This is a genomic window from Dyadobacter sp. OTU695 (assembly GCF_038440355.1).
In the GTDB taxonomy this organism is placed as follows: Bacteria; Bacteroidota; Bacteroidia; order Cytophagales; family Spirosomataceae; genus Dyadobacter.
In genome coordinates this window covers 230,686-461,371 of sequence record NZ_JASATN010000002.1, presented here as the reverse complement: position 1 = coordinate 461,371, position 230,686 = coordinate 230,686, and the positions used below count along the sequence as shown (strand labels likewise).

Here is a 230,686-nt window from a genome sequence, read left to right as displayed (position 1 = left end):
CAGGCGTTTCCAGTAGCAATTACACCCCGATCCTGGGTACCCCCGGCGAACACTTGGGGAGGAGCGTTAGTGCGGGTGATATCAACCGCGACGGATACAGCGACGTGGTGATTGGTGCAGCTGGGTACAGTCCGGGCCTGCAGAGTGTCAAAATTTACAAAGGCAGCGCGGCTGGTCTGGTGTATTCAAATGCCATTACCGGTTCTGGCAATGGGTTTGGTTCCAGTTCCTCGGCATCGGGCGATGTCAATGGCGATGGTTACAGCGACATTATTGTTGGGGCCTCTCCTGATAATTCTGTATTTGCCTATATGGGAAATGGCGGAAGCAAACGAGGTAACATGCTCCGGCTTTACAATTCCGATCTGACCTCCCGGATCAGCACTGCAAACAACCTGGCCACCAATTTCGGCGTTGGCTTGTTCGTTCGGCCTGCCAGTGGTACAGCAGCTTACGCAAGATTAATATGGGAAACAAAATCTCAGGGAGCACCATTCAGCAGCGGATCTACGATTACAAATTATGTACGCTATACCGGTACGGAGGCTTTCACCAGCATTGGACCCGCCGGTGTGGAACTGAAAGCGCTGGTTGCCAAAACGGGGCGTTACACGAAGGTCAGGGTCAGGGTGCAATACTGGTCGACGGACCGTCCATCTGAACAGACTTTCGGCCCGTGGATTTATTTACAAAACAATAATTTGGGTGTTTTAAACAAAAATGTATCGTCTGCTAGAATGGAGGTTTCTGAGCGCTTCGAAGCGCCGCACGAAGAAATGAAAACTCCCGCATTCAAACTAACCGTCTATCCAAATCCGGTTGTCGACAAGCTGAACTTGAAACTGGAAGATGGCTTTACGTGGAATCAGGTAAGGAACATTCAGATCATCAGCAGGAGTGGAAATATATTGTACAATGCCAGTCAGGTGCAGCACGGCGAACTGAATGTATCGACGCTGGCCAGTGGAAACTACCTGATCAGACTTATTCATGGCGACGGCAAGGTCTACAATTCCAAATTCACAGTCATCAGGTAGCAGCAGATTTGAAATCGGTTTTCACGCAGTTTTTTTTCATCATGCTCACACCCGATGTCAAGCCACTATATTCCTATGGTAGTTGCATAAAACTTGCACCGATCACTTTCAAACCATCACCAAAGCGTTTCCAAACTCTAAAATATCTGAATTTCCCCTCTAATGGTGTTCCCATCATTTTTCCTTTCGCTGTCATTGTAACGATTGAAAGTGCGGTGTCGCCAATTATTTGAATCTCATCAATGATTGTTGAAGCATCTTCAATAATCATTGTTTTTGCTTTATGCGAGTCCAGGTCCATTTTTTTGGTCAGGACTTGTCCTGTCGGCGCAACTGCAATTAAATCATTGTGTAACAGCTGATCAAGAATGTCCACGTTGCTCACTAGTTGAGCCGAAAAAAGTTTGTTTTCCACTTCAACAACGTCTTGTCTGGTAATTTCCATTTTTTCCATATTTCTATTTTCTTAAACCGTTAGGACCCATGTAGCATGGCATGGCTGTTCGCGAAACGAAAGTATAGCGGCTTGTTAAAAATGGTTGCCGGTAAAACTTGAGATTTTATGTGATTTACTTGAGAAGAAACGGCCTATATAGCCACTGGGAAGGACAGCCACTGCGGCCAAGAAAATCAGTACAGCAGCCCGAACATCCATAGTGGAATTTTATCGGCATAACCTACTTCAAGCCCGTCAGCAGCTACATACCCATTCTCAATACCAGCAAGTTGTAGCCTGTTCTTGTTCGCCCCTCGCACTTCAACCGTCACCTTTCGATCTAATTTAAAATCTCCTTTCTCCGTGTACTCAACTTTATGCAGCGGCCGGACCTGGCTCAGGAAAAAGCTTTCACGTAATGTTCCGGTATCCGGGCGACTCTGGTGTAACGCGTATTGAAGGTTCGGATGGCTCAGATAAACTTTTTCCGGTTTCTGTAACCGAGTAATGCCAAAGCTATCCCGGTGCAGCAACATCAACACGCCCAGCTCTTCCAAATAGTGCATGTACTCCACTACCAGCGCGCGACTCGTATTCAGCGTTTCACTAAGCTTGCTAATGTTCGGTTTCATGGGCACACTTTCGGCCAGCACGACAAGCAGTTGTTTCAATTTGTCGACGGAAGCATAGCTTATGCCATAGACTGCGGGCAAATCCAGTTCTAAGCTAAGCTGAATTGTTTCGGTCAGCTTTTGCGCGTAGACGTCTTTGTTCTCCAAAAAATATGGGTAGTAGCCATATTGCAGATAATCGTTCCAGTGCGCCAGCGGTTTAATTGTCTGCGTCAGATCCAATGCCAATTGCGTGTGATCGTTCAAAAGATCTGGCAGAGACACCGCAGACCAGGACACAATTTGTTGTATTTGAAGAAATTCGCGGAACGACAGCCCATGTAAATGATACATTACGGCACGGCGGCTCAAATCACCTTTGCTGCGTTCCAGGTGCATGATGGATGAACCGGTAAATACGATTCGTAGATCAGGAAAATCATCGTAAAGGTTCTTGATCTCCTGCGACCAATTGGCATATCGGTGAACCTCGTCCAAAACCAGGAGCTTTCCACCCGTCCGCACAAACGTCTCGCCAAGGTCGTAAAGACGATGCGCACTGAAATAAAGATCATCCAGACTTACGTACAACGACTGACCAGTTGGCAGTGCCGCCTGTTTTAAATATTGCAGTACGAGAGTTGTCTTCCCAGCACCCCGCGCACCTTTAATACCGATCAGCCGGTTGCGTTCCCAGTCGATCTGATGCATGAAGTCCCGCACAAACTTGGTAGATGTGCGTTGTAGCTTGGATAGATATTTCGTAAAAAGAACCTCCAAAGTGTTATTTTTAAGTTACAAAAATAGCTAAATTTTGTAATTTGTAAATAACACTAAATGCCGTTGGTTAGCAGGCAGGATTATTGGTTAAAGTCAATAACCTAATTCATTAAAACTTAATGCAATGAATCAAAAATCTAAGGATTTAATTAAGAGACTGGTGCAAATCCGAAAATCCAGCGAAGTCGATGCTGATGAAATGGCATCCGTTTTAGACATGTCTAATGAAGAGTATCAGAAGTTGGAACGTGGCGCCGGAGAAATGACACTTTCGCATTTGTTTCGCATTTCGGAAATTTTGAAAATTGAGCCGACAATTCTCTTTCAGGAAACAGAAAACACCATCCACACGGATATACCGAAGGGAATCACCGAAATTAGTTTTAAAATCACTGTGAAGTCTCAAACCCCCGTTGACATCGAGAGCGAAATTGCGAAGAAGTTTGGTTTATCCCGACCAACGCCTGCCGAGAATTTCACGACAACAAAACATCGTAGACAAGGCCCTAGAAAAGTCTAACTCCCACATTCGCCCGGCTCAGAAGAAACCTTGCGAGTCACGAACTTCCCGAAAATCAGCCCAACTGATCCACTCTCTCAAAAAAAATCACTCCTACCCGATCGATATGGTCGATCAGTTCCTGATTTTCAATTTTGTGATAGGCAGCCAGGTCGATTTTGTACGGAAGCAGCAGGTCGTCGAGTTCCAACTCAATTTTGAACAACTGCGACAAATCGAGCTCTGATCCTACCAAAACAAGGTCAATGTCCGAGCCGTTTCGGTAATTTCCTTTCGCACGGGATCCATATAGGATGGCTTGCTGGATTTGAGGATGCTTGGCAAACACGCCCTGGATGACCCGTATCGTTTTTTCTGATAATCCGTACATTAGTCTTTTTTGGCTTTTATGCGCTCCATCGTTTCCTGAAACGTGACAAATAAGGGATAAAACCGATCGACGATATTTCTGTAAATGTCCTCGGAGATTTCTTCGTTGTAGGTGTGGCTGGTAAGGTTCCTATTTTTGATCATTTCCATCCAATTATCCCCATCTGCTATTAATGCAGCATTAAAAGCCTGGCGTGTTGCGTCTCTTGATCCTCTGATCTCAGTGTTGCCCTGGTAAACAAAAAAATCCTGCATTACCTTCCAGGCCAGCTCGTGAGTGTATCTAAAAGCCTGTATAATTCCTTGTCTTTCAAGTTCGCTCAACGAACGTTCGGCATCCAGCCGCACAGCTTCTCCTAACTTTTTAATAGCCTTTTTATAGTTGTCAAAGCGCTGCTCCCAGCGGATGTCTTGCTCACCCATGGCTTTTAATTTCGTGTCAATTTCGGCAATTACATACTGACGATGAGATTTTTTACTGTTGCCATCTTCTCCCGCTTACTTGCTGCTGCAAACCATGTGGAGCTGGCTAATGCCTCATTACCAATAACTGGATCACCACTATCAGATATTAACAAATTGCTCCTTTCTAAAAATAGCAGGAAACATGTCGCGGCGTTACGCTAGTTACCGTCCGCAAAACTATGATTCTTTATGATAGCTTAGAGTAAAGTCGCTGCCCTTCTTCCACAGACGGATAAAAATCCTTGCCGCATTTTCCGTGGACAAGGGTCACGCGGGTGGCGTTTCAGCTCGGTTTTTTGCTGTTTATTGACTCTTTAATACCATTCTGGACTTTTCATGCCCCTTATTCGGACTTTTCCGTACCCATCCATTGCTGCTCGGTAATCTACTTTTGATGCAAAGAAACCCTCCGATTGTCATAGTCATATAAGGCACGTGGCGCGCCTGCCTTGGAACTATTGTGATAAGGGCAACCTGCTCTCAAACCGCATTGTGTAACTGCTTAAGGTAAAATATGTGGTCAGCCTCAAAGAGGACACGATGCAACCCGGTTTCAGGGATCCTACTAAATCAGAAATGGCCATTTGTAACTAAGTCCGGAAGTAATACAATCACTTAAACACATGCATGCAATATGAATGAAACTTACGCAATCAAATCAGCACACGGCTATCAGCTGAATTTTAATCAAGGCTCATCCAGAAAATTCCCGATGCACGGGAACGTTGGTCGCAAAGGGCAAAAAAGTATGGTTAGAAAGCGGGAAGCCCGGCCCATTGGAAAGCTGATATTGCTGGCCTGTTGCTGGCTCACCTGTCTATATGGAAACAAACTGCTGGCTCAAACGTATCAATGGAAAAACGTTCAGATGCTGGGCGGGGGATTTGTGACGGGAATCATTTATAGTCCAACCCAGCAAAACCTGATCTATGCGCGCACTGACATAGGAGGGGCTTATCGCTGGGATGCTGCCAGTAAAATATGGATCCCGCTCTCCGATAGCTTTGCTTCCAGCGATGACTATGGCGTAGTCAGTATGGCGACCGATCCTTCTAACCCCAACCGGGTGTATATGGCTACGGGCCTTTACACGCAGTCATGGGGCGCGGCGGGTGCGGTTTATTCTTCTACCGACAAAGGCGCGACATGGACGCGCAATAGCTTATCGATCAAGTTGGGGGGGAACGAAAACGGGCGCTCAGCCGGTGAACGACTGCAAGTGGACCCTAACCTGGGGAGCATCCTTTTCCTGGGTTCCAGCACGGACGGGTTATGGAAAAGCACGAACTACGGAACTTCCTGGAGCAAGATCAGCAGCTTTCCGGTCAGTTCCAGTCCGGTTGGCTCAGGAGGAATTTCCTTTGTCCTTTTCGATAAAAGTAGTAGCTCGTCCGGTACAGCAACGAAAACGATCTATGTGGGCGTCATGCAGACAGGCACCAATCTATACAAAAGTACCGACGGCGGAGCTACCTGGACGGCTGTATCCGGTCAGCCAACCAATCTGATGCCGCATCAGGCAGCGCGGGCTTCCAATGGAATCATTTATCTCTCGTATTCCGATGCCAGTGGTCCCAATAACGTTGGTGCGGGAGCTGTATGGAAACTTAACCCGGCCAGTAATGCGTGGACCAATATATCCCCACCTGCCGGACAGGGAGGTTATGGGGGTATTTCGGTAGATGCACAAAATGCCAATCATGTGGTCGTAAGTACATTAGGCCGCTGGTGGCCGCGCGATGAAGTTCTTCGCACGACAGATGGTGGTAGCAACTGGACCGGCCTGTTGACCAATGCTACGTGGGATCATGCCTTGGCTCCCTATGCCGCGTCCATGAATCCTCACTGGTTGGGTGATGTGGAGATCGATCCGTTCAACGCTGGCAATGCATGGTTTGTAACGGGTTACGGGGTCTATAATTCGAATAATCTCGGCGCTAGTCCGACCAACTGGATATTTCAAAACAAGGGATTGGAAGAGACTGCCGCCTTGGAGTTGATCAGTCCTCCTGCCGGTGCTCCGCTTTTGAGCGCACTGGGTGACATTGACGGTTTCAAACACGACAACCTGGATGTTTCGCCGTCGGCAGGCCGCTTATCGCCTCAATATGGCACCAGCCTCAGTATCGATTTTGCGCAAAATCTTCCCGGTTTTATGGCTCGTACCTACAACAATTCCGGCGGTAACTACGGCTCCTATTCTACCGACGGAGGCAGTACCTGGACATCGTTTGCCAGTGTACCTGCCGGCACAACCGGTGGTGGCAATATCGCAGTTTCCGCCGACGGCAACAGACTGGTGTGGGCTCCCGAGGGTGCTTCCGCTATGTATGTTTCTACCAATCGCGGAACCTCCTGGACTGCCTGCGGCGGCGTGCCAGCCAACTTAAAGCCCATATCCGACCGGGTGAATTCTCAGAAATTTTATGCATACGACTTTGTGAATGGCAGGATTTGGGTGAGTACCAACGGAGGAACTTCCTTTTCGGTACAAGCCACCGGCCTGCCAGCGGTTCCCGACTATCAGGCATGGTTAACGAGAATTCGGACCGTTTTTGGCTCGGAAGGCGACATCTGGCTCGCCAATCCGAATGGTTTGTACCGTTCTACAAACTCCGGCACGAGTTTCGCGCAGGTCAGCAGCGTACAGAATGCAACGGCCGTTTCATTCGGAAAAGCGGCTCCGGGGAAAACCTATCCGGCGGTCTTTATCGTCGGTACCGTCAACGGCACCTCCGGCTTCTACCGTTCGGACGACGGCGGGGCCACCTGGACGCGCATAAACGATGCCCAGCACCAGTATGGCACAGTTACCACCATTACCGGCGATCCGCGCGTGTACGGCAGATTATACCTGGGAGGAGCCGGCCGGGGAATCATTTATGGAGATATACAAAATGCTGCCTCGGTCGCCTCCGGGTCAACTTACCGGATTATTGCACGGCACAGCAACCAAGTAATCGATGTAGTAGGCGCGTCGACTGCCGATGGGGCGCAGGTGGATCAGTGGCCTGGAAACGGCGGTTCTAATCAGCATTGGGTGGTTACAGCGAACGGAAGCGGATACTACACTTTGAAGGTAAATCACAGCAGTAAGAACTTGGATATCAGTGGATTTTCCCAGGATGACGGAGCCAAAGTGCAGCAGTGGACAGCCGGTGCAGGCACCAACCAGCAATTTCAGTTGATTGATACCGGAGACGGTTATTTCCAGATCAAGGCCCGCCACAGCGGCAAATGTCTCGACGTGGCAGCCTCATCCACTGCCAATGGAGCCCTCATTCAGCAATGGGCCTGTAACAATGGGACCAACCAGCAATTCCGGTTCGAGCAGGTAAGTACTGCAAGCACTTCGCGATTGTCAAATCCTAAATCGTTGGAATTTGATGCCGTCGGAAACGCAGTTGCATATCCTAACCCATCCTCCCAACTTTTCCAGATCAAAGCGTCTTCGGATTTTCAGTATGAGATCTTTGACCAGACCGGCCGGAGGATAGAAAGTGGTACTGGAAAAGATGGTAGTCTGATAGGTCGGAAGCTACAATCCGGCCCGCACATCCTTAGATTACAGATGGGGACTTCAAGCAAGGTCATCAAACTGGTAAAACACTAACCGATATTTTCAAAACAGCAAACGAAAACGCCTGGAAATTAGATTAGATATCTGATTTTCAGGCGTTTGTATGTTGTTATTTACGGGTATTCTATCTACTTATTTGCCAATACAAAATGCTCATTATCAGCAAATTAACCAAGTACAGGCCAAATAAAATACAAAAACTACGGGTTTCTGTTGAGTATACTTATCATGAGATTTTTCACGGTATCCATCTCTTCTGGCTTGCTGGCTGCCGCAAAAAGAGTAAGGCTGGCAAGGGCCTCGTTGCTTATAATGGGATGGCCATTGTCAGACACGAATAAGTTGTTCCTTTTTAGAAAGAGCAGGAAGCATACTGCGGCAATTCACTTGTTTGCCGTCTACAAGGCTATGATTTTTAATGATTAGATATAGCAAAGTTGCTTCAAAATAGAAATTCAATAACTTCAGTCAGTTACGGCAGCCGCCACCAGTAAACACCTCAGCTTATGTTCTGCCTAACTCTCAGCCTCCCAGATTTGCATCATGAATAATTCGCAGGACACGAAACCGACTATATGTGTTATCTGTCAGATACTTATTAGTGGGCCGCCCATAAAAGTGTCCTTATCGCCAAATCCGGGTACAGACCAGGTCAACATCCGTCTCAATCCGCCTATTTCCGCACAGTTTCTTTAAATGCTGGATTATCATTAGTAATACAACGGATATGAGCTATCAGGGATGGCGCGCCTGATTAATTACGATTATATAAATCCATGAATGATTAATACTAACGATTTAATATTATTGCGTATCAGGAGGTTACACGATTGTCGATCAGATTTAAATTTTACATATTGGGTCTGCATTTCGTTTCTTCTGACCCCAGTTACTCAAGCCATGAAAATTTTCTACTATTCTGTGATTTCCTTGTTGTGCGTGCTGTGGATTTCCCTGTCTGGTGCGGAAGCCCAAAAAATCAGGATACTTACCGAGGCTGGAGGAATTATATTGGAACTATATCCTGATAAAGCACCTGTCACGGTCTCTAATTTCCTTCAATACGTCGATGAAAAGCGGTATGACGGGGCGGTCTTCTATCGCGTGGTACGGATGGACAACCAGCCGGTCAGTAAAGTAAAAATAGAGGTAATACAGGGCGGTCTTGACAAAGACAGTACCAAACGTTTACCCCCTATCGTTCATGAAATCACCAGGAAAAGCGGGTTAAAACATGTGGATGGCACCCTGTCTATGGCCCGCACGACACCGGGTTCAGCCGGTTCGGAGTTTTTTATATGTATCAATAATCAACCCGAACTAGACTTTGGAGGCTTACGAAATCCTGACGGACAGGGTTTTGCAGCTTTTGGGCAGGTCATAGAAGGCATGGATACCGTCCGCAAAATACAGGCTGGGCAGACTGGTGAAAACGAGAAAATCCAGCTCTTGAAACATCCGGTAAAGATTATCACGGTACGCCGGCTCGAATAGTTTATTGTTTCACTCTAACTCCTATTTTTCATGAAAAAACATTTATTTTATTTGTTCTGGATACTTGTGCCTATTTCTGTCCAGGCACAAATGAAGGCGGTCACCGGAAAGGTCACATCACCTGAAAACGAGCCCCTGCCGGGAGTAAATATTCTGGTAAAAGGGACTAATATAGGTACAACCACCAATTCCAGCGGGGAATACAGTATCAGCGTGCCGGGTAGCAGCAGCATTATCGTATTTTCTTTTATCGGCTATAAAAATGAACAGCTGTCGGCCGGTGACGCAGGGGTGTTGAACGTTGAATTAAAAGCAGATCTGATTAATTTGAACGAAGTTGTCGTTACGGCCAATGCCATAGTCCGGGAAAAGAAGGAATTAGGTTACGCCGTTTCCACCGTTAACGGCACCGAACTGATTAAAGCCCGCGACCCTAATTTGCTTAATTCCATGGCCGGTAGGATTGCCGGTGTTCGTATTTCGCAACAATCGGGCACGGTAGGAGGATCGACCAAAGTAATGATACGCGGGGCAAATTCCATATCCAGCGCCAGTGAACCACTGTTTGTCGTGGACGGGATACCGATTTCCAATTCTTCTTTTAACAATTCAGAAACAGATGTGGTGACCGGCGGTGTGGACGTTGGAAACCGGGCAGGCGACATCAATCCGGACGATGTTGAAAGTATGACGGTACTTAAAGGCGCGGCCGCATCGGCTTTATATGGGTCAAGGGCCCGCAACGGCGTGATCGTAATCACCACCAAACGCGGGAAGCCCGGATCTAAAAAAACGAACATATCGGTAAATTCTTCGTTCAGGTCTGACAAAGTGCTGCGCACGCCCAAACAGCAGGATATCTATGCGCAAGGTGTGCTGGGCGTTTACAATAACCAGGTAGGCAACGGATGGGGGCCAAAAATCAGCGATATTCAAGGACAGGTTGTCGATTATAAAGGAGAATTGGCAACCCCTCATGCATACTCGGACAACTGGGGCAAATTTTTCGTGACCGGCCACACCACGATTAACAGTATTGCGATCGACGGCGCTACCGAAACAGGCGACTACCGTGTAGGCTACACCAATCTGAAACAGGTTGGAACGGTCCCGGGTTCAGAATTGGGCAGGCACACCATTGCACTGAATGGTGGGACGAAAATTGGTAAGAAAATCACGTCGCGCGCCTGGGCAAACTATGTGAGAACGACCAGCGACGGAAGGCCGGCGCAGGGATCAAATACCGAAAATATCCTGGCGACCATTCTTACCGGCGTACCTGCCACAGTGGATATCAATGAGCTGAAAAACAATCTCTATGCAACGCCTAATCAGGCAGTTCCCGATGGCTGGACAGGCGACCTGGCACGTTCTATTGATCTGAACGGTGTACAGAATAATCCTTACTGGGTTACCACTTTCAATAAGTTCTCCAATTCGGTCGACAGGATTTTTGGAGGTACCAGCCTCAGCTACGATCCGACTTCCTGGCTAAACCTTACCGGCAGAGTCGGTACCGACTTCTTTACCGAAAACCGGCGTAATGTAACCCGAAAGGGAACAAGGGGCCGTTTAAACGGACAATTTGAGACCAATGATATTTTTGAGCGCGAACTCCAGACGGACCTGATTGCCAGTGTAACGCATAAATTGACAGAGAGCTGGTCTTTTAAAGGAATCCTCGGGCATCAGTTCAATCAACGCACCGTCCGTCGTTCCCGAATTTTGTCCCAGGGGTTGAACATCGACCAACTTTACACTTTCGCCAATGCACAGTCTAATGTAGCATCCAATTTTTCCAGTAAAAAAGAAATCTATGGTACCTATGCGGACGTCAGTTTTGATTACAGAAATTACCTGTTTCTGAACGTAACTGGCCGGAACGACTGGAGTTCGACATTGCCGGTGCAGAATAACTCCTATTTCTATCCTTCGGCCAGTGTATCTTTTGTGTTGACGGAAGCTTTTCCCAATCTGGGAATTGTAAAAAATGATATTCTTAGTTATGCCAAAATCCGTGCTAATTACGCCAACGTTGGAAGTGACGAGGATCCTTACCAGCTCGCTTTTACCTATAATCCGCTGACGCAGGCCAATGACATTTACACCTTCAATATCCTGTACCCGATAGGCGGAGCATCTGCTTTTGGCGCAACCAATGTACTGCCGCCCACGAACCTTAAACCGCAGCGGCAAACTTCCTATGAAATCGGTGCGGAGCTGAAATTTTTCGGGGGACGTGTGGGCTTGGATTTCACCTGGTATAAGAGCTTAAACTATGATCAGATCATTTCGATTGCGGTTCCGCAGTCGACAGGCTATTCCAGTAAACGTCTGAATATCGGTGAAATCTCAAACAACGGCGTCGAGGCAATGCTGACGGCCACCCCCATCAAGTCGGCGTCAGGTTTTCGCTGGGATGCAGCATTTAATTTTAATAAGAACAAAAATAAGGTCGAATCTCTCGCGCCCGGACTGGAAGAGCTTATCCTGACATCAGGAGACGGCTTCGGAATTTTTGTTGTGGCCAGACCCGGTCGGACTTTCAACATACAAGGTGTGGGCTGGCTCCGTGATCCCGACGGTAACCTGATCATCAATGAGACCACAGGGCTGCGTACGCCGGGCGCACGCAAAACGTTAGGCAATATTTATCCGGACTGGACGCTGGGGATTAATAATTCCTTTTCCTACAAGGGATTCGATTTGAATTTTCTGGTCGACATACGTAAAGGAGGGGTGATCAATTCGCAGACAGTAAGTATCATCCGGGAAGCCGGTATGTCCGCCGAAACTGCGGTAAACGACAGGAAACCCATTATTGATCCGGGCGTGATCAAAAATGCGGACGGGACATTTCGCCCCAACGATGTTCCTGTTGCCAGTATGGAACAATATTGGGGGCAGCTGGACAACACCAACAGCCCTGAAAGTAACACCTTTGACGCGTCCTATACAAAGCTGCGCGAAGTCAGGCTGGCATATAATCTCCCGAAAACACTGGTGAACAGAACACCTTTTGGCAATATTTCAGTGGGGGTTGAAGGGCGTAATTTATGGATTATAAAATCGCACGTGCCCCATATCGATCCTGAATCCAATGTACTGGGGACCGGGCTTATCGGTGAAGGTCTGGAGCGCGGGAGCATTCCAAGTACAAGGTCTGTTGGGGCCAACCTTCGGTTTGCTTTCTGATTTAGTGATGAATTCATACATACAAAGCTGATATACTATGAAAAAGCCATTTTGTTTTCTCTTCCTTTTATTTTTGACGACATCCTGCTTTAAAGACAGCGATATCAACATCGATCCAAACCGTTCGACTTCCGTGGATCCTGCGCTGTTGTTCAGTGGGGCGGCTACACAATTTTCGCTGCTGCGCCAGGCCGAACTGACCTGGCCAATTGCTTTGGGAAGCCAAATGTGGGCCTCCGGTGCCCGCTGGGGCCTTGCGCAGGCGCAGTACGATCAGACCAGGGTGCGGAGTGCATGGGGTAAGTCATATACGGATGTGCTCAAAAACCTGGATGTAGCTATTAAACTTGCCGAGTCGACAACTCCCATTCCCAAGAATGCTGTTGCGCAATGCAAAATTTTAACTGCATTTGTTTATTCCCAAACAAGCCTTTTGTGGGGAGATATCCCCTTTACCGAGGCTGCAAACGGAGAAGTAAACTGGCCGAAATTTGATAAGCAGCAAGACGTGCTCAATGGTTGCCTGGCTATGATCGATGAGGCATTGGCGATGATGGATACGGGAACAAAGGGGATTTCTGCCCCGAACGATCTGTATTACGGAGGTGATATGGTTAAATGGAAAAAGTTTGGTAATTCACTGAAATTGAGGATCCTCTTTGCGATGGTCGATTCGGACCCCAGCAAGGCTGCTGCGATTGGCAAGCTGGTAACGGAGGGTGGAGGCATTGCCTCCACCGCAGATGCAATGCAATTTAAGTATTACAATGAGCCTGGACGACAGAATCCGAGATACTCTTTTACTGCGATTTTCAGAGGCGGTGTACAGTCGGACTGGTACTGTTCCAAACCGGTTTATGATCTCCTTGTGTCACTTAATGACCCGCGGATTCCCTACTTTTTTCAGCCAGGCCCGGACGCTAAGCTAGACGAATACATTGCATTGAATTCGGTGGAATCATATACGACCAAATCAGCATTGGTAAGCATGAACCTGTTAAAGGCGGACCTTCCCGAAATTTCATTTTCGTATTCCGAACAGCTTTTGTTTGAAGCGGAGGCATATGCACGTGGTTTTGCAGAAGGCGGCTTCACATTGGCTACCCAACGACTGCGGGCTGGTGTGAGTGCCTCTCTGGTATCATTTGGTGTTCCAGCCGCGCAGGCAGAGAGTTATGCGGCAGCGCTTCCAGCATTAACTGCGGCCAACTATAAAACCATTCTGGCACAGCAACAGTATCTCGACCTCTTCATGCGCCCGATAGAAGGTTGGACCCAGCACAGACGGTCTGGCGTGGCCGGACAGGAGATTCCTGCGATGAGCCCGCCGGTTGGGTCACCTGTGGCCGGTCTGATGCGTAGGCTGCTATACCGGAGTGAGGAAGTGAACTCGAATCCTAACACGCCATCTGGAATCGCTTTGGATGTTCCGCAGTGGTTTGATAAATGAGGGCAGTCGGCTTTCGGCTATCGGCAGTCGTGTACTGATTGCCGACGGCCGATAGCCGATATTATTTTTTTGACTGGTCAAACCCATTTTTCTTCAAATCATTGTCTGACATGGGGATGATTTTAATGTTCAGCTTTATAGGATCATAAGGTTTATTTGTGGAATCCTTGCTGACACTCACAATGCTGTCGACTACATCCATTCCTTTAAAAACATAACCAAAAACGGTGAACTTATCATCAAGCCGTGCAAGGCCCGCTTTATTTTGTACAATATAAAACTGGCATCCCGCCGACAACATTTCTTTGTTACCATCCCTTCCCGCCCCCACAGCACCGTAAATATGCCGGAGCTTACTGTTGAATTCCGGTTTAAGCAGGTAGGGAGAACCAGAAAATCCCTCGGGCGTATCCGGACAGCCACCCTGTGCTACAAAGTCTTTAATAACCCGGTTAAAAGTTAAAGTATCCCAGTAGCCTTCATTCGCCAGTTTCATAAAGCTCGCTTTGTGATTAGGCGTCTCATTGTAGAGCCAGATCAGTATCTCGCCTTTGTTGGTCTTAATTTGCCCGACCGGATGAGTTTTTTCTTTCTGGGCCAATGCTGAAAAGCATATGGCTAACATCAGCGGGAGAAATAATCTGTTCATGGGATTACGATCAATTTTTGGTAAGATGGATGAGTAAGTGTGAACTGCATTCGGAGTGCTCTGGTCAAAACGTCTTTGTGTTTTGAATGTACCAATACAATATCTATTATAATCTATAAAATCAATCGTTTATATAATAATAGGTACAAATCGCGATTGGGTGGGAATAATAAATGTAAAAATTGCCATCCCATATTTGTGTCGATCATCTACCGAAATGGGCAACAAACAGCCCCATAAAAGATCTGGTGTATCCTTCTCCAACCCGAAAATACTTGATTTTTATTTTAACCTTCCATTTATAAGAACGTGGGACTTACAAAGAATGGGGATCGTACCATCTTTGCAGTGACCACGTTCTAAGTCTTTACCTACCCTTCCGTTCGCGGGAATAGATTTAAATTGTTATGCCCTGGCTCACCCTTTCCTGCCGGTAATCCTGCAACCATTTTGCCTGCCAGTCTTTCTGTAAGAAGATATCCGATAAACTGTGCAAACGGCTCTATGTCTTGTTGCACACTTGCACTCTCCAATGCGGCCATGTATTCTTCCCGTTTTTCGAACGGAATCACCGTCCATGGGTAACCACCAGAAGCCAGCATGGCATTCATCAAAAGTCGACCCATCCTTCCATTCCCATCCATATAAGGGTGAATGAATACAAAGATGAAATGCCCCAGCACTGCTCTGACTGAGGCATGGGTCTCCTCTTGCAACAGCTCGAAAAGTACCGGCATGGCGTCCCGCATCGCATCTACACTCAACGGTACATGTTTAGAACTTCCAATATACACCTGGTGGTTACGGTACCCAGCCAAGTCCGATGCTTTCAAAAGGCCAGCGACCACACTGGGATCAAACAGCTCCCTGTACCATTTTGAATGTGCTATATCCACTAAATCGCCGGCGTTGCCCCCCGCCAGTATCTGCTCGATCGTCTGCTTTACAGCCTGGAAAGCCTGGTAATACCCCCGGGCGGCCATGGCGTCTCTCTGTCTTTGATCCTCCTCGTTTTCAAACACGTTCCATTTACCCGAGCTTACCTTTCCAATCAACTCTGGGGTAACACGGTAGCGCTCGATAGACAGCGAGTTGTAAGCATCTGTTACATAGATATCGTCGATATCTTTTAAAAACGATCCGATGTCCTCGGGAAGGCCCGGTTCCTGCGGCAGGTTTGCGATCACTACCGGGCGCATATGCATCCACATTAAACGAATGCGGTTTGCATAAGGGGAGCGCTCTTTCGGAGATAGGTTAATGTCCAACCGATGGTCAAACGGTTCTGTCTCACGGATATCGTAACCGGCCTGTCTGAAGGTCTCCATGATCTGGTCGGCTATCCGCTCACGTTGAATATTTCTGAACGCTCCCGCCAACCGGCCGGCCAGAACTGTATGCCCGTTATCAAGTAGTATTGGCAATAATTCAGAGGCGTCCCGTATCATGGAAAGCACCGTTCTGGCATCGATAGCATTACTCCTGTACACAGTAGCAGCACTGTATATCAGCGCTGACTGCATATCATACGTTCGGATCCCCCTGCTTACCACTGTTTGCCCGGCGGCAGGGATATCCGTTCTCAGGTTAAACAAGGACGTGTTGTGAGGTAGCGGCGTAGGTCTGTTGTTGCCCTCCGGCGATCTTACAAGCAATTGTTTTGGAACGGACCAGTTTCCCGCTTGGAGCAGCAATGACTGCTCAGCAGACAGACACCAGTTTTCACCGTACTTGTGGTTCAGATATTGAGCAATGAAGTCCCAGTATGAACTGTACCATGAAGTAGTTTCCCCGTCCTTTTCCGCCGGGTCTCTGGCAATATACCATCCCTTGGTGACTTCACGGATAAAGCCATTTTTTATCAACAACTGCCTGTACCTAGCCGTCGGGATATCATCTGTAAATATGCCGACTATGCCTTTTTCCTGAAGGCTTTTCAGAATATTGAGCGCTTGGGCAAATCTTTCCTGAGGTGTTGCCATACTTGCAAATGTTATAAAAAGGTGCCGCGATTATCCGCGGTCCAGCTAGCAAACGCAGCCGTGGCAATCTTAGCAAACACTAATGTAGCAAAATTAGCAAATACAATAGTATCAAAACTAGTAAATAGGGAGGTGCAAATTTTAGCAAATACGATACAAATCACTTTTGGGGCTCATTCTTAATGTCTAGGGCCTGTAAGTAGTGAATTCGGATAGCTTTCACCGAATTTTCCAGCAAAGAAGCTGACAAAGTCACCATTCATCATCCGGCTTGACAGGAAACCAAACCGCTGATTTTGCACGTCCAATGCCTTCTGGAACGAAGGTTTCGGCCAGCTCGATCGTTTCCTTGTTATGCAGCCTTTCCAGATCCGTCTTAGGGCCAAATGAGGGACAAAAATTAGTAAATCATCAAGAGAAGAGCAAACGCCTGAAAATTTCGATCAAATATCTAATTTTCAGGCGTTTGCATATCGTTACTTATCGGTGCTCTATGTGCTTATTTGCCGATACAAAATATACACAAATCTGATTACCAATCAATTACAAAAGAAAGGATCCAAGTAAGATACAAAAACTACTGGTTTCTGTTGAGTATACTTATGATGAGAGTTTCACGGTATCCATCTCTTCCGGCTTGCTGGCTGCTGCAAAAAGAGTAAGGCTGGCAAGCGCCTCGTTGCTTATTACTAGTTCTCTATTGTCAGACATCAATAAATTATTCCTTTCTAAAAAGAGCAGGAAGCATGCCGCAGCTCTAGCTTCATTGATGGCATAACCTTTTACAAGAAAGTCCGTTAGCCGCTGGGTTGCCCATTGCCGGAATTGAGTCCCCAGCTTCGTGTTCACTCTATATCCCACCGCAATGATGACATCAAGATTATAGTGAATCCGGTTGCGCTCTACGAACCGGGCTCCGTCCTGTTGAACTGTTCGGAAATTCCGAACAGTTCCGCCTTCATCCGATTGAAAAATATGTTTATTTGCTCACTTATGTTGGCCTTGCTTGAACCGAACAGAGTCACCAGCTGCGAATTAGTCAACCAAACGGTGTCCTGCTCAAACACGACATCGATAAAAACTTCGCCATCCGGGCTTCGGTAAATCTCAATTTTACTCTCCATGTCTTACATCTACATATCTTCCTCATTGGAATGCAATAACCTCCGCCAGTTACAGGCGCCGCCTCCGGTAACCAACTCAGCTTATTTTCCGTCTCATTCTCTACCGCCCAAATTAGCATCATTTGCAGCTCAAAGAGGCTCAAAACTCATAATAATACACGCTGTCAGACGCCCATTTACCGACAAGATCGCCAAAGTGTTATTTGAAAGTTACAAAATTGCCGAATTTTGTAACTTTCAAATAACAAATTCACTAATGCTGCCTCCTTGAATCCGGCTTTTGAACAAACTCTCTCCGCAACGTCACTAATTTCCCGCCATCGCAAGCATGGAACACCTTATACCGACACTAGAAGTTACGATGAAATTAACAACCCAATTTCAATTTTGTTTGATCAAGCCGTTTCGTCCAGATTGATCACCGCATTTTACACTTCAGCAGTGAGCTACTGAGAAAGCTCTTAAGACTGGTGGTCAATCCGCCATGGAATGAAGTGGCCAGGAACCGTATTTTCCTATTTGAGCCTTCGAGCAGACATGTTTTTCGGCGGAAACAACACTTTGTAAGACAATAACAACCATAAGTAGCGTACACACAACCAATAGTAGCCGTTTTTTTGCAGGCCTCCCGGCATCTCCCATATAGTTTTGCGATGTCGAAAAAACAAAAAACAAAACACATATGGACAGTAAGGTAATCGGCGAGAAGATCGCCAAAGCACGTAAAGACAAAAGTATGTCGCAGGCGCAACTCGCCCAGCAGATATTCATCAGCCCACAGGCGGTCGGAAAATGGGAACGCGGCGAATCGATGCCCGACATTACCACATTTGACCGGCTGGCAGAGATTTTGGGTGTAGACCTCAATTACTTTTCTGAAAACGCACCACTGGCAGCGGCGGAAATAGCCGGTACTGCCGTGTCGGCAAGGCCGTCCGATCATGTAATAGAGCATGCTGCCGGTTCCGGCGACCGTCAGGTTGTGATCAACCTCACGGCGGCCGATCTGCAAGGCAGCGATTTTGCGGGCGTTGTTTTGCATAAGGGAAAATTCAAAGCCAGCTCCCTGCGCGGGGCCGATTTCTCCAACGCCGATCTGACCGGCAGCTCCTTTGACGCAACGGACGCTCGCGAAGCGAACTTTGACGGCGCGGATCTGACAGAATGCAACTTTTCGGCCACCGACCTTACGGGTGCAAGTTTTGGCAAATGCGTCCTTGTTCGCACCGTCCTGAACATGTCGGGCCAGGCCGCAAAGTTCGCCGACGCGAACCTGGTGGACGTGAAGCTGATCAAAACGGACCTTAGAAAGGCCATTTTTGAGAACTGTACATTTACCGGGGTTGATTTCAGTTACTGCGACCTGCGCGGAATTAACTTTGCCGGTCAAACCTTCGACGGTGTCAGATTTGACAAGTCTGCGCTGAACGATGTATCCTTTCAGGGCGCGACACTTAAAAATGTGTCCTTCACAGTGCCTTTCTCTCTGACAAACAAAGCTCACCTGGCCCTGAAAACCATCCGTTTCGACGGGGCGAAGATGGACAAGCTCACCCACCTGGCCCTCAAAGGCCTTGGCGTTGTCGATCTGTCAAACGTTACGATCATCTAACCCGAGGTAATCATGCAAAAACCGGCAATACAAGTTGAAGGGCTGCAAAAGTCCTTCAAAGGGCTTCATGTGCTCAAAGGCGTGGATTTCGAGGTAGAAAAGGGAAATATTTTTGCCTTGCTCGGCACCAATGGTTCAGGGAAAACCACGATCGTTAAAGTCCTGACTACGCTGCTCAAACCCGATTGCGGGAAGGCGATCGTAAATGGGTTCGATGTTACGACGAATCCCGGTCAGGTCCGCCAGGCAATCAGCCTGACGGGCCAGTTTGCCGCCGTGGATGAAATGCTTACCGGGCGCGAGAACCTGGTCCTGATAGCCAGGCTGCGGCATCTTCGAAACCCTCGCCAAATCGCCGACGATCTGTTAGGCCGTTTTGGCCTTGGCGAAGCCGCGGGCAGGCTGGCCTCCACCTACTCGGGCGGTATGCGCCGGAGGCTCGATATCGCAATGAGCCTGGTGGGCAATGCCGAGCTCGTATTTCTGGACGAGCCCACCACCGGTCTCGACCCGGAGGCCCGGATCGAGGTTTGGAGAATCATCAAAGAACTGGCCGCCAATGGCACCACCGTGTTTCTTACTACCCAATACCTGGAAGAAGCCGAACAGCTCGCCGACAGGATCGCTATTCTTGACAAAGGAAAAATTATCGCCGGCGGCACGCTTGCGGAACTGAAAAACCTGTTCCCGCCCGCGACAGTAGAATACATCGAAAAACAGCCGAGCCTGGAAGAAATTTTCCTGGCTATCGTCGGCGCTAACCAGGAAAAATAAAATGGAAGCTACAAGAACCTATTTTTTTGCAGACACGGCCGTTATGCTGGGCCGTTCGCTGCGGCACGTCTTCCGCAGCATGGATACGATCATCACCGTCACGCTGATGCCCATCGCGATGATGCTGCTATTCGTATACGTGCTCGGCGGCGCGATCCAAACCGGGACAGACAACTACGTCAACTATCTGCTGCCGGGTATCCTGCTCATCGCCGTTGCCAACAGCATCGGGTATACTTCCTACCGACTATTTCTAGATATGCAAAAAGGCATATTCGAACGGTTTCATTCGATGCCCATTGCTCGTTCGGCCGCATTATGGGGACATGTATTGACCTCCCTCGTGTCCAATATGCTTTCTCTTTTTATCATCGTCCTGGTAGCGCTGCTCATGGGCTTCCGCTCCTCGGCGGGGGTGATCGAATGGTTGGGCGTGGCAGGCGTGCTGGCATTGTTTACCTTGACATTGACCTGGATCGCTGCGATAGCCGGCTTGTCCGCCAAATCGGTGGACGGCGCGGCCGCGATCGCTTATCCGATCCATTTTCTGCCGTTGATCAGCTCGGCATTTGTGCCTACTGCCACCATGCCGCCGGCTGTCCGCGTGTTTGCGGAAAACCAGCCTGTGACCCCGGTTGTCGAGACGATCCGCGCATTACTCGCCAATCAGCCGGCAGGCGATCAGCTTGGGCTTGCTCTGGCCTGGTGTGGAGGGATTCTGCTTTTGGCCTACCTGTTTGCAATGCGAGTGTATTACGGAGCAAGTTGACGCATTTCAAAAATGCACAACGGTACACGTAAGATATACCTACTTACTTTTGGGACGAAAATCCAGGTTATGGAATGCGAAAATTCGTAGCACGTTGTTGCTATTAAAACGGTTACCAGCCGGCAGCTGCTGGAACTGGTTCATGTAGCCCACCTGAACATTCAAGCCTCTCGTGAACTGATAACCTAGCCCGAAAAACAATCGGTTTTGATCGAAAACATTGTAGGTAATCTCTTTTCCCGCATTGATATGGATCTCGTCATTGAAAGCGAAGAAAAGTGTATTGGGCTCAATAAAGTCGCGATTTAACGGCACCATCAGATTCAAAAGGTAACGGAAGCGGAAGTTGAAGTTATGTCCGTCTTGAAGCTGGTCGTTCGCAATCTTTCTGTTAAAACGTTCTTCCACACGAATCCACTGTTGTGTTTGCAGCCGCTTTTGCCTGCTCGTCCAAAGTACCTGTTGCCATAGCCTGTTTTCAGGGCGCACGGTGTGAAGGCCTGCCGCAGGGTAGCTTCTTGCATAGGCATATCCGAGCGTGAAGCGCAGGTGGTCATTTGCATAATAGGTTATCCCGGGCCGGATAATCTGCGTTGACCACCTGTCCAAAAATTCGGTGCGCCTGGCATGGAGGTCGAGCCAAATACCCCATTTCCCGGTAAGCCTTGTCTGATTGAAATAACCCACCCACACGCCGCTCTGTTTGTTGACCTGCTTTTGGGCAACAGCCGGAATTGCAAACAGTAAAGTGAGTGCGAAAAGGTACTTGTTGAGCATAGATTAACTGGTTTACAAGTAAGTTTTAAGACAATAGCCGATAATGGCGGCAGCTAAAATGATATAAGGCTCTTGCAGCTTCTTGATGTAGATCAACCCGAGAATGGATGCCAATGCGATAAGGGCTGATGTGATGTCGGTAATCGAGCGGGTAGCGATGACAAACACCGACCCGACCAACGCGCCCACAACAGCTGCAGTAATGCCGTCTACAAATGCCTTGATGCTTTCATTTTTAGATATTTTTTTAAAATACGGTGCAGGCAATATGGTAAATACAAAGCACGGTAAGAACACACCCAGCGCCGCTACACTCGCCCCTGCAAACCCTGATATTAGAAAGCCGATAAACCCGACAGTGATGACGACAGGGCCGGGTGTGTAATCATTGCTACTGCCACCGAGTCCAAAAATTGCTGCTCGTTAAGCCAACCCATTTCGCCAACAACACCAGCTTGTAAGAACGGAATAATGACCAGCCCACTGCCGAAGACAAATGCACCGGCTTCTGTAAAAAATGCTCCAAGCTGCCAGAGCTTATCGGCGTCAAAATCCCAGAAACCTGTTGCAGTCACCAAAACCACAGACAATGATGTAGTCGGCTTTTTGATCCATTTTGGCGGCGCTTTGATAATCATATAAACCAGCCCAAGAATGATGAATAGCCATACTTCTTCCTGCTGGGTTATAGCAGTCACAACCGCCATGACAATGAAGAACAGCCATAAGGGCCATCGGCTTTTAATGGCCTGTATTTCTAATTTGCTGACGGACTTGATGGTGAGCTTGCAGCAGCTCAAAGTGATGATACCGATGACAGCCGAGCCCACTCCATACCGATTGCATCCAGGCAAGGCCGCCATAAAGCTTGTAGGCCATTCCAAGCAACACAACCATGACAAACGAAGGGAGCACGAAGGCCAGACCGGTAAGCGTTGCCCCCCAAACTCCGTAATGTACACAGCCTAAGTAAATACCGAGCTGCGCAGCGAGGGGACCAGGCGCGAGTTGCGCGAGTGCCAAACCTTCCCGGTACTCGTCCTCTGTAATCCATTTGCAGTCTTCCACCAGGTCTCGGTGCATATACCCGATCAAGGCCACCGGCCCGCCAAAACCGAGCGTTCCAAGTTTAAGAAAATACTTCACTAGCTCTGTTAAGCTGTACTGTGCTGTTTTTGGAGATGTTAAGGTTTCCATGTATGCTTTTCATTTTGAAGGTGTCTTGCCCATGCGTAAAGCGCGTCGTAGACCTTCAGACCGACTTCCAGCATTTGGTGGTCGTCCTGAATTGTGTAGGATAGTCCGGCCGAGATAGCCCACAGGCCTGCGGCCTGCGGAGCTATCTCGAAACGGTCCGTATCGGCTGCCCTGACAATTGTGGCGATTTGCAGCACCGAAGGATCGGTTATACCATGCTTGGAAACAAAGTAATCGAACGTGCATTGATCGCCATAGTGCGAATACTCGGCACCAGGAATGTCGTACGGAATTGCTTCCAGCCGACTTGCAAGTTCAAATACCCGATCTTTGGGAACGTATAAAAATTCGGCACCCGGATCGATAAAGTTTTTGATCAGCCAAGGACAGGCAATCCGGTCTATTTTAGGCCGCTCGCGGGTTATCCATTTCATCGTCAGTGATTGGAATGCGATCCATGAGGCGTTTTACCAAGGACATCAAGAGCGGCGCGGAAGCCCTTGGCGAGCTCTTCCGCAGCGCCTTTTCCGTAGTAGTGCAAAAATATCATCCGTGGATCTTCGTCGAGCATATGATTATGGACGGCTACTACTTCCAGCTTATGGTCACGCAGCACTTTAATCACCGTGTTCACTTCATGACCAAGCATCGCGATATCGCCTGCGATGTGTGCATTCGTCTTTGTACCGGCGAAGCTTGCCCATGAGTTCAATCCGATCGCAGCCGTCATTTCCGCGCCCATGGACATGATGGTCAGATCCTGGCGGCCGACCGTATACTTGTAAGTTGGCCCGTTCACTACCCCTGTATATTTGACGATAGCGTCCAGGGCGCTTAAATCAAAAATCTCTTTGGCCGTTTGCGACGCGGGAGTTGACGGAGCCGGCTGGTTAGCCGGTGCAATTTTGGCATCCTTTATGGCCAGTGCAAACTTTTTAGCAAGTTCCGCAGGACTTCCCATTCCGTGGAAATGCATGTAAAATATGCGCGGTTCTTCGTAGAAAAAGTGATTATGGATTGCCCCGACTTCCAAGCCAGCTGCCTGCGCGGCGGAAATCAATGGATTAACTTCCTCTTGAAGTAGCACTGTATCGCTCATCAATACAGCCGACTTTCCATCCACCGTTTTTTTGATCGAAACCCACCCGCCAAATCCGAACGAAATGGGAACGCCCTCTGATTTGATTGCGATTTTAAGGTCGTTTCTCGGCAGGGCGATCGTGTGCACGGCCTGAGCTTCATTATAAGTACCTTTTTTGCCGATTGCACTTTCGATTGCCGCAATCTCTTCGGCAGACAGCGGTGGTGTTTTCAACGGAGCGCTGCTGCTTGCCGTGGCATAAAGTCCGGTTAGTCCGGCTGCTCCTGCCATCGATGTTGCACCGAGCCATGTTCTTCTCGAAATCAGTTTTTGGTTTTCCATTTTTGAAATAATGTGGTTGACAGTGCAATACTATTAAACCCATTACCTAAAAAATAGAACAGAAATAACCCGCTTGTACGGACTTTACTTTTGGGCCAAAGATTTTCTAAAAACCGACGGATTCTGACCAGTGTACTACTTAAAAATGCGGTTGAAATGACTCTGATCAGAAAAACCTGTCAGGTAAGCAATCTCTGCCAAACTGTTTGAGGTATCACCGAGCAGCTCGATAGCCTTCTCAATGCGAAGCTTTCTGATATAGTCTCCAAACGACAGGTCACTGAAATATTTGGAGAATTCCCGCGAAACATATGCAGGGTTCATGTCTAGCCCCGCCGCTACTTCTTTCAGACTTAAATTCAGGTTTGTATCAATCTGATCCTGAATCTCTTTCAATTGCCTGGCCCATTCCGGCGCTTTTCCTTTCGGAGATGACTTTTCGCGGATATACGCATTGAACACTTCCAGCAATAGCTTTTCAGTCGGACTTTGTGTGCGCTTTTGTTTTTGTAAGTGTTTGGCCCAGCTGTAAAGCGCGTCGTAAATCAGCATCCCCTTTTCGAGAAGTTCATAATCGTCGGTGATATTGTAACTGAGGCCGGCCGAAATTGCCCAAAGTCCGGAGCTTTGCACGGCTAAGGCGTGTACATCCGTGTCCGCCCCACGCACGATGACGGCCATGTCCCTTACGGCGGCGTCATCGATATTAAATTTTTCGATCAGGTAATCGAATGTGCAGCGGTCCTCATAATGCGTAAATTCGACTCCTGGAATGTCAAACGGTGTTGCATCCAGCTCGGTCGCTTTGGTCAGTACCTCTTTGAAAAGTACATAGTAGAATACTGCCTACGGGTCTATGAACCTTCTGATCAGCCATGGACAGGCAATCCGGTCTATTTTCGGGCGCTCCCGCGTTATCCATTTCATACAGCTTGCACTATTACCTAGCGCAAATATTAAAAAAACTCCAATCACAATGAAGCAGATCATTCGCTTCCATATCTCTAGTGATTTATCGGCGGTAATTTTTTCATCCCTTTTTGGGCGTTGGCGTAAAAAGTGAATCACTGTTACGTCAGAATATCCGTCAGATCCAAAGCCAAAAGGATTTTTCGACCAGTTCGTAGCTTTTGTAAAAATATGGCCGCCGGCAGTTGACCGCTGGCCTCCGGTCCACATTAGGCCGTCGAAAAAAAGTACCGTAACAATGTAACAAATGAAATCCAGATCTGGCCCGCAACATTGGAGAACCTTAACAAACTATTTAATCTATTATACTAATAGTTTAAAATAGAACCGGTACTTTTGCAAAGCTAAACGTGCTTTGCACCCCACCCTTCTGTGCGTTATCTAAAATTACTTGGCTGGTTTCTATTATTGTTTTTCCGGGTGCAAGCGCAGTCTGCGGATTCAGTCAACCGGGAGCTTACCGTTGATTTTGAGGTCCGGCCGCGCACAGAGTATCGCGATAATTTTATGTGGACACCGGCCGATTCGGTCATGCCGCGGCTTTATGTAACGCAGCGAAACCGGCTCAGTATCACTTACCGGCACAAATGGCTAAAATTGCACGCCTCCCCGCAGGAAATCCACGTTTGGAGAGAGACGGGTAAGTTTTCGCGCGTTGGGAGTATCAATGCTTTCGAGCTCTACGCCGAGCCTGCGATCGGCAAAAATTGGTCGGTACGTATAGGGCGGCAGGCACTGTCGCTGGATAATGGGCGGCTGTTTTCCGCTGCGCCTTGGAGCCAGCAGAGTCGCGCGCATGAAGGTGTAAGGATATTTTACAACGGCAAGCTAAGCACCGATCTGATGGTCGCATTTACCCGGCCTTACGGTACTACATTCGATGCGGCCTATTCTTCGGTGGCTTCGCATCAATACAAAATGCTCGTCCTCCATCATCTCAAATACAAATTCAAAAATTCGTGGACGCTGACAACCATCAATGCAATGGACGTCTTCGAAAAGCCGGATGCCGAAGCGCAACATTACCACCGGATCACCAATGGCGGTCGGATCGAATATGCGTACGGCTGGCTTTACAGTACAATGAATGCCTATTACCAATATGGCCGAACAGCCACCATGAAAAGGATCGGTGCCTATTACATTCAACCCGAAGTGAGTACGACAGTGGCGGGAACCACTTTCCGGCTTGGGGCCGAAATCCTGAGTGGCAACAAATCCTCAATACCTACTGGCAAGACACATTCGTTTGTACCACTTTACGGGGTGGCCTGGAAATTCATGGGAAACATGAACCTCTTTACGCGCTTTCCCACCGACGTGGGCGACAAGGGATTGGTCAATCCTTACCTGTTCGTGATCAGGCAAATGAGTAAAAAGCTCTCATTACGGGCGGATGCACATCTGTTTTATTCCCAATTCTCGCCCGCGAAGGAAAACGACCGGCTCGAAGGCACCTATCTGGGCTTTGAAAGTGACCTTTCACTCAACTACAAGTCAGTCAGAAACCTGGAAATCATCTACGGTTTTTCATTTACTATCGCCAACGAGCGAATGGAACTGCTTCAAAAAGTACCCGATGCCGGTAAAACTCCCATTTGGAGCTACCTGATGATCTCTTACGCGCCGCGTTTGCTAAAATGGAAAAGAAAATAACAAAGCTACGTAGCTTTAAACAATACCTGCCCGTCCCCCTGCAAGTACCACGCCGTAACCGGGTTGAAATGGTAACCCATATTCCCGCCGCGTGCTGCGAGTAATTGTTTTAAAAACGGCTGCGCATACCCGGTTTCATCCACCGCGCGGCTCATGATCTCGGTAGAACTGCCGTCCCAATTCCACAGGTAACGGAATGCGACAATGGCCTTGTCGAGCACGGGCTCCTGCAAGGTAGCGTTTTGCCAGGTTTTACCGACGTCAGTACTCACTTCCACGCGGGTTACTTTTCCCCGGCCGCTCCACGCAATTCCCCGGATTTCGATCCAGCCTTTTTCGACTTTGACTGGATAGGAAGGATAGGTAATGATCGAACGGGCGTCCATAGTAAAGCTGAACTGGCGAATCTTGCCGCCTCCTACCGCCTCGGTGTATTTGGAAGTCTCTTCGCGGGTCATGAACGGCGCGTCGCCGAGCTCGATCCGGCGGAGCCATTTTACGTTGGCATTACCCTCCCATCCGGGCAGGAAAAGGCGCACGGGATAGCCCTGCTCGGGACGGATAGCCTCGCCGTTTTGCGCATAAGCGATAATCGCGTCGTCCCAGCCTTTGTGAACGGGCACGCTTCGGGTCATTACGGCGGCGTCGCCGCCCTCGGCCAAAAACCAGGTCGCTTTCGGACTAACACCTACCTCACGGAAAAGCGTCGATAACGCCACGCCTGTCCATTCGCTCTGGCTGGTGAGGCCGCAGATTTCCTGCGGGCGGATTTTGCCGTCGTTCGCGCCCCGGTAGTTGCCCGAGCATTCCAGAAATGCAATGCGGGAAACCGATGGGAAGCGTTTCAAATCGGCCAATGTAAAAACCATAGGCTTATCGACCATGCCATGAATGACCAACTCGTGTTTGGTGGGGTCTATGGCCGGTACGCCGCCGTGGTGGCGCTCGTAATGCAGGTCCGAGGGCGTGATGATGCCGTGCAGGTCCTGCAAAGGCGTGCGCGAGGAAGTGTCGGAAGGGGTTTTGACAGGTTTTTCAAAAGGCGACCGGGTGCCGAGTACACCCGGCGGTATGCCCGGAACTTTGGTGGGATCGTCGGCCAGTTCCGAAGCAGTCAATGCAGCCTGGAATGCTTTGCCGCTGGCGGTTTGTACCAAAACAACAGAAGCCGCTGCGGCACCAGCGAGCAGGCTGCGGCGGCTCATTTTGCCGGAAGTGATTAAAGTCCTTTTATCGTGAGATTGTTGCATGACTATCTGATTTCGGGGCCATCCTTGCGATCGTCCGGGACGAACTTGTCGCGGGCAGGCATTTTGATTTTGGGAAGGTTTTTAGCATTCAAAGCGTCCTTCTCGTTCCACAGACCATTCGCGTGGAGCAGGTAGGCGGTGAGGCTGTACACTTCCCTTTCGGTCAGCGAGCCGGGCTGGTTGAAAGGCATGGCGCGTCGGATGTAATCGAAAACGGTCGTCGCATAGGGCCAATAGTTTCCAATGGCCTTGATCCGCCTTGCCTGTCCCTGGGTGGTATCGCCAACCACGAGCCGGTCGTTCGGGCCTTCGGTGCCAGTGGCGCCATGGCAGCCTGCGCATTTTAATGCATAAATGACCTTACCTTCCGTAGCATTGCCTTCGCCTTTCGGCAGGCCTCTGCCGTCGGGCCGGACATCGATATCCAGCGCGGCGATCTCCTCTTCGGTGACCGGCCGGCCGAAACTAAAATGGCCAGGCTGTGAAAGGGTATCAGCCAGCAACGGGTCCGGGCGTTGCCACGCCGGGCGTCGCCACGCGGTGCGTTGCTGGCTGACTTTTGGATTCATAGCCGACAGCATGGCAAACACCACCATGCTGCCCATAATCTTAGTTGTATTTCCCTGCATTGAGCGTGCTTTTAGCCAAAACGTACGGTCTTTCGACACGGTCCAGGACTACATATATTGAATCTTTTTTCTCGTTAACTCCTCTGAGGATAACCCGAGATCCGTCTGTGGTTGAGTATTTGAGGATCATGCGGTTGCGTTTTCCGCGACGCGGTTTGGCAGCGAACTCGCGGTCGCGGCGGGCCGACTGGCCGAGCGGGTCGATCATCTTGTTCTCGTCGCCTATCCTGGCCAATGCCGCTTTGCTGATCCAGTTGCCGCCATTTCCATCACGCCCGCCAGTTCCTTCGCCGCGCCGTTGTGGTTGTCCACCTTCCCCACCTGCCCCGGCCTGTCCCTGGCGTGCCTCGCGCTGTTGCAACTGACCAACACCGTCGCGCGGTCCTCCTTTCACATATTTATCCTGCAAATACAAAGTGTGTTCGACCGTATCGGCCAGGTAATGGAACACGCGCTGGCCGCCGCCCGTGCCGGTGAGCTCGAAGGTACGCCCAAGGTCGCGCATGGGCGCCCCGCCGCCGTTAGACAGGTCGAGCGGGGTGGGTTTGTTTACTTTAAAAGTCAGTGTAGTCCAGTTTTCGAACGTCGCCCATTGCCATCTTACCGTATCAGTCGGCGAGTAGGAAATTTCCCGGTTGTTGATTTTGAATTCCGTTACATTGTAGTTGCCCCGGAGCACTTTAATGCCCGCTGTGGAAGGCTGTTTGTAAGGGTCATATTTGAAATTGACATATTGCAACCAAAACAAATAGAACACAAACAGGCCAAAAACGAATGCTTTCAGGCCATAGCGCACATATTGTTGCCACTTTTCGCTGAATGCAGGATAGTAGCTGTTAGGAACGGTAAAGCGTTCCAGAATCAGCAGGTTCCAGAATTTTGGAATATCCTTAATGAGCAAAAACGCCGCCAGCAGCACAAAGTAAGAGCTGTACACGTGCACACCGCCGTCGTAGGCGAAATTAACATACACAATATCCCCCAACGCACCCAGCAGCAGGATAGCGCCCAGCGTGGTGGTGCCGCGAAAAAAGAGCAATATCCCGGCCGTCAGCTCTACCACGCCCGCAAATACCTGGTACCAGGGTACAATCCCGACTGAGAGCCAATAAATCTTCTGCAATGTAAAGTCCCCGAAATTGGTATTCAGCAGCCCGTACGAAGGGTAAGGCATTTGGGTAGGCATCAGTTTGGTGTACCCGAAACCAATGATGCCAATACCAGCCCGGTAGCGCACCACCACGCGGAGCCAGTAATAAAGCAGGTTATACTCCCTTGGCTCGCGCTTGATGGCTTTTACAATGACCGTCCATATCAACCCGACTGCGATGGCAGCCAATGCAGTGATGATCCAGGTCGCATAACCTTCGAGCTGACTGCCAAAAATGGATTTACCGAACAGATCGAGGCCCGAACCAAAGCGCGCGATGTCGTACACGTCGCGATAATGCAGGCGCGTCCAATCGAATGTGACCAGGTCGGTGTACCAGCCGGCGCTGTTGGGAATGGACATCGCCAGGAAAAACACGAATGCGATACGGAAAAGGATTTTCTGCCATTCGGGCCAGCTTCGCCGAGTACCTTCGCCGTTTACGGATTCTTCGACCGGTGCTGCACCCGTGAGCGTCAGATCATCTGCGTTTGTTCTGATCGTTGACATATCTTGAAAGTTTTTAGATTACAATTTGAATTCACCCCTGCGTCCTACCTTTTTCACTTCCTGGAACAGGTATTTTTTATTGATTTTTTTCAAAACCACCTGTAAAGAATCGCGGCCATTGCTGACACCCGAAAGCCGGATCGTAACGCTGTCCGGACGGCTGTAATGCAGTGCAAACTGGTCGGAAGCATTCACTTTGTTGGTCAGTTTCAAAGTCTTTGCATTTTCATCCAACTCGTAACCATAGTAGTTACGCCCGCCCGAGCCTGCAAATTCGAAGTTGCGCTTGGCATCGTCGAAATGGATCTGTTCGACATTGGTAGAGTCGATCACCTGCGGGCGCGCGGCGCGGATACTGAGCGTGGCCCATTTTTCGAACACCACATCTTTCCAGCGCACCGAATCAAGTGGCGAGTAGGCCAGCGTATCGCCATTGATCACAAATTGTTCCACATTATAGATCCCCGCAGCATCAGGTAAACCTGCTTTTGTCGGATACTGGTAAGGATTCGAATGATAACCCGCGTAAGTTTTGGAACCGTAAACCACCACGAAAAACAGCACAAAAACCGCTTTCAGTGCGACCCGGCCAAATTTCAGCCGCGAGTCGCTGAAATCGGGCTTAAAAAGGTTGGGTATGGTGGGTTTTTCCAATGCAAAAAGCCGGAAAAGCCGGTTGGCGTCGAATGCGAAAAGGAACAATGCCAGCACGATCAGGTAAAAACTGTACACATACTCGCCGCCCTCGTAAGCCAGGTTGGAGAAAAACACATTGCCGGTAAACGGAATGATAATCAGCGTTGCAATGGTTGTGGTTTTCCTGTGGAGCAATAACAGCCCGCCTGCGAGCTCTACCAATCCCAAAAACGACTCGTAATTCGGTACCACACCCAGGCTCAAAGCGAACAGTTTCCAGGCGCTGAGATCACCATAAGCGGTATTCAGGTTACTGAGCGACGGTTCCGGCGCCTGCAATGGGTAAAATTTGATAAAACCATAAGCAATCAGCCCGGCCGCCAGCCGGTAGCGGACAATCACGCGGAGCCAGTAGTAAAGCTGGTTATAATCGCGGCGATCCTTGTCGCGGTTGCCCCATATCACCGCTCCGATGATGGCGATCACCAGCACCACGAGCCAGTTAAGGAATGTGTCCTGCCCGCCGAAAAAGCGCGGCTGGTAGCGCGCCAGGTCGAAAATATCGCCGTAGGTCAGATTCAACCAGTTAATCTGGAACACCCGCCGGAAGTATTTCCAGTCGAGCGGAATGCTTTGAATCACGAAATAAATGAATGCAATGCGGAAAAGCACCTTTTCGATCGGGCTCCACGCTCCGGGCCTTTCCAGCTCTGGCGTGGTCGTCCGATCCGCAGTGGCGCTTAACGGCGCACCTTGCAATGCCGCCGCGGCGGGATGCTGGTGAATGGGGTTCTGTGGCATAAGGTTCAGGGATTAGTAGCCGGGATTTTGTTTCAAAGCCTTGTCGATCAGTAGTTGCTCTGCTGGAATGGGCAATAGCAAACGGTTCGGATCGGTCACATTAAGCACCTTATCGGCTCGCCCGGTGCGCACCAGATCGAACCAGCGGTGCGGCTCCAATGCAAATTCGATCCGGCGTTCGTTTTCGATAGCAAGCAGCAACTGGTCTGATGTGGCAGCGGTACTTTTGGCGATACCTGCGCGTTCGCGGATCGCGTTCAGGTCCGCGAGCGCGCCTGTGAGCGCGCCCGTTTGCGCACGCGCCTCGGCACGTATGAGGTAGAGCTCGGCAATGCGGATCACGAAAGTCGGGTCGGTGGCCGGGCTGCGGTAGTACATATTGCCGTACCAGCGGCCCTGGTTGTCTTTGGCGACAAGGGTATTGCGGTTACCGCCGATCTCCGGGTCGTTCACCAATGCCACGAATGCGTCGTTCGGTGCCCATTGGCGGGTGCCACCTTTCTCTTGCGGCTGCCACTGGCCCCGATGGCCGTTCGTTTCGTTAACACTGTAAAATATCTCGAAAACCGACTCGGTAGTGCCTCTGGCGTCGTTGGCGAAGAATGCATTGTAAGGCGTCACCAGCTTGTAGTTAGCCGCATCGGCAATCACTTTGGATGCATATTCTTCGGCTTTCGCATAATCCTTCTGATACAAATAATACCGTGCCTTCAATGCCCAGACAGTCTTCTGCGTGGCGCGGAACCTATCGGTAGTAGCAGGGAGCAGTGGCTCGGCGGCATTCAAATCCGCCAGTACCTGCGCGTACACCTGCTCCTGCGTGGCGCGCTCGATGCCCCGGTTGTCGGATGGCGTGGCAGTCGGTTTGGTGACGATCGGTACACCGCCCCAAATGCGCGCCAGATCGAAATAGGCCAGTGCACGCAGGAAATAGGCCTCGCCGATCAGCTTGTTTCTCAAAGCCGGGGTCAGCAACGGGTCCTGCACATTCGGCACTTTTTCGATGACGTGGTTAATGCGGTTGAGCGTGCCGTAAATGCCGCTCCAAACTGCGGAAACGGTCGAATTTTCGGCATTAACGCGGTGGTTGATAAACTCCTGGATCTGCGACTGCGAGCCCGTCCATTGAATATTATCGCCCGACAAGTAGCCGATCGACTGGAAATTAATGCTGTAATAGCCGCGGAACGAATCGTACACGCCATTCACGGCGGTTTCCGCAGAGGCTTTGTCGATGATCGTCTGGTCGTCGGAAATGGACGAGCGGGGCTGCACATCGAGGAAATTATTGCAGGAATCCAGCCCGATGAGCAGAGAAAGCGGCAGGATATATTTGAATGCTTTCATAGGTTCAATCATTAAAATGTCAGGTTAACGCCCAGCTGAAAACTGCGCGGCTGCGGCGGTGTACCGAGGTCGATCCCCTGCTCGTTCTGCGCGCTCGATGCGCTCGACTCGGGGTCGAGGCCGGTGTATTTGGTGACGGTGAACAGGTTGCTGCCCGTTGCATAAATGCGGAGCGAGCTGATGTGCCGCACCGGAATGGTATAGCCGACGGTGAGGTTGCGCAAGCGTACGAACGAGCCGTCTTCCAGCCAGCGGCTGCCGCCGTCGCGGTAATTGTTTACATTCACGCCGTCGGGCCGGGGCACGTCGGTCACATCGCCCGGTTTCTGCCAGCGGTCGTTATTGCTCGCGAAAATTACGCGTGCCGCGTCGCGCGCTCCCCCGCCTTCACCGAAGAACTTGTTGTGGTTATAGACCTTGTTGCCGTAGCTGAATGCCAGGAATGCATTGATATCAAAGCCTTTGTAAGTCACCGAGTTGGTCAGCCCGCCGAAGAACTTGGGCCAGATACTGCCGTCGATCTGCCGGTCGGCCACGGTGATCTTGCCGTCTTTATTCACATCTTCGTACACCGTGTTACCCGTCTGCGAATCTACGTAAAGCTGTTTGTAAACCCAGAAAGAGTAGAGCGGATGCCCTTGTTGGAGCAAAATCAGGCTCCGGCTGCCGTATTCGAGCGGGTTTTCCAGCTTCTCGATTTTGTTCACATTCCGCGCCACGTTGAATGTCGTGATCCATGAAAACGCATTGTTCTGGAAATTCACCGAGCGCACGGCCAGCTCGAAACCTTTGTTGCTGATTTCGGCCGTGTTGCTGCGGTAGTTGGCAAAACCCGTGGTAGCGGGCAATGTGAGCGAGAGCAGGCCATTGCTGGTGTATTTGCGGTAAACGTTGAACTCGACGCCGAGGCGGTCACCGAAGAATGCGATATCGGCACCTGCATTCAGCTGGTTGGTACGTTCCCATTGCAGGTCGGGGTTGGCCAATTGCTGCGGCGCAATGCCCGGATTGCCCTGGTACGACGATCCGCTGCTCCATAAACCTAATGCCGCAAAGCTGCCGAGGCCATTCTGATTACCCGTCACGCCATAGCTCGCACGGATTTTCAGATCGCTGATAGCTGCCACATTTTTAAGAAAATCCTCCTGCTTTACGCGCCAGCCGCCGCCCACCGACGGGAAATAGCCCCATTTGCGGTCGGCCCCGAAGCTCGACGAGCCGTCGGCCCGAATGCTGAAATCGAGCAGGTATTTACCGCCGTAATTGTAATCCACGCGGGAGAAGAACGAAGCCAGGTTTTTCTTCGACCAGCTGCTCGAACCCGTCGTAGTAGCCGCCGAAGAAATCAGTTTAAAGGAATTATTGGCAAAACCGCGCCCCGTGGCGGTGGTACCGGTGTTCAAATCGCTCTGAATGGTGTTACCTACCAGAATGCCGAAGGTATGTTTCGCGCCGAGCTTCTGTCGGAAGGAAAGCGTTTGCTCGTTGAGCCAGGTCGTAGCCTGGCCATTGTTCGCGGAAGCAAAGCCATTCGGGCTACCCGTGATCAGGAACGTGTTCCAGTATTCGTTTTCATCATAATTATTAAAATCCAATCCCCAGCTCGTGCGGAATTTGAGGTTAGGCAAAATCTCGGCCTCGGCGTAGAGGTTACCAATGTAGCGCAGGCTGACGGACTTGACGTCGTAGTTTTGCAATAGCAAAGTCACATTGTCGAAACCCGCGCGACCTACCAGCTCCCCGTTTTCATTTGTGGGCGAAAGGTAGGTGGGCGTGTGCAATGCGGCCTGCAAAAGCCCTCCCGCGGGCCCGTCGCCGGCGCGCGCCTGGTTGCGGAACGTGCGCGCGAAGCTGTTGCTCACTCCTATCTGGATTTTGTCGGAAATCTTCTGGTCGAGATTGACCTTGAAACTTGCCCGGTTGAATGTGATCGGTTTCAAGATCGATTCCTGTTTGGTAAAGCCGCCGCCGATATAGTATTTGGTAGAAGCCGTCCCGCCGGAAACCGACAAGTCGTAATTCTGCAATGGCGCGGTCTGGAAAATCTCGCCGAGCCGGTCATACGTTTTTTGCTCCTCAGGCAATCCGCGGCCGCCCTCCGAAACAGGGCGGAACGGTCGGTTAGCTTCTGTACGGTTCAGCGACGGCGTATCTTTGCCGGTATTGATCCACCATTCGTTCACCAATTGCGCGTGCTCGGGGCCGGTGGTCAGGTCCCAAAGCTTGGCCGCCTTGGCCCAGCCGTAGGAGGCATTCAGGCTCACTTTGGCTTTCTGGTTGAACTTACCTCTTTTAGTTGTGATGATAATGACCCCGTTTGCGCCGCGCGAGCCGTACAACGCGGTCGCCTCGGCGTCTTTGAGGACTTCGAGACTTTCGATATCGTTGGGGTTGATATCGGCGATCGGTGAAGTAGCCTTGCCACCGGTGTTGGTGGTTTGCATACTGTTGCTGTTCATAAACACACCGTCGATCACGTACAGCGGGTCGTTGTCGCCATTGATGGATGTCGCGCCCCGAACGCGCACGGTCACCGCCTCGCCCGGCACGCCGGTGTTGGAGGTAATCTGCACGCCGGGGACTTTTCCTTGCAGCTGGGCATCGAAACTGCCTACCGGAATACTTTTCACATCGGTAGGGTCCACCTTGGCAATGGAGCCGATCACATTCTTACGCTCCTGCGTGCCGTATCCGACCACAATCACCTCGTTCAACTGCCGCTGATCGGTATCGAGTTTCACCGTAAGACTGCTTTTGTTACCCGGCCGCACCTGCTGGCTCACATACCCGATAAACGACACCACCAGCTCCTGCCCTTCCGCCACATTGATATGGAAATTCCCCTCCGTATCCGTTACAGTCCCCTGTGTAGTGCCTTTGATTTGAATATTAACACCCGGCAAAGCCGAGCCGTCCTTGTCCGTCACTCTTCCGGTCAATTCCCCCGGCCCGGCAAAAGCCGCCGAACCAGCAAGCCAGCCCAGCATTACCAGCAACGTAAACCATTGCCCCGGTCTTCCAGACCGGGGACTTTTGATTAAATAATTTTTCATCAAGTCAGGTTTAATAATTTTTATATTCCCTTTCCTCCTTTTTGCTACCTCCCCCTGTTACCCGACAGAGCTTCCGGCTCCTTCCTCGGTGCCTCGATCACCTTCCGCTCTTTCAAATCGTACTTCTGCCCTTCGTGCAAAAAGAAGAAAGGGCCATTGCTCGCCGTCGAAACCTCGCGGCTGCCCTGCACATGCTTCGCGCCGCTGCCGATAATGGTATTGTAGTCATAAATGGACGCATAAGAGCGCCCTACGACTTCCAACGTGTCCTTTTGCACCACAATAGACGTAGCCTCATCCAGCCCGATCCCGATCAGTTCCGGCGCATTTTTCACGAATTCCACGAGGTCGAACTGGCGGTTGCGGCGGAACAAATGCTGGTCGATCACCGAGTTTTTCAGGAAGCCGAGCCCCTGCGTATGATCGCCGACCAGGATATGCGCCCCTTTGGTATCGCCCCGCCAAAGGAAAGAACCCTGAATGCTGGCCCCGGCCGAAGTGCCGGAAATCACGCCGCCGCGATCGAGCAGTTCCTGGAATGCCTGGTGGGTCAATGTATTCAGGTAAGAGTCGGCAATGCGCCACTGGCGACCGCCTACGATGTACACACCCGTCGCAGCGCGAATGGGCGCAACAAATTTTTCGCTATTGGCTTCTTTCAGGTCGTTGGTGTGCAGCAATGTCACGTTGGCAATGCCGGTTTCGCGTTTTACCAGGTCCACCGATTTAGTATCATAAGCCGCCGAATCGCCGCCTGCGGCGGTAACGACCACGATTTTGGCCTTTTCCTTCCCGCCCGCCAGCTGCACGAAGCGCTTCCAGATTTCGGGCGTAGCCCCGCCCCCGCCAATGATGATCAGCGAGCCTTTCTCAGGACCATGACGGGTGGTCGCATTCTTTTTGACGGTTACGGGTGTCTGCGCATTCACGGCTGTGAATGTCGCCGTGGCCAGCGCAATGCCTGCGAAAACAGTGTTCAGGATCAGTTTGATTCTCATATTTTGTAGGAATGAATGTTAATAGCCTGGATTTTGTACCAGATCCGCGTCGGTCTGAATGGCCGTGAGCGGAATAGGCAGGATGTTGAATTGCTGGTTCTTACGGTTGGCATTAATAGCCCCGAAAATCGTCGCCGAGCGGCCGGTGCGCACCACATCCACGAAGCGGTGGCCTTCGAACGGCAGTTCGAGGCGGCGCTCTTCGAGGATCGCCAGGTTGAATGCGTCCTTGCCTGACGATACTGTGAGTGTGGCCGCGGGCACGTCCGAGCGGGTGCGGATCGTATTCAGATCGGCCAATGCACCTGTGAAGTCGGGCGTGGCTTTGTTGGCCCGTGCTTCGGCGCGGATCAGGTACTGCTCGGCAATGCGCAGGATGAATACGGAACTAGAACCGTCCGGCTTACCATATTGAATGAGGTCCCATGAGCCTTCGGCGGTTTGTTTCAGCAAACTTTTGCGCGCGCCTCCTTTGGACGGATCGAGCAGCTGGCTTACGAATTCCCGTGCCGGAATATAGTCGTGCCGGCCGCCGTCGGCAGGTGAAAGCCAGTTGGTATAGAATGAATTGCGGTCGGAAGTGCTGTAAACCAGTTCAAAAATTGATTCCTCAGTAGTTTTTCCGGTGAAGAATGCGGAATAAGGCTTGACCAGTTTGAAACCCGTATTTGTAATCACCTTCGATGCATTAATCTCAGCCTGCTCCCAGTTTTGCAAGTAAGTAAAGTACCTCGCTTTCAATGCATACACCGAAAAGCGCGTGGCGCGGGTGCGGTTCACGGTTTCTTTCAACAACTGCTCGGCCTGGTCCAGGTCGGCACCGATTTGCGCGTAAGTTTCCGCCGCGGTGCTCCGCTTGGTGCCCTTATGCGTATCCGGGCCGGTGGCGGGTGTGAGCACGAGCTGCACGCCGCCGTAGGTTTTCACCAGATCCAGGTAACCCAACGCGCGCAGGAAATACGCTTCGCCCAGCACCTGGTTTCTTTCTTCTTGCGTAAAAAAGCCGTCCTGCACACCGGGAACGAGGTGGATAATAAAATTGGCCTGGTTAATCATTTTATAAATGGCCGAAAAACCGCCGCCAGCATTGTTGGGCGTCAGGTCGGGTACCAGGTTGTTCTGGTTGTTGTAATTCACGACGTTGTCGGACGCCAGGTCCACACCGATTATGTTGGAGGTCGCATAGCCTTGCAATGCATCATACACGCCCACAAGAGCTGTATTGGCCGATTTTTCATCCACAATCACCGCTTCGTCGGAAATGTTCTGTTCCGGCTCGGTATTCAGCAGGTCGGAGCAGGACGAGAGCCATAATGCGGCCAGGATCAATGCTATGTTCAGTTTTTTCATCATCAATACCATTAAAAACTCAGATTCACACCCAGTACCACCGATTTCGGCTGCGGCGGCGTACCAAAATCCAGCCCCTGCACGAGTCCGTTCCGGCTGTCGGCAGCCACATTCACCTCCGGATCGGGCCCGGAATAGTTGGTCAGCGTCCATAGGTTGGTAGCCGTCACATACAGCCTCACGCCCGACGCGCGGATGGCCCTAGCCACGCCCTTGGGCAGGTTGTAGCTGATCGTCACGTCGCGCAGGCGCAGGTAGGAAGCGTCTTCCAGGTAGCGGCTGTTGCCGGCGCGGAAGTAGTTCAGGCTGCCATCGGGATTGGTCAGGTTGGTCGGCCTCGGCAGCACGCCGGTGTCGCCCGGTTTCTGCCAGTAGTTGAGCGAACTTTTTTGAATAGAGCGGGTTACGCCGCGGGTACCAGCCGTTTCGAGGAAATAGGCGGTGTAGTTGTAGACCGAGCTGCCGTATTTGTAATAAAAATTCAGGTTTAAGTCAAGACCTTTGAAAGACAATGTGTTACGGAACGCCCCCTCGAATTTCGGCCACACATTTCCCACAATGCGCTGGTCGTCGACAGTGATCCTGCCGTCCTTGTTCACGTCCTCGTAAATCGCATTGCCATTCTCGGTATTCAGTCCGACCTCTTTATAGGCATACACCGAATACAACGGCTGGCCCTCCACTACGCGGAACATATCGTAGCTCGCGGTAATCGGCGTCAGCAGTTTCTGCACGCGGTTCACATTCCGCGAAACGGTGAGCACGGTTTTCCATTCCAAATCTTTGGTGCGCACATTTACAGAGTTCAGTAGAAGCTCCACGCCCCGGTTGCTGATCTCGCCCACATTGCGCACGACGGACGAGAAACCGGTATTAGGTGCTACGGGCTGGTCGAGCAGCAGGTCATAGGTGAATTTGTCATAATAATTGAATTCGAAATTCAGGCGTTGTTTCAGTAATGCCCCCGAAAGGCCGAAGTTGTACTGGCGCGTCGTCTCCCATTTCAAATCCGGGTTAGCGAGCTGGCTGGGCGCAATGCCGGGCTGGTCGCCGTAATTGGTACCACCCGCCCAAAGACCGCGTGAGGCGAAATCGTCGATATCCTGATTGCCCGTCAAGCCGAGGCTGGCCTTGAAGCGGAGGTCGGTAAGGGTATTGTTTTCAGGGAAAAACGCCTCTCTGGAGATATTCCAGCCCAAACCTACCGAGGGAAAATAGCCCCAGCGGTGGTCGGCGCCGAACCGCGAAGACGCATCGGCGCGGATGTTGCCGTCAATGCTGTACCGGTTGTCATAACTGTAATTAAAACCCGCGAAATACGACAGCAAACCATAGGAAGAACCTGTGGATGAAGCCGTTTGCACCGCCGCTGAGGCAATGCGCTTGAACTGGTTGCTCGGAAAGCCGGTACCGGTGAGCGTAGCGCGTTCGGTTGTCGTTTTTTGAATGGTGTTCCCTACGAAAACGGAAAATTCACCTTTGGCGGAGGATAAATTGTAGCTTAGAAGCTGCTCGGCAATGAGCGATTGCTTGATCGTCGTCACATCATTAGCCTCGCCTGCGGGCTGCCCGTACACGAGGTTGGTGTTGTAATAGGCCTTTTCGTGGTAGTTATTATAATCGTTGCTCCACGACGATTTGAAAGAAAGATTAGGAAGGATATTCCAGATCGCGTACACATTATTAATGCTCCGCAAACTCACCGAATGCGTGTCGGAATTTTCCAGAATGGCCAGGTGGCTGTCGAAAACCGTCGGTTTGGCGTAGCTGCCGTCCTCATTGTAGAACGGGTAAAAAGTAGGCGTGTGTAACGCCGCCTGGAACAGCCCCGCCGGGCCGTCCCCCACCCGAACGAGCCTGCGCGGCACGCTGGACAGCGTATTGCTCGTCCCTATTTTAAGGTTAGGCAAAATCGAATGGTCGATATTGAAGCGGAAGGAGTATCGCTTGAAATCCTGGGTTTTCAGCGTCGACTGCTGGTTCTGGTACTCGCCACCGAGGTAAAAATTGGTGCGCGAATCTCCGCCCGAAACGGACAGCGTGTATTTACTCAAAGATGCCGTGCGGAAAATGTCGCTCACGCGGTCGTAAGTACCCTGCTCTTCGGGGCTGCCGAATGCCGGAAAGCCCGCGACTGCCTCCGACACTGGCCGGAACGGGCGTGTGGCGTAGCTTTTGCCGTCGTTGAGATGCACCAGGTTCACCAGCTCGGCATGCTCGGGGCCGGTTACCAGCTGCCAGAGGTTGGTGGCCTTGGCAAAACCCTGCTCGACATTGACACTCACCTTCGTGCGCGAATTTCTCGCGCCGCGTTTGGTCGTAATCAGGATCACCCCATTGGCCCCGCGCGCTCCATACAATGCGGTTGCATTCGCGTCTTTCAGTACCGACACCGACTCGATATCGTCCGGGTTCAGATCCGAAAGCGGGTTGGGCGTCTGCCCGCCCATGCCGCGCGAAAGGCCCTGCAAGTTTTCATTATTGATAAAAACACCGTCCACTACATACAGCGGATCGTTACCGGCCTTAATGGAAGTAGCGCCGCGCAACCGCACCAGTACCGAAGTCCCCGGCACGCCCGAATTGCTCGAAATCTGCAAACCGGGCACGGTACCCTGCAATTTTTCGATCACACTGTTGTAAGAAACCTGTGAAAAATCCTTGGAATCGACCGTGGTTACGGCGCCGGTTTGGGCGCTGCGTTTGGTTTGGGTATAACCCGTTACGACCACTTCGCTCAACTGGCTTTCGTCGGGTTTCAGCGCGATGTCGATACTGGTGGAACCGCCAAGGGGCCGCTCCAAGGTCACATAACCGATATAGCTGAAAATCAGCACGTCACTCCCCCCTGCGGAAATGGTGAATGCGCCGTTGGCCTCGGTGAGTGTACCTTTGTTGCTCCCCTTGACGCGGATAGTCACGCCAGGGAGTCCCTCGCCTTTTTCATCTTTCACGACGCCGTTAATGGCCTGAACGTCCGCCTCGCCCGAATCCGACGCCCCGCCTGTCTGTTTGGCAGCTTCGCGGATGATCACTTTTTCTTTCTGCTGCTCGTAGTCCAGGTTGCGCTGGCGAAGGAGCTTATTCAGCACCTGCTCCACGGGTTCATTGCGGGCTTCAAAAGTTAGGTTAGTATATGGATTTACTAGTCTATCTTGATAAATAAAAACAAACCCGCTTTTTCCTTCGATTTGTTTTAAAATAGCTTTCAAAGACTGTTTTTCAGCCCTGATGGAGATTTTCACGTCCCGGATCGTCTTCTCGCTGTCGGCCAAAACCGGCCGGAAAAGCGAAGCAACGAGGACGATGATCATCCAGAACCGGTTCAAATGGCGCCGTTCGAAGCGTCCGTTCAATCGGATAAGTTCCGTCATAATCTGTTCGTTTTTTAATGCTCGTTCATTGAGATTAAGACCTGGTCTGTTGCGCGGCGGTAATGGAAATTGCCCGCCATGGCCAGCGTCCCGAGAATGTCGTCCAAAGTTTCCTCCGCCCGGAAACGTGCCGTAAGCCGCTGTGCAGCAAGCGTGTTGTCATCTACCCGCACTGCCACATTGAATTTTTTTTCCAGCAATAATGCGATCGTTTTCAGGTCTTCATTGTTGAAATCCAGCGCGCCGTGAATCCATCCGGCCAGCGACCGCGCATTCACATGCTCTTTCTGCGCCCGTCCGCTCCGGTTGTCGACCACCAGTTGTTCGTCGGGAAGCAGGAAGGCCGTCTGCGCTTCGGGATAGCCCTCTCCATTACGTACGCCTACTTTTCCGCTTGCTACGGTCACCCGCACATCATTGAGACTGCGGTAGGCGCGCACGGCGAATACGGTCCCAAGCACCTGCGTCCGCGTCCGGCCGGCATCGACGATAAAGGGATGCGCCATATCATGTTTCACATCGAAATAAGCCTCGCCGTCGGTCAGCGTGATCTCCCGCGCGTTGTCATCAAATGCGGCAGGATAACTGATCGAAGTGCCGCCGTTCAGCGTTACCAGCGAGCTATCGGGCAACCGGTAAGTTTTCACTTCCCCGGGTAATGTACTGGCCATGAGCATCCTCTGCGTTGCATTTCTACCGCTCGGAGCAAAATTTCCGCTCAGCCAGAAATGCCCTGCGCAAAACACTGCCGCCACTGCCGCTGCCGCGTAGAATGCGCGCGCAGGTCGTATGCGGGCTTCCATCCGGCTCCCGGATGCAACTTCCGGCGGCACTGCCGGCTGGGTTTCCAATGTGTGTGGTTGCCGGACAGCCGCCAGGATGTTCGTCCATGACTTTTCCCGCGCCGTTTCCAGGTCGAGGTCTGCCGGTAAGCCGGGCTGCTGCCTGGCCGTATCCGCATACCATTGTGCGATGAGCGCCTTTTCGGCCTCGGTACATCGGCCGAAGCGGTACTTCGCCAACAAATCCCTTACCTGCTGCTGGTCCATTGTGATATTGTTATGAATTGCAATTCGGTACTATGACAGGCGATTTTGCATTTAGTAGTAGAAATTTTTCAAAAAAATAACACGACTAGTTGCGACTTCCACTGCATGAGCCTGTCTTTCAATATCTTAATAGCATTACTGATTTGCTTTTTAACAGTATGGTCCGAAAGCGAAAGCTGGTCCGCGATCTCGGCGTACGAAAATTCGCCTTGCCGACGCAATTCAAAAATCTCCTTCATTTTACGTGGCAACTGCTCAATTTCGGCTTCGAAGAGGGCGTACAGCAACTCCTCGTCGGCCGCATGGGCAGGCGGCGACGGATTCTCGTCAAGAAACGCGGCCAGCGCGTCAAGATGGGCCCGGTAGGTTTTGTCACGCTCGATCAGGTTGAGCACGCGGTTGCGGACGGCGGTGTAGAGATAGCCAGCCAGGCCGGTATGCACCTGAATGGCGTCACTTTTGGTCCAGAGCGCTATAAATACCTCTTGAACAATATCTTGCGCGTCGTCCGCATTGCCCAGCATTTTAAATGCATGCGCATACAGCCGCCCGAAATAGCGCCGGTGAATCGCTTCAAACGCCGCCACCGAGCCCTGCTGAAACGCCGCCAGGAGTTGCTGGTCCGATAAATCCCCTAAGTCACGCACTTCCGGAAAGTTTTATAAACACCGTTTGTTTACGATTAAACACAATTTTCCCGCATTGCCCGCAACGAGGCTACTGGCCTGCAACAGGCGTACGGCTGATCGAAAACTCTTATTGGTGGTTAATAAGAAGAATACTCTACAAGACTAATAGACAAATAAAGGTCTATTTGGTTTATCACGCAAGCAACCGCTCCAAAAGTCGCGTGCTAATTTATTTCAAAGCGCTACCGGTAATAACTATACGCAATACAGCGTAATGCTACCCAGTCGCCAAAATAAGTCAAATGCTTTTTAGTAACCAAAGGATTTTTAAAATTTCTCTTTTACCCGATAGACTTTATAGATTATTTTCTAATATTGGATTTCAAAACAAACTATCGGGATAAGGGATGGTCGCATGATCGAGCTAAGAAGTGTAACCAAGATTTTTAAACAGAAAGACCGGGAAGTGACCGCCCTGGCCGGCGTATCGCTGAAAGTAGAGAAAGGCAAGATTTTCGGGGTGATCGGACAGTCGGGCGCAGGGAAAAGCACGCTAATCCGCTGCGTGAACCTGCTCGAAAAACCCACCAGCGGCGAGGTACTGATCGACGGCAAAAGCCTAACCACCCTCTCCGATCACGAACTGGCCGGCGAGCGGCGACAGATCGGGATGATATTTCAGCATTTCAACCTGCTTGCTTCGCGCACCGTCTTCGAGAATGTCGCATTCCCGCTCGAACTCGGCCGCAAGCCGAAACACGAGATCCGGGAACGGGTATCCGAGCTGCTGCGGCTCGTGGGCCTCGAAGATAAGGCTACGGATTATCCCTCGACGCTTTCGGGCGGACAAAAGCAGCGCGTGGCCATTGCCCGAACCCTTGCCAACAACCCGAAGGTGCTCCTGTGCGACGAAGCCACCAGCGCTCTCGATCCCGGCACGACGGCCTCTATTCTTGCCCTGTTGAAAGACATCAACCGCCGTTTGAAAATTACGATCCTGCTTATTACCCACGAAATGAATGTCGTCAAATCGATTTGCCACGACGTAGCGGTGATCAGCCAGGGCAAGCTCGTGGAAAAAGGATCGGTGAATGCCATTTTTTCGAACCCCAAAACCGAGCTCGCGCGCTCGTTTATCAATGCCTCCTTGCACGTTGAGATTCCCGAGCATTACCGGCACCGGGTGACTGCCGTTAATGAAGGTGGGATGTCGCCGCTTCTTCGTTTGCGGCTGAACGGGGAAACGGCCGACCAGCCATTGCTTTCGCAAGCCGCAAGGTTGTTTGAGATCGATACCAAGATCATCAGCGCGCAGATGGACCATATCGGCGACAAGCATTTCGGCGTGATCCTTGCCGCGCTCTCGGGCCGGGCTGAGAATTACCAGAAGGCGATCGATTTCTTTATTTACCACCACATTAAAGTTGAATTGTTAGGATATGTCTGACCCCGTCGTGTCGCTACTGCTTTCAGGCCTGGGCGAAACTATTTTTATGACCATTACCGCTGGCATTTTCGGCTTCATCCTGGGCTTACCCACCGGCATTGTGCTGTTTCTGACGCGTCAGGGGCAGGTTTTGGAAAACCGTACGCTCAACAGCGTCATTTCCGTCGTGATCAACATTTTCAGGGCAATTCCATTTATCATCCTCATCGTGTGGATGATCCCGTTTACCAGGGCCGTCGTGGGAACTTCCATCGGCGTGAGCGCCGCACTGGTACCATTGAGCGTAGGGGCCGCGCCATTTATCGCGCGGATGGTCGAGAACAGCCTCATCGAAGTACCGGCCGGGCTGATCGAGGCCGCGCGGGCCATGGGTGCCACGCCGTTTCAGATCGTGTATAAAGTTTTGCTGCCTGAAGCATTGCCTTCGCTCGTAAATGTCGCCACCATTACCCTCATCACGCTTGTGGGCTACTCGGCCATGGGCGGAGCCGTGGGCGCGGGGGGGCTCGGGCAGATCGGTTACCAATATGGTTACATCGGCTACGACGCGGTGATTATGAACATCGTACTGGTGCTACTGATCGGGCTGGTGTTCGTCATTCAATTTTTCGGCGACCGCCTTTCCAAGCGAGTTGACCACAGATAATAAAGATGTGTTCAAGCAGTTTTTCAAAATGCAATTCTACCCTACCGTAGTAGTTAAATCAACATCAACAAATTACACCTATTATGCTGCATCTAAATACATTAACTTATATGAACTTCGACAAAAACTTACTCCTGTTATTGACATTGGGAACGGCATTACTAACAGGCTGCAACCAAAAAGCGGCGCAAGATCGCGACCCGAATCACATTAAAGTCGGTATTGCCGTTGGCCCGGAATATGAAGTGGCACAAGCCGCTCAGAAAGTAGCAAAGGAAAAGTACGGCCTGGACGTGGAGCTCATCACATTCAATGATTACGTGGTGCCCAACGAGGCCCTCAGCCACGGCGATGTGGATGTGAATGCATTCCAGCACAAGCCCTACCTCGACGAGCAGGTCAAACAGCGCGGCTACAAACTCGCCATTGTGGGCAACACCTTCGTTTACCCCATTGCCGGGTATTCCAAAAAAATCAAAAACCTGGACGCCCTTAAACCCGGCGATACCGTGGTAATCCCCAACGACCCAACCAACGGCGGGCGCTCACTGCTGCTGCTTCAAAAATATGGGCTGATCAAATTAAAAGAAGGTGTTGGGTTGCTCCCCAAGGTGATCGACATTGTCGAAAATTCCAAAAACCTGAAAATCCTCGAACTTGAAGCGCCCCAGCTTCCCCGCACCCTGGACGACGCCAACGTTACACTCGCGATTATCAACAACAATTTTGCAGGTAAGGCCGGGCTTATCTCCACCCGCGACGGCCTGCTGATCGAAGACAAAGACTCACCTTATGTGAATCTCATTGTTGCTCGCGAGGACAACAAGGATGAGGAAAAGGTCAAGAAGTATGTAAAGGCGTACCAATCCAAAGAAGTGGAAGAGGCTGCGGCGAAGGTATTCCAGGGCGGGGCCGTGAAGGGCTGGTAATTTCTTTAAGGCTGCCTATCCCGCGCCAATTCCAGTTCTATCGCCTCCTTCACTGCATTCGCCATTTCTTCCAACAACTTTGGCGAAGTGGTTGAGGCATCGTCAAGCGGCGTGTGGAACAATGCGAATGAGGCCGTGCCTACAAGGCCGATGAACCGCGAATAGCCTTTTTGCTGCGCTACCACGAGCTCGCCGTAGGCCTTGCCCGGCGCTTTGTTGATTTTAATGTTCTTAAACGCCTCGCCAATTGGTTGTGCAAAATCGCCGGAATAGTATACAATACGATTGGGGTCCGCTTCCGGGCGTTTCTCGACGCCGTTGGCAGTTTCGGCATAGCTGTACATGGCGAAGCTCGCGCCGAGGTGGAACCACAGGCGCACGTCTTCGGGGTTAGGCGTCTTTTCATGCAAGAAAATGTGTGTGCCCTGATGCTGGGCAAGCTCATGGCCGGAATTGCCGGTGAAAATGAATTTATAGGGCAATTTTTGCTCCACCACCCATTTAGCCAGTGCATTGAAAGTGGCAATGCCCGGCCTCCGCTCGCCGCCGCAGGTAAACCAGCCGCTGATGGGCGTAGAAATGATGATGGCTTTGTCGCCGCTGCCAATTGTACCCTGTATATTGCGGGCCGTTACTTCCCCAAGCTGACCGCGGATGGTGAGCGATGCTTTCGAACCGTCTTTGAGGCAGTGTAGATCTTTGGGTGCCAGCTGGACTACCGGCACGGCCCCAGCTATCGCCCGGCGAGGTATTGATGGCTGCGATTTCACCAGCCACATTGTCGGCGATGAGAATAGCGGCTTTGGCGCCACTTTCGATAAACTTTTTAATGACGTCCGCATTGTCCCGGTCGAGGAAGCTGAATGAGCGCTCTTTTGCTGCCTGGCTGATTCAGGCAATCTTGTCCTTCACACTCTCTGTACCGTTTTTAGCATCTGTGAGCGTGCCGGTAAGTTGTACGTTCGGATTGGCAACCGGCCATACCGGGAATACTTCCAGCGTTTGGCTTCCGACTGTCAGCTGCGTTTTTTCCGGGAAAAATTGCTTCACGGGAAATGTGACATATTCGGTTTTGAAACCGTTTTTATCGAGAATCCCCTTGATCCATTCCGAAGTCTTGTTGTCACCCTCCGTGCCGGTGCGGTGAATGCCCAATTTGACATAATGCACCACATCCGCATACAGCGAAGCCCCGTCGAAACGATCGGCGCGGACGTAATGCTGCGCCGAAGTCTGGATATAAAGCAGCAGCAATGCCACGAATATCACGAAGTTTTCGACGGGGGTTTGCTTCTTCATTTCCTTGCCGTACTGGTTTGTAACTGTTTTGCCGGGAAGCCTTCGGCTTTCAGCTGTTCGAAGCCACCGATGTTGTAATAGGAATGAAAACCGAGTGCCTGCAATGTGTCGGCCGCCTTTCCGCTGCGGTTACCCGAGCGGCAATAGAGGTAAACCGGTTTGTGTTTATCGAGCTTAGCGATCTGTGCTTTGAAATCCGTGCCGTTGAAATTGATGTTTTTGGCATATTGCAAATGCCCGCCGTCGAATTCCTCAGGCGTGCGCACGTCCACCAGGTAAGCTTTGCCGGCTTTGATTTTGGCTAATGCCTGGTCGTCGGCTTTGACGATGTTTTTAGGTGCTTTATGTTGGGCCTGTGCAACGAGTGCCGACGCAAAGAGCAGCATGAACAGAAAGGTTAGCTTTCTCATGACGATTTCAGTCTACTATTTTTATAGAATTAATATACAAATATAAACCTTGCAAAAGTGCGCTAGTGCATGTGCAAAGCAGCCAGGCCGGAAATTCCGGGACTGTACCACAGGTTTCCCGAACTTCCGGCCGTATTTTGCTTCACGAAATGCTAATCCAGCAACAACTTATTGGTCACAATCTCCGTGTTCGGCAGCGGAAAAACGTAGTTCGCCTGCGATGGGATCACCTCCGGCGCGACCAGCCCATTACCAGACTTAGCCGGGAATGGCAACAGGTTGCGCACGATGTCGTTTGACCGAAAACCTTCACCCAACAGCTCGATACGGCGTTCTTTGAGGATCGTGGCGACCAACGCCTGCTCTGTGCCGGTAGCTGCTGCGGGGAATTCGTAGCTGGCATCTGAGCGGGTGCGGACGGCTTTGAGCAGGGCCGTTGCCGTGACCAGGTCACCTGTGCGGGCTGCCGCTTCGGCGTAATTGAGCAGCACTTCCGAGTAGCGGATAATGGGCAGGTAGTCCAGAAAGGGCGACGGCTTGGCATATTTGGTTAGGAACTGTACCCCCGAGGCCGTGCGTGCAAATGTGCGCCGCAGGTCCGAAGCACGCCATTCGGTATCGCCCCAGATGCCGGTCGGGTTGAGACTGTATTCCGAATTGGCATTGATCACGTAGGGAAAGGACGTCTGGCCGGTCACATTGTCGAGCTCGGTCATCGGTACCGACAGAATGGACTCGCTGCTGGTGTAATTGGTGGAAAAAATCTCGACAATGCTTTCCAGCTTGTGCTTCACGCCGGTAGCCGTAGAGAATGGCGGCGCGGCCGGAACGATCTTTTTCGCTTCCTCGATCACTTTGGCATAGTTCCCGCTGTTTAAATACACCCTCGTTTTCAATGCGATAGCGGTGTTGCGGTGGGCGCGTGTAGTGTTCAGCAAGGCAGTACTATATGTCAATGGCAGGTCGGCCTCGGCTTGGTCCAGGTCCTTGATAATCTGCGCGTAAACTTCGGCCACGGTGCTGCGTTTGAGGTCGTTGTTGGCAGTTGTCGTCTCGGCTTGCAGGCGTAGCGGCAGGCCTTTGGACGCGCCATTGTCCTCGTTGTAGGGTCGTGCGTAGGCGGTCACGAGCGCGAAGTAGCTCAATGCCCGCACGAACTTCGCTTCGGCTATATATTGCTTACCCAGCGCCTCGCTCACCACGCCGGGATGCTCGCCGACGCCTTTGATGAGGATGTTGGCATTATTGATCGTCTCGTACCCCGCGGCCCAGAAGCCCGCGATAAAGTTGGAGCTCGCATTAAGCGTGTGGTTCCACGCTTCGAAAGCGGTGAACGTGTTACTCGTGCGGTTGATAAACTCCTCGCCCCGCACTTCGGAATAGGTGTAATAGTTACCCCCGTAAAAGTTGCCGCCCTTTGCCGACTTGTAAACGCCGTTAACAAGTCCCAGAATGCGCTCGGGCGTATCGAATGCGTTGGCGCCGGTAATGGAAGTTTTGGGCACCGGGTTCAGCAGTTTATCGGAATCGCAGGATGGCAGCAGCAATGCAAATGCCACGGAAAAGCCCCAGCCGAGCGTGTTGCGGCCTATTTGGTTGAATATTTTCATTGGTAGAATGCTTTTTAATTAAAAACTCAGATTAACCCCCAGCGTAAACGTCCGCGCCTGCCCTACCGAATTCTTTTCGATGCCGGGCGTAGTGTTGGAATTGCCGTTTACCGAAGATTCCGGGTCGGTGCCGTTGTAGCTCGTGATCAGGAACAGGTTCGATCCCTGCGCGTAAATACGCACCGGCCCGATGCCCGAATTGCCGAAAACCGATACCGGCACGCGGTAACCGAGCGAGAGGTTTTGCAAACGCAGGAAGTCGGCCTTCTCGGCATTCGTCGAAACGGGGAACGAGGAGCCGCTCGAAAGCTGGTCGTTGTACACCAGGCGCGGGATGTCGGTAATATCGCCCGGTTTCTGCCAGCGTTGCAGGATCTCGGTCGAGTTGTTGTAGGCGCGCTGGTCGAGCAGCGTGGCGCGGGTACCGTTCATGACGTAGTTCCCGCCCGAGTAGGTCAGGTTAATGGAGGCGTCGAATGCGCCGTATTTGAAATTATTGGAAAACCCGCCGTACCATTTCGGCAGCGCGTCGCCGATGAGGTAATAATCCGCGCCGGTGATCGCAGATGCTTTACTGCCGTCGAGATAGGTCCAGTTGCTCTCGCCCGGACCTACCACCTGGCTGTACTGCACCTTTTCGCCTTTGGCATTGATGAAAATGCGGCGGCCGTTCTCCGGGTTCACGCCGGCTGTTTTGGCGCCGTACAAGCTGCCGACAGAATGCCCTACCCGCGTGACGTTGGTGGTTTCATAGGCCACGTGCGTGGTGCCGATAATGTCGGTATTGCCGTCCGATAATGCGGTTACCTTGTTCCGTAATTTTGTAAAATTCACCGATGCATTCCACGAAAACTCTCCCGAATGCACGATCGTCCCCGAAATGCCCAGCTCTATCCCGCGGTTGTACATCGAGCCCACGTTGCGAAGGATCGAATTGCTTGGAATACCTTTCGAAATGGCCTGCGGGGCGCTAAGGATCAGGCCGTCCACATTATTGTCGAAATAGGTGAGGTCCACCTGGAAACGGTCGTCGAACAGGCCCAGGTCGGCGCCGAAGTTGGTCTGGCGGCTCGTCTCCCAACCGAGGTCGGGGTTGCCCGCCTGCGAGATCGCCCACGTGGGTGCGCTGCCGTACAAGCCGCCGTTGTATAATTCCAGCGAGCCGAATGCATTGCTGATGTTACCGTTCCCTACCCTGCCCCAGCTGGCCCGCAGCTTCACGGAGTTCAGCACCGAGGCTACACTGGAATTTTTGTAAAACGCCTCCTCAGACAATGCCCAGCCCGCCGAAACGCCGCCGAAATTGCCATACTTTTTATCCAGACCCAATGCGGAGTTGCCATCCCGGCGGAAATTGACCGTCACAAAATACTTCTTGGCCAGATCATAACTTATCCGCGAGAAATACGACAGGTAAGCACGCTCGTCCAGCTCGTTGCCCGACGAGGTGATCGAGCCCCAGTTGCCCTGGTAATTTTCGAAAAACGGATCGGCGCCCTGCGAGCGGGAGGCGCCCCAGGCCGAGTTGTTGAATTTCTGCACATCATACCCCGCCAATACCGACAGCGAATGTTTTCCGAACGTCGGCGTGAAGATCAATGTGTTGGTCCAGTTCCAGTTATCGCGCAACGCCGATACATTCACCGCATTGCCCTTGGTGGAATAACCATTCCCCTGCAATGCACTATCGAAGGTTTTGGTCTCGGTTCGCAGGCGATCGATGGCGTAACTGGTGCGGAATTCGAGGTTTTTCAACAGCCGCGCGGTGGCCGCGAAACTTCCGATAATGCGGTCATTGGCAGAGGTGTAATGGTTCTTGTCCAGCTGCGCCACCGGGTTACCCCAGTTGCTCACCACCTGGTTGTTGCCCATCCCGATGGTGTTCGGGCTGGTGGTACTGATATTGTATGAACCATCAGGGTTATACGCAGGCACGTTCGGCGGCAATGCGGTGGCCAGGCGCGCAAGGCCAACGAGGAAAAAGTTGGAACCCGGCAGCGAGCCGGCGTAGGGCGAGGCATTGTTGGTGGTATTATAAGAAACGCTTCCGTTCAGTTTGAGCCAGCGGTTCACTTCCTGGTCGATATTGAAGCGGGCCGACTTCCGGTCGAATTCATTGGCGCGCAGAAAGCCATTCTGCTTGCTGTAATTGGCTGAAAAATAATATTTGGTCGTCTGCGTGCCGCCCGAAACGCTCAGGTTATGGTTGTGCGACACGCCGGTGCGGTAAATATAGTCATACCAGCGTGTGTCGATGGGCGTACCGTCGGGATTCAGGTTTGGAAAAAATAATGCGGAAGGTACTTTGTCATTGTTCTCGTTGCCGCCGAGGACCTTGGCATTCAGCACGGCCTCGTTTTTGATCGCTATATACTGCTGGGCATTCAGCAGCTCCGGCAGGCGAGTGACAGTCGATACGCCGGCCCAGGATTCGAGGTTGATCCTCGGCTTGCCCGTTTTGCCCCTTTTGGTAGTAATCAAAAGCACGCCCGCCGCCGCACGCGAGCCGTAAATGGAGGTCGACGCCGCATCTTTGAGCACGTCGATCGACTCGATATCGGCCGGGTTAATGTCGCCCAGCGGGTTGTTCGGCACCGCGGTACTCGTTGATACGTTGCCCGTATTAATTGGGATACCATCCACCACCACCAGTGGATAAGAGCTTAAAGATATGGAATTCACCCCGCGTATACGGATCACCGGCGGATTGTTAAGCACCCCATTCGGCTGCGCAATGCTCACACCTGCCGCGCGTCCCTGCAGGGCCTGATCGAAGCTCTGAACGGGCTGCTCTTTGATAGACTCCCCTTTCAACCGGACGGCCGATCCGGTAAATTCCGCCTTCGTCTGTGTGCCGTAACCCACTACCACCACCTCGCTCAGCTGCCGGGTGTCGGCCGTCAAATCAATGGAAATGCCCGTTTGCCCACCAATTTCCCGCTCTACGGTGGCGTAGCCGATAAATGAAATCACCAACGTGGCATTCTCCGGCGCGTTGAGCTGGTACTTGCCGTCCTGGTCGGTAATGGTGCCGTTGGACGACCCTTTCACGATCACCGACACGCCCGGCAGCCCCTGTCCGGATTCTTTGTCGCGGATCACGCCGGATACCGGCTTGTCGGCCCTGGCGAAAGCGGAGGCAATAGGGCGCGCGGCATAAATTTGCTGAGGGGTCGCCGCGCCGATGAGCAATGCAGCCAGCGCGATGCGGGCGGCATTCCCATGGCCATCTTTACGCCAATGGGTGAAGTAAGGTTTTGTCATATCAAAGTGTAGGTTTGTGTAAAAACGGAGTGAAAAAGGCATAGCCAGGCAGACCCGCGGTTTGCGGGGTGCCGGAAAGTCATGCCTTGAAAAATCAGTCGGGAGACCGCGTCAATGCGCGGTGGAGAAATCAGTGGTCGCCGTAGCGCTTTTCGCCTGCCACCACGGCCAGCGCCAGCTTGTTTTGCTTCGGCGGCAGCGGACAGGTCGCATAAGGGGAGAATGCGCAAGGCGGGTTAATGGCTTTGTTGAAGTCGAGCCAGGCCGTGCCGTCGGCCTCGACGGACGAGTACAGGAAGCGGCCCGAGCCGTAGGTATCGTGCTTGTTGGTCTGGTCGGCGAAGATCAGGAACAGGTTTTCCGGCTTGCCCACCGCATCCAGGCTGTATTCCTTGCCATCGACATTAAATACCAGTTTACCCGGCGAAACCTGGTCGTCGGTGCGGCCGGTAATATCCGTAATGCTCACCGTGCGGCCTTTGGTAGGCACAAATTGCGCTTTTACGCGCCATTTTTCCTGCACCGGGTAGCGCTCGATGCCCGTGAAGCCCTTCAGGAATTCGCTTTCCAGGTCGCGCAGACGGATCGCATACTTCTCGCCCCGCTTGATCACAAACCAGCTAAGCGGCCCGTGTTTCAATGTCACCGGCTTGCCCGCAGGCGAAATGTCGAGCTCGGTCACCGGCTGATCGCCATGAAAGATCTGCGCGTCAGGTTTCGCTTTGAGAGTGATTTTGTCTTTTTCCAAAACAATTTCACCCAGGAAAGGACGGCTTTTTTCGGCCGGGAAAAGAATGTCGTTCTCCTCCGCGCTGCCAAACGTGTTGGTCCCCTCTTTGAGCCAGTACAACCCTGCCAGGTTCAGCCAGCCCGATTCCGCTTTCAGGCTCTCGATGCGCTTTTCGTGCCATTGCCGTATCTCGTTTTCGTAAGGGCCGTCGCCGAATGTAAATGCGGCTAGGAGGAAAATCGCCACCAGCTCCAAGGTGTAATAAAGTTGCCTTTTCATGACAATGCTTAGTTAAGTAAGTGAAATCGCACCCTGCCTGTTTGGTCGCAGGAAGCGGAATTTGATGGTGGCTGGTGCACAAAATTAATTAAACTATTTAATCTACCAATTTAGTAGTTTAAAAATTTAAAATAACTTTACTTTGCCCATCAAATAAGTATAGCTACTAAAAGCATCACCCATGATTCCATTTCTCCGTTCAAATCACCTCCGCTTGATTTGGGCCCTACTAGGCGGCATAACGGCTTTGCAGAGCCACGCCCAGTCCGTTTCCATTCAGGGAAAAGTAACGTCGGCTACCGACCAGTCGGCCTTGCCGGGCATTAATGTGCTGGTTAAAAACACCACGACCGGCACCACTACCAATGCCGACGGCAAATTCGAAATCACCGCCGAGAGCAACGCCGTACTCGTATTTTCGGCCATCGGCTATATTACGCAGGAGCTCGAAGTGAAGGGCCGTTCACAGATCAACGTGCAGCTGAACGACGACACCCGGCAGCTGAACGAGCTCGTAGTCGTAGGTTACGGTACCCAGAAAAAGCGCGATCTGACCGGCTCCGTGAACTCGCTTGATAGCAGGGATTTCAACAAAGGGGTGCAAACGTCCGTGGACCAACTCATTGCCGGCCGCTCGGCAGGCGTGCAGGTGACGCAATCGAGCTCGGAGCCGGGCGGCGGCGTGACGATCCGCATCCGCGGGGCCAACTCCATTAATGCCAACAATGAGCCGCTGTACGTGATCGACGGGCTGCCGGTCAACAATGCGTCGGTGGTACCCGGCTCCACGCTCGTCAACGAGCAGGCGCCACGCAATCCGCTGAATGCCTTGAACCCCAGCGATATCGAATCGGTGGAGATCCTGAAAGATGCCTCGGCAACAGCGATTTACGGCTCGCGCGGAGCGAATGGGGTTATTTTGATTACTACTAAAAAAGGCGCGAAAGGTAAGCTGAATGTGAACTACGCACTATCCGGCGCGGTGTCGGAAGTGACCAAACGTGTGCCGATGCTGAATGCACAGCAGTACATGGCGCTACTCAACGACCTGCGCGCCGATCAGAAACAGGCGCCGGAATTCACCGCCGAGCAGATTGCCACCGTCGGCCAGGGTACTTATTGGCAGGATGAAATTTTCAAAAAGGGGTATTTACAAAACCATCAGCTCTCGTTCTCGGGCGGGCAAGACAAATTTACTTACTATGCCTCCCTCAACTACCTCGACCAGAAGGGTGTCGTGATCAGTTCGGGCATTAAAAAGTATGCCGGCCGGGTGAACCTGAACTACACCGGCGACAAGTTTAAATTTGGGTTAAACCTTAATTCCAGCCAGATAAAGGATGATTTCGTGCCCAATGGCGTGAGCGTGAACGAGGGAGCCGGGGTTATCAACACCGCCATTTTCCAGGACCCTACCCTGACCATCAAAAACCCGAACGGCACCTGGACGCAGACGCAGATCGTGAACCTTGAAAATCCCGTGGGCCTGGCCAAAGAAGTGAGCGACTTCGCGACCACCAACCGCACATTTGCCAGCGTTTTTGCCGAGTACTACTTCCGGCCCGAGCTTTCGGCGAAGATCAATTTCGGTACCGACCGCCAGGATTCACGCCGTGATATTTTCACCTCCCGCCTCACCAAACGCGCCGAAGGTACCAAAGGCATCGCGAGCGTACTCACCAGCAATGCTTCCAACAACCTGGTGGAATTTACGGCACGGTACAGCAAGACGCTCAACAAGGATAATCAGCTCGAAATTCTCGGTGGTTATACCTATCAGGAGTTTATGGTGAGCTCGCTGTCGGCCGGCGCGCAGAACTTCCCACTCGACGCATTAGGCACTGACAACCTCGCGGCGGGCGCGCAGAGTACGTTTTCGCTCGGGTCGGGCCGAACCAAAAACCAGCTGCTCTCCTACCTGGGCCGGGTGAACTACAATCTGCTCGACAAATACCTGCTGACCGCCTCCATCCGCGCCGACGGCTCGTCGCGGTTCGGGGATAACAAAAAGTACGGCATTTTCCCATCGGTAGCCCTCGGCTGGCGCATCAAAGACGAGCATTTCCTGAAAAACATCAACACTATCACCGACCTGAAACTCCGCGCGAGCTACGGCGTGACCGGTAACCAGGACATCGGCAGCTACAAATCGCTCGTGCTGCTCGGCCCGCAGGGGCAGGCCATTTTCGACGGCGCACCTTATGTGGGCATTTCGACTACCCAGCTCCCGAATCCCGATTTGAAATGGGAAACCACCACCCAGCTGGATATCGGTTTGGATTTCAGCCTGTTTGCCAACCGGTTATCGGGTAGCATCGACTATTTCCATAAACAAACCAAAGACCTGCTTTTGCAACTCCCGATCCCGCGCACCAGCGGTTTTACCACGACATTTAAAAACGTGGGCGGCCTGAAAAACACCGGTTTCGACTTCGGATTGACATCTATCAACGTGACCGCGCCATTTACCTGGCGGTCGAGCCTGAACTTCTCGGTAGTGAAAAACCAGGTGACCGACCTGGGCACATTGCCTTACATTCTGGGCGGCTCGGCCGGTTTTACCAACGATTTCACCATTATCCGCAAAGGCGACCCATTGAATGCCTACTATGGATATGTAGTGGATGGCGTGTTCCAGCAAGGCGAGGATATTGCGAAATCCGCACAGCCGCTTGCGCGCCCGGGCGAGTACAAATACCGCGACGTGAACAAGGACGGCACCATCAACTCCGCCGACCGGACCATCCTCGGCTCGCCGTTCCCTGATTTCACCTACGGCCTGAACAACGATTTCACCTACGGGGCGTTCAACCTGTCGTTCTTCTTCCAGGGCGTGCAGGGCAACAAGCTCTTCAACCTCAACCGGACCGAATCCGAAAACCCGATCTCGTTTCGCCGCAACCGCCTCGCCGAAAGCTACACCGACCGCTGGACGCCCACCAACCCGACCAATGCGAACTCGTCGGGCGTGTCAGTGGCCGTTTCCTATACGAGCAATGTGAACAGCCGGGCCGTGGAGAATGCTTCGTACCTGCGGTTGAAATCGGTGCAGCTGACGTACAACTTTCCGTCGGCCAAATGGCGGCACATCAAAGGTTTGCAGGTGTACCTAACCGGCCAGAACCTTTTTACAATTACCAAATACACCGGTTATGACCCCGAGGTGAGCGCATTCGGGACTTCCAACGTCCGCGCCGACTACAATGCGTTCCCGCTTTCGCGCACCTACACCGCGGGCGTGAGTATCAATTTCTAATTTTCTGAAAATCAATGAAAAAACTTCTTTATATACTGTTAATACTCGGTGCCGCGGCCTGCGATCAGCCGCTTGAAGAGAAAGTGTATTCTTCTTTTGGCCCTAATAATTTCTTCAAAACCGCTGACGATGCCGAGGCATTGCTCAATGCTGCCTACGCCCTTGAACAGAAACAGGGAACCGACGGCTTCCGGAACATCCTGGTGATGGCCGAGGTCACAACCGACTTGCTCATCATCCGCGAAGGCGGGCTCCGCGGGCTCGCGCAGCCGCTCGAAGATTTCACCTGGAATGCCTCCCACGAGTTTTTCGACGTGGCCTGGACACGCTATTACAGCGCTATTTACCGCGCTAACCTCGTGATAGACAACGTGCCCAACATCGATTTTGACCCGGAGCGCAAAAAGCAGATCGTCGCCGAAGCCCGCTTCCTGCGCGCGAGCGGCTACATTTCGCTGTATGACCTTTTCGGCCCTACCCCGCTCATTACCAACAGTATCAGCAGCAGTGAAGACCGTCCCGCACGCGCCAGCAAGGAAGAATTCGTGAAGTTTGTGACCGAAGAACTCACCGCCGTAGCCGACATCCTGCCTGTCATCGCCAAGCAATACGGCCGCGCTACCAAAGGCGCTGCCCTCGCTTTTTTGACCAAATTTTACCTGAACAACAAAGACTGGCAGAAAACGAACGAAACCGCTCAGAAAGTGATCGACCTGAACGTGTACGGCCTCTTCAACTCACCCAACCGCACCGACCTGTTCAAGCTAGCCAATGAGAAAAACAGTGAATTCATTTACGTAAGGCCGCATGTGGCCCAGCCAGGGCTCGGCACCAATTATCTGCCGCACGCCGCACCGCCCAATTACAAATACAAAGGTGCTACCAAAGCCAACTACGCCACGCAGCTCAAAACCCTCTCGGCCTTCTACGATTCCTTCGACCCGAAAGACCAGCGCCGCGAAGCATTCCTGACCGAATACGACGACCTCAACGGCAAGCACATCGTCCTTGGCCAGGACGATAAACGCAGTTTCAAATTCGATGAGGACCTTCCCGCCACCGGCGCCGACCTCGGCAACGACTTCCCCGTGGTCCGTTACGCTGACATCCTGCTGAGCAAAGCAGAGGCATTGAACGAGCTCGAAGGTCCCTCCGCAGCCGCCGCAGACCTCGTCAACCAGGTGCGTGCCAAAGCCGGCCTGCCGGCGCTATCCGTTTCCGTATTTGCGACCAAGGACGCATTGCGGGCGCATATTCTCAAAGAAAGAGGTTGGGAATTCTTCACCGAGGAACTCCGCCGGCAGGATCTGATCCGTCATGGCAAATTCATCGAACTGGCCAAAGGGCGCGGGAAAACGGCGTTTGATCATCAGGTGCTGTTTCCGCTCCCGCAGAGCGAGATCGACCGGAACCCTAGTTTGAAACAGAATGACGGGTATAAGTAGGCCGCGCGTTGAGTAAACGCTTTATTTCAGCAAAAGCCAGGCTATCTGCGCGATGACCTGGCTTTTGCTTATCCGCCGGAACAATGCAAACCGGCGGCTCAACGCCCTATTGCTTCCCCGCCTTATCCTTAAAATCCCTAACCGTTTGGCCGTCGTAACGATATACGCCGCCCAGAGAGCCGAACCAGATGCTACCATCGTTGGCTTCCAGAATTCCAAAAGTCATTCGTTCATTGACCTCATATTCCGATTTTATGTGGGTCGCAACCGGCTTCTTATCCGACAGGGCCGTCGTAACGCCAAAGCCCATCCTGCCCGGCTAGCCAGATATTACCCTTACTATCTTCGATAATCGTACGGACGTTTGTAAACGTCTGCCCGTCATGCCTGATGACCATAAATGTTTTTCCATCATAAATGCGCGCATCGCCCCTTGTCCCAAACCAGAACTTCCCGTTTTTGTCCTCGACAATGGAATTAACGTCGTCGTGATTATCCGGCGGAAGGTCACCGCTTTCAAGCGTGAACGGCCACGATCCATTCATGCGGTAATTTTGAAACTGCTTCCCGACTGCCCGTCCGGGTTCGTAGCGACTCGCTCCCGTGAGCGTCCCAAACCAGACACGACCGGATTTGTCTTTCGAGATATGCGGCACCCTATCATCGATCAGCCCCTCAGCCGTCGTAAAATGCCGGAATTTCTGTCCGTCTGCTTGCTCAGGGTCATAATAATAGACACCGGCCCCGATCGTCCCGAACCAGAACTTGCCCTCCCTATCTTCCAAAACCGAAAAGAACCGGGCCGAACTCACTTTGCTCGTAATGTTTGTAAACGACCTCCCATCGTACCGGAAAATCCCGTCGAATGCAGCGATCCAGATATTGCCCTTTCGGTCCTGTATGATGTTACGCGTGATACGCTCGGGCCCGTGCGAAGTTACCGTGCGTGTGGTGTCGGACACGGCCTTATCCTTCGGCAGGTTCGCCGCATTTTGCGCCTCGCACAACGCGCACGAAGCCACTACTAACCACGCGAGCAGGTGTACACTCTTTGCCATTTTTTTTATTAGTTATCAAGGTTTTGGCAAACCTAATAATTTTTATTTCGGGGGTATTCAACGGACTTGTTAAAGATGGTTAATGAAATGTTAAAGTTGGCTTCAAGCGCTGAGGTTTGTTGTCGCATGCCTACGGCATTTACGAGTGAGCGTTACCATATTGAACTACCATGTCACATCGCTAACGCGATTTGGCGTTTCTGCCCTGATGGTTCCGTCCTGCATGTAGCATTGGTAGTGCGACGCCAGCGCGATTATTTCATTATAACGAAAGTGCCGTCAGGCACGCAACATTGGTAGAAAACAATACCTTTCTCGTTTTCGGAAATCCCGGCGGGATGTAATAACAAGGTGAACGAAAGGCAATACCGGCACGGCATTAAATCAAAAGCCAGGCAAGAGCGGCATTGGTACGGATTCTGGAATTACGGAGATTTCATGCATTCCTACGACACCGACCGGCACGTGTGGAAGTACGACGTAGGCGGATTCGCCTGGGATAACTCCGAGTTATCGACCGACATCTGGCTCTGGTACCATTTCCTCCGCACAGGCCGCTCCGACGCATTCCGACTGGCCGAGGCTATGACGCGCCATACGGGCGAGGTGGATGTGCACCATATCGGCCCGTTCGCGCCTCTCGGGTCACGGCACAATGTGATGCACTGGGGTTGCAGCGCCAAGCAGCTGCGCATCAGCACCGCCACCAACCGCCGGTTCTTCTACTACCTCACCGCCGACGAGCGCACGGGCGATCTCATGCGCGAGCAGATTGATGCAGTGAACACATTGCAAACGATCGTGCCCGTAAGGAAAGTGAATGCGGCAGCCCCGAAAAACACCGAAAACTCCGACCTGGCCACCGTATCCTTCGGCACGGACTGGGGCGCCGTAGCAGGTGCCTGGCTTACCGAATGGGAGCGCACGCAGGACAAGGCCATCCGCGACAAGCTCCTCAGCAGCATGCGTACCATCGCCGCCCAGCCTCACGGCTTTTTTACGGGCTCGTCCTTGTTAAACCTCAAAACCGGCGCATTCCAGCGCGAACCGACCGGCAAAATATCCGTTTCGCACCTGAGCGCAGTCTTTGGCCTTGCGGAAGTGTGCTACGAGCTGACCAGCCTGATCGATGATAAAGCATTTCAAAAAGCCTGGACTGACTATTGCCGCCTGTACAATGCCACGCCCGAAGAACAGAAGCAGGCATTAGGAGAAAGCCTCAAAAAGCTGAACTTGCAACAAGGCCATGCACGCCTGACCGCATTCGCCGCGAAAGTGACGGGCGACAAAAAGCTCGCCGAACGCGCCTGGCAGGAATTTCACCGCGGACAGGGCGGTACCCGCGAGGCCATTACTCAAACCTCGCGTATTCAGGCGCCAGATGTTTTACACCCAGTGGAAGAAGCCCCGCGCATATCTACCAATGGCGTTGCGCAATGGAGTCTGGCGGCAATGCAATGTCTGGCATTTGCGGGGGACGCAATCAGCAGTGAACGACCATAGGTATACGTATTCATAAATTCCGCTGTTGCCGGACGATATTGAGACGGACACCGGTGACTTCTGTGACGATGCGGATACATTGCCGATCGCAGTAGCTGTAAGTGCTTTGCTTCCCATTCGGCAGCCGAAAATTAGCGCAAAGACCATTCAGTACTTGTTAGTTTTCAAAATAAAAATTTACTTTGCCTATCGATTTTATAGATTTTTATTAAAATCAACCTCAGAGCGCCATTCAGCCGCCACCAACCTGCTCGCCGGTAAGAATCGAAGCATTGTTTTACCAAACAAATCATATATGCATTCGCAAAAACTACTTCTCGCGGCGCTGCTGGCGGCAGGCCTGGCCTGGACGCGTACCTCGGCACAAAACATTACCCAACAGCAGCAGCCTTTCACCGGAACGGTAGGCAAAAGCCCTGCCGATTCCAAAGAAGTCTGGACTAACCCGGTAAAAGCGCCCGCAGGCGCTCCCAATGTGGTCTGGATCCTGCTCGACGACGTCGGTTTCGGCGCTACTTCCACTTTCGGCGGGGTGATCCGTACCCCGGTTTTCGATAGTCTGGCCAATAACGGTCTGCGTTACACCAATTTTCACACGGCGGCGATCTGCGCCCCTACCCGTGCGGCATTGCTCACCGGCCGCAACCACCACTCAGTACACGAAGGTGGCTTCTCGCACACCTGGGCATCGTTCGGGTTTCCGGGATGGGACGGACGCATTCCTTCCGACAAGGGGACAGTAGCAGAAATCCTGCGGGAATCGGGTTATAACACGTTTGCGGTAGGAAAATATGGCCTTACGCCCGACCAGGACGCTACGGATGCCGGCCCGTTCGACCGCTGGCCTTCCGGCAAAGGGTTCGACCATTTCTTCGGCTTTCTCGGCTCTCAAACCGATCAATACAAACCCGATCTGGTCGAGGATAATGCGCACGTGCAGCCTGACGGCCGCCACCTGAACGAACAGATTACCAACAAGGCGATCAGCTTCATCGACCGCCAGAAAAAAGCTGCGCCGGACAAACCCTTCTTCCTGTATTACGCACCAGGCGCCACCCACGCCCCGCATCAGGTTGCAAACGAATGGAGCGATCAGTACAAAGGCCAGTTCGATAGCGGCTGGGATGTTTTCCGGGAGACTGTTTTTGCACAACAGAAAAAGCAGGGCATTATCCCTGCTAATGCGGTGTTGCCGGAGCGTAATCCCAACATCCGCGCCTGGGCAAGCCTTTCGTCCGACGAAAAGAAATTGTACGCCCGTTTCATGGAAGTTTACGCCGGATACCTGACTTACACCGACCATGAAGTAGGCCGGTTAGTAAACCATCTCAAACAGATCAATCAGCTGGAAAACACGCTCATTCTGGTTGTGATCGGCGATAATGGGGCCAGTAAGGAAGGTGCATTGGGCGGTGTAATCGCCCGGTCGTCGAATGCGGCGCTGGCTTCGGCGCCACTGTCGGAAGCGGAGCAGGTAAAAAACAATCTGGCTCAAATTGAATGGATCGGCGCGCCGGAAGGTACCAATGCCAACTACCCCCTCGGCTGGGCACAGGCGGCCAATACGCCCTTCAAATACTGGAAGCAGGACGCGCATTCGGAGGGCGGCACGCGCAACCCGCTGATCGCTTTCTACCCGAAAGGAATCAAGGATAAAGGCGGCATTCGTACGCAGTACGGGCACGTGATAGACCTGTTGCCTACCACACTGGAAATTACCGGTATTAAACCGCCGACGGCGATCCGCGGCATAAAGCAGGACACGATCCAGGGAACTTCCCTCGCCTATTCTATCGGCGACGCCAAAGCGGTCTCGCGGCACAAGACACAGTACTACTACATTTTCGGCTCGCGGTCGATTTATCACGATGGCTGGAAGGCCGGATTTGCCTACAAACCGGTTTCGGCCCCTGCCGGCAACCTGGTGAGCGCCATCAGCGTGGCCGATCCCGAGCACAACGACTGGCAGCTTTACAACCTGAACGAGGATTTCAACGAACGTATCGATCTGGCTAAAAAGAATCCGAAGAAGCTGGAAGAATTGAAAGCATTATTTGAAGAGCAGGCCAGGAAATACAATATCTATCCTTACATCACCTGGGACGATGTGCTCAAACGTCGTCTGCCACAAGCTGTTCAGCAACAAGCGGCCGGTAAGTAGGGAAGTTATTTTAATCACCAGTTCAATGAATTTGAACCTTATGCCTTTTCTGTTTTGTAAGAAAATATTGCTTTTAAAGTTCACATTTCTATTGGTCCTGGGCGGCATGGGCAGTACAATCGCTCAAACCGCCCGGGATACCATTCCCAAGGTGTTTATTTACAAAAAAATCGACACGACCAGCCTGCAACTGCATCTGTTCAGGCCCGCGGGCTTAAATGTGGAAAAGAAACAACCCGCCATTGTGTTCTTTTTCGGCGGCGGGTGGGTTAATGCGAATATCGGCCAGTTCCAAAAACAGGCCATTTACCTGGCATCCCGCGGTATGGTTGCCATCCTGGCCGATTATCGGGTACAGAAAAGGCATCAAACAACACCATTTGAGGCGGTGGCCGACGGTAAATCGGCGATCCGATACGTACGTGCACACGCGTCTGAGCTGGGCATTGACCCCGATCGCATTGTAGCCGCAGGCGGCTCTGCGGGCGGCCACGTAGCGGCTGCGGCCGACCTGACCCACCTCGACGATCCTTCCGAAAATCAGGCGGTAAGCTCCCGGCCGAATGCGCTGGTGCTGTTCAACCCCGTGTTCAATAACGGCCCGGGTGAGTATGGCTACGACCGCGTCGGTACACGTTACACCGAAATTTCGCCGTATCACAACATCCGCAAAGGCGCAGCCCCCACGCTGGTCATGCTGGGGACGAAAGACAAGCTGGTGTCCGTAGCGACAGCCCAGGCCTACAAAGACAAACTCGCAGAAGTCGGTAGCCGTTGCGAGCTTATCCTTTACCCCGAGCAACCCCATGGTTTTTTCAACCGGGGCGAATGGTTTACCAAAACATTGCGTGACACCGACATCTTTCTCAAATCGCTGGGCTATATCCAGGGAGAGCCAACTATTTGATATCATTCATAAAAACATTCAAGATGCCCAGGATAAAACCATTGAGCGAAAAGGATTACCCGTCCGAAATAAAGATTGCATTCATTCAGCATACAACGGTTTACAATTCGCGGATCACCAACATGAAAGCCACGCTGGGCCATTCGGGCACCGCATTCAAAGCCTACATGCAATGGTACCCGCTTTTTGAAGAAGTGAAAGCAATCACGGGACTACGCCTTGCAACGCTTTTCGCATGGTCGATCTCCGAGGCGGCCGACTGCCCTTTGTGTAGCACCTATTTCCGTAAGATGATCATCGAGGCGGGCGAAAGCCCCGAGGCGTTGGTGGTTTCGGACGAAGAGCAGGCGCTGCTTACCTTCGGCGCCGCCATCGCCCGGAATCGCGGCTTTGTGGAAGACGCCGAATTCGTCCCGGTCCGCAAACGCTACACCGATTCCGAAATCGTGCTTCTGACCGCGTTTGCGGGTATTATGATCGCCACCAACATTTTTAACAATGTTAACGGCACCGAAATCGACACTTACCTGAACCCCTTCAAACCCGAAAACACGATCTGATATGGCTGGCCTTGTTGCTTTCATCACCGGTGCCGCCCATGGACAGGGACGCGCCACCGCGCTCGCGCTCGCAGGCGAGGGCTACCACATCGCCGCATTCGACATTGCCCGGCCGCTATCCTACCCCGGCTATACGCTCGGCTCGAAGGACGAACTGGCAAGTCTGAAACAGCAGGTCGAACAAAGGGGCGTGCGTTGCGAAATCTTTACCGGCGACGTGCGCGTGGATGCCGATTTGAGCTACGCGGTGGCAGCTACCGTCGCCGCACTCGGGCGCATCGACGTGCTGTTCAACAATGCAGGTATCTGCGCTTACGGGGCCGCCCACGAGCTTCCCGAAGCCGAATGGGACGCTATGATCGACATAAACCTGAAAGGCGCCTGGCTGGCGGCGCGGCATGTGATCCCGGTCATGATCGCACAAAAATCGGGCAATATCGTCAACAACTCATCCATTGCCGGCTTGCGTGGGATGAACCGGCTGAGCCATTATGCGGCCTCTAAATGGGGCCTGGTGGGCCTTACGAAATCGTGGGCGATCGAGCTGGCACCGCACAATATACGGGTAAATTCCATCCACCCTACCGGCGTGAACACCCCGATGAACGACGGGCTTGCCGAGCTGGAAGGCAAAACGGCGATTGAAATCGCGGAAGCCTCCGCCGGAAACCTGCTGCCCGTCCCGTGGATCGAAGCAGAAGACGTGGCCAATGCGGTGCTCTACCTGGTGTCGGACAAAGCACGGTTCATTACCGGTACCCAGCTCGTGATCGACGCGGGCCTGCTCACCCGCTAACGCCATGGCCATCAAACCCCGCCTGAACACTTTCGATTTGACGATGCTGATGACCAGCATGGTGATCGGTACGGGCATATTTCGCACGCCCGTCGAAATCGCTCAGAAGGCCCAGGTACCGTCCATTTTCTTCGCGGCATGGATCGCGGGGGCGGTCATCAGCTTGTTCGGCGCGTTGACGCTTGCCGAAGTAGGCTCGCGCTACCCGGCTGCCGGCGGTTTCTACAAGATATTTTCGCATTGCTACCACCCGGCGTTCGCATTCATGGTCAACTGGATCTCGATCATCGCTAATGCGGGATCAAGCGCTTCGGTGGCGATGATGGGTGCAGGTTACATCTGCCCGCTGCTGTTCCCGGACATGGAACCCGTGCAAGCGACGCGCATTACCACCATTTCGGCGGTGCTGGCTTTGTACGGGATTAATTTATTAGGTATTAAAATGGGCGCACGGACCCTGAACGTGCTCATGGTGATCAAAATCGGTATGCTCGTGCTGCTGATCTCGATCATATTCCTGCCTCACCCGCAGGATAGGGAAGCCGTGGTGCCGGCAGTTTCCGGCAACCCGTTGCAGGCATTCTGGCTATGCTTTGTGCCGATCTTTTTTACCTACGGCGGCTATCACCAGACCATGAACTTCGGCAATGACGTGCCAGACGCGCTCCGCATTATGCCCCACTCGATTTTCCTGGGAATGGGGCTGGTACTGGTGCTTTACCTGGCGGTGAATTACGCTTACGTGTCGGTGCTTGGCTTCGAAGGACTGCAAAATTCGCCGGCGCTTGCGGCAGAGATGGTGGCGGTGATTTTCGGGGAATCGGCCGCGCGGGTGGTGTCGGTGGTGATGTTCCTGGCGGTGCTGGCTTATGTGAATGCCTCGTTGCTATCCAACCCGCGAGTGTACTACGCGATGGCCGAAGAGCACGTGCTGCCGGCTGTTTTTGCCAAAGTCAATCAACGCACGCAAACGCAGGAAGTGGCGCTCACAGTCTATACTGCATTGATCATCATTTTCCTGTTCAGCATTTCGTCCTTCCAGCAAATACTTAGTTACGTCATGTTTTTTGACAGCATCGGCCTCATCGCCGCCTGCGCCGCTGTATTCATCCTGCGCCGGCGGGCCCGCGTGCAAGGCGAGCCCGCCGGCATTTACAAGATGAAGCTGTACCCCTGGATGACGCTTATTTTCATCGCCGGTTATGCGCTGGTCAACATCAGCGTTATGTATTTCGAGCCCGAAATCGCGGTTATCGGTTTTTTGCTATTTCTGATTGGCCTACCGCTGTATTACTTGCTAAGGAAGTTGTTTGTGCGGCTTTCTCCACCTCTTTGAACACCCTCAAAAAATTACCTCCCCACAGTTTCTGAATATCCGCTTCGGAGTAGCCCCGTTTCAGGAGGGCCGCCGTGATGTTTGGCCCCTCTCCTACGTGCGCATAACCTTTCACACCGCCGCCGTGGTTGAAATCGGCGCTGAAACCCACGTGATCGATGCCGATCAGCTTCACGGCGTAGTCGACCGCATTCAGGTAATCGTCCAGCGAAGCGTACTTCCATTCATTGCGCGAAAATGTACGGTAGGCGTCTTTGTACTTGCGATAACCGGCCGAGTCGAGCTTTTCCTTGGGGTTATCCTTGCCCACTTGCAGGCCCAGCGGCTCGAAAATCTGCTTTTTGTAATCCTCCTTGAAGGCGGCCGTGTCTTTGAGATATGCCGCAAATGCCACAATATGCACCACGCCGCCCTTGGCTGCAATGGCTTTCAGTTCCGCGTCGGACAGGTTGCGCGAATTGTCGACAATGCTCCGAACGGCAGAATGGGAGGCGATCACCGGCGCTTTGCTCAGTTCCAGCGTCTGGTTCTATGCATCGGTGGTGAGCTGCGACACGTCGATGATCACCCCTTTCCGGTTCAAGATCGGCACCGCTGCCTTGCCGATGGCCGTGAGCCCGCCGGCCTCGTTAGGCTTGTCGCCCAGGCCTTCGCTGGGGCGCGAAGAGTCGGTCCAGTCGTTGTTGCCCGCATGCGCGAACCCGAAAACCCGGACGCCTTCCTTATAATAATGGTCGATCAGCGAGGTATCTTTCCCGAGCGACAGCGCATTCAGGAAACTCAGCAGAATGCCATGTTTGCCGTCGGTGGCCAGCTTTTCGATATCCGTCGTCGAGCGCACAAATTCCAGTTTGTCGGGGTGTTTCTTGACAAAATTCCGGATCGCAGCCAGCTTGTTATCGACCTGTTTGCGCGCCAATACGATGTTTTCCGGCGTGCGGCGCAGCGGGTCGGCGAACAACGCGATGGTAGCCACGTCCAGTTTTCCCGAATCGAGCTTTACCAGGTCGAACTGATCCTCGGTAAGCACGCCGGCGTCGTTACCCGCGGCGTCGAAATCTTCCCGGAGATCGATATGCGGGTCGATCGTCAATGCGGTCCGGTGGATTTTCGCCACCTCTTCGGTAGACGACTCCGTACTTTCTTTCTTTTTGTCGCAGGCGGTGAGCAGCATTGAAAGTGCTCCGGCAGCAAGGATCAGCTTTTTCATTGGTGTTACGGTTTATGTGGATATTTATTTAGGTTGATTCAAAAGATCGTTAACCGGGAAGGCATTGCCGTTTTTAATCACTGTCTACACTTTTAGCACTTCCTTCACATCCGCCAGCGGATCGCCGTCGATGATGAGCAGCGCAGCCGGAAGCAATGCACAGAGCGCTAGCAAAAATTTACGCACCATAAAACGGGCGCTAAGGTTACGCCGGACACAGACAGGTTTGGCCGACCGCGTATATGCATAAGCGCACAGGCGATCGTCCTTCGCCGGGCCGCGGTCGATGTACGGAATGAGTTAACATTGCAATTACCCGAGGGTGGACACAGGGCATGATTGCACAGTACCGGAACAATTTGCAGGATTAGTGCCGGTCGCTTTGTGCTGCCGTTCAAGGTGGTCTAAACGGCTTTCGGGTTCAACCGGTTGCAAAGATAAAGTAAGAGGGTTCGGTTTTACAAAATTTTAATCTATTAATTTTATAGATTAAGTAGGATAAATAAAAAAGTGCTTAATTTGCAACCGAACCGGGGGTGCCTGCAAACCACCGGGAGGTCTCATTTTTGTTTTAATAAACTATTTTATGTCTACCATTACACAGGCAGCGGCGTGGAAGCCGTATGAAAAAATCCTGTTACGCACCGCGCTCATCTACGCGGTGATCAGTACCATCCCGTTTACGCCGGAGTTTTACAGGCAGGACTTCGACGCCGGTTTCAATGTCAACGATTACCCTTTCCGCTGGCTCGACGTGATCTCGCAGAACAAGCCCTGGTTTTTCGCTAGCCAGGAAGGCAAAAATTACACCGGCTGGTTCATTACTGTCCTTTTTTGCATCGGCGGCGGTTTCCTGTGGGATCTCGTCGACCGGCGGCAGGATTTTGAGAAAATTTACTACTGGTTTTACGTGGCGGCACGCTACGGGATCATCCTGCGCATGTCGTGGTTTGCTTGGGCGAAGGTGTTTCCGGTGCAAATGCCCTTCCCTACCATTAGCCAGTTGAATACGAACCTGGGCGATTTCACGCCCGGCAAATTATACTGGCTGACGACTGGTGTTTCATCCTTTTTTGAAGTGTTTGCGGGTATTTTCGAGTTGATAGCCACCTTGCTGCTTTTGTTCCGCAGAACCACCACACTGGGTGCGCTGATGATGGTGGCCATACTGTTGCCGATCTGGTTTGTCAACATCGGCTACGATGCCGGCGTGGAGCTCACCAGCCTTCACCTGCTTACCTTGTCGCTGCTGCTGCTTGTGCGCGATTCACGCAGGTTCTACCAGATACTGATTGATCACCAGGCAGTTGCATTAACTTTTGTCAAACCGCTCCATTTTCCGAGAATCTGGCAGGACCGTCTTCGGGTCGCATTCAAATACGTTTTTATTTTCTTCTTTGTGGTCGTGCGCGGCTTCGGGTACGGACAACTGTATGCGCACGGGAAGTCGTTTAAACTACCGCTCGAGGATGGGCTTGCTTCGACCACCGGCTTCTACAAAGTGACCGAATTCCGGCTGAACAATCAGCTGTTGCCACCCACGCCTACCGATTCGGTACGCTGGGAGAATGTGATTTTTGAAAAATTCAACACGGTGAGCATTCGCGTCAATAAGAACTTCCGGCTCGACACCCGCAATGCCGTACGTACAACCGAATATTACGGCAATATCGGCAGGTATTACTACGGTTATCAGGCAGATACGATCAGAAAGGTCTTCCATCTGCGCAACCGCGCGGACACCGCCCGGCACATTACGCTGCATTACGAGCAGCCCACCGCCGACAGTTATATCCTGCGGGGCGTGGACGAAAGCCGCGATTCACTGTATGTAGTTCTAAGTAAAATCGACAAGACTTACCCGCTCGAACAGAAGCGGAAATGGTAATATCCAAAAAGGGAAATGCACGGTTGCATTTCCCTTTTTCACGAGCTCGTCAATAATTCCTCAGAGCGGGTAAAGCGATTTATCTCCGCTTTTGATCACTTCGTTCAGCTGTGCGGCCAGCTCTTTCGCTTTGTCTGTATCGCCTTTTTTCCTGTAAACTTTATAAAGCCCCCACAATGCATTGGCGCTGTTAGGGCGCTTTTTCGCCAGGTCCTCATATGCTTTGATTGCCAGGTCGTATTTGCCCGCTTTCAGGTACACTTCACCCAGGCTGATCAGCACGGGTCGGGCGTAGGAAGGCGGCTCGCTGTAACCCAGGTCGTGCTCCTTCTTTTGGGCCGTTTTCAGGATGTGGATCGCCTCTTCGTCATCGTTTTCCAGGCTTTTAATAAGGCCCTGTAATTCCAGGGAGGCTACATTCAAGTCGCTGAGCCTTCTGGCGGCAATGACCTCGTCGTGGCCGGATTGCGTGCTGTTGCGGTACAAATGCGCGTCGAGAGCGTCGGAGTACTTTTTCGCTTCGTCCGCCTTGCCGCGTTTGACCGCGTCCATACCCAACGCGAAATAATAAAGACCGTCCTTGTAGCCGATGGCCTTGCCACTGAATATGCTATCCTTGTCGTTGATCAGTTTCAGGCGGTCGGCGGCTTTTTTATAAAACCCGAAACAAAGCTCCATTTTGGCCGGGGCGATAATGCCCTGGTAAAAGAAGCGACCTTCGTATTTGGCTTTCCGCTCTTTGGTTACCGGCATGTTTTGCAACTTTTCGGCGTAATAAAGCGCGGTTTTGTAATGCCCGTTCTCGGCGCTGTTGGAGAGCAGGTAATTGATATTGTGAATGTAATTCCAAGTATCGACTTCGGGCATGCCTTGCTTTTTCATGTAAACAGAGTCTACCGCTACCGCTTCCAGGAACGCTTCATGCGCCTTTTGGTACTGGCCCAATTTGTAATACACATGTCCCGGCATATGCACCATATGCGCAGCGCCTGGCGTGAGTCCCCGGATGCGTTCGGAGCTTTTAATGGCCTCCTCCGGGCAGCAGTTTTCCATCAAATGGATCCAGTAATGGTGCGCGCCGGCATTGTCCGGGTCGGATTTGAGCACGTCGCGGAGCAGGTATTCGCTGTAAATCTGGCCATCGCGGGGGTTCAGGTCCACATCGTAGCCGCTCATTTTACTTAATGCAAGAAAGAGCTTCGCATCAACGTCGTCGGGAAATTTGTGCACTATAATTTCGAGCTTTTGCTGGTATTGCTTCCGGCTGTTCTCGCCGGGCGCATCCCGTAGGAGAATGGCTTCAGCGTAAAGCTTTTCATGCTCGTTGGCTTTGTCTTTCAATGCTTTCAGCTTTCTGACGGCCAGCTTTTTGTCGTCGTCAAAATCAGGCCCTTCGGTGGCGCCGATGGCACTATAAAGTCCCCAGTAAGGCATTACTGCCGATGAATCCAGCCTAATCGCCTCTTTGAATGAACGATAGGCCTCGAAATCCCAGAAATCATGCAGCAGCGCTACGCCCTGGGCAAAGTACTTCTGCGCTAACTTCGATTTCGTTGTGATTTTCAATGTAGAAGTGCCTACGCCTTCAAGAAACTGCGCGGGCGGCAGGTTGTGCACGTAGGCCGTTTCTTTGCGGTAGGCCTGAATGTGGTCCAGGTGATTGTGGGCAAATTCGTTTTCGTCCACATGATGTGCGTGCGCGCTGGCTGAAGTCGTCTGCCCCTGCCTGTCGCGCTGGGCGAAGGTCGATAGGGAAATCAGACAACAAATTACAAAGGGAATTCTCATGTTTAATTGCAGGATGGCCCTCCCTTACAGGTTCGGGTTGTTATTAATTTCGTTGAGAGGGATCGGGAAAAGGTAGTATTTGCTGTTCGGCACCAACGGTGTGCCATCGGGAAATTTGGTAATCCAATGCCCTAAAACGCTCACCGTCGCACCGCGGGTATCGACAAACTTCTCCGTCGTCTCCTTTCTGACCGGCGCGGTTTGCAGCCTGAGAATATCATAAAGGCGGAAACCCTCGCCCCAAAGCTCCTTGCGCCTTTCGAGCAGGATTTCTGCGATCAATGCGTCTTTGCTGAGGCCCGACAAGTCCGTCAACCCACGCTGCGCTCTCAGCTCATTGAGCGTTGCCGTCGCAGCGGCCACATTGTTGAGCCGCGCTTTGCTTTCCGCTTCGATCAGCAGCTGTTCCGAGGAACGCATCAGCACGATATGCGCATCGTGGTTGGGATATTTGTTTCTGAACTTTTTGTAACGGTAACCGCGGTACAATGCCTCGGCGGGCTGTTTTGCGATCTCAAACAGCGATTTGCGAATATCGTCCTTGTCGAATAGCGCGATGAAATTCGGGTCGGGCATAATGCTGTTGTAGCCGTAGTAAAGGTTGGTCCCGGCCGCATCGGTCGCATAAGGGGTCGTTTCTATGTAGGCCATGTAGGAAGCGCCGCCCTTGTTCTGGGTGAGCGTTTGCGGGTGGCCCCAGATCCATTCCGGGTTGCTCACATCGTTGAACCCTTGTGTGTACTGCGCAGCCGACATGATCGGGTATCCGTTGCGGGCCTTGGCGGCATAGTCACGGGCGAGCCCCCATTTCTCCTGTGTGAGGTAGGCGCGGGCGAACAATCCGTACACCACATTCAGGTTAGGGCGGTTTTTCTGCGACCGCTCAAAGCCAGCGAGCAGCTTTTCGGCCTCGGTAAGATCGGCGATCACCAGGTCGTAGACTTCCTTCACGGTAGCACGCGGCTTGGGCACGGTATTCGGGGTGGTAGGCTCGGTGTAAACCGGTACCGCTTTGGCGTTGGCGTCTTTGGCATAGGTAAACTGATATTGCCGCACCAGGTTCAGGTAGTTGTGCGCACGGAGTGCATAGGCCTGTCCCTTGAGGTGTTTCAGGCTCGCCTTGCTGGCATTATCGATTTTCACATTGGCGATAATGTTGTTTGCATGGTCAATCGAGCTGTATTGCAATGTCCAGAAAAACAATGCGCGTCGGGTAGTGTTATCGAACGGGTCGCGGTAAGGATACGAATCGCGGAAGCCGTACCGGCCGTCGCGGGCGAACGCGTCCTCTCCCATCACATCATGTGTGAGGAAAATGGTAGGAAGCCCCGGATTATCCTGGGAGGTGCTGTTTTCGAGCAGGAAACGGATCGATCCGTTGACGAACGCGTCGATATTGGCTTCCGAAGAGAACACTTCGGGCGTGGTGATCTGGGTGGCCGGGGAAGTATTGAAAAACTCGTCGCTGCACGAGGTTAGCAGGGCTGCCGCAACGACTAATGAGCTGAATTTCCGTATCATGGACTAAATAGATGTTGTATTAAAATGACACATTAAGAACTGCCGAAAACGATTTTTGCGCCGGGTAGCGGTAGTAGGTAGAACCTGAAACGGTCTGCTCCGGATCCATTCCCTTATGACCGTAGAGCGTCAGGATGTTGTCGCCTACGAGGCGGATTTTCACGTCACTGAGCGTCAGGCGCGATACCCACGCCTGCGGCAAAGTATAGGTGAGCGAAATATTTTTCAGACGTGCATAGCTGGCGTCGTACAGGAACCGCGTGGAAGGAATGGTGTTCCATGCGTCGGAAACGTACGACAGGCGCGGGTAGTCGGTGTTGGTGTTTTCCGGCGTCCAGCGGTTGAGCGCCTCCTCCGACCACGCGCGGCCGGGTGCATTGCCCAGGTGCGTGACCATCGGCTGGTCGCCGTCGAAAACTTTGCCGCCAATACTGTACGAGAGCAGGAACGAGAATTCGAAGCTTTTGTAGGCAATGTTGTTGTTGAAGCCGCCATAAAAGTCGGGCAGCGAGCTACCCTGGAAGTACGGCGTGGCTTCCGTCTGGTTTTCGGTAGTCGTCCGGCCAGTGACGTTTTTGTTCTCGTCCAGCACATCCTTGTACCAGGTGGCCTTGCCGTTTTGCGGGTTTACGCCCGCCCATTCCTTGATGTAAAAATCATAGACCGAGCCGCCCTCTACTAGCTTTTTGGTATTACCATACTGGCCTATCGAACCCGTAAGGATTTCCTTCTGAGGCAGTTTGGTGATTTTGTTGGTATAATGCCCGAAGTTGAGCGTGGCCGTCCATGTGAAATCCTTGCTGCGGAATGGTATGCCGGTTATCTGGCCGTCGATCCCCCGGTTGCTCAATGAGCCGACATTGGCGCTGATACCACTGTAACCGGAGGACGGCGAGAGTGGTCTGTTGAACAGCAGGTCTTTCGAGCGGCGGTCGAACAGGTCGATCTGGGCAATGAGCCGGTTGTCGAACAGCGACACATCCACGCCGAAGTTCAGGTTCAGGTTGGTTTCCCATTTCAAATCGGGCGTGGGAAGGTCGGACGGCAACAGGCCGAGCTTATCCAGGCTGTTGTAAATAGAATAGAACCCTCCGTACGCATAATCGCCCACTTTGTCGTTGCCCTGCGCACCATAGCTCGCGCGCAAGTTGAGGTTATCCAGGTGCGAAACGTCCTTCAGGAAGTTTTCCTGCTTGATGTTCCAGGCCGCTCCCACCGACCAGAAGTTCCCCCAGCGCGATTGCTTGCTGAACCGCGAGGAGCCGTCGCGACGGTAGCTGGTCGAAAAGTGGTAGCGTCCCAGGTAATCGTAATCCAGCTTGGCCAGCCCGCTTGCCAGTTTGTAGTCCGACGAAGTCCCATCAAACACGCCGCTGACCGTCCCCGCCGAAGGCTCCGTTTTGCCCAAAACCTGGAAACCTGTACGGCTTCCCGAAAGGAAGGAAACGTTGTTGACGTACACTTCCGGCCCGGCCAGCAGGCTGAGCGAATGCCTGCCGCCCAGGTTGACCGCGTAATTCAAAAAGCTATTCACCGTGTAATTGAGGATGCGGCGGGCGCTTCGCGATGCGGAACCCGCGCCGTCGGTGATCACCCCCGTGCTGTAATAGGAATGCGAATAGGTATGCGAGGTGACCGAACGGTAATCCACATTCGCCGTTGTTTTCAGGAATAATCCTTTTGCGAACGTGAGTGTGAAATTCGTCCCAAGCAGCACAGCGTCGGTCTGCTCGCCGGAAATGGCATTCTCGGCCGAACCCAGGATGTTGGAACCGCTCACTGCCGTTGTAGGGCGCCATGTGCCGTAGTCCCATTTCTTATTACCCTGTTCGTCCAAAATATACGTTCCGTCCGGATTCCGCTCGTAGACAGGGTAAATATCGGAGATAAGCCGCTGGAAATTGGCGAAGTTGCCGGTGTTGCTATCGCTTTGGTTAGGAGCCTTTTGAAAGCCGGACGACAGCGAGACGTTCGCGCCCACATCAAGCCATTTGTTGATTTTAGACTGCAAATTGGTCCGCAGGTTGTAGCGCCGGAAATCCGACGTGCGGATCCAGCCCTGCTCATTGAGGTAACCTGCCGAGAGGAAGTATTTGGTACCCGCACTTCCGCCGCTCACGCTCAGGTCGTACTGCTGGCGCACGCCGGGGCGGGAAATGGCCTTGCCCCAGTTGTCGTTCCAAAGCGGTGTCGCGCCTGGCACTACTTTACCGTCAAGCCCAACGGGTTTGGGGTAGTTGGGGCCAAAAATATTGACCTTCAATGCACCGTCCACCAGGTAATCGGTGGCATACTGGGCGGCCGCTTCCGCTGTTTTGCCCTGGTCGAGCTGCGTGTTTCGGATCGCCTCCCATTGCAGTTCGTAATAATCTTTGGCTGACAAATACTTATAGTCCTTCACCGCACGGCCGGTAATGCCATAGTTGACCGAAAAGTTGAATGCAGGCTTCGCATTCAGCGAACCGGATTTGGTGGTGATCACAATCACACCGTTGGCACCCCTGGAACCATACAACGCACTTGCCGTCGCGTCCTTTAATACCGAAATGGATTGAATATCCCTGGGGTTCAGATTATTGGCATCTGCAACGGGTATACCGTCGACCACATACAGTGGTGCCGTCGAAGCATTCACCGAGCCGACACCCCTTACGTACAGATCCGCGTCGGAGCCCGGCTGGCCTGCCGAAGCAATGGATTGCAGCCCCGGTATAGTGCCCTGTAAAGCCTTGCCGACCGTAGTTATTTGCAGTGTTTCAATGTCTTTCGCATTCACAACCGCCACCGACCCCGTGTAGCTCGATCTTTTAGATGTTGTGTAACCTACCACCACCGTCTCGTCCAGCTGGTTGGTCGATTCTGCCAACCGGATATTGAGCGGTTCCTGGGTAGAGGTGACGGTGATTTCCTGGGTTTTGAACCCCAGATAACTGACAGTGAGCGCAAGCGGCAACGTCTTGCCGGTAGAAATGCTGAATTTCCCCTCAGCATCCGTAACGCTCCCCGCTCCTGCCGACCGGATGGCGACCGTCGCGCCCGCTACCGGCTGATTGCCCTCGTCCAGCACCGTACCGCGGATCACGGTTTGGGCGTGCAAAGTGGAGGCAATGCAAAAGATAATCAGCCACGTACATTTCAATTTTTGTAAAAAGGAGCCAGCGTTCGGGCCCACTAAGGTGAGTAGTTTAATGGTCATAAGTATTGGGTAGTATTACTGGATTGATTCATGGCTTACCGGACGTAGTTATCCCATCGGCTTAATGAGCCGTTTCAAATGGCATTGTATGCTAAAAGTTGGCGGGGAGCAGGTGTGGTACTTTTTATCTTATCTGCTTGGAGCCGTTGTGGCGGGTGCGCCGAGCAGCTCTTCCAGTTTCTTGTGCAGCTGCTCTCCTCTCAGGTTTTTACCGATGATTTTACCCTGGGGGTCGATCAGGAAGTTGGCGGGAATAGCCCTTACCCCGTAAAGTGCTGCCGGCTCGCTGTGCCAGTATTTCAGGTCGGAAACCTGCGTCCAGGCCAGGCCATCCTTCCCAATGGCTTTCATCCACGCGTCCTTGCTCTTATCCAGCGAAACACCGAGCACATCGAAGCCTTTGTCCTTAAATGCTTCGTACGCTTTTACGAGATTAGGATTCTCCTTGCGGCAAGGCCCGCACCAGGCGGCCCAAAAGTCAACGAGCAGGTATTTGCCGAAACGGTCGGACAGCTTCACGGGCTTGCCCTCTGGCGTATTGGCCGTGAAATCAATTGCCGGCTTTCCGATGCTCACCTTATTCAGAGTCACGACCAGGTGTTGTAAGGTTTTCACGTATGGCGTCTGGTGCAGGGATGCATCGAGCAGGCCAATATTCCGCTCAATTTCTTCCGGCGAAAGGCGGTAGGCAAAGTTGCGGTAAAGCACATATGCAGATACGATCGAGGCCGGATTGGCTTTAATGAATTCATCGATTTTCACATCCGGGTTCGCCTTGTATTGTTCGAACAGGTCCTGCGCAGGCGAGCCCGTCACCTTCGCCTGGTGGTAACGCGCAGCGGTATCAAGCGTGACATTAACCTTGTTCGTGTTTTGCAGAAACAGGAACAGCGGATCCTTTTTCTTATCGACCGTCAGGCCGTAAAGCTCCGGGAGTTTCAGCGAAGCTTTCATGCTAAACCTGCCGCCTTCGATTTTGACCGAATCGATCGGATAGAAAATCTTTTCCTCGAATTTTTCCAGATACACGTACCCCGAACCTGCGCCGGGGACAGTTCCTTCGACGAGCACGGGTTTGTCCTGAGCAAAAGCGGCATTCGATACGGCGAACAGACCACCAAGTGTAATTGCTTTGAGTTTCATTTAAAAATACTTATTCTATCTTTTAAATAGATTTTAATGCAAAGATAGAAAATTCAAAAGTCACCGGTCAGCTATATCAATAATGTTGGTCAGTTTACCACCGGCCGGGCCAATGTGCAGGCGGGCATTTATCAAAGGTGGTACACTGCACAACTATATTCTATTTATTTGATAGAGTTAACCATTTAAAATAAATTTAACTGTCTTTACACACGTCCCTTTCAAAAATTCTTACTTATGAAAAAAACACTGATGCTGCTGATCATCTTCGTGGGATCCTTCGGTAGCCGCACTTTTGCGCAGACGGCCCAGGCCGGATTTATTGTCGAAGGTTATTACAAAGTTAAATGGGGGCTGGCAGACGAATTCATCGCCCTTTATAAAAAGAACCACTACCCCTTGCTGAAAAAAGCACTCGAAAAAGGCGACCTGTTGTCGATCAAGGCTGAAAAGCCGCGGTTACATTCGACCGAAGAAAGCCGGTGGGACTACCGTGTCACGCTCGTCTTCAAAAACGCCGAAGCCGCATTCGATCCTAACCTGACCGAACCATATAAAAAGGCACTATATCCTGATCTTGAAAAGTTGAAAAAGGAGGAGCAGCGCCGTTTCGAAATCCTTGATGCTCATTGGGATATTCAGCTGGATAGCGTTCCTTTGGATTAACGTTTACGTAGCAGATGCAGCAATCATGAATACATCGCCACAGCGTGCGGCGTTAGCCTTTGGAGTGGCCTTACTCGCAGCAATTTTGACTGCATCCGCGCAGACCACGACAAAATCTGCGGGCAGTAAACCCAATGTCCTTTTTATCTGTATTGACGATCTTCGGCCTGATTTGAAGGTATATGGTAACACTCAGGTGCAGACGCCGAATCTGGAAAGACTGACAAAGCGTGCGACTGTATTCCGACGACAGTATGTAACCCAGCCGACCTGTGGTGCATCGCGGTATAGCCTGCTTACGGGCCGCCGGCCGCGGAACGCCACCGAGATCAAAAATGAAGCTATTGAACAATGTATTGCTGGCAAAACCCGAACTGATTTGCCCGAGACGTTCATCGACAATTTGCGACGCAATGGCTATTATACTGTTGGGATCGGGAAAATCAGTCATTCTCCCGATGATTATGTGTATGGATATACCGACTCCAAAAGTGACAAGGCCGAGCTTCCCAACAGCTGGGATGAAATTCTGTTCGATGCCGGGAAATGGGGCACCGGCTGGAATGCGTTTTTCGGTTATGCCGACGGCAGCAACAGGCAAACAAAAAAGGGTCAGGTAAAACCATATGAAGCGGCAGAGGTTGCCGACCAGGGCTACCCGGACGGACTAACGGCCGATCTAGCCGTTAAAAAGCTGAAAGAACTGACAGCAAAAAAAGAACCGTTTTTCCTCGGCGTCGGCTTTTTCAAGCCGCATTTGCCTTTTAATGCCCCAAAAAAATACTGGGATTTGTATGACGAGTCAAAAATTACGCTGACTCCATCTCCAAATATTCCCCAAAACACAAACGCCGCGAGCCTGCACGCGAGCAGGGAGCTCAACCAGTACTTATCTGGTGAGGAGCAAGCCTCACTGGAAAAACCGGTCTCACCTGCTTATGCTCAAAAACTCCGGCATGCCTACTATGCGGCAATCAGCTATACTGACGCCCAAATCGGCAATCGCCCTGCTAACTGTCAGCTATCAGACTATCAAAGCTGCGTTGGTGAATCCGGTGAAGAGTTTAAAAAGTGAATAGTCATACAGCAGAAAATCGATGTCTCGGCTTCTGGGATAGATTAAAGTTGACAGATCATGTGTAAACAATTCGGACAGTTCCAATGCCGCTAAAACAGAACATAGTAATGCTAAGCACAGTGCGGAAATGCATAACCACTTTCCTTTTGCTCTATGTACAACTTGTCCTTGCACAAAGCGAACTACCTGTTGTGAGAGCGACTTCCAAACCGGTTGATATCAGAGATGGGAACCACCTTAAATCGGGCTATTGGGCTACCATGCCTGAAAGAAAACCGGATTATTATTATCCTGAGATTCCCGAAAAACCCCACAAGGTAACTTTCATTACAGACCAGGATTCCATCTCATTCGATATAAGTTACGGGCAAGAATATAATTTCATTATCCTGGTGAACGGAAAAGACAGCTGCTATACCCGCATTTCAGCCCGGTACAAGAACCCTGATACTTATTTGCGAAAAACTGCGGGTACAGGACCAGACACCATCCCCTTTACGCTGGGCAATAACCATAAAGTATACGTCAAAGCAAGGTTGAATGGTTCTGATGTCAAGGATATACAGCTTGACCTGGGCGCCGGAGGGACGATCATCAATAAAACCTCGGTTAAAAAAGTAAAAATGAACTTCGATGAGCAGGTAACCCTTGTGAACTCGGACGGCGTCAACCAGGTACCTTCGGCAAGTAAGAATCTCTTGCAAATAGAAAATCTGGTTTGGGATAGCGTGCGCATTGCTGTTGCCAACAATATGAACGATAACGAAGATCTTCTAATCGGCAACTCCTTATTCAGAGACAAAATACTGGAAATCAATCACGATCAGAGAATACTGGTCCTCCACGATACCCTACCCTCGAAAACGGTTTTTTATTCCCGGCATGATGTCGTACTGGACGGAGGTATCATTCCGTACGTAAATGTAAAGCTTACTACCGGCAAGAAATCGCAAAGTGGCTGGGCCATGTTTGATACCGGTGCACGCACCTGTATCCTTAATAGTACCGACGTACCGATGACTTATCGGATAATAGTCGAACTGGCGGGTATACTCGGTTTAAATGAGACAATGACTCCAAAGCTAGCCATTGGCAAGCACCATCTTTCGGGATTTGAATATAAGACACGGGATATGGGCGAAAAAGGACTGTCAATGATCCTGGGCAATGACCTGCTAAAAAGGTTCAACGTGATCCTCGACAATAAAAACGGCTATCTGTACCTGCAACCCAATTCGTTTACAAACACGCCCTATCGAAAAAGAGACGAATATTACGAGGTACGAGCAGTCGCTGCGATGCTGGTACTTATCGCGCTGGCTGTGATTTTCTGGAAATCAAAAAGAGGAAATTAAAATTAACCAAACCGAGCAAATCGATGCATTTGAGACTTTTCCTTACCATTATTTTTCTAGCATGTTGGCCAAATGGCACGCGCGCTCAATATGCCCCACCATTGAAAGATTCGATTGCATCCACGGTCCTTGTTTAATCCCAATATCTGGATGGTTATTTTAATCGTGGTTGCTTGTACACTGACATTATCCAGCATTTACCCGGCTTTGCTGTTATCCTGATTTGAGCCGTTAAAAACGTTGAAAGGGAAAGTTTCGCCGGGAATGAGTGGGGCCTCTTTCCCCAGGATCCTCGTAACAATCTTTACGTGAGCGCAGCACTTGAGATCAACGTCAAGGGAACAAACTTTCGCTTCGGCGGACACGAAGTTTTTATGTCAGGTCACCGTGGAGGAGCCTCAGGTGACTTCCCTTTTCTGGGTAAATTCGTTTTTAGATGTTTGGAAATCTGTGGCGTTCAAGCCTGGCAACAAATAAAAAACTGTAAAGTGTTGGTCGAAATCCTAAACCGACAGGTAATTGTTGTTGGGCAGTTGTCCGGTAATAAATTCTTTAACCCACTAACCGAATTTGACGGTCAAAGTAAAGGTCCTGATGAAGGCAGCCCCGACAACGCACATGACCAAGACCGTCATTTGAACAAATAGGCGAAGCCGCGGTTCCAGTGCTATTTCTGGATAATCTTTTGAGAAGACTTGCAGCATATGAAAGCAATGTTTCAGTTTTAGCAGGCATGTTCAACGGCAGGCCACCGTTTCAAACGGTCCCGACTACCTTTAAAGATGTTTCCCCTCTGAACAGGTGGCGACGGAATCGATTTATCGACTCTGACGGATCAGTTTACCGAATATTCGCTATTCGCAGCTGCAAATCCTTATCTGCAGGGTGAATAGCCAGCGCTTTCAAGTAATTCTTCCGTCCGAGCTCTTTATTTCCCGCTTTTAGATAAGCCTCCCCCAAGCTGTCGTACACGTTGGCCGATTTGGGGTAGACATGGGTATTCAATGTGAAAATTTTAATGGCATCATCCACGCGGGCAGACCGCAGCAGGTGGTAACCCAGTGTATTGAGCTCACTTTCTGCGAAGTCAAAGCTATCCCTTTCGACAGAGCCTTTGATTTGCTGATAAAGGTCTATCATCGAATCGGCACCCTCGGTTTGCTTTTCGCGGTATATCCAGGCACCGATCGATCTCGGCACTGTTTGGTAGGGGCTTCCATTGAGAATGTTGATGATCGCTGCCCTAATCCCCATCATTGACGTATGCCGGAGGTTACTAAGATGGATGATATTAATCTGCTCGCCGGTCAGTATTTCGTTATAGGCTTTGTAGCCTCCAAACGAACCATTGTGAAACAGGTTCTTTTGACCGTTGTATTGTGCCGGGCTCGAATTTTAATGTTTTTTGCTTCTTTAAAATTTCAAAAACATCTTGTTCGGTCATATCCGGGAAATCATAAAAATCCTCCAAGCCACCTGTATGTCGGAGCAAATCGAGAATGGTAACAGGTTGCATTCATTCAGCGAGCTCCGGAAAGTAATTGCGGACTGATTGTCCGTAAGTCAACTTGCCACGGTCTTTGAGGATCATGATACCCATGGCTGTCATTTGCTTCGAAACCGAGCCAATGTATTCCTGCGTGTCGGGTGTGAAAGGGATTTTCTGCTTGCGGTCGGCCATGCCGAAGGTCTTTTCATAAACGACTTTCCCACGCCTGCTGACCAGAACAGCGCCCGTAAATTGTCCACGTTCATACAGTTCGGTCATAAAGGCATCAAGTTTTTCCTTAATTCGGAAAGAATCACTGTCGGGCTGTTGCTGGGCGAAAAGGTTGGCTCCCAACCGAAGCGTGAGTAGCAACATTACAAGGAGCGACTGGCGGTTTTTCATGGCACGAAATTGAGATTTGCGTGGAAACTGCCAGTCAGTAAAAAGGTTACAGCTGCCACTTTTTTTTTGATCCGCCAAACAGGAGCCACCCTAAGAATAGTTACAACGCGATCTGGTTTTGTTGCTCTGTGAATATTTCTGTCTTCGAGGCTCGCATGCTTCAAACTCAATAAGAATTTTCATATCGCAATGTCGCGATATGAAAGTTCTCGATTCCCAGACCAATCCTCATGCCCTCCCCTACTCTGAGCCTTGCCTGTACTGTGCTCTCACAACAGCTACTCTCGCGGAGCACCAAAGCTCGCAGAATGTAGGGCATTAGGAGTTTTGAGGGTAAACGGCCATCTGCCTAGAAGTTTGAGAATGGCAAATTTGCTTTTGGTAGAAACGTGCAGACGCAGCTAACCGGGCCGACAGCCGTGGGATCAGCTCAGAAATTTGTTCCCATTATCGACACGCTAATAAAAGAACATTTCTTCGCGGATATTTTCAGCAGAGACAACCATACTGGCTTGGGAATTCCTCTGGCTCAAAGACGAAAGACTGCACAGATTAATATTGAATAAAAATTGACTGGGGTTGCATAAAAAAAAGTGGAGATTGCAGAGCCACTGATCACTCCAATCCGGAATTCAAGAACTGCCAATTTTGGAGACGATTGCCACAGTAATCAATCCTCACTTAGCTGTCAACGGTCATTCTACTAAGGAAAGTGATGGCCAACAATACCAATCAACCGATGCTTGCTGTTTGCTTTGATTTATTTGTTGCAAGGACAAAATTTAGAACAATTGTAAGATCAAAACATCGGTAAGAAAAACACCAAAAACCTGAATTCGAAAGGGCCATTTCCTGTCAATAGTGGCCTAGTCCGCCTAGAATCACTTGCCGATACAAAATATTCATTATGCTCATTATCAATTAATTAATAAACACAAGAACCAAATAAGATACAAAAATTATTGGTTTCTGTTGAGTATACTGATGATGAGATTTTTTACTGTCTCCATCTCCTCAGGCTTACTGGCTGCCGCAAAAAGTGTCAGGCTGGCTAGCGCCTCGTTGCTAATAATTGGATCACCGCTGTCAGATATTAACAAATTGTTTCTTTCTAAAAATAGCAGGAAACATGCCGCGGCGATACGCTTGTTGCCGTCGACAAAACTATGATTCTTGATGATAAGATAGAGTAAAGTCGCAGCCTTTTCTTCCACAGATGGATAAAAATCCTCATCACCAAAGCCCTTGCTAATTTGCGCGATAGCACTTTGAAAGCTTCCATCCTTTTCCTTTCCGAAGACAGCTGAATCAAAGTCGGCTTTCATTGCATCAACAACAACGTGATACTCTGTTAAATCTGGATATGCGGTCGGGCGCACAGTCCGGCCCTTCCTGTCCAACTGCTCATGGTCATAGTCATCCAGCAGTGCTAGTCCTTTCGCAAACGTGGCAAGCCAGTCCAATGCCTCCGAACTTGCTTTGTCCTCAATTGAGCGCGCCAGAATACGTATACCATCTTTCAGGGTCCGTACCTGCTGTTCCTTTTCAGCCAATCGGCGCTCGTTTATCGCATAGCCTTGAATCAAGTAGTCTTTTAAACGTTGAGTTGCCCAAATACGGAATTTTGTTCCCTGGCGTGACTTCACTCTATAACCTACGGAAATGATCACGTCCAGATTATAGTAGCTGATTTTCCGTTTCACCTTGCGATCGCCCTCAGATTGAACAGTCAAGTAATCCTTGACAGTTGCAACTTTCTCTAATTCACCCTCTTTAAAGACATTCCCGATGTGAAGACTGATATTCTGTTTGCTTTGCTTGAACAACTCAGCGATCTGTTGTTGGCTAAGCCATACGGTATCCTGCTCAAACATTACTTCCAACTGAGCCTCCCCGTCAGGGCTTTCATAAATTTCAATTCTATTCTCCATTACCCATTATCAATGCATCCTAATTACAATCAATCAACAACCTTATCGCCCAATATACCAAATCAAAAACATGAGCGAAAATCGCTGGCACCGACTAAACGCCGCCATTTTAATGGTTCGTCCGACAGGTCAGACCTAGTGATGGACTATTAGTGATGGACTATTTATGATAGCCGGTCACAGAACCCTTTGATTAATGCTCAAATCTCCCAGATAACCCCGTTATCTCGCAAAAGTCTCCTCGTCTGAATTCAAACGATACTATGTTACTCCAACATTTGCTCACTCGTAGCGCATGAGCACTTGGCATGAATATTATTCTTAAGGTACTGAACGCAGCTCGCTGGCAAGTTAAAAAACCATTACAATGCACATATGATGTGTGTACTCGACCAGAATCGACCGTAGCAAAGGTCCGCCTCGCTTTCCCAGTCAGTGGTGGATTGTCGTCAGAGATCCACCATAATTACTGTAGATACATTCGATGTCACATTCATTTCGGTTGGAGTGGGCCTCTACTTGATACCTCATCATGTGCACTTGGCTCGCCCATAATCACCCGGCGATGTTTCGTTCCCCATGCGGCAAGATCATGAATGAGGTCTTGTAGTGTCCAGCCGTATTCGGTCAGATTATACTGAACCGTCACAGGCTGTGTGCTGAGAACCGTCCTTTTAACCAGCTTATTCATTTCAAGCTCCTTGAGCTCCTTACTCAACTGTTTGTTGGAAATGCCTTCAAGGTCATTCAGAATTTCTGAAAACCGTCTTTTGCTGTAATAACACATTGAAGAAAGAATGGAAACCTTCCACTTTCCACTTAAAATATCCATAGCGTCGTGGATCGCCCTGATATCCGCTTTGTGACAAATTTGCTCCTCCATAAGTTACTTGGTTACCCGGAATACACTGTTACTTCTGGTAACCAAGTTACAAAAGTAAATGTTCAGGATATAATTTGTAGTATATTTAAAATTTTAAAGCAATGAATTTCAGCAACAAGAATGTAGTCATAGCGGGCGGCAGCCAGGGAATTGGACTTGCTACTGCCAAAGCATTTATTCAACAGGGCGCCAATGTGCTGATCACCGGAAGAAACCCCGGAACTTTACAGAAAGCAGCCAAAGAGATCGACAGTGCGAATCTGCAAACACTTGCCGCTGACACCTCGAATATGACCGGGATCGCGGTCCTGGAAAAATGGGTAGCGGAAAGTGGCAAAAAAGTCGATGTACTTTACCTTAATGCGGCCATCGGCATTTACGCGCCGATTCAGCATGTCACAGAAGCTGATTTCGACGCGCAATTCAACACCAATGTGAAGGGTCACTTTTTTACTCTTCAAAAGCTGATACCGCATTTGGCTGACGGTGCTTCCGTAATCTTCACTTCATCCCGCGTAGCGGCCGCCGCTGGTGTCGCAAGCAGCGTGTACTCTGCGACCAAGGCTGCATTGAACAAAATAGCCGACATTGCCGTCAATGAGCTGGCGGAACGGAAGATCCGGATCAATGTCGTCAGCCCGGGCCCGATCCAGACTCCCGGACTGCTCACTGTTGCGTCCGAGGAAATTCAGGATTATCTGGCGTCGAGAAGTGCCCTCCAACGCCTTGGAAACGCAGACGAAGTTGCCAACACCGTATTGTTTCTGGCGTCTGATGCCGCTGCCTACATTAACGGGGCCGATATCGCCGTTGACGGGGGCTCGATTCAGTATATGCTTAAATAACAAACGGTTGATAAGCGAAGAAATGGCCAGGCATTTTAAGCCTCAGGCCATTTCTTTTAAAAACACGCACCTTTCGGTTCGCAGCGCTCGGAACCTCTGGTAAACCCGCCGCCATGGAATGACCAGCACCGGTTTCTTTTTACCATCGTGCTTAACCGGCGTCCATACGTTGAGATAAAAACAGTCTTCGCTGATTTTCCCGTTCGCAGGGATCAAAATCTCTGCACCGTATGCACAGGAGGGACTGGTTTTTCCTGGACCGCATTGGGGCCGAAGTCAACACATTTTCGAACGCCCTTCCAGGGCTTCACAGGTTGTGGTTCTTTCCACCGGAGGTCACCAGTTGGCGGAGCGGCATAGGGGATTCCTTCAAATATCTTTACGTCACCGGATTTACTGATTGTCCCGGTAATGTGGCCGCCGGTTATCTTGATAGGTTTGGCTTGCCCGGTAGGTGATTGGAGATAACCGAAGGTTAGAATTAGGATTATGACTATTTTTTGGAAACGCGTGGCCGTACGAATTTTCCTTTAAACTAATGAATTGTAGCTGCCTGCCACATCGATGATTGATGAGATGAGGGATATTATTGACGAATTACAGTCAAACTTGCGAGCTGTCCCCGCCTTTGCCATTCAATTCTTTCGCGACTTAAACTGATGGAAAAGACGGTGTAAGGTGCAGCAGCGAACAAGACTCGAACGAGTACTACTTTCCAGATTTTTCAGATGCTAAAATTGTTCCCTATTCTGCGTATCTTGTAACATAATACCGTTCCGGCCATATACTGGCATAGCCGATTTTCACGCCCTGCTTCTCACATCGAAATGCTCCCATGGTAGTGCAGCTACCGACATTGCTGATTAATTTCAGATACTGGTGTTTCTAATTTTCTGATTTTAAAGCCTTAAAGCAAAATCTATGAAACGTAACTCTTTTCTAAGACTCGGGGTTGCCATCGGTGCTCTTTTTAATGCATTTTTCGATGCGAACGCTGGAAGTAAATCCAAAACCAGAGAAAACAAGGGCTTCAAAGTTGATGCCGGCAAGGATAGGTTTGATAAAAACATCTCTCCTTTTGAAGGGGATACCTTCTATTGTAAAGTTTCAACCAAAGATACTGACGGCGGCATGTATGTTTTTGAATCAACACGAATAAAGGAAGGTGGCCCCATACTCCATACGCACTATGATACAGATGAATGGTGGTATATTTTACAGGGGGAGTTCCTGGTCCGCGTGGGAGACAATACCTATACAGCCCGGCCCGGCGACTTTGTATTTGGTCCAAGAAAAGTACCACATACATTTGCAAAAGTCGGGCAGGGAGAAGCAAGGTTGATCATATGCCATCAGCCTGCCGGTAAAATGGAAGAGTATTTTAAGAAACTTAGCGCAGGAGTGGCTGCTAATATGTCGGAAGCAGAAAGGGACCGCCTTAGAAAGGAACATGGCTTTGAAAGAGTCGGACCTCCTTTAACTTATTTAAAACAGTAACCGGGAGTGCGACTTTCTCCACCTCTTTGAACATCTCTAGAAATTTGACCTTTCCTATCTTGCGAAGCAAAAAGGGACAAAATCAGTAAACCATCGAAAGTTCACTAAAAGAAAGCGTCTGAAAATTCAGACCAAATATCCAAATTTTCAGACGCTTGTATAGTGTTATCTATTGTTGTTTTACGAAAATCACTTCCCGATACAGAACTTCGAAAATATATTATCCAGCAAATCATCCGTCACAATCGTCCCCGTAATCTCTCCCAAGTGATGCAGCGCCAACCGGATATCCTGCGCCAGAAAATCTCCTGTAACACCCAAAGCCAATCCATTCAAAACATCTGTCAACGACGCGGATGTTTTAACCAGATGCTCATAATGCCGCAAGTTGGTGACAACCGTGTCGCCAGCGGCTTGGCCGTGCACGAGTGAAACGAGCTTACCCGTCAATGCAGACAAGTTCTGCTGGGTATGTGCGGAAATGGGAATAATATCTAATGCGTCGCCAGCTAGTTCGGAAGCAAGCGAAGGATTAATATCCGTCTTATTTAAAACAAAAACCAGGTCCTTCTTGCCAGGCAGTAATGCAGCCAATGCCTTATTCTCGGCAAGTGTCGCAGCGCCATCAAACAAGAAAATCACAATATCAGCCTTATCCATTGCCGCTTTCGAGCGCTCGATACCGATCGACTCCACAACATCGGTCGTCTCGCGGATCCCGGCGGTATCAATGAAGCGAAACTTCAACCCATCAAGTACAATGGTGTCTTCGATGACATCGCGCGTCGTGCCTGCAATAGCCGTTACTATCGCCTTTTCTTCATTCAACAATGCATTCAGCAAGGTCGATTTGCCCACGTTCGGCGAGCCGATGATGGCTACCGGAACCCCTTCCTTAATCGCGTTACCGAAATCAAACGAGCTGATCAACGGTTGGATCGTTGCCAGCAGGGCTTCAATAAGCCTGCGCAAATCGTCCCGCTGGGCGAATTCTACATCTTCTTCGCCGAAGTCCAGTTCCAGCTCAATCATTGAGGCAAAGTGGATGAGCTCTGTACGAAGCGAGGCGAGTTTTTTGGAAAAACCACCGCGCAACTGGTTCAGCGCAGTTTTATGACTGGCTTGCGAGTCGGCCGCAATAAGATCGGCAACGGCCTCGGCCTGCACCAGGTCAAACTGGCCGTTCAGAAAGGCGCGCTGGGTGAATTCACCGGGCCTGGCAATGCGCGCGCCTTTGGTGATGAGCAGCTTTAATATCTGCCGGATGATGTAATCCGAGCCGTGACAGGAAATTTCAACCGAATCTTCCTTAGTGAACGAGCGCGGAGTTTTGAAAACCGTCGCGAGCACTTCGTCGATGATTTCCTCACCTGCATTGATCGTTCCGAAATGGACAGTGTGGCTTTCGGCCTTTTCCAGGTTCTTCCCTTTGAACACGCTGTTGACCAGGGCAATAGCGCCCAGGCCCGACACGCGTATAACACCGATCGCCCCCACGCCCGAGGGCGTAGCCAGCGCGCAAATAACTTCCTGCTGATGGATTGGTACTGTATTCATAACTGCAAATATGCGACTTTTGATAGAACCAATATCGAAGACAGCTAGTTTGAATTTTGTACCTTTACAGGATTTTTCCGCCAGCCAGGCGTGTTACACTTTTTTCAACATTAAGAATTACAAGATTTTGCTTACCGAAACGTTGCCTATCGTTACTTCTGAACTTCCGGTGATGGAAGCCTTTTACACCTTACAAGGTGAAGGCCAGCACAGCGGTCGTGCCGCCTATTTCATCCGCCTGGGAGGATGCGATGTGGGCTGCCACTGGTGTGACGTGAAGGAGTCGTGGGATGCGAGCATTCATCCCAAATTCGAGATCGACGCAATCGTGGACGGCGCATTACAATATCCCGGCCGGTTGGCTGTCATCACCGGCGGGGAGCCGTTGATGTACGACCTGGATGAGCTCACCAGCGCATTACAGGCGGCAGGCTTTAAAACCAATATCGAAACCTCTGGCGTTTATCCGTTCACCGGGCACTGGGATTGGGTGTGTTTTTCACCTAAAAAGTTCAAAACCCCGCACCCGGACATCTACGCCAACGCCCACGAGCTCAAAGCAATCATTTACAATAAAAGCGATTTCGACTTCGCCGAAGAGCACGCCGCCAAAGTTTCGCTGGATTGTACCCTTCTGTTACAACCCGAATGGAGTAAGCAGGACGTGATGTTGCCTTTGATAATTGACTATATCAAAGACAATCCCAAATGGAAAATGTCGTTACAAACTCACAAGTTTATGAACATTCCATAATGCACCGGGTTATTCTTTTTTGTTTCGCACTAGGCATCTCCACTCTTCAATACGTTTCCGCTCAGGACGTTACATTATCCAGAACAGCGCGCCAAGTATACGATAAGGCACAAAAAGCATGGCAGGAAAGGCAGCTTTCCGAAGCAACAGAACTGTTTGAGAAAGTGCTGCAAATCGAGCCGAACAGCTACGATACACATCTGCGCTTGGCGCAGATTTATGAACTGCAAAGAAAGACGGACCTTACCCGCAAGCACTACTACAAGGCCATTAGTCTCAAAGCGGACGCCCCTCAGTCGGCGACGGCATTTCAGTGGATCGGCCGCGACCATTTCAACTTGCAGCGCTATGATTCGGCGCAGTTTTATTTTGAAAAAGCATTGGCATTGTTCCCCCCAAAATCGAGCCTGGGGCGGCTGGCCGAAAAATCGGTGATATCTTCCCGGTTTGCCCAGCAGGCAACCAAAAATCCTCTGACTATTGAGAAAAAATCGTTGGGTGATACCGTCAATTTTCTGGGAACACAGTATTTCCCGGTACTGACTGCCGATGATGAGACGCTGATCTTCACCGGACTGACCGAAAACCGCGACGAGAATATTTATTTCACCCGCCGGTTAAAGGGTGGTAGCTCGACGGACCGCAGCTCGGCTGACCGCTGGGACATACCCGAGGAAATCTCCAAATCCATTAACACTACGAACAATGAAGGTACCTGCACGGTGTCCGCAGACGGTCGCACGCTTGTTTTCACGGCCTGCAACCGGCCCGACGGCCATGGCAGCTGCGATTTGTACATTTCCCATAAAGAAGGAAAAGAATGGAGCCAGCCGCTGAACCTGGGCCAACAGGTCAACTCGCGAGAATGGGAATCGCAACCTTCGCTATCGGCCGATGGCCATACGCTTTATTTTGCTTCCGACCGTAAAGGCGGCGTGGGCAAACGCGATATTTGGGTAACGCGCCTGGATGATAAAAAGCAATGGACCGCTCCCAAAAACCTGGGAACAATCATCAATACAACCGACGATGAGAACGCTCCCTTCATCCACGCAAACGGCCGTACGCTTTTTTATTCTTCCAACGGCCTGCCGGGAATGGGTGGCTTCGATATTTTTATCACCCAGAAAATAGATACGGCATGGGCGCTGCCGGTCAACATTGGCTATCCTATCAACACGGTTTCCGACCAGGTAGGACTTTTCATCGCGGCCAACGGAGAGAATGCCTACTATACCGACGACAATACCGAGAAAGGTAGCGGCCGCTCGCTGCTCTATACATTCCGTGTTCCGGAGACATTGAAAAAAGCCATTATCCCTACGCGTTATGCGAAAGGCAAAGTCTTTGATAAAAAAACGGGGACTGTACTAGCCTCCGAGATCGACCTTTTCGATTTGAAAACCCAGACCAAAGTTGGCTCGTTCAGTTCGGACAGTCAGAACGGCTCGTTTTTGGCCGTGCTAAACAGCGGAGGCGAATATGCGTTCTTTGTTTCAAGGGCAGGTTACCTCTTTAAAAGCCTTTCGTTCTCAGTGGATGACACCCATTCGTTTGTCGACCTTGAAATTCCCCTGGAAGCGATCGAGAAAGACCGCGCCGAGGTGTTGAACAACATTTTTTTCAAGACAGGCGAATACATTCTCGATGAAAAATCCAAGGTGGAGCTAAACAAGCTGGCTGATTTTCTGAGCAAGAACAAAACCATCAAAATAGAGATATCCGGCCACACCGACGATGTAGGTTCGGATAGCGAGAATGTGGCACTCTCCCAACGCCGGGCACAGTCGGTACAATATTATCTGCAACAGTCGGGAATTGCGACCGACCGGATTTTGGCCAAAGGCTATGGCGAGACAAAGCCCATGGCACCAAACGATTCGGATGAAAACCGGCAAAAAAACCGAAGGATCGAGTGGCGCATCCTTTAAATGCATTTGCATAACGGGCTGAAATTTTGCACTTTTGTCAGTCTGCCTTTGTTGTACCAACAGGTACAATAAGGCAGAATCCAGGTTCACACACAAAGATTTGCCTTCTCTGGCACCACTGGAATTTCCAGCCAAAACGTAGAACATTCGTCATTAACAGTAGTTTTATATTAACATGTCATCCGAGAAAGTCTCTTGCTTAATTATCGGCTCCGGCCCTGCCGGTTACACAGCCGCCATATATGCATCCCGCGCGGGATTGAATCCTGTACTTTACCAAGGTGCCCAACCGGGCGGCCAGCTGACCATCACCACAGAAGTTGACAATTACCCCGGCTATCCCGACGGCATTACCGGCCCTGAAATGATGATCAATTTCGAAAAACAGGCTAGACGTTTCGGCACCGACGTGCGCTACGGGCTGGCTACCGCTGTTGATTTCACGGGCTATCCCCATAAAGTGATTATCGACAACAAGCACGAGATCATCGCCGATGCGGTCATTATTTCAACAGGCGCTTCTGCCAAATGGCTGGGTCTGGAAGATGAAGAGCGTCTGAACGGCCGCGGCGTATCTGCCTGCGCGGTTTGTGACGGTTTCTTCTTCCGTAATCAGGACGTGGTAGTGGTAGGCGCCGGCGATACAGCTGCCGAAGAGGCCAGCTATCTTGCCAAGCTTTGCCGAAAGGTGTACCTGCTTGTTCGCCGCGACGAAATGCGCGCATCGAAGATCATGCAGAAGCGCCTTGAAACATTGCCCAACATCGAGATCCTGTGGAACACCGAAACGGTGAAGCTCAACGGCGAAGACGGACTTGAATCGGTGCTGGTTAAAAATAATAAAACCGGCCAGGAGCAACTTTTACAAGCAACCGGTTTCTTTGTTGCGATTGGCCACAAACCCAACACGGATATTTTCAAAGGTTATGTGCATATGGACGAAACCGGATATATCCAGACCATTAAAGGAAGCTCTTGCACCAATATCAAAGGCGTATTCGCCTGCGGTGACGCTCAGGACAATGTATACCGCCAGGCGATCACCGCTGCGGGGACAGGCTGTATGGCTGCGTTGGATGCTGAAAGATTCCTGGTAGAGCGGGAAGTGGACGTTATCATCGAAGAAGAAACAGCTTAATTAATCGCACAACCCCTAATAGGAGTCAGGCTACGTTGAATGGTAAACACCAGCGTAGTCTGATTTGGTATTATACTTATGAAAGTAAAGCTTATTGTTTGTTTGCTAATGGCCGTGTGTCTGATCTCCTGGAACACGCAAGCGCAAGAGCGAGGAAAATTTCGAAAGAACCCCAAGATTAACCAGTCGGGCAGCAACGCAAACGATGGTCCGACAACCAAAGCCACGCCCCAGCCTGAGGACGAATACGAGGTAGAGACCTCCAACCTGAAATTTCAAAGCCAGTTCGAGCCGGTCAAACCGCTGAACCCCGTCGTCAACGAAGATACTGCTACCATTGACGAAGGGGAAACCGAAGTAGTGATCGCCGAAGATTCTGTGCTCGTCGCAGATGAATGGGTAAAGGCAGCTGAATACTATGTGATCTGGGATGCCCGCACTATTAACCCCTACGGGTTGAGCCCCGCCGAATTCGACGAGCCGGTGGACCTCAAATTATACGATCAGGCCTCAAACCGCATGTGGGCCACACCTATGGAGCGTACGCCGGTAACTTCCCATTTTGCCTACCGCTGGGGCCGTTGGCACAACGGTACTGACCTGGACCTGGAAACTGGTGATTCGGTCCGCAGCACTTATGACGGCATGGTGCGGATCGTTGCCTGGGACGGCAGCGGGTATGGTCGTTTTGTCGTCGTAAGGCATTACAATGGCCTGGAAACCTTGTATGGTCACCTTTCCAAACAAATGGTCGAGTCCGGCCAGCTTGTCAAAGCCGGCGAAGTAATCGGTTTAGGAGGCAATACCGGAAGAAGCTCAGGTTCACATTTGCATTACGAGAACCGTTACGAGGGTAACCCCTTCGACCCTGAGCATATATTCGACTGGCCGGGTGCAGCCATCAAGTCCGACCATTTCCTGCTGACCAGCGCGGCATGGAGCCATATCCGTGGCAAATCAACCAAAAGCGAATTTGAAGCAGGCGACGCGCCGGCAGCTTATTCCCGCTCGATTTTGCATAAAGTACGCTCGGGTGATACCTTGGGCTCGATCGCTTCGCGTTACGGGGTGAGTATTTCATCTATTGCCCGCAGAAACCGTATGTCCACCCGTACCACTCTGCGGATCGGGCAGAAACTGCGCATTAAATAAGCTGATAAGATTATGAAATTAGATATCCTTGCCATCACAGCCCACCCCGACGATGTGGAACTGTGCTGTGCCGGCACATTGCTTGCGCAAATTGCGCTGGGTAAGAAAGTCGGTATTGTTGACCTGACAAAAGGTGAACTTGGAACGCGCGGAACGCCAGAAGGCCGCATTCAGGAGGGCATTGAGGCTGCGCGCATTCTCGGTGTGCAGGTCCGGGAGAATGTGGGCCTTGCCGACGGCTTTTTTAAAAATGACGAAGCGCATCAGAAAGCGATCATCCCCTTTATCCGCAAGTATCGCCCTGAAATTATCATTACCAACGCCATCGATGACCGCCACCCCGATCACGGTCGTGGTGCGGCCTTGGTTGCCGAGGCGAGCTTCTATTCCGGGCTGCGCATGATTAAGACTTACGATGAGCAGGGCGCAGAGCAGCAAGCATGGAGACCCAAACAGGTCTTCCATTCCATTCAGGACCGTTATGTTACGCCTGATTTCATCGTAGATATCACCGATTTTCACGAAACGAAGATCCAGGCCGTCAAGGCTTTTAAAAGCCAGTTCCACGTGCCCGAATACAAGGGCGAAGGCGAGCCGCAGAGCTACATATCCTCACCCGAGTTCCTTGAATTCATCATCGCCCGTGCGCAGGAGATGGGCCATGCGATCGGCGTCAAATATGGCGAAGGCTTCACCACCGCTCGCAAGCTGGGTGTCCGTGACCTGTCAGTGTTCATCTGAGCAGCTTTGTGATACTTTTGTTATAAAATTCGGGGAATTTGTTTGACCTATCCGGTTGTTTTGATCGTATATTCTGAAAAAACAGATCATAAACGCATGAAAAATTTCATCATGGTCGCAATGGCCGGTGTTTTTGCCCTTACGCTGCAAAACTGCTACGGCCAATCGCCTTCCGACCAGAGCAAACCGGCAGCGAAGGCCCCCGAGTATTCACATACGGAAACTGCTCCCGTCAAAAAAAGCAACGACGACTGGCGCAAAATCCTCTCGCCGGAAGTATACAACGTAGCGCGCCTGAAAGGCACCGAACGCCCGTTCACCAGCGAGTACGAGCATTCGAAAGAAATAGGCACATTTTACTGCGCCGTCTGCGGCAACCCCCTTTTTAAAAGCGACGCCAAGTACGAAAGCGGCTGCGGCTGGCCAAGTTTCTTTGAACCGATCAGCAAAAAATCCATCGTGGAAGCTGCCGATAACAGCCTTGGTATGCACCGCATCGAAGTGATGTGCGGGCGTTGCAAATCGCATCTGGGCCATGTTTTCGACGACGGCCCTCCTCCTACCGGCCTTAGGTATTGCATCAACGGCGTAGTGCTGGATTTTGAGAAGGCCAAGACCGCCGAGAAGAAATTCAACAGCAAAAAGAAAGCGGAAAGCGGTAGCTAGTAGCCTGCTTCACAACCAATGATTACAAAAGGGACATTCCTCGAATGCCGGTCCAAACGCCTTGCATTCAAAGAGGAATGCCCCTTTTTCATTTTATCCCAAAAAACTTTTGACACTCTTTGCTTTATAATTTGTTCCAATTCTAAATAATATCTATGTTTGCCACCGTTTATAATTAATCTAAATAAACCACCCAGTTACATCCCTTACAAAAACGCTTACCGGATAAAATGCTACACTACAATTTTAAACTGCGGGCCGCGCTGTTCGCCTCAATCGTTGCGTTCGGACTGGTTTCCTGCTCAGACGACGACGAGCCTGCACCCCCTGTTCAGCAAGACCTTCGCACCAAGATCGATTACGCGAAAGTAACGCCTACTACACCCTATAAAAGCCTTTTCATTGACGCAAAAGGGGATACGACTGCTGATCTAAAATCAGGTAACGACCGTTACAGGATGTTCCAGGCATTGAACTATTACCTTGGCAGCGCCGTGCGCGACTCAGCCACGCTCGATTCAATTGTAATGAAGAACATGTTTGCGAATAGTGGTAACCCGTTCAAAGACATCAAAACCTCGACGATCTCGGTTGTCGGCGCGGATTTAAATGCGTCCGGGGTGCAGCTTCGCAGCCTGACAGCCTCTTCAAGGTCATCGGCTGAAACAGATCGTAAGGCGCTCGAACGGTATTTCAAGGAAATGGCAGAGGCAAGCAAGTCTGTGAAAGCAACCGCAGAGAAAGGTAAAGCCGGCAAGCTTGGAACTTACCTGGTAGATGCAAAAGGTATCGAGATTGCCCAGATCATCCAGAAAGGCCTTATCGGTGCATTGCAGCTCGACTACATCAGCAACGTGGTAATGGATAAAGGGCTTGAAGCTGATAATTCAACGCTGGTCTCAGGCAAGAAATATACCGCTCTGGAGCACAACTGGGACGAAGCGTATGGTCTTCTCACATTGAACCCGGTATACCTGGCTGGCGCAACTGACGCAGCCCGCAATTCCAATGAGTCATTCCTGGGTTCATACATCTGGGAATATAACAAGGCATCCTATGCGAAAATCCACCCTGCATTTGTAAAAGGCCGCGTGGCAATTGTCAACAACGATAAAGCTGAGCTCAAAACACAGGCAACCTTCATCCGCACAGAAATGGAGAAGGCGATCGCTTCGGCAGCGCTGGGCTACCTGGGCAAATGGAAAAGCGGAACTACCGATGCTGCCCGTGCGCACGCTATGGGTGAAGGCCTTGGCTTTATTTACTCGTTACGTTTCTGCACGATCAACGGTGCCGATGCAGCCTTCTCTGACGCTATTCTTGTGGGATTGCTCGGTTCGCCAAACGGCTTCTGGGACCTTACCAACGACAAGATCAACGCAGCATCTGAGGCTATTACCAAGAAATTCAAGCTGTAACAGCTTACATTACCTTTTTTCAAGTGGGTGGATCGGCAATTTTGCCGGTCCACCATTTGTCGTTTTAATCTAACCTATAAAAGAATGAAAAAGTATTTCGCGCTCCTGCTGACATTGCTTTTCCTGGGCTGTTCGAGCGGAAGTGAAAAGCCCGATCCACAGCCGACAGACGAAGGGAAAGACCGGTCAGTAATGCTCAAAGCCCTGGCCGAGAATATCATCATCCCCTCCTACGATCAGTTCAAGACCAAATTTGACCTGATGGCAGTAAAATCAAAAGCATTCACAGCCAAGCCTGATGCCCAGACTTTAGGGGAATTTCGCACTGCCTGGGCTGACGCCTACGTGGCATGGGAGCGCGTAGAACTGTTCGATTTCGGTCCGGGCGAAAAACAGACGATCAGAAACTTCTTCAATATCTATCCTGCCAGCCAGGCAGGTATCGCAGCCAATATTACCGACCCCACCTCGAGCCTGGAGGTACCAGCATCCTTCGCCACCCAAGGTTTTCCCGCGCTTGATTACCTGCTCAACGGCCTTGGCACCAGCGACGGCGCCATTCTTGCACAATACACCACCGACAAAGACGCCGCCAAAAAACTCGCATACATTACCCGCCTGATCACGCGTATGGAATCGCTGCTGGGCAAGGTAATCGGCGACTGGAAGGGCGAGTACCTCAATACCTTCATCAGCAAAACCGGTCTTGATATTGGCTCATCTACCTCTTTGATGGTCAATGGCGCCGTACTGCATTACGAGCGCTACATCCGTTCGGGCAAATTTGGCATTCCCTCGGGTGCTATGGCCAACGGCATTGCCGCCCCCGAGAAAGTAGAGGCTTTTTACAAAAAAGACATCTCCAAAGCGCTTGCCCTGGCAGCGCATAAAGCGTACGTGGACTTCTTCAACGGAAGGCACGCTGTGACAGGCGAGGCAGGCCCGGGCCTCAAAAGCTACCTGGATGCACTGGGTGCAAAAGATAGCGGAACGGGCAAACCACTCAGCGAAAGTATCAACGCACAGTTTCAGGCCGCTGCCGGCAAGCTCGATGCGCTAAGGCCGAGCCTGTATGAGGAAGTTCAAACCAATAACCAGCTCATGAAAGACACCTACGCCGAAATGCAGAAAGCCGTACGGATGCTGAAAGTGGATATGACCTCGGCCATGAGCATTACCATTACCTATACCGATAACGACGGGGACTAGCACAAACCATGCGGGCATATCTGCAAAAATACACCTCCGCCGCCCCCCTGGCTGTGTTCAGGGTCATTTTCGGATTGATGCTGCTGACCAGCACAGTCCGTTTTGTGGCTTCGAGTTGGGTCAGGGATTTGTACATTAGCCCGCGGTTCTTCTTCCCGTTTTATGGTTTCGAATTTGTAAGGCCACTAGGCGAATGGACCTACCTCCTATTCGCGGTTTGTGGCATTTCCGCATTGCTGCTGGCCATCGGCTGGCATTACCGGCTGGCTTCGGTTGCGCTTTTTGTGAGCTTCACCTACATCGAGCTCATCGATAAAAGCACCTACCTGAACCATTATTATTTTGTGAGCCTGCTTTGCTTTATGCTCATCTTTCTGCCGGCAAACACAATGTTCTCCGTCGATGCGTGGCAGAACAAGGCACTTCGGGCCGGACAAATCCCTGCCTGGTGCCTTGACAGCGTCCGGATCATCGTATGCATGCTCTACTTATACGCCGGCATTGCCAAGCTCAACAGCGACTGGCTTTTACATGCGCTGCCGCTGAAAATATGGTTGCCTGCTAAAAACGACATCCTGCTGATCGGTCCGCTATTCAACCACCTGGAAACTGCCTACTTTTTCAGCTGGATCGGCTGCATTTATGACCTGAGCATCGGATTGCTGCTTTGGAACCGGCATACAAGGCCCTATGCATATGCCTCGGTTGTAGTATTCCACCTTTTGACCTCGCTGCTTTTCCCAATCGGCATGTTTCCCTACATCATGATCGTGACTGCGCTCGTCTTTTTTCCCGCAGCATTTCATCAGAAGCTGATCGACCGGGTCTGTCGCTTGCTGCGGCTGCCATCGGCAATCATCAGGCCGGCGGGATATTACCGGTTCCCTGCATGGCTGCAACCGGTTCTTCACGCAGTCTTTATCGCATTTTTTGCATTCCAAATCACATTTCCGTTCCGGTACCTGCTCTACCCCGGCGAGCTTTTCTGGACCGAGGAAGGTTACCGGTTTTCATGGAGGGTTATGCTCATGGAAAAAGCGGGTTACACCCAGTTTACCGTCACGGACGCCACTGGGAAACGCCAGATCGTGAACAACAACGATTTTCTGACAAGCTTGCAGGAAAAAATGATGTCCACCCAACCCGACATGATCCTGCAATACGCACATATGCTGCGCGATCACTACGCTGCGCGAGGCTTCACCCACCCGCATGTATACGTGGATTCATACGTAGCGCTGAACGGGCGCACCGGCAAACCACTCATCGCCCCGGATGTGGATCTAGCCAAACAAACCGACACCTTCCGACATAAATCTTGGATTACCCCATTTGACAATGAAATTAAAGGTCTTTAAATTTTTACCCCTCCTGCTATTGATCAGCAGTCTTTCACTGGCGCAGACCAGCCTGTCAGGCCGTATTTTCTCCAAATCCGACACGGCAGCAATCAAGGGCTGCGTCATTTTTTTGAACGAAAATCTTACCACGGTTACAGACGATCAGGGCAGGTTTGTCTTTCCGTCGGTGCCAAACGGCAATTACACCCTTCAGACCACAATGTCGGGTTACCGGATTGAGAAAAAACAGTTCAATGCCCGTGGCAAGGACCTTCATTTCGATCTTTACCTGACCTCCTCTGAGCAGAACCTGGATGAGCTGACTGTGACGGAAAAAGCAGCGGATTTCGGCTTCTCACGGCTGCGCGGCGTGGAAAGCATGGGGATTTATGAAGGCAAAAAATCGGAAGTGATCACGCCAGACCAGCTGGTAGCGAACTTATCGACCAATAACGCCAGGCAGGTCTACTCTCGCGTGGCCGGGCTGAACATATGGGAAAACGAAGGAGGCGGTTTGCAGCTCAATATTGGCGGCCGTGGCCTGGACCCTAACCGTACGGCGAATTTCAACGTGCGCCAGAACGGCTATGACATCAGCGCCGATGCCCTGGGCTACCCCGAAAGCTATTATACCCCTCCTATCGAGGGCATTGGCAAGATCCAGATCGTGCGCGGGGCTGCATCGCTGCAATATGGTACGCAGTTTGGCGGGCTCATCAATTTTGTGATGAAAAAACCGGTTCAGGATCGCAAAATCGAGGTGGTAGCGCGGCAGAGTGCGGGCTCATTCGGGTTTTACAATGCATTTACCAGCGCCAGCGGGACCGTGGGAAAGCTGAGCTACTACACTTTTTTCCAATACAAAAGGGCCGACGGCTGGCGAGCGAACTCGAAATTCAACAACTATACTTTTTATACCGACCTGGACTACAAGCTCTCGGACAAAACAACTATCGGCCTGGATATCACGCACATGCATTACCTGGCTAAACAGCCCGGCGGACTCTCCGATGCGATGTTTGCTGAAAATCCCCGCCAGACAAACCGCGAGCGAAACTGGTTTGAGGTCAACTGGAATATGGCCGCCCTGCATTTCGACCACCGTTTCAATGCAAGCAATGAATTCAACCTGCGCGTTTTCGGGCTGGCGGCAAACCGCTACTCGCTGGGCTTTCGCCCTAACCGCGTGGCGACCATCGACGACAACAGCGAACGAGATCTGATCAAGGGCGATTTCACCAACTGGGGTGCCGAGGCCCGTTATCTAAGAAGGTATTCGGTGGCCAAGAAAATGTCGGTACTGCTGCTGGGCGGGCGGTATTACTACGGTTACAATCACAACTTACAGGGACTGGGTAGCAAGGGGAAAGACGCCGATTTTAATTTCGTGGAGCCCGACCGGTTCATCACTTATGATTACCGGTTTCCCAACCGGAACATGTCTCTTTTTGCAGAAAACATCTTTTACCTTACCGACAAGCTCTCGGTCACTCCCGGCGTACGTTTTGAATACATTAAAACCACCGCCGACGGCTACTACGGCAACATCGCCCGCGACCTTGCAGGCAATGTGATCAATATTTCCCGCACCGACGAATACCGCACCAACGCACGCCACTTTCTGCTTGCCGGCATCGGGATCGGTTACAAGCCTACCGAGAAGGTCGAGCTCTACGGTAATATATCGCAAAACTACCGCTCGATCACTTTCAGCGATATGCGCATTGCCAATCCGTCCTCGGTCATCGATCCCAACCTGAAAGACGAAAAAGGCTACTCGATCGATCTGGGTGTGCGAAGCCAGCAAACTTCACTTTACAATTATGACATAAGCCTTTTCTACCTGAATTACGATAACCGCATAGGCGAGGTGCAGTTTTACGACGAGAATAACCGGGTGCTGCGCCTTAGAAGTAATGTCGGACAGGCCATTATTATGGGCATCGAATCTTACGCAGAAGCAGATTTGCTAAGGTTGGCAAGGCCGGAGAACACAGATTGGAGTGGCGTATTATTTGCCAATGTCGCCTTCATCAAATCAGAATACAGGCACAGTGAGATTCCGGGCGTGCAGGGTAACCAGGTGGAATTTGTGCCGAAAATCAACCTGAAAACAGGGTTGCGACTGGGCTACAAAAAGCTGAAAGGCTCCTTTCAGCTCACCCGTCTTTCCGACCAGTTTTCGGAGGCAACCAATGCCATCGACGGCGGCGTATCATCGGTGGTCGGACTGATCCCGGCCTATAAGATCATGGATGTTAGCTTTTCTTATGAATGGAAGCGGTTCAGGGCTGAGGCCAGCGTCAACAACCTGACTAACGAAATGTATTTCACCCGCCGGGCAACAGGCTATCCCGGCCCGGGTATCCTGCCATCCGACGGGCGGGGCTTTTATCTGACTTTGCAGTTCAAAATTTGAGCTTTGAAGGTTATCTGGCCGGTGAGGAATGCAGCGCGATACGGTTTCCTTCCGAATCGATGAATGCAGCCATATAGCCATACTCGGGGCTGATCTGCGTTTTGGGAACTATTACCTTGCCGCCTGCGGCAGATACGCGGTCAAGCACGATTTGCAGATCGGGGTCCGCATTCAGGTAAATCAACGGGCCTTCCGTTGCGGAAGGCTTGTGAAACCCACCGCTATATACGAGCGCCCCGCCGACGCCAGTTGCCATATCATCGACGGGAAACATGCGCATTTTCAGGTTCGGCGCATCGAGCGGAATAAATTTAATCTCAAAAATTGATTCGTAGAAAGCTGTTGCACGATCCAGGTCGGTGGTTGGTATTTCAAACCAGCTGATGGCATTGTTCATGATTGTCTGATATTTAGGGATTTAATGGTAATGTACTCAATCCCTGCGGTATTTTCCCAAAACAATCCCAAAATGAAATCCAAGCACAGCGCTCGGGCGAAGCTCGTTTTCGTTGGGATCAAGGTCTTCCCAATTGTCATGAATGCGACGGATCTCTGCGTCTGGGATTCCGGGTGAATGGGGAGTGGCGAAAATCTGGCGGAACCCCAGGCCGGCAAAAAGATCGAATGTGAAGCGGCTGGGCGTAATGAACTGCCAACCGAAGCGCGCATGAGCTGCCACAACGTTCTTATCGACTCTGACGTTCTGGTTCTGAAAGAAGCTGCACGGGCCAAATGGGCTGTCACAATCCCTGCCCGCCCATTGACTGTCGCGGTACACTACCTTTTTAAATAAAAGCTCGGGTCCCAGGCAGGCACGCATTCTTCGTCTTTCCATAAAATACCACCTTAGATGCGTGCGGCTTTTGAAAATCTGCTTGTCAGGCCGGCTATCGCCGTCATACCAGGCACTAAACGTAGCATTCCCATAGCCCAGGTCCTGCTGCAATGCAAAACTCCCTTTGCCCAAAGGCACTTCTGCCCCAAACTGAATAGTATTGTCCAGGTCAAACATAGGCAAAGGTGAATATTTAATAATCACGTGTCCTTTGGCCGATTCGACATCAAACTGGGCAAAACAAGCACGAAAAGAAGCCAAGAGTGTAAATACGACAAGCAGCGCATTTCTCATAAAACAGGGATCTTGCTCAGGTACGCGATACTGTCGGACTCATCGTACTTGTACTGAAAAAGGCCGTCTTTGCCGGTTATGATCAGATGATTGTTTCCAACGATAACATCATAGGAGGGCACTTCCTGAAAAAGCCGCTTCTGAACTGGTACTTTACGATCAGTAATGTCCATCACGCGGAAACCTTTATCGCCCTCACAAACAAAGAGTTTGTTACCCGACACACCCAGCCCGTAAGGGGTATCCATCCGCTGACTGTTCACCATTTGGGGTTTGGAAGGGTCGCTGATATCGACCACATCCAGCGAGCTGAAAGAACCACCCGGCCGGCAGTTGACGCCCGCCCGCAATGTCACGTAGGCATACTGGCCCTGCACCACCACCGGATCGCAGGAGAGCACGTGCGTGTATTTGGATAGCAACACCGGGTCATTGGGTGAAGCGTTATTATAAATGTACATTCCATCGGCCGCCCCGATGAAAAGGTTTTTCTGATAAGGGAAAATCGTTTCGATCCCGACTCCCAGATTCTTTGTCACCGCCCTTGTGGGGTTTCCGCCCTGGTTGATATCATATACTTCCAGGGATTGTTTGGAGACGATGTAAAGGGTATTGCCGCTGATTGCAAACCGCGCCATAGAGCCTCCGGCGCCTGTCTGCGGACTGGGTCCCGAGTCGCCTGAATTTCTATCGCAGGCATTCAAAAGAAGCATCAGACCCGCCAATGCAAGTCCGAGAAATAAGAGAGGAATTAACTTTTTCATAGCTAAAAGAGTGTCTGTTGATAATTACCGGTAACATTTGGGCTGCTTTTCCATCTCTACCTTTTCCCAATCCACCACAACACCTTTCTTCTCGTCGGCGCATTCGAAATAAACGCCTTGCAAAGGTGGATAGTTATAAACCGGAATAGCATTCGGAATGCTTTTGACCACCTTCGGGACTTTGGGGTCCGCAATGTCGATGACGAGCAGATTTGAGAAATTGTCGGCATACAGCCAGTGATCTTTCACAGCGATGTCATAGTTGCCCACAATGGAGACAAATGAAAGGTTTTCGGGCTTTTTCGGATCGCTGTTGTCGATGATATGAATACCTTTACCGAGCTCATTGACGAACAGGTAGCGGTCGAACGTGTAGATCTTACCCGGCTTTCTCAGCGACTGGGCCGCCAGCACCTGCACCTTGCCTATCTCTTCCGGACTTTTATAGACTGGCCGGTAGCCAGTACCATCGAACTTCACATTTCCCACAAAGGGTTCGGATTCCCTGTAATAGCACGAGAGCATCGCCAACGCCAGGCAGCTTGCGATTAAGGTTCTTTTCATGGCAGTAGTCAGGATTGGATTTTGAGTTTCAGACACAATGTTGCATTTAAACGTTGCACTCGCCGCTCCAATTTTCACTAAGTAACTAAGCATTTGGACTTTACCGGAATTATTGTAACTTTTCACCAATCCTGATATTCACCATCTTCTATCACCCCTCTGTTATGAAAAAGCTACTCAAAATCGTTGGCGTCGTCGTTCTGGTCGTCGTTCTGGCTGCCGCCGCAGCCGCTACTTATGTTAAGACCGCCCTTCCCGATGTCGGCGATGCCCCTGTCATTTCAATCGAGCGGACGCTGGAGCGGATCGAGCGCGGCAATTACCTGGCCAACCATGTCACTGTCTGTATGGACTGTCACAGTTCCCGCGACTGGTCGCTGTTCTCTGCCCCGCTGGCTGCCGGCAACTTTGGAGGCGGAGGCGAGCTGTTCAGCCGGGATATGGGTTTCCCGGGCGTGTTCTATGCGCGAAACATCACCCCCTACGGCATCGGCAAATGGACCGACGGAGAGGTTTTCCGCGCTATCACTACCGGCACCAGCCGGGACGGGCACGCATTGTTTCCGATTATGCCTTACCTGAACTACGGCCAGCTCGACCAGGAGGATATTTACAGTCTGATTTCCTATATACGCACCCTGGCGCCCGTGCAGCACGACATAGAAGCCCCGGCATATGACTTTCCCGTCAACATCCTGATCAACACAATGCCAACTAAAGCCAACCTCTCCACACGGCCCTCCGAGACCGACCAGGTCGCATACGGTCGCTACATGGCTACGGCGGCAAGCTGCGTGGAATGCCATAGCAAGCGGGAGAAAGGGGAAAAAGTGCCCGGCACCGAATTCGGAGGCGGTATGGAATTCATCATGCCGAGCGGGATCACCACCTCGGCAAACATTTCTCCCGACAAGACCAACGGCATTGGGACATGGACAGCCGATGCATTCGTCCAACGTTTCAAACCTTATGCGGATTCCAGCTACAAGCCCCATAAGGTAGGTCCGAAGGAAATGAACACGCCCATGCCCTGGACGATGTATGCGGGCATGAAGGAAAGTGATCTGCGTGCGATTTTTGCTTATCTGCAGACTGTAAAGCCGCAAAGCAACAAAGTGGTCAAGTTCCGGCCCAATTAAATACCCGGCATAAAGGTCATCCTAATACAAAGCGGGGGCTTTGCATAATGCAAACGCCCCCTTTTCTATCGTTGAGTAAAATCGATATGAAAATAGTGACCTAATTCGTATAATAAGTAAAATTTATATGACATTCTACAACTTTATGAGCCATCGGTTACTACTGTAATACTCCTTCACACGTATTCACATCCAGGAAATCGCTGTTTATGAATGACGATAAACTTTTAGCTACACCAGGAAGACCGGGATGCAAAAATTGGTTCGAAAAAATTCGACAGCACATTGCAGTCGAAGACGGCGGGCCGCGAAGATTCTACGAAATTATGAGCAAGTGCCTGATTTAAATCGCGTTGGGCTCGTCTCAGCCGCTAAATAAATAGTATATTATTTTTACTTAATGAATAAAAATCAAGAGTTTTGTCTAAGTAATTGTACATTAGTCGTTTCTATCAAATGGTGCCACGAAGGTGTACTTGACAACCACAATGCAATTTGCTTGGCTGGCGCTAAAACTATAAATTGATCACCAGTTTCTCTATATAAGCCTTTTACCTTCCATCATGAAACCTTCTAACATATTTGCCTATGCCGAGCTGTCAAAATTCTCCGAAGGTCTGGACGTTGACGACCACCGGTCGGCACTTCTGAAATTGCACGCCTACTTCCATGTCATCCCTGCCAAAATGTTCTCAGAGCAGCTTGCCGTGGAGTGGGAAGAAATATATAGCAATGTGACGCGACATGGTCCACTGCTGGACGAGGAAGGCCGCATAATTGTCAATTCGGTCAAGAATACAATCAGCCAGATGCAAAAAAATGAGTGCTTCGATCTTGTGAAAAAGATCAGGCAACTCAAAGAAAAAGTGGCCGCTGAATTCTAACTTTTGATGTGATTCTCTTACAATCCAACATCCCATTGGAGTGATGGTGTAGTGTCTATATGGAGATAAATTACATTTTAGGCGGCCCATTTCCAGGCTGGTGTGTATATAGGCTAAAAGCTGAACAAGAACACCATAAACGTATATATATTATGGTTCAAATTTCAGACTGCAATTTTGAAATTTGCCGCCCCTATACGCACATGTAATGTGATCCGGCTATGCTACCTCAATCACATTGGCGCGAATGCCAAACCGGAGACACAAACATGGAATTATGCAATTAACTAATATGATTTATCGTATAATTATAAGTAAAGTGAAATAATAAATGAATCGGCGGCTTGTTATAACAAACTTTGTTTTATAGCTTCATACTTGAATATTCAATGCCTTAGGTCTGTGTTTTTGTCGACAAATTAGATGTGATTGTAACCAGCGTAACCGGCCATTTACAGTTTGAAAGGCTGCTGGTAATCAGATAGGTTCACACACTTAAATTCTTGACAAGGCTGCTTTGGTATTAAACCAAAGTGAATTTTACTCAACGTTAACCTTTCGAATAAATGCTACTAACAAACACTTTCGCTAACTGGCTTCGACAGCCGGGTTCTCTTAAAAGCTCAGGGGTACCTGTTCCATTGGTCGTCATGGCTCGCCGGACAGGAATTTTGCGAAAATAACCCGCTCGCAAGCGCAGCCAATCCTTCGGGCACTCTCCGCTTTTTATTTTCTGGACACATAGCAATTCTGTGAGGCGGTATGCGAGCAACAGCTATCTGTTGCCGCTTTTCAGTCAGTAGAGTTAGTCTGAATAAGATTAGGGGGAAATTCGCTAGACCACCACGCGTGTGACGGCTTTGACCAACGGTTCTGCGCCTACATGAACAATCAGCAATCCTTAGTTATCCGAAATAGTTGTATTCACTGGCTGGCGGCTCCGCAGCCCGCTTGCCTTTAACATCCTCCGAACATGAAAATTGCGTTGATCGATAGCCATCGAATCTTCACCGAAACCTTAAGAGAAAATTTGCTAAAATCGCTGCCCGGGCTCGAAACGATAAGTATTTACGGCTCAGTAGAAGCCTACATAGCCCGCCCAGCCGAAGAAACGGCGCCGCTGGTCATCACCGAACTTGTTTTCAATGGCCGCTATGACAAAGGAATAGACTTTATTTTTTCAGCTGAACCCAAAGCTGATGTCATCATTTTAACTTCTATGAGCGATGAATGGCGCATCAGGACCTACATGAATCTTGGAGCGAAAGCTTTCATGACCAAGACTTGTCCGTTTCAGGAGCTACTGGACGCTATCGCGCAGGTTCGGAAAGGCAATCTGTTTCTCTCGCAAGATATTCAGGATATGCTGTGGGCCGAAATAGCAGCTGGCGGCCCTTCACTGGACAGTCTTTCCAGTATTGAGCGTGCGATTCTGGAAGGATTGTCCCGGGATGAACCATTCAAAATGATTGCCAAGAACCTGAACATTTCGATGATCGAACTAAAATACCACCGCAGAATGCTTATGGAAAGATTCAGCCTCAAGCATTTTGCGAATCTCATCGCACTGGCTAAAAAGCCTGGCGTTTTAAGCTCGGGCACCAGTCAGAGCTACGTCGCTCGCGAACGAAAAAAAAGCGCGCCGGGTGCTGACCTCCGGCGCAGAAAGCTGGCTATGAGCGTTGCATAACAAAAAAACTGCAAGGCATTGCACTCAATGAACGTATTATAAAGCATTAAAGCCAGGCATCAATGACCTGCTTTAATGCTTTATGTCAACATAATATCGGATCAAACATATTTCGGATCCAGCTCTTTGGCCTGAGCTACGAATTCCTTCACTTTTTGTTCATCATCCTTTTTGCAGATCAGCAGCACACCATCAAATTCAGCAACAATGAATCCATCCAGCCCGTTTATAACCACAAGCTTATCGCCTGGCATCTTTATAATCGAATTGGTGGTATTGTGCAGGATCAGCGTACCGTCGGTCACGTTCATCTCGGCATCTTTTTCTGATACTTCGTACATAGATTTCCAAGTGCCCAGATCCGACCATCCGAAGCTTGCAAGTACCACATTTACGTTTTCAGCTTTTTCCATAATGCCGTTGTCAATGGAGATGCTGCCACAATGTTGATAGACCTGCCTAATAAACGATTCCTCTGATTCGCGGTAATAATGTTGATCGCCGCCTTGGAAAATTTCGGCGATATCGGGCTGGAACTTGGCTAGTGCTTTTTTAAAGGCATTGATATTCCACACGAAGATCCCTGCATTCCACACAAAGTCACCACTATTTAAAAACTGCAGTGCAAGTTCCTTATGTGGTTTTTCGGTAAACGATTTAACCTTTTTGACGGTTAACTTGTCGGGAATATATTGGATATAGCCGTAACCGGTGTCCGGTCGAGTCGGCTGAATGCCCAATGTCACAAGAATATCCTCATTACGGGTTGCTCCGAGTGCCACCTTAATGGTGTCCCTAAACGCTTCTTCTTTCAGAATGATATGGTCCGCGGGTGCTACCACAACGTTAGCATTGGGGTTACGTGAGGCAATTTTGTAACACGCGTATGCAATACAAGGGGCAGTGTTCCGACGGTGCGGTTCCAGCAGAATCTGGTCGTCGGTCAGTTCAGGAATCTGCCCTTTGATCAAATCCTTATATTCTTGACTGGTAACTATATACACATTTTCAATTGGGCAAACCCCTTCGAATCGGTCGACGGTCTGCTGCAAAAGCGTCCGGCCTGTACCTAGTACATCATGAAATTGCTTGGGGAAATCTGTTCGACTGAAAGGCCAAAAACGGGAGCCGACGCCACCCGCCATAATAATCACATAAGTGTCCTGCATCTGCGTTGAGTAAGTATTTTTGAAAGCATTCAATTAATACTTCAAAACTATTGATAAAGCTGTAATATGCTTTACCAACCGGTTGAAAATTCTCAAAAAAATGGTAGAGCCCTTCTGGGGACCATCAAGCCAGACAAGACATAATCAGTTAATCACACACATACAAGGCCGCCTCGAGGTAAAGAGCTCCTACTGGTGTCCGTTCCCGATCGTTAACAACCGGCGCTCGTGCCGAGCTTCAGACCGACGCCTCGCGACCGGCTGCTGAAAGACCAGTATGCATTCATCAGCGGCCCGTTTTGTGAAGATTTTGATCAGGAGAGTTACAAGCACCGATAAAGCCGTTTTGATAACATTTCGCTGGAAGGTTGTTTTGAGCTTTCATTGCCATTTTGAAGGGTAAGGCATCTGCATCCTTACAGGATGCCATTTCTTTGAATTGGCCAAAGCACTTGGCAATAGACGCTTTAAAACCGATTGGCGAACCGCAGTCCCAAAGCATAGTAAATGAAAACCAAATTGTTTAGCCCAAACAATAAGCTCTTGACGCTGAACATACCCAGGTTTTAGTAGAAACAAAAGATGCTCATTTCAACCGAAGTTTTTCAAGCATCCTGAAAAATTCTGCCTCATAGTAGGCAAATATATTCACATGTTCATGTGTAGTAGGATGTACAAATTCCAGTGACACCGCATGTAGCATCATCTGCATCATACCAAATTGCTCTTTGAAAAAGCGGTTCTGTTTGTTGCAACCGTGAGGTCTGTCGCCAATGATCGGATGCAGGATGTGGGCCATGTGCTTGCGAAGCTGATGCATGCGGCCTGTGACCGGGTTCAGCTTTACCAATGAATAACGTGAGGTGGGATGTTTGCCGACAGCAAACGGCATTTCTGTGCGTTGCAGCGTTTCAAAAAATGTTACGGCATCCTGAACTACCCCATCGTCCCGTTTGAGAGGATAATCTATTTCACCACTATCAGGCGTATAACCCCGTACAATGGCATGATACGTCTTTTTTACTTCACCGTTCATGAACTTGCGCTGCATTTCGCTATTTGTAGCTTCGTCAAGCGCAAAAAGCAGCACTCCCGAAGTCTTACGATCAAGGCGGTGGACGGGGTAAACCTTTTGTCCGAGCTGATCACGCAGCAATTGTACGGCGAAGACATCGGCGTCGCTGGCAATGGGGGAACGATGTACGAGCAAGCCGTTTGGTTTACTGATCGCTACGAGATGCTCGCAGCGAAATAAGATCTGTAACGAATCCATTAAAATGTCTGAAAGCGGGGGATTAATCCATCTAAATCGACGGGGAGCCAATCTTGCTAGTGATTTCCCGGATCGGTATTCTTCTTGGAATGCCGGATCCTGAAACGGATCACCCCCCAAAGTACCAGATACAAAATCCCCAGCAACATCCCGATCTCCATCGCGAAAACCCAGGCAGTACGATCGAGAAGGCTTTCGAAGAGGTTATTGATAATAGCCCCTGGCTCGTGAATAATGTCCCAGCTGTTCATTCTCCGCACCCGGCCAAGGTATACGCCGAAGCCCGCCAGCGGAAGACTGATCAGCAGCAGGGTATTGCCCGGTTTTCTATTGTATACCCGCCGCCAAGAACGGTGGATCCAGTAGAGCGACACCAAACCATTGAACAAACTTACCTCCGCATAGGAAAATAGCATAATGGTATCATGCCAGGTAAGGTCGCGCTGGTAGTCCACTGTGAGGTGGGCAAGATCTGTGATCATGTAGGGAGCGTTCGGAAGAAATGCCAGCCAGGCAATGCTCAGAATACCCAGTACCACAGGAATATTCCCGAAACGCTTTGTAAGATTGTCGGCGAAAAAAGCGAGAATGAGCGGTATCCAACTCAGAAAGAGGTTCCAGTCGAGCGAAAAATCGACCGGAGAATTAAAAAGGATGCGGACAAGATGGAAAAATACCGCAAGCAGGCTCAGAAGCAAAAGCAGTAGCAGCGAAAACAAGCCTTCCATCGTAATGATGGGAGGATCGGATACGCTGAATTTATAATTCCTTATCCAATCTATCAAACGGTCCAAGTGCACGTAATTTAAGTTCTTTCATGACGAATAAGCAAGACAAACAATGCTCACGTCTGACCAACTCTGATCAAGAGGCCTGTGCCTCAGTGGGGTTTACGGTTTTGGGCTGATCCTTTTTAGGTCTCCTCCGCTTGTTTCTGCGTTTTGGCTTATCGCTCCGCTCTGCCGCGCCGACCATTGCCACGTCGGCCGTTACCACGTCGGTCACCGCCGCATCGGTGGTGTCCTGGGGCCTTCCCTCGCGTTGTGGTTTTCTTGCGGAGGGTTTACCCGGCCTGTCTTGCCTCTTACTTTTCCTGTTATTGTTACGCCCGCCAGAACGAAAACGTGGCGGCTCAAATACGGGAGCCTCGCCCAATCCCAGTTCTGCGGTGACCGATTTTTTCTCCAATTCCTTCTCAAAAAGCCTTTCGATCTTCAATACATATTTCTGATCCTGCTCATTGATGAAGGTCATGGCTGTACCTTTTGATTCAGCACGTGCCGTACGCCCTATACGGTGCACGTAATCTTCGGGGTCGCGGGGAACATCGTAGTTCACCACATGGCTGAGGTTATCAATATCGATGCCGCGGGATAACACATCGGTTGCAACAAGGATCGGAAATTGCCGGTTTTTGAAATCACGTAGTACAATTTCGCGCTCGCCCTGCTCAGAATCAGAGGAAATACCATGCGCGCCCAGGCCCAGTTTCCGCAGGGACCGAACGATCGGCTCGACATTGGATTTGCGTGAGGTAAACAACACCATGCTGATATTTTCAACGCCTTTCAGCAGATGCATTAGCAATGGCAATTTCTGCTCATCTCTGGCCAGGTAAAACTGCTGGTCGATCCGGTCGGCAGGACGTGAGACTGCTAATCTGATTTCTTCGGGGTCTTTCAGAATGCGTTTGGCCAATTCACCAATCTTCGGCGGCATTGTCGCCGAAAACATCAGCGTCTGCCTTTCATTGGGCAGGTAGCTCATGATTTTCAGAATGTCGCTCAGAAAACCCATATCCAGCATACGGTCGGCCTCATCGAGAACCAAGTGCCGCAAGTCGCGGAAATGGACGTAGCCTAATTGTAAATGCGCGATGAGCCTACCTGGTGTGGCTATGATAATGTCGGCACCCTGTGTCAATGCTTTTTTCTGCTGGTCCCATTCCGGCCCCTTATTACCGCCATATACGGCAATGCTGGTGGCTCCAACAAAATAGCCAAGGCCCTGAATTTGCTGGTCGATCTGCACGGCAAGCTCGCGTGTAGGCACCAAAATCAATGCACCGGTATGTTCATTGGCTTCGTGGGCGACCTTGTCGAGAATAGGGATCAGGTATGCGGCGGTTTTGCCGGTTCCTGTTTGTGCGCAAGCGAGAAGGTCTTTACCGCTAAGAATGTGTGGTATGGCCTGCTCCTGGATAGGCGTTGCCTGTTGGTAGTTCATAGAATCCACGGCGTTGAGCACGTCTTCGTGGAGTTCAAATTCGTTGAAATTCAAAATTCAGCTTTTAAATCCGCAAATCCTTTGATTTACAGATGTGTTATAGATAGCGCTGACCTTGATTTTCCCAGTCAGCAAACCGCTCGATTTGAACAAATATAACCAATAAGTGCTAAAATGACAAGAAGGTGCGAAACCATCGTGTAAAAGATTCACTACACGACAGGCTCACACCTTCAATAATTAATGCGGTTTTCAGACGTTGATCGCCGTCAGACTACGGGTTTCTTCGGCCGTATAAAGTCTTGATCGGGTAATAAAACGCACGCCCAGTGGGATCTCTAATGAAAAGCTCGAACCGCGGCCAGGAACTATATCGATCGTCAGCTGGGTGTGTTGCCAATACTCAAACTGGTCGCGACTCATGAAAAACTCACAACCCGCTATTTCCCCCAGCAACACATCACTTTCCGACACGCGGAACTCACCTTTGGGGAAACACATGGGCTGTGAGCCATCACAACAACCACCACTCTGATGAAACATCAGCTCTCCATGCGACTCCCGAAGCCGGTAGACGACTTTTTCGGCCTCGGGAGTAATCAATACGCGCTCTGTCATCACATTCTCAGAAAAAGCCCAGCTTGTTCTTGTCGTACGAAATCAGCATGTTCTTGGTCTGACGGTAGTACCCCAGCATCATTTTGTGGTTTTCTCGCCCAAAACCTGACTTTTTATAGCCACCAAACGGAGCGTGGGCGGGATAGGCGTGGTAATTATTAACCCACACCCTACCCGCCTGGATCGCCCGTGGTACCTGATAAAGCTCGTGCGCGTCACGCGTCCACACCCCCGCGCCAAGACCGTAAAGCGTGTCGTTAGCAATGGCAATGGCTTCTTCGGTGGTTTTGAACGTGGTCACGCACACCACCGGGCCAAATATTTCCTCCTGGAACACCCGCATTTTATTGTGTCCTTTGAAAATCGTGGGTTGAATGTAATAGCCGCCCGAAATACCATTTTCAAAAGTTTGTGCAGCTCCGCCCGTGAGCACTTCTGCACCTTCTTCCTTACCTATTTTAAGGTAGGACAAAATCTTTTCGTACTGATCGTTCGAAGCCTGCGCGCCCATCATTGTGGTTCCATCGAGAGGGTGGCCCATTTTAATGGCCTTTGTACGCTGGATTACCCGTTCAATAAACTTGTCATAAATGCTCTCATGCACCAGCATCCGCGACGGGCAGGTACAAACCTCGCCCTGGTTCAACGCAAACAGTACCGCGCCTTCGATGGCCTTGTCCAGAAACGCATCATCCTCGTCCATTACTGACGGGAAGAAAATATTGGGCGACTTACCCCCAAGCTCCATCGTTACCGGCACCAGATTGTCCGAAGCATATTGCATAATGAGCCGGCCGGTAGTGGTTTCGCCCGTAAATGCGACCTTGGCCACACGAGGCGACGACGCGAGCGGTTTACCGGCTTCCACCCCGAAGCCCGTTACGATATTGAGCACCCCGGCAGGCAGAATGTCCCCAATGAGCTCCATTAATATCATGATAGATGTCGGCGTTTGCTCTGCGGGTTTCACCACCACACAGTTGCCTGCAGCCAGCGCCGGGGCGATTTTCCATGTCGCCATCAGCAATGGAAAGTTCCAGGGAATGATCTGCGCTACCACACCCAGCGGCTCGTGCACGTTGATGCAGACTGTATGTTCGTCGTGCTCGGAAATGCTACCTTCCTCTGCGCGGATCACGCCGGCGAAGTAGCGAAAGTGATCAACACAAAGCGGAAGGTCGGCGGCGCGGGTTTCCCGGATCGCTTTACCGTTGTCGATCGTCTCGACAATGGCCAGATATTCTAGATTATCTTCTATGACCTGCGCTATTTTCAGCAGCAGGTTGCTGCGGCTGGTAGCCGAAGTTTTGCTCCATGCCGGGAATGCGGCGTGCGCGGCATCGAGCGCAGCTTCCACGTCTTCCTTCGTCGAACGGGCTGCTTTTGTAAATACCTGGCCGTCGATCGGCGAGATATTCTCGAAATACTCACCTTTGGCAGGTGCTACAAACTTACCGTTAATGTAATTATCATATTTTTCTTTGAAATCAGGCCGTTTGGCCAGATTCTCACTGCTATACGCCTTACTCTCGACTGCCTGATTTTCGGTGATCGTATCCATGATTAAAGGTTATTTTTAGAAATGATTGATAATACAAACCTAGCTTCACAGGTCGTTAATCAATGGTACGATCGTGTCAACTGTTAGGATAATTATCTCATTTTTTCAAAAAAGAGTTATATTTAATGATTGGAGGAAAGGGAGAATGGAAAAGAGGAGGATTGTTATTCGTAGTCAGAGGTTGTCAGGTGTAGTCAGATCAGTAGGGATTACGGAAAAGCGTGTTGAGATTTAAAATAAGAACAACAATGGCGGCAGGTTTCAGATTGGATCAGGTAGCGGTTTCGGCGGAGAAATCGCTTAAAACTTTGGTAGAGAACCGCAGGGCGTTTACGCTTGAAAACTGCGAGTTGAACCTTTTCGAGACGTTACAACCTTCTGCACTGGTACCGCTTACATTCCCCGATTTCGTAGTGACAAGCATGCTGCGGGGCAAAAAGGTGATGCATTTGTTTGATCAACCGGGTTTCGATTACCTACCGGGCGAAACCGTGCTGGTCCCTGCGAATGTGACGATGAAGATCGACTTTCCGGAAGCCGCCCATGAGAATCCTACGCAATGCATTGCCCTGGCGATCGATCAAATGAAAATTCAGCAGATCGTCGACCGGCTCAGCGAAGCTTATCCGCGCGAAGGACGCCAGCAGTTCTGGTCTTTGCAGCACAGCCAGTATCATTTCCTCAACAACATCGAGCTCGCGCAGACGCTTAACAAGCTTATCAAAATTTGCTCGGGCAGCGCATTAGGCAAAGATATACTCGCCGATCTCACATTACAGGAGCTCATTGTACATATTATACAAACGCAGCACCTTGCCGCCACCGATGAAACCTCCTACCTGCACGAGGACGGTCCGTTGGCATTCGTTGTGAATTACATTAAGGCCAATATTAATGAAAAGATCCAGGTGGAAGAGCTCAGCGATAAGGCTTGTATGAGCCGGGCGTCGTTCTACCGCGCATTTAAACGCGAGTTCAGTATCAGTCCACTGGATTTTATATTAAGGGAAAAAATTAAAAAGGCCAAGCAGCTTTTGTCACACACCAAGGACAGCATTTCCGACATCTGTTATCAGCTAGGCTTCTCGGATCTGAATTACTTCGGAAGGCAATTTCGAAAATCGGAAGGTATCTCGCCCAGCCAGTACCGGAATGTTACAAATCGGGAAGATTGACGTTTTCGGTTAGTTGTGGTCATATTATTGTCAGGGGTAGTCAGATATAGTTATTGAGAGCAATCCACACTTAGCCACACATGACTACAAATGACCACACCCGATTACCTTGACCAACAACGCCCCCTCCTTGACAAAACGTCATACGATCCGCCCTGTTTTCAACCTGTCGGTCATCATGATAGCCCGATCAATCCGCACCTGGACTGATTTGGCGCTGGCGATGTAATGGATAATTGCCCGCTGATTCACCGGTTTGGCATTTTCAAATAACCGCTTCGCTTCTTCATCCTGCGCGAGCAGCTCCTGTAATTCTTCCGGCATATCCCGGCCGTATTCGCTGTCGTCCTTTCGCACAGTCGCGTTCAATTTCTGGCCCAACACCAATTTGCCCTGCTGGCGAAGTTGCGTAGCTACATTAATATAGAAGCCTCCCCCACCTCTGGGCCGGATCGCGCATTGAAAATGGACGATACCATTGATCACACAACGCACACGCGCGGGCTTGCGGCCCTCGACGAACTGTGCAGCCACGTCGTCGGGTACCATCATATAAAATTCGCCTCCCTTTTTGGGGAGGCGTTCCAATATCGATTCAAAATGCACTTCTTCTTCCATCGGAAGTAAATACGGTTACTCGGTTAATGGCCTTACCTGAATGTCTTTGTAATACACCACACTTTTGGGATCGTGCGCCTGCAATGCAAATGTACCCTGTTTCAGGAATTTGTTTTTCATCTCGCCCTCCCGTTGGTCCACGCCAGTTTCCTCATAATCCACCACCACTTTGTCGTTGATCTTAATGGTAATGTGCTTGCCTTCCACTTTCACATACTCGGTATACCATTCGTTGTCTTTCACGAAAGTATCCTTTACGTCCACTACATTATAAAGGCTACCGGTGCGCTTGTAGTCGGTGTGCGACTGGTTGACCTGCACTTCGTAACCCTGGGCTGGCCAGCCGTCTTCCTGATAAGTGGTATGAATGAAAATACCTGAGTTGGAACCCGGCATTGTTTTCACCTGCGCTTTGAACTCGAAATTCTTAAACATATGGTTTTTAACAGGACCTTCATAGAAAAGATGCGCCCGCGGCCCGGCCACTTTGATGGTACCATCCTCGATCAAAAAGGAACTTGCATTGGCCCCGACCTTCCAGCCAGTGAAGTCTTTTCCATTGAACAGACTTATCCAGCCATCCTGTGCGTGTGCAGAAATTCCGAGGGCAATGCTCAGCAAAACGGCGCTGCAAAAAACATGCATTAATCTTTTCATAAAAATTCCGGTTTGATAGTTCAAAAAGGTTGGTTTGTTAAAATCGGTCAACGTGTAAGTAAACCGCAAACCCCCAAAAACTACTGATTCTTCACACAAACTTTACCGACCGACAGGCAACCTTCACAGGCATTTTGTGGTTCTAGTGAGTTAGGAAACGTTCCGCTGTTTCCTTAACCACCGATTTCTTTCGAATGAAGAACCCCTACTTATCCCTGCTAGCCACGGCCTGGCGCTATGCCCGCCAGCAACGAGGCCGGTACCTGCTGGTATATGGACTATTTGTGATGGCCAATCTCGTGCTGGCAGCGCATCCGCTGCTTTACGGCTGGTTTATCCAATCCATTCAAAAGGATGCCCAAGGCACTTTGCATAATGTATGGCTTTACGCGGGCGCGTACCTGGCCCTGACCCTGCTCGAATGGGCATTCCACGGACCTGCGCGCGTAATGGAGCGTAAGCTAGCATTCGATCTGAGCCGAAACTTTCTCGACGAGCTGTATCACCAGGCTTTGCATTTGCCAATTCGCTGGCATCAGGACCATCACAGCGGCGCGACGATCAACCGCATCCGTAAAGCCTACGAGGCGCTAAAAGACTTCTTTCAAAACGGCTTCATGTTCCTGCATGCATTTGCCAAATTCATCTTCTCATTTATCGCTATCATCTGGTTCTCACCTATGTTTGGGGCTATTGGGGTACTGATCGGTATCATCAATGTGTATGTGATTTTCAAGTTTGACAGACCATTTATTAAGGCGCTCGACGAGTCGAACGAAAAAGAGCATATTGTCTCCTCCACATTGTTTGACAGCCTTTCCAATATCATTACCGTCATTACACTCAGGCTTGAAAGACGAATGAAAATCAGTCTGATGAGCAAAGTGGGCGATGTATTTCCTCCCTTCCGGCGTTCTGTTGTGATTAATGAATGGAAATGGTTTGTGGCCAGTGTCTTCATCGCGATCATTTATATTGTCGTCACCATCGGCTATGTGTACCAGCATTATGTGCCGGGCGAGGTATTCCTGGTCGGCGGGCTGGTAACGCTGCTAAGCTATGTCAACCAGTTCACCAGCGTGTTCCAGGACATTGCCTGGCAATACACCGAAATCATCCGCTACAACACGGAAGTACAAACCGCCCGGGCCATTGGCGAAGCATACCGGGAGCACCACCGCGTTGATGAAGCAGGCGACCTCCCTGACAACTGGCAGGAAATCCACATCAACAATCTGAACTTCTCGCACGAAGAGTTTTACGACTCCGAAAAGCACGCCCATAGCCTGCATGGACTCGATATCCGCATCCGTAGGGGCCAACGCATTGCGTTCATCGGCGAAAGCGGCAGCGGGAAAAGCACCTTGCTCGCGTTGCTAAGAGGCCTGTACCAACCGGAAAGCGGGGCAAAAGTAACCGTCGACGGGCGCGAAGGAGCCGCTATCGAGATGCTCGCCGACCAGGTGACGCTCTTCCCCCAGGACCCGGAAATCTTTGAAAATACCATCGCCTACAACATCACTCTCGGTCTGCCCCTCGAAGAAAGCGATATTATGCAGGTCTGCGAAACGGCGCATTTTGCAGAAGTGGTAGGCAACCTCCCCAAAGGCCTGGAATCCACCATTCAGGAAAAGGGCGTAAACCTTTCGGGTGGGCAAAAACAGCGCCTTGCGCTCGCTCGCGGGATCCTCGCTGCGCGGACAAGCGACATTGTCTTGCTCGACGAGCCTACCAGCAGCATTGATCCGAAGACGGAGGCCATGATTTATGATAAGATGTTTGTGGAGTTCCGTGGCAAGGCCATTGTCTCCACGCTGCACCGCCTTCATTTGTTGACAAAGTTCGATTATGTCTACATCCTCCGCGACGGGCGCCTAATAGACCAGGGTACATTTGATGATCTTTACCGGAACAGCCCGGTGTTCCAGGACTTGTGGCAGCATCAGGAGACATTGGCTGGGTGACAACCTGGCACAATTTTTTAGCCACCTACATTTCGTAATTACCCTACATTGGAATAGTTCAAATTATGATTTTATTAAATTTCTCTTCAAATCGCGTTGTAGCCATGAAACTTTCAAGCTACAATATGCCTTTCTTGGCAAAATCCATGATTTTTGGATTACATTTGCTCCAACTCATTCAATCTTTAGATGTCGTCCCGCAACCGACCCAGTCAATGCGGGTTTAGACAGCGCGATAGACCGAAAATATGTTAAATTGGTTATTTGGTGGTAAGAAAGCGTCATCCCGGGGCGTCGCATTAGATCATATCGGTATCGATATACATTCACATATCATACCTGGAATAGATGATGGTGCTCAGACGATGGAGGAGTCTGTGGCGATGGTTTCGAAAATGGAGCGACTTGGCTACACACATATTGTGGCAACTCCCCACGTTATGTGGGATTGCTACCGCAATACCCCGCAAATTATTCAATCAGGGCTGGAAGAAGTTCGCCAGGCTTGTAAAGCGGCGGGGCTATCGATAGAGATTGACGCAGCGGCGGAGTACTTTCTCGACGAGCACTTCGGTGATTTGCTAGATGAGGGGACGCAGCTTCTGACACTGCCTGGCAACAGATTACTGGTTGAATTGCCCTACTCAACCCCGCTTATGAATACTTCTGAAACCCTTTTCTCTATTATCCAAAAGGGTTACCAACCGGTTTTAGCACATCCTGAAAGGTACACCTATTTCTATTCCGACCCATCCGTGTATAAGAAGTTAGCCGATCAGGGCTGTGAATTACAAGTAAATATTTTATCACTTACCGGCTATTATGGAGAAAATATTCATAAAATGGCAAGGTGGCTCCTGAAAAATAAATTGATCACTTTTTTGGGCACGGATGCGCATAAAGTCCAGCATCTGGATATGATCCAAAAAAGCAATAGCGAAAATTGGGTGAGCGATTATCCGTTTCAGAATGAAAAACTCGTAAAAATTCAACGGCGATAATTGAATTTATTCTATATTTGCACTAAATAATATCCACGAAAAGCATTGCACTATACCAAGATGTTCTATTTTTGCTCGTTTGCAGTCAGAACTGGCGGTTTTTAGAATAATTCTTTTATATTTAGACCCTCGACTTAGCTTATCCCATTTAAACTATCATTAAGACACTGAAAAACAAATTCTTGCAAGTACCTCTCGACCACTCAACGTTAAAACATGAAACAGCAACGACAGCATTTGACAAAAATTAGTCTTATATTATTTCTAGCTTACATAGCGACAATTGGAGGAATGACAAGCTGTGTCTCTCCAAAATCCATTGTATATTTCCAAGGCGACTCCACGAGATATATTACTCAGGAAATTGCGCATAAATACACCCCCACTATTCAGCCTAATGATATCCTATCGATTGTAGTAGGTAGTTTGAATACCGAGGCTAATGAGGTTTTCAACGCTCCTAATACTTTTACCACTGCAAGTACCAACTATTCCACCACAGGTGGAGGCGCAAGGGTACAGCCGCTTGGCTACCTGGTCAACTCTGACGGTTCTATCGAGATACCGCTGATTGGAAAGGTTAATGTGGGTGGTATGAGAACGACTGATGCCGCCGACACGATCCGCACCAAGCTGCTTAATTACCTCAAAGAGCCCTCCGTTATCGTTAGAAACCTGAACTTTAAAGTCTCCGTACTGGGCGAGGTTGCCCGTCCGGCTGTTTATGTTATTCCAGACGAAAAAATCACACTGCCTGAAGTCCTCAGTTTAGCGGGCGATCTCACGATATACGGCAAAAGAAGCAACGTGATGATTATCCGGGAGGAAAACGGTCAAAGACAATATGCGAGAGTAGACCTTACATCGCGCGAAATATTCGGTTCCCCCTTCTACTACGCTCACAAAAATGACATCATTTATGTCGAGCCAATTAAAACCAGGATCAATGCCACTGACAGAAATGTGCAGCTGGTACCGATTGTGACTTCGATAGTAGCAGCTGTCGGCACGCTCGGCATTCTGATTCTAAATTTTACTAAATAGTACCCTTTACGGCGGCATTTTGCCAACACGCTTGGCTATGCTCTATGCGACATTTTCGCCCTTGATTTCCAAAGTACTATATACTCAATGTTATGAACGATCAAAATTCCAATCACCTAGCGCCAGATCTTCAGGATGAAGAGGTGCAATTCAATTTGGCTGAGTACGTGAGGCGGTACCTCAGGTATTGGTTCCTGTTTCCCATCTTTATCGTACTGTCTCTTACGATCGCTTTCTTTTATCTGCAGATCAGCCAACCGGTTTATAGTACTAAAACCAGTATTCTAATCAAAGATGAAAAGAAAGGACTTGGTGGCGCTCAGGGCGACATTCTGACGGAACTCAGTTCACAGTTCGGAGGAAATAAACTTGTTGAAAACGAGCTCGAAATTATCAAGTCGCAAACTTTGATGGAGCAGGTGATCAAGGAATTGACGTTAGATGTTGCTTACACTTCCAAAGACGGTCTTCGCACGGTGAATTTGTACAAAACAAGTCCGGTTGTCGTCAAAGCAGAAGTAACCACTCCGCTCGCTTATCAGGAACCGATGGTCATTCACGTGGTGGATAGCACACACTTCCGGTTCAACAATGAGGAGAAGGTTTTTGCATTCAACCAGCGTTTCAACAATGCGTGGGGAGCGTTCGTGGTGACCAAGGGAGAAGATTCAGAATTTAAAGATGTTAATGTTAATTTCACTGACGTGAAAAATCTGGCAGAAAACATGCTGAATCGCCTGTCGGTCGAGCAGCCTAACATAAAGAGTACGGTGTTGGAGCTGACTTACGAAGATACCGATGTGCAACGATCTAAAGATGTATTAAATAAACTTTTGGACGTTTACGTACAGTCGTCATTGACCGACAAGAATAGCGAGGCCAGCAATACGCTTAAATTCATTGAAAATCGTTTGGGCTTGATCACAGGTGAGCTGGGTGATGTAGAAAAGGATGTAGAATCTTACAAGACAAACCAGGGCATTACCGATATCAGCGCCGAATCTCAGCTTTTTCTTGAAAACATCAAGGACAACGACTCAAAACTGAACGAGGTAAATACGAAGATAAGTATCTTGGAAAGTGTCGACAACTACATTTCCAATGCTGGCGAGGGCGCTGTTGCCCCTGCAACCTATATGATCGACGATCCAGTTCTCGTTTCATTGCTTACCAAATTCAACGAGTTGGAGCTACAACGTGAGCGATATGCCAGAACCACCTCTCCAAACAACCCTCTACTGGAAACCATCAACACGCAGTTGGCAGGGACCAGACAATCGATTCGCGAAAACGTTCAGAACCTGAAACGCGGTATGGCCGTCACAAAAAGGAATCTGGAGAATATCAATAATCGCTTTTCGGCCGGCCTGCGCAGCATTCCGAAAAAAGAGAGAGAGTTTGTTGGCATAAAACGTCAACAGTCAATTAAGGAAGAACTTTATTTGTATCTGCTGCAAAAAAGGGAGGAAACAGCCTTGGCTTACGCATCCACGGTGACCGACAGTCGACTGATTGACGCCCCTATCTCGTCCTTTCATCCAATTAAGCCTAAAAAATCCATTATTTGGCTAGGTGCAGGCGCTGCCGGATTTATCATTCCGATATTGCTGATCAACCTTCTTTTCATGATCAACAACACTGTTCAACGACGTGAAGATATCGAGAAGGTAACCCATTCATCTATACTTGGTGAAATAGGTCAGATGAAAGCAGCTGCAAACGGGCAGCCTGGCGAAGAGGCAATTATCAAGATGACCAGCCGGAGTGCTGTTGCCGAACAAATAAGGGCCCTGCGAACCAACTTACAATACCTTGGAGACGGAACCTGCCGGGTACTGATGTTCACTTCATCAATTGGTGGCGAAGGAAAGAGTTTCGTTAGTATTAACCTGGCGGCGAGTTTGGCTTATTCCGATAAGCGCGTACTCCTCATCGGTCTTGACCTTCGTAAACCTACGCTGCACGAAAGGCTGATGGTACCTAACAAATTCGGGGCTTCTAATTGTCTGATCGGCCAGGGACATTACGAAGATTTCATCCAGTCAACAGGTATCCACCCTAAATTCGATGTATTGACCAGCGGGCCGATCCCGCCGAACCCATCAGAATTGCTCAGCAACGGACGTCTGCCACTACTCCTTGAAGAGCTTCGTCAAAAGTATGACTACATCCTAATTGACTCTCCTCCATACGGACTGGTGACGGATTCTGCGCTAATCGCTGAACATGTGGATGCAACACTGTATATCGTTCGCTTCAACTATACCATCATGGATCACCTGAAGCGGATCGGCGAATTGCAGCGTGCGCGCCGCTTCGCGAACCTGGCAGTGATTTTCAACGGTGTGAATTACGGGGTTGGTTATGGTTACGGCTACGGATATGGTGGCTATGGATATGGCTACTACGCCGAAGAAGAAGCTTCCGGCAAATCTCAGAGAGTCGGAGACAAAATCAAGAAGCTTGTTGGCCGCGGCTAGAATAAAATCTAATCAAGCAATGGTAGCAATAATCCAAGGTTTTTAACTAGGAGATTTGTTATCAATGAAAAGATAAATTAATTTTCGTAAGGCCGTTTCAAACGCGTTTGTGCAGCCTTGCATTTAAAATCTGTCAGGTACTTTTGACAAAAAGCAACCTGTGATTTAAAGCATTAACCATCACTCAACGTTATATAATGAATACTTGCAACTCCATTCCCGCAGCAAGCGAGGAGCTCATTCTCCTTGCTTGCATCCGCTCCCGGACAGAAAGACTTGGTTCGAAAAATGCCGAAATAGAATCGTCATTTACCACTATCACAATCTGATCACTCTTATTCCATTCAAATTATGAAAATAGCTGTTGTTGGTACAGGCTATGTTGGTCTTGTAACAGGTACTTGTTTCGCAGAAACTGGCAATCAGGTGACTTGCGTTGACATCGACGCTCAGAAAGTTGCTCGTCTTCAAAATGGTGAAATACCCATTTATGAGCCCGGACTGGATGTCCTTTTTGATAGAAATATAGCCGAAGACCGGCTTAAATTCACTACAAATCTAAGTGAAGGCATTGACGGTGCTGAGGTAATTTTCCTGGCACTCCCTACTCCTCCGGGAGAGGACGGATCTGCCGACCTGAAATACATTCTCGGCGTAGCCGATGACCTCGGGTACATCTTGAAGCAATATGCTGTAATCGTAGACAAAAGCACTGTACCGGTGGGTACTGCCGAAAAAGTACGGGAAGCTATTGCGCGTAATGCAACTGTGGATTTCGACGTCGTTTCTAATCCCGAGTTCCTTCGTGAAGGTGTAGCGGTAGAAGACTTTATGAAACCGGATCGCGTGGTGGTTGGTACGACTTCCGAATCTGCAAAGAAAGTAATGGAGAAGTTGTACGCTCCACTCGTTCGGCAGGGAAACCCGGTAATTTTTATGGATGAGCGTTCGGCAGAAATGACCAAGTATGCGGCTAACTCATTCCTTGCAATGAAAATTACCTTTATGAACGAGATTGCAAACCTTTGCGAGAAAGTGGGCGCAAATGTGGACGACATTCGCAAGGGAATCGGAACAGACACAAGGATAGGAAAACGTTTTCTGTTCGCCGGTATTGGATACGGCGGCAGCTGCTTCCCGAAAGATGTACAGGCTTTGGCCAAAACATCCGAAGATTACGGTTACGACTTCCGTACTTTGAAATCGGTAATGGCTGTCAACGACGATCAGAAGAAGAAACTCCTCCCGATTTTGCGGGAGTATTTTGGTGGTGAGTTGCGCGGAAAAACGATTGCAGTCTGGGGATTGGCATTTAAACCATATACCGACGACATCCGCGAGGCACCTGCGTTAGAAAATATCCGGGTATTGCTTGACGAAGGCGCCAAGGTTACTGCATACGATCCGGAAGCAATGGAAAATGTAAAACGCGTTCTCCCTGAAGTAACCTACTGTCACACGGCATATGCTGCGCTTGACGATGCTGACGCCCTCATGATTTTTACTGAATGGCCGCAGTTCAGAACGCCAGATTTCGTAAAGATGGGCAAGCTTCTTAAAGACAAGGTTGTTTTTGATGGGCGGAATCTCTATGAGCTTGATCAAATGCGTGATCATGGCTTCACCTATTACAGCATAGGACGCGAAGCTCTTAATGTCAATGAATTGGCATAGCTGCAAACAGCATATTATTCAACGTTATTAAGGACTCTTCTTATGAAAGCATTAGTCACTGGAAGTGCAGGATTTATCGGTTTCCATACCGTAAAAAAGCTACTCGAACAAGGTTGTGAGGTAGTTGGTCTTGATAATATCAATGATTACTACTCACCGCAACTAAAATACGCAAGGCTCCGAGAAGCAGGAATTCATCAGGACGATATCAAGTGGTTTCAACCGACCCAAAGCCTGACAAACCCATCTTACAGGTTTGTACGAATGAATCTCGAAGACAAGCAGCAATTGTTCAGTCTCTTCCAAAGCGAACAATTTGATTATGTCATCAACCTGGCAGCGCAGGCAGGTGTACGTTACTCGCTGGAAAATCCGGATGTCTATCTACAATCCAATGTCTTCGGTTTTCACTACATTTTGGAAGCCTGCCGCCATTTTCCGCCGAAACATCTGGTTCATGCATCTTCATCGTCTGTATACGGTGCAAATGCAAAAATTCCCTTTTCCGAGGACGACCAGGTAGATTCTCCAGTAAGCCTGTATGCCGCTACTAAAAAAAGTAATGAGCTGATGGCGCACGCTTATAGCCATCTTTATAATATTCCGATCACATGTCTCCGGTTCTTCACAGTATACGGTCCATGGGGCCGGCCTGACATGGCACCCATGCTTTTCGCAAAAGCAATCTCGGAAGAGAAGCCCATTAAAGTCTTCAATAACGGAGATATGGAGCGCGATTTTACTTATGTAGGAGATATTGTAAATGGCGTTGTAAAAACCACTTTTACAACGTTTCAGGACAAACTCAATTACCGCGTACTGAATATCGGAAATGGTTCACCTGTAAATCTGCTTGAGTTTATCACCGAACTAGAAAAAGGAATGGGTAAAGAGGCTATCAAGAACTACATGCCAATGCAACCAGGAGATGTACCCAGGACGTGGGCTGATCAAACCAGGTTAGAAAAAACAACCCAGTACACGCCGAACGTAAGTCTGGCAGACGGCATTGCAGAATTTACTTCGTGGTTCAAGCAGTACTTCCCAGAGCCCGCGGCAATGCGCGTTTAGGCAGCCAATGATCCTCTAACTGACATACCTGTGAAAGCCGCAAATAAGGTCCTTTTAAATACCGTTGTCCTTTATGGACGGATGCTTGTTACAATGGGAATAACATTGTACTCGACTCGTCTTGTACTGGACGGCCTGGGAACTGCGGACTATGGTATTTTCAATCTGATTGCCGGTGTTATCGCGATGCTATCGTTCCTTAATTCGGCGATGGCGACGTCCACGCAGCGATATCTCTCCTTCCATCAGGGGAAGAGGGATATCGATATGCAAAAAAAGGTTTTCAAGAATAGCCTGTTTATGCATATCTGTCTCGGTATCGGGATCGTCATACTTCTCGAAGGCCTGGGGCTGTTACTATTCGACGGCCTGCTCAACATTCCCGGGAACCGGGTCAGTTCAGCCAAAGTGATCTACCATTTTATGTCGCTGACTGTGTTTTTCACAATCATCGCTGTACCGTTTAATGGTTCGCTGGTGGCCCATGAGAATATGGTCTGGGTGGCGTTGGTAAATATTACTGAAACAGTCCTCAAATTGCTGATCGCTATTTTACTAGGCTCGGTGAGTGGTGACAGGCTGATTACTTATGGCTTCCTGATGGCCCTGATCACCGTCGTTAGTTTTGGGATGTATGCCACGTTCTGTTTCAAAAAATATTCCGAATGCACCATCAGCAAGGCTGTTCCGTTCGACCGGCCGTTGATGAAAGAACTTACATCGTTCGCAGGTTGGAACTTGTTCGGTTCGTTATGCTCACTAGGCAGAACCCAGGGACTGGCGGTTTTGTTGAACATATTCTTTGGAACGGTTGTCAATGCTGCGTATGGAATTGCCAATCAGGTGGCCTCGCAGTTAAGCTTCTTTTCGGAAACCCTATTACGGGCAATCAACCCTCAAATCATGAAAAGCGAGGGTGCTTCCGATCGTGAAAGGGTTTTGAAGCTGTCGATGATTGCGAGTAAGTTCTCTTTCTTCTTACTCGCAATATTTGCAATACCTTGCATTTTCGAAATGAAGGAAATTCTAGGTCTTTGGTTAAAGGTAGTTCCGGAGTATACGTCCGTCTTTTGCTCGCTGATTTTGACCTGCATGCTCGTCAAACAGTTAACAATTGGCGTGCAGTCTGCTTTACAGGCCACCGGCGAGATTAAGGTATATCAGATAGTTGTGGGTACTACACTGCTCATGAACCTCCCGATCGCCTGGCTGCTTCTGACATTGCATTTGCCCGCATACAGCGTTTTGATTAGCTATATGTTCATCGAAGTACTATCATGCGCTTTAAGGCTCTATTTTGCAAAAGTAAAAGGCGGCCTTTCAATCAATAAGTACGTGAATAGGGTATTCGCTAAGGAAGCTCTGCCACTGTTGTTTTCAATGGCAGCCTGCTGGGTGTCTGTTCAATTTATTCAAATCCCCCTACGGTTTCTTTTTACTGGTGCGTTCTCCGCATTCGTATTTCTCATCAGTATCTACTTTTTTGGTTTGTGCGACGATGAGAGGGAAATTTTCGGGCGAATTTTTATTACCGTAAAAAAGAAATTTGTCAATGAAGCTGGAATACTTTAAGTCAAAAACCGGGAATTTCGGAGATGATCTCAACGCTTGGCTTTGGCCTAAGATATTCAAAGATCTGGGGCAAACCGATGACGAATATTTCCTCGGTATTGGATCTCTGTTGTGCAATGAAAGTAAACTAATTAAACAATTTAGTGACAAAAAACTCGTCATTTTTGGTTCTGGTGTGAGGCCATCCAGAGAATATACCAACTTCCGGATCAACAATCTCTGGGATGTACAGTTTCTCAGAGGTCCGTTGTCCGCTAATAGCCTTAACAGGCAATATGAATTCATTGCCGATGCCGCTTACGCATTGAGAAATACAAAAGAATTCAAGGGTATTTTGAATACAGAGAAAAAATATGAAGTCAGTCTCATGCCCTATTTTCATTCAGTCGACTTGATAGACTGGAAAGGGATTTGCCGGGAACTGGGCTACCATTACATTTCCCCGTTTTCAGAAAATGGTGTCGAGTTTACGTTGAAAGAAATTGCGGCATCAAAAAAAGTGATCACCGAAGCAATGCATGGTGCGATTGTCAGTGATATCTTACGAGTTCCATGGCATCGGTTTATCTTTTCAACTCCGCAGACAGAAGGTGAAAGAATAGCTGATTTCAAGTGGAATGATTGGATGTATTCTATTGATATATACAATGCAGAAGCGACCTATATTCCATTCCTACGAAAAACATTTTTGCACGAATGGATCAAAAAGGCTTCTGCCAATACAGTATCGACTAATTTCTATGTTAAGGGCAAGACGCGGGAAGATTTGCTAGCAAAACTTTCAAAAGGGTTGCCGTACTATCTATCACAGGATTCGGTGATTTCGAAAATAGAAGATCGAATAGACACTAAAATAGCTGACGTCACGTCCAAGTACTTTCAGTAGTACCCGGCTCCGTCTCAACTCAATGTTATGGTAACTCTTATAGTCGTATGCTTATTGCTCGCCGTAACCATCTTTCGAATGGTGGTAAGAAAAACGTCTGGTAAGAGCGATAATAACTATTTGCTGGTAAGTCTTTTCATTCAAACGCTTCCTTTTGCATACGGAAAGTCGGTCCTGACCCTTTTATCAGGGAAAAAAATAGGCGGTGAGATGGTGTTTCAGGAACTGGGCGCTTTTGGAAACTCTGTACGCTTTGAGCTTCCGCTGCTATTTTTCCTTATACTTCTTCTGCTCGGCTATCGCAAGTGGGAAAACAATTCTTTCGGGCTCAGAGACAACATCTGGTTTTATGTGTTATTGATTTTCAGCTTTATTGCAGTTGTTAATCCCTCAAATATCTTTCCCACCGCGGCACTCCCACTAATTGCATATGTTTTTCAGTTCTTGCTCATTGCGAAATTGTTTGAGTACAATTTCTCCATGGCCACCATCATCAAAGGGCTTTATGATGGATTGAAGGTGTTGACGATTTTGAATTTGTTTTTGGCCATCTGTTATCCTGTCCTGAATATTGGAATTGCAGCCACACTTTTCAAAGGGGAACATGCGCTCGAATGGGCTCAGCGAAGAGCTGGATATGCCTCGGCAGTCGGCATCTTCGGTCACCCGGGGCCACTGGCGCTGTTTTCATTGATTGCCGCAATATACTTTCTGGCTTGCAGTTTCAACAGCTATAATCAACGCCTCTCGAAGTATCTGATTCTGGCAAATATGTTCGTGATCCTCCTTACATTCTCGCGAACTACCTACATTTCGTCAATTATCGTATTCCTATTGCTTTTTGTTGTGCACAAACAGAAAAAGCAGTTATTCTCTATCAGAAATATTTTGATAGTGACCTCCCTTTTTGCGCTCGTTGTATTCATCCTCTACCTTACGCCGTTGAGTGATGTATTCTTAAAGACTGATGCCGGAGATCAGATTGAAAACCGATATGCACACTGGATTCTTGGATACGATATGTGGAACACGTCCAAGCTATTAGGTATCGGAATGAACACGCACGTGTACTACATGTCCACAAAGCTGCCTATTAATTTAGATTCCGCAATTATCGCCTTTTTGATTCGCAGCCCGATTCACAATATCCACATGATCATACTTGCGGAGACCGGTTTGTTAGGCATTTTTACCTGGTTGTATTTCTTTGTATACAATATCGGCCGGTCGTCAAAAAAGGCACATGGTACAAATAGCGCGTCGAATATCCTTCGATTAACATACACCGGCGTGCTTTCGGCATTTTTCATCTACGGTACTTTTGGGTGGACACCCTTCCAACCAGAAATCTTCTCGTTCGGTTTGTTCATCGGGTATTTTGCTACGTCCAAAAAACTCGTCGTGCAATCGAAACGAATAGCCTCTATAAAAAAATCCAAACCCGCCTATTTGTTGTCATGAGCAAAAAAAGGATGTATTTTCACCCAATGGCTGAGCTTCCTAAGTTAAAGTTCAACACGTACGCCTATGAAGCCAGCACGAGCCTAAACGAACACTTCGAGATTGTTAACTACGGAAAAAAGTCGAGAGGTGGCGTTCTTGGTATTTTCAGCAATTACTTTTTCAAGTGCGACTATTTCTATTTTAACTGGATTGAAGGTTATGCAGACCTGCAAACCTTCTTCCTTTTCCTATTCCTGCCTATCGCCAGGCTTTTTGGAAAGAAGGTTCTCTGGACACATCATAATGTATTTCCTCACTGGGGAAGCAGGTGGATTGATCGTTTTATGGTGCGCTATTTCACACGATTTGCAAACTACACAGTTGTACACACCAAGGAAAGCTATCCAATTTTACAAAAACAAAGTGGCGACCCTCGGATTCTCTATTTCTTCCATCCGATGTTCTCGAATCAGGTACGAGTCCAGCAAGATGACAACAAGACCTACGACTTACTAATCTGGGGACGGATCCGCGGTGGGAAAGGTGTTCAGGAGTTTCTGGAACATCTTCGGAAGAGCAATATGCTAAACAGCATAAAAATAAAAGTAGCAGGGAAATTCAACAGCGAAGAAGAATATTTACAGTGGTTGAAGCTATATGCTACCAATAACATCAGCATAGAAAACAAGTTTGTAACAGACGAAGAGCTGGACTTATTACATCGCGAGTCACGAGTAGTATTCTTCCCATACACAGGCAAGAGCGTACTCAATTCAGGAGCACTTGTCACGTCGCTTCCCAAAGGCACGCCTATAATCGGGCCTCATTCGGGCGCATTTAAAGAACTTGCCGAGATGGGGTTGATCGACACTTACCGATCTTTTGACGAGGTTCTTGCCTACGTAGAAGACACTGCCAGGCACAGGTATCCTCAGCAATTGATCACGGAGTTTTGCCAAAGTCACACTTGGCATCGTTTTTCGGAATATATGTATGAAAACCTTAAATGATCTAGTTCGGATATGAAAATTGGTGTTTTCATGCATGATTTAAGCAGCGGCGGCGCTGAAAAGATCATGGTGGGCTTTGTTAATTACCTTGCTGATCTCACGAACGATGAGGTGGTGCTGATTTTGGCGAATACAAAAGGCCCCTATCTGTCGATCGTTAACCCTAAGGTGAAGATTGTTTCCTTCGATCGGCATAAAACTTCACAAATCGTTGCCCCGCTTTATCGGTATCTAAAAGCAGAACCGGTAGATGTATTATATTCTACGCTCCGGAATGCAAATCTGATAGCAATTATAATAGGCAAGCTACTTGGGATCAAAGTGATAACGCGAGAAGCGAATACCATCAAGGAATACAATAAGACAAAGAAGAAGCAGATTGACAAGGCCACGATGTTTCTGACAAGGCACCTATATAAGTATGCGTACAAGTGTATTGCTATATCTGAAAACGTTAAGACTGACCTCATCCGCTTTACCAGTCTTGAAGAGAAGAAAATCGAAGTTGCGTATAATCCCATAAAGATTTTTGACAACATAACAGATGTATCGCTGGATCCGGCATTTTTTCACATTGGATTAGTATCGCGACTTACTACCCAAAAGAATATCCCAACAGTAGCCAGGGTAGTTGAGCATTTCCTTCAAAGTAATTACCCGATAAAGTTCCATTTCTTTGGTGAAGGGGACGAGCGTGCTGTCCTGGAAAATCTTGCAAAGCGTTATCCGCATCGACCCGTTGTTGAATTACATGGGTTTGAGCTCTCCTACTATTCCTTTATCAAACACATGGATATGTTCATGCATATTCCTCTTTGGGAAGGTCTCGGAAATAGCGTATTGGAAGTGTACAATTCAGGAATACCCATGATTCTCAGCAATGTAGAATCGGGCTTCTCCGAACTCATCAAGCCCGACTTTCCTAATGTTCACTACTTCCACCCGCTCAATGAAGTAGATCTAATCGCAGAGGTTATTGAAAAATATATAAAGGGAGAACTTGTTTCTTCACCTGATAGGCCGAAGCTAAATCTTGCGGAAAAAGACACATACAATGCTTATCGGCAACTAGCACACGATTAATTTAATCGACAATGATCGCCATTCTGAAAAAAGCTTTTGGTTTTGTTAACCGCCTTTTGATTATAAATTTGAAAGGAAGGGTTTACTACGCAAGAAAAATTGGTGTTAAAGTAGGCAAAAATTGCAGGCTCTATATCTCCGACTTCGGATCGGAACCATTTTTGATTACAATCGGAGATCATGTAACTATTGCGGACAACACCAGAATTATCACCCATGACGGTAGTAATTGGCTAATCCGTGACGAGGACGGTCGAAGATATACTTATCAAAAAGTCGAAATAGGAAGCAATGTATTCATAGGTATGAATTGCATTATCATGCCAGGCGTAAAAATCAGCGATAACGTGATTGTAGGAGCAGGTGCTGTTGTCACAAAATCAGTACCAAGCGGCAAGATTGTAGGCGGGAATCCAGCCAGGATCATCGGCGATTTCGAAAATTACAAAAAGCGCTCTCTGGAAAATTATGTATCCGAAAAAGAAATGAACCGATCCCTCCCCTATAAAGAAATGGTGCTCGCAGTCGCGTCGAGCGATTTCAAACCATTCTTGTCCCCATAGCACACTGTCCATTTAAATATAATAGCTTATGCAAATCAACACACTCATTAAGTCTGACCTATACCGGTATTCCGGTAAAACAAGCTTCAAAGCATTTCTACATCATTTCAAGAACTCAGAGGGCTTTAAGTTTATGGTATTTCTCAGGCTTTCTCAGGCCTATTCAAAACTGAATCCTATCGGGCTTCTATCCCGATATTTTTATCGCAGGTTGACCTACAAATTCGGATTCCAGATCCCGAAGTCAGTGAAGATTGGGAAAGGGCTTGTGCTGATGCATACTGGGCATATTATTGTCAATAGCAAAAGCAAAATAGGGTCGAATTGTAACATTTATCCGGGTGTGACAATTGGTACGACTTTTCGGGGGAAAGATAAAGGAGTTCCAGTAATCGGCGATCAGGTCTGGATTGGCAGCAATTCAATCATAGTGGGCAAAATCACGATTGGTAATAATGTCCTGATAGCCCCAAATTCATTTGTTAATAAGTCAGTTCCAGATAACAGCATAGTATTGGGTAATCCGGCGGTAATCAAGCCCAGAGATAATGCAACCGCCGAATATATTTTCAATATGGTGTAACGGTTTTTAAAATATGATCCGCAACAGAAGCGAGTACAGACAATTTATCGCAGCCGATGCCGAGGCAATGGAAGTGAATATCACTTCATTTTCTTCCAGGCTGAAAGCTTATCTGACAAATCCCCGCTGGCGGTTTATCAGGAAACTTCGGCGCGTTGAATTCTACCAGAATGCCAGCAACCCATTGTCGAGGTTGGCTGCTAAGTTATTTTGGATGGACTATAAGCGCTTTGGCATGAAGTTGGGATTCTCTATACCGCCAAACGTCTGCGACAAAGGATTATCACTACCACATTATGGAACGTTGGTGATCTCGAAAAAAGCAAGAATTGGCAAAAATGCCCGCATTCATATTTGTGTGAACATCGGAGAAAGTTCCACCGGCACGCCTTCTATAGGAGATAATGTCTACATAGGGCCGGGCGCAAAATTATTCGGCGGGATCGTATTGGGAAATAATGTAAGGATTGGTGCGAATGCAGTTGTCAACAAGTCCTTCGAAGAAGACAATATTGTTCTCGCAGGTGTACCTGCAAAAATTGTAAAAAGGCTCAACCATCCTACAACATCAGTATATGACATCTAACAAGCAAAACCGCACGGTGCTTTTCTATGCCCCGATCGGAAATCTAACCAAAGGCTTCAAGAATGGCGGTGCGGAGGCAGGTTGCCGCAAGACGATGGAGGTTCTTCGAAAAGAGGGCTACAACGTGATTTTGCTGGAAAAACCAACTCGCATCTCTGATTCTAAACTGGACGGGTTCAAATTCATTTTTACCCTAGCAAATGTCTACTTCCGGACCATTGGACTTTTGAGAGCCCATCGCGAGGGAGTTTTCCATGTCGCGGGGTTCTATCTCAACCAGGTCTACTTTGAATGGCTGCTCATCCAGACTGCCCGCCTGATGAGCGTGAAATCCATTTATGAAATCCGCAATGGAGGCATGATCGAAGCTTACAAACAAGGCGGAAGCTTTTATAAATGGTTCATGAAAGGGATTCTTACTGGGGCCAGCACCGTGCTTTGCCAGGGTTACGAATATGTGTTATTTCTAAAATCAGAATTCGGCAAGAGTGGCGTGTATTACCCTAATTACATCATGGACAATTTTGTTCAGAGTAATTCTGATGACAGGAGCGATGATGCTGTAATTCGAATTGTTTATTTTGGCAGGGTGGTGCCTGATAAAAATGTGGAATTTATCATCGCGGTCTGCAAGCAACTTGCTATCCGGAATAAAGACTTCACTATGGCAATCATTGGTGGCTACGAACAACAATATTACGATTTTCTTCAGCAACAGATTTTAAGTAACGGCCTAGATTCGGAGCGGTTCGTCTTTCATGGGCGTCGCGAATTCAGCGAAATTGTGCCACATCTTAGAAAATCGCATTTTTTTATTTTTCCCTCGAAGGAAAAAAGAGAAGGGCATTCCAACTCGCTCACCGAGGCAATGGGATGCGGCGTCGTTCCTATTGTAAGCACCGCGGGTTTTAATGAGAGCATCGCCGGAAGCAGCGACTTCGTTGTGAACGAATTTAATGCCGATCTCTATGCGGAAAAAGTCCTCAGGATCTGGGATACGGGCAATTGGAAATCGCGTTCAGACGAAGTTCATCGCAGGGTGGTCCAGAACTATACAGAATCTGTTGTCAAAACGTCGTTGCTGGGCGCGTACGCCGATTTACTTGGTAGGTCCGCAAAAAACGAGCTTACACTTTCGCGATAAACTAATGAATCTCCAATATGCCTACGACTCCGAAGTCCATTCTGGAAATTATAGATTCGATAACGCTACTGAGTGAACCAGATGATCTTGGTAAACTATTGAGGACGCTGTCTGAAAATCGCTTTCAGTCGCAACATATTGTATCCTTTGTTAATGCGCATGCATTAAATCTTGCCTTTCGTAATAAGGATTTTGCCGAAGCACTTGTAAGCTCCGACATTATCCTCCGTGACGGCATTGGCATGAAAATATTGTACAAATCATTAGGCATCGCTCCCGGTCTCAACATGAACGGCACGGACGCGATACCATTGATCCTCGATCATTTCAAGGGCGAGAAAATAGCGCTGATGGGCACGGAAGAACCTTATCTGGGCAATGCAGCCGCTAAACTGAAAAACGAAGGACACAATATTATAGGAACGATAAATGGATTTGCTGGCCTGGATGCCTACGAAGCTTTTATTAGGAAGACCAAACCGTCCGTCGTGGTACTGGGAATGGGTATGCCGCGCCAGGAGCTTCTGGCGTCAAAACTCATTCAGATATATACTGGAAACTGTCTTTGGATCAATGGCGGTGCCATCATCGACTTTCTAGGCGGTAAAGTGAAACGAGCCCCCGCCTGGATGCAAAAAAACGGACTGGAATGGTTGTTTCGATTAGGAAGCGAACCCGCAAGGTTATTCAACCGATATGTCGTCGGTAATGCGGTCTTCATTTCCCGAATACCACAGATCATGAAGCAGTTTGAAAAAAATGGCTATCGAAAACAACCCAACAACGTTGCCGACGGCAGCAGTTAAATTGTAACCCGAAAACAACCATGATTAACAAGCGATATATCACAGTCATATTAGGCATCTTGTTGAAAATGGCCAATCCTGCGATTGGCCAGGAAACTCCGGTGAATGCTTCTGTCACATCTGAGACCAGGTTGCTATTGCAGAACCTGCACGATATGGCTAAGAACGGCACGATGTTCGGCCACCAGGACGACCTCGTGAATGGAATTCATTGGAAATACAAAAAAGACAGCTCGGATATCCGGACTCTCGTCGGCGATTACCCGGCTGTATTTGGTTGGGACATTGGGAAACTGGAAATAAACGATCGTGCGAATTTCGAGGGCGTGTTGCTGGACGAAATAGCCAAAAATGTGAAGCTGGCTTATGAAAAAGGTGGCATAAATACCATTTCCTGGTTATGCTACAATCCGGTAAGTCCTACTGAAACGGCCAAAAGCACTACCGATTCTACAATCCATAAATTATTCAGCGATGCTACCAATCTAAAAAGGTATGACCAGTGGCTGGATCGTGTAGCAAATTATTTGAAAAATCTCCAGGCAAGCGACGGTCAAAGTATTCCGGTTGTATTACGCCTGTTTCATGAAAATACGGGCAGTTGGTTCTGGTGGGGAAAAAAGCACTGCACTCCCGAGGAATACATCAAACTTTACAGGTATACCGTTGACTATCTGAAAGATAAAAAGAAGGTTAATAATGTACTTTTCGCATACTGTACCGACAAATTCAAATCCCGACGTGAGTTCCTGGAAAGATATCCGGGCGATGATTATGTCGATGTGATCGGAGCTGATATTTATGACGGGCCAAAAAATCACGAGACATTTATCACGGATGCGACCAGAATGGTTACCACGATGACGGAAATTGCCCGGGAAAAAGGCAAGCCATCCGCGATAATGGAAACGGGGTATCGGCAGATGCCCATTCAGGACTGGTATACCAACTTTCTATATCCGGTCGTCCGGGGTTCGGGTCTGTCCTATGTTATGATCTGGAAGAACGCGAGAAAGTCGGCATTTTGGGGCACCTATCCTGGACATATTGCGGCCGACGATTTTGTGAAATTTTCACAGAAACCCGACATTTTGTTCCTATCGAAGATATCCAGGCATGGTGTCTATCGCAAGTAATGCAGCCTACCCTTCCCTGACACTAAAATTCTCAACGATTCATGAAAAAAAATCTGACGGTGTTCCTTCTTTTGACAGGAACATCTGCTTTTGCTCAAATAGCCCACTCGTATCAGCTTTACGATAATTCCTTTCAATTGAACCCGGCGAGCGCGAGGCTCGACACAAGTGCCAGATGGATGTTCAACCTGTTGTCGGTGGAAGCAAAAGCAGGGTCAAATACCGCGCGACTGTCGCTCTCCAATACATTCGCATTTGATCCATCAAAGCTACGTCAGAATGTATTGGGGAATAACCGTTTTTCTAACGGCTTTGCAAATCTGACCGTCAACGGACCATCCTTTACTTTTCACCGCGGGGCTTCATCGATTGGTTTATCGACCAGATTTCGCATGATGGCCAACTTCTGGGATGTAGATTCCCGACTATCAGGTGAAATCGGTGAATTTGCAAAATTCACGCACTCTTATCCTTATAGCCTCGATCCGTCCAAAAACACGAAGCTGAATATCAGCGCTCTGTCGGACATTGGCCTGACTTACAGCAGGAACCTGGTATCCGCGGAAAATTACTCCTTATCGGGAGGTGTTACAGTTCGGTATTACAGCGGACTGGCCAATTCATCCATTAATCTTCACGAGCTCACCGGTAATGTTAAATTGAATAATACTGACGAGACCAGCTATTTAAGTGCTTCTACTGGCAATATAGAAACCCGGACCTCCGGCAGATTGCTGGACAATTTCAACATCGGAAATATTCTTAGCGGTGGACTTGGCTCCATCGGCGCCGATTTTGGGCTTGTCTATCAATACAAGGAAAATTCCGGGCATCCGAAGATAGAAATGGGGCTGTCTGTCACGGACATTGGGCGAATTCGTTATCAGGCTGATTCTCTGTACAGCAAGTCCTATTCTACCCATATACCTGATAATGCAAATGGTTTGTATTTCAATGCAAACTTTCAAAATTCTTCAATAAGCCAAACCTCCCGCGTTTTCGACCGCTATCCCAAATTTTTCTCGCTCAAAGAAAAAAATGCCAGAGCTTATAGTATAGGATTACCGACAACGCTCCGGGCATTTGTAGACTATACGTTCACTAATCATTTTGCAACAAAGCTCTCTGGAGGTTTGGGACTGAGATCAGCGGAGAGAATCCAAAGTATATATAACCCTTCCTGGGTAAGTGTCACGCCCCGTTGGTACAGCGGAGATTTCAAAATATTTGCGCCACTAACGTATCAGCAAATCGTGGGCTTCAATGCAGGTCTGGGGGTTCAATGGAAACAATTCTTCCTGTCTTCTGGCAGCCTAATTTCTGCATTGAACCATTCAAGTATGATCGATTTACAGGTTGGATTTGCATTGAGAACAGGTAACGTCCAGCATTCCGACCGCAACCGGGCACACTTGAAAAAAGATGAGATGGATCTGATCGGTGAGAAAAATGTCAGCCAAGAGATCTCTGTACTCTCTGAGGGCCCGTCATTCGTGCTAAGTGGAGAAATATTTGCCTCGGCAACAACCGGCGATGCAGTACCGTTTTGGATGCGTGCGAACCGCTTCGGAAGTATCCCACTGTCGGGCGCATCGGGTGGCTTCATCGCAACTGCTCAGCGGGAATACCAGGTTTCGAGGCAGAAAAAGCTCACCGACTGGGGCGTATCTGTAGAACTCCGCCAAAACTGGGGCAAATCATCCAATGCCATCTTGACAGAGGCCTACATTAAAGGTCGATTAGGCATTTTCGAGGCGCGACTGGGAAGGTCAAAAAGATTGACAGGACTGGTCGCCGATTCCACCCTTTCATCAGGTTCATTCGCCATTTCGGGCAACGCGCTGGGCATTCCACAGATAGAACTGGCCATTCCGGAATACTACGCCATTCCCTTTTTGAAAAACTGGCTTTCGGTCAAAGGGAATTTTACGCACGGTTGGGTAGGCACAATTCCTTTGGGCACAATCAATACGATCAGGCAACCCGACAAAAAAGACTTTGCTTATTTTCATCAGAAATCATTGTATATAAAACTCGGAAAACCATCCTGGGATCTCAAACTGATTGGAGGGTTTAACCACCAGGTTTTTTGGGGAGATACGAAAAAAATCTACGGAGCTAACGGCACACTTTCTAAACCTGAAACTTTCTGGTATGCAGTTACCGGAAAGCGTTACGGTCACGGCCTTCGCGGCGTAGAAACGTCCAAAATAGGCAACCATCTAGGTTCAATCGACTTGGGACTGGAGTATGATTTATCAAACGTCAGAATTGGCCTTTACCGCCAGAATTTTTACGATGTAGGCGCATTGGCAAAACTGGCTAATATCCGCGACGGACTGAACGGGCTCCTAATCCTGAACAAAAATGCGAACCCTTCAGCCATTCAATGGAAAAGAATTGTGGTGGAATACTTCTATTCGGTCAATCAGGCTGGGGAATTGTGGTCCAAGCCTACCAGATCGGGCGATGAAAACTACTACAATAATTATCTATATACCGACGGGTGGTCATTTAACGGGCTTGGACTAGGGACACCGCTTATCACAGCAAAAAGTGACGGACGTAAAGACCTGATTTCCAAAAACCAGGAGTTTTTCGTGAACAACCGCGTCAGGGCACTTAATTTGGGCATCGTTATGAACGTATCAGGTTTCGATGTGACGAGTAAATTCACCTTCTCCAATAACTTCGGAACATTTGGGACCAGCGCTATCGGGTCTTCGCTCGGCGATGAACGGTACGTGATTGGCCCGCCTTTTTTCAGTAGAGTAAAGCAGTTCTCAGGATACCTTGGTGTCGTGAGGAACTTGCCCAAAGACTGGTCGATAAAGATGGATATTGCAATGGACAGGGGAAAGCTACTTAACAGTGCTTTTGGCATGTCTATGTCAGTTAAAAAGACGATCCGGTAAAGTCCAAACCAATCCTATCTCCTCATTTTCATAACTTTAACATCAAAATATAGTATTAATTCTATATTTCAATAGAAGTATTTTTACAAATTCGTAACCTACTTTATATTTGTGAAGAATTTCATTGGGCAACTTAAAGAACGAGGTTACGATGGCCTATTTGGACACCTATTCAACACTATTAACAGATAAAACTGCAGCCCACTTGTTGCGAAGAGCCACATTTGGTCCTACCCGCAGCGAAGTAAGTGCGTTTGTCGGCCTGTCGGCGGCAGATGCGGTAAATCGCCTGATCGAGAACTGCAGCGCGGTAGCTACGCCCCCGCCTCCGCGGGATTTGGATAACACCAGCTCAACTTACGGCCAACCGTTTCTAAGTCTTCCTTACAACAAAACCAAAGTGGAGATCTACGGTAGGTATGTCAATTATTGGTGGATCGGGTTAATGGCCCTGCAAAACAATAAGCCTTCACTCCTCGAAAAACTGAGTGCTTTCTGGCAAAATCATTTCGTAGTATCCAGTAGCGTCGTGTTAGACTATCGGATGATGTATCGCTATCTCCAGTTGATCAGGACAAAAGCCCTTGGAAGTTTCCGTACGCTGGCAGTAGAAATGACCACAGACCCGGGAATGCTTATCTTTCAGAATGGAAACGAAAATGTGAAAGGAAGGCCGAACGAGAACTATGCAAGGGAATTGCAGGAGCTTTTCGTAGTGGGAGAAAAGGATTTCTACGGAAACAAAAATTACGCTGAAGACGATGTCAGGGCTGCGGCCAGAGCGCTTACAGGCTGGCAGGTGATCAATCATCGTGCCGCGAATTCGCTTACTTTTGGCTCGGCTTTCACACCGGACAGGCACGATGAATCCAATAAAGTTTTCTCCTCATACTACGGCAACAAAGTAATTACCGGCCGATCCGGACCCGAAGCCGGTCCCGCCGAATTACTCGACCTCATCAATATGTTGCTGTCGCACAAAGAGTCACCTAAATACATTTGCCGTGAACTCTACAGATGGTTTGTCAACTCAGACGTGACCCAGGATATCGAAGACAATGTCATTGTCCCATTAGCTACTTTCTTTGCCAGTGCGGAAAATAACTTTGAAATAGAACCCGTTTTGAGGCGGCTGCTATCAAGCAACATATTCTTTGCAGAAATCAACAGGGGCGCCATTATCAAATCCCCTGCGGAATGGACGATTGGCTTGTTACGTTTTTTTCAGCAGCCAGTTCCGGACATGAATACGGAATATGAAGCTTTTAAAAACTATGGCAGATACGTTTTTGAAGAGCTGAACTCGCTGCAATACATCATTCTCGATCAGCCATCTGTATTCGGGTATCCTCCCTATTACCTCACGGGCTATTCCGATAACTGGATCAACGGTGCAACGCTTGGTACGCGTAACCTTATCAGCAACAAACTTATTTACCCTTACGTCGCTATTAAGGCAGGATACGTAATTGGCATCGATTTTGTTGGTTGGATCTCCTCCCTGCAACCTAATTTTTCTGATGTTGCCGGAACCGCTGCCATTACTTGCGAGCAAATATATGACGAGTTTGTAAAATACCTTTTTGCAACTGATCTGAATCAGACTCAGAAAGACTTCCTTATAGACAATGCAATGATGAAAGGTTTGACCCGGCAAAACTGGGTCAGGGAATGGAATAATTACCGGACCACCCCCAGCAAGCCAGAATACCGGGCAGTGGTTCTTTACAGAGGGCAACAGTTAATGCGTCAAATGCTGCGCATGGCAGAATATCAAATGTGCTGAAGAAAATGAACCGAAGAGACTTTATCGCTGCCGCGACATCGACCATCTTACCACTTACGGTAAACGGACTGAATCTCAAAACGTTTACGAGAGACTCACCTATTGTCCGCTCGCTCATGTCGACAGCCGCGGCAAATGAGGATAAGATTCTCGTAATTATATACCTGAACGGTGGAAACGACGGATTAAACACAGTCATTCCGCTAGACTCTTATTCGCAGTACTATAAATTAAGGACCAATATAGCAATCCCTGAAAATCAGATTCTAAAACTAAATGGATATCCAGAAACTGGATTTCATCCAGTAATGACAGGGATGCGTGACATGTTCAATGAAGGTAAGTTGGGGATTATCCATTCTGTTTCCTATCCCAATCCCAACTTCTCCCATTATCGTTCGTCGGACATTTGGATGACAGGAGTCGATTCAAACCAATTTGCCGACACCGGCTGGGCGGGCAGATATCTGGATAACCGATATCCGGGATTTCCGACCTCATACCCGAATCAAACCATGAAGGACCCGCTTGCGTTGCAGATTGGCTCTGTGAGTACGACCACCTTACTCGGGCCGCAGCAACCCATGAACGTGACTATCCAGGATCCCGAAAGCTTTTATAAGCTGGTTGGTCAAATGGAACAATTACCGTCGACCGATCTGCCTTGCTGTGAAGCCGGGCGAAGGATCGATTTCATCCGCCGGCAACAAATTCTTTCAGTAGGATACTCCGCTGAGATCAAGGCGGCCGCCGATGCAGGTCAAAATCTGGCAACATACCCTGCTGCTATCAGCGGCAATACATTAGCAGAGCAACTCAAAATTATCGCCCGCCTTATCCACGGCGGGCTCCAATCAAAAATTTACTTTGCCGAACTTCGTGGATTCGATACGCACGCATTGCAAGTCACCAGCACAAATACGGCTGAGGGCGAACATGCCCGGTTGCTTCGGTTATTGTCAGAAGCCATTACCGCATTTCAAAGTGATCTAAAACTTCAGGGAACCGAAAATAAAGTCATTGGCCTTACCTTCTCCGACTTCGGAAGACGTGTCGACTCAAACGCGTCCTACGGAACAGATCATGGAAGCTCTTCGCCCATGTTCGTTTTTGGAACGGGCTTGAAAAGGCAAATGGTTGGTACGAATCCAAATTTAACCACGGACCTCGATCCGATGTTTATCAACTCCCGGGAGACGAATGTTAACCTCAAAATGCAGGTGGACTTCAGAAGAATTTATTCCGACATACTCCGGGATTGGTTTGGCACGCCTGGTACTACGACGAACTCACTGATGTTCAAAAACTTCCAAACCACTTCTTTATTTTCGGATGTTGTCTTCTCAACGGCGTCTGGCGTGTGGCAGGATCGTTCGATCTGGTCATCCGGGCGCATGCCGGGACCGAAGGATTATGTGATTATCAATGCCGGCCATGTCGTGTCCGTTAATCAAAATCTGGTTGTTAGAAACATTCAAGTTGAAGCCGCCGGCGAGCTCCTCTTTACGGGTAATTTCACAGTAACGACCAGCGGCTAGCACACTTGCCCACATCATGCCGGTATATTCCACATTTGTAGGCTGTTGTCCTGCCAATTTGCTGACGATAATTGGCACTAAACAATTATAAGTTTTAATCTTGCCAAGAAAATGGTTCGATGGAACAATCTTTTGGACTTATCCAAGAGGTCCATTTTGCAAGCTGAATCTTCCGTTTCTAACTAGTGTTACGACTTGTACCTCAAGGTGGGTGAGCTCCCCTTTTCAATTCTATCAAAAACATTAAAAATTAGGCGTATTTGGATGGTTCCATCTGATCCTTAATCTAGTCATGGAAAAGCGCAATTATTTTCTTTACAGATCTACGAAAAATTAATACTACACAATTGCGTTTTCTGTAAGAAAAATTGTAAACTTGTATTTATAAAAGATTAGTACTTTTCTTCGAAAATTGTTAATCGGGTTTGTGATTGGTTAAACGGTCTTTTTCGTGCCATTACATCCTTTACTCAACGTTACAACTTATGAAAAATCACTATCCTGGGCTACTGCCCAAGGCTCACCTCTGGACGGACGTCGCGCTCCTTAATCTATCGTTCTTCTTCGCCTACGTTGTTCGATTTGACAATGGTATCACCACGCTCTTCGAAAATCAGTATGTAAATCTGCTGCTGGTCGCGAACCTGGTGTGGGTTTTCACGATTTATGTTTTTAAAACTTATCGTTTTACCCGGTTGTCGTATCACTTCAATACGCAACTGACCAGTTTCCTAAAAGCGGTAACCATACACGGAGCAGTGATGATGGCCTTTCTTTACCTTAGCAAACAGGGGCAAGAATATTCGCGCTATCAGTTCCTGATGACCTACATTATGTTTATCTCACTTTCTTCCGCATCTCGAGCAGGTGCTGTGCTTTTTCTGAAAGTGTATCGCCAGGCGGGCTACAACTACAATCGCTATGCGATTGTAGGAAAAGGCGACCTTGCCACGCTCATTCGTGATTTCTACAACGAAAGAAAAGAACTTGGTTATCGTTTCTCAGGGGCTATTGATCCTTCTTCGGAAAAAAATCCGATAGAGTCGCTCGAAACGATGGTCAAAGAAAAGCAGCTCGACTACCTGTATTGCTGCCTTTCAGAAATGAACGACGAGCAGGTCAAAGAAGTAATCCGCTTAGGCGAGCGCCAGCGCACGCACATACGTCTTGTGCCAGATTTTCGCGGATTTATGACCAATATGGCTACCATCGAGTACCACGATATCTATCCGATCATTCAGGTAAACACCAAACCGTTTTCAAGTCTGAACGAGCAGACGGTAAAACGTGCGTTCGACCTAATTTTTTCAATTATCGTAATGATTCTCGGCGCGCCGGTATTTTTCCTGGTGTGGGCGGCGATCAAGATTACCTCGCCAGGACCGGTGTTCTTCAAGCAGCAGCGTTCAGGCCGCTGGGGCGAGTTATTCTACATTTACAAGTTCCGCAGCATGAGGGTAGATGCCGACAAAATGGGCTTGCAGCATTCCAAAGGTGACGACGATCCGCGAATTACACCGATAGGTCGTATCCTGCGCAAATCGCGCCTTGATGAGCTTCCGCAGTTTATCAATGTGCTGAAAGGCGAGATGTCGGTAGTCGGACCACGTCCGTTGTACAAATACGACGTTGACATGCTGATGGAGGCCGCTCCGCATGATTTCCAACGCCTGCTCACTGTTAAACCCGGCATTACCTCGATCGGCCAGATCAATGTAGGTTATGCAGACACCGTCGCAAAGAATGTCGAGCGTCTCAAATATGATCTTCAATATCTTAAATCTTATAGCGTTCTTGACGATGTACAGCTGATTTTCAGAACAGTACAAGTAATGGTTCTTGGACGCGGGCAATAGAATTTATCTTACAGTATCCACAACCGAAAGTACGAAAAAAGGCGCCAATGGCGCCTTTTTTCGTTTACCCTCAAATCACCTGTTCATTTTTCATAGGTACACTTTTTTATGTGTAGTATAAATTCTATTTTTGTGTAACACAATATGTTATATACAGTTAGAATTTATAAAGGAAAGAATGAGAAGGGCTCTACATGTTTTAGGTATAATATGCTTGCTGCTGATCGGAATGAACAGCGTGCACGCGCAACGGCGCAGGATATTTACTGATCGCGTCGCATTCGGCAAAGTAACTTATCCAAGTACGGCCACTATTACCGCCAACATGGTCGATGGCTATGTGAAAGTTACCGGTAGCAACCGTTTTGTGTTCCCCACCAGCGACAATTCCGTGTACCGCCCTTTCGCGGCAGCGGCAGAAGGAACCACCGGGGCCTATTTTTCGGCTAACCCGGCAGTAGGCGTCACAACCAGCCACAAAGGCGGCAATTACCCTCCGCTTCCGACAGGTGCCCCCTTCCCGGCGACGAGCAGGGACGCCAATATCGGTAAGGTTTCGACCCAGGAATATTGGGATATCAATGGTGCGACTGCCACGAAAATCACGCTATCGTGGCATCTGGAAAGCGGAATGGGATCGTTGGCACCGGGCGGGAATTTGAGCAAGGTTTATATCATCGGCTGGAATGGTTCAAAATGGGTAAAAATCCCTTCGACAGTTGATGCCGTATCGCTGTTTGGTGCAAGCAGCAATACCAGCGCGGGCTCCATGACGACCAACGCGGCCATTATTCCAAATACCTACCTGGCGTACACATTCGGGGCGGACCTGTCGGCCACCCGCGAAATGGCACCCGGTGCGGATAGTGGCCTTGTAGCTGATGAAGGCACCGAAATAATAAAACCACAGAGCAGCTCCCCCTATGAAGTGGAAACCGCGGTGTACCCGAACCCGGTACGCGACCGCATTTTTGTCCGGGACAGCCGGAAGATCAAACGCGTTTCGATTTGGGACCTTAATGGCCGACGCATCATATCGGTCAACCGGGCCTACGAAAATGGTATTGATGTGAACAGCATCCCCGCCGGGATTTATGTAGTGGATGTGGAAGACGAAAAAGGTAAAACCACTTCCCGCAAAATAATAATCAACAAATAATACCCCGTTCCCTGAGGCATTCCTTAAATTTGTATTTAACGCATTATAAAAATACTCAATGAAAATAGTTGTATTAGGTGCCTCAGGGCAGTTGGGGAGCTGTCTTAAAAAGATCTCAGCAGAACGTAATCTCACGGACATTTCATTTCCTTCAGAAGAACAAGCCAATATCCTCGACAAAGCCCTTCTAGATAAGCTGTTTTCTATCGAAAAACCACAGTATGTGATCAACTGCGCTGCTTATACAGCCGTAGACAAAGCAGAGGACGACGTGGATACCTGTCGGAAAGTAAACCGCTACGGTGCTGCGTATATTGCTGAGGTCTGCAAAAAACATCAGTCAATTCTCATACACATCTCAACTGATTTTGTCTTCAAAGGGGATGTCCCCAAGCTGTTGTCAGAAACCGATCCGGCCGAACCCGAAAATATATACGGGCTTACCAAGCTTGAAGGTGAAGCAGCTATCGCAGAAATCCTCCCGGAGCATTACACCATCCGCACAAGCTGGCTGTATTCCGAATTTGGAAATAATTTTGTAAAAACAATGCTTCGTCTCGGCCGCGAACGCGAGCAATTAGGCGTGATTGTAGACCAGGTGGGCTCCCCTACTTACGCGATCGACCTTGCCAATACAATCCTGGATATCGTCGAGGCCGACAACAAGGCTTACGGCATTTACCATTACAGCAACGAAGGCGTAACTTCATGGTACGATTTTGCCAAAGCGGTTTTCGACCTGAGCGAAACTACCGTGAAACTTAATCCGGTTAAAACTTCGGAATATATAACACGGGCGGTTCGTCCGGCTTATTCTGTTATGGATAAATCAAAGATCAAAAATACTTTCGGCATCGAAATACCCTACTGGCGGGACAGCCTCAGCATTTGTGTCGACCGGCTGGTAAACGAAACAGTTAGCTAATTACCCTACTGCTCACTGCAAATTCATAATTCCCCGAGCTAACCTGCGCCACCAAGTAGCTATCTTCTTTTCCAATGTTTTTACTAATTCGGAGGAAGATAGCTGCTTCTCATTCGTCAGCGCCGGATCCATCCCCGCACGCGTATTATACGAGCGTGTATACGGGTACGGTCACCCTCAGCCTACCTGCTTCGCTCCGCTCGGAGGCAAAGGATTGAATCCTAACGCAAAACTTCTCCCCTTGGGCGCATTGATGGCCTTCTTTGCTGACGAGCTTTGTGAAATGCTGATGGACCAGATCGGCTTGACCGGTACCTTTCCCGAGCAGGTTGGACGCATCCAGCACGCGGGTGCCACCGCGGTCGGACATCCACACAATACGTTTGGGGGACAGATACTGCCGGACCGGTGAATCCTTCTGGGCCTCATAGCTGTTGTCGAAGTCGGCGGGAGTTTCTTTCCGAGCAGATCGCCGACAACCGGTACAGAAAAAGTGAAGGAAGGCCAGGTAGTTTTTCGCGAGTCGATAGTTTTGGTTCGGGATTGCAATATTCCCTAAAAATAAATAATTATAAACTAGTCGATTAGTCTGTTCGGTCTTGCCCGGCGCCATTACCCATATGGCTACCGTTAACGCTTCGTTAACATTTTTACATGCTAAAAGTAAGTTAAAACCGTTCTACTTTTGCTTGTGGTACAATACCCGGCCATTTTTGAGTACTAAACCTTTCGACCCGAACGATGATCATAAAAGAAAATAGCTCGCAGGACCGCGACGGGCTGCCCCCATTTGTCAATAGCTGGAAACAGCTTTACATTTTGCTGATCGGCATGCTCGCGCTACAAATTGTCCTCTTCTATTTATTTATGACCCATTTTCAATGAGCACACTCGACTGGATCGTTCTTTCGTTTACCCTTCTTTTTGTAGTATTATACGGGATCTATCGCAGCCGCGAAAAGCATACGATGGATTCGTTCCTGCTTGCCGGTCAATCGATGCCCTGGTACCATGTGACATTGTCGCTAATGGCCACCCAGGCAAGCGCGATCACCTTTCTTTCCGCGCCCGGACAGGCCTATACCGATGGTATGCGCTTTGTGCAGTTCTACTTCGGGCTGCCGCTGGCGATGGTGGTACTTTGCGTGACATTCGTGCCCAAATTCGGCAAGCTCAAAATATTCACCGCCTACGAATTCCTCGAAGGCCGCTTCGACCTGCGTACGCGCGCGCTCACCTCATTTTTGTTCCTTTTGCAACGCGGGCTCTCGACGGGCCTTTCCATTTATGCCCCCTCGCTGATCCTTTCTGCCATTCTGGGCTGGGACATTACCTGGACTAATATTATTTCGGGAGGCGTTGTGATACTTTACACCACGCTGGGCGGCTCCCGGGCGGTTTCGCACACCCACTTGCAGCAAATGGGCATTATTACGGTGGGGATGGTCGTAGCAGGTGTGATGGTGGTCAAGTTTCTGCCTGCACAGGTGTCTTTCACTGACGCTTTACATGTGGCCGGCAAGATGGGCAAAGTGAATCTGATCGACTTTACTTTTGACCTGAACAACAGATATAATGTTTGGTCGGGGCTGATCGGCGGGTTCTTTCTGCAACTATCCTACTTTGGTACCGACCAATCGCAGGTCGGACGTTTTCTGACCGGCAGCTCGCAAGGCCAAAGCAAGCTCGGGCTTGCCATGAACGGGCTGCTAAAAATTCCGATGCAGTTTTTGATACTGCTGGTGGGAGTGCTCGTGTTTGCATTCTACCAATTCACTACGCCCCCTCTTTTCTTTAACCAGACGGCCGCCGATCATGTCAGATCGACCCCGTATGCGGCAGAATATGCCGCATTGGAAAAGCAACATGAACAGATCCAGTCCGTAAAGCGGCCCCAGGTAATGGCCCTGACCGAAGCAATTCGAAAGGACGACCAGCAGGCCATTGAGGCGTCCCGGGGAATCCTTACCGAACTGGAAGCAAAAGTAAAGGACGTTCGCAAAGAAGCAGCCGCTGTGCTCTCCAAAGCCAACGGCGGCGATACCAACGATGTGAACTACATTTTCCTCCGATTTGTGATCGACTACCTGCCAGCGGGAATGGTGGGCCTGCTCATCGCGGTGATTTTACTGGCCTCGATGGGCTCTGTTGCGGCGGCATATAACTCGCTAGCCTCTTGTACGATCATCGATATTTACAAGCGGATCATCCGTAAGGATGGCAACGGGCACAATTACGTGGCCGCTTCGCGTTGGGCGACAGTCATCTGGGGTGTGTTCTGCATTGCCGTAGCGCAATACGCTTCGCGGCTGGGAAGTATGATCGAGGCGGTCAATATCCTGGGTTCTCTTTTTTACGGGACTATTCTGGGCATATTTCTGGTCGCGTTTTATTTTAAGAACATCGGCAGCCGGGCGGTTTTCTGGGGAGGCATTATCGGTGAGATATTCGTGATCGCTAGCTACGTGATAGATCTGACTGCATTTCTCTGGCTAAACCTGATCGGCTGTGTGCTGGTGATCCTCTTCGCCGCCCTGATCGAGAAAGTATGGCCGCAGCACCAGGCGGATCTCGAATAACGTCTGTGCGTAATTTTTACGCATTACAAAATGCCCTTGAAATGTCCTGCAAAGCACAATTCTCTTTAAAAATTACACATTTTAAAGAAAGGATAGTGCGTTGCCCATTTTTTTCAAATACATAGGAAACTATTCCCTCAGATAAATCCTTAATAAGTACAATCGGACAACGGGGTTGCTTATACGCAGATGAATTATGTCACCGATTGTTACAAAATAATCTCTAAACCTACTGGCCATGCTTACGCCGCTCAGTCCTTTCTTTTCGGGGGTCAAAATCCGGTTCCCAGCCACAGATAGCTGACTGCTATCACGCTTTTTTTCAATTATTAAACCTGTTCATCATCAGACAGAAGCACTTTATCTCTATTCAAAATTCTAATTAACACCTACATGAAGTATTGGTCTAAGCCACAAAAAACAACGCGTTTGGCGCTTAGCTCGGCATTCCTCTTATTGAATTTGCTCAGTACCGCCCTTGCTCAGGGCATCCAGGAAAGTAGCCGGGAAGCGCCGGTCTTGGAGCAGGCAACTTTACAGGATGTGGTCGCCTATGCCATAAAAAACCAGCCAGCGATCCAGCAATCGCTGATCGACGAGCAGATCACGGCCAACCAGGTCCGCGCCAAACTGGCCGACTGGTACCCGCAGATCGGCTTCAACTACAACTTGCAGCACAACTTTATTGTTCAGACCAGCATTATCGCCGGTAATCCGGTGAAACTGGGGGTTAACAACGTTTCCGCCGCACAGTTCACGCTTTCACAACAGATCTTCAACCGGGACGTATTGCTGGCCAGGCGCACCCGCGGCGATGTACTTTTTGCAGCGAGCCAGAACACGGTCAACAACAAGACTGACCTGGCTGTGAATGTTTCCAAAGCATTCTACGATGTGCTGGCCACCACCCAGCAGATCAAAGTAGCCAGCGAAGACATCCTGCGCCTCGAACGCAGCCTGAAAGACGCCCAAAACCAGTATAAATCAGGCGTTGCCGACAAGATCGACTACAAGCGGGCAACTATTTCCCTGAACAACACCCGCGCCAACAAGAAAAGCAACGAAGAAGTCTTAAAAGCCAAACTGGAATACCTGAAAACGCTGATGGGCTATCCCCTGAGCAAAGCGCTGGAAATCAGTTATGATACCTTGCAAATGGAACGCGAGATAGCCTTAGACACGTTGCAGAATGTCGATCTGAACACACGGATCGAGTACCAGATCCTGGCAACCCAGAAAAAGCTGGCGGAAGCCAATCTGACTTACAACAAATGGAGCTATTTGCCGAACCTCTCACTGAACGGGGCTTATAACCTCAACTTTCAGAATAACCAGTTTTCAGACCTTTACAACAAGAATTATCCCAATTCGTTCGGTTTGCTGACCCTCTCACTACCCATTTACCAGGGCGGAAAAAGGAAGGCAAATACCAAACAGGCTGAATGGCAGCTCAAACGCCTGGATTGGGACCTGAAAGGCCTTCAAAACAACGTAAACGCTGAATACGCGAGCGCACTGGCCAGCTACAAGGGCAATTTGACCAATCTGCTCGCTCAGAAAGAGAATGTCGAGCTGGCCCGTGAGGTGTACGATGTGATCCAGCTGCAATACAAATCGGGTATCAAAACTTATCTGGAAGTGGTTACATCCGAAACCGACCTTCGACTGGCGCGCATCAATTACTACAACGCATTATACCAGGTGCTAGCCAGCAAGATCGATGTTCAGAAAGCGCTCGGACAGATCAATATTCAATAGCAGGCCGCGGATTACGGCCTTCATTAACACCAGCTTCCATTAGAAAATATTTTAATGATATGTTCTTAAATACCACCAAATACTACCCCGCCCTGCTTGCATTGATGATCTTCTCGTGCGGCAAAAAAGATCAGCAACAGGCTCCCACTGCCCCGCCGGCAGTTCCGGTGACTTTAACAGCAGTGACAACATCAGAGGCCTCCTATTATGACGAGTACCCGGGAACGGTCGTGCCGCTTAACGAAATCGAGCTGCGTCCTCAGGTCACCGGCTTTGTTACCGGCATTCATTTCACCGACGGGGCCCGCGTGCGCAAAGGCCAGCTGCTTTATACCATCGACGCGCAGCTGTACGATGCCAACTACGACCAGGCTGTCGCTACCCTGAATGTACAGGAGGCTAACCTGGCCCGTGCCCAGAAAGATGCGGATCGCTACCATGAGCTCGAAAAAAACGACGCTGTGGCCAAACAGCTTGTGGATAATGCAGACGCTGCTCTGGAAGTGGCAAAAAGACAGGTAGACGCCGCAAAGGCCAGCATTAAAGCAAGCCAAACCAGCGTGCGCTACACCAAAGTTACCGCGCCCTTTGATGGTGTGATCGGTATTTCGGCAGTGAAGGTGGGCGCGCCTGTGTCAGCGGGCCAGACCATTCTGAACACGGTTTCGACCGATAGTCAGCTCGCAGTCGACTTCAATGTGGACCAGAAGGAAATTTACCGCTTCACTTCACTGCTCAAATCCCAAAAGGCGAGCGATTCGACATTCTCGATCAAATTCGGCACGGACGTTTACCCGGCTTACGGCAAAATCGCACTGCTCGACCGGGCCGTGGATCCGCAAACAGGAAGCATCAAGGCCCGTCTGATATTCCCCAACAAGGACAACCAGCTCCGTGCAGGCATGAGCGGCACGGTCAGGGTACTGAACAATGCAGGTTCAAAATCTGTGGTGATCCCTTACAAGGCCGTAACTGAGCAATTGGGCGAGTACTTTGTGTACGTGGCAGGCGATAGCAGCAAGGTCACCCAGCGCAAAGTGGTCCTTGGTACGGCCATCGGTCCGAATGTCATTGTTAAAGACGGCCTTAAAGAAGGCGAGAAAATCGCGGTCGAAGGTGTGCAGAACCTTCGCGAAGGAGCAGTTGTGCAGGAAGGCGCACCCAATCAGGGTGGCCCGCAACCGGGCGGCCCTCAGAAAAAATAAGCAGCCGGTCCCTTTTATTATTTCATAAACCAGTACGAAATGATTGCAGATGTTTTTATAAAAAGGCCGGTCACCGCGATAGTATCCTCGGTGGTGCTGGTCCTGGTGGGGCTCATTGCCCTTACCACCCTGCCGGTGGCCCAATATCCCGACGTTACCCCTCCCACGGTAACTGTTAGCGGTAACTTTACCGGTGCCGACGCGCAGACGGTCGAGCAAACGACGACCACCCCTATTGAGACCCAGATCAACGGTGTGCCTGGCATGACCTACATGTCCAGTAACAGTACCAGCAGTGGGCAAAGCAGCATTAACGTTACATTCGACGTTGGTACCGATGTCAATATCGCCGCCCTGGACGTACAGAACCGCGTGAGCGTGGCCGAGCCCACCCTTCCCGATGCGGTAAAGCGCCTTGGTCTGACTGTCCGCAAACGCCAACCGAGCATTATGATCGCGCTGGCCTTATACTCGCCCAATGGCACGCACGATGCGCAGTTCATCGGTAACTATGCCAACATTTACATTAAAGACGCACTTCAACGCGTAAAAGGTGTGGGTGATATCGTCTCGCGTGCCGATGACTTTGGTATGCGTATCTGGCTAAACCCCGAAAAGCTGGCCACCCTGAGAATGACCCCATCGGACATTTCTGCGGCATTGGCAGAGCAGAACTTGCAGATCGCGGCCGGAACCGTCGGCGGCACCCCTCAACCAGGCGCCCAGGCATTTGAATACAGCGTGCTGACCAACAGCCGGCTGAATACCAAAGAGCAGTTTGAAAATATCATCGTGCGCTCATCGCCCGACGAGGGTAGTGTGGTATACCTGCGCGATGTAGCACGCGTGGAACTGGGTAAGTTCGATTACGGCGTGAATGCATTCGTAAGTGGTAAACCTGCCGCATTCGTATTGATCTACCAGGCTCCTGGTGCAAACGCGCTTGACACCTACGAAGGTGTGATGAAGGCCTTGACCGAAATGAAGAAGACCTTTCCGAAAGACATCGATTACGTGATCCCTGTTGAAACTGCATCGGTGGTGAAAGTGTCCATCGAGGAGGTGCTACATACATTTGGCGAGGCGATGATCCTTGTCGTGCTGGTGGTGTTTTTGTTTTTGCAAAACTGGCGCGCGACGCTGATCCCGATCCTTGCGATCCCGGTTTCTCTGATCGGTACTTTTATATTCTTCATTCCTTTCGGATTTACGATCAACACGCTGACGCTCTTTGCCTTCGTGCTTGCGATCGGTATAGTTGTCGACGACGCGATTGTGGTGGTGGAAGCGGTGCAGCACTATATCGATGAGAAGAAAATGTCGCCCCGCGCTGCTACCGAGCAGGCGATGAAGGATATTTCCGGCCCGGTTATTGCGATCGCGTTGATCCTTGCGGCTGTGTTTGTGCCGGTAGGTTTCGTACCGGGTATCGTAGGACGACTCTACCAGCAATTTGCGATCACGATCGCTGTTTCCGTTCTGCTTTCTGCATTTGTAGCGCTTTCACTAACCCCTGCGCTTTGCTCGATCATGCTGCGCCCTTCGAAAGGTGCTGACGATAAGAAGAACCTTCTTGAACAATTCTTCGACCGCTTCAACCGCTGGTTTGACCGGGTTTCACGCTCATATACCAGAGGCGTTTCCAAATGGATCAAAGCCACGCCGCTGGTGCTGGTAATGATGGTCTGTCTGTTTGTGGGGCTATTCTTTCTCTTTAAAAACAAACCATCGGGTTTTATTCCCGTGGAAGATGAAGGCCGTCTTTTCGTTACCTATGAAATGCAGGAAGCTACTTCGACCACACGCAACGTGGCGATGATCAAAGACATCATGTCGCGGGTTTCCTCCATTCCGGAAGTAAAAGTAGTCGGCGGCCTTGCCGGTCTGAACGTGATCAGCTTTTCAAACAAATCCAACGTGGGTACCATGTTTGTGAGCCTTCACCCATGGGCCGACCGCAAAGGGGCCGAGCACCATGTGCAGGCCGTAATTAAGGAAATCCAGAAACGTACGGCCGACATTAAGGAAGCCCGTGTACTTGCGATTGCCCCTCCGGCGATCCCAGGTCTTGGAGCGACCTCAGGTTTCACATTCCAGTTGCAGCAATCAACGAGCACTGACAATATCCAGCAATTCGAAGCGGTTGCCCGCGAGTTTTTAGGAAGGGTAAACAAACGCCCTGAAATTGCGATGGCCTACACATTTTTCAATGCGAGGACGCCAAGCTATCAGATTGATGTAGACCGTGACAAAACCAAGAAGCTCGGCGTGCAGGTCAATGACGTGTTTAATTCCCTGTCCACGCTTCTGGGTAGTAGTTATGTCAACGACTTCAACCTTTATGGCCGTAACTTCCGCGTGATGGTTCAGGCCGACAGCAGTTTCCGCTCCTCGCTGGATAAAATCCAGAAGTTTTACGTCAGAAACAGGGCAGGTAACATGGTGCCACTCAGCGCATTGGTTACATCCCGGGTGGTAGAAAACCCTGCATTGATTTCCCACTACAACATTTACCGCTCAGTGGAGATCAACGGAACGCCTAAGCCTGGTTTCAGTAGTGGTCAGGCGATCACCGCGTTGCGCGAGGAAGCGGCCAAACTGCCGGCGGGTTACGCCTACGAGTTTTCAGGTATGAGTAGTGAGGAGATTAAAGCGGGTGACAGTACAACCACGATTTTTGCAATTTCTATCGTATTCGTGTTCCTGTTTCTGGCAGCGCTCTACGAAAGCTGGTCGATACCGTTCTCTGTGCTTTTCGCAGTACCCATCGGGGCATTCGGCTCGATCCTGACGCTGACATTCCTGCCGAATTTGTCCAACAACATTTACGCGCAGATCGGTTTGATTACCCTGATTGGTCTTGCGGCCAAAAACGCGATCCTGATTGTCGAATTCGCCAAGGAGCGGGTTGACAACGGTATGGAGCTCGTCAAAGCGACGCTGGAAGCGGTGCAACTTCGTTTGAGGCCTATCATTATGACCTCGCTGGCATTCATCCTGGGCGTACTTCCGCTGGCGTTTGCAAGCGGCGCGGCGGCCGAGTCGCGAAAAACCATCGGCTGGACAGTATTTGGTGGTATGCTTGCCGCTACCTCGCTGGCGATTTTTGTGGTGCCTGTATTATTTGTGGCTATCGAAAAGCTGGCGACCGGCAAGAAGGGACAACAACCTGCAAGGCCTGGCAACATCGCCGACGCACCTTCGCATTAAGCGTATATTGTTTTATTTTAAAAAGCGGGTCATAGGCATTACTATGGCCCGCTTTTTTATATTTTGGCACAGAACTTATTATAAAAATTTATGTACGTTAAAGAGGTCTTTTCGATCTGGCGCCTGCTCAAAGGTATTTGGGTGGGCGTCGTTGCTGTAACTGCTTACGCAACACTGGTTTTTTACCTTTTCAGTCATCAGAACTGGCACTTTCTTTCCTTTCCTATTTCCATCACTACTATTCTCGGCACAGCGCTTTCTCTGTTGCTGGGTTTTAGGACCAACTCGGCCTACGACCGCTGGTGGGAAGCCCGCAAAAATTGGGGCGAGATCGTCAACGATAGCCGCACGCTGGTTCGCCAGGCAATGGCCTTTATCGAAGCGCCTTCAAAAGAAAAAGACGAACTAGTCTCCAACATCGCCCATTTACAAATCGCCTGGTGCTATTCGCTGGCCAACTCGTTACGCCGCACGCAAGTACTTGTGTATGCGGATCTGCACCTGACTACCGAAGAGCACCAGTATGTGAGCGCACAAGACAATATCCCCAACGCCATACTGAACCTGATCCAGTTCAAGGTAGCTTCACTACACGATTCGGGTCAAATCAAGACGCTGCTCTATCAGAACCTTGACGACACGTTGCGCAGACTTTGCGATGCGATGGGAAAATGTGAGCGGATCAAGAATACGATTTTTCCTACCCAATATGCCTTTTTTGTGCACCTGGTGATATTTATCTTCACACTGGTACTTCCAATGGGCCTGGTCGAAAGCATCGGCCGCATTGCCATTCCGATTACGTTCACGATTTCCTTCCTGTTCTTTTACATGGAATGGATCGCCTATATTATGCAAAACCCGTTCGAGAACGGGCCCAACGACATTCCCATGACCTCCCTGTCGCGCAGTATTGAGATTAACCTGCTGCAACTGATCGGGGCTGATAAGATCCCTGAGAAGATACTACCCAAGAATGGCGTGGTCATGTAAGCAAAGAAGGGGCAAGCATTGCTGCCTGCCCCTTCCCTCTACTAATCTTAAATACTATTTAGGTTTGACCTTGGTGTAATACAGTTCAAGTTCAACACCTTTGTCAGCATTCAACTGGTCTCCTACCACTAGGCGGTCGACACTACGGGCGAATTCGCTACCCGCATCACGGAAAGTCCCGCTTGAACCGAATGGACTGCTGCGGATAATAAAACCACCGATATCATTGGTTTCTGAGACCATTATTTCAGTGGCAAAAGAGCTGATATCGAAACGGTAATACTGCTCGTTCTTAATCAAATCATTGAAATAAATGCTGCTCACTCCGCCCTCTGTGCCGAGCAACGTCACCGGCAGAGGCGCCCCATTGCCATCTGTATAAAACTGGTTATTCTTATCAAGCCTGTATAGATAAAGCACGCGCGGAACCCTGAAGGCATCGGTAACTGAGGCTCGTAAGGGTTTAACCCGCAAATAAGCCTTGTTGATAGCTGTATACTGCGTGTACTTAAGATTGCGCAGGTAAGGCAGATCGACACGTAGCATAATACCAGTTCCCGCCTGCATGAATGCCATATTCCCTGATTGCGAGGATGGCAGCGAACGGCGTGTGTTGTCCGGCATTTTCGCAAGCTGTGTTCCAGCAGGATCAGCTATTGTCTGATTATAGTTTGCGGTAACTTTAAATATGGTCGAATCCTTTTTGAACTCGCTTACCAAAGGGGTATGGTAATGAAGCTGCACGGAAGTGCTGTCGATGTTCCATTTAAACCCGATGATGGGGCCGTTATCGGTCGCCGCGGGCACTACGACCAATCCTTTTACTAGGTTGATCCAGTCGGCATTGGAAGTCAACTGATTATTTTTCGCCATTTCAAAAACCTGCTTCCCGAGTGCGTCTGAAAGCCGGATTCTTAAAAGCGCGGTAGTAGTAGGCCTTGACACAATCGTTATCTTTCCGATCGATGCAGGCTCATAGGGAGTCGAGTTGTGGTTCCAGTAAGCACTGCCGGAAGGAATATCGGTAATATCCTTAAGCAGTTTATGAACCGTCAGATTCATCGGCTTGGTCGTATCGCCATAGCTGTAAGAATTATCGTATCTCAGCGACAGTATCAGCGAATCATACTCGGCTTCCTGCGCTAAACTCAGCCCGCCATTCAGAGTCGGCTGAAAAAAGCTCATCGTCCTTACCTTACCAAAATAGGGATCCTTGTAGGTACCCAAGAGCATCCGTGAGGCCGCGCCGGTCATCAGCGAATCCGTACCGATCGTGGAAAGCTTGATGGTAACAGTATCGGTACTTAACACGGCAAAATCGTCAGGATCGGGTTGCGCCAGGGATTCGATCTCATCACCCCACTCACATGCTGCGAGCGAAAACGCAAATCCAACTATGATTAGAAGCTTATAGACTATTGACGACTTCCCGAGGGAATAAGACTGAAATTTCATTTAGAGCAAGAACAGTAAAAAGTGCAAAAATATCAGTTGCATTCTTAATTACAACATGATTCGACGAATTAGAACAAATAAGAAAGTAAAATCCTGTTTGCAACAAATAACACGGTGCATACGTAAGAGTAAAGCAAAGGCCTTTCAACTGTTACGCCGCAAGCCCTCGAAAAGTGGCAGACCTGTCAAGAAACGTAAAAGTGAGAAGACTATTTCAAACCTTTGACGGTTGGAATGCATCCTGGACCTGGCAGTTAGTCGTACCGGCGCAACATTGTAACCCGATACGCGTTGAAAGTAACTGACTGATTAAAGTTTTGGACAAAAAATTTCTGATTATTTTACTTAGCAGTATCAAGATGTTATGTTTGCAAAAAATTTAGGTTACGGATGAGCTTGTCGTATCGCTTGAGGACCGGCCTCCAACCAAAACAATCAATAATTCTCATTACTCATTTGTAACAATTCGTCAAACAATAATTTCATGTTTAATACCTTAAAAAAGACTTCGTTAGCCCTTCTAGTCGCTTCTACCGCGTTGGTACAGATGAGCTGTAACAAGGATGATGAGACCGAAAAACTCGGAAACTGGTTCAGAAAGGACCTGCCAAACTTCGGAGGATCGATCCGGACCAATGCGGTGAGTTTTGTGATCGGTAACGTAGGTTACATTGGTACTGGTTATACAAATGAAACAATTGCCCGGGTAAAAGATTTTTGGGCTTACAATGCCGAAAGACAAACCTGGTCACAAATAACACCATTCCCCGGAACTGGCCGCAACAACGCTACGGCGTTCGTGCTGAAAGGTAAAGCTTATGTAGGCGGCGGCTATGACGCGTCGACCGTCGACAATGGCTACAAAAAAGATTTTTATGAATACGATCCTGCTACCAACAAATGGGATGCAATCGCAGACTTCGGCGGTGGTCCCCGTCAGTTTGCTACTTCTTTCGTGGTAAACGACAGGGCGTACGTAGGCCTCGGCTTCAACGCTAGCAACTACTTCCAGGATTTTTACGAATATAATCCTACTAACGACAAATGGACGGAAATGGCCACATTCAAAGGTGGTAAAAGAACCGGCGCCATTTCATTCACCGTTGGCACAAAAGCTTATGTAGGCTTCGGCGAAAGCAACGCCCAAACATCTTTCAAGGATATTTACAGCTTCGACCCGGCAGGTAACGGCGGCGCAGGCAACTGGACCCGTGTCGATTTCGCGACCGGATTCGACCAGGATGCATTCCCGGCACGTTCTTACGGCTCGGCATTCGTGATCGACGGAAAAGCTTATATCGTTGGCGGAAAAGGCAGGTCCGACGTTTGGGAGTATGATCCAGGCGCTAACAGCTGGATCGAAAGAGCTCCCTTCCCTAATCAGAGAGGGTTTGCAGGCGCGTTCGTTGTAGGCAAGATCGGTTATCTCGGAACGGGTAGCTCACTGGGCCAAGGCAACGGAACAGACGACTTCTGGGGCTTCGATCCTACGCAGGCAATCAACACTGATGACGATCTGTGATCCGCGGAAACAGCAGAATCCTGATCATAGGTATACTGGCCTTCGCGGCAGCAATTTACTTTCTGTTCTTCAAGGGACAAATGGCAAATCAGGGCGGCGAAGGCCTTTCTCGTTTCAAGGTTGAAACAATCAGGGGAGAGCATGGTTGGGGCTACCACATCCGTAAGGACACTACCCTGGTAATCGAGCAGAAGGTTATTCCCGGAGTGCCGGGCATCAATGGGTTTGTAACAGAGCAAGAGGCTGCAAAAACCGGCGCGCTAGTTAAGCAAAAGCTCGATCGGGGCGTCTTCCCTCCTACGATCACCTCACGGGAGCTCGATAGTTTGGGCATAAAATACTAGTCAAAGAGGCTCCCGGGAGCCTCTTTTTATTTGAAGGAGTAAGTACCCATAATCGGATAGTGATCCGAATACTTAATTTTGGAATAGGTGGTGAAATCGTGCACAGAAAGGCGGTTGTCATCGTAGAACTGATGATCTATGCGAATAAAGTAAGGCAAATGGTTGAAGGAAAAGCCAAACCCCTGCCCCTTTTCCTCGAAACTGTTTTTAAGTGATTTTCGAAGCTTTCCGTAGATATAGCTGTAAGGCACTTCGTTAAAATCCCCGCAAACCAGTACCGGATATGGCGAGGTTTTAATCCAGTCCTGCAAAACAGTAAATTCTTCGGCCCTTTGCTGAAACCCGTTTTTCATCTTTCTGAGCGTGACCCGGCTTTCGGCTTCAATTCCATCCATTTCTTTTTGCTCGACCAGTTTGCTTAAACCCAGCGTCATCGAATACAAATGAAGGCCTATAATACGTATGGTATCCTTCCCAACCTTGACATCTGCCTGCACCATCCCGTTCTGCGCTTCAAAAACCGTATCGCGAGAAGCTACAATGGGTAATTTTGAGAGTATCGCAAGTCCCCAATACGACTTCCCGAACTTCCGCCTGTGAAAATAAGCGGCATGTTTGTATCCTTTTTTACTGAGGTAATTTCCCGAATCAAAAACCGTTTCATCTTCATCGTAATACTCAGGCATGCAAAGCACATCGGCTCCACTATTTCCGATCCATGCTTTCATATCCCTTATTTCTTCTCGTCCGTCTCCCTTCCACCATTCTGAAAACTTCTGGAATACATGGACGTTGTAGCTCATTACCGAAAATTTCTGTTTTTCACCAGTTACTGTATCTTGATCCCCCGAGCCGCCAAACGCGTATGTTCTTGAAAGAAATAAACCCGCAATAGCAAACATGATAAGCGGCAGAATGGCCTTTTTCCTTTCCACGACAAACCATATGGGCACCGAGATCAAATGAATCGCCACCACCAGGGGGAAGGACATCATCATAAACCCGGCTACCCAACCGTCGGACGGCACCCACAGTATCAGCGTGTAAATCAGCAGGGTATAAAAAGCAAAGCATTGATACAAAACCCACAGTAACTTCTTGATCCCCTTCATTGATTCAGAATAGCATTTTTTGCAAAAATAGGCGAAGGATGCGGATTTGGAAGACATCCCGGAATGTTTGTAGAAATGATAAAAAAAAATTATATTTGCATCCTATTCTATTTTGATCGATTGATTGAGGGGGTTTAATCCCCTTTTTTATTTGTATAGCTTATACATGACCGTAAAGGAACATTTAGAAGTTTTGCTGGCCCCGCTTCTGGAAGATGGTGACTGTTTTTTGATAGACATCGTTTTCAAACCTTCTAAGGCAAGTCAGAAAGTAACCATCCTTGTGGACAGCGACGAAGGCATTACCATTCAGCAATGCACCTCCATCAGCCGCAGGCTCGCCAAACAGCTTGAAGAGCTGGAAGTTTTCACAGACGCTTACACGTTGGAAGTTTCTTCCCCTGGCCTGGATCAGCCATTGGTGTTGCCACGCCAGTACAGGAAAAATGTGGGCCGGAACCTGAAAATCACATTGAAAACCGGTGAAGTCCTGCAAGGCAACCTGACTGATGCCGCTGATGAAAGCATTACCATCCAGTTGCCCGCCCCCAAAAAGAAACCGAAAACACCGGTAGACGAGGCGTCGCTGGTTCGGACGATCAGCCTGGATGAGATTTCCAAGGCGATGATCGAAATCTCATTTAAATAGACTCACAAGCCCGGATTCGCATTTTCCGGTTGTGATCAATTATATAATATGTATAACTTAGTATCAGCAAATATTCTTTAACATAGCAATGGATAGCGGAATATTAATTGAGTCATTCGCGGAGTTCGCAAGCTCTAAGAACATCGATCGTCCAACGATGATCAGTGTTTTGGAAGAGGTATTTCGTACAATGATTCGCAAAAAATATGGCACCGATGATAATTTTGATGTGATCATCAACCCCGAAAGCGGTGACCTTGAAATGTGGCGTACCCGTGAAATCGTCGACGATAACTCTGAGGATATTTGGGAATATAACAAAATACCACTTGCCGAAGCCCGTAAGATCCAGAGCGACTTCGAAGTTGGTGAAGAAGTTGCCGAAGAAGTAAAACTGGTTGAATTCGGTCGCCGCCTGGTGCAAACCGCACGCCAGACCCTGATCCAGAAGATCAAGGATATGGAAAAAGAGATCATGTATGAGAAATACAAAGATCAGGTAGGCGAAATGATCACCGGTGAGGTGTACCAGACTTTGAGACATGAGGTAATCATTGTGGATTCGGAAGGCAACGAGCTTTCACTTCCACGCACCGAGCAGATTTCCAAAGATCGTTTCCGTAAAGGTGAATCCGTTAAGTCGGTCATCCATAAAGTGGAAATGAATAACGGCTCTCCCAAGATTACATTGTCGAGAACTTCGCCGGTATTCCTGGAAAGGCTCTTCGAAGTGGAGATCCCCGAAATCTATGATGGAATCATTTCTGTCCGTAAAGTTGTTCGTGAACCAGGGGAGCGTGCCAAAGTTGCCGTCGAATCATACGACGACAGGATCGACCCGGTAGGCGCATGCGTAGGTATGAAAGGCTCACGTATCCATTCCATTGTACGTGAACTGGGTAACGAAAACATAGACGTTATCAACTACACCGACAATCTTGAGCTGCTGATCAGCCGCGCATTGAGCCCTGCGAAAGTAAGCTCGATGCAAATCGATCGCGACGCCAAGCGCGTATCCGTTTTCCTCAAACCAGACCAGGTATCACTGGCAATCGGTAAAGGCGGACAGAATATCAAGCTGGCAGGAAAACTGGTAGGGATGGAAATCGATGTGTTCCGCGATATCGAAGAACAAAACGATGAAGATGTCGATTTGACCGAATTCTCGGATGAGATCGATGAATGGATCATCGACGAACTGCACAAAATCGGTCTTGATACAGCGAAAAGCGTTTTGGCTCTAAGCAAAGAGGAGCTGGTAAGAAGGACCGACCTTGAAGAAGCGACTGTCGAGGAAGTACTCGATATCCTGCGGAAAGAATTTGAATAATATTAACTCGTGGAGCTGAGCAAAACAGCTCCACAATCAGTGCAAAACCTTATTCTACTAAATTGCTAATATGGCAGAAGATAAAATGATGCGCCTTAGCCAAGTGGCACGGATCCTCAACGTGGGTATTACTACGATCGTGGATCATCTGTCTGCCAAGGGGTATAAGGTGGAAAGTAATCCGAATACCAAAATTAATGCCGATCAAATCGAGTTTCTTGCCAAGGACTTCAAATCGAATGAGCTGAGATCATCCCTGACGCAAAGACCGGCTGCTCCCGCTGTGGAAGCCCCGGTTGAGGTTAAGGAAGACAAGGTGAAAAGCGATGTTGAGGGAATTCTTTATTTCCGAAATACACCGAAAGCGGACGAAAAGCCCGTTGTGGAAGAAAAACCTTCCGCGACCGAGCCACAACCTGCTTTTGAAAATAAACTACCTGGTATTAAGGTTGTGGGCAAAATTGACCTGGATGCCAAACGCCCCGTGCCACAGCCTGCTACCGAGGAACAACCTAAAGCGGAAGCTCCAAAAGAGGTAGTGGCCGAGACGCCTAAAGCCGAGCCAGCACCGGTGGAAAAAGAAGAAATCAAACCGGTAGCCATTCAGCCCGAACCTGTTAAGGAAGTTCCTGCTGAGGCTCCTGTGAAAGAAACCCCTGCTGCACCGGCCGCTCCGGTTGCCGAGACACCAACCAAAGAAGAGCCGCGTAAGGTAGAGCCCGAAGAAAGCAAGCCAGCGCCGGTTGAACCGAAAGAAACAGCGCCGGTTGCAGAAAAACCATCGGAGGCCTCCCCTGCTCCTGTTGCGCCACAAGCCAGCAGTACAGTCGAAGAGCAGCCATCGGGTGAATCCGAGCTGATCGAGGCCCGTGGTGAACAACTCAGAGGGTTAAGAGTAGTTGGAAAAATCGAACTACCGTCTAATAAAAAGAAAGATCCGGTGGCTTCCAGCGACACTGCCGCTGACAAAAAACGCCGTAGAAAAAGAAAGAGAATCCGTGACGGAGCTGCTGCGCCCGGAGAAAACCGGCCAGTCGATGCCAGTGCAACTCCAAATGCTGGTAGCACCCCGGGTACTACGACCGGCACCGACGCAAACCGGGCCCGTCCAAATACTCCGGGAAATACCTCGCAGGGCGGCACCCCGCAAACTGGCGGACAGTCCAGACCTGCACAACAAGGACAGGGCAACCGCAGCGGTAATAACAGCAACAATAACCGAAGAGGCGGCCGCCGCGAGGAGGTTTCCGACAAGGAGGTCTCCGACAATATCAAGGCCACTATGGCACGTATGGGTGGTGGTAACACCAAAGGTATGGCCAGAGGAAAAGGCAACCGCCGACGTGACCGTGGAGATCAGAACGATCCAAACGGCTTCGGAGACGAAGAAACAAAAGTATTGCGCGTTACCGAGTTCGTATCTGCGAACGACCTGGCCTCGCTGATGGACGTAACAGTTCAGGAGGTAATCTCGGTTTGTATGAGCATGGGTATGTTCGTATCGATCAACCAGCGCCTGGACGCAGAAGCCATTACTTTCATTGCCGATGAGTTTGGCTTTGAAGTAGCCTTTATTTCTGCCGAAGAAGAAGTTCAGAACGATGTTCAGGAAGAGGTCGACGACGAGGCAAGCCTGCAAGAAAGAGCGCCGATTGTAACGATCATGGGTCACGTTGACCATGGTAAAACATCGCTGCTTGACTACATCCGTCAGGAAAACGTAGCAAGTGGCGAGGCCGGAGGTATTACCCAGCATATTGGGGCTTACAGCGTAAAAACCAAAACCGGCAAGCAAGTAACATTTCTGGATACACCAGGTCACGAAGCATTTACAGCGATGCGTGCCCGTGGAGCGAAAGTGACCGATGTGGTAATCATCGTGATCGCAGCCGACGACAGCGTTATGCCGCAGACCCGCGAGGCCATCAACCACGCGCAGGTTGCCGGTGTACCGATCGTATTTGCATTCAGTAAGGTAGATAAAGCAGGGGCTAACACCGAAAAGATTCGCGAAGAGCTGGCTAACATGAACCTTCTGGTAGAAGAATGGGGTGGAAAATACCAGACCCAGGAAATTTCTTCCAAATCGGGTCTGGGTATCGACGAGCTGCTTGAAAAAGTATTGCTGGAAGCAGAGTTGCTGGAATTGAAAGCAAATCCTAACCGCCGCGCGATGGGTACAGTCGTAGAAGCTTCCCTTGATAAGGGACGCGGCTACGTGACTACCATTCTGGTTCAAACCGGTACATTGAAGGTAGGTGATGTAGTGCTGGCTGGCGCGCATTTCGGTAAAGTAAAAGCAATGACGGATTACCTTGGGAAAAAGCTCAAAACAGCAGGCCCTTCCACACCGGTACAGTTGCTTGGTCTTAACGGCGCGCCACAGGCAGGCGACCGGTTCAACGTCTTTGAAAACGAGCGTGACGCCCGTGATATCGCCACCAAACGTGAGCAGATTCAGCGCGAGCAATCGATCCGGACACGCAAGCACATTACCCTTGAGGAGATCGGCCGTCGTAAGGCGATCGGTACCTTCCGCGAGTTGAACCTGATCGTAAAAGGTGACGTGGATGGCTCCGTAGAAGCACTTTCGGATTCATTGCTGCAACTTTCTACTTCGGAAGTTCAGGTAAATATCATTCACAAGGCCGTGGGTCAGATTTCTGAATCCGATGTCAACCTTGCGATTGCTTCCGATGCAATCATCGTCGGATTCCAGGTTCGTCCTTCTTCGAATGCCAAGAAAATGGCTGAGCAGGATCAGATCGAGATCCGCCATTATTCGGTAATTTACCAGGCGATCGAAGAGATCAAAGATGCGATGACTGGTATGTTGGCACCAACGATCGAAGAGATTATCACCGGAAACATCGAAATCCGCGAAGTCTTCAAGATCAGCCGCATCGGTACCATTGCTGGTTGCTATGTAACGGATGGATATGTGAAGCGTAACAATAAGATTCGCGTCGTGCGAGACGGTATCGTACTTTACACCGGTGAGATCGACTCACTGAAACGTTATAAGGACGATGTCCAGGAAGTACGGAACGGTTACGAATGTGGTTTGAGCGTTAAAAACTACAACGACATCGAAATCGGCGATATCATCGAAAGTTTCGAGCTACGTGAAGTGAAACGGACGCTTTAATAGCCTCTCGTTTGAAGATAAATCAGAGCCTGCGACCGACGTCGCAGGCTTTTTTATTGCTCGATTTTTTCCTTTTCCAAGCCAAGCTGCGCTTTTATCTGATTAAACGCCCGGCAGCATTCGGCATAAAGCTTTTGGTTACCTTTATCGATTTTCCATAGATAACTGTCAATTTCCCGGGCAAATACCCGTGCAAATCCGGGGTCATGCTCGATAACTGAGGTTATATTATCAATAATGTCGGCATACTTCACCGTCTGGGCGACCGGTCTGGATGCTATGATGCGCGCACTTTCAAGTTTCTTGCGCTGGGCGCGGTTCAGGTCGGGGTAGCGCTCATGGGTGTATTTATCAGTCAGGTCATCGACTCCCTCCAATATTTCCACGTCCTCTTCTACACTATAACCCAGGCTCATCAGTTTGGAGGAAAGATCGGCCAGCGAGCATTCCGTGTCCTCGATCAGATCATGGCAAAGCGCTATTTCAGTCTCGTAGCCGTGCTGTACATATTGCTCCACCCTGGCAGCGACGCTCAGCAAATGGGTGTAATAGGGCGCGCCGGTGTATTTACGTTTCTGCTCCCCGTGCATTTCCTTCACATAATCAAATAACGCCCACTGGCGCTCTGTCAATTCCAACATAAACCTAGGCTAAACCAGTATTCTGAGTAAAAACAAATTTTGTCTTTTTAAAATAATAATAAAACTCTGGTTATATATCCATTCGCGCAACTATATTTATGTGCCTGACGGTTAACTGACTAAAAATCTTACAAAATGAAAAAAAGCGTACTAGTATTTTCCTTACTGCTAATGGCCATTATACAAAGTTGTTCATTGCAGGACCACGTAGTTCCGGAACCCAGCATTCTGCCCATTTCGATCAGGGCAATAATTGATCAACGCTATCCCGGCCACTCCGAACTTGATCCCTCTGCGTTAGAACAAGGAAAGATTTTTCTGGTTAAATTCAGCCAGCAGGGAAAAACATATTCCTTGATTTCCAATAATACCGATATCCTGGAAGCCCAGTACGCGGCTGGAACACCTGGTGATTCGCTAAAAGCTTTGATAAATGGCACTACCATGCAGGGAGGTACATTCTCAAATCATCGCCTAGCAACAGAGATATTCCAGTCTAACCCGGCCTACCCTGCATTCAACCTGGTCGATTACACCCTCAATGGCGTGACCTACACCGTAAAGGTGAAAGGAAGTTCTTTGGAGCTTATGGACCATTTAGACCACTTTTACCGCACGCAACGCGCCGAAGATCTACCAGATAAAATCCAGCAGTTCCTGAATGATCGGAACAAGCCGAACCCCGCCGCCATTGCCGCTTTGCCATTGCTGAATACCACCGGCAAAAATCTTTTGTCGCAAAACAACGAATTAAAGTTTCAATCTGCCACGGGGTGGATCCTTCACGGCGGCAAGAAATATTATGAGCTTAGCGCGAAGTATTATGGCATGACGACTCTAAGCCTGCTTTTTAATGAAAATGGCGATCTGGTGTGGTCACCCTCATTCACCTTCCTGGAACGCTGGCCTAACCTTGATGCGCCTTCATCGTTCGCCACCAACCTGCTCCCCGCAGAAATTGACGAATTGAAAAGTAAATTTACTCCGTGGGATGCGATTAAGGATTTCAGCCCCGAAGCCTCTTTTGCCAACTGGCACGACAAATATGCCGGCGTCGATTCGTATTCGGGCTCGTTTGTCAATACGCTACCCGGGGGCAAGTCTGAAAAATGGATGTTACGTTATGATGCAAATAAAAATCTGATCTGGCGATCCTTTTATTATTGAGTGCTGGAACCTGCAAATGACGAGCCCGCATACCAAGTTAGAACAACCGATATGCGGGCTTTTTGTAGGACGTAGCGGGTTCGAACCGCTGACCTCCGCCCTGTCAAGGCGGCGCTCTGAACCAGCTGAGCTAACATCCTGCTTTGGTGCCGCGATATTAAATTAATTTTTGTTACGATCCAATTCAAAATGGTAAACTTTCCTTGATGGAATCCGGTAAAGCAGCGCCAGGCCGATCACGAAAATAATCAGCAGCGCAAGGATACTGTTACGCATGCTGCCGGTAATGTGCTCGACAGTACCATAGATAAATGTTCCGATCACGATCGCCAGCTTCTCGGTCACATCGTAAAAGCTGAAATAGGAGGCAGTATCTGCGACATTTTCAGGGATAAGTTTGGAGTACGTTGACCTGGAAAGTGACTGAATGCCGCCCATGACCATACCCACCGTGCAGGCAATCATATAAAACTCCACGGCCTCGGTGGTATAATAGGCCCCCGTGCAGATACCTATCCAGATCGCCACCCCGATCATCAATGCATAAATGTTACCAATTTTACCTGATAGCCAGGCGAATGTATAGGAGCCGGCAATCCCGACAAGTTGGATCAACAGCACAGTAATGATCAGGCTTTGGGAAGGTAGTTTCAATTCGGTAGCGCCGAAGATCGTCGCTACGTACATGACCGTGCGCAGGCCCATTGTGTAGATGAAAAACGCGCTCAGGAACTTGGCAAGGTAAGGCTGCTCGCGAAGACGCCCGTATACTTTCCGCAGTTCCTTAAACCCATGAAATATCCAATTTCCGCTTCTTTCCTTATCGGCATTGCCCGAAGGCAGGTAGTAAAAAGGGATTTGGGCAAACAGTATCCACCACAGTCCCACGGTGAAAAACGAAATCCGCGCCGGCAGCGATTTCTGGGTAATGCCATAAAACTGCGGAGCGAGAACCATGCTAAGATTAAAAAGCAACAACAATACACTACCCAGATATCCCATCGAGAAACCACGGGCGCTATACTTATCGAAACGGTCCTCGGTTGCGATCTCAGGCAGATAAGAATCGTAAAAGACAATGCTGCCGCTCCATCCGATCAGGCTCAGGCCAAAGAGGAATACAGCCGAAATCAGGGTTTCTTTCGTAAAAAAATACAGCAGCATACAACTCACAGCGCCGGTATAACAGAAAAACTGCATGAACCGCTTCTTTTTGCCTGTAAAATCGGCGATGGCCGTGCAAATAGGGATCAGCAAGGCAGTGATCAGAAACGAGACTGAAACCGTGTAGGAAAAAAGAACAGAGCTTTTGATCTGAGTGCCGAAAAAGTTAACGTCCGTCGTGCCGGAGGCGCTTAGCGCGGTGGCACTGAAATAGACAGGAAAAATGCTCGAAACAATGACTAGTGCATGCACCGAGTTTGCCCAGTCGTACATACACCATGCGTTAATGATGGAGGGGATATTCTTTTTCATTCAAAAAAATTTGTACAAAATAAGAAAAGCGGCAGATTTTATCCGCCGCTCTTCGCTATAAATTGTATATCATACCAACGGGTTACTTGATCACAGGCTGAAAGACCATGATAGCCTCCTGCTCGACTCCATTGATCGGCATTTTACTTTTCAGTCTCATTTTGCTATTGGTCAGCTCTTCCAAGCCGAATTCGCCGGAAAAGCCAACAATTTTGATATCCAGCGCCTTCTCTTCATTGATCAGATACCATGTGCCACCATTGATCACCTGACTCGAATTCTGATCCAATGCCTTCACTGTCGCATTTTGCTGAAACTGGATGTCCATTTTCAAAATATATTTCGTGTCCGTGCCCAGCTGATTATCCGGAATGGCTTTTCCGGATAAATCCGTTACAGCCGACATACGCCAAGGATAATTAACCAGTATTTTATTCTTCTCAGTCGGCTCAGGGTTTTCGTTCTTATCTTTGTCACCGCAGCTAATCACCAAAAGCGATAAAAACAGGACTGGGATAAATAGAAGTAATCGTTTCATGTTGATTATATTTTATGTTTCAAGGCAATTTGCATTGTGCTGAACTACTCGGCGCCGGTACTGCGTTCCAACTGCGGGACCCAGCAAGTCTCGGACTACGCGTCTCGGAAAAATGAAATTGGCGACATTGCAAAAGTAACGAATTTGTCTGGTCAAATCTTATGACATACTATACAAACATCTATTCAAAGGCTTTTTTCAGTACATTTCTGAGTGTACTGCTCACCACATTAAGCGCTCACGGCCAGAATTGTCAGCCCGATTATGTACTAAACCCGGTAACAACCAACAATAGCATCGAATGGAGCAAATTTCCGGAGTTTTCGCTACCCTTTAAAATGATTTACAGCGGTCCACGCTTTGGCGATACGCAATCTCAGCCATTGAAACATGGTTTCAGCCACCTCGCCGCATTCAGCGGTCCGGAGCCCGGCTCACTTGACGCCAGCCAGCGGGCAATGCTGTGGTACGGGGTAGCTACATCAAGTGGCAACCAGCCCTGGGCAGACAACAACTTGCGAAGCCCCTGGGGCAATGATACGGCAGCCTACCGAAGCTACTGGGACAATTATGCCAGCACGGTAACCAGCGTCGATGTCGTCTGCCTGGACATTGAACGCATGCAGCGTGAAGACCGCGATATTCTTGCATTGAAGTCCAATGCCCAGATCCCTCAAAAGTACCGCAATCTTTCCGACGCTGATTTTCTGGCCACCTACAAGCGCGACATGCGCTGGTGGTATACCGAGGCGGCTAACCGTCTGCGCGCCAAAGGCGTAAAGGCCTCGCTGACCAGTTATAGTGATGTGCCCATTCGCAATACCTGGCTGAATATTACGGCCAATAGCTGGCACGACTGGACCACCAACCTGGCGCGGACGCATTATCTGATGCAGGACAATGCAGGCAAGATCGGTGGCAATTTTTACAATGCGATGGATTTCTTGTCGCCCTCCCCGTATTACTATTACGGCTACGACCACCCCATTGGTAAAGACTACCTCTCCTATCTGCTCTTCAGCATCGAATCGAATGCGGCATGGAGCGACAAGCCAATCATTCCCTTTGTATGGCTGCGGGTACACGACAGCTATGATGCGAACATTCCGCTGATTACCAATTTTATGGCCGAGGCTACCGCGATTTTCCCTTTCTTTGCTGGCGCGAAGGGGCTCTGGCTTTGGGAAAACCCGTTTTTGTCGGCTGAAAGGCAGGAAAACTACGGGCCCTACGAGCATTTTATTTACGGGCTTTACCGGCTGTCGCAGTTTAAGGACATGCTCCAAGGGAATTACCAGCTTGTCATCCCGATGTCCGCGCGAGACAATATGGAGCAGCAAAACCCGGTTTGGAGGGGTATTCTAAAAGGCGAGAACATCCTGATCGCCGCTCAGAATCCCTATGCGGCCGATGGCGCAACTACCTCCATTACTGTTTCCTATCAAAATTGGGCACGCAACATTACCCTGAAAGGCAAGGAAGTTTTCCTTTGCAAGTTCGATCTGAATGATTCTGTCAATGGCGTTGAGCCTTGGCTTGACATGGTAAATGTCTATCCTAATCCGGCAGCGCAGCAGCTCAACGTTTCGCTATCCGGTGTGGGCGGTGTAGCAGGTGTTGATTTTGCACTGACCAATAACAAAGGACAGACCGTCCTGCAACAAAAACTGAAAGCGTTCGCCGGTGAGAACAAGACGAGCATCACCCTTCCAAAACTTGCTTCTGGCATATATTTTGCCCGTTTTACCACCGTCAATCGAACTGTTATTAAAAAGGTGGTGATCCTGCAATAGTCACTGCCAGCACTGTTATGAACCGACTCAGTCAACAAACCAGCCCCTATTTGCTACAACACGCCCACAATCCGGTAGATTGGTATCCGTGGGGAGAAGAAGCATTGTCCAAAGCTAAAAACGAAAACAAGCCTATCCTGGTCAGTATCGGCTATTCGGCCTGCCACTGGTGCCATGTGATGGAACGTGAGTGCTTCGAAAAAGTGCCCATCGCCCAGGTGATGAACCAGTATTTCGTCTGCATTAAGGTCGACCGCGAAGAGCGGCCGGACGTGGACGCGGTATACATGGACGCTGTGCAGGCAATGGGCGTGCGAGGTGGCTGGCCGCTGAATGTGTTCCTGTTGCCGGATACCAAGCCTTTTTACGGTGTTACCTACCTACCGCCCCAAAACTGGGTGCAGCTTTTGAAAAGCATCAATCAGGCATTCACCAATCATTACCAGGAGCTGGCAAGCTCGGCGGAAGGTTTTGTCGAAAACATGGTTGCTTCCGAAAGCCAGAAGTATGGCCTGGTCAATGCCACAGTTCATTTCAACACCGGTGATGCGGATCTGATGTTCGAGCAGATACAGCGGCATTTTGATACCCAAAAAGGCGGCATGGATCGCGCGCCTAAATTTATGATGCCTTCGATCTATAAATTTCTGCTGCGTTATTTCGATATCAGCCAGAATCCCGAGGCGCTGGCGCAGGTAGAACTCTCATTGAACCGCGTCGCCCTGGGTGGCATTTACGATCATGTTGGCGGTGGCTGGGCGCGGTATTCGGTCGACGAGGACTGGTTTATACCGCATTTTGAGAAAATGCTCTACGATAACGGGCAACTATTGAGCATTTATGCGGAAGCCTATTCGTTAACTCAAAATCCGCTTTACCAAGACCGTATCCAGCAGACCATCCAATGGCTGGCCACTGAAATGCGCAGCCCTGACGGCGGCTTCTTCTCCGCATTGGATGCAGACAGCGAAGGCATTGAAGGTAAATTCTATATCTGGACCCAGGACGAGCTCAAAGCTGCGCTGGGAGAAGATTTCGATTGGTTTTCAAAACTTTACAACATATCCCGGCAAGGTAACTGGGAGCACGGCTACAACCACCTGCATTTGACAGAGCCTGTCGTGCACGCGGCACGGACGGCCGGCATTTACACGGATGATTTTTCCGCCTTGTATGAGAAGGCGCTGGCTAAACTGGCGGAAGTGCGCCGCAAAAGGATCAGACCGGGCCTTGACGACAAAATTCTGGCATCCTGGAATGGTCTTCTGATCAAGGGGCTGACTGATTCCTACCGTGCATTGGGCCGCGAGGAAATCCGTGAGATGGCTATTGCGACAGGACAGTTCATTGCCGCGAAAATGACCACTGACAGCCGTCTGAAACATAGTTTTAAAAACGGGGTAGCCACCGTGACGGGATTTCTGGAAGACTATGCCGCGGTCATCGAAGGCTACTTGGGCCTCTACCAGATTACATTCGAAGAAGGCTGGCTGAACAAAGCACAGGAATTAGCCGATTACACGATAAGCAGCTTCTTTGACCAGGCCGAAGGTTTCTTTCATTTTACGGACACATACGGCGAGGCGCTTATTGCCCGCAAAAAGGAGCTGTTCGATAATGTAATTCCAGCCTCCAACTCGATTATGGCCCATAATCTTTACACATTGGGCAAAATGCTCGACCGCGGCGATTACCTGGAAATAGCAGACAACATGCTTTCCAAAATGACCAAACTGCTGCTGGCCGATGTGCAATGGGTTACCAACTGGGCCGCATTATATTGCCAGCGCGCAGTGCCGACAGCCGAGATCGCGATCGTAGGCGCAGATGCGGATGCGATGCGCAAAGATTTCGACCGTTTTTTCATCCCCAACAAAATAGTCATGGGAACAAGTACCTCCTCTACCCTGCCGCTGTTGCTAAACCGGACCGACATTAATGCTAAAACAGCTATCTATGTCTGCTTTGAGAAAGCCTGTCAGTTGCCGGTAACCAAGGTAGAAGAAGCGCTCGATCAGTTGGCCGGCGTCTAAAGAAGCGGAAAATACCGGTCGCGGATTACATTCATGTGATGAAGGGGATGGCCCAGGATTACAAAACCCAGCGCCAGCGGCGATATTTCAGTCTGGTTTGCATTACCGATGCGTGTGAGCATGGTTTTGTCCATATTTTTAAAAAGGGTAATCGTGCTCCGGCGAAGTTCCGAGAACTCCTCCATCAGATCACTGACGGTGCGTTGTGCGGCAACGGTGTTGGCAGCCAGGATCGCCTCGTCGTAGCCCGGCAGCTGTGTTTTATCGTTTCTTGAAAAGCGCAACGCCCGGTAAGACATAATCCGCTCGTTATCGGTCACGTGCTGCAAAATATCTTTGACGGTCCATTTTCCTTCGGCATAAACCCGGTCTCCGAGCGCAACCAGCTTTTCAGTTTCTGCAAATACATGTTCAGGCGTGTGTTCTACGAAGCCCTCAAAAAGGTCAATATCTTCGACAAGGTTGATGTATCTGTCAAAAAACGGGGGCATCGGAACAATCTCTGATCTTTTCATGGTGTTATAAATAGTTTAGTGTATTCTGCGGTAAGGATAATCAACTCTTCGCTGCCTGGACTGTACTTCACCCTCGATGTGCGCATAGAGCGAATCATTCGATCTGAAATCGTAGACTATCCGTTTGGGAAAATCATGAAATGGATTCTCGAATACAAAACGGTTGCCTTCCAGAGATTTCAATTTAAATAACACTTCCTGCTTGTCGTTTTGTCCGAAGGCTGTCGGAGCGTAGATAATCTCGGTCCCCTGAATGTAAAGGCGCACCTTTTCCAGCGGAGTAGTATCTGCATTGGAGATCGTATAGCTCATGCCGGCAAACTCGGTTTCATGCTTGCGCGTCCAGGTTTCGTAAATGTCGCCTCTTGCGCGTTTATTCAGCCAGGTTCCCACCAGTGGCCGAAGTTTTTCAAAATCTTTCTGGTTGAAAGAGCTTTGTTGGGAGAACCCGCATAACACAAGCAAGAGCACGCATTTTTTGCTCTTAACAACTCCAAGCAAAGATTGGTAGGTTCGCATGGCATTCAGGATGAGATGATCGGAATGCCAAGATAGTGAATTTGGCTGTGCAAAGACAGTTTTGTTCCCGCCACATGCCGTATGGACCAAGCTTTGCAATGCGTTGCATACAAGCGTTGAAATGCTGGCGCTTCATTGCCCGAATATACGGTCACTACTTCTTTTCAATCTGGCAGCAAATAACACCGAGCCTACCCAAACGCTTATCCATTGACCCTGAAATCCAAATAAATAAACTATTCGTCCTATATAACTAACCATCGGTTACTACATATTGCAGTAAATGAGCTTGTTAATCTTAAAGCAGGCATTTGCTTATATACAGTTAAAATGATTACATTTGGTTATAAATCCTCTTTAAGAATTGAGAAGACTTGCGTCGATAGGCTTACTTGCATTGCTGCTCTACAACATGTTTGGGCTTAGCTTTGCTGTTCTTTTTTTTGAAAAAGACTATCAGATTGCAGCTTCTGACAAGCCTGGACAGCGATTGGTGATGAAAATGTTTCTTCCATCGCTCCCCTATTCGGGCAATGTGGAAATCACTGAAAACATCGAAGGACTGGTTCGTCAAGACGGGCAGTTTTACAATCCTACCCACATTCTCCACCAGGACGACACATTGTATGTAACGCTTCAGTCCAATGAAGCGGCGCGGGATCATTTTTTTGAGCTCGCCAATGCCATCCAGGTTCTCAACGACACACAGACTGATGTTCCAAAGAGCCCTTACGGCAAGGCCATGGAACAGTTGAGCAGTCTTTTGAAAATTTACATTCCCAATATCCAGAAACTGCCCGTCTACGCAGAAAGCATTACAGACGAAATACAGCCTTCGGCCTGCAACCATTTCATGGTAGTTCATTACCTCTCACACCAAACGTCGCTGGCATCTCCGCCGCCCGAACGCTGCTAGGCTCTTTTTTGATTCATAACACGTTGCCATCAGCCATGCTGATAGGTTAAGTGCTATGCAACACTCTTCGCACGCTTTATAAAGTGCACTATCCTATTAATTTATAATCTATGATACGTTCTTTACACCCAAAAGGGCTGCGCCTGCTCGGCATATTGCTGGCAGTGGCCGGCTCTCTCTCCTCCGCATACGCGCAGATGCCTAATGACGCCATTTATATGGGCAAAAAAACCGCCTGTCTTGCAGTCTCCTACACGCACAGCTCATGGGACCAGTACTGGGAAAACTCGCTGAAACGCGAAAACCTCAACATCGGCACGCATACGACGCAAAGCGTAATGCCTATGCTGGCCGTAGGTATTACCAAAGATTTCAACGCCATCGTGGCTTTGCCCTACGTCTGGACGCAGGCCAGTACAGGTAATCTCAGATGGCAGAAAGGGGTTCAGGATGCTTCCCTTTGGCTTAAATACCGCTTTTTGAACAAATCAGGCTTCTCCCTACACGCCATCGGAGGCGCCTCGCTTCCGGCCTCCGATTATATTCCCGACTTCCTGCCGATGTCCATCGGTCTTCAATGCAAAACGGCCACCGCCCGGCTTCTTGCCAGCTACCGCCACAAGAGCGGTATTTACCTGACTGCCTCCGGCTCCTACATTTTCCGAAGCAAAATCACCATCGACCGCGATTCCTATCAAGCCGGCGACAAATTATATAATACCAGCAAAGTATCCGTTCCGAATGCCTATGACGCTTCGGCAAGATTGGGCTATCTTAAAAAAGCCATCCAGGCCGAAGCGTTCGTAGAGTATGGCGCCTGTGATGGAGGCGATAACATTCGCCGCAATGACATGCCCTTCCCGACCAACAATATGAAATCGACCGTAGTTGGGGTTTATGCCAAATTTCAGCCTAAAAACATCGGTGTCAATGCGCGCGCCGCGCATGTGATCGACGGGCAGAACGTTGGTCAGAGCACCTCCTTTACGCTGGGAGTGCTTTACCAATTTCGTTACGCCAAAGAAGCTAAAAACTAATATCTCTGACAGAAACAAATGAAAATCAATTATATCTCCCTCCGGCAATCACTCACCCGGCTTGCCATGCCCGCTATGGCGGTGATGTTGCTGTGGTCCTGTTCGAAGACGGTAGACGAACCGACCGCAGGTATCAATACTCCTTCCAGCCTGGATGAAAAAGCGGGGACCTGGAAGCCTTATGTACTCGCCTCATCCGGTGAAATCGCTGTTGCCGAACCCAAGGAAGCAACCTCGGCTGAATACAAAGCAGAGCTGCAAAAATTAAAACAAGCGACAGAGGCGGTTACCCCGCAGCAACGTGATCAAATCAACTATTGGGGAGCTGGGGCCGTTTACCGCTGGAACGAAATAGCGCGTGAACTAGCTGCGCGCTATAATACCCCTCCTGCCTCCAATGCAGAAGGGAAATATCCCGTCCCCGACGCTGCCAACCCATTGAAAGACCCCAAATTTCCGTTCGCCAACCCGCCTTACACGGCACGCGCGCTGGCATACCTGAGCGTAGCACAATATGACGCGCTGGTGGCGGCATGGAATTACAAGTTCAAATACAGCCGCAAGGCTCCGTCTAAAAACGACGCTTCCATCAAAACGCTGCTTCCCGTCAGCGAGCTTCCCTCGTATCCCTCCGAAGATGCAGTGGTTGCCGAAGTTTCCTGTGTTATTCTCAAAGCGATGTTTCCCGGCGAAGTACCGTATCTGGACGCCAAACTGGCAGAACATAAGCAAAGCAGAATATCGGCAGGAATGAATGTGGAAAGCGATATCCTGGCTGGTTCGGATCTGGGCAAAGCAGTTGGCTCAAAAATCATGGCCCGAGCCAAAACAGACAAAATGGGAGCTGCTAACAACCAGGCACAAACTGCCGCCATGATCGCAAATGCGCGCAAAATAGGCGTTACCGAACCATGGGTAAGCCAGGAATTCCCACCTCGCCCGCCGATGCTACCTACCTATGGCTTTGTAAAAACCTGGAATTTTGACTCGGCCACAGTAGTTGCGCTTCGCCCTGAGGCACCTCCGGTGATCGGAAGCCCGGCCTACCAGAAAGACCTGAACGAACTGCTCGATATCGCCAAGAACCAAACCCGCGAGCAAGCCCGGATCGCCAGCTTCTGGTCTGACGGCGTTGGCAGCTATACCCCGCCCGGCCACTGGCACAGAAAAGGCGCACAATTATGCCACGAAAACAAATACAGCGAGGTGCGTACTGCCCGTACGCTGGCGTTGTTGGGAACGACTATGCAAGATGCTGGAATTTGCTGCTGGGATGTGAAGTATTACTACTACTACCCGCGTCCAAACCAAATGAGCAGCAAAATTAAAACCTCTGTGGGATTGCCTAACTTCCCTTCCTACACCTCGGGGCACTCCACATTCTCTGGCGCAGCTGCCGAAGTGCTGGCGCACATCTTCCCAGACAAAAAGAAGGAAGTTGATGATATGGCTTCCGAAGCATCGGTATCGCGGATCTATGGTCTGATTCACTACCGCTTCGACTGTGAAGTAGGCCTGGCAACCGGCCATAAGATAGGGGGCTACGCTGTTCAGAGAGCTAAAACAGACGGCGCTGAATAATCCATCGATTGAAAGTAAAAATCCCTATCCATCAATCTGGGTAGGGATTTTTGGCTGCGTGTATTCGTCTAAATTGGCTGATCACCAGTAAGGCGCCTGCCCTCCAGCAGCATATCGATCATTTTTGCGATACGCAAGACCTTGGTTTCGTCCTTTTTGGCGGAGTAGACCCAATCCCGGTATTCTTTTTGGGCGCCTTCACTGAGCTTGATAAAGTTTGTGTAAGCTTTGGGCTCGTCTTTAAGGCAATCGATGAGCTCCTGGGGAATATTTAAAGCGGAATCATCGGCATAGAGCTCGACAGTCACCCAATCTCCCTCTTTTTTTCTTATTTTCTTTCGAATTTCAGCCTTAACCGGAAGGAAAAGTTGCCCGGTCCCCATCGGCATCAGATTATAGCCCAACAGCTCATAATCATCGATGCGTCCTTTGACTTTCACCATTCCGAACTTACGCTTGGCGTTTTGCGGGATTTCGGAGATAACTACGTAGGTCCAGCCGCCCTTTCCAGGAAACTTTTCTAACTGGTATTTTCTACTGACCAACAACTCCTGCATTACTTCTTCTTTTTGGAAGACTTGGCCACTTTATTAAATTCCAGGCATTTAACCACCCAAGAATCAAAAGCCTCCCGGGAAGCATAACCCTGCGGACTTACGTACACATAGCCTTTCGCCACCCGACCGTTCATGATCATTGGCTCGACGCCGGCCATTTCAAGGGCAGCATCATACACATCGGGGCCGATCCGGCATAGTAATACGTCGTTTCTAACGCAGATGCATAACTTATCGTCGACCATAAAAGCCAACCCCTGGAAGAGGGTTTTCTCCTCCACCAGGTGCTGGGCAGCCAGGGGGTGATTGGCCAAAGCTTCACGGATACGGTCAGCTATTCGCTCTTCATAGGCCATCGTCTCAGGCAATATTGTTTATATCAAATGGCAGTTTTCTAAGCCGCTTACCGGTCGCTGCGAAAATCGCATTACCCAATGCAGGCGCAACTGGCGGCAGCCCCGGCTCTCCCACTCCGCCAGGCACAGCGCCACTATCGACAATGTGGATTTCCATAGCCGGAGCTTCGTTGATGCGCATAATATTGAATTGGTGGTAATTGCTCTGATCACAAATGCCATTGGTGAATGTAATACCATCCTTGATAGCGGCGGTGATACCCATGACGATGTTACCCTCAGTTTGCGCCTTGACATTGTCTGGATTTACATAATAACCGCAGTCGATCACCGAGACTACTTTGTCAATTTTCACCCCCGAATCCTTTTTAGATACGGTGATGCAGCAGGCCGAAATACTGCCGAACGATTTGAAGACTGCGATTCCCTTGCCGCTGCCCGCCGGAAGCTTCTCCTCCCAATTTGCCTTTTCGGCCAGCGTTTCAAGCACTTTTTTGAAGCGCTCGTCGGGCAGGATTTCAAGACGTGCTTTCAACGGGTCCTTTTTTGCCAGATGCGCCAGCTCATCGACGAAGCATTCCTGGCCCCAACCGAAGTTGGAGGCATATACCGAGCGCCACCAAACCACGGGAATGTCTGTTTTGACGTTCGTCCAGCTAACTTTTGATGCGGTCGCAAACTGGTATTTGTTATTTCCCGTACTGATCTCTTCGCTAAGCCAGGGGTCTGCCTCATCGTCTTTGAGGCCTTTGAAAACCTGCCCCACAATCGATTCACCAACGGCGTGATGATGAAACCCGGTGATCTTGCCGTCTTCCACAAATCCTTGCATGTGGCTGAGCATTCCCGGCCGGTAAGGACCTTGGGTAATGTCATCTTCTCGCGTCCAAATCACTTTCACGGGCTTTTTCAATTCCCTTGAAATATGGCAGGCCTCCAGAAGGAAGTCATGATATGCTTTACGCCCGAATGCACCGCCGAGCAATGTCACGTTGATTTTGACCTGCTCGGGTTTGACCTTCAAATACCCGCAAACGTCCCGCAATGCCCAGTCAGGCCCTTGAATAGGTGCCCATATTTCGACCGAACCATCGTCTTTTACGTGCACGACCGCATTCTCGGGCTCAATAGGCGCATGGGCAAGGAACGGCGTCTCATAATGCGATTCGAGCTTATCCTTGGCAGTGGCATATTTTGCGCTGAAATCGCCTTTTTCCTCAAAATTCACCCCTTCTTTTTTGGCCGCCTCGTAAGTGGCGGCAAAGTAGCTGGCAGTATCAACAGTTTTGGCATAATTACCATTATCCCAATTAACCTTCAAAGCCCGTTTACCTTTTAAGGCCGCCCACCAGTTGGTGGCAACCACCGCAACAGCGTCCGAGGTACGGTGCGGCATTGTACGCTCGGTTTTAAGCACCTGCAAAACGCCCTTTACCTTTTTTGTCTCTGCATCATCGATCGAGGCTACCTTGCCGTGGATCATCGGGGAATGCACGATTGCGGCATATACCATTCCTGGCACATCGACGTCCAGACCGTAAACAGCCTTACCTGTCACACGCTCGGGCACATCCAGGCGCTTATTATACTTTCCAATGATCTTAAAATCTTTTGGATCTTTCAGCTTGGGTTCTTTCGGAATTTCAAGCTTGGAGGCATCATCGGCCAGTTCTCCGTATGAAAGGCTTTTGCCGCTTGCCTTATGCCAAATTTTACCGTCCTCGGCCGTGCATTCGGATGCGGGCAAATTCCATCTTTTGGCTGCGGCGCTTGTGAGCATTTCCCGCGCTGCCGCACCCGCTTTCCGAATCGGCATCCACAGTTCACGGACCGAGCTGCTTCCGCCCGAGGTCTGGCTGCCGTACTTGCCCATACCATCACTTTGCACGATCAGTACTTTTTCCAGGCTCACTTCTAGCTCTTCGGCAAGCAGCGACGGCACGGCTTGTGTTGAGCCCTGGCCCATATCCGGGCGCGGGTTCACAAGGGTAATAGTACCTGCCGTATCGATGATGATGAACGGGTTGATTTCCAGCTTCAATACCGCGGCGGCTATTTTTTTCAGGCTGGCATCCTTGGTGAAGCCCGAAATGCCAACGGCAAGCCCGAGCGAAGTAAATCCTGCGGCTTTCAGAAAGTCACGCCGCGATGTTTGTATATTTTCCAATGTTTTCTGGGGCTAAGGTTGATGAACTGGCATTAGCGCTGACCGATTCCTTTTTCGGTGACCTTCATTTGCTCGGAAGCGCGGTGAATGGCCTTTCTGATCCGGTCATAGGTTCCGCAGCGGCAAAGGTTTCCGCTCATTGCCGCGTCTATATCCGCATCGGTCGGGTTGGGGTTGGATTTGAGCAATGCAGCCGCCGACATGATTTGTCCCGACTGGCAGTAACCGCATTGCGGTACCTGTTCTTCTATCCAGGCTTTCTGGATAATGTTCATTTTGCTCTCCCCGATGCCTTCGATCGTGGTAATCTTATCATTTTTTCCGACACTGGAAACCGGTGTCTGGCACGCGCGGGCGGGCTGACCGTTAAGGTGGATCGTGCAGGCTCCGCAGAGCGCCATTCCGCAACCGAACTTGGTACCCTTCAAATCGGCAAAGTCGCGTATTACCCAAAGCAGCGGCATATCGGGTTCCACATCGACTTTGACCTTTTTACCATTCAATGATAAATTGTATACAGCCATGGTGATCAGTGATGAAGAATTAATGAGAGTGGTGAATAATCCTGTAAAATATTGCAAAATCCCTGACTTTTACAAAAAGTCGTGCAGCTAGATCAGGCTTTTAAAAAAATAAGCTGCCCCAGATGATAAGCCTCGTGATTTGTCCTGTTAATCAATATATTAAGCTTATTCCGGTGCGGTTCCCGCGCAAAATCCTCATCGGATATCGCGTTATGCTTTTTGAACCATTCCTCAGCCCCGAGCTCTGCGAAATAGCCCGACAAAACCTGGTTGAGATTCGCCCATTGGGCTCTCAGCTCCGATACGGGTGGGATCTGGTCGAATGTGTGGTCAGGATTTTTGACAAAAAGCTCATCGAGTTCCGGGTAAAGGCGCTCACCCAGGCCCAGCAGCGAGATCATTCCGTCGTTAACGGCTATCAAATGACCCAGCAAGTAAACTGCCCGGTTTTTCCCTTCGGCCACAGGCTGCGATAAACGTTGGTCTGATATTTTCGACAGCCAGCCATTCAGGCGCTGATTTTGCAGCTCCCAGTTGGATACAACCATTTTGACAAATAACTCCCTGCTTTCTTTTAGGGCGGTAGCTTCATGCTGCATGTTCATGGTGAAGATTTTGGATGATTGGTGGTTAGAAAAACGGATTGGCTCCGTTTCCGACAACAACATCTGCGCCGCCAAGGATCACTGTTTAGGGTATTTATTTTTCAACCGGTAAGCATAACCGACGCCCTACCGGTATTTAACCCTGATTGCCAGCTTGAAGCCGTCTCGCATTCACCCTATCAACACTTCGCCACCGGGCGCCGGCGCAGCCTGAAAGAATAAGATCGCCTTTTAACCAAAAATCGCCTCCTGTATTGAAAATCGATTCGGAAGCGATTACATCATGGTCGTTGCCTGTTGAGGTAGTCGGTGTGATATTGTCGCAGTTTCTGGTCGAGCTGATAGCCGGTGCGGTAGCGCTCGCCTATCCTAAAACCGCGCGTGTAGCTGTATTCCCAGCGGAACTCGTCAGTGGTCCGCAACCGGATTTTTTTACCCTGGGCAATCTTTCCCGGCGGAATCGGAACCGCAAAATTAAATCCAGCGGTAGTGCCGTTGTTGGTTTTCATCACATACAAACCAACCTCCACGTTCGTAAACTGACGTATCAGGTCTAATCGTCCGCCCTCGTCCCCAGCAAGGTATCTTCCACCGGAAACTTTCAGTGTCAAGTCCGGCCGGGAAAGCCGGTAGGCCGCATCGGCAACCAGCAGCAAGTGGTCCATCTTTTCGTAATAAATGCCTTTTCTTGTATAATAATATAAACCGGTAAGTCCTCCTTCCAAACCAAAAGACCACGGACCGCTAAGATCGTGGTGGCGATATTGGATATTAGCCCCATATTGATCGTTGTAGAAGTAGCCCGCCGAAGCGCTAATGAAGTGTTTACCAATGGCAAGGAACTGATTCAAAAAAACCGGCGCGGGACGAATAATCTTAGGGCGGTCATCCATATCATTGGTGATCGGGAAGAGCACCCCTGCATTCAAAGCCATTCCCTTCCAAAGATAGAACTGCGTTTGTAACAGGAGACTTGTATTGCTTTGCAAGGTTTTTTCGCGGTATCCGAAATTGGCAGCAAATACGGGTTGCAGCCAAAAATCCAGCTTGTATTTTTTTAGCAAAAAGCCTGGCGCGCTGATTTCATTTTTCATCAACGGCCGGTAGCTGATCCGTTTATCCATCCGATATGCGCCCAGCGGCACGCCCTGGAACATCGGCACTAATTCTCTGGCGCCAGAATCCGGTAAGGCGGCCTGAATTTGAAGCATTCCCGCATAAGGATTGCGGTAAATCCGCTGCTCGTAGGATACCTTGCGCGCAGTTGAATCGACGGTCAGATTTTCAAAGTTGTTCAGCAGCCTGGAGCGCTCCTCAGCCGGCATTTGTACGCTCTTTTTGGGATCCTGATAGTTGCGGAGCCGTTTGGGAAGCGTGAGCATATTAACCGCATATGATGTTCCGAAGGTAATCTGGTCGAAATTGAGAATACCCGCCTGAACGGTCCAGCGTCTGAACAGAGTAGCATAAAGTCCGGTGTTGAAATGCTGGCTGTCCCACTCGGCCATTAAACCAAACTTGTTCTCGAAACGTAGTGCGAAACCTCCAAATGGACCCGAAAGATACCGGTAAGCTAAATTCTTCTTTTTGATAATTTCCAGGTTATCAAAAATATCATAGTTGCTCTTCTCGGATTCGTCACGCTGGATATAGACAGGGCTTCCAAACCCCGCAGTTAGATCCGCGTGCAGCCTGGTGCCTAGGTGAAGTGTTTTGCTTGCCACCACAGCATTGGTAGATAGCGAGTTATCAATCCCGAAAGGGGCTGAGAGCACAATTGCCACAGAAGGGCGCTTAGCCGTCTCCTTCAACAGTAAATACTTGATGTCAAGTTGCCGGTCACCAATCCCTTTTTGCCCCTTCTTTATTTCATTGTTGATTCGGAGCAGGTTGACATTGATTTCAAGTCTGGGCAGTAAAGTCAGATTGGCAAAATAAATGCCTTCTGAATTCCGACGGTTGAACCTGAACCCATAACGAATCGGATTAAAATGGTAACCGAACTGGAATGCTCCGTCCTGGGTCATCTGAGCAGAAGGGATATAAATCAGACCGGGCTTTCCAGAAATGTTGGTTTGTGCGTGTAAATGGAAGCTCATGCAAAGAGCGAGCAGAAAGGGAACCCACATATTTCCCCTTTGTCCTTTTAAAAATTGAATCATTCGATCTAGTAATTAAATATCTGCAAATGGAATTGAGCGGCTTCTGGTCGCCGGCCTGTTGCCTTAAAGGTCTACAAGAAAACTCACCGAAGAAGGTGCTCGCAATCTGTCTGTCTTCATACGATCTAGGACTAGTAAAGGTATTTGGCGTACTCTGATGTTGGCTTGAATCGGGCATAGTACTACTAAGTCAAATAGCCTGTAAAGCTTGACTATTGAATAATTACCAGACATAATCTTTCAGGCGCTTTGACTGCAAGAGAATCCAACTTTGCCCCGGAATACAGACGACGTCTAAGCAAACGCTTGTATGTTTGCTTTCATCTCACACAGCAACCAGATCGCTTATTGGCTACGATCAAAGCGGCACATGTCCTTGCCGAATTGCAAAAGTCCTTTTTGTCCTTACCAGCAAGAAGAGAGTGAAGCGTTTCCGTAAGAGGTGCCTGTAAAATTGAATGGCTAATAAGCAGGCTACTTTTAGTCGGATGCCCACAACCGGGTTTCAGGGAAACCAGGGACAGACTTGCCCCTGGCAGGAGGTTTTGATAACAATTCTCCATAATGCTAACGTTGAGTAGGTTATTTTTGGGACGCGGCTCCGTTTACGACAGCGGATTTGGTACACTTGTAGACATTATTTCACCAAACAATCCTGTACTGTAAAATAAAATCTACAACAAGTTTAAAAGATTCGATCCCGATTTCAAAACAAAAATATCTCTACAACAAAATAACACTTTGAATTTCAAGCAATTAAACTTGCTCTAAAACGAATATCAAAATTAGTTCTTTCAAAAATCATATATAGGTAGCCCCGATCACTTTCAGTCATTCTGGGTTTTACCGGTCTTTAACCCTGATCACCAGCTTCAAACCTGACCAAACAGCATCTACCGCACAGACCTTCACATCCACAAGACTAAGGGATAGCGCCAGGTCCCGGATCACATCCTCGGTCACATCCGTGGGGACTTTTGAGGCTTTCTTGGGCCAGGAAACCCAGATCATTCCTTTTGAAGCAATTTGAGTTCTTAGCGCTGGCAACTCTGTGGCAAGCTGGGATGCTTGCCGGGTAAAAAAATGGATTAAATCCGCGCCCTGGACAGGCTCTTCAAAGAATTCGGTGTCCGCCGGCAACGGTTCAAGCCAATCAAAATAATGCGCAGGTGGGTTGATCAGCCGGATTTTGAAACCGGGTTTAATTCCAAGTTTCTTGCTGAGTGCGGTATTTGAATAGCCGGCTTGTGTGCTCATCACGGAATGGATATAATCTGGTGCGGTGAAGTTACAAAATCAGAGGCCCGCGACAAACACCAGCCGGCAGGCAAGTGGTAAGAATACGTTTTTGGCACTTTTAAGCTATTTTTACCATTCACCTTTCCCTGATCTTGATTTTCTGACGCATGATTACCAACGACGCCGTAGTGCTCGGACTTTTGATGCTGATACTTGCCGGCATTTTTTACACGGCTGCTCAGCCTGGTTGGAAACGGTTTTACACCGTAATCCCTCCCTTGCTGCTTTGCTATTTTATACCAGGGCTGCTCAATTCATTTGGGATTATCCAAGGCACAACCTCGCAGCTCTACCCGGTCGTCTCCAAATATTTCCTGCCCGCTTGTTTGGTGCTCTTCACTGTCGGAATGGATTGGAAATCGCTCGCGCGCCTAGGACCGAAAGCTCTGGCAGCGATGCTGATAGGAACAGCCGGCATTATGATCGGCGGGCCGGTTGCGCTCTGGATTGTCGGCGCCGTCAGCCCTTCAACCGTGGCGGGCGAAGGGGCTGACGCGGTTTGGCGGGGACTTGCGACAATAGCTGGCAGCTGGATCGGCGGCGGGGCTAACCAGACGGCCTTGCGCGAGGTCTTCCAACCCAGTGATGCGCTCTTCTCTCAAATGGTAGCTGTGGACGTGCTCATTGCCGAGCTGTGGATGGCTGCACTGATTTATGGCGCAGGCATTGCCTCACGCATGGATGCATTGCTGGGTGCCGATAGCCGAGCGGTGCAGGAAGTGAAAGAGCACCTGGATTCGGACCAAAAGGCCCATGAGCAAAACCCGATGCTGCGCGATTACATTTTCCTGGCCGCTGCAGGCTTTGGCGCTACCGGGCTTGCACACGGATTAGCGGAAATCATCACGCCTTATCTTGCCAAAAACTATCCTGCGCTTGAAAAATACAGCCTCACTTCCAACTTCTTCTGGGTTATCAGCATTGCAACATTAATAGGCATTCTGCTCTCGCTTACGCCAGTGCGCAGGCTGGAATATTATGGTGCGTCCAGGCTGGGATCACTGTTCCTGTATGTGCTGGTGGCTACCATTGGAATGCAAATGGACCTGGGAGCGGTGGCGGGCAACCCTGGCCTGTTCGCCATTGGTTTAATATGGATCTCGATTCACGGAATTATCCTTATTATCGCTTGCAAATGGCTTAAAATTCCCTTCTTCTTTCTGGCCGTCGGTAGTCAGGCAAATGTTGGCGGCTCTGCTTCCGCTTCTGTGGTAGCGGCTGCATTTCATCCCTCGCTGGCACCTGTCGGAGTACTGCTGGCAATTTTAGGCTACGCCATCGGAACTTATGGGGGGTATTTGACTGCTTTAATGATGCAATGGATCAGCACCTAACTATCGATTCAGATGGAAGAAAATAGTAAACTAGATAAAATTATCGAAGCGCGGATGAAATTGAAGGCCCGCTTCGAGCTGCAAATGGCCCAAACACCTTCCGTTGCTGATGCCCGCCCGATGGGAAGTGGTTCGCCTAACCGCCACGGGATGCCAAAACTGCCTGTGGGACAGATCAAGACTATCAAATGGCCGGTTCTCGATCTAGGCTTTAAACCCGATGTGCCGCTCAGCAAATGGAAGCTCATTGTCGACGGCGAGGTGGAATCGCCTGTCACCCTAAGCTGGGAGGATTTTATGGCATTGCCTCAAACCAACGACGTGAGCGATTTTCACTGCGTTACCACCTGGTCACGCATGGATATACCATGGGTAGGCGTTCGCCTGGCTGACATTGCCGCGCTTGTCATGCCCAAACCGACTGCCACTCATGTGCTTTGTCATGGTTACGACAAATACACGACCAATCTTTCACTTCAGGAAGCCTTGAAAGAAGATGTGTTGCTGGTGCATACCGCCGACGGCAAGCCGCTCGAACGAGACCACGGTGGCCCGGTGCGCATGATCACCCCGCAACTCTACGCATGGAAAGGAAGCAAATGGATCAGCCGTATCGAATTTTTGCCCCAAAACCAGCTCGGATTTTGGGAGCTCAGAGGATATTCCAACACGGCATACCCCTGGCGTAACGACCGGTATAGCTAAAACCAATCAGAAACGGCAATGCAGGACCGTCACCAAGACTATTGCGAGCATCGCATACACGCACCGGCAGAATTCGCAGGCGTCATAACCTACTTCTACTGGGCACTCAACGGGACAGGCGACGATATTAATAAGATACTGGTTCCCAGCTTTCAGACCATTATGGTGTTCAGCTTCGGATCCCCGGTCAGATTTAAGGCCGGGGCAGATTCTCTTCCGCTGGATCAATGCCTGGTACTGGGCCCGATTAAACGACCCGTCGAATACACCTTACCGGCAGGTGCGGACCTGTTAGTCATCAACTTCAAAGATGATGCATTTTACCGCTTTTTCGGACCGGCTCTAATGTCCGGAATGATCGCTGCGCACCCTGATCAGCTTTTGCAGCAGAATTGTTTTACTCAGCTATGGCTTAGCCTGAAAGATGAAACCTTGGAGATGCGCACAGAGCTGATCCTGGACTTTTGCAGGCCATACCTGAAATGCCGGGAGGTTTCCTTCCAGGATATATCCAAAGAAGCATCCAATTACCGCGTGATCAACCCTGTCAAGGCGGTCGCACAAAAAACCGGACAAAGCCTGCGCAATGTGCAATTAAACCACAAAAAGTACCTAGGCTATACAGCCAAGGAAAGAGGGCGGTATGAAAGGTTTTTGAAAGCTATGCTTTTATTGCAAAACCAGGCCGCCAAAGTAGACTGGCTTGAAGTGGTCGAGGCATGCGGCTACTACGACCAAAGCCAGCTTATCCACGATTTCAAGCACTATCTCGGCCTTAGCCCGGGTCGCTACGTAAAATTTCAGGCCGAAGTCTGCCGGGTTGATGTATGAATTGATTGATGTCGATTTCTCAATACAAAGCAGATCAGCTCGCTTTTATGATCCCTCAATATGTAAGAAATCACGTTAAAAATTTTTGTAGCCATACCAGATCAAAATGCCGGCCCTTCTTAAAACCAATTCTCTCAAACCTGCCGCATTCCTTGTATCCCAACGCCCTGTGAAAGTCCAGGCTGGCTTTGTTTTCCGACGAAATGTTGACCAAAATGTTTGATATACTTAATACCCTGAGCTCCCTTTCCAGTATTTTGTAGAGTTGGCTTCCAATTCCATTTCTGGTAAAACCTTCTTTTAACCAATATGTCAGTTTAACTGTTTCCGAAAAGGTGCTTTCCGGTCTGAATTGATAGGCATACCCGAATCCGATTAGCTCTTTGCCACTCAGCACTACATATTTCGGAAGCATATTCTCCCCATTGAGCATATCCAGGATACTGTCCCTCGTTAAAGGCGTCTCAGAAAAGTACGAAGTTGAATTAGCGACATAATAATTGATAATGTCTAAAATGTCATCTGCATCGGCTATGGTCATCAGCCTGAATGAAATATTTTCCGGATTCAAAGTCTAAGCTATTTGAGCGGTCCTTGTGGATTTACTTTGGTATAATTTGGTAGGAATAATAATTTGAAAGCATCCTGATATGTGAGAGCGATACGATCAATCGTGAGAACAATTTGACATTCATCGGATAAGCCGCTTCATTATAAATATACGGTGCTAGGTGCATGCGACCAAGACGCGACACGCGATCTACAAAGGCAGCCCGACTGATTATTTACCTGGGAATCCTCTTATCTATCGTGGGTAAAGCGTACCGGTTTCGTTTTCTTACAATTTTCCCTGGCACCAAATGAGGAATTTTGTCCTGTTCAAAAAATCAAATTCTATGAAACAGGCAAACATTTTTCTTACAGGTGCTACCGGATCGGTAGGCACGGAGCTAATCCGGCAGTTGGAGCCGCTAAACGTGCAGGTTAAAGCATTGGTCCGCAGTGATTCTCAGGCAGCACCATTACACGGCTTGCCGCATGTGCAAACCATTACGGGCGATCTTGCGGATAAGGCAAGTTTTCAGCGCGCCCTTGAAGGCATAGAAACGGCGTTTCTTCTGACCAATTCGTCCCAGCAGGCAGAAAGTCTGCAGATCAACTTCGTGGAGGCGGCACATCGCGCCGGCGTCAGGCATATTGTCAAACTATCCCAGTTTGCCGCCAGTGAATCCTCCCCTGTGCGGTTTCTGCGCTATCATGCACAAGTGGAAAACAGAATTAAGGAACTTGGCTTTACATACACCTACCTCAGGCCCAACCTGTATATGCAGGGGGTGCTCTCCTTTAAAGACTACATCAGAGAAAAAGGGCATTTTTTTGCCGCCATCGGCGCTGGAAAAGTTAGCGCGATCGATGTCAGGGATATCGCAGCCGTTGCCGCCGCATGCCTGACTCAGCCCGGACACGAAAACAAAATATACGACCTTACCGGCCCTGAGCCGCTAAGCCACCATGAAATGGCCGGCATATTCTCGCGCGTGCTCAATAAGCCCGTACAGTTCATAGACGTAGCGCCCGCTCAGATGCAGGCAGGCCTGCTTGCCGCCGGATTCGGAAACTGGCAGGCCGATGGTCTGATTGAAGACTATGCGCATTACGCGCGTCAGGAAGCGGCCGCAGTTTGCAATGATGTCCAGGCCGTGACCGGGAAAAGTGCGATCAGCTTTGAGCAGTTCGCCAGGGACTACGCCGGTCTGTTCGGTGCATAGACAAACATTCTAAGGCATCAAGCGACGGGCATCAAAGGTCCAAAACCAGCCCGTCGTAGGCCAAATGCACGTGTGGTGGCAATTCGCTTTCGATTGCTGCATGCAGGCCCAGCTTGTGGCTGATGTGTGTCAGATAAGCCTGGGGCACATTCAGCTTGTCGATCAGATCAAGCGCCTGCGAAAGTGTGAAATGGGAAAGATGCGGCTCCTTTTGCAGAGTGTCCAGCACGAGCACCTGGGAGCCTTTGATTTTCTGCTGCTCTTCTTCGGAAATGTAGTTGGCGTCGGTAATGTAGGTAAAATCTCCGATGCGGTAGCCGTAAACAGGCAGCTTGTGATGCATGACCTCGATAGGGATCACTTGCAGACCCGCTACTTCGAACGGCTCGTTTTCAATGGGATGCAGTGAAAAATGCGGAACGCCCGGGTATCGTCTTTCCGAAAACGCGTAGGCGAATTCGGTTTTGATCTGGTTGAGCACTTCGAGCCTGCCATAGAGGGGCATGTCCATCTGCTGGCGATGGTTGAATGCGCGGATGTCATCCAGGCCCGCAGTATGGTCTTTATGCTGGTGGGTAAAGACGGCCGCGTCCAGATTTCGCACATCAGCCCGCAACATCTGCTGACGAAAATCCGGGCCGGTATCGATTACAAACGATTTACCGTGGGACTGAATCCATACGGAAGTGCGTAAACGCTTGTCATGCTGGTCACTAGAACGGCAAACGACACAATCGCAGGCAATAACGGGTACCCCCTGCGATGTGCCGGTTCCTAAAAATGTAATCCTCATCAGGTATTTATTCAGTCAGATGCGCCACCACTTCAACCAGGCGGTCGAAATTCAGGGGCTTCATCAGCGCATCGTCAAATCCTGCTTCTTTGAAATCTTCCTCTGAATAATTTTTGGCATTGCCCGTGATGGCCACGATCGGTGTCTTGGCTTTCTTCTCATTAGGCAATTTGCGGATGCTTCTTGCACATTCCATTCCATCCATCACTGGCATATTGATATCCAAGAGAATTATATCAAAATCCTCTTTTTCAAGCAATTGCAGCACTTGCTCGCCGTTTTTCACGGAAGTGATTTCATAATGCTGAAATTCCAAAATCTTCCTTGCCAGGTTTTGAATAACTGAACTGTCTTCGGCAATGAGTACTCGTTTTGTGTATGACATACAATGGGTCAGGTATTGTGTTTAAAGTTTTTTCCCAGGTCAATTTAGATATATTTCAACCAACATCGCAAACCCGATGGACGCGAAGTTTCAAAATTATTCCAAAAAAGTAAATAAACCCTCCATACTTTTTCAAAGCGCCTATTCGGGTGTAAGTTTGCAGTCCTAATAGCATATTATCCCTACCATGTTCAAAAATAAAGTAATCCGGTACAGCACGATCGCGATGATCATCGCCATACTTTCCTATTTCGTTGTCGAAAATATAGGCGGTGCAGGTTCTTCATCCGAGGATGCCGCCGCGGCTAACCCCGCGGCCTATAAAGCCCAGATTCTCCAAGAGCGCGCCGATAAAGACGAACAGTTCAAATCCGGCGAGGACTCCCCCATTAAAGATAAGGAAAGCTTTCACGGCCTGCATTACTTCGAACCCAACCTGTCTTACCGGGTAAAAGCCAGTATTTCGCCTTACATGCAAGACGATAAGGAAGTAATCGTCAAATATACTGACGGCACCACCGAGAAATATGAAAAATACGGGTATGCTAATTTTACCATCACCGGAGAAAGACAAAAACTGCTTCTTTTGAAAAATGAAGGCACTATTTCAGTGCTTTTCCGCGACGGCACCAGTGGTAAGCAGACCTACGGTGGCGGCCGTTACCTGGACTATCCGGTGGATCAGATCAAAAACAACACGATCGTACTGGACTTTAATAAGGCGTATAACCCCTATTGTGCCTACCAGGAAAGCTATGCTTGTCCGGTACCTCCCGCCGAAAACACCCTTACGGTAGCCATTCCGGCCGGTGAGGTGACCGAGCAGGCCACCCACCAATAGCGCGGCGCGGGTTGCGTTGACCGGCATAAAAAACGGTTCTTAGCACTCGGCCTCCGAATGCCGTTCAAACTAAATCATTAATTTTGCAAACAGGCTTGATTTTCCGGTTTCGGACGCCTGAATTTTTATTGTTATTAAAGCATTCTAGATGAAGATCTCTTATAAGTGGCTTAAAGATTTAATTGAAATTACTGAAACACCCGAGCAAATCGACCGCTTATTGACGGGCACCGGGCTGGAAGTCGAAGGTATTGAAGAGATCGAATCGATAAAAGGTGGCTTGCGGGGCGTGGTCATCGGCCAGGTACTCACGCGTGAAAAACATCCCGAGGCCGATCGTTTGAGCCTGACCACTGTCGACGTAGGGGGTACTGCGCCACTTTCGATCGTTTGCGGGGCCGCCAACGTGGCAGCAGGACAGAAAGTGCTCGTCGCGACGGTAGGTACTACTTTATACCCTGCCGGCAGCGAGCAGCCACTGGTATTGAAAAAATCCAAGATCCGCGGGGCGCTTTCGGAGGGTATGATCTGCGCCGAGGATGAACTGGGCGTAGGAACTTCGCACGAGGGAATACTGGTGCTGGATACCGAACTTCCAAACGGCACGCCTGCGGCAGAGTATTTCGGCATTTCTTCCGATTTCTTGATCGAGATCGGCCTGACGCCGAACCGCGCCGATGCGGCCTCGCATTATGGGGTGGCGCGTGATCTGAAAGCAGTTTTAAACCGGCCGGTCACATTGCCTTCCGTTGAAGCATTTAAAGTAGATAACCAGAATCTGGCGATTCCCGTAGAAGTGCGCAATGCACAGGCTTGCCCCCGCTACACGGGCTTGACGATTTCCGGCATTACAGTCGCCGAGTCGCCCGAATGGCTTAAACAGCGCTTGCATACCATTGGGATCCGCGCAATCAATAATATCGTAGACATTACCAACTATATATGTCACGAGCTCGGCCAGCCGATGCACGCATTCGACGCAGATAAGATTTCCGGCAAAAAAGTGATTGTGACCACGGTTGCAGAGAACACGCCGTTTGTGACTTTGGATGGTGTCGAGCGCAAAATCTCGGCCGATGACCTGATGATTTGCAGTGAAGGCGAAGGCGGTAACCCTGAACCGATGTGTATTGCCGGTGTTTTTGGCGGACTCACCTCGGGCGTAACCCAGACTACGACTTCTATTTTCCTTGAATCGGCTTACTTCTCCCCCGTGTGGGTGCGCAGAACTGCGCAGCGCTTCTCGCTGAAAACCGATTCATCATTCCGTTTCGAGCGCGGTACCGATCCCAATATGCCCCTTTTCGCATTGAAGCGGGCCGCATTACTCATCAAGGAAATTGCCGGCGGAAGCATTTCATCCGACATGATCGATATTTACCCAGAGCCTATTGAAGACTTCAAGGTAAATATCAAATACAAAAATGTCGACCGGCTGATCGGCAAATCCTTGGGCAAGGATCTGATCAAAAACATTCTGGAAAGCCTCGATATACGCGTTACAGAAGAGACTGAAACCGGTTTTACGGCAATTGTGCCACCTTACCGGGTGGACGTGCAGCGCGAGGCGGATGTGATCGAAGAGATCCTGCGCATTTATGGCTTCGGTCAGGTTGAGCTTTCAGATGCATTAAGCTCGGATTACCTTTCGGACTTCCCGGTTAACGATCCTGAAAAGCTTAAACTGCGCGTTGCGGAGCTTTTGGTGGGCAATGGGTTCAATGAGATGATCAACAACTCGTTGACCAAACCTGAATACCACGCAGTTTTGGGCGATAGCTTGCCGGGCAATCCGGTGAAGATCCTCAATTACCTCAGCGAGGATCTGTCGGTAATGCGCCAGACGCTGCTTTTCTCCGGCCTGGAAGTGATCGCCTACAACAGCAATCGCAGGCAGAAGGATCTGAAAGTATTTGAATTCGGCAAAACCTACCACGAGATCGATGGTAAATACATCGAGAAAGAGCGCCTTTCGGTATTTCTGACGGGCAATATCCGCCAGGAAAGCTGGTTTGAAAAATCGCGCGAGGTGGTTTTTCACGACTTGGCTGCGTTTGTAAACCAGGTTCTGGCGGCTTTAAAAATCAAAGATGTCCAAAAGCAGCCTGTCGACAGCGCTGTTTTCAAAAGCGGCTTGACGCTGTTGGCCAACAAAAAACCAGTGGTATCATTCGGCTTACTGAATGCAGCTGTTGCCAAAAAGCTCGATATTAAAGCGCCTGTGTACTTTGCCGACTTTGATTGGGAATACCTTTTGCGCCGGTACAGTGCAGCCGTTGAATATTCGGAAGTGCCCAAATTCCCCGAGGTGCGGCGTGACCTTTCCCTTGTCGTAAACAAGAACGTCACTTTCGAGGAGCTCCGCCAGGCTGCCTACAAGACCGAGCGCAGTTTACTGCGGGCTGTGAACGTGTTCGATGTGTATGAGGGCGCCAACCTGGAAGGCAAAAAGTCGTACGCGATCAGCTTCATTTTGCAGGACGAGCTGCAAACACTGACCGACAAGGTGATCGACAAATCCATGCAGCGCCTTATTGCTACCTATGAAAGGGAATTTGAAGCGGTGATCAGAAAATAAGCCCCGGTTTTTCCAATTATCGGATCTTTGAGTTTAAAAAAATGGAGAGGAGCACTGAACGTATTATCGGACACAAATTATCCGACGTCGAGAAAAAACTCGAAATCCTGATCAATCATAAAGAGAAATTAAATTGGTCGATCTCAGAGCTCCAGCGTGAAAATGCAGAGCTCCGGGCAGCCAATGCGAAGCTCACGGAAGAATCGAAAGAAATAAGGAAAAAATACACCTCTTTGGAAAAAGACTTTAATAAGTCTAAAAGTTTCGCTAAACTTGTCACTAGTAAACTGACACCAACAGGCGCAATTGCCGAACTGAAAGAATCAGTTGAAAGATATATCCAGGAGATCGATAAGTGCATCGAATTGCTTGAAGATACCTTATGAAAAAAAATAGCATACCCAATCCAGATGTTTCTGTCTTTATAAAACTGCTGGACAGAGGTTTCAAACTGAGCGTTCCGGCGGATCAGGAGAAATTTTACAGGGACGGGTATGAGGTGTTCATGCAGCGTGTGCAACAGCATAAATTAAAAGGGAAAGTATACGGTGATATAGAAGCCATTGCATTGACTTCTATTGAGTGCCTGGTGGCATTACAACGGAACCAGGAAGAAATGGACGACCTGGTAGCGGCTTTTAAGAGCAGAGTGGAAAAACTGGACGAGACCCTCGCCAGTGCTATCGAGAGCTGACACCCATACCTGACCTTTGATTTTTACAGCATCTGCAAAAATATACTTTCAATTTCTTCCACTTTCGGCATTTCAACGCGGGTGTAGTCGGTAAAACCAACTATATATAACCATTATTGAAATGTCAAATTCTTTGTTCTTCATCGTCATCCTGTCCGATATCATCGCCGTAGGGGTGGGTATTTTTGCAGGTAAGTACATCTTTCAGCGATCATTCGACGCAAAGGAAAAAGAGGCCCAGGAACGTGCAGCTGAAATTCTCCGGAATGCAGAAGTAGCGGCCGAAAACATCAAAAAAGACCGCATCCTCGAAGCGAAGGAAAAGTACCTCCGGTTGAAAACCGAATTCGAAGAAGACGCCAATAAAAAGCGGAGCATCCTGCAAGGTAACGAGCAGAAGCTCAAACAGCGAGAACAGACCCTGAACCAAAGCCTTGAACAGACCAAACGCAAGGAAAACGAGCTGGATACCCTTAAAAATAACCTCAGCCAACAGCTTGAAACGGCGACAAAGCGTCGCGAAGAGGCAGAAAAGTCATTGCAGCAACAGGTGGCCCAGCTTGAAAAAATCGCCAACCTGACCGCCGAGCAGGCGCGCGAGCAGCTTGTAGACGCGCTGAAAGCGGAAGCTGAGACCCGCGCGGGATCATATATTAAAAGTGCGATGGAAGAAGCGCGTCTTACGGCCACCAAGGAGGCTAAAAAGATCGTTATCGAAACCATCCAGCGCACTGCTGCCGAGCACGCGATCGAAAACTGCGTATCGGTATTTAACATTGAAAATGACGATATCAAAGGGAAGATCATCGGCCGTGAAGGACGTAATATCCGCGCGCTGGAAGCGGCTACCGGTGTTGAAATTATCGTCGACGATACCCCCGAAGCGATCGTTATCTCCGGTTTTGACCCTGTAAGAAGGGAAATCGCCCGACTTTCACTGCACCGTCTGGTTCAGGACGGACGTATCCACCCTGCCCGCATCGAGGAGGTGGTCGCTAAGACCCGCAAAAACATTGAAGACGAAATCGTTGAGATCGGTGAAAGGACCGTTATCGACATGGGAATCCACGGCCTGCACCCTGAACTGGTGAAAATGATCGGCCGGATGCGTTTCCGCTCGTCTTACGGACAAAACCTGCTGCAACACTCTCGCGAAGTCGCCAAGTTGTGTGCTACCATGGCAGCCGAACTGGGCCTGAACACCAAACTCGCCAAGCGCGCAGGTCTGCTGCATGATATCGGTAAGGTATGGCCGGAAGAATCCGACCTTCCGCACGCGATCCTGGGCATGGAACTGGCCAAGAAATACAAAGAAAACCCTGAGGTTTGCAATGCGATCGGAGCCCACCACGACGAGATCGAGATGACCTCTATCCTATCGCCGATCATCCAGGTTTGCGACGCGATTTCCGGCTCACGCCCGGGCGCACGCCGAGAAATGATGGAATCTTATATCCAGCGTCTGCGCGACCTGGAAAACCTTGCGCTTTCCTTTGACGGCGTAGAGAAATGCTACGCGATCCAGGCGGGCCGCGAGCTGCGCGTGATCATCGATGCAGACAATGTATCCGACGAAAAAGCGGGTCTGTTGTCATTTGATATCTCGCAGAAAATTGAAAAAGAAATGCAGTACCCCGGCCAGATCAAGATCACGGTGATCCGTGAAATGCGTTCGGTTGCGTACGCGCGTTAACCCACTATTTTATACATGACATACTCAAAGCTTACAAGCACCGAACTACTGGGAATCCGAACACTCGGAGAACTAAAAAAAGCAGGCTATCAGTCGCGTTCTATCAAGCAGGAGCTCAGAGATAACCTGATTGAAAAGATCAGGAACAAAGAGAATGTCTTCCCCGGAATCTGGGGTTATGAAGAAACGGTCATCCCCGATGTGGAACGGGCCATTCTTTCGATGCATAACATCAACTTCCTGGGTTTGCGCGGGCAGGCCAAGACGCGTATCGCGCGGATGATGGTCAACCTGCTCGACGAGTATATTCCATACATTAAAAATTCGGAGCTGCACGATGATCCGCTGGCGCCGCTTTCACGCTACGCCAAGGATGTACTCGCCGATCAGGGCGAGAATGCAGAAATAGGCTGGTTGCATCGCGATGAGCGCTACACAGAAAAACTGGCAACGCCTGATGTTTCGGTGGCCGATTTGATCGGTGATGTCGACCCGATCAAAGCAGCGACGCTGAAACTACCCTATTCCGATGAGCGCGTAATCCATTTCGGGCTCATTCCACGCTCGCACCGTGGCATTTTTGTCATCAACGAATTACCTGACTTGCAGGCGCGTATCCAGGTCGCACTATTCAACATTTTGCAGGAAGGCGATATTCAGATCCGCGGTTTCAAATTACGGCTGCCGTTGGATATCCAGTTCGTGTTCACTGCCAACCCCGAGGATTATACCAACCGCGGAAGCATTGTGACCCCGTTGAAAGACCGGATCGAAAGCCAGATCGTCACCCACTACCCCAAAACGATCGAAACCGGAAAACGTATTACCGAGCAGGAAGCGGTTGTCAAGCCAGAGCAAAAAGGCACAGTGCGCCTTAACGAACTGGTAAAGACATTGATCGAACAGATCGCATTCGAAGCGCGGGAAAGCGAATATGTCGACAGTAAAAGCGGCGTTTCGGCGCGTCTAACGATTTCGGCTTATGAAAGCCTTTTGAGCACAGCAGAGAGAAGGGCGCTGATAAACGGGGAGACCTCCACCTACGTGCGCATTTCGGACCTTTATGGGGTTGTTTCAGCGATCTGCGGAAAGGTTGAGCTGGTTTACGAAGGTGAAGTCGAAGGCCCGGTGATCGTGGCGCAGAACCTGATCGGGAAAGCGATCCGTACCCAGTTTTTGAACTTCTTCCCCGACCCCGAAAAGAGCAAGAAAAGCAAGATCAACCCTTACGCGAAAGTGGTCGAATGGTTTGGCGCGGGCAATGAAATGGAAATGCCTGCCGACATGACCGATCGCGAGTACATCGCCCGGCTGAAAACCATCGACGGCCTGGATGATTTCGTGGATATGCTTTCGGCTTACGGTGATGCCGAGGAAAAGCTTTTCATGATGGAATTCGCCCTGCACGGCATGGCCGAATTCTCGCTGGTAGGCAAGCAATCGCTTGATCAGGGCATGAAATTCCAGGACCTGGTCAGCAGCATGTTTTCCGGTCCGGGAGAAGACGACTATGACTTTGACGAAGACGAAGATGATGATCGCAAGCCATTCTAAGCTTGATCTTCAAACAGACTATAAACAAAAATGCCCCGCCAAAAGCAGGGCATTTTTTATGATCCATATTTATAAGCTTATTCCGGAGCACCGTCGTCAGCGATGTTAGGCTCGCTGGTATCGATCAACACGTCCGGATCTACGTTGACCTGGCCGCGGATCTTGCCTTCCAGCTCATCCATCAACTCAGGGTTATCTTTGATCAGCGCTTTCACTGCGTCGCGGCCCTGTCCAAGGCGGTTACCTTCGTAGCTGAACCAGGAGCCTGATTTCTTGACGATGTCCAGCTCCACAGCGAGGTCGATGATCTCCCCTACTTTGGAAATGCCTTCCCCGTACATGATATCGAATTCGACCACTTTGAATGGAGGTGCTACCTTATTTTTTACCACTTTCACACGGGTACGGTTACCCAGGATCGCATCAGCACTTTCCTTGATCTGACCCACCCGGCGAATATCCAAACGCACCGAGGCGTAGTATTTCAATGCATTACCACCGGTGGTAGTCTCAGGGTTACCGAACATCACACCTATCTTCTCACGAAGCTGGTTAATGAATATACAGCAGCAGCCCGTCTTGTTGATAACCCCGGTCAGCTTACGTAGCGCCTGGGACATCAGACGTGCCTGCAAACCCATTTTGCTATCGCCCATTTCCCCTTCGAGCTCGGCGCGTGGTACCAATGCCGCCACCGAGTCGATTACGATAATGTCAACAGCGCCGGAGCTGATCAGGTGCTCGGCAATTTCGAGTGCCTGCTCCCCGTTATCGGGTTGTGAAATCAAAAGGTTGCTGGTATCGATACCGAGCTTTTCAGCGTAGGAACGGTCAAAGGCATGTTCGGCGTCGATGAACGCTGCCAGGCCGCCTTTTTTCTGGGCTTCGGCAATGCAGTGCATCGACAATGTAGTTTTACCCGATGATTCGGGTCCGTAGATTTCCACAATACGTCCGCGGGGAACGCCGCCTACGCCCAGGGCTAAGTCAAGACCCAGCGAACCGGTCGAAATCACGGGAATATCTAATACTTTAGTGTCGCTCAGACGCATCACAGTACCTTTTCCGTAAGTCTTGTCGAGCTTTTCGAGCGTGGTCTGCAACGCTTTTAGTTTGTTGTCTTTATCTGTTGTTGCTTGTGCCATAAAAATGGTAACAGTAATTTGGTTGGTACATAAAAAAGCGGCTTTTGCTGGACAAAAACCGCTCGTAAATGGGTCTTTATTGTTTTGTAAAAATAGCTAATTTCAACTAGAACAACAACCCGCTTTTTGCCTTAAAACTTAATTTTTCCCGAAATTTTCGCATTTTAGGGCCTTTGCCGGGCGGGGGCCAAAATAGCGATAGGCAAGCGGAACAGCCCGGTTATCAAACGGTGGCGAACCTTTGATTTTCAACACTTAAATATCGTTGATTTACTCTAATTTTGCAGGCAACTACCAAAGAATGAGCTCGCGCTGCTGCCTTCATTTAACATTTGAATTGTGATTAAAAAAATACTGCTTGCCCTGCTGGTTGTCCTGATAATGCTCGGCATTTGGCAAAGGGAGGTGCTCACTTACGCGTTTTTACAGGCAAAAGGACAAATTGGCATACTGATGCAGGTTCGCGATGTCGAAGATGTACTCGCTGACCAAAGCTTTCCAGACTCCCTTAAAGCCAGGATACGCCTCATACAGGAGATCAAGAAATTCGGCGTGGATTCGCTCGGACTCACGCCCTCTGATAATTATACCACGTTCTACGACCAACACGGCAGGCCTCTTATCTGGCTCATCACAGCCTCGGAACGCTATAAGGTCAAGCCGCACCAGTGGCACTTTCCGATCGTGGGCACATTTCCCTACAAAGGCTATTTTGACTCAACCCGGGCAGTAAATGAAGAGCAAAAACTGATCGACAGCGGCCTGGACACCGATATTGGAGAAGTCTCGGCCTGGTCCACGCTGGGCTATCTGAAAGATCCGATCCTTTCGAGCATGCTTCCCCGGCGCGACGGCAGTCTGGCCAATCTGATACTGCATGAGCTTACACATGGTACGCTTTTTGTAAAAAATAACCTGGAACTCAATGAAAATCTGGCCAGTTTTGTAGGCGACCAGGGAGCTATCCGGTTTTTGAAATACAAATACGGGGCGGAGTCCGAGCAAATGCGCCAGTATGAGTATTCGAAACGGTACAACGACGCCTATTCGCAGCATATGCTCAGGGGCGCGGGCCGCTTGGATAGTCTTTACAGAACATTTGGCCAGGATCCTGAGCCAACAAAACAGCGCGATTCATTAAAGACCAGCTTGATCACTGACATCGTAAACGACACGGACACACTTCTTTCAGGCAAGCGTACGTTAACAAACAAAAACCGCTGGCCCGACGGAAAACTTCCCAATAATGCTTACTTTATCAGCTATCTGACCTACAAGTCAAAACAGGACACTTTCAGGCAGGAATTTGAAACAAAGTTCGGAGGGGATTTAAAGAAGTATCTGAACCATTTAAAGGGCAAATACCCTTCCCTGTAATGTTATTAGCATGAAAAGATCTTACGTATTACTATTAGCCATTTCCACCCTGATAATGCTGTTTTCCTTTCGACAGTTTGAGGAGAACGCCGAAATGGACCGCATCATTCATAATAAGAGCTTCGGCACAGGCGAGCGCGTCGAATACCGGGTGCATTACGGCTTTATCAACGCCGCCGAGGCGAAAGTGGAAGTGGGCAGGGCGGTTTCGATGATCAATAACCGGCCTTGCTACCGCGTCAACGTCATTGGGCGGACAGTCGGCGCCTTCGATCTGATTTCACGCGTGCGCGACACCTGGCGCTCCTATATCGATACCACTGCCATTTTGCCCCATATGTTCGAGCGGCAGATCCAGGAGAATAAATACCGCAAGGAGGAGACCGTATTCTTCAATCACAACAAGGACCAGGCAGTTTCCAATGTGAAGCAGGAGAGCAAGACCTATAATGTCCCCAACAACATCCACGATATCATCAGCGGCTATTTTTTCCTGCGCACCATCAATTTTGACAAGGTCCGTGAGGGTGAGATCATCGAAGTCCCTACTTTCTTTGACGGCGAGGTTTACAAGCTCCGCGTGCGTTATGTGGGCAGGGATGTGATCAAAACCAAGTTTGGTAAAAGCAAGGTTTTAAGGCTTTCCCCACAAATCCCGTCCAACAAGTTCTTCAAGGGCGAGGAGCCAATGGCGCTCTGGGTTTCTGACGATTCCAACAAAATTCCTTTGAAAGCAGAGGTCGACCTTAAAATCGGTTCTTTGGAAATGGATTTAAAATCCTACAAAGGCCTGAAAAAAGATATCGCCTGGTTCTGACCAGCAGCCATTTACGCAGATATTGAATTTGCCGAAGTGGAAAAGGTAATGCATTCCTTCTGATACAATAAAAAAGTACAGCCACTGCGCCAAACCCAGCATAGTACCTCGCGATGGAGGCTTTTGACGGGCTTTCAAAATCAAATACGGACAGCAAGCCCGCATTTTCGCGAAAATAAGCGTCCAGCATCACGGCCCGCGCATTACCCTTTCTGCCGACATGATCCGCTGCATTAAAAAGATAGATCGTTCGCCCGCCATAGCGCGCCAGCATCATACCTGCCCGCACATGGGAGCCCGAGCGCGCGTAGGTGAGGCTGCCACGACCGGTTTCGATACATTTTCTACCCAGCCTTCCTAAGGTTTGGTAGGCGCCAGTCTTGATCCTTCCGATTTGCGGGGCATGATTTTCTGCAAAAAGCGTGATTAACGGCCCCAAATCGTCTGATCCGATGATCTCCCAACGCATTATCAAGCCTGCTTTTAGATTGAGCTTCCGATCTTTTGAATAGCGCCGATAAAGTTCTTGATAGGGCTGCTGCAAATCCAGCCAATGCAATTGATTGGTCTCCCATTGAAAACCATTCAGAAGGCGCCTTACGCTTTGAAGGATTGAATGATTCTGTGGATTAAATGAATAGGAAGAAATATAAGTATACCGTCCTGAAAGCGCCTTCAAAAATGCTTCGCATTGCTCGGTACTTATGCCATGCCTTGAAAAGATGCCCAGATACTGGCAGAAAAGAGGTTGGTATAAAACGCGGACGCCGCATTTCCGCCTGACCGGCAGCGGCATTACGATGGAAAAGTCGGCAGCAGAAGGCCAGACAAGCGCTTCCCATTGCGTGCAGACGATGTCAAGATACCAGCTTAGCGCATAAATTACGCATTGCGGGCTGTGATGGATGTGCTTATCCCAGGCATGAGCGTCAATTTGCCCGCGGGAAAGAAGAACTGGTTTCGCTGGCATAAGTTCAAGAATTGATTCCTGAACATTGATACGTCAAAACCTATTTAAAGTAACTGCGAAGCTTCTGTAAAGTTTCTTCCACATCCGGGGTCTCGTCCATTAAAAGGTTAATGCTCTGGATCGAGTGGATCACCGTACTGTGATCACGGCCGCCGAAGTGGTAACCGATGGATTTGAGCGGCAAATCGGTGTATTCCTTTGCAAGGTACATCGCCAGCTGACGCGGGTAGACAACCTCTTTTTTGCGGCTTTTGCTTTTCAGATCAGCAATCGAGACCTGGAAATAATCGGCGATAATCTCCTGGATCGTATCGATGGTCACCTCCTTATCCTCGTTCATTACAATGTTACGGAGGGTATTTTTAGCCAGCTCCACATCGATATTGCGACGGGTAAGGGAAGCCTGCGCCATCAACGAAACGATCACACCTTCCAGCTCCCTGACGTTCGAGTTCACGCTATGGGCAATGTATTCAATCACATCATAGTCGATCGAAATGCCTTCGGACTGGATCTTTTTCTGAATGATCGCAATACGCGTTTCGAAATCCGGCGCCTGTAAATCGGCCGTTAAACCCCATTTGAAACGGGACAGCAGACGGTCCTGCAAGCCTTGCAGCTCACGCGGCGGGCGGTCACTGGTCATGATGATCTGCTTGCCGAGCTGGTGCAGGTGGTTGAAAATATGGAAGAATGTATCTTGTGTTTTTTCCTTACCTGACAAAAACTGCACATCATCGATCGCAAGCACATCGACTTTCATGTAAAAATCGGTGAACTCCTGAAGCGTATTGTTGCGGATCGAGTTGATGAACTGGTTGGTGAATTTCTCCGAGGAAACATATAGCACCAGCTTGTTCTCGTAGTGATTGGTGATATAGTTTCCGATAGCCTGCACAAGGTGTGTTTTACCTAGTCCTACCCCTCCGTACATCATCAACGGGTTGAACGAGGTTAGCCCCGGACGCTGGGCCACGGCAAAACCCGCCGAGCGGGCAAGCCTGTTACAGTCGCCTTCGATGAAGTTATCAAACGAATAATTCGGGTTCAGGTACGTATCCAGCGTGAGCGAATCCTGGTCTTTCTCCTTCACGCTAGCGCCCATGCGAGGGTCTGTCGAGAAATTATCCGGCCTGGAATAATTTGGAGATTTCTGTGTTGAAACGTTCATCGTCAGCGGCTGGTGCTTCTCGTTACCGGTATCGACAATAATGGAATATTCCAATAATCCGTCGCGGCCGATGGCGTAATCAAGCGCTTTTCTCAGCAGATTGACATAATTATCTTCCAGCCATTCGTAGAAAAACTGGCTGGGAACCTGCACGGTAAGTACTTTACCATAGAGCTTTAAGGGACGAATGGGTTCAAACCACGTCTTAAAACTCTGCTCTGGAATGTGCTGCTGAATAATCCTCAGGCAAGCATCCCAAACCTGGTCTACCTCTCTATTTGTGCTGATTCTTTCCAATGTATAATTTACCAAACTCTGAGTATCATAATTCAAAAGGACGGCAAAGATATAAAAATACCTGATCTCTCCAGATGAAACGGATATTCAATTTAATCGCCGTAGCGTGTATCTGCAAGCCCGTAAATAAAATTGGCAGTCTAATCGTGTCCAGAAGGTTACAGAAGCGCTTTTGATTTTTAGGCTCCCAATTTTGCGTGTCAAAATTTGTAGTTTTGCTAACGAGGCATATCCCCGAATCGTACAACAATCCATCAGCCCATGTCAGCAAAGCTTTTTTCAGAATTCATGCCCTCGGACCAAAACACCTGGGAAAAGCTGGCTGAAAAAGAGCTCAAAGGCCGCTCGGGGCTATTGAATGCCTGGGAGGCAGCGCCCGGCTTACATTTCAAGCCGTATCTCACCAAAGAGGAAGTAGATTGGAAAGCCGCCGCTGAAATAGCGACAGCACAAAAGCAAACACCAGGGTGGCTAAACCTAAACCTGCTTGCTGACCACGAGCTGCCTCCGGTAAACATTGCAACTGCATCCGCCGACCCGGTTACAGAACTTGTCACCATCATCTCGGCATTCGCAGAAACGATGCTGCAAGCCCCGCAAAGTGGCATGAATTGGCCGGAAACATTCGACCGGGTGTGTATTACCGTGCCCATCAGTTCCCAATACCTGACCGAAATTGCCAAACTGCGGGCATTGCGATATTTGTTGCGTAAAATATCCAAAACCTTCGATATCCGCGACAGAGCGCCCTTCATTCACGGCATTTCCTCGGTAGGCTACCAGCCCGGACATTCCGATTATACGAACCTCGTCCGCGCGACCGCGCAAGCCATGAGCGCCGTCATCGGCGGATGCGATGCAATTTCCGTTTTGCCTTTTGACGATACGCCGGACAATGCATTGGCAACGCGTCTTGCAAGCCATATTTCCGCTATCCTTGAACATGAGAGCCTTTTGGGCAAAGTAGCAAATCCCGCCGCCGGTTCATATTTAATTGAAAACATGAGCTGTCAGCTAGTCGCCGCCGCCTGGGAGCTTTTTTTGAAGGATCATCCCATTTTCATCAATGTTCCCGGCCGTATATTGCCAGAACCTATTACGCAAAACGAAGCATTCTCGACCGCCGAAGGCATAAACCTGAAAACCACATTCACCGGGAGCGATCTGGCGGGCGCCACGCACCTGGGATTCGGCGCGGGCACTCCCCCATTCCTGCGCGGCCCGTACGCAAGCATGTACCTGGAGCGCCCCTGGACGATCCGGCAATATGCGGGCTTTTCTACCGCTGCCGAGTCCAACGCATTCTACCGAAGAAACCTTGCCGCCGGACAAAAAGGCCTATCCGTAGCATTCGACCTGGCCACCCATCGCGGTTACGACTCCGATCACCCGCGCGTGACAGGCGATGTGGGCAAAGCGGGTGTTGCCATCGACTCGGTCGAGGATATGAAAACGCTTTTCGATCAGATCCCGCTCGATCAGATGTCGGTCTCGATGACGATGAATGGCGCGGTAGTACCGGTAATGGCCTTTTTTATCGTTGCTGCCCAGGAGCAGGGCGTGCGGGCAGAGCAGCTCACCGGCACGATCCAGAACGACATTCTCAAAGAATTTATGGTGCGCAACACCTACATTTACCCGCCAGCTCCATCGATGCGAATCGTAGGCGATATTTTCGCCTACGCCTCACAGAACATGCCGCGATTCAACTCGATCAGCATCAGCGGCTATCATATGCATGAGGCGGGTGCACCGGCGCACATAGAACTTGCATACACGCTGGCCGATGGGCTCGAATACCTCCGCACAGGCCTGTCCGCAGGCATTCCGATCGACGATTTTGCCCCGCGGCTATCCTTTTTCTGGGGAATTGGCATGAACCATTTTATGGAAATCGCCAAAATGCGGGCCGGCCGCATGCTTTGGGCAAAGATCGTAAAGCGGTTCAACCCGAGAAATGAAAAGTCGCTTATGCTCCGCGCGCATTGCCAGACGAGCGGTTACAGCCTCACCGAGCAGGAGCCGTTCAACAATATCGCCCGCACGACCATCGAAGCCATGGCCGCGGTAATGGGGCACACCCAGTCGCTGCATACCAATTCTTTCGACGAGGCCATCGCCCTTCCCACCGATTTCTCGGCTGGCATTGCCCGTGATACGCAGCTTTTTATTCAAAATGAAACCGACCTGTGCAAAGCTGTCGACCCTTGGGGAGGCTCCTATTACGTCGAATACCTGACCATGCAGCTGGCCGAAAAGGCCTGGCAACTGATCGAAGAAGTGGAAAACCTGGGCGGCATGACCAAAGCGATCGAAACGGGTTTGCCCAAAACGCGCATCGAAGAAGCCGCCGCCCGAAAACAAGCTCGCATCGATACAGGTAAGGAAGTGATAGTAGGTGTGAACCGGTATAAAACCACCGAGAAGCAGTCTTTTGATATACTCCAAATAGACAACCAAGCCGTCAGAAATGCCCAGATCGCGCGGCTGCGGGTGATTCGCAAGGACAGAAACGATAGCGAAGTACGCGGGGCCCTGGACCGCATCACCGCCGCTTGCAAACAGGCCGGCGGCAGGGATATGCAAACCAATCTGCTGGCGTTAGCGGTGGATGCTGCCCGCAAAAGAGCTACATTAGGGGAAATCTCAGATGCCATGGAAAAAGAATTCGGGCGCTACCAGTCCACGATCCGGTCTGTCTCGGGCGTTTACCGGACGGAGATTTCAGATGACGAAAACTTCCGACGTTCCCGCGAAATGTCTGACGAGTTTGCCCGACTGGAAGGCCGAAGGCCGCGGATAATCGTTGCCAAAATGGGCCAGGATGGTCACGACCGGGGGGCAAAAGTGATCGCAACAAGCTTTGCCGACCTGGGATTCGACGTCGACATTGCCCCGCTATTCCAGACGCCGCAGGAAGTAGCGATGCAGGCCATTGAAAATGACGTGCACATAATCGGGGCTTCGAGCCTGGCGGCAGGCCACAAAACGCTCATTCCGGAGCTGATCGGCGAATTGCGAAAGCTGGGCAGGGGCGACATTATGGTCATTGCCGGTGGGGTAATACCTGCGCAGGACTATCAATTTCTCTATGATGCAGGGGTAAAAGGCATTTTCGGGCCGGGTACGGTCATTTCAGTGGCGGCGCAAGAGATTCTTGCCAAACTAATGCAAGAAAATTAGTTTATACTGGCAAATACCAGCGAAGTACAATTGCCGCCAAAGCCGAAGGAGTTGGAAAGCACATAATTTAAGTTATGGCCGCCTTTCCATTCGGACACGGGGGCGCTTTCGAAACCGTTGATTGGTTCGGCCACATTCAAACTCGGAAAGAGCTCCGAATGAACAATGCCTAGAATGCTGTAAATAGCCTCCACGGCGCCCGCAGCACCCAAAGTATGCCCGGTAAATGACTTGGTTGAACTGTAAGGAGGCAATTTTTCAAACAATTCCCCCATTCCGAAAAACTCGACCTGGTCGTTGTTCTGCGTGCCGGTGCCGTGCGCATTCACGTACCCGATCTGAGCAGCATCGATACCTGCCGAACCAATAGCCTCACGCATGCAGCGGATTGCGCCGGTAGCCTCGTCGGACATCGCCGACGGGTGATGCGCGTCGTTCGCATTACCGAAACCGGCTACTTCGGCGTATACCTTCTTGCTTGCCGCAAGCTCTTCGGATTCCAGAACCAGGTAAGCCGCACCTTCACCGAGGTTCAGGCCGTCGCGGTTAACATCGAATGGCTTGCAGGGCGATTGCGACAATATTTTCAATGCATTAAAACCATTGACCGTGTATTTGGCCAAACTGTCCGCGCCGCCAACAACCGCTCTTTTCACCCTCCCCGAACGGATCAGCCGCGCCCCGAGCATAATCGCATTGGCCGAAGATGAGCAGGCTGTATTGATCGTGTCGGTAAAGCCCTTAATGTGGTAGCGTTTGATCAACTTCAAGGCGTGCGCCGAGCATCCATATGATTCCAGGTACTCGGAGCCTTCGGATTTATGGTTGGCGTCTTCATAGAGCTGGTCGGTCAGGCACATACCGCCCACCGTGCTGGCTGATATCAATGCGGTGTCAAACGAGGAAAGCTGCCCTTGAGTCAAAGCAGCATCGGTAATGGCCTCGGCGAAAGCCTTGTCGGCCAACAGACAGGTCCGCGTGTAGCCGGTAGCGGTTTGCAGTTGCTGTAATTTTTTAAGCTCATCATTGCTTAGCTTCACTTCGCCAAATGGCAATTGCGAAGCATACACTGATTCAAAAAAAGCAGCCTTTCCGATTCCCGAATGCGCTTTCCGCAAGCTTTCATGATTCTGCCGCACATTGTTACCAATGGCCGAAACCATGCCCATCCCAGTGACCAACACCCTTTTCATCGAAGACTAAGCGGCTTTTGTATTGGCAAGTATGTACTCTGCCATGTGGTTTACATCGACTAGAATCTTGCGTCCCTCGGCCGGATTAGTGATTTTAATACCATATTCCCTTTCCAGTAGGACCACTAGTTCGAGCGAATCAATCGAATCGAGTCCCAGATCGCCGCCGAAAAGTGGTTCGTCGTCCTTGATGTCGGCGGGGTTGATGTCCAGCAAGTTCAGGTATTGTACAATTTGCCCTTTCAGAATGGGCTTCAAACTTTCTATGTCCATGTTGATTTGTTAACCACTTAATGTAATTGCCGGTTACAGCCTGTGCTACCGGCCGGGGGAACTTCAAACTTAAATAATTCTTTCCAACCGCAACTTAAAATATGTGCCAAGTTGACAAAACACTATAAAAATGCCCAGAAAAGCGAACACCATCCGCAGCTCCTGCCAGCTGCCACCTTTCAGAAACAGCACGTAAAAGCCTTCCAGGCACCAATGCAGGGGCGAAAAGTTGCTGAAAAACTGCATGAACCCCGGCATGACAAACGTCGGTACAAGAATCCCCCCTATCGCCCCGAAAATGATAATCGATATGGCCCCGAAGCCGTTGGCCTGCTGCTCGGTCTTGGCAAAGGCCCCGATCATTAAAGCATAACTCACAGCGGCCATACTGCTGATGAAGATCACCGCGATCGTTGCGATGATGTTATCCGGCACACTCAACTTGGGCAATCCTAATTTTGGTAAAATCCAGATGCCCATCGAGAAGGTCAGCGCCACCTGCAATGCCGCTACTACCACGTAAATGGCCATTTTACTAAACATAACCACCATGAAGGTGGTTGGCATTGTTTTCAACCGAAGGAAACTGCCGTTCACCCGTTCTTTGACGATATTGCTGCCCAGCGAAACGACCATGAAGAACATGGCAAAAATCGTCCAGGCAGGCACATTGTGCTGGGTGGAATTGGGAATGGCCGTCGAATTATTGTTCCGCGCCACGATCTGATCAATACCCACACGGTTGGAAATCATCTTGTCTTTCAGCTTTCCGGAGCGCTCGGCAATATCCATATTGGCATACATCCGCTCGATCATCAGCGAATTTTCAATCACGCTCATATACGACTGGATCACGCTCATGACCGAATAGCTGTAATTCTCCTGCAAAACCGGGTCGTTATAAAATGAGAGCCGGGGCATTGAAACCTTCCGGCGGGCGGTCGTATCGCGTTCCAGCCCAAGATCGTCCATCAAAATGCCGCTCACATCCTCGGCATTGCTTTCAAGGCCGGCCGAAAACGTGGCCGGAATGTACAATGCGATCATCTTTCCTCTCGACAAGAGCTCGGACTTTAAGGATTCCTGCTGAATCGCATTTTGCGAGTCGATCTTAAAAAGCCCTGACTTAGTGAGCAAATCCACCAGCTTGCCGCCTTCTTTCCCTTTGTCATGATTGACAACCAAAAGCGGTATCTGGTTCTCATTGACCATCTTATAGGCGCTATCCTGGATAATCGTAATAATAAAAACCAACAGCAGCGGCATCAGAAACATCAAAGCCAGCCCTACTTTATCATTGATAAGCAGCAGCAGTTCCTTGCGTAATGACGAATATAATTTGAACATAATTTAATCGCGGTACTCCTCGCCAGTCAGGTTGATGAATAGTGTTTGCAGATTTTCAACCTCGTGCACAGCTTTCAAATGCTGCAACCCGCCTGCTGCAATAACCCTTCCATGGTCGATCAGCGCGATATTTTTGCAAAACTCCTCGGCCTCTGACATATGGTGCGAAGTATAAATAATGCTCGTTCCGGCCTGGTTTACTTGTTGCAGGTAGCGGATGATCGCATTCCGGCTCTGCACGTCCACGCCGACGGTCGGCTCGTCGAGAAACAAGATTTCCGGCTCGTGGATAATGCCGATCGCCAGGTTCACACGGCGTTTCATTCCGCCCGAAAAGGTACCTACCTTCTGGTCAGCCGCTTTTTGAAGTCCCAGCACCTGCAACAAATGCTCGCGACGCTCTTGAAGCCTCTTTTTGGGCAGATTATACATCGCACCGAAGTAATCCAGGTTCTGGCGCGGAGTCAATTCCTGGTAAAAGGCGTATTCCTGGGGAACAAACCCGATGCGGCTCTTTCGTTCGTGCTCTGAGTAAGGTCTGCCGTTGTGAAAAAACTGCACATCACCGGAAGAGACGGGGATAATCCCGCACAGAATGGAGATCAGTGTGGTTTTGCCGGCCCCATTGGGTCCCAGCAAACCAAATACGTCCGACTGCATAATGTCCAGCGAAACGTCGGCTAAACTGTCTTCCTGCGCGGTTTTATAGCGCTTAAAAACGCCCCTGATCTGAATGCACGCCTGACCCGCCATACTTACCGACACTTATTTACCAAGTTTGAGGCTGGAAAGCTTCTGAAAGGCCTCTTTTTCAACCAGACGGATGTCCAGCATCATATCAGCGATTTCTTCAAAATCTTTTTGTTCGGTAAGGCGGCCCTTGTAGACGCCCGCCATTTTGATGGCGCTCGCGCGCCACATGTCGCCGGCTTTGGTGAAGTCCTCGGAAATGTTCGAGACACGGTCATCCTGCAAGTAGGCTGCTGCCTCTTCCAGGAATGCTCCATAAAGGAAACGAAAGCCTCCCCCACCGGTTCCTATTTCCTCCTGCATCCGCACGATCTGGCCCAGATACAGGCTCGCCTTGCGCAAACCCAGCTTATCACGCCATTTGCGGACGTGGTTGGAGGTGTGGCGAATGCCATTTACCCCGGCGAAATTACCCGGAATGCTCAGCATATCGCGGACATTACGGCGGATTCCCGACACGATGCCCTTGCGGATCATGTCCTGGGTAATAGGCTTTATTTTTTCAGGAAAGTAAATATGTCCCTTGGGTGCGAGCGGGCCTTGCGCGAACCGCACGCGGGAAAGTTCTTCTTTGGAAAGCGATGTCACATCCTCCATTACCGGATCACTGATCTGGTAGCGGCCGTCCTCTTCACCAAAAACGATCAGGTTATGCGCATTGAAATGGAAGCGGTATTCTTTGGGAAAGTAAGTGAGGTGAAAAACGCCCACCTGGCAGCCTACCGGCACGCCTTCCCTTACTTTCTGATCCAGAAACGCCTCAGCATCGGCCGGATTCGAGAATTTCTTGCGGGTTACCTCCACACCCAGCGACTTGCAGGTTCGTTTGAAGATCGCCCCGGGCATGGTCCGGAATGAGATCGCCGGGCCGTTATTGACCGTCAGAAATGGTATTTGTATGTAAAACAGACCCGAACCCATGCCGAATGCCAGCGGCTCGGTCATGAAATCAAGGCCGTGGTAGCGCAGCAAGGCCGTCGTTACCCCGTTCTCACAATGGGCCGTTTGCAGGTGATGGAACTCATCCGTTTGACTGTCAATATTCACTGGATCAACCTTTAAAATTTTTCAATTCGCTCACAGTAATGTCGAAAGCCCTGGCGTATTTTTCCAGTTTTCGTTCGCTGAGACCTTTAAAAACGGATGGTTTGAAATGTCGTTTGATAAAAAAGGGGAAGATTCCCGTGTAACCCGACAGGACAGGCAAATCCATCAGGCGAAGTTCCATAAAATAGTATACCGGGCTTTTTTCCCCATTTGCCACAGCCTTGCGCGCCTCTTCCACCCGCTCGTTGACCTCCTGCCAGGCGCTGTCCAGCGCCTGCTTTTTCACATCCCAGCCTTTGCTCAATGCGGTTTCGTACTTGCCCTCGTCATTCTTGACGTAGCATACTTCCCGGGTAAATTTATCGAGCGCGCCGGGATCCTGCGGAAGGTCTTGCTTTTTCATCGGTATGGGCAGCTTTTGGATGGTTTTAGCACACGGTCAGCAGACAGAACATGTAGGAGAAACGCGAGCTCTCGGGTACTGCCAGCAATATTTTTTCGCCCTTTTTCAAAGCGCCGCTGTTGAACACTTCTTCGAGCATCATGTAAATGGATGCCGCGCCCACGTTGCCTTTCGTCACCAGGTTGGTATACCACTTCTCTTTTGGAATAGGCATACCATTTTCGTTGAAAAACTCATCGATCTTACCTTCGAAGAAATAGCTCGACAAATGCGGCAGAAAATAGCTCACATCCTCCATCGTTACTGCTTTCTTGACAAGAATATCTTTGAGCTTGGCAAAACCCAATTTAACGATTTTTTCGCCTAATAGCTTCACATCCTGCTTGATGCTCAAAACCGAACGTTCCTGAATTTCCTCAGCGGTGAAATCTTTATAGCTTTTCAAAGTACCGTCTTCCAACTTGTCTGCGCCCATGTACATGCACGCCTCCACCTCATTGGCATACGAGCAGCCTTCGATCCAATCTATTTTTAACGAAATACCTTCTTGATTCGGGGCCGATTCCACCAGAAAAGCACCTGCACCATCCGAAAGCATCCAGCGTAAAAAGTCCTTTTCAAATGCCAGGAACGGGTTCTTTTCCAAACGCGTCAGCTGCTGGATTTCGTCCTCGAACTGATCCGAGCGCAGCACCGTCGACAGGCGCTCGGAAGCGCAGGCAACCGCTTTCTGCTTCTCACCGAGCTTTACGGCCATGTAGGCATATTTAAATGCATGCATTCCCGCGCAGCATACACCCGAGGGTGAGACTACTTCGATCGAGGCTGCATCAGGCAAATGGCCATGCACCATAGAACCGTGCGAGGGCATCAGCTGATCCGGGCTTGACGTTGCGCAGCTGAGCAAATCCATTTCGCCGATTTCCGCCGGATTATTTCTGAAAAGATCCTTGATGGCAAGCGCGGCCATTTCTGCATTGGTATGCGTAGGCGTCCCGTCTTTGCGTAATGCGTAAAACCGGTTTTTGATACCGTTATTACGCAAAACGATGGCTTTTGATTTAGAAGGTTTTCCGTTGATGTATCCTAAGTATTCTTCCATTTCCTCATTGGAAACGGACTCATTCGGTAAAAACTTGGCAATCCTTGTAATATATGCTTCTGACATTATCATTTGGTTTCTACACCACAAAAGTATTCTTTTTTCTTCTTAATCGCATTGGACGTAAACGGGGCGATCAGCAGCCTGTAAACCGTCACAAGCACCGGCGCCACCATAAAAAGTGCCACCAGCAGGTAATATTTAAAAAAACCGACCAGTCGCTTGCGCTTTTCAGGCGTGGTACCCTTTGTTTTGATCAGCTTCGCCCAGATCCTGAACAGCTTTTTGGCCCTGCCTTCGATGAAAAGAATGTCTGTTGGTATGGTTATAAGGCCTGTGGCCATGATTTCTTTCTGTAAACCGGCGTATTCCCCCTTATCATATGCCTTTCTGACGATAGCTCCGAAACGCGAGGCGCTTTGAATATCTTCATCGCTTATACCGGGCTTTGGGAAAATGCCCCATTTCCGGTCTTTGCGGCCGGTCAGCATCCAATGCAGGATCGTTACAGCGCTGACGAGGTTTGAAACGCGGTCCATCAACGGAATATTGCCTACCAGTTTACCGCCCGCGCCGGCGATCAGTGCCTTGATGCTTTCCTGCGAATTAAGCCACATATTCCGCCCACCGATGACAGTCACAATCGGCGTATCCCTAACCCTGGCTTTAAAGCTAGGGCTATGCAGCAGCGCCGTTATCGGCAGCGACGGCGATAGGAACCAGGGCTGGTAACCCATCACGATCAGGTCGTAACGCTCGGCACCGAAATGTAACGGACGAAGCTCGATCGGCTCTTCCTGCACGCACTCAGGCATTTTGTCAAAAAACTCATCTGACGTCCAGGGGAACACAAAGGGCTTTTCTGGAAAAATCTCTAATCGCTCTACTCTTTCGGGCTGAAACGGAATCAGGAACCGATCGATAATTTCATTTAACTGACCTGATTGAGAGTAGTTTACAACTAGAATATTTTTCATTTATCAGCAAAGATCCTGTTAATACATTCCTATTTAAGATCCGATTCCTTCAAGACCTTCGAATCCTTCGCATAATCGGCGATGACGTTTTTTAGATCGGCATCCAGCTTGTCATAGCCCGACACAACCGCCTGTTTATCAACATCTATTTCCTTGTTGTATTTCAAAATCCCGGGCGCATGCTCCTGTACGGTAAGGCGCAGGAAACGGAACTCGGTGTTGCCGGGGTTACTCTTGATCTCGTCTTCGAGCAGGTGCGCGCCTTTCTTGAAGGTCTTCACTTTCCCTCCCACCCCTTTCACAAATCCCGCCTTCTTCATCGTCAACGCGCCTTTGTAGGCATTCACCCTGGAAGAAGACTTTTCACCATCGAGCTTGGCAAGCACCTTATCGATAGATTCTTCTTCCCCACTTGACAATGCTTTGTAATACATCCCCTTGTCGAGCTGTGCCTGGGCTGCAAAAGCCGCCAGCAGAATGACAAGGCAAACTGCCACTAAACGCTTCATAACAATCGATATTTACGTATTCCGGATATAAAAGGACCAACTGTTAAGCCTTTTTCCTGCATTCCAGAATCGTATGATAGCTGTCGCCGATCAGCGGGTAAGTGTTAACCACTTCAAAACCAGCCTGACGTACCAGCTCTTTCATCACACCGATCCTGTACATTTTGCTATTGCCGTTGGCCATAATGGTGAAATACAAAGATGTCGCCACCAGGCTATAATGTGCAGCAGGATAATTCTGGTTATCAAAAAATGGTTCCAGAATATACAAGGTGGTGTTCTCAGAGGACGCCTGGTAGGCATTTTCCAGGATTGCCACAATCTGTTCTTTTGAAAAGCAGTCCAGAAACTGGCTCATCCAGATCACATCGGCTCCCTGGGGAATTTTCTGGGTTGTATCAAGCAAATCGATCGCGTGGAAATCAATGCGGTCCAGCAAGCCGCGTTCGGTTGCATTCGCCCTTGCCACATTGAGCTGCACCGGCAGATCGAGGATTTTAATCCTCACATCCGCATCGTGGTCACAGCACGCAAACGACCATTTACCCGTGTTGCCGCCCACGTCGAAAAGCGTTTTCGGCTTTTTGGAAAACACGATTTTCAGCGCGTCGGGGAATGCATTGTCTGAATAATAATGGTCAAATTCAAACCAGGAAGTTTTGGCCGGCTCCGGCAGAATCGACAAGCCTTCATAAATCGTCGGCCAGTTACCCAGCTCTTTCAGGCCTTCGGGTTTGCCGTTGACGATGCTTTCGGTCATATGGTTTGCACCCAGGTAGCACACGTCCTTCATGAAGTTCATGTTCACCCGCGTCATTTCGTCCTTCAACAAAAAGAAACCGATTTTACTGATTTTGACAATATCGTTTGCTATTTCTACCACGCCCAGGATTTCGGCCGCTTCCAGCAACAGGGTAACGCCGTATTCTGAGACCTTCACGTTTTCGATAATGTTGGCAATGCTTACTCCCTTGCGGTTTTCGCTGATGTACTGCAAAATGCCCAGGTCCCTGAGGGCCACCACCGACTGGAAATACATCGGGCCAAACGCTATCTTTTGTGCTTCATACTTGGCTTCAATAGCCGACAATTCTTTTTTCATTGTACGCTTTTATTGTTCCCTGTTTGTTCGGAAGAGGGTATCATCCGGTCCTTATATCTTCTTCTGTATTTGGCTTTTTTAAGATCGTCCTCATGCCAGACGATATATTTGCCCATCGTACCTCGCAGGCGTTTGAAAAACCCTTCCTTGTCTGAGAGCTTGACAAAACCTTCCTCTACTACCGCATTGCTATGATCGGCCTTGGGTTCGTATACATTCAGTGTTTTCACCGTGTCGATTACCGTAGGCAGCAGACTGATCGGAAGCTCAAATTTTTTGATGAACTTCTTCATGTAGCTGGTCTGAACCGGATCAGTGGAAAGCGCAATTTTCGAAAAGCCTAGGTCTTTCGCAAGGCGGTAAGAGTAATATACGTTTTCGGTGCTGTGCTGGGCTTTTTCTTCGGTAAATAAATGCTCGCGCGGGATGCCCAGCGCCTCGGCGTAGTTAGCCATCACCCTGCTTTCAATATAATGGGTTGCCACTGCGCCACCTGAGAAAATAACGTTTTTGGTATAACCCTTCGAATACAGGTAATGGGCCCAATGGATGCGTAACTGGTGAACCATATCCCATTTCTGGCCATTATAGGGGAAGCCCGGGACTATGATCGCATCATACGGCGCTTGCTTGGCACCTTTTGTGAAAGCCTTCGCCGCCGAACGGTAGAGCATTTTACCACAACTGGTAAAGAGCAGACACAGAATCAGCAGAATAAACGTGTTGGCTATGCGCACGATAAGGGGTCAGTGATTTTAAACAGTAAGCTGTGAAACGTTTACCAGACTCAGGCAAACAGATCACAGCTTACAAAAGAATGATATGGTATCGGTAATTAATCCAAGCTTTAAAAATAAACAAATCTATTTACTTTTTACGCTTTGAATGATTTGCTCCATTTTTTGTAAAGATTTTTGTCGATCTCCTGGTTGATCTTGTAGACGCCCCCAGCCCAGTAGTTGCGGAAACCGAAGCCGCCGGCTTTTCCTTCTACTTTTTCAGTATGGATCACTTTCTTGGTAGCCAGATCGATGAATGTAACCCAGGCAACGAGCTTCTCGGCATTCTTGTTCAGGCTCTCCACGACATACACCACGCCGATGCCGTCTTTTTCGGTGAGCGAATATTTGGCAACGGATTTCTTCACCTGGTCTTCGGTAATGCTGTACTCATCGTCAGTGATGTTTTTTTCGACATTCACCGATTTGTTCAAAGTCACCATATCCTCAACTTTCGACTTATACTGGTCGTCCTTCAGGCTAAATGCTTTTTGCAAAGAGAACTTCTTGGGTTCAAGCTCGATCAGGTTGTTCCAGCTCACAATGTGCTGGTTCTGGATCGCCTGCGGATCGGTAAAACCGATTTTACCAATGTATTTGGCTTGCGTAAAATCCAGGCCCAGGAAAACCAGCTTGGCTTTACCGGCCAACAGGTCGGCCATGGTGTTGTCGGCCATCGCGACTGAGGCGTTCAGCCATACGAATGCGATCAGTAGTAACTTTTTCATAACAGAGCGTAATTTGGGACGTTTAGTTTATTTCAGTTTTTTATCCAGAAATGCGGCAAGGGATTTACCCGCTTTCGCATAAGACTCGGCAATCCGCACGCCGGTATCAAAGTCGAAACCTCCAAACTGGCCGCCAGGAACATTTCTCATTCCAATTTCAGCAACTTTGTTGGATTTGTTGGCCGATTCGACAAGGTCTACTTCAAAATCGACATATGCATTCTTACGCATCACGCCCACGTTGAAGCCGGGTTCAATGAACTTGGTCTTCACAATAAGGGTATATTGGGCATCGGGACGGGCATTGACGACGGTAATGCCTTTATCTTGCAGGCCTTTGTTGAAAAGCTCTTCGAACTTGGGTTCGTAGCGGGCTTTGCGGTCTTCTACCCAGGCCTTTTTCCAGGCGTCGCCTTTGCCCGCTTCCTTGGCATTGTACTCGGCCGATTTCTTATCCAGGTACTCCTGTTCTGTTGCAAATTTACCTACTCCGAACTCTGAGTAATCGTATTCTACATTGACTGTTTTCTGGCCTGACAACACGCCTACATCCCCTGAACGGAGATCGACACGCTGAGCAAGGGATGCATCTGCGGTAAGGAACGAAATTGCCATTACAGACGCGTAAATCAACTTTTTCATGATAGTAATTTTATTTTTACGGTAATAGAGGGGTCAAATATAGACCAATTTTTCAGGTTTGCGTTTCTCCTGTTTGTAGATCCGGAAAGTTAGTTCTTCAGCGGTAACGAAAGTCAGCGCGGGCGATACGCGGAGCCTGGATTTGAACAGTGAATGCATCGTTTCCTTGAAAGCCGATGTCTGCAATTGCATCGGAAGCACGACGGTGATCTCATCGTTTCCAAACTCATTTTTAGATACGACTACCTGGTATAAATCGATTTCCTTTACTGCGTCCAGCACATCAAATAATGCCGGCGGAAAGATGGTCGTGCCTTTGAACTTGATCATTTGCTGCTTCCGCCCAACGACCGGCCCCAGACGAGGGCTGGTGCGCCCGCACGCGCATGGCTGGTAATACACATTGCAAAGATCGCCGGTTTTGTAGCGCAGCAGTGGCATGCCCTCCACACCGAGCGTGGTGACGACTACTTCCCCCAGCTCGCCGTCTTTCACTGCATTGCCCTCCTGGTCCACCACCTCCAGTATCAGCAGATCCGGGTTCAAATGCCCGCCTTTACCTTCGCCGCATTCGGTAAACGCTGCACCCATTTCGGTAGATGCATAAGTGGAATACAGCTTCACATCCCATTGTGAGGTAATGCGCTTGCCCAGCTCGTTCAAGGAAAAATCCGGGTTACGGATCGGCTCGCCAATGCAGATAATGGATTTGATCGTCGAGGCGCGGTAGTCGATCTGGTTTGCGAGCGCATAGTCGATCAGTCTTGGAATAAATGATGGTATGGCGATAATGACCGTCGGCGAGAAGCGCTGGATGGATTCCCATTGCAGAAACGGCGCTCCCGGGCCCACCCGGATCATGCCCGCGCCCATTTTTCGTGCGCCCATCCAGTAGGCGAGCCCGGCCATAAACCGGCGGTCGATGGTGGTCATCAGCTGGTAAATGTCGTTTTCCGAGCCGCCCGCACAGCGGAAGGATTCCGACTCGTTGGTCGCCAGCCGCTCAACATCTGAATCGGTAAGATAAAAAGCCACCGGATCGCTGAGCGTACCCGAGGTGGTCACAAAATCGGTAATGCGGCTTTTAGGCACGCACAGGAAATCGTCGTTGTGCTGGGCCAGATCGTCCTTAGTCGTAAATGGGAGCTGCGTCAGATCGGCCGCCGTTTTGATCGCATCGAGGTTAATATTCTGTTCGCGAAAAATCCGCTTGTAGTAGCCGGAATAATTGGAAACATGCAACAAAAGTTGCTGCAAGGCGGGCTGCTGTGTTTGGGGACTCATGGCAATCTAAGTTTATGGAAAAGCTAGTTTTTGTCAATGCTAATTAACTTTTTCCCTCGGCACTCCGCTATTTTTTTTTGTATCGCTTTCTTTTCATTCAATGAAGAGACTTCGCGCCGTAACGCCTGTTCGTAATAGCTGATCGCTCTATCAAAATTTTCTTTCTTTTGATGATACTCTCCCAGGAAAAAATACGGAAGATAGCTCTGCGCATTATTGGCGACAAAAGTCTTCTCCTCCTGTGGGGTCAGCGAAAGCGGCGCGTCCAGCATCACATATTTAGTAATTTTCTGCTTCACCGCCTTAAATGCCTCAAACTTTTTATAGTCGGCCGATTCCAGGAACGGATCACGGTCGATGTCAAGGGAGTCAAACGATTGAAAATGCCCCTTCCGCGCAAATATTTGATTTAAATCATAACCTACGAATTCTCCAAGCTGATAAGGCGGTGCCGAGATCCAGAACTCCTTTCTGGCTGGTTTGAAGACAATGCCATGATGCGCAATCAGCTGATTGAGCAGCTTGGCATTACCATAGCCAATAAATTTATCGTCGACCGTCTTCTGATCGCGCAAAATACTGGCTGCCTGACTTACATCCATCGGATAAGAACGGCCCATCAACTGAGCCATCCGCTCGAAGCGCGCTTTGGAGTCTGTATCCCTGATATTGTTGATATTAACTGAATCCTTAATAAATGCATTGCTCTGGTAATGGTTTGCGCAAACCAGGGCATCCCCTCCCGGATCGTACATATCCATTTTCTGGGGTGATTTTTCGATAATCACCGCCTTATCGTCCGCCGCCGAACCGATTAAGAGCGATTCAGAAACGAATGTTTCGCTTCTGGAAGCGATTTTACGCGCTTCGGCAATGCTGCCGGCATATTGCAGGATTTCCCTTGCCAAAATGGAGATCGGCTCTTTGGCAGCAAATGGAATGTCCGATTTAGAAGCATTTAAGGTAACGGTAATACCCTTTTCATTGATTCCCGAAACGACGCCTGTAAGTCCGGCCCATGCGTAGGAAGCGAATTTGTAGCCTTTGTCGGGATTCATGAAAACGATCAGCTTGTCCTCGGCAAATGCGTCACCCATATAAAAATCAAAGTTACGGGCGATGAGCAATGTAGAGTCCTTGGTAAGCGAATGGTTTACGGCGAACGAGGTACAACCGACCATATTCAGGTCGGCGAGCGCATGACCAATGTCGTGGGCGGCGTGGTAGTTGAGAATCCGGTAATATTTCGGACCGATGTAGTTGAACTGATCCGAAAAAGACTGCGAGACGCCGTAGATCTCCTGCTGGTTTTCCTCGGGTATATATTTGTAAATATCGCGGTTGAACCAGCCTACAAAACCTTTCAGCACTTGCAGGAACATCGCGCTTGGGATCATTTCCTTAATCTGGCCCACAAAATGCACTTCCTGCTTTTCCATGAGCTCTTTGGCCAGTACCCCGTAAATCAGGCCCCGCTCGTAAGGAGCGCCTTCTAGGTACATCTCCCAAATGCCGTGCTTGTTTTTGCGAAGCCAGTTGTTGCCTACCCGGTAATAATTCTCCCCTACCTTCTCACGCTTGTAACTTTCGACAGTTTTAGTACTTTCAAGCCCGGGCCTCGGTACGCGGATGCGCCAGAGGAATAATCCGAATAGTATCCCGATAACCAGAAAAAAAATGGAAAATGCTTTCAGCGCAGAACGCAGAACTTTGTTTTTAGGCCACATAAAATCAGCGGAAGGACGTAAACAGTACGCCACATCTGATATCAAAATTAGCAATAAATGGGCATCGTTTCTATAAAAACCATTTCAGCGGTAGCAAAACTGGGACTTTGGCGCATGAGCGAGCGCTGGGAGGATTTGCTTGGAATGCTGGATTTGCCCGCCTCGGAAATGGCCCTATTGGAAGGCATTTCCAAGGAGAAACGAAAACGGGAATGGCTGGCTTGCAGGGTGCTGCTCAAAGAAATGCTGGGGCAGAATAGGGTGATCAGCTATGATCCGGAACGCAAACCACACCTGGCCGGTAATGACATGGAAATCTCAATGTCGCATTCAGGCGATTGCGCGTGCGTATACCTGCGCCAGGACGCTGCCGTCGGCGTCGATATCCAGCAAATGAAACCTTCCATTTCAAAGGGCGCATTCTATTTTTTAAATGAGGCAGAACTGCAATGGGCTGAGCTGGAAAACAACGTGCAAATGCACCTGATCTGGTCTGCCAAGGAGTCGGTATTCAAGTATGCCGGCGATGCTTCCATCGACCTGAAAAAACATATTACGATTAATCGGTTTTCCGGCAACCAAAACGGCTTTTTTGAAGTTAACCTGCAAAAGGAGGATCTGGCGGAAACGATACAGATCCAATTTGATACATTTGAGGATTATGTACTCACCTGGACCCTGTAACCAGCCCTAAATCAACCACCTTAACCCGTTATGCACCGTTTTTTTACGCTCGTACTGCTACTTTTCGCAAACCGGCTTTTCGCGCAGACACCCGCCCTGTCTTCCAGTGAGATCTTTCAAAACATTAAAAAACTCGACGTGCTCGGCTCGGTGCTCTACATCGCGGCGCATCCTGACGATGAGAATACGCTGATGCTTTCCTATTTGTCCAAGGATCAGCTGGTGCGTACAGGATACCTCTCGCTGACCCGCGGCGACGGCGGCCAGAACCTAATCGGCGCCGAACAGGGCTACAATATCGGGGTGATCCGCACCCAGGAGCTGCTGGCCGCGCGGCGCATCGACGGCGCACAACAGTTCTTCTCACGGGCCTACGATTTTGGTTTTTCCAAAACCCGCGATGAGACGCTCAACTTCTGGGACCGCGATAAAGTACTTGGCGATGTGGTGTGGATGATCCGAAAGTTCCAACCCGATGTGATCATTACCCGCTTTCCGCCCGACCCGCGCGCCGGCCATGGTCATCATCAGACCTCGGCGTACCTTGCCGAAGAAGGTTTTAACCTGGCTGCCGATCCGAAAGCTTATCCGGATCAACTTAGATTTGTAAAAACCTGGCAAACCAAGCGCCTGGTATGGAATACGTTTACGCCGGGCTTTACCAATAAAGCGCCCAGCGAGGAGAAAAATCCGTTCATTTCCATTGAAATCGGTGGTTATAACCCGGTTTTAGGCAAATCATATACCGAAATAGCCGCATTAAGCCGCAGCCAGCACCGCAGCCAGGGCTTCGGAAGTGCCCCGCAACGAGGCGACCGCGTAGATTTCTTTTTGCACAAAGTAGGTACACCGGCCGAAAAGAATCTTTTTGACGGCATCGATGTAAGCTGGAAACGCGTGAAAGGAAGTGAGAAAGTACATGCTCTTATCGTGGCAGCCATTAAGAACTACTCGGTCAACAAGCCATCGGCCTCCATTGCCGAGCTTTTGAAAATCCATGCCGAGCTCAACAAGCTCGATTCGGCCAACATTTATATCAAAACCAAAAAGGAGGAAGTAAAAGAGCTGATCCAGCAATGCGCCGGGCTCTGGTTTGAGACTAATCCTAATGACTTTTCGGGGGTTGCGGGTGACGAGGCACGGATCAATATCGGTGTTGTAAAACGCTCCGATTACCCTGTGAAACTCGTGTCGCTGCATTGGACAGGCAAATCGGCGGACAGCGTTTTGAACCTCGCATTGAATGCCAACGAAATGAATGCGTTTCCCAAAAAAGCGTTATTACCCGCTACGCTGAAAACCAGCCAGCCTTACTGGCTCGAAAAACCCATCGAACGCGGCATTTTCCAGATCGATAACCAACAGGATATCGGCTATCCCGAAAACCGTCCGGAGACCAAAACCAGCTACAAATTTGAAATCGGCGGGCAGGAGTTTGTATTTGAAAAACCCTGGGTCTATAAGTCGGTCGACCCTGCTGAGGGCGAGATTTACAGGCCCTTCGAGATCCGGCCGCTGGTAACGACGGTTATTACCGAGCCCGTATTTATTTTCCCATCTATGGAAGCCAAAACGGTGAGTATCATCGTAGAAGCGCAGCGAAGCAATGTAAAAGGGACATTGAAACCCGAAATCCCGGCAGGCTGGAAAGCGGTTCCGGAATCAGCGGAATTCAATCTGGCCAATAAATATCAGCAGCAAGATTTCTCGTTCATCATTACCCCGCCGGCTACAAACCAGGAGGCAGTGATCAAGGCAGTGGCTGTGGTGGATGGTAAAAGTTATGATAAATCAGTCAAAACCATTGCCTATCAGCACATTCCCAGCCAGACACTTTTCCCGGAATCATCCGCCAGACTGGCTAAAATCGACGTGAAGACAACGGCCAAAAACATCGGCTACATCGCCGGGGCGGGCGATGATGTACCCACCGCCTTGCGGCAAATGGACTGTCAGGTAACCATGCTCAACGAAGCGGGACTGGCCAAAGATCTGAATATGTACGACGCGATCGTCGTGGGCGTGCGTGCCTACAACACAGAAGGCTACCTGAACAATTATCAGGCAAAACTGATGAATTATGTCAAAAACGGCGGCACAATGGTAGTTCAATACACGATTCCGGGCGGGCAGAAAGTCAAGCAGATCGGGCCTTTCAACATCGAGCTCGGACGTGAGAGGGTAACCGAAGAAGACGCGGAAATGCGCTTTTTGCAACCGGAAAGTCCGATTCTGAATTACCCCAACAAAATCACTCAGCAGGATTTTGAAGGCTGGATCCAGGAGCGCGGACTGTATTTCGCCCAGGATTGGGATAAGAAAAATTACGTGGCGTTATTCTCTGCCCATGATAAGGACGAGTCAGCACGGGAGGGCAGCACCCTTTATGCATCATACGGCAAAGGACACTACATCTATACCGGCCTGTCCTTCTTCCGCGAGCTGCCGGCAGGCGTTACAGGCGCTTACCGGTTGTTTGCCAATATGATTTCGGTTGGGAAAAAGTAATTCACAAGAAAGAACGTCGAGGTTTACTTAACGTTCTTTCTTCTGTTTCTTTGAAAGTCTTCCAGTACAAAGCCCCCTAACCCCTGCAAATTGCTGTAATAGGCCCGGCCGTTATTTACCTGCGTGAAATTCTGCACGAACTGTTTCAGGTAGGGGTCGGTGGCGATCATAAACGTCGTTACCGGAATATCGAGCCTGCGGCACTGGGCGGCTAGTGTGAGTGTCTTGTTAATAATCTTGCGATCCAGACCGAAACTGTTTTTGTAGTAGCGGATACCTTCTTTCAGGCAGGTCGGCTTACCGTCTGTAATCATAAAGATCTGCTTATTGCGTGTCTTTTTACGCCGCAGAATGTCCATCGCCAGCTCCAAACCGGCTACGGTGTTGGTGTGATAAGGCCCTACTTCCAGATAGGGCAGGTCTTTGAGCTGGATTTGCCAGGCATCATTTCCAAATACGATGATATCGAGCGAATCCTTGGGATACTTGGTCCTGATCAGCTCGGCGAGTGCCAAGGCAACTTTTTTGGCAGGCGTGATACGGTCTTCACCATAAAGGATCATCGAATGACTGATATCGATCATTACCACAGTGGCAGTAGTAGTTTTCTGCTCGCGCTCGACTACTTCCAGGTCGTTTTCCATCAGCATAAAATCGCCGATCCCGTGATTGACCTGGGCATTCTTGATCGATTCGGTCATCGAAATCTGATCCAGCGTATCACCGAACTGAAAATCGCGGATATCACTGGTCAGCTCATCGCCCGCACCCATGTGAGGCGTGTGATGGTTACCGCCGGATTTGGATCTTTTCAGTTTACCAAAAATCTCGTCTAGCGCGCTCTTGCGAATGCTCTTCTCGGCTTTCGGCGTCATAATGAGCCTTCCTTCGCCTTCCTGCTTCTCTTCGGTGATGTAACCTTTCTTCTTAAGGTCTTCAAAGAAATCGCCGATGCCGTACGAATCGTTGGTCAGGTTGTACTGGCGATCGAGCTGGCTCAGCCACGACATGGCCTCCGAGACGTCGCCAGAGGTCATCAGAAGCAGCTGTTGAAAAATATCAAAGAGCTGGTCGAACTTGCTGTTGGGCCCTTGCTCGGGCGGAATGTATTTCGTGAAACGGTGTCCTCGCATATGGGCAGGTATTGAAAACGGACGGCTACTTTCAAATGTAATCGAAAGTAGCCGTCAAGTCATTAAATAAGATTCGAATTATGCCTCTTCTGTGCAGAATTCTTCGAAAGCCATTTTCAAATGTTCAGCGATCATCTGGGCCGAACGGCCTTCGATGTGGTGGCGCTCAACGAAATGGATCAACTCACCATCTTTAAACAGCGCAACGGCCGGCGAAGACGGAGGATAAGGCAATGTGTACTCACGCATTTTAGCGGTCGCTTCAAGGTCAGCTCCTGCGAAAACTGTTGCCAGGTGATCAGGCTTCACTTCACTACCGGCCAAAGCCGCCCTTACGCCCGGACGCGCAGCACCTGCCGCACAGCCACATACCGAATTGATCACAACCAAAGCAGTTCCTTTGGTATTTTGCATGAAGTTATCGACTTCCTCAGCGGTTGTCAAATCCTGAAAACCGGCGCTAGTCAGTTCGGCCTTCATGGGAGCCACTAATTGTGGTGGATACATATCTGTTAATGTTTAAAAGTTGTTGTTACTAATTTTTGTACTTCGGCTGTCGGTCATCAGCTTTCGGCAGTCGAAGTATTGTTAAAAAAGCCGACGGCCGATTGCCGAAAGCCTAAGTATTGAAAAGCCGAAGTCCCTACATGAAACCCAGTTCCAATTTCGCCTCTTCCGACATCATTTCCGTCGAATACGGCGGGTCGAATGTGAGCTCCACACTTACGTCATTTACCCCTTCCACTTCCCTGATCTTCTGTTCCACTTCGCCGGGCAACGTTCCTGCCGAAGGGCAAGAGGGTGATGTCAGCGTCATCGACACAAATACATTATTGATCGGAAACACTTTCAGATCATATATCAATCCAAGCTCATAAACGTCGACCGGGATTTCAGGGTCGTAAACCGTTTTAATGGCTCTGATTACTTCTTCTTTCAATTCTGACTCTGACATCGCAAGTCTTGTTAGTTGTTATGCATTCACTGATTTGGCCTGGTAAGCAAAGCCGTATGCCTTCATTTGTTTGAGCATTGCTGCCAGTCCGTTCGACCGGGTTTGTGCCAAATGCTGGTGCAAACCGACCCTTTCCATAAAATAAACGTCGGCTTTGGCAATTTCCTCCGGTGTGTGGCCCGAAAGCACCTTTACCAGCATACTCACCAGCCCGCGGACGATAATCGCGTCGCTATCGGCCTCGAATTTCAAAAGATCGCCATCCATGTAGGCGTTTAGCCACACCCTCGACTGGCATCCTTTGATAATATTATCTTCGGTTTTGTATTGTTCTTCTAACGGCGGGAACTGCTTTCCGAGATCGATAATGAACTCGTATTTGCTCTCCCAGTCATCAAACAATTCAAAATCCGAAATTAGTTCGTCCTGTGTTTCGTTTATGGTCATTGTGTAATTCTGTTTTTAAGCTGCTGCGTGGCGGTTTTCAACCCAATTGATCAACGAGTCGGCCAGTTCGAGACCCGCTTTTGAAATGTCAACCAGGCTATTTCCGTCGTAACTCATGGCCAAATGGAGCGTGTCATAAACAGCATTTAATGAAGTCAGCGCTTTCTTGTCCACTTTCGCCAATTCAGCTTTGTACCAATCAATGCTCTTTCTTCCTTTTCCCTTGTTACCCAGCAATTCATCAAGCGCGATTAGCACCCCGGAATACGCCGCGTGCCCGGCCAGCTTGACATATTTTTTATCCTGATAAAACTTCCCGTCCTTCCTGGCTTTCTCACTTAGCATTTCCTTGGCATTGTTAAGATATCTTCTGGCTTCCTGCAAATTGTCTTTCATAATGCGTATATAGTCTGAAATAAAACAATGCAGTAATTTAAAAAATTATCCCAACATCCGCTTCACCTTATGCAGCCCCTGAATGAGCTTGTCGATCTCCTCGATTGTATTGTAAACAGCAAATGACGCACGCGAGGTTCCGGTAATATTGAAGCGGTTCATCAAAGGCTGCGTGCAGTGGTGGCCCGTGCGGACTGCTATGCCCTGCTGATCGAGCAACACGCCGATATCCTGGTGGTGAATGCCGTCGATCACGAAAGATAGCACGCTTACTTTCTCTTTCGCCTGACCGATAATCCTCAATCCTTCGATCTCCTTCACAGCCTCGGTGGCATATGCGAGCAGTTCGTTCTCATAGGCTGCAATGTTTGGTTTACCCAAAGCATCTACATAATCCAATGCAAATTTGGCCGCAACCACATCGGCAATATTAGGCGTGCCGGCTTCGAACTTGTAGGGCAGCTCATTATAAGTCGTTTTGGCGAACGTAACTTCCTTGATCATCTCGCCGCCGCCACGGTAAGGAGGCATTGCATTGAGCAAATCTCGCTTGCCGTAAAGGATTCCCATTCCGGTAGGCCCGTATATTTTGTGCAGGGAAAGCGAATAGAAATCGCAATCCAGGTCTTGTACATCGATCTCGATGTGCGAGCTGGCCTGCGCGCCGTCGATCAGCACCTTCGCACCTACTGCGTGCGCTTTGGCGATGATTTCCTTGATCGGGTTAATAGTGCCCAATGCATTGGAAACATGCACTACCGAAACAAACTTGGTCTTTTCAGTCAGCAGCTTCTCATATTCATCCATCAATAGCTCACCCTGGTCGTTGATCGGGATCACTTTCAGGATGCAGCCTTTCTCTTCGCAAAGCATCTGCCAGGGCACGATGTTCGAATGGTGCTCCATGGTTGAAATAATTACCTCGTCGCCTTCTTTGAGAAACTTGCGCCCGTATGAGGATGCTACCAGATTGATCCCATCGGTTGTTCCGTAGGTAAAAATGATCTCTTCTGAATGTTCCGCATTCAAAAATGCCTGCAAACGCTTCCTGGACTGCTCGAATGCAGAAGTAGCTTTTTCTGCCAGGTGGTGAATACCGCGGTGGATATTGGCATTGTAATGCTCATAGTAACCCGCCAGCGCGTCCAGCACCAGCCTGGGCTTCTGGGTCGTTGCCGCGTT

At 49.6% G+C, this 230,686-nt stretch carries 193 protein-coding genes, 1 tRNA gene and 3 pseudogenes (2 of these 197 running past the window's edge); 97 read left to right on the top strand and 100 right to left on the bottom strand.

Annotated elements, in window-relative coordinates; all coding sequences use genetic code 11:
- Positions 1-1,037, top strand: the 3' portion of a protein-coding gene (locus tag AAHB90_RS07725; RefSeq protein ID WP_342084354.1) for an FG-GAP-like repeat-containing protein. Its footprint begins 2,911 nt before the window's first position; the window shows 1,037 of its 3,948 coding nt (coding positions 2,912-3,948); the start codon falls outside the window, past its left edge; its stop codon occupies positions 1,035-1,037.
- A 73-nt stretch (positions 1,038-1,110) separates the two neighbouring features.
- Here the strand turns inward: AAHB90_RS07725 and AAHB90_RS07720 are convergent, their stop codons facing one another.
- Positions 1,111-1,491 carry a nuclear transport factor 2 family protein gene (locus AAHB90_RS07720; RefSeq protein ID WP_342084353.1) on the bottom strand — a complete coding sequence of 127 codons (381 nt, stop codon included), beginning with the start codon at positions 1,489-1,491 and terminating at the stop codon, positions 1,111-1,113.
- A 176-nt stretch (positions 1,492-1,667) separates the two neighbouring features.
- Positions 1,668-2,864 carry an ATP-binding protein gene (locus AAHB90_RS07715; protein WP_342084352.1) on the bottom strand — a complete coding sequence of 399 codons (1,197 nt, stop codon included), beginning with the start codon at positions 2,862-2,864 and terminating at the stop codon, positions 1,668-1,670.
- Between the two features lie 124 nt (positions 2,865-2,988).
- Between AAHB90_RS07715 and AAHB90_RS07710 the strand changes: the two genes are divergently transcribed.
- Positions 2,989-3,384, top strand: coding sequence for a helix-turn-helix domain-containing protein (locus AAHB90_RS07710; RefSeq protein WP_342084351.1), 396 nt, complete (start codon positions 2,989-2,991; stop codon positions 3,382-3,384).
- A gap of 55 nt (positions 3,385-3,439) precedes the next feature.
- Here the strand turns inward: AAHB90_RS07710 and AAHB90_RS07705 are convergent, their stop codons facing one another.
- The gene (locus AAHB90_RS07705) at positions 3,440-3,754 is read right to left on the bottom strand and encodes a nucleotidyltransferase domain-containing protein (RefSeq protein WP_342084350.1); all 315 of its coding nucleotides are present in this window, start codon (positions 3,752-3,754) and stop codon (positions 3,440-3,442) included.
- The gene (locus AAHB90_RS07700; RefSeq protein WP_342084349.1) at positions 3,754-4,176 is read right to left on the bottom strand and encodes a nucleotidyltransferase substrate binding protein; all 423 of its coding nucleotides are present in this window, start codon (positions 4,174-4,176) and stop codon (positions 3,754-3,756) included. Before AAHB90_RS07700 ends, AAHB90_RS07705 begins: the two co-directional genes overlap by 1 nt.
- A 676-nt stretch (positions 4,177-4,852) precedes the next feature.
- On the opposite strand from AAHB90_RS07700, the gene AAHB90_RS07695 reads away from it, so the two are divergent.
- From AAHB90_RS07695 to AAHB90_RS07680, 4 genes are all read left to right on the top strand, one after another.
- The gene (locus AAHB90_RS07695; RefSeq protein ID WP_342084348.1) at positions 4,853-7,831 is read left to right on the top strand and encodes an RICIN domain-containing protein; all 2,979 of its coding nucleotides are present in this window, start codon (positions 4,853-4,855) and stop codon (positions 7,829-7,831) included.
- A gap of 867 nt (positions 7,832-8,698) precedes the next feature.
- Positions 8,699-9,292, top strand: coding sequence for a peptidylprolyl isomerase (locus AAHB90_RS07690; protein ID WP_342084347.1), 594 nt, complete (start codon positions 8,699-8,701; stop codon positions 9,290-9,292).
- A 30-nt stretch (positions 9,293-9,322) separates the two neighbouring features.
- On the top strand, positions 9,323-12,487 hold the full coding sequence (locus AAHB90_RS07685) for a SusC/RagA family TonB-linked outer membrane protein (RefSeq protein WP_342084346.1): 3,165 nt from the start codon (positions 9,323-9,325) through the stop codon (positions 12,485-12,487).
- 37 nt (positions 12,488-12,524) lie between these two features.
- Complete coding sequence (locus AAHB90_RS07680; protein ID WP_342084345.1) at positions 12,525-13,937, top strand: SusD/RagB family nutrient-binding outer membrane lipoprotein; 1,413 nt, start codon at positions 12,525-12,527, stop codon at positions 13,935-13,937.
- A gap of 61 nt (positions 13,938-13,998) precedes the next feature.
- On the opposite strand, the gene AAHB90_RS07675 is transcribed toward AAHB90_RS07680, so the two are convergent.
- From AAHB90_RS07675 to rhuM (AAHB90_RS07665), 3 genes are all read right to left on the bottom strand, one after another.
- Complete coding sequence (locus tag AAHB90_RS07675; RefSeq protein WP_342084407.1) at positions 13,999-14,562, bottom strand: peptidylprolyl isomerase; 564 nt, start codon at positions 14,560-14,562, stop codon at positions 13,999-14,001.
- Between the two features lie 395 nt (positions 14,563-14,957).
- Positions 14,958-16,568, bottom strand: coding sequence for a Fic family protein (locus AAHB90_RS07670; RefSeq protein WP_342084344.1), 1,611 nt, complete (start codon positions 16,566-16,568; stop codon positions 14,958-14,960).
- A 600-nt stretch (positions 16,569-17,168) separates the two neighbouring features.
- The gene (gene rhuM / locus AAHB90_RS07665) at positions 17,169-17,459 is read right to left on the bottom strand and encodes a RhuM family protein (protein ID WP_342084406.1); all 291 of its coding nucleotides are present in this window, start codon (positions 17,457-17,459) and stop codon (positions 17,169-17,171) included.
- Positions 17,460-18,374: 915 nt separating this feature from the next.
- Here rhuM (AAHB90_RS07665) and AAHB90_RS07660 point away from each other — a divergent pair.
- The 3 genes from AAHB90_RS07660 to AAHB90_RS07650 are packed head-to-tail and all read left to right on the top strand — an operon-like array spanning position 18,375 to position 20,847.
- Positions 18,375-19,304, top strand: coding sequence for a pentapeptide repeat-containing protein (locus AAHB90_RS07660; RefSeq protein ID WP_342084343.1), 930 nt, complete (start codon positions 18,375-18,377; stop codon positions 19,302-19,304).
- A 12-nt stretch (positions 19,305-19,316) separates the two neighbouring features.
- A complete protein-coding gene (locus AAHB90_RS07655) occupies positions 19,317-20,078 on the top strand; it encodes an ABC transporter ATP-binding protein (RefSeq protein ID WP_342084342.1) in 762 nt (253 codons plus the stop codon).
- Position 20,079: 1 nt separating this feature from the next.
- Entirely contained in the window at positions 20,080-20,847 is a 768-nt protein-coding gene (locus AAHB90_RS07650; RefSeq protein ID WP_342084341.1) for an ABC transporter permease, read from the top strand.
- A 39-nt stretch (positions 20,848-20,886) separates the two neighbouring features.
- Here the strand turns inward: AAHB90_RS07650 and AAHB90_RS07645 are convergent, their stop codons facing one another.
- The 8 genes and pseudogenes from AAHB90_RS07645 to AAHB90_RS07610 all read right to left on the bottom strand — a co-directional run.
- Positions 20,887-21,624, bottom strand: coding sequence for a DUF2490 domain-containing protein (locus AAHB90_RS07645; RefSeq protein WP_342084340.1), 738 nt, complete (start codon positions 21,622-21,624; stop codon positions 20,887-20,889).
- 12 nt (positions 21,625-21,636) lie between these two features.
- Complete coding sequence (locus AAHB90_RS07640; RefSeq protein WP_342084405.1) at positions 21,637-21,960, bottom strand: chromate transporter; 324 nt, start codon at positions 21,958-21,960, stop codon at positions 21,637-21,639.
- Complete coding sequence (locus AAHB90_RS07635) at positions 21,960-22,331, bottom strand: chromate transporter (protein ID WP_342084339.1); 372 nt, start codon at positions 22,329-22,331, stop codon at positions 21,960-21,962. Before AAHB90_RS07635 ends, AAHB90_RS07640 begins: the two co-directional genes overlap by 1 nt.
- Positions 22,332-22,365: 34 nt before the next feature.
- Positions 22,366-22,770 (bottom strand): chromate transporter, encoded by a 405-nt coding sequence (locus tag AAHB90_RS07630; protein WP_342084338.1) that lies wholly within the window; start codon positions 22,768-22,770, stop codon positions 22,366-22,368.
- 38 nt (positions 22,771-22,808) lie between these two features.
- Entirely contained in the window at positions 22,809-23,255 is a 447-nt protein-coding gene (locus tag AAHB90_RS07625; RefSeq protein ID WP_342084337.1) for a chromate resistance protein ChrB domain-containing protein, read from the bottom strand.
- A 2-nt stretch (positions 23,256-23,257) separates the two neighbouring features.
- The gene (locus tag AAHB90_RS07620) at positions 23,258-24,244 is read right to left on the bottom strand and encodes a DUF1259 domain-containing protein (protein WP_342084336.1); all 987 of its coding nucleotides are present in this window, start codon (positions 24,242-24,244) and stop codon (positions 23,258-23,260) included.
- Positions 24,245-24,379: 135 nt separating this feature from the next.
- Positions 24,380-24,568: a helix-turn-helix domain-containing protein gene (locus AAHB90_RS32755; protein WP_446717887.1), complete on the bottom strand. Its 189-nt coding sequence runs from the start codon at positions 24,566-24,568 to the stop codon at positions 24,380-24,382.
- A 258-nt stretch (positions 24,569-24,826) separates the two neighbouring features.
- A pseudogene (locus AAHB90_RS07610) lies at positions 24,827-25,171 on the bottom strand (chromate resistance protein ChrB domain-containing protein); the annotation flags it as partial.
- A gap of 414 nt (positions 25,172-25,585) precedes the next feature.
- On the opposite strand from AAHB90_RS07610, the gene AAHB90_RS07605 reads away from it, so the two are divergent.
- The gene (locus tag AAHB90_RS07605) at positions 25,586-26,869 is read left to right on the top strand and encodes an alginate export family protein (RefSeq protein ID WP_342084335.1); all 1,284 of its coding nucleotides are present in this window, start codon (positions 25,586-25,588) and stop codon (positions 26,867-26,869) included.
- A gap of 5 nt (positions 26,870-26,874) precedes the next feature.
- On the opposite strand, the gene soxC is transcribed toward AAHB90_RS07605, so the two are convergent.
- The 11 genes from soxC to AAHB90_RS07550 form a co-directional block, all read right to left on the bottom strand.
- The gene (soxC, locus tag AAHB90_RS07600; RefSeq protein WP_342084334.1) at positions 26,875-28,119 is read right to left on the bottom strand and encodes a sulfite dehydrogenase; all 1,245 of its coding nucleotides are present in this window, start codon (positions 28,117-28,119) and stop codon (positions 26,875-26,877) included.
- A 2-nt stretch (positions 28,120-28,121) separates the two neighbouring features.
- Positions 28,122-28,748, bottom strand: a complete 627-nt coding sequence (locus AAHB90_RS07595; RefSeq protein WP_342084333.1) for a c-type cytochrome — start codon at positions 28,746-28,748, stop codon at positions 28,122-28,124.
- Positions 28,729-30,408 carry a hypothetical protein gene (locus tag AAHB90_RS07590; RefSeq protein ID WP_342084332.1) on the bottom strand — a complete coding sequence of 560 codons (1,680 nt, stop codon included), beginning with the start codon at positions 30,406-30,408 and terminating at the stop codon, positions 28,729-28,731. The genes AAHB90_RS07595 and AAHB90_RS07590 overlap by 20 nt, the downstream gene beginning before the upstream one ends.
- A gap of 18 nt (positions 30,409-30,426) precedes the next feature.
- A complete protein-coding gene (locus tag AAHB90_RS07585; RefSeq protein WP_342084331.1) occupies positions 30,427-31,845 on the bottom strand; it encodes a DoxX family protein in 1,419 nt (472 codons plus the stop codon).
- 12 nt (positions 31,846-31,857) lie between these two features.
- Positions 31,858-33,192: a RagB/SusD family nutrient uptake outer membrane protein gene (locus tag AAHB90_RS07580; RefSeq protein ID WP_342084330.1), complete on the bottom strand. Its 1,335-nt coding sequence runs from the start codon at positions 33,190-33,192 to the stop codon at positions 31,858-31,860.
- Positions 33,193-33,203: 11 nt separating this feature from the next.
- The gene (locus tag AAHB90_RS07575) at positions 33,204-36,245 is read right to left on the bottom strand and encodes a SusC/RagA family TonB-linked outer membrane protein (protein ID WP_342084329.1); all 3,042 of its coding nucleotides are present in this window, start codon (positions 36,243-36,245) and stop codon (positions 33,204-33,206) included.
- Positions 36,246-36,289: 44 nt separating this feature from the next.
- On the bottom strand, positions 36,290-37,243 hold the full coding sequence (locus tag AAHB90_RS07570) for a cyanophycinase (protein WP_342084328.1): 954 nt from the start codon (positions 37,241-37,243) through the stop codon (positions 36,290-36,292).
- A gap of 18 nt (positions 37,244-37,261) precedes the next feature.
- Entirely contained in the window at positions 37,262-38,593 is a 1,332-nt protein-coding gene (locus AAHB90_RS07565) for a RagB/SusD family nutrient uptake outer membrane protein (RefSeq protein WP_342084327.1), read from the bottom strand.
- A gap of 11 nt (positions 38,594-38,604) precedes the next feature.
- The gene (locus AAHB90_RS07560; protein ID WP_342084326.1) at positions 38,605-41,967 is read right to left on the bottom strand and encodes a TonB-dependent receptor; all 3,363 of its coding nucleotides are present in this window, start codon (positions 41,965-41,967) and stop codon (positions 38,605-38,607) included.
- A 14-nt stretch (positions 41,968-41,981) separates the two neighbouring features.
- Positions 41,982-43,016, bottom strand: a complete 1,035-nt coding sequence (locus AAHB90_RS07555) for a FecR family protein (protein ID WP_342084325.1) — start codon at positions 43,014-43,016, stop codon at positions 41,982-41,984.
- A gap of 68 nt (positions 43,017-43,084) precedes the next feature.
- Positions 43,085-43,663 (bottom strand): RNA polymerase sigma factor, encoded by a 579-nt coding sequence (locus AAHB90_RS07550; protein WP_342084324.1) that lies wholly within the window; start codon positions 43,661-43,663, stop codon positions 43,085-43,087.
- 397 nt (positions 43,664-44,060) lie between these two features.
- On the opposite strand from AAHB90_RS07550, the gene metN reads away from it, so the two are divergent.
- The 3 genes from metN to metQ all read left to right on the top strand — a co-directional run bounded on the left by metN (position 44,061) and on the right by metQ (position 46,667).
- Positions 44,061-45,092: a methionine ABC transporter ATP-binding protein MetN gene (gene metN / locus AAHB90_RS07545; RefSeq protein ID WP_342084323.1), complete on the top strand. Its 1,032-nt coding sequence runs from the start codon at positions 44,061-44,063 to the stop codon at positions 45,090-45,092.
- Positions 45,085-45,738 carry a methionine ABC transporter permease MetI gene (gene metI / locus AAHB90_RS07540; protein ID WP_342084322.1) on the top strand — a complete coding sequence of 218 codons (654 nt, stop codon included), beginning with the start codon at positions 45,085-45,087 and terminating at the stop codon, positions 45,736-45,738. Before metN ends, metI begins: the two co-directional genes overlap by 8 nt.
- Positions 45,739-45,848: 110 nt before the next feature.
- Positions 45,849-46,667 (top strand): methionine ABC transporter substrate-binding lipoprotein MetQ, encoded by an 819-nt coding sequence (gene metQ / locus AAHB90_RS07535; protein WP_342084321.1) that lies wholly within the window; start codon positions 45,849-45,851, stop codon positions 46,665-46,667.
- Between the two features lie 5 nt (positions 46,668-46,672).
- Here metQ and AAHB90_RS07530 read toward each other — a convergent pair whose 3' ends face one another.
- The 6 genes from AAHB90_RS07530 to AAHB90_RS07505 all read right to left on the bottom strand — a co-directional run bounded on the left by AAHB90_RS07530 (position 46,673) and on the right by AAHB90_RS07505 (position 54,259).
- Positions 46,673-47,509: a hypothetical protein gene (locus tag AAHB90_RS07530; RefSeq protein WP_342084320.1), complete on the bottom strand. Its 837-nt coding sequence runs from the start codon at positions 47,507-47,509 to the stop codon at positions 46,673-46,675.
- Between the two features lie 49 nt (positions 47,510-47,558).
- Complete coding sequence (locus tag AAHB90_RS07525; RefSeq protein ID WP_342084319.1) at positions 47,559-47,966, bottom strand: hypothetical protein; 408 nt, start codon at positions 47,964-47,966, stop codon at positions 47,559-47,561.
- Positions 47,963-48,376 (bottom strand): rhodanese-like domain-containing protein, encoded by a 414-nt coding sequence (locus tag AAHB90_RS07520; protein ID WP_342084318.1) that lies wholly within the window; start codon positions 48,374-48,376, stop codon positions 47,963-47,965. Before AAHB90_RS07520 ends, AAHB90_RS07525 begins: the two co-directional genes overlap by 4 nt.
- A 152-nt stretch (positions 48,377-48,528) precedes the next feature.
- Positions 48,529-49,986, bottom strand: coding sequence for a RagB/SusD family nutrient uptake outer membrane protein (locus AAHB90_RS07515; RefSeq protein WP_342084317.1), 1,458 nt, complete (start codon positions 49,984-49,986; stop codon positions 48,529-48,531).
- 18 nt (positions 49,987-50,004) lie between these two features.
- Complete coding sequence (locus AAHB90_RS07510; protein ID WP_342084316.1) at positions 50,005-53,250, bottom strand: SusC/RagA family TonB-linked outer membrane protein; 3,246 nt, start codon at positions 53,248-53,250, stop codon at positions 50,005-50,007.
- 130 nt (positions 53,251-53,380) lie between these two features.
- Positions 53,381-54,259, bottom strand: coding sequence for a DUF1684 domain-containing protein (locus AAHB90_RS07505; protein WP_342084315.1), 879 nt, complete (start codon positions 54,257-54,259; stop codon positions 53,381-53,383).
- A gap of 214 nt (positions 54,260-54,473) precedes the next feature.
- On the opposite strand from AAHB90_RS07505, the gene AAHB90_RS07500 reads away from it, so the two are divergent.
- Both AAHB90_RS07500 and AAHB90_RS07495 read left to right on the top strand, forming a co-directional pair.
- Positions 54,474-57,515 carry a SusC/RagA family TonB-linked outer membrane protein gene (locus AAHB90_RS07500; protein WP_342084314.1) on the top strand — a complete coding sequence of 1,014 codons (3,042 nt, stop codon included), beginning with the start codon at positions 54,474-54,476 and terminating at the stop codon, positions 57,513-57,515.
- Between the two features lie 14 nt (positions 57,516-57,529).
- Positions 57,530-58,960 (top strand): RagB/SusD family nutrient uptake outer membrane protein, encoded by a 1,431-nt coding sequence (locus tag AAHB90_RS07495; RefSeq protein WP_342084313.1) that lies wholly within the window; start codon positions 57,530-57,532, stop codon positions 58,958-58,960.
- A 275-nt stretch (positions 58,961-59,235) separates the two neighbouring features.
- On the opposite strand, the gene AAHB90_RS07490 is transcribed toward AAHB90_RS07495, so the two are convergent.
- Positions 59,236-60,018 (bottom strand): ligand-binding sensor domain-containing protein, encoded by a 783-nt coding sequence (locus tag AAHB90_RS07490; protein ID WP_342084312.1) that lies wholly within the window; start codon positions 60,016-60,018, stop codon positions 59,236-59,238.
- A 351-nt stretch (positions 60,019-60,369) separates the two neighbouring features.
- Here AAHB90_RS07490 and AAHB90_RS07485 point away from each other — a divergent pair, with 351 nt between their 5' ends.
- From AAHB90_RS07485 to AAHB90_RS07460, 6 genes are all read left to right on the top strand, one after another.
- Entirely contained in the window at positions 60,370-61,521 is a 1,152-nt protein-coding gene (locus AAHB90_RS07485) for an exo-rhamnogalacturonan lyase family protein (RefSeq protein WP_342084311.1), read from the top strand.
- A 295-nt stretch (positions 61,522-61,816) separates the two neighbouring features.
- On the top strand, positions 61,817-63,682 hold the full coding sequence (locus AAHB90_RS07480) for an arylsulfatase (protein ID WP_342084310.1): 1,866 nt from the start codon (positions 61,817-61,819) through the stop codon (positions 63,680-63,682).
- A 25-nt stretch (positions 63,683-63,707) separates the two neighbouring features.
- Complete coding sequence (locus AAHB90_RS07475; RefSeq protein ID WP_342084309.1) at positions 63,708-64,589, top strand: alpha/beta hydrolase; 882 nt, start codon at positions 63,708-63,710, stop codon at positions 64,587-64,589.
- Between the two features lie 23 nt (positions 64,590-64,612).
- Positions 64,613-65,149 carry a carboxymuconolactone decarboxylase family protein gene (locus tag AAHB90_RS07470; protein ID WP_342084308.1) on the top strand — a complete coding sequence of 179 codons (537 nt, stop codon included), beginning with the start codon at positions 64,613-64,615 and terminating at the stop codon, positions 65,147-65,149.
- Between the two features lies 1 nt (position 65,150).
- Positions 65,151-65,945: a mycofactocin-coupled SDR family oxidoreductase gene (locus AAHB90_RS07465; protein WP_342084307.1), complete on the top strand. Its 795-nt coding sequence runs from the start codon at positions 65,151-65,153 to the stop codon at positions 65,943-65,945.
- Between the two features lie 4 nt (positions 65,946-65,949).
- Positions 65,950-67,281 carry an APC family permease gene (locus AAHB90_RS07460; RefSeq protein WP_342084306.1) on the top strand — a complete coding sequence of 444 codons (1,332 nt, stop codon included), beginning with the start codon at positions 65,950-65,952 and terminating at the stop codon, positions 67,279-67,281.
- Here the strand turns inward: AAHB90_RS07460 and AAHB90_RS07455 are convergent.
- Positions 67,196-68,455 (bottom strand): annotated as a pseudogene (locus AAHB90_RS07455) (dipeptidase). The gene AAHB90_RS07460 and the pseudogene AAHB90_RS07455 sit on opposite strands and share 86 nt — an antisense overlap.
- A gap of 622 nt (positions 68,456-69,077) precedes the next feature.
- Between AAHB90_RS07455 and AAHB90_RS07450 the strand changes: the two are divergent.
- Entirely contained in the window at positions 69,078-70,379 is a 1,302-nt protein-coding gene (locus AAHB90_RS07450; protein ID WP_342084305.1) for a hypothetical protein, read from the top strand.
- Positions 70,380-70,439: 60 nt separating this feature from the next.
- Here AAHB90_RS07450 and AAHB90_RS07445 read toward each other — a convergent pair whose 3' ends face one another.
- The 4 genes from AAHB90_RS07445 to AAHB90_RS07430 form a co-directional block, all read right to left on the bottom strand.
- Positions 70,440-72,167: a tetratricopeptide repeat protein gene (locus AAHB90_RS07445; protein ID WP_342084304.1), complete on the bottom strand. Its 1,728-nt coding sequence runs from the start codon at positions 72,165-72,167 to the stop codon at positions 70,440-70,442.
- A 24-nt stretch (positions 72,168-72,191) separates the two neighbouring features.
- Positions 72,192-73,688 (bottom strand): RagB/SusD family nutrient uptake outer membrane protein, encoded by a 1,497-nt coding sequence (locus AAHB90_RS07440; protein ID WP_342084303.1) that lies wholly within the window; start codon positions 73,686-73,688, stop codon positions 72,192-72,194.
- Between the two features lie 19 nt (positions 73,689-73,707).
- Positions 73,708-76,884, bottom strand: coding sequence for a SusC/RagA family TonB-linked outer membrane protein (locus AAHB90_RS07435; RefSeq protein WP_342084302.1), 3,177 nt, complete (start codon positions 76,882-76,884; stop codon positions 73,708-73,710).
- A 129-nt stretch (positions 76,885-77,013) separates the two neighbouring features.
- A complete protein-coding gene (locus tag AAHB90_RS07430; RefSeq protein WP_342084301.1) occupies positions 77,014-78,027 on the bottom strand; it encodes a TlpA disulfide reductase family protein in 1,014 nt (337 codons plus the stop codon).
- Positions 78,028-78,264: 237 nt separating this feature from the next.
- On the opposite strand from AAHB90_RS07430, the gene AAHB90_RS07425 reads away from it, so the two are divergent.
- The 4 genes and pseudogenes from AAHB90_RS07425 to AAHB90_RS07410 all read left to right on the top strand — a co-directional run bounded on the left by AAHB90_RS07425 (position 78,265) and on the right by AAHB90_RS07410 (position 81,773).
- The gene (locus AAHB90_RS07425) at positions 78,265-78,693 is read left to right on the top strand and encodes a hypothetical protein (protein WP_342084300.1); all 429 of its coding nucleotides are present in this window, start codon (positions 78,265-78,267) and stop codon (positions 78,691-78,693) included.
- Positions 78,650-79,636, top strand: a pseudogene (locus AAHB90_RS07420) (sulfatase-like hydrolase/transferase); the annotation flags it as partial. The gene AAHB90_RS07425 and the pseudogene AAHB90_RS07420, both read left to right, overlap by 44 nt.
- A 242-nt stretch (positions 79,637-79,878) precedes the next feature.
- A complete protein-coding gene (locus AAHB90_RS07415; protein WP_342084298.1) occupies positions 79,879-81,126 on the top strand; it encodes a retropepsin-like aspartic protease in 1,248 nt (415 codons plus the stop codon).
- A gap of 308 nt (positions 81,127-81,434) precedes the next feature.
- Positions 81,435-81,773, top strand: a complete 339-nt coding sequence (locus AAHB90_RS07410; protein WP_342084297.1) for a hypothetical protein — start codon at positions 81,435-81,437, stop codon at positions 81,771-81,773.
- 193 nt (positions 81,774-81,966) lie between these two features.
- Here AAHB90_RS07410 and AAHB90_RS07405 read toward each other — a convergent pair whose 3' ends face one another.
- The 4 genes from AAHB90_RS07405 to AAHB90_RS07390 all read right to left on the bottom strand — a co-directional run bounded on the left by AAHB90_RS07405 (position 81,967) and on the right by AAHB90_RS07390 (position 85,831).
- Positions 81,967-82,383 carry a tetratricopeptide repeat protein gene (locus tag AAHB90_RS07405; protein ID WP_342084296.1) on the bottom strand — a complete coding sequence of 139 codons (417 nt, stop codon included), beginning with the start codon at positions 82,381-82,383 and terminating at the stop codon, positions 81,967-81,969.
- A gap of 259 nt (positions 82,384-82,642) precedes the next feature.
- The gene (locus AAHB90_RS07400) at positions 82,643-83,017 is read right to left on the bottom strand and encodes a serine hydrolase domain-containing protein (protein WP_342084295.1); all 375 of its coding nucleotides are present in this window, start codon (positions 83,015-83,017) and stop codon (positions 82,643-82,645) included.
- A gap of 959 nt (positions 83,018-83,976) precedes the next feature.
- The gene (rhuM, locus tag AAHB90_RS07395) at positions 83,977-84,948 is read right to left on the bottom strand and encodes a RhuM family protein (RefSeq protein ID WP_342084294.1); all 972 of its coding nucleotides are present in this window, start codon (positions 84,946-84,948) and stop codon (positions 83,977-83,979) included.
- Positions 84,949-85,441: 493 nt separating this feature from the next.
- Positions 85,442-85,831 carry a winged helix-turn-helix transcriptional regulator gene (locus tag AAHB90_RS07390; protein ID WP_342084293.1) on the bottom strand — a complete coding sequence of 130 codons (390 nt, stop codon included), beginning with the start codon at positions 85,829-85,831 and terminating at the stop codon, positions 85,442-85,444.
- A 101-nt stretch (positions 85,832-85,932) separates the two neighbouring features.
- Here AAHB90_RS07390 and AAHB90_RS07385 point away from each other — a divergent pair, with 101 nt between their 5' ends.
- Complete coding sequence (locus tag AAHB90_RS07385; RefSeq protein WP_342084292.1) at positions 85,933-86,676, top strand: SDR family oxidoreductase; 744 nt, start codon at positions 85,933-85,935, stop codon at positions 86,674-86,676.
- A gap of 42 nt (positions 86,677-86,718) precedes the next feature.
- Here the strand turns inward: AAHB90_RS07385 and AAHB90_RS07380 are convergent, their stop codons facing one another.
- Positions 86,719-86,892: a hypothetical protein gene (locus AAHB90_RS07380; RefSeq protein ID WP_342084291.1), complete on the bottom strand. Its 174-nt coding sequence runs from the start codon at positions 86,890-86,892 to the stop codon at positions 86,719-86,721.
- Positions 86,889-87,104, bottom strand: a complete 216-nt coding sequence (locus AAHB90_RS07375; protein WP_446717886.1) for a carboxylesterase family protein — start codon at positions 87,102-87,104, stop codon at positions 86,889-86,891. The genes AAHB90_RS07380 and AAHB90_RS07375 overlap by 4 nt, the downstream gene beginning before the upstream one ends.
- Positions 87,105-87,597: 493 nt before the next feature.
- Here AAHB90_RS07375 and AAHB90_RS07370 point away from each other — a divergent pair, with 493 nt between their 5' ends.
- On the top strand, positions 87,598-88,173 hold the full coding sequence (locus AAHB90_RS07370; RefSeq protein ID WP_342084290.1) for a cupin domain-containing protein: 576 nt from the start codon (positions 87,598-87,600) through the stop codon (positions 88,171-88,173).
- A gap of 189 nt (positions 88,174-88,362) precedes the next feature.
- Here AAHB90_RS07370 and mnmE read toward each other — a convergent pair whose 3' ends face one another.
- A complete protein-coding gene (gene mnmE, locus AAHB90_RS07365) occupies positions 88,363-89,730 on the bottom strand; it encodes a tRNA uridine-5-carboxymethylaminomethyl(34) synthesis GTPase MnmE (RefSeq protein WP_342084289.1) in 1,368 nt (455 codons plus the stop codon).
- 172 nt (positions 89,731-89,902) lie between these two features.
- Between mnmE and AAHB90_RS07360 the strand changes: the two genes are divergently transcribed.
- The 10 genes from AAHB90_RS07360 to AAHB90_RS07315 all read left to right on the top strand — a co-directional run bounded on the left by AAHB90_RS07360 (position 89,903) and on the right by AAHB90_RS07315 (position 102,498).
- Positions 89,903-90,484 carry a 7-carboxy-7-deazaguanine synthase QueE gene (locus AAHB90_RS07360; RefSeq protein WP_342084402.1) on the top strand — a complete coding sequence of 194 codons (582 nt, stop codon included), beginning with the start codon at positions 89,903-89,905 and terminating at the stop codon, positions 90,482-90,484.
- Positions 90,484-92,415 carry an OmpA family protein gene (locus AAHB90_RS07355; protein WP_342084288.1) on the top strand — a complete coding sequence of 644 codons (1,932 nt, stop codon included), beginning with the start codon at positions 90,484-90,486 and terminating at the stop codon, positions 92,413-92,415. The genes AAHB90_RS07360 and AAHB90_RS07355 overlap by 1 nt, the downstream gene beginning before the upstream one ends.
- 175 nt (positions 92,416-92,590) lie before the next feature.
- Entirely contained in the window at positions 92,591-93,553 is a 963-nt protein-coding gene (gene trxB / locus AAHB90_RS07350; protein WP_342084287.1) for a thioredoxin-disulfide reductase, read from the top strand.
- Positions 93,554-93,631: 78 nt separating this feature from the next.
- The gene (locus AAHB90_RS07345; protein ID WP_342084286.1) at positions 93,632-94,705 is read left to right on the top strand and encodes a M23 family metallopeptidase; all 1,074 of its coding nucleotides are present in this window, start codon (positions 93,632-93,634) and stop codon (positions 94,703-94,705) included.
- 12 nt (positions 94,706-94,717) lie between these two features.
- Positions 94,718-95,446: a bacillithiol biosynthesis deacetylase BshB1 gene (gene bshB1, locus AAHB90_RS07340; RefSeq protein WP_342084285.1), complete on the top strand. Its 729-nt coding sequence runs from the start codon at positions 94,718-94,720 to the stop codon at positions 95,444-95,446.
- A 96-nt stretch (positions 95,447-95,542) separates the two neighbouring features.
- Positions 95,543-96,112 (top strand): peptide-methionine (R)-S-oxide reductase MsrB, encoded by a 570-nt coding sequence (gene msrB / locus AAHB90_RS07335; RefSeq protein WP_342084284.1) that lies wholly within the window; start codon positions 95,543-95,545, stop codon positions 96,110-96,112.
- Between the two features lie 230 nt (positions 96,113-96,342).
- Positions 96,343-97,530, top strand: a complete 1,188-nt coding sequence (locus AAHB90_RS07330) for a DUF4856 domain-containing protein (protein ID WP_342084283.1) — start codon at positions 96,343-96,345, stop codon at positions 97,528-97,530.
- An 84-nt stretch (positions 97,531-97,614) separates the two neighbouring features.
- Positions 97,615-98,739: an imelysin family protein gene (locus AAHB90_RS07325; RefSeq protein WP_342084282.1), complete on the top strand. Its 1,125-nt coding sequence runs from the start codon at positions 97,615-97,617 to the stop codon at positions 98,737-98,739.
- A gap of 8 nt (positions 98,740-98,747) precedes the next feature.
- Positions 98,748-100,097 (top strand): HTTM domain-containing protein, encoded by a 1,350-nt coding sequence (locus AAHB90_RS07320; protein ID WP_342084281.1) that lies wholly within the window; start codon positions 98,748-98,750, stop codon positions 100,095-100,097.
- Positions 100,078-102,498 carry a TonB-dependent receptor domain-containing protein gene (locus tag AAHB90_RS07315; protein WP_342084280.1) on the top strand — a complete coding sequence of 807 codons (2,421 nt, stop codon included), beginning with the start codon at positions 100,078-100,080 and terminating at the stop codon, positions 102,496-102,498. The genes AAHB90_RS07320 and AAHB90_RS07315 overlap by 20 nt, the downstream gene beginning before the upstream one ends.
- Positions 102,499-102,508: 10 nt before the next feature.
- Here the strand turns inward: AAHB90_RS07315 and AAHB90_RS07310 are convergent, their stop codons facing one another.
- Genes AAHB90_RS07310 through AAHB90_RS07295 form a run of 4 tightly spaced genes read right to left on the bottom strand, consistent with a single transcriptional unit; the run spans position 102,509 to position 104,955 of the window.
- Positions 102,509-102,895 (bottom strand): VOC family protein, encoded by a 387-nt coding sequence (locus tag AAHB90_RS07310; protein ID WP_342084279.1) that lies wholly within the window; start codon positions 102,893-102,895, stop codon positions 102,509-102,511.
- Positions 102,896-102,931: 36 nt separating this feature from the next.
- Entirely contained in the window at positions 102,932-103,627 is a 696-nt protein-coding gene (locus AAHB90_RS07305) for a hypothetical protein (RefSeq protein ID WP_342084278.1), read from the bottom strand.
- Complete coding sequence (locus AAHB90_RS07300; RefSeq protein ID WP_342084277.1) at positions 103,624-104,391, bottom strand: LVIVD repeat-containing protein; 768 nt, start codon at positions 104,389-104,391, stop codon at positions 103,624-103,626. The genes AAHB90_RS07305 and AAHB90_RS07300 overlap by 4 nt, the downstream gene beginning before the upstream one ends.
- Before the next feature lie 24 nt (positions 104,392-104,415).
- Positions 104,416-104,955 carry a hypothetical protein gene (locus AAHB90_RS07295; protein WP_342084276.1) on the bottom strand — a complete coding sequence of 180 codons (540 nt, stop codon included), beginning with the start codon at positions 104,953-104,955 and terminating at the stop codon, positions 104,416-104,418.
- Positions 104,956-105,119: 164 nt separating this feature from the next.
- Here AAHB90_RS07295 and AAHB90_RS07290 point away from each other — a divergent pair, with 164 nt between their 5' ends.
- The 3 genes from AAHB90_RS07290 to AAHB90_RS07280 all read left to right on the top strand — a co-directional run bounded on the left by AAHB90_RS07290 (position 105,120) and on the right by AAHB90_RS07280 (position 108,668).
- On the top strand, positions 105,120-106,094 hold the full coding sequence (locus tag AAHB90_RS07290) for a c-type cytochrome (RefSeq protein ID WP_342084275.1): 975 nt from the start codon (positions 105,120-105,122) through the stop codon (positions 106,092-106,094).
- Positions 106,095-106,657: 563 nt separating this feature from the next.
- On the top strand, positions 106,658-106,978 hold the full coding sequence (locus tag AAHB90_RS07285; RefSeq protein WP_342084274.1) for a hypothetical protein: 321 nt from the start codon (positions 106,658-106,660) through the stop codon (positions 106,976-106,978).
- 973 nt (positions 106,979-107,951) lie between these two features.
- A complete protein-coding gene (locus AAHB90_RS07280) occupies positions 107,952-108,668 on the top strand; it encodes a LuxR C-terminal-related transcriptional regulator (protein ID WP_342084273.1) in 717 nt (238 codons plus the stop codon).
- Between the two features lie 101 nt (positions 108,669-108,769).
- Here AAHB90_RS07280 and AAHB90_RS07275 read toward each other — a convergent pair whose 3' ends face one another.
- The 6 genes from AAHB90_RS07275 to AAHB90_RS07250 form a co-directional block, all read right to left on the bottom strand.
- The gene (locus AAHB90_RS07275) at positions 108,770-109,837 is read right to left on the bottom strand and encodes a mannose-1-phosphate guanylyltransferase (RefSeq protein ID WP_342084272.1); all 1,068 of its coding nucleotides are present in this window, start codon (positions 109,835-109,837) and stop codon (positions 108,770-108,772) included.
- Positions 109,838-110,423: 586 nt separating this feature from the next.
- On the bottom strand, positions 110,424-111,110 hold the full coding sequence (locus tag AAHB90_RS07270; RefSeq protein ID WP_342084271.1) for a pseudouridine synthase: 687 nt from the start codon (positions 111,108-111,110) through the stop codon (positions 110,424-110,426).
- Positions 111,111-111,166: 56 nt separating this feature from the next.
- A complete protein-coding gene (locus tag AAHB90_RS07265) occupies positions 111,167-111,904 on the bottom strand; it encodes a DUF1361 domain-containing protein (RefSeq protein WP_342084270.1) in 738 nt (245 codons plus the stop codon).
- 70 nt (positions 111,905-111,974) lie between these two features.
- The gene (locus AAHB90_RS07260) at positions 111,975-113,390 is read right to left on the bottom strand and encodes a DEAD/DEAH box helicase (RefSeq protein WP_342084269.1); all 1,416 of its coding nucleotides are present in this window, start codon (positions 113,388-113,390) and stop codon (positions 111,975-111,977) included.
- Positions 113,391-113,588: 198 nt separating this feature from the next.
- Positions 113,589-113,954 carry a DUF779 domain-containing protein gene (locus tag AAHB90_RS07255; protein ID WP_342084268.1) on the bottom strand — a complete coding sequence of 122 codons (366 nt, stop codon included), beginning with the start codon at positions 113,952-113,954 and terminating at the stop codon, positions 113,589-113,591.
- Positions 113,955-113,961: 7 nt separating this feature from the next.
- A complete protein-coding gene (locus AAHB90_RS07250; protein ID WP_342084267.1) occupies positions 113,962-115,515 on the bottom strand; it encodes an aldehyde dehydrogenase family protein in 1,554 nt (517 codons plus the stop codon).
- A 248-nt stretch (positions 115,516-115,763) separates the two neighbouring features.
- On the opposite strand from AAHB90_RS07250, the gene AAHB90_RS07245 reads away from it, so the two are divergent.
- A complete protein-coding gene (locus tag AAHB90_RS07245) occupies positions 115,764-116,690 on the top strand; it encodes an AraC family transcriptional regulator (protein ID WP_342084266.1) in 927 nt (308 codons plus the stop codon).
- A gap of 141 nt (positions 116,691-116,831) precedes the next feature.
- Here the strand turns inward: AAHB90_RS07245 and AAHB90_RS07240 are convergent, their stop codons facing one another.
- Positions 116,832-117,308, bottom strand: coding sequence for a YdeI/OmpD-associated family protein (locus AAHB90_RS07240; protein WP_342084265.1), 477 nt, complete (start codon positions 117,306-117,308; stop codon positions 116,832-116,834).
- Between the two features lie 15 nt (positions 117,309-117,323).
- Complete coding sequence (locus AAHB90_RS07235; RefSeq protein ID WP_342084264.1) at positions 117,324-117,965, bottom strand: 3-keto-disaccharide hydrolase; 642 nt, start codon at positions 117,963-117,965, stop codon at positions 117,324-117,326.
- 194 nt (positions 117,966-118,159) lie between these two features.
- On the opposite strand from AAHB90_RS07235, the gene AAHB90_RS07230 reads away from it, so the two are divergent.
- The 23 genes from AAHB90_RS07230 (at position 118,160) to rfbD (ending at position 148,190) form a co-directional block, all read left to right on the top strand.
- Positions 118,160-119,929: an ABC transporter ATP-binding protein gene (locus tag AAHB90_RS07230; RefSeq protein WP_342084263.1), complete on the top strand. Its 1,770-nt coding sequence runs from the start codon at positions 118,160-118,162 to the stop codon at positions 119,927-119,929.
- 248 nt (positions 119,930-120,177) lie between these two features.
- Positions 120,178-120,930: a tyrosine-protein phosphatase gene (locus tag AAHB90_RS07225; protein WP_342084262.1), complete on the top strand. Its 753-nt coding sequence runs from the start codon at positions 120,178-120,180 to the stop codon at positions 120,928-120,930.
- A gap of 216 nt (positions 120,931-121,146) precedes the next feature.
- Complete coding sequence (locus tag AAHB90_RS07220) at positions 121,147-121,974, top strand: polysaccharide biosynthesis/export family protein (protein WP_342084261.1); 828 nt, start codon at positions 121,147-121,149, stop codon at positions 121,972-121,974.
- Between the two features lie 92 nt (positions 121,975-122,066).
- A complete protein-coding gene (locus AAHB90_RS07215) occupies positions 122,067-124,454 on the top strand; it encodes a GumC family protein (RefSeq protein WP_342084260.1) in 2,388 nt (795 codons plus the stop codon).
- A 351-nt stretch (positions 124,455-124,805) separates the two neighbouring features.
- Positions 124,806-126,128 carry a UDP-glucose dehydrogenase family protein gene (locus tag AAHB90_RS07210; protein WP_342084259.1) on the top strand — a complete coding sequence of 441 codons (1,323 nt, stop codon included), beginning with the start codon at positions 124,806-124,808 and terminating at the stop codon, positions 126,126-126,128.
- Between the two features lie 42 nt (positions 126,129-126,170).
- Positions 126,171-127,199 carry an NAD-dependent epimerase/dehydratase family protein gene (locus tag AAHB90_RS07205; RefSeq protein WP_342084258.1) on the top strand — a complete coding sequence of 343 codons (1,029 nt, stop codon included), beginning with the start codon at positions 126,171-126,173 and terminating at the stop codon, positions 127,197-127,199.
- 93 nt (positions 127,200-127,292) lie between these two features.
- On the top strand, positions 127,293-128,771 hold the full coding sequence (locus tag AAHB90_RS07200) for a hypothetical protein (protein ID WP_342084257.1): 1,479 nt from the start codon (positions 127,293-127,295) through the stop codon (positions 128,769-128,771).
- Positions 128,752-129,657, top strand: a complete 906-nt coding sequence (locus AAHB90_RS07195; protein WP_342084256.1) for a polysaccharide pyruvyl transferase family protein — start codon at positions 128,752-128,754, stop codon at positions 129,655-129,657. The genes AAHB90_RS07200 and AAHB90_RS07195 overlap by 20 nt, the downstream gene beginning before the upstream one ends.
- A gap of 78 nt (positions 129,658-129,735) precedes the next feature.
- On the top strand, positions 129,736-131,118 hold the full coding sequence (locus AAHB90_RS07190; RefSeq protein WP_342084255.1) for an O-antigen ligase family protein: 1,383 nt from the start codon (positions 129,736-129,738) through the stop codon (positions 131,116-131,118).
- Positions 131,115-132,110: a glycosyltransferase gene (locus AAHB90_RS07185; protein WP_342084254.1), complete on the top strand. Its 996-nt coding sequence runs from the start codon at positions 131,115-131,117 to the stop codon at positions 132,108-132,110. Before AAHB90_RS07190 ends, AAHB90_RS07185 begins: the two co-directional genes overlap by 4 nt.
- Before the next feature lie 12 nt (positions 132,111-132,122).
- Positions 132,123-133,193 (top strand): glycosyltransferase, encoded by a 1,071-nt coding sequence (locus AAHB90_RS07180; protein ID WP_342084253.1) that lies wholly within the window; start codon positions 132,123-132,125, stop codon positions 133,191-133,193.
- A gap of 11 nt (positions 133,194-133,204) precedes the next feature.
- Positions 133,205-133,756, top strand: a complete 552-nt coding sequence (locus tag AAHB90_RS07175; RefSeq protein ID WP_342084252.1) for an acyltransferase — start codon at positions 133,205-133,207, stop codon at positions 133,754-133,756.
- 28 nt (positions 133,757-133,784) lie between these two features.
- Positions 133,785-134,339 (top strand): serine O-acetyltransferase, encoded by a 555-nt coding sequence (locus AAHB90_RS07170; RefSeq protein WP_342084251.1) that lies wholly within the window; start codon positions 133,785-133,787, stop codon positions 134,337-134,339.
- Between the two features lie 13 nt (positions 134,340-134,352).
- The gene (locus tag AAHB90_RS07165; RefSeq protein WP_342084250.1) at positions 134,353-134,925 is read left to right on the top strand and encodes a serine O-acetyltransferase; all 573 of its coding nucleotides are present in this window, start codon (positions 134,353-134,355) and stop codon (positions 134,923-134,925) included.
- Entirely contained in the window at positions 134,915-136,069 is a 1,155-nt protein-coding gene (locus tag AAHB90_RS07160; protein WP_342084249.1) for a glycosyltransferase family 4 protein, read from the top strand. Before AAHB90_RS07165 ends, AAHB90_RS07160 begins: the two co-directional genes overlap by 11 nt.
- Positions 136,070-136,086: 17 nt before the next feature.
- A complete protein-coding gene (locus tag AAHB90_RS07155) occupies positions 136,087-136,875 on the top strand; it encodes a WecB/TagA/CpsF family glycosyltransferase (RefSeq protein WP_342084248.1) in 789 nt (262 codons plus the stop codon).
- 20 nt (positions 136,876-136,895) lie between these two features.
- Positions 136,896-138,011, top strand: coding sequence for a glycoside hydrolase family 26 protein (locus AAHB90_RS07150; protein WP_342084247.1), 1,116 nt, complete (start codon positions 136,896-136,898; stop codon positions 138,009-138,011).
- 41 nt (positions 138,012-138,052) lie between these two features.
- The gene (locus AAHB90_RS07145; RefSeq protein WP_342084246.1) at positions 138,053-140,926 is read left to right on the top strand and encodes a DUF5723 family protein; all 2,874 of its coding nucleotides are present in this window, start codon (positions 138,053-138,055) and stop codon (positions 140,924-140,926) included.
- A 205-nt stretch (positions 140,927-141,131) separates the two neighbouring features.
- Positions 141,132-142,712, top strand: coding sequence for a DUF1800 domain-containing protein (locus AAHB90_RS07140; protein ID WP_342084245.1), 1,581 nt, complete (start codon positions 141,132-141,134; stop codon positions 142,710-142,712).
- Positions 142,706-144,250: a DUF1501 domain-containing protein gene (locus tag AAHB90_RS07135; RefSeq protein WP_342084244.1), complete on the top strand. Its 1,545-nt coding sequence runs from the start codon at positions 142,706-142,708 to the stop codon at positions 144,248-144,250. The genes AAHB90_RS07140 and AAHB90_RS07135 overlap by 7 nt, the downstream gene beginning before the upstream one ends.
- Positions 144,251-144,735: 485 nt before the next feature.
- Positions 144,736-146,106, top strand: coding sequence for a sugar transferase (locus AAHB90_RS07130; RefSeq protein ID WP_342084243.1), 1,371 nt, complete (start codon positions 144,736-144,738; stop codon positions 146,104-146,106).
- Between the two features lie 178 nt (positions 146,107-146,284).
- The gene (locus tag AAHB90_RS07125) at positions 146,285-147,265 is read left to right on the top strand and encodes a T9SS type A sorting domain-containing protein (RefSeq protein ID WP_342084242.1); all 981 of its coding nucleotides are present in this window, start codon (positions 146,285-146,287) and stop codon (positions 147,263-147,265) included.
- Positions 147,266-147,323: 58 nt separating this feature from the next.
- Positions 147,324-148,190, top strand: coding sequence for a dTDP-4-dehydrorhamnose reductase (gene rfbD / locus AAHB90_RS07120; protein WP_342084241.1), 867 nt, complete (start codon positions 147,324-147,326; stop codon positions 148,188-148,190).
- A gap of 145 nt (positions 148,191-148,335) precedes the next feature.
- On the opposite strand, the gene AAHB90_RS07115 is transcribed toward rfbD, so the two are convergent.
- Positions 148,336-148,560 carry a hypothetical protein gene (locus AAHB90_RS07115; protein ID WP_342084240.1) on the bottom strand — a complete coding sequence of 75 codons (225 nt, stop codon included), beginning with the start codon at positions 148,558-148,560 and terminating at the stop codon, positions 148,336-148,338.
- 371 nt (positions 148,561-148,931) lie between these two features.
- Between AAHB90_RS07115 and AAHB90_RS07110 the strand changes: the two genes are divergently transcribed.
- The 6 genes from AAHB90_RS07110 (at position 148,932) to AAHB90_RS07085 (ending at position 157,935) form a co-directional block, all read left to right on the top strand.
- Positions 148,932-149,075 (top strand): hypothetical protein, encoded by a 144-nt coding sequence (locus AAHB90_RS07110; protein ID WP_170118858.1) that lies wholly within the window; start codon positions 148,932-148,934, stop codon positions 149,073-149,075.
- Positions 149,072-150,769, top strand: coding sequence for a sodium:solute symporter (locus AAHB90_RS07105; RefSeq protein ID WP_342084239.1), 1,698 nt, complete (start codon positions 149,072-149,074; stop codon positions 150,767-150,769). Before AAHB90_RS07110 ends, AAHB90_RS07105 begins: the two co-directional genes overlap by 4 nt.
- 393 nt (positions 150,770-151,162) lie before the next feature.
- Positions 151,163-152,527, top strand: a complete 1,365-nt coding sequence (locus AAHB90_RS07100) for a TolC family protein (RefSeq protein ID WP_342084238.1) — start codon at positions 151,163-151,165, stop codon at positions 152,525-152,527.
- A gap of 59 nt (positions 152,528-152,586) precedes the next feature.
- Positions 152,587-153,732 (top strand): efflux RND transporter periplasmic adaptor subunit, encoded by a 1,146-nt coding sequence (locus tag AAHB90_RS07095; protein WP_342084237.1) that lies wholly within the window; start codon positions 152,587-152,589, stop codon positions 153,730-153,732.
- Between the two features lie 39 nt (positions 153,733-153,771).
- Entirely contained in the window at positions 153,772-156,942 is a 3,171-nt protein-coding gene (locus AAHB90_RS07090) for an efflux RND transporter permease subunit (protein WP_342084236.1), read from the top strand.
- A 90-nt stretch (positions 156,943-157,032) separates the two neighbouring features.
- The gene (locus AAHB90_RS07085) at positions 157,033-157,935 is read left to right on the top strand and encodes a bestrophin family protein (RefSeq protein WP_342084235.1); all 903 of its coding nucleotides are present in this window, start codon (positions 157,033-157,035) and stop codon (positions 157,933-157,935) included.
- Positions 157,936-157,989: 54 nt separating this feature from the next.
- On the opposite strand, the gene AAHB90_RS07080 is transcribed toward AAHB90_RS07085, so the two are convergent.
- On the bottom strand, positions 157,990-159,390 hold the full coding sequence (locus AAHB90_RS07080; RefSeq protein WP_342084234.1) for a DUF4270 family protein: 1,401 nt from the start codon (positions 159,388-159,390) through the stop codon (positions 157,990-157,992).
- 484 nt (positions 159,391-159,874) lie between these two features.
- Between AAHB90_RS07080 and AAHB90_RS07075 the strand changes: the two genes are divergently transcribed.
- Together AAHB90_RS07075 and AAHB90_RS07070 are read left to right on the top strand one after the other, a co-directional pair.
- On the top strand, positions 159,875-160,912 hold the full coding sequence (locus tag AAHB90_RS07075) for a Kelch repeat-containing protein (protein ID WP_342084233.1): 1,038 nt from the start codon (positions 159,875-159,877) through the stop codon (positions 160,910-160,912).
- Complete coding sequence (locus tag AAHB90_RS07070) at positions 160,909-161,256, top strand: DUF4907 domain-containing protein (protein ID WP_342084232.1); 348 nt, start codon at positions 160,909-160,911, stop codon at positions 161,254-161,256. The genes AAHB90_RS07075 and AAHB90_RS07070 overlap by 4 nt, the downstream gene beginning before the upstream one ends.
- Positions 161,257-161,282: 26 nt before the next feature.
- On the opposite strand, the gene AAHB90_RS07065 is transcribed toward AAHB90_RS07070, so the two are convergent.
- Positions 161,283-162,368 (bottom strand): endonuclease/exonuclease/phosphatase family protein, encoded by a 1,086-nt coding sequence (locus AAHB90_RS07065; protein WP_342084231.1) that lies wholly within the window; start codon positions 162,366-162,368, stop codon positions 161,283-161,285.
- Positions 162,369-162,534: 166 nt separating this feature from the next.
- Between AAHB90_RS07065 and AAHB90_RS07060 the strand changes: the two genes are divergently transcribed.
- The 3 genes from AAHB90_RS07060 to infB all read left to right on the top strand — a co-directional run bounded on the left by AAHB90_RS07060 (position 162,535) and on the right by infB (position 167,495).
- Complete coding sequence (locus AAHB90_RS07060; RefSeq protein ID WP_342084230.1) at positions 162,535-163,017, top strand: ribosome maturation factor RimP; 483 nt, start codon at positions 162,535-162,537, stop codon at positions 163,015-163,017.
- A gap of 88 nt (positions 163,018-163,105) precedes the next feature.
- Positions 163,106-164,347, top strand: coding sequence for a transcription termination factor NusA (nusA, locus tag AAHB90_RS07055; RefSeq protein ID WP_090385457.1), 1,242 nt, complete (start codon positions 163,106-163,108; stop codon positions 164,345-164,347).
- 70 nt (positions 164,348-164,417) lie between these two features.
- The gene (gene infB, locus AAHB90_RS07050; protein ID WP_342084229.1) at positions 164,418-167,495 is read left to right on the top strand and encodes a translation initiation factor IF-2; all 3,078 of its coding nucleotides are present in this window, start codon (positions 164,418-164,420) and stop codon (positions 167,493-167,495) included.
- A 53-nt stretch (positions 167,496-167,548) separates the two neighbouring features.
- Here infB and AAHB90_RS07045 read toward each other — a convergent pair whose 3' ends face one another.
- Complete coding sequence (locus tag AAHB90_RS07045; RefSeq protein WP_342084228.1) at positions 167,549-168,136, bottom strand: metal-dependent phosphohydrolase; 588 nt, start codon at positions 168,134-168,136, stop codon at positions 167,549-167,551.
- 135 nt (positions 168,137-168,271) lie between these two features.
- Here AAHB90_RS07045 and AAHB90_RS07040 point away from each other — a divergent pair, with 135 nt between their 5' ends.
- Positions 168,272-169,303: a hypothetical protein gene (locus tag AAHB90_RS07040; protein ID WP_342084227.1), complete on the top strand. Its 1,032-nt coding sequence runs from the start codon at positions 168,272-168,274 to the stop codon at positions 169,301-169,303.
- 65 nt (positions 169,304-169,368) lie between these two features.
- Here AAHB90_RS07040 and AAHB90_RS07035 read toward each other — a convergent pair.
- The 3 genes from AAHB90_RS07035 to AAHB90_RS07025 form a co-directional block, all read right to left on the bottom strand.
- Positions 169,369-169,443, bottom strand: a tRNA-Val gene (locus tag AAHB90_RS07035).
- Between the two features lie 22 nt (positions 169,444-169,465).
- On the bottom strand, positions 169,466-170,779 hold the full coding sequence (locus tag AAHB90_RS07030) for an MFS transporter (protein ID WP_342084226.1): 1,314 nt from the start codon (positions 170,777-170,779) through the stop codon (positions 169,466-169,468).
- A gap of 82 nt (positions 170,780-170,861) precedes the next feature.
- Positions 170,862-171,317 (bottom strand): hypothetical protein, encoded by a 456-nt coding sequence (locus tag AAHB90_RS07025; protein ID WP_342084225.1) that lies wholly within the window; start codon positions 171,315-171,317, stop codon positions 170,862-170,864.
- A 161-nt stretch (positions 171,318-171,478) separates the two neighbouring features.
- Here AAHB90_RS07025 and AAHB90_RS07020 point away from each other — a divergent pair, with 161 nt between their 5' ends.
- Both AAHB90_RS07020 and AAHB90_RS07015 read left to right on the top strand, forming a co-directional pair.
- A complete protein-coding gene (locus AAHB90_RS07020) occupies positions 171,479-173,110 on the top strand; it encodes a T9SS type A sorting domain-containing protein (protein ID WP_342084224.1) in 1,632 nt (543 codons plus the stop codon).
- A 17-nt stretch (positions 173,111-173,127) separates the two neighbouring features.
- On the top strand, positions 173,128-175,143 hold the full coding sequence (locus AAHB90_RS07015; protein ID WP_342084223.1) for a thioredoxin domain-containing protein: 2,016 nt from the start codon (positions 173,128-173,130) through the stop codon (positions 175,141-175,143).
- On the opposite strand, the gene AAHB90_RS07010 is transcribed toward AAHB90_RS07015, so the two are convergent.
- Entirely contained in the window at positions 175,140-175,658 is a 519-nt protein-coding gene (locus AAHB90_RS07010; protein ID WP_342084222.1) for a DinB family protein, read from the bottom strand. The genes AAHB90_RS07015 and AAHB90_RS07010 overlap by 4 nt on opposite strands.
- Positions 175,659-175,673: 15 nt before the next feature.
- Complete coding sequence (locus AAHB90_RS07005; RefSeq protein WP_342084221.1) at positions 175,674-176,177, bottom strand: DUF6265 family protein; 504 nt, start codon at positions 176,175-176,177, stop codon at positions 175,674-175,676.
- A 364-nt stretch (positions 176,178-176,541) separates the two neighbouring features.
- On the opposite strand from AAHB90_RS07005, the gene AAHB90_RS07000 reads away from it, so the two are divergent.
- The 3 genes from AAHB90_RS07000 (at position 176,542) to AAHB90_RS06990 (ending at position 179,711) form a co-directional block, all read left to right on the top strand.
- Entirely contained in the window at positions 176,542-177,093 is a 552-nt protein-coding gene (locus tag AAHB90_RS07000; protein WP_342084220.1) for a hypothetical protein, read from the top strand.
- Positions 177,094-177,203: 110 nt separating this feature from the next.
- Positions 177,204-178,130, top strand: a complete 927-nt coding sequence (locus tag AAHB90_RS06995; protein WP_342084219.1) for a hypothetical protein — start codon at positions 177,204-177,206, stop codon at positions 178,128-178,130.
- An 18-nt stretch (positions 178,131-178,148) separates the two neighbouring features.
- Entirely contained in the window at positions 178,149-179,711 is a 1,563-nt protein-coding gene (locus AAHB90_RS06990) for a phosphatase PAP2 family protein (RefSeq protein ID WP_342084218.1), read from the top strand.
- A 68-nt stretch (positions 179,712-179,779) separates the two neighbouring features.
- Here the strand turns inward: AAHB90_RS06990 and AAHB90_RS06985 are convergent, their stop codons facing one another.
- From AAHB90_RS06985 to AAHB90_RS06955, 7 genes are all read right to left on the bottom strand, one after another.
- Positions 179,780-180,268 carry a YdeI/OmpD-associated family protein gene (locus tag AAHB90_RS06985; RefSeq protein WP_342084217.1) on the bottom strand — a complete coding sequence of 163 codons (489 nt, stop codon included), beginning with the start codon at positions 180,266-180,268 and terminating at the stop codon, positions 179,780-179,782.
- Entirely contained in the window at positions 180,268-180,624 is a 357-nt protein-coding gene (locus tag AAHB90_RS06980; protein ID WP_342084216.1) for a TfoX/Sxy family protein, read from the bottom strand. Before AAHB90_RS06980 ends, AAHB90_RS06985 begins: the two co-directional genes overlap by 1 nt.
- 4 nt (positions 180,625-180,628) lie before the next feature.
- Positions 180,629-182,791 (bottom strand): xanthine dehydrogenase family protein molybdopterin-binding subunit, encoded by a 2,163-nt coding sequence (locus AAHB90_RS06975; RefSeq protein WP_342084215.1) that lies wholly within the window; start codon positions 182,789-182,791, stop codon positions 180,629-180,631.
- Between the two features lie 32 nt (positions 182,792-182,823).
- On the bottom strand, positions 182,824-183,315 hold the full coding sequence (locus AAHB90_RS06970) for a (2Fe-2S)-binding protein (RefSeq protein ID WP_342084214.1): 492 nt from the start codon (positions 183,313-183,315) through the stop codon (positions 182,824-182,826).
- A gap of 92 nt (positions 183,316-183,407) precedes the next feature.
- Positions 183,408-183,920 (bottom strand): DinB family protein, encoded by a 513-nt coding sequence (locus AAHB90_RS06965; protein ID WP_342084213.1) that lies wholly within the window; start codon positions 183,918-183,920, stop codon positions 183,408-183,410.
- Positions 183,921-184,201: 281 nt separating this feature from the next.
- Entirely contained in the window at positions 184,202-186,082 is a 1,881-nt protein-coding gene (locus AAHB90_RS06960; RefSeq protein WP_342084212.1) for a YjbH domain-containing protein, read from the bottom strand.
- Positions 186,083-186,925: 843 nt separating this feature from the next.
- Positions 186,926-187,339, bottom strand: a complete 414-nt coding sequence (locus AAHB90_RS06955; RefSeq protein WP_342084211.1) for a DUF3052 domain-containing protein — start codon at positions 187,337-187,339, stop codon at positions 186,926-186,928.
- 149 nt (positions 187,340-187,488) lie between these two features.
- Between AAHB90_RS06955 and AAHB90_RS06950 the strand changes: the two genes are divergently transcribed.
- Genes AAHB90_RS06950 through AAHB90_RS06940 form a run of 3 tightly spaced genes read left to right on the top strand, consistent with a single transcriptional unit; the run spans position 187,489 to position 190,251 of the window.
- Entirely contained in the window at positions 187,489-188,715 is a 1,227-nt protein-coding gene (locus AAHB90_RS06950; RefSeq protein WP_342084210.1) for a DUF819 family protein, read from the top strand.
- 12 nt (positions 188,716-188,727) lie between these two features.
- Positions 188,728-189,420: a molybdopterin-dependent oxidoreductase gene (locus tag AAHB90_RS06945; RefSeq protein WP_342084209.1), complete on the top strand. Its 693-nt coding sequence runs from the start codon at positions 188,728-188,730 to the stop codon at positions 189,418-189,420.
- 18 nt (positions 189,421-189,438) lie between these two features.
- Positions 189,439-190,251 carry a helix-turn-helix domain-containing protein gene (locus tag AAHB90_RS06940; protein ID WP_342084208.1) on the top strand — a complete coding sequence of 271 codons (813 nt, stop codon included), beginning with the start codon at positions 189,439-189,441 and terminating at the stop codon, positions 190,249-190,251.
- Positions 190,252-190,321: 70 nt separating this feature from the next.
- On the opposite strand, the gene AAHB90_RS06935 is transcribed toward AAHB90_RS06940, so the two are convergent.
- Complete coding sequence (locus AAHB90_RS06935; RefSeq protein WP_342084207.1) at positions 190,322-190,822, bottom strand: GNAT family N-acetyltransferase; 501 nt, start codon at positions 190,820-190,822, stop codon at positions 190,322-190,324.
- A 325-nt stretch (positions 190,823-191,147) separates the two neighbouring features.
- Between AAHB90_RS06935 and AAHB90_RS06930 the strand changes: the two genes are divergently transcribed.
- Positions 191,148-192,020 (top strand): SDR family oxidoreductase, encoded by an 873-nt coding sequence (locus AAHB90_RS06930; protein WP_342084206.1) that lies wholly within the window; start codon positions 191,148-191,150, stop codon positions 192,018-192,020.
- 31 nt (positions 192,021-192,051) lie between these two features.
- Here AAHB90_RS06930 and AAHB90_RS06925 read toward each other — a convergent pair whose 3' ends face one another.
- Together AAHB90_RS06925 and AAHB90_RS06920 are read right to left on the bottom strand one after the other, a co-directional pair.
- Positions 192,052-192,813: an MBL fold metallo-hydrolase gene (locus tag AAHB90_RS06925; RefSeq protein ID WP_342084205.1), complete on the bottom strand. Its 762-nt coding sequence runs from the start codon at positions 192,811-192,813 to the stop codon at positions 192,052-192,054.
- A 7-nt stretch (positions 192,814-192,820) separates the two neighbouring features.
- Positions 192,821-193,198: a response regulator gene (locus AAHB90_RS06920; protein ID WP_149638454.1), complete on the bottom strand. Its 378-nt coding sequence runs from the start codon at positions 193,196-193,198 to the stop codon at positions 192,821-192,823.
- Positions 193,199-193,385: 187 nt separating this feature from the next.
- Between AAHB90_RS06920 and AAHB90_RS06915 the strand changes: the two genes are divergently transcribed.
- The 6 genes from AAHB90_RS06915 (at position 193,386) to AAHB90_RS06890 (ending at position 200,558) form a co-directional block, all read left to right on the top strand.
- Complete coding sequence (locus tag AAHB90_RS06915; protein WP_342084204.1) at positions 193,386-194,039, top strand: DUF1684 domain-containing protein; 654 nt, start codon at positions 193,386-193,388, stop codon at positions 194,037-194,039.
- 148 nt (positions 194,040-194,187) lie between these two features.
- Positions 194,188-196,617, top strand: a complete 2,430-nt coding sequence (gene pheT, locus AAHB90_RS06910) for a phenylalanine--tRNA ligase subunit beta (protein WP_342084203.1) — start codon at positions 194,188-194,190, stop codon at positions 196,615-196,617.
- 41 nt (positions 196,618-196,658) lie between these two features.
- Positions 196,659-197,003 (top strand): hypothetical protein, encoded by a 345-nt coding sequence (locus AAHB90_RS06905; protein WP_342084202.1) that lies wholly within the window; start codon positions 196,659-196,661, stop codon positions 197,001-197,003.
- Positions 197,000-197,311: a cell division protein ZapA gene (gene zapA / locus AAHB90_RS06900; RefSeq protein WP_090148933.1), complete on the top strand. Its 312-nt coding sequence runs from the start codon at positions 197,000-197,002 to the stop codon at positions 197,309-197,311. Before AAHB90_RS06905 ends, zapA begins: the two co-directional genes overlap by 4 nt.
- A gap of 121 nt (positions 197,312-197,432) precedes the next feature.
- The gene (gene rny / locus AAHB90_RS06895) at positions 197,433-199,004 is read left to right on the top strand and encodes a ribonuclease Y (protein ID WP_342084201.1); all 1,572 of its coding nucleotides are present in this window, start codon (positions 197,433-197,435) and stop codon (positions 199,002-199,004) included.
- A 15-nt stretch (positions 199,005-199,019) separates the two neighbouring features.
- Positions 199,020-200,558, top strand: coding sequence for a magnesium chelatase (locus AAHB90_RS06890; RefSeq protein WP_342084200.1), 1,539 nt, complete (start codon positions 199,020-199,022; stop codon positions 200,556-200,558).
- A gap of 77 nt (positions 200,559-200,635) precedes the next feature.
- Here AAHB90_RS06890 and recA read toward each other — a convergent pair whose 3' ends face one another.
- The gene (gene recA, locus AAHB90_RS06885; RefSeq protein WP_342084199.1) at positions 200,636-201,703 is read right to left on the bottom strand and encodes a recombinase RecA; all 1,068 of its coding nucleotides are present in this window, start codon (positions 201,701-201,703) and stop codon (positions 200,636-200,638) included.
- 339 nt (positions 201,704-202,042) lie between these two features.
- Here recA and AAHB90_RS06880 point away from each other — a divergent pair, with 339 nt between their 5' ends.
- Both AAHB90_RS06880 and AAHB90_RS06875 read left to right on the top strand, forming a co-directional pair.
- Positions 202,043-203,080, top strand: coding sequence for an aminopeptidase (locus tag AAHB90_RS06880; RefSeq protein ID WP_342084198.1), 1,038 nt, complete (start codon positions 202,043-202,045; stop codon positions 203,078-203,080).
- A gap of 10 nt (positions 203,081-203,090) precedes the next feature.
- Complete coding sequence (locus AAHB90_RS06875; protein WP_342084197.1) at positions 203,091-203,897, top strand: DUF3108 domain-containing protein; 807 nt, start codon at positions 203,091-203,093, stop codon at positions 203,895-203,897.
- On the opposite strand, the gene AAHB90_RS06870 is transcribed toward AAHB90_RS06875, so the two are convergent.
- Entirely contained in the window at positions 203,827-204,867 is a 1,041-nt protein-coding gene (locus AAHB90_RS06870) for a hypothetical protein (protein ID WP_342084196.1), read from the bottom strand. The genes AAHB90_RS06875 and AAHB90_RS06870 overlap by 71 nt on opposite strands.
- A 40-nt stretch (positions 204,868-204,907) precedes the next feature.
- Positions 204,908-206,335, bottom strand: coding sequence for a chromosomal replication initiator protein DnaA (gene dnaA / locus AAHB90_RS06865; protein ID WP_229241015.1), 1,428 nt, complete (start codon positions 206,333-206,335; stop codon positions 204,908-204,910).
- A 261-nt stretch (positions 206,336-206,596) separates the two neighbouring features.
- Here dnaA and scpA point away from each other — a divergent pair, with 261 nt between their 5' ends.
- Positions 206,597-209,518, top strand: coding sequence for a methylmalonyl-CoA mutase (gene scpA / locus AAHB90_RS06860; protein ID WP_342084195.1), 2,922 nt, complete (start codon positions 206,597-206,599; stop codon positions 209,516-209,518).
- Here scpA and AAHB90_RS06855 read toward each other — a convergent pair.
- The 15 genes from AAHB90_RS06855 to AAHB90_RS06785 form a co-directional block, all read right to left on the bottom strand.
- Positions 209,515-210,711 (bottom strand): beta-ketoacyl-[acyl-carrier-protein] synthase family protein, encoded by a 1,197-nt coding sequence (locus tag AAHB90_RS06855; protein ID WP_342084194.1) that lies wholly within the window; start codon positions 210,709-210,711, stop codon positions 209,515-209,517. The genes scpA and AAHB90_RS06855 overlap by 4 nt on opposite strands.
- 6 nt (positions 210,712-210,717) lie before the next feature.
- The gene (locus AAHB90_RS06850) at positions 210,718-210,984 is read right to left on the bottom strand and encodes a phosphopantetheine-binding protein (protein WP_019944303.1); all 267 of its coding nucleotides are present in this window, start codon (positions 210,982-210,984) and stop codon (positions 210,718-210,720) included.
- 69 nt (positions 210,985-211,053) lie between these two features.
- The gene (locus AAHB90_RS06845; RefSeq protein ID WP_342084193.1) at positions 211,054-212,331 is read right to left on the bottom strand and encodes an ABC transporter permease; all 1,278 of its coding nucleotides are present in this window, start codon (positions 212,329-212,331) and stop codon (positions 211,054-211,056) included.
- Positions 212,332-212,334: 3 nt separating this feature from the next.
- Positions 212,335-213,096: an ABC transporter ATP-binding protein gene (locus tag AAHB90_RS06840; protein WP_342084192.1), complete on the bottom strand. Its 762-nt coding sequence runs from the start codon at positions 213,094-213,096 to the stop codon at positions 212,335-212,337.
- Positions 213,097-214,128: a BtrH N-terminal domain-containing protein gene (locus AAHB90_RS06835; protein ID WP_342084191.1), complete on the bottom strand. Its 1,032-nt coding sequence runs from the start codon at positions 214,126-214,128 to the stop codon at positions 213,097-213,099.
- 4 nt (positions 214,129-214,132) lie between these two features.
- Positions 214,133-214,531, bottom strand: a complete 399-nt coding sequence (locus AAHB90_RS06830; RefSeq protein ID WP_342084190.1) for a hypothetical protein — start codon at positions 214,529-214,531, stop codon at positions 214,133-214,135.
- 25 nt (positions 214,532-214,556) lie between these two features.
- Entirely contained in the window at positions 214,557-215,699 is a 1,143-nt protein-coding gene (locus tag AAHB90_RS06825) for a beta-ketoacyl-ACP synthase III (RefSeq protein ID WP_342084189.1), read from the bottom strand.
- A 2-nt stretch (positions 215,700-215,701) separates the two neighbouring features.
- Positions 215,702-216,610: a hypothetical protein gene (locus tag AAHB90_RS06820; protein ID WP_342084188.1), complete on the bottom strand. Its 909-nt coding sequence runs from the start codon at positions 216,608-216,610 to the stop codon at positions 215,702-215,704.
- Between the two features lie 29 nt (positions 216,611-216,639).
- Positions 216,640-217,119, bottom strand: a complete 480-nt coding sequence (locus tag AAHB90_RS06815; protein WP_342084187.1) for a hypothetical protein — start codon at positions 217,117-217,119, stop codon at positions 216,640-216,642.
- A 43-nt stretch (positions 217,120-217,162) separates the two neighbouring features.
- A complete protein-coding gene (locus tag AAHB90_RS06810; RefSeq protein ID WP_342084186.1) occupies positions 217,163-218,221 on the bottom strand; it encodes a methyltransferase in 1,059 nt (352 codons plus the stop codon).
- Positions 218,218-218,958, bottom strand: a complete 741-nt coding sequence (locus AAHB90_RS06805) for a YdcF family protein (protein ID WP_342084185.1) — start codon at positions 218,956-218,958, stop codon at positions 218,218-218,220. Before AAHB90_RS06805 ends, AAHB90_RS06810 begins: the two co-directional genes overlap by 4 nt.
- Before the next feature lie 137 nt (positions 218,959-219,095).
- Positions 219,096-219,728, bottom strand: coding sequence for a hypothetical protein (locus AAHB90_RS06800; protein ID WP_342084184.1), 633 nt, complete (start codon positions 219,726-219,728; stop codon positions 219,096-219,098).
- Positions 219,729-219,755: 27 nt separating this feature from the next.
- Positions 219,756-220,370, bottom strand: coding sequence for a hypothetical protein (locus AAHB90_RS06795; protein ID WP_342084183.1), 615 nt, complete (start codon positions 220,368-220,370; stop codon positions 219,756-219,758).
- A 33-nt stretch (positions 220,371-220,403) separates the two neighbouring features.
- Positions 220,404-221,654 carry a phenylacetate--CoA ligase family protein gene (locus AAHB90_RS06790; protein ID WP_342084182.1) on the bottom strand — a complete coding sequence of 417 codons (1,251 nt, stop codon included), beginning with the start codon at positions 221,652-221,654 and terminating at the stop codon, positions 220,404-220,406.
- A gap of 23 nt (positions 221,655-221,677) precedes the next feature.
- Positions 221,678-223,381, bottom strand: coding sequence for a C45 family autoproteolytic acyltransferase/hydolase (locus AAHB90_RS06785; RefSeq protein ID WP_342084181.1), 1,704 nt, complete (start codon positions 223,379-223,381; stop codon positions 221,678-221,680).
- Positions 223,382-223,438: 57 nt separating this feature from the next.
- On the opposite strand from AAHB90_RS06785, the gene AAHB90_RS06780 reads away from it, so the two are divergent.
- Entirely contained in the window at positions 223,439-224,065 is a 627-nt protein-coding gene (locus AAHB90_RS06780) for a 4'-phosphopantetheinyl transferase family protein (RefSeq protein ID WP_342084180.1), read from the top strand.
- Positions 224,066-224,095: 30 nt separating this feature from the next.
- On the top strand, positions 224,096-226,573 hold the full coding sequence (locus tag AAHB90_RS06775) for a PIG-L family deacetylase (RefSeq protein WP_342084179.1): 2,478 nt from the start codon (positions 224,096-224,098) through the stop codon (positions 226,571-226,573).
- Positions 226,574-226,596: 23 nt separating this feature from the next.
- Here the strand turns inward: AAHB90_RS06775 and AAHB90_RS06770 are convergent, their stop codons facing one another.
- The 6 genes from AAHB90_RS06770 to AAHB90_RS06745 form a co-directional block, all read right to left on the bottom strand.
- Entirely contained in the window at positions 226,597-227,706 is a 1,110-nt protein-coding gene (locus tag AAHB90_RS06770; protein WP_342084178.1) for a vWA domain-containing protein, read from the bottom strand.
- Between the two features lie 78 nt (positions 227,707-227,784).
- Complete coding sequence (locus tag AAHB90_RS06765) at positions 227,785-228,213, bottom strand: BrxA/BrxB family bacilliredoxin (protein ID WP_223400436.1); 429 nt, start codon at positions 228,211-228,213, stop codon at positions 227,785-227,787.
- A gap of 136 nt (positions 228,214-228,349) precedes the next feature.
- Positions 228,350-228,661 carry an SUF system Fe-S cluster assembly protein gene (locus AAHB90_RS06760; protein WP_342084177.1) on the bottom strand — a complete coding sequence of 104 codons (312 nt, stop codon included), beginning with the start codon at positions 228,659-228,661 and terminating at the stop codon, positions 228,350-228,352.
- An 18-nt stretch (positions 228,662-228,679) separates the two neighbouring features.
- Positions 228,680-229,108, bottom strand: a complete 429-nt coding sequence (locus AAHB90_RS06755) for a SufE family protein (RefSeq protein ID WP_342084176.1) — start codon at positions 229,106-229,108, stop codon at positions 228,680-228,682.
- Positions 229,109-229,123: 15 nt separating this feature from the next.
- The gene (locus tag AAHB90_RS06750; protein WP_342084175.1) at positions 229,124-229,504 is read right to left on the bottom strand and encodes a DUF5618 family protein; all 381 of its coding nucleotides are present in this window, start codon (positions 229,502-229,504) and stop codon (positions 229,124-229,126) included.
- 45 nt (positions 229,505-229,549) lie between these two features.
- Positions 229,550-230,686, bottom strand: the 3' portion of a protein-coding gene (locus AAHB90_RS06745) for a SufS family cysteine desulfurase (protein ID WP_446717884.1). Its footprint extends 90 nt past the window's final position; only the last 1,137 of its 1,227 coding nucleotides appear in the window; its start codon lies off the right edge, out of view; it ends in the stop codon at positions 229,550-229,552.

Coding starts and splice junctions, on each gene's coding strand:
- AAHB90_RS07720 (WP_342084353.1), bottom strand. CDS start 1,491: ATGGAAAAAATGGAAATTACCAGACAAGACGTTGTTGAAGTGGAAAAC.
- AAHB90_RS07710 (WP_342084351.1), top strand. CDS start 2,989: ATGAATCAAAAATCTAAGGATTTAATTAAGAGACTGGTGCAAATCCGA.
- AAHB90_RS07705 (WP_342084350.1), bottom strand. CDS start 3,754: ATGTACGGATTATCAGAAAAAACGATACGGGTCATCCAGGGCGTGTTT.
- AAHB90_RS07700 (WP_342084349.1), bottom strand. CDS start 4,176: ATGGGTGAGCAAGACATCCGCTGGGAGCAGCGCTTTGACAACTATAAA.
- AAHB90_RS07695 (WP_342084348.1), top strand. CDS start 4,853: ATGAATGAAACTTACGCAATCAAATCAGCACACGGCTATCAGCTGAAT.
- AAHB90_RS07690 (WP_342084347.1), top strand. CDS start 8,699: ATGAAAATTTTCTACTATTCTGTGATTTCCTTGTTGTGCGTGCTGTGG.
- AAHB90_RS07685 (WP_342084346.1), top strand. CDS start 9,323: ATGAAAAAACATTTATTTTATTTGTTCTGGATACTTGTGCCTATTTCT.
- AAHB90_RS07680 (WP_342084345.1), top strand. CDS start 12,525: ATGAAAAAGCCATTTTGTTTTCTCTTCCTTTTATTTTTGACGACATCC.
- AAHB90_RS07675 (WP_342084407.1), bottom strand. CDS start 14,562: ATGTTAGCCATATGCTTTTCAGCATTGGCCCAGAAAGAAAAAACTCAT.
- AAHB90_RS07670 (WP_342084344.1), bottom strand. CDS start 16,568: ATGGCAACACCTCAGGAAAGATTTGCCCAAGCGCTCAATATTCTGAAA.
- AAHB90_RS07660 (WP_342084343.1), top strand. CDS start 18,375: ATGGACAGTAAGGTAATCGGCGAGAAGATCGCCAAAGCACGTAAAGAC.
- AAHB90_RS07655 (WP_342084342.1), top strand. CDS start 19,317: ATGCAAAAACCGGCAATACAAGTTGAAGGGCTGCAAAAGTCCTTCAAA.
- AAHB90_RS07650 (WP_342084341.1), top strand. CDS start 20,080: ATGGAAGCTACAAGAACCTATTTTTTTGCAGACACGGCCGTTATGCTG.
- AAHB90_RS07645 (WP_342084340.1), bottom strand. CDS start 21,624: ATGCTCAACAAGTACCTTTTCGCACTCACTTTACTGTTTGCAATTCCG.
- AAHB90_RS07635 (WP_342084339.1), bottom strand. CDS start 22,331: ATGGCGGTTGTGACTGCTATAACCCAGCAGGAAGAAGTATGGCTATTC.
- AAHB90_RS07625 (WP_342084337.1), bottom strand. CDS start 23,255: ATGAAATGGATAACCCGCGAGCGGCCTAAAATAGACCGGATTGCCTGT.
- AAHB90_RS07620 (WP_342084336.1), bottom strand. CDS start 24,244: ATGGAAAACCAAAAACTGATTTCGAGAAGAACATGGCTCGGTGCAACA.
- AAHB90_RS32755 (WP_446717887.1), bottom strand. CDS start 24,568: ATGAACCCTGCATATGTTTCGCGGGAATTCTCCAAATATTTCAGTGAC.
- soxC (WP_342084334.1), bottom strand. CDS start 28,119: ATGCAACAATCTCACGATAAAAGGACTTTAATCACTTCCGGCAAAATG.
- AAHB90_RS07595 (WP_342084333.1), bottom strand. CDS start 28,748: ATGCAGGGAAATACAACTAAGATTATGGGCAGCATGGTGGTGTTTGCC.
- AAHB90_RS07590 (WP_342084332.1), bottom strand. CDS start 30,408: ATGTCAACGATCAGAACAAACGCAGATGATCTGACGCTCACGGGTGCA.
- AAHB90_RS07585 (WP_342084331.1), bottom strand. CDS start 31,845: ATGCCACAGAACCCCATTCACCAGCATCCCGCCGCGGCGGCATTGCAA.
- AAHB90_RS07580 (WP_342084330.1), bottom strand. CDS start 33,192: ATGAAAGCATTCAAATATATCCTGCCGCTTTCTCTGCTCATCGGGCTG.
- AAHB90_RS07575 (WP_342084329.1), bottom strand. CDS start 36,245: ATGAAAAATTATTTAATCAAAAGTCCCCGGTCTGGAAGACCGGGGCAA.
- AAHB90_RS07570 (WP_342084328.1), bottom strand. CDS start 37,243: ATGAGAATCAAACTGATCCTGAACACTGTTTTCGCAGGCATTGCGCTG.
- AAHB90_RS07565 (WP_342084327.1), bottom strand. CDS start 38,593: ATGAAAAAACTGAACATAGCATTGATCCTGGCCGCATTATGGCTCTCG.
- AAHB90_RS07560 (WP_342084326.1), bottom strand. CDS start 41,967: ATGACGGAACTTATCCGATTGAACGGACGCTTCGAACGGCGCCATTTG.
- AAHB90_RS07555 (WP_342084325.1), bottom strand. CDS start 43,016: ATGGACCAGCAGCAGGTAAGGGATTTGTTGGCGAAGTACCGCTTCGGC.
- metN (WP_342084323.1), top strand. CDS start 44,061: ATGATCGAGCTAAGAAGTGTAACCAAGATTTTTAAACAGAAAGACCGG.
- metI (WP_342084322.1), top strand. CDS start 45,085: ATGTCTGACCCCGTCGTGTCGCTACTGCTTTCAGGCCTGGGCGAAACT.
- metQ (WP_342084321.1), top strand. CDS start 45,849: ATGAACTTCGACAAAAACTTACTCCTGTTATTGACATTGGGAACGGCA.
- AAHB90_RS07530 (WP_342084320.1), bottom strand. CDS start 47,509: ATGCGGACGTCATTAAAAAGTTTATCGAAAGTGGCGCCAAAGCCGCTA.
- AAHB90_RS07525 (WP_342084319.1), bottom strand. CDS start 47,966: ATGAAGAAGCAAACCCCCGTCGAAAACTTCGTGATATTCGTGGCATTG.
- AAHB90_RS07520 (WP_342084318.1), bottom strand. CDS start 48,376: ATGAGAAAGCTAACCTTTCTGTTCATGCTGCTCTTTGCGTCGGCACTC.
- AAHB90_RS07515 (WP_342084317.1), bottom strand. CDS start 49,986: ATGAAAATATTCAACCAAATAGGCCGCAACACGCTCGGCTGGGGCTTT.
- AAHB90_RS07510 (WP_342084316.1), bottom strand. CDS start 53,250: ATGACAAAACCTTACTTCACCCATTGGCGTAAAGATGGCCATGGGAAT.
- AAHB90_RS07505 (WP_342084315.1), bottom strand. CDS start 54,259: ATGAAAAGGCAACTTTATTACACCTTGGAGCTGGTGGCGATTTTCCTC.
- AAHB90_RS07495 (WP_342084313.1), top strand. CDS start 57,530: ATGAAAAAACTTCTTTATATACTGTTAATACTCGGTGCCGCGGCCTGC.
- AAHB90_RS07490 (WP_342084312.1), bottom strand. CDS start 60,018: ATGGCAAAGAGTGTACACCTGCTCGCGTGGTTAGTAGTGGCTTCGTGC.
- AAHB90_RS07480 (WP_342084310.1), top strand. CDS start 61,817: ATGCATTCGCAAAAACTACTTCTCGCGGCGCTGCTGGCGGCAGGCCTG.
- AAHB90_RS07475 (WP_342084309.1), top strand. CDS start 63,708: ATGAATTTGAACCTTATGCCTTTTCTGTTTTGTAAGAAAATATTGCTT.
- AAHB90_RS07470 (WP_342084308.1), top strand. CDS start 64,613: ATGCCCAGGATAAAACCATTGAGCGAAAAGGATTACCCGTCCGAAATA.
- AAHB90_RS07465 (WP_342084307.1), top strand. CDS start 65,151: ATGGCTGGCCTTGTTGCTTTCATCACCGGTGCCGCCCATGGACAGGGA.
- AAHB90_RS07460 (WP_342084306.1), top strand. CDS start 65,950: ATGGCCATCAAACCCCGCCTGAACACTTTCGATTTGACGATGCTGATG.
- AAHB90_RS07450 (WP_342084305.1), top strand. CDS start 69,078: ATGTCTACCATTACACAGGCAGCGGCGTGGAAGCCGTATGAAAAAATC.
- AAHB90_RS07445 (WP_342084304.1), bottom strand. CDS start 72,167: ATGAGAATTCCCTTTGTAATTTGTTGTCTGATTTCCCTATCGACCTTC.
- AAHB90_RS07440 (WP_342084303.1), bottom strand. CDS start 73,688: ATGATACGGAAATTCAGCTCATTAGTCGTTGCGGCAGCCCTGCTAACC.
- AAHB90_RS07435 (WP_342084302.1), bottom strand. CDS start 76,884: ATGACCATTAAACTACTCACCTTAGTGGGCCCGAACGCTGGCTCCTTT.
- AAHB90_RS07430 (WP_342084301.1), bottom strand. CDS start 78,027: ATGAAACTCAAAGCAATTACACTTGGTGGTCTGTTCGCCGTATCGAAT.
- AAHB90_RS07425 (WP_342084300.1), top strand. CDS start 78,265: ATGAAAAAAACACTGATGCTGCTGATCATCTTCGTGGGATCCTTCGGT.
- AAHB90_RS07415 (WP_342084298.1), top strand. CDS start 79,879: ATGCTAAGCACAGTGCGGAAATGCATAACCACTTTCCTTTTGCTCTAT.
- AAHB90_RS07405 (WP_342084296.1), bottom strand. CDS start 82,383: ATGATGGGGATTAGGGCAGCGATCATCAACATTCTCAATGGAAGCCCC.
- AAHB90_RS07400 (WP_342084295.1), bottom strand. CDS start 83,017: ATGAAAAACCGCCAGTCGCTCCTTGTAATGTTGCTACTCACGCTTCGG.
- rhuM (WP_342084294.1), bottom strand. CDS start 84,948: ATGGAGAATAGAATTGAAATTTATGAAAGCCCTGACGGGGAGGCTCAG.
- AAHB90_RS07390 (WP_342084293.1), bottom strand. CDS start 85,831: ATGGAGGAGCAAATTTGTCACAAAGCGGATATCAGGGCGATCCACGAC.
- AAHB90_RS07385 (WP_342084292.1), top strand. CDS start 85,933: ATGAATTTCAGCAACAAGAATGTAGTCATAGCGGGCGGCAGCCAGGGA.
- AAHB90_RS07370 (WP_342084290.1), top strand. CDS start 87,598: ATGAAACGTAACTCTTTTCTAAGACTCGGGGTTGCCATCGGTGCTCTT.
- mnmE (WP_342084289.1), bottom strand. CDS start 89,730: ATGAATACAGTACCAATCCATCAGCAGGAAGTTATTTGCGCGCTGGCT.
- AAHB90_RS07360 (WP_342084402.1), top strand. CDS start 89,903: ATGGAAGCCTTTTACACCTTACAAGGTGAAGGCCAGCACAGCGGTCGT.
- AAHB90_RS07355 (WP_342084288.1), top strand. CDS start 90,484: ATGCACCGGGTTATTCTTTTTTGTTTCGCACTAGGCATCTCCACTCTT.
- trxB (WP_342084287.1), top strand. CDS start 92,591: ATGTCATCCGAGAAAGTCTCTTGCTTAATTATCGGCTCCGGCCCTGCC.
- AAHB90_RS07345 (WP_342084286.1), top strand. CDS start 93,632: ATGAAAGTAAAGCTTATTGTTTGTTTGCTAATGGCCGTGTGTCTGATC.
- bshB1 (WP_342084285.1), top strand. CDS start 94,718: ATGAAATTAGATATCCTTGCCATCACAGCCCACCCCGACGATGTGGAA.
- msrB (WP_342084284.1), top strand. CDS start 95,543: ATGAAAAATTTCATCATGGTCGCAATGGCCGGTGTTTTTGCCCTTACG.
- AAHB90_RS07330 (WP_342084283.1), top strand. CDS start 96,343: ATGCTACACTACAATTTTAAACTGCGGGCCGCGCTGTTCGCCTCAATC.
- AAHB90_RS07325 (WP_342084282.1), top strand. CDS start 97,615: ATGAAAAAGTATTTCGCGCTCCTGCTGACATTGCTTTTCCTGGGCTGT.
- AAHB90_RS07320 (WP_342084281.1), top strand. CDS start 98,748: ATGCGGGCATATCTGCAAAAATACACCTCCGCCGCCCCCCTGGCTGTG.
- AAHB90_RS07315 (WP_342084280.1), top strand. CDS start 100,078: ATGAAATTAAAGGTCTTTAAATTTTTACCCCTCCTGCTATTGATCAGC.
- AAHB90_RS07310 (WP_342084279.1), bottom strand. CDS start 102,895: ATGAACAATGCCATCAGCTGGTTTGAAATACCAACCACCGACCTGGAT.
- AAHB90_RS07305 (WP_342084278.1), bottom strand. CDS start 103,627: ATGAGAAATGCGCTGCTTGTCGTATTTACACTCTTGGCTTCTTTTCGT.
- AAHB90_RS07300 (WP_342084277.1), bottom strand. CDS start 104,391: ATGAAAAAGTTAATTCCTCTCTTATTTCTCGGACTTGCATTGGCGGGT.
- AAHB90_RS07295 (WP_342084276.1), bottom strand. CDS start 104,955: ATGAAAAGAACCTTAATCGCAAGCTGCCTGGCGTTGGCGATGCTCTCG.
- AAHB90_RS07290 (WP_342084275.1), top strand. CDS start 105,120: ATGAAAAAGCTACTCAAAATCGTTGGCGTCGTCGTTCTGGTCGTCGTT.
- AAHB90_RS07285 (WP_342084274.1), top strand. CDS start 106,658: ATGAAACCTTCTAACATATTTGCCTATGCCGAGCTGTCAAAATTCTCC.
- AAHB90_RS07280 (WP_342084273.1), top strand. CDS start 107,952: ATGAAAATTGCGTTGATCGATAGCCATCGAATCTTCACCGAAACCTTA.
- AAHB90_RS07275 (WP_342084272.1), bottom strand. CDS start 109,837: ATGCAGGACACTTATGTGATTATTATGGCGGGTGGCGTCGGCTCCCGT.
- AAHB90_RS07270 (WP_342084271.1), bottom strand. CDS start 111,110: ATGGATTCGTTACAGATCTTATTTCGCTGCGAGCATCTCGTAGCGATC.
- AAHB90_RS07255 (WP_342084268.1), bottom strand. CDS start 113,954: ATGACAGAGCGCGTATTGATTACTCCCGAGGCCGAAAAAGTCGTCTAC.
- AAHB90_RS07250 (WP_342084267.1), bottom strand. CDS start 115,515: ATGGATACGATCACCGAAAATCAGGCAGTCGAGAGTAAGGCGTATAGC.
- AAHB90_RS07245 (WP_342084266.1), top strand. CDS start 115,764: ATGGCGGCAGGTTTCAGATTGGATCAGGTAGCGGTTTCGGCGGAGAAA.
- AAHB90_RS07240 (WP_342084265.1), bottom strand. CDS start 117,308: ATGGAAGAAGAAGTGCATTTTGAATCGATATTGGAACGCCTCCCCAAA.
- AAHB90_RS07235 (WP_342084264.1), bottom strand. CDS start 117,965: ATGAAAAGATTAATGCATGTTTTTTGCAGCGCCGTTTTGCTGAGCATT.
- AAHB90_RS07230 (WP_342084263.1), top strand. CDS start 118,160: ATGAAGAACCCCTACTTATCCCTGCTAGCCACGGCCTGGCGCTATGCC.
- AAHB90_RS07225 (WP_342084262.1), top strand. CDS start 120,178: ATGTTAAATTGGTTATTTGGTGGTAAGAAAGCGTCATCCCGGGGCGTC.
- AAHB90_RS07220 (WP_342084261.1), top strand. CDS start 121,147: ATGAAACAGCAACGACAGCATTTGACAAAAATTAGTCTTATATTATTT.
- AAHB90_RS07215 (WP_342084260.1), top strand. CDS start 122,067: ATGAACGATCAAAATTCCAATCACCTAGCGCCAGATCTTCAGGATGAA.
- AAHB90_RS07210 (WP_342084259.1), top strand. CDS start 124,806: ATGAAAATAGCTGTTGTTGGTACAGGCTATGTTGGTCTTGTAACAGGT.
- AAHB90_RS07205 (WP_342084258.1), top strand. CDS start 126,171: ATGAAAGCATTAGTCACTGGAAGTGCAGGATTTATCGGTTTCCATACC.
- AAHB90_RS07200 (WP_342084257.1), top strand. CDS start 127,293: ATGGGAATAACATTGTACTCGACTCGTCTTGTACTGGACGGCCTGGGA.
- AAHB90_RS07195 (WP_342084256.1), top strand. CDS start 128,752: ATGAAGCTGGAATACTTTAAGTCAAAAACCGGGAATTTCGGAGATGAT.
- AAHB90_RS07190 (WP_342084255.1), top strand. CDS start 129,736: ATGGTGGTAAGAAAAACGTCTGGTAAGAGCGATAATAACTATTTGCTG.
- AAHB90_RS07185 (WP_342084254.1), top strand. CDS start 131,115: ATGAGCAAAAAAAGGATGTATTTTCACCCAATGGCTGAGCTTCCTAAG.
- AAHB90_RS07180 (WP_342084253.1), top strand. CDS start 132,123: ATGAAAATTGGTGTTTTCATGCATGATTTAAGCAGCGGCGGCGCTGAA.
- AAHB90_RS07175 (WP_342084252.1), top strand. CDS start 133,205: ATGATCGCCATTCTGAAAAAAGCTTTTGGTTTTGTTAACCGCCTTTTG.
- AAHB90_RS07170 (WP_342084251.1), top strand. CDS start 133,785: ATGCAAATCAACACACTCATTAAGTCTGACCTATACCGGTATTCCGGT.
- AAHB90_RS07165 (WP_342084250.1), top strand. CDS start 134,353: ATGATCCGCAACAGAAGCGAGTACAGACAATTTATCGCAGCCGATGCC.
- AAHB90_RS07160 (WP_342084249.1), top strand. CDS start 134,915: ATGACATCTAACAAGCAAAACCGCACGGTGCTTTTCTATGCCCCGATC.
- AAHB90_RS07155 (WP_342084248.1), top strand. CDS start 136,087: ATGCCTACGACTCCGAAGTCCATTCTGGAAATTATAGATTCGATAACG.
- AAHB90_RS07150 (WP_342084247.1), top strand. CDS start 136,896: ATGATTAACAAGCGATATATCACAGTCATATTAGGCATCTTGTTGAAA.
- AAHB90_RS07145 (WP_342084246.1), top strand. CDS start 138,053: ATGAAAAAAAATCTGACGGTGTTCCTTCTTTTGACAGGAACATCTGCT.
- AAHB90_RS07130 (WP_342084243.1), top strand. CDS start 144,736: ATGAAAAATCACTATCCTGGGCTACTGCCCAAGGCTCACCTCTGGACG.
- AAHB90_RS07125 (WP_342084242.1), top strand. CDS start 146,285: ATGAGAAGGGCTCTACATGTTTTAGGTATAATATGCTTGCTGCTGATC.
- rfbD (WP_342084241.1), top strand. CDS start 147,324: ATGAAAATAGTTGTATTAGGTGCCTCAGGGCAGTTGGGGAGCTGTCTT.
- AAHB90_RS07115 (WP_342084240.1), bottom strand. CDS start 148,560: ATGTCCGACCGCGGTGGCACCCGCGTGCTGGATGCGTCCAACCTGCTC.
- AAHB90_RS07110 (WP_170118858.1), top strand. CDS start 148,932: ATGATCATAAAAGAAAATAGCTCGCAGGACCGCGACGGGCTGCCCCCA.
- AAHB90_RS07105 (WP_342084239.1), top strand. CDS start 149,072: ATGAGCACACTCGACTGGATCGTTCTTTCGTTTACCCTTCTTTTTGTA.
- AAHB90_RS07100 (WP_342084238.1), top strand. CDS start 151,163: ATGAAGTATTGGTCTAAGCCACAAAAAACAACGCGTTTGGCGCTTAGC.
- AAHB90_RS07095 (WP_342084237.1), top strand. CDS start 152,587: ATGTTCTTAAATACCACCAAATACTACCCCGCCCTGCTTGCATTGATG.
- AAHB90_RS07090 (WP_342084236.1), top strand. CDS start 153,772: ATGATTGCAGATGTTTTTATAAAAAGGCCGGTCACCGCGATAGTATCC.
- AAHB90_RS07085 (WP_342084235.1), top strand. CDS start 157,033: ATGTACGTTAAAGAGGTCTTTTCGATCTGGCGCCTGCTCAAAGGTATT.
- AAHB90_RS07080 (WP_342084234.1), bottom strand. CDS start 159,390: ATGAAATTTCAGTCTTATTCCCTCGGGAAGTCGTCAATAGTCTATAAG.
- AAHB90_RS07075 (WP_342084233.1), top strand. CDS start 159,875: ATGTTTAATACCTTAAAAAAGACTTCGTTAGCCCTTCTAGTCGCTTCT.
- AAHB90_RS07065 (WP_342084231.1), bottom strand. CDS start 162,368: ATGAAGGGGATCAAGAAGTTACTGTGGGTTTTGTATCAATGCTTTGCT.
- AAHB90_RS07060 (WP_342084230.1), top strand. CDS start 162,535: ATGACCGTAAAGGAACATTTAGAAGTTTTGCTGGCCCCGCTTCTGGAA.
- nusA (WP_090385457.1), top strand. CDS start 163,106: ATGGATAGCGGAATATTAATTGAGTCATTCGCGGAGTTCGCAAGCTCT.
- infB (WP_342084229.1), top strand. CDS start 164,418: ATGGCAGAAGATAAAATGATGCGCCTTAGCCAAGTGGCACGGATCCTC.
- AAHB90_RS07045 (WP_342084228.1), bottom strand. CDS start 168,136: ATGTTGGAATTGACAGAGCGCCAGTGGGCGTTATTTGATTATGTGAAG.
- AAHB90_RS07040 (WP_342084227.1), top strand. CDS start 168,272: ATGAAAAAAAGCGTACTAGTATTTTCCTTACTGCTAATGGCCATTATA.
- AAHB90_RS07030 (WP_342084226.1), bottom strand. CDS start 170,779: ATGAAAAAGAATATCCCCTCCATCATTAACGCATGGTGTATGTACGAC.
- AAHB90_RS07025 (WP_342084225.1), bottom strand. CDS start 171,317: ATGAAACGATTACTTCTATTTATCCCAGTCCTGTTTTTATCGCTTTTG.
- AAHB90_RS07020 (WP_342084224.1), top strand. CDS start 171,479: ATGACATACTATACAAACATCTATTCAAAGGCTTTTTTCAGTACATTT.
- AAHB90_RS07015 (WP_342084223.1), top strand. CDS start 173,128: ATGAACCGACTCAGTCAACAAACCAGCCCCTATTTGCTACAACACGCC.
- AAHB90_RS07010 (WP_342084222.1), bottom strand. CDS start 175,658: ATGAAAAGATCAGAGATTGTTCCGATGCCCCCGTTTTTTGACAGATAC.
- AAHB90_RS07005 (WP_342084221.1), bottom strand. CDS start 176,177: ATGCGAACCTACCAATCTTTGCTTGGAGTTGTTAAGAGCAAAAAATGC.
- AAHB90_RS06995 (WP_342084219.1), top strand. CDS start 177,204: ATGATACGTTCTTTACACCCAAAAGGGCTGCGCCTGCTCGGCATATTG.
- AAHB90_RS06990 (WP_342084218.1), top strand. CDS start 178,149: ATGAAAATCAATTATATCTCCCTCCGGCAATCACTCACCCGGCTTGCC.
- AAHB90_RS06985 (WP_342084217.1), bottom strand. CDS start 180,268: ATGCAGGAGTTGTTGGTCAGTAGAAAATACCAGTTAGAAAAGTTTCCT.
- AAHB90_RS06980 (WP_342084216.1), bottom strand. CDS start 180,624: ATGGCCTATGAAGAGCGAATAGCTGACCGTATCCGTGAAGCTTTGGCC.
- AAHB90_RS06970 (WP_342084214.1), bottom strand. CDS start 183,315: ATGGCTGTATACAATTTATCATTGAATGGTAAAAAGGTCAAAGTCGAT.
- AAHB90_RS06965 (WP_342084213.1), bottom strand. CDS start 183,920: ATGAACATGCAGCATGAAGCTACCGCCCTAAAAGAAAGCAGGGAGTTA.
- AAHB90_RS06960 (WP_342084212.1), bottom strand. CDS start 186,082: ATGATTCAATTTTTAAAAGGACAAAGGGGAAATATGTGGGTTCCCTTT.
- AAHB90_RS06955 (WP_342084211.1), bottom strand. CDS start 187,339: ATGAGCACACAAGCCGGCTATTCAAATACCGCACTCAGCAAGAAACTT.
- AAHB90_RS06950 (WP_342084210.1), top strand. CDS start 187,489: ATGATTACCAACGACGCCGTAGTGCTCGGACTTTTGATGCTGATACTT.
- AAHB90_RS06945 (WP_342084209.1), top strand. CDS start 188,728: ATGGAAGAAAATAGTAAACTAGATAAAATTATCGAAGCGCGGATGAAA.
- AAHB90_RS06940 (WP_342084208.1), top strand. CDS start 189,439: ATGCAGGACCGTCACCAAGACTATTGCGAGCATCGCATACACGCACCG.
- AAHB90_RS06930 (WP_342084206.1), top strand. CDS start 191,148: ATGAAACAGGCAAACATTTTTCTTACAGGTGCTACCGGATCGGTAGGC.
- AAHB90_RS06925 (WP_342084205.1), bottom strand. CDS start 192,813: ATGAGGATTACATTTTTAGGAACCGGCACATCGCAGGGGGTACCCGTT.
- AAHB90_RS06920 (WP_149638454.1), bottom strand. CDS start 193,198: ATGTCATACACAAAACGAGTACTCATTGCCGAAGACAGTTCAGTTATT.
- AAHB90_RS06915 (WP_342084204.1), top strand. CDS start 193,386: ATGTTCAAAAATAAAGTAATCCGGTACAGCACGATCGCGATGATCATC.
- pheT (WP_342084203.1), top strand. CDS start 194,188: ATGAAGATCTCTTATAAGTGGCTTAAAGATTTAATTGAAATTACTGAA.
- AAHB90_RS06905 (WP_342084202.1), top strand. CDS start 196,659: ATGGAGAGGAGCACTGAACGTATTATCGGACACAAATTATCCGACGTC.
- zapA (WP_090148933.1), top strand. CDS start 197,000: ATGAAAAAAAATAGCATACCCAATCCAGATGTTTCTGTCTTTATAAAA.
- rny (WP_342084201.1), top strand. CDS start 197,433: ATGTCAAATTCTTTGTTCTTCATCGTCATCCTGTCCGATATCATCGCC.
- AAHB90_RS06890 (WP_342084200.1), top strand. CDS start 199,020: ATGACATACTCAAAGCTTACAAGCACCGAACTACTGGGAATCCGAACA.
- recA (WP_342084199.1), bottom strand. CDS start 201,703: ATGGCACAAGCAACAACAGATAAAGACAACAAACTAAAAGCGTTGCAG.
- AAHB90_RS06875 (WP_342084197.1), top strand. CDS start 203,091: ATGAAAAGATCTTACGTATTACTATTAGCCATTTCCACCCTGATAATG.
- AAHB90_RS06870 (WP_342084196.1), bottom strand. CDS start 204,867: ATGCCAGCGAAACCAGTTCTTCTTTCCCGCGGGCAAATTGACGCTCAT.
- scpA (WP_342084195.1), top strand. CDS start 206,597: ATGTCAGCAAAGCTTTTTTCAGAATTCATGCCCTCGGACCAAAACACC.
- AAHB90_RS06855 (WP_342084194.1), bottom strand. CDS start 210,711: ATGAAAAGGGTGTTGGTCACTGGGATGGGCATGGTTTCGGCCATTGGT.
- AAHB90_RS06850 (WP_019944303.1), bottom strand. CDS start 210,984: ATGGACATAGAAAGTTTGAAGCCCATTCTGAAAGGGCAAATTGTACAA.
- AAHB90_RS06845 (WP_342084193.1), bottom strand. CDS start 212,331: ATGTTCAAATTATATTCGTCATTACGCAAGGAACTGCTGCTGCTTATC.
- AAHB90_RS06830 (WP_342084190.1), bottom strand. CDS start 214,531: ATGAAAAAGCAAGACCTTCCGCAGGATCCCGGCGCGCTCGATAAATTT.
- AAHB90_RS06825 (WP_342084189.1), bottom strand. CDS start 215,699: ATGTCAGAAGCATATATTACAAGGATTGCCAAGTTTTTACCGAATGAG.
- AAHB90_RS06820 (WP_342084188.1), bottom strand. CDS start 216,610: ATGAAAAATATTCTAGTTGTAAACTACTCTCAATCAGGTCAGTTAAAT.
- AAHB90_RS06815 (WP_342084187.1), bottom strand. CDS start 217,119: ATGAAGCGTTTAGTGGCAGTTTGCCTTGTCATTCTGCTGGCGGCTTTT.
- AAHB90_RS06810 (WP_342084186.1), bottom strand. CDS start 218,221: ATGAAAAAAGAATTGTCGGCTATTGAAGCCAAGTATGAAGCACAAAAG.
- AAHB90_RS06800 (WP_342084184.1), bottom strand. CDS start 219,728: ATGAAAAAGTTACTACTGATCGCATTCGTATGGCTGAACGCCTCAGTC.
- AAHB90_RS06795 (WP_342084183.1), bottom strand. CDS start 220,370: ATGAAAAAGTTGATTTACGCGTCTGTAATGGCAATTTCGTTCCTTACC.
- AAHB90_RS06790 (WP_342084182.1), bottom strand. CDS start 221,654: ATGAGTCCCCAAACACAGCAGCCCGCCTTGCAGCAACTTTTGTTGCAT.
- AAHB90_RS06785 (WP_342084181.1), bottom strand. CDS start 223,381: ATGTGGCCTAAAAACAAAGTTCTGCGTTCTGCGCTGAAAGCATTTTCC.
- AAHB90_RS06780 (WP_342084180.1), top strand. CDS start 223,439: ATGGGCATCGTTTCTATAAAAACCATTTCAGCGGTAGCAAAACTGGGA.
- AAHB90_RS06775 (WP_342084179.1), top strand. CDS start 224,096: ATGCACCGTTTTTTTACGCTCGTACTGCTACTTTTCGCAAACCGGCTT.
- AAHB90_RS06770 (WP_342084178.1), bottom strand. CDS start 227,706: ATGCGAGGACACCGTTTCACGAAATACATTCCGCCCGAGCAAGGGCCC.
- AAHB90_RS06765 (WP_223400436.1), bottom strand. CDS start 228,213: ATGTATCCACCACAATTAGTGGCTCCCATGAAGGCCGAACTGACTAGC.
- AAHB90_RS06760 (WP_342084177.1), bottom strand. CDS start 228,661: ATGTCAGAGTCAGAATTGAAAGAAGAAGTAATCAGAGCCATTAAAACG.
- AAHB90_RS06755 (WP_342084176.1), bottom strand. CDS start 229,108: ATGACCATAAACGAAACACAGGACGAACTAATTTCGGATTTTGAATTG.
- AAHB90_RS06750 (WP_342084175.1), bottom strand. CDS start 229,504: ATGAAAGACAATTTGCAGGAAGCCAGAAGATATCTTAACAATGCCAAG.